156 protein-coding genes and 1 tRNA gene are annotated in these 165,329 nt (G+C 65.5%); 72 read left to right on the forward strand and 85 right to left on the reverse strand.

Annotated elements, in window-relative coordinates:
• A partial coding sequence (locus IHE49_RS18515) for a hypothetical protein (protein WP_225578464.1) occupies nucleotides 1-314 on the forward strand: 314 nt, incomplete at its 5' end.
• Nucleotides 315-529: 215 nt separating this feature from the next.
• On the opposite strand, the gene IHE49_RS14140 is transcribed toward IHE49_RS18515, so the two are convergent.
• Nucleotides 530-602: transfer RNA gene (locus tag IHE49_RS14140), tRNA-Ile, on the reverse strand.
• A gap of 131 nt (nucleotides 603-733) precedes the next feature.
• Between IHE49_RS14140 and IHE49_RS14145 the strand changes: the two genes are divergently transcribed.
• Entirely contained in the window at nucleotides 734-1,105 is a 372-nt protein-coding gene (locus IHE49_RS14145; protein WP_192159001.1) for a nuclear transport factor 2 family protein, read from the forward strand.
• A gap of 68 nt (nucleotides 1,106-1,173) precedes the next feature.
• On the opposite strand, the gene rpoD is transcribed toward IHE49_RS14145, so the two are convergent.
• A complete protein-coding gene (gene rpoD, locus IHE49_RS14150) occupies nucleotides 1,174-3,045 on the reverse strand; it encodes an RNA polymerase sigma factor RpoD (protein ID WP_192159002.1) in 1,872 nt (623 codons plus the stop codon).
• 146 nt (nucleotides 3,046-3,191) lie between these two features.
• Complete coding sequence (dtd, locus tag IHE49_RS14155) at nucleotides 3,192-3,632, reverse strand: D-aminoacyl-tRNA deacylase (protein ID WP_192159003.1); 441 nt, start codon at nucleotides 3,630-3,632, stop codon at nucleotides 3,192-3,194.
• 81 nt (nucleotides 3,633-3,713) lie between these two features.
• Here dtd and IHE49_RS14160 point away from each other — a divergent pair, with 81 nt between their 5' ends.
• A complete protein-coding gene (locus IHE49_RS14160) occupies nucleotides 3,714-4,613 on the forward strand; it encodes a lipid A biosynthesis acyltransferase (RefSeq protein ID WP_192159004.1) in 900 nt (299 codons plus the stop codon).
• Between the two features lie 42 nt (nucleotides 4,614-4,655).
• Nucleotides 4,656-5,612 (forward strand): phosphogluconate dehydrogenase (NAD(+)-dependent, decarboxylating), encoded by a 957-nt coding sequence (gene gnd, locus IHE49_RS14165; protein ID WP_192159013.1) that lies wholly within the window; start codon nucleotides 4,656-4,658, stop codon nucleotides 5,610-5,612.
• A 36-nt stretch (nucleotides 5,613-5,648) separates the two neighbouring features.
• Here the strand turns inward: gnd and IHE49_RS14170 are convergent, their stop codons facing one another.
• Entirely contained in the window at nucleotides 5,649-7,418 is a 1,770-nt protein-coding gene (locus tag IHE49_RS14170) for an SLC13 family permease (protein ID WP_192159015.1), read from the reverse strand.
• Nucleotides 7,419-7,556: 138 nt separating this feature from the next.
• On the opposite strand from IHE49_RS14170, the gene IHE49_RS14175 reads away from it, so the two are divergent.
• Nucleotides 7,557-8,480: a patatin-like phospholipase family protein gene (locus IHE49_RS14175; protein WP_192159017.1), complete on the forward strand. Its 924-nt coding sequence runs from the start codon at nucleotides 7,557-7,559 to the stop codon at nucleotides 8,478-8,480.
• A gap of 88 nt (nucleotides 8,481-8,568) precedes the next feature.
• Here IHE49_RS14175 and IHE49_RS14180 read toward each other — a convergent pair whose 3' ends face one another.
• The 10 genes from IHE49_RS14180 to xth all read right to left on the reverse strand — a co-directional run bounded on the left by IHE49_RS14180 (nucleotide 8,569) and on the right by xth (nucleotide 16,818).
• Nucleotides 8,569-8,937 (reverse strand): DUF488 domain-containing protein, encoded by a 369-nt coding sequence (locus IHE49_RS14180; protein WP_192159019.1) that lies wholly within the window; start codon nucleotides 8,935-8,937, stop codon nucleotides 8,569-8,571.
• Nucleotides 8,938-9,004: 67 nt separating this feature from the next.
• On the reverse strand, nucleotides 9,005-9,721 hold the full coding sequence (locus tag IHE49_RS14185) for a glycosyltransferase (RefSeq protein WP_192159021.1): 717 nt from the start codon (nucleotides 9,719-9,721) through the stop codon (nucleotides 9,005-9,007).
• Nucleotides 9,722-9,895: 174 nt separating this feature from the next.
• Entirely contained in the window at nucleotides 9,896-10,762 is an 867-nt protein-coding gene (locus IHE49_RS14190; protein WP_192159023.1) for a ParB/RepB/Spo0J family partition protein, read from the reverse strand.
• A 269-nt stretch (nucleotides 10,763-11,031) separates the two neighbouring features.
• Nucleotides 11,032-11,919 (reverse strand): ParA family protein, encoded by an 888-nt coding sequence (locus IHE49_RS14195; RefSeq protein ID WP_192159025.1) that lies wholly within the window; start codon nucleotides 11,917-11,919, stop codon nucleotides 11,032-11,034.
• Nucleotides 11,920-11,966: 47 nt separating this feature from the next.
• Complete coding sequence (gene rsmG, locus IHE49_RS14200) at nucleotides 11,967-12,602, reverse strand: 16S rRNA (guanine(527)-N(7))-methyltransferase RsmG (RefSeq protein ID WP_192159027.1); 636 nt, start codon at nucleotides 12,600-12,602, stop codon at nucleotides 11,967-11,969.
• Between the two features lie 214 nt (nucleotides 12,603-12,816).
• Nucleotides 12,817-13,272 carry an SPFH domain-containing protein gene (locus tag IHE49_RS14205; protein ID WP_192159029.1) on the reverse strand — a complete coding sequence of 152 codons (456 nt, stop codon included), beginning with the start codon at nucleotides 13,270-13,272 and terminating at the stop codon, nucleotides 12,817-12,819.
• A gap of 363 nt (nucleotides 13,273-13,635) precedes the next feature.
• The gene (locus tag IHE49_RS14210; RefSeq protein ID WP_192159031.1) at nucleotides 13,636-14,469 is read right to left on the reverse strand and encodes a pirin family protein; all 834 of its coding nucleotides are present in this window, start codon (nucleotides 14,467-14,469) and stop codon (nucleotides 13,636-13,638) included.
• A 105-nt stretch (nucleotides 14,470-14,574) separates the two neighbouring features.
• Nucleotides 14,575-15,321, reverse strand: a complete 747-nt coding sequence (locus tag IHE49_RS14215; RefSeq protein WP_192159033.1) for a DUF4336 domain-containing protein — start codon at nucleotides 15,319-15,321, stop codon at nucleotides 14,575-14,577.
• 34 nt (nucleotides 15,322-15,355) lie between these two features.
• Nucleotides 15,356-16,042: a YecA family protein gene (locus IHE49_RS14220; protein ID WP_192159035.1), complete on the reverse strand. Its 687-nt coding sequence runs from the start codon at nucleotides 16,040-16,042 to the stop codon at nucleotides 15,356-15,358.
• Nucleotides 16,042-16,818 (reverse strand): exodeoxyribonuclease III, encoded by a 777-nt coding sequence (gene xth, locus IHE49_RS14225; protein WP_192159037.1) that lies wholly within the window; start codon nucleotides 16,816-16,818, stop codon nucleotides 16,042-16,044. The genes IHE49_RS14220 and xth overlap by 1 nt, the downstream gene beginning before the upstream one ends.
• Nucleotides 16,819-16,997: 179 nt before the next feature.
• Between xth and IHE49_RS14230 the strand changes: the two genes are divergently transcribed.
• A complete protein-coding gene (locus IHE49_RS14230; protein WP_077480516.1) occupies nucleotides 16,998-17,207 on the forward strand; it encodes a cold-shock protein in 210 nt (69 codons plus the stop codon).
• 118 nt (nucleotides 17,208-17,325) lie between these two features.
• On the opposite strand, the gene IHE49_RS14235 is transcribed toward IHE49_RS14230, so the two are convergent.
• Nucleotides 17,326-19,386: a M3 family metallopeptidase gene (locus tag IHE49_RS14235; protein ID WP_192159039.1), complete on the reverse strand. Its 2,061-nt coding sequence runs from the start codon at nucleotides 19,384-19,386 to the stop codon at nucleotides 17,326-17,328.
• A 95-nt stretch (nucleotides 19,387-19,481) separates the two neighbouring features.
• Between IHE49_RS14235 and IHE49_RS14240 the strand changes: the two genes are divergently transcribed.
• Both IHE49_RS14240 and IHE49_RS14245 read left to right on the forward strand, forming a co-directional pair.
• Nucleotides 19,482-21,230 (forward strand): patatin-like phospholipase family protein, encoded by a 1,749-nt coding sequence (locus IHE49_RS14240; RefSeq protein ID WP_192159041.1) that lies wholly within the window; start codon nucleotides 19,482-19,484, stop codon nucleotides 21,228-21,230.
• A gap of 9 nt (nucleotides 21,231-21,239) precedes the next feature.
• A complete protein-coding gene (locus IHE49_RS14245; protein ID WP_192159043.1) occupies nucleotides 21,240-21,767 on the forward strand; it encodes a gamma carbonic anhydrase family protein in 528 nt (175 codons plus the stop codon).
• A 25-nt stretch (nucleotides 21,768-21,792) separates the two neighbouring features.
• Here the strand turns inward: IHE49_RS14245 and IHE49_RS14250 are convergent, their stop codons facing one another.
• The 3 genes from IHE49_RS14250 to aroE form a co-directional block, all read right to left on the reverse strand.
• Nucleotides 21,793-22,332, reverse strand: a complete 540-nt coding sequence (locus tag IHE49_RS14250) for a hypothetical protein (RefSeq protein ID WP_192159045.1) — start codon at nucleotides 22,330-22,332, stop codon at nucleotides 21,793-21,795.
• Between the two features lie 189 nt (nucleotides 22,333-22,521).
• On the reverse strand, nucleotides 22,522-24,504 hold the full coding sequence (locus tag IHE49_RS14255; RefSeq protein WP_192159047.1) for a peptide-N4-asparagine amidase: 1,983 nt from the start codon (nucleotides 24,502-24,504) through the stop codon (nucleotides 22,522-22,524).
• Between the two features lie 166 nt (nucleotides 24,505-24,670).
• Nucleotides 24,671-25,501 (reverse strand): shikimate dehydrogenase, encoded by an 831-nt coding sequence (gene aroE, locus IHE49_RS14260; protein WP_343227584.1) that lies wholly within the window; start codon nucleotides 25,499-25,501, stop codon nucleotides 24,671-24,673.
• A gap of 150 nt (nucleotides 25,502-25,651) precedes the next feature.
• On the opposite strand from aroE, the gene IHE49_RS14265 reads away from it, so the two are divergent.
• Nucleotides 25,652-25,888: a hypothetical protein gene (locus IHE49_RS14265; protein ID WP_192159051.1), complete on the forward strand. Its 237-nt coding sequence runs from the start codon at nucleotides 25,652-25,654 to the stop codon at nucleotides 25,886-25,888.
• Between the two features lie 54 nt (nucleotides 25,889-25,942).
• Here IHE49_RS14265 and IHE49_RS14270 read toward each other — a convergent pair whose 3' ends face one another.
• Nucleotides 25,943-27,427, reverse strand: coding sequence for a RimK family protein (locus IHE49_RS14270; protein WP_192159053.1), 1,485 nt, complete (start codon nucleotides 27,425-27,427; stop codon nucleotides 25,943-25,945).
• Nucleotides 27,428-27,641: 214 nt separating this feature from the next.
• Between IHE49_RS14270 and IHE49_RS14275 the strand changes: the two genes are divergently transcribed.
• Nucleotides 27,642-28,103, forward strand: a complete 462-nt coding sequence (locus IHE49_RS14275) for a GNAT family N-acetyltransferase (protein WP_192159055.1) — start codon at nucleotides 27,642-27,644, stop codon at nucleotides 28,101-28,103.
• 71 nt (nucleotides 28,104-28,174) lie between these two features.
• On the opposite strand, the gene IHE49_RS14280 is transcribed toward IHE49_RS14275, so the two are convergent.
• The 4 genes from IHE49_RS14280 to IHE49_RS14295 form a co-directional block, all read right to left on the reverse strand.
• The gene (locus IHE49_RS14280) at nucleotides 28,175-28,750 is read right to left on the reverse strand and encodes a hypothetical protein (RefSeq protein WP_192159057.1); all 576 of its coding nucleotides are present in this window, start codon (nucleotides 28,748-28,750) and stop codon (nucleotides 28,175-28,177) included.
• Between the two features lie 64 nt (nucleotides 28,751-28,814).
• Nucleotides 28,815-29,327, reverse strand: a complete 513-nt coding sequence (locus tag IHE49_RS14285) for a hypothetical protein (RefSeq protein WP_192159059.1) — start codon at nucleotides 29,325-29,327, stop codon at nucleotides 28,815-28,817.
• 262 nt (nucleotides 29,328-29,589) lie between these two features.
• Nucleotides 29,590-29,868, reverse strand: a complete 279-nt coding sequence (locus tag IHE49_RS14290; RefSeq protein ID WP_192159061.1) for a hypothetical protein — start codon at nucleotides 29,866-29,868, stop codon at nucleotides 29,590-29,592.
• A gap of 119 nt (nucleotides 29,869-29,987) precedes the next feature.
• Nucleotides 29,988-30,674 (reverse strand): hypothetical protein, encoded by a 687-nt coding sequence (locus IHE49_RS14295; RefSeq protein ID WP_192159063.1) that lies wholly within the window; start codon nucleotides 30,672-30,674, stop codon nucleotides 29,988-29,990.
• A 94-nt stretch (nucleotides 30,675-30,768) separates the two neighbouring features.
• Between IHE49_RS14295 and IHE49_RS14300 the strand changes: the two genes are divergently transcribed.
• The 10 genes from IHE49_RS14300 (at nucleotide 30,769) to pnuC (ending at nucleotide 38,852) form a co-directional block, all read left to right on the forward strand.
• Nucleotides 30,769-30,990: a lipoprotein gene (locus tag IHE49_RS14300; RefSeq protein ID WP_192159065.1), complete on the forward strand. Its 222-nt coding sequence runs from the start codon at nucleotides 30,769-30,771 to the stop codon at nucleotides 30,988-30,990.
• Nucleotides 30,991-30,999: 9 nt separating this feature from the next.
• Nucleotides 31,000-31,833, forward strand: coding sequence for a diaminopimelate epimerase (dapF, locus tag IHE49_RS14305; RefSeq protein WP_192159067.1), 834 nt, complete (start codon nucleotides 31,000-31,002; stop codon nucleotides 31,831-31,833).
• Between the two features lie 212 nt (nucleotides 31,834-32,045).
• A complete protein-coding gene (locus IHE49_RS14310) occupies nucleotides 32,046-32,732 on the forward strand; it encodes a DUF484 family protein (protein ID WP_192159069.1) in 687 nt (228 codons plus the stop codon).
• Between the two features lie 7 nt (nucleotides 32,733-32,739).
• Nucleotides 32,740-33,624 (forward strand): tyrosine recombinase XerC, encoded by an 885-nt coding sequence (locus IHE49_RS14315; RefSeq protein WP_192159071.1) that lies wholly within the window; start codon nucleotides 32,740-32,742, stop codon nucleotides 33,622-33,624.
• A gap of 235 nt (nucleotides 33,625-33,859) precedes the next feature.
• Nucleotides 33,860-34,396, forward strand: a complete 537-nt coding sequence (hslV, locus tag IHE49_RS14320) for an ATP-dependent protease subunit HslV (protein WP_192159072.1) — start codon at nucleotides 33,860-33,862, stop codon at nucleotides 34,394-34,396.
• Between the two features lie 139 nt (nucleotides 34,397-34,535).
• Nucleotides 34,536-35,876: an ATP-dependent protease ATPase subunit HslU gene (gene hslU, locus IHE49_RS14325; protein ID WP_192159075.1), complete on the forward strand. Its 1,341-nt coding sequence runs from the start codon at nucleotides 34,536-34,538 to the stop codon at nucleotides 35,874-35,876.
• Nucleotides 35,877-35,999: 123 nt separating this feature from the next.
• The gene (locus IHE49_RS14330; protein ID WP_192159077.1) at nucleotides 36,000-36,614 is read left to right on the forward strand and encodes a hypothetical protein; all 615 of its coding nucleotides are present in this window, start codon (nucleotides 36,000-36,002) and stop codon (nucleotides 36,612-36,614) included.
• 187 nt (nucleotides 36,615-36,801) lie between these two features.
• Nucleotides 36,802-37,242: a hypothetical protein gene (locus IHE49_RS14335; RefSeq protein ID WP_192159079.1), complete on the forward strand. Its 441-nt coding sequence runs from the start codon at nucleotides 36,802-36,804 to the stop codon at nucleotides 37,240-37,242.
• Between the two features lie 93 nt (nucleotides 37,243-37,335).
• Complete coding sequence (gene rbsK / locus IHE49_RS14340; RefSeq protein ID WP_192159082.1) at nucleotides 37,336-38,241, forward strand: ribokinase; 906 nt, start codon at nucleotides 37,336-37,338, stop codon at nucleotides 38,239-38,241.
• Nucleotides 38,238-38,852, forward strand: a complete 615-nt coding sequence (gene pnuC / locus IHE49_RS14345; RefSeq protein WP_192159084.1) for a nicotinamide riboside transporter PnuC — start codon at nucleotides 38,238-38,240, stop codon at nucleotides 38,850-38,852. Before rbsK ends, pnuC begins: the two co-directional genes overlap by 4 nt.
• On the opposite strand, the gene mnmE is transcribed toward pnuC, so the two are convergent.
• The 4 genes from mnmE to rpmH all read right to left on the reverse strand — a co-directional run bounded on the left by mnmE (nucleotide 38,795) and on the right by rpmH (nucleotide 42,669).
• Nucleotides 38,795-40,138, reverse strand: a complete 1,344-nt coding sequence (gene mnmE / locus IHE49_RS14350) for a tRNA uridine-5-carboxymethylaminomethyl(34) synthesis GTPase MnmE (protein ID WP_192159086.1) — start codon at nucleotides 40,136-40,138, stop codon at nucleotides 38,795-38,797. The two genes, pnuC and mnmE, sit on opposite strands and share 58 nt — an antisense overlap.
• Before the next feature lie 208 nt (nucleotides 40,139-40,346).
• Nucleotides 40,347-42,035, reverse strand: coding sequence for a membrane protein insertase YidC (gene yidC / locus IHE49_RS14355; RefSeq protein WP_192159088.1), 1,689 nt, complete (start codon nucleotides 42,033-42,035; stop codon nucleotides 40,347-40,349).
• A 92-nt stretch (nucleotides 42,036-42,127) separates the two neighbouring features.
• The gene (gene rnpA / locus IHE49_RS14360) at nucleotides 42,128-42,520 is read right to left on the reverse strand and encodes a ribonuclease P protein component (RefSeq protein ID WP_192159090.1); all 393 of its coding nucleotides are present in this window, start codon (nucleotides 42,518-42,520) and stop codon (nucleotides 42,128-42,130) included.
• 14 nt (nucleotides 42,521-42,534) lie between these two features.
• Nucleotides 42,535-42,669 carry a 50S ribosomal protein L34 gene (gene rpmH / locus IHE49_RS14365; protein WP_008211413.1) on the reverse strand — a complete coding sequence of 45 codons (135 nt, stop codon included), beginning with the start codon at nucleotides 42,667-42,669 and terminating at the stop codon, nucleotides 42,535-42,537.
• Nucleotides 42,670-42,889: 220 nt separating this feature from the next.
• Here rpmH and dnaA point away from each other — a divergent pair, with 220 nt between their 5' ends.
• From dnaA to IHE49_RS14410, 9 genes are all read left to right on the forward strand, one after another.
• Complete coding sequence (dnaA, locus tag IHE49_RS14370; protein WP_192159092.1) at nucleotides 42,890-44,230, forward strand: chromosomal replication initiator protein DnaA; 1,341 nt, start codon at nucleotides 42,890-42,892, stop codon at nucleotides 44,228-44,230.
• Between the two features lie 252 nt (nucleotides 44,231-44,482).
• Complete coding sequence (gene dnaN / locus IHE49_RS14375) at nucleotides 44,483-45,583, forward strand: DNA polymerase III subunit beta (RefSeq protein WP_192159094.1); 1,101 nt, start codon at nucleotides 44,483-44,485, stop codon at nucleotides 45,581-45,583.
• An 89-nt stretch (nucleotides 45,584-45,672) separates the two neighbouring features.
• Nucleotides 45,673-46,752: a DNA replication/repair protein RecF gene (gene recF, locus IHE49_RS14380; RefSeq protein WP_192159096.1), complete on the forward strand. Its 1,080-nt coding sequence runs from the start codon at nucleotides 45,673-45,675 to the stop codon at nucleotides 46,750-46,752.
• Nucleotides 46,753-46,824: 72 nt separating this feature from the next.
• A complete protein-coding gene (gene gyrB, locus IHE49_RS14385; RefSeq protein WP_192159098.1) occupies nucleotides 46,825-49,248 on the forward strand; it encodes a DNA topoisomerase (ATP-hydrolyzing) subunit B in 2,424 nt (807 codons plus the stop codon).
• Between the two features lie 215 nt (nucleotides 49,249-49,463).
• Nucleotides 49,464-50,744: a tetratricopeptide repeat protein gene (locus tag IHE49_RS14390; protein ID WP_192159100.1), complete on the forward strand. Its 1,281-nt coding sequence runs from the start codon at nucleotides 49,464-49,466 to the stop codon at nucleotides 50,742-50,744.
• A gap of 198 nt (nucleotides 50,745-50,942) precedes the next feature.
• Entirely contained in the window at nucleotides 50,943-51,605 is a 663-nt protein-coding gene (locus IHE49_RS14395) for an energy transducer TonB (protein WP_192159101.1), read from the forward strand.
• A gap of 50 nt (nucleotides 51,606-51,655) precedes the next feature.
• Complete coding sequence (locus IHE49_RS14400; RefSeq protein ID WP_192159103.1) at nucleotides 51,656-52,402, forward strand: MotA/TolQ/ExbB proton channel family protein; 747 nt, start codon at nucleotides 51,656-51,658, stop codon at nucleotides 52,400-52,402.
• 11 nt (nucleotides 52,403-52,413) lie between these two features.
• Nucleotides 52,414-52,836 (forward strand): biopolymer transporter ExbD, encoded by a 423-nt coding sequence (locus IHE49_RS14405; RefSeq protein WP_192159105.1) that lies wholly within the window; start codon nucleotides 52,414-52,416, stop codon nucleotides 52,834-52,836.
• Nucleotides 52,837-52,842: 6 nt separating this feature from the next.
• Nucleotides 52,843-53,256, forward strand: a complete 414-nt coding sequence (locus IHE49_RS14410; protein ID WP_192159107.1) for a biopolymer transporter ExbD — start codon at nucleotides 52,843-52,845, stop codon at nucleotides 53,254-53,256.
• A 169-nt stretch (nucleotides 53,257-53,425) separates the two neighbouring features.
• Here IHE49_RS14410 and IHE49_RS14415 read toward each other — a convergent pair whose 3' ends face one another.
• Together IHE49_RS14415 and IHE49_RS14420 are read right to left on the reverse strand one after the other, a co-directional pair.
• Entirely contained in the window at nucleotides 53,426-54,169 is a 744-nt protein-coding gene (locus IHE49_RS14415) for a pyridoxine 5'-phosphate synthase (RefSeq protein WP_192159109.1), read from the reverse strand.
• Between the two features lie 43 nt (nucleotides 54,170-54,212).
• Nucleotides 54,213-54,857: a 4'-phosphopantetheinyl transferase superfamily protein gene (locus IHE49_RS14420; RefSeq protein WP_192159111.1), complete on the reverse strand. Its 645-nt coding sequence runs from the start codon at nucleotides 54,855-54,857 to the stop codon at nucleotides 54,213-54,215.
• A gap of 74 nt (nucleotides 54,858-54,931) precedes the next feature.
• Here IHE49_RS14420 and IHE49_RS14425 point away from each other — a divergent pair, with 74 nt between their 5' ends.
• A complete protein-coding gene (locus tag IHE49_RS14425; RefSeq protein ID WP_192159113.1) occupies nucleotides 54,932-58,450 on the forward strand; it encodes a PAS domain-containing hybrid sensor histidine kinase/response regulator in 3,519 nt (1,172 codons plus the stop codon).
• A 108-nt stretch (nucleotides 58,451-58,558) separates the two neighbouring features.
• Here the strand turns inward: IHE49_RS14425 and IHE49_RS14430 are convergent, their stop codons facing one another.
• Both IHE49_RS14430 and acs read right to left on the reverse strand, forming a co-directional pair.
• Entirely contained in the window at nucleotides 58,559-59,236 is a 678-nt protein-coding gene (locus tag IHE49_RS14430; protein ID WP_192159115.1) for a response regulator transcription factor, read from the reverse strand.
• A gap of 97 nt (nucleotides 59,237-59,333) precedes the next feature.
• Nucleotides 59,334-61,274: an acetate--CoA ligase gene (gene acs / locus IHE49_RS14435; protein ID WP_192159117.1), complete on the reverse strand. Its 1,941-nt coding sequence runs from the start codon at nucleotides 61,272-61,274 to the stop codon at nucleotides 59,334-59,336.
• A gap of 181 nt (nucleotides 61,275-61,455) precedes the next feature.
• Between acs and IHE49_RS14440 the strand changes: the two genes are divergently transcribed.
• From IHE49_RS14440 to IHE49_RS14450, 3 genes are all read left to right on the forward strand, one after another.
• Entirely contained in the window at nucleotides 61,456-62,892 is a 1,437-nt protein-coding gene (locus IHE49_RS14440; protein ID WP_192159119.1) for a hypothetical protein, read from the forward strand.
• A gap of 151 nt (nucleotides 62,893-63,043) precedes the next feature.
• Entirely contained in the window at nucleotides 63,044-63,607 is a 564-nt protein-coding gene (locus IHE49_RS14445) for an acetate uptake transporter (protein WP_192159121.1), read from the forward strand.
• Between the two features lie 54 nt (nucleotides 63,608-63,661).
• On the forward strand, nucleotides 63,662-64,753 hold the full coding sequence (locus IHE49_RS14450) for a PA0069 family radical SAM protein (protein WP_192159123.1): 1,092 nt from the start codon (nucleotides 63,662-63,664) through the stop codon (nucleotides 64,751-64,753).
• A gap of 22 nt (nucleotides 64,754-64,775) precedes the next feature.
• Here the strand turns inward: IHE49_RS14450 and IHE49_RS14455 are convergent, their stop codons facing one another.
• The 5 genes from IHE49_RS14455 to IHE49_RS14475 form a co-directional block, all read right to left on the reverse strand.
• On the reverse strand, nucleotides 64,776-66,683 hold the full coding sequence (locus IHE49_RS14455) for a potassium transporter Kup (protein WP_192159125.1): 1,908 nt from the start codon (nucleotides 66,681-66,683) through the stop codon (nucleotides 64,776-64,778).
• A gap of 494 nt (nucleotides 66,684-67,177) precedes the next feature.
• The gene (locus IHE49_RS14460; protein ID WP_192159127.1) at nucleotides 67,178-67,771 is read right to left on the reverse strand and encodes an HAD family hydrolase; all 594 of its coding nucleotides are present in this window, start codon (nucleotides 67,769-67,771) and stop codon (nucleotides 67,178-67,180) included.
• 215 nt (nucleotides 67,772-67,986) lie between these two features.
• Nucleotides 67,987-70,038 carry a S9 family peptidase gene (locus IHE49_RS14465; RefSeq protein ID WP_192159129.1) on the reverse strand — a complete coding sequence of 684 codons (2,052 nt, stop codon included), beginning with the start codon at nucleotides 70,036-70,038 and terminating at the stop codon, nucleotides 67,987-67,989.
• A gap of 70 nt (nucleotides 70,039-70,108) precedes the next feature.
• A complete protein-coding gene (locus IHE49_RS14470; RefSeq protein WP_192159313.1) occupies nucleotides 70,109-71,014 on the reverse strand; it encodes a patatin-like phospholipase family protein in 906 nt (301 codons plus the stop codon).
• Nucleotides 71,015-71,102: 88 nt separating this feature from the next.
• Nucleotides 71,103-72,119 (reverse strand): class 1 fructose-bisphosphatase, encoded by a 1,017-nt coding sequence (locus IHE49_RS14475; protein WP_192159131.1) that lies wholly within the window; start codon nucleotides 72,117-72,119, stop codon nucleotides 71,103-71,105.
• A 471-nt stretch (nucleotides 72,120-72,590) separates the two neighbouring features.
• Here IHE49_RS14475 and IHE49_RS14480 point away from each other — a divergent pair, with 471 nt between their 5' ends.
• The 12 genes from IHE49_RS14480 to IHE49_RS14535 all read left to right on the forward strand — a co-directional run bounded on the left by IHE49_RS14480 (nucleotide 72,591) and on the right by IHE49_RS14535 (nucleotide 82,063).
• Complete coding sequence (locus IHE49_RS14480; RefSeq protein WP_192159133.1) at nucleotides 72,591-73,202, forward strand: DJ-1/PfpI family protein; 612 nt, start codon at nucleotides 72,591-72,593, stop codon at nucleotides 73,200-73,202.
• Between the two features lie 103 nt (nucleotides 73,203-73,305).
• Nucleotides 73,306-73,500 (forward strand): hypothetical protein, encoded by a 195-nt coding sequence (locus IHE49_RS14485; protein ID WP_192159135.1) that lies wholly within the window; start codon nucleotides 73,306-73,308, stop codon nucleotides 73,498-73,500.
• The gene (locus IHE49_RS14490) at nucleotides 73,497-73,901 is read left to right on the forward strand and encodes a GFA family protein (protein WP_192159136.1); all 405 of its coding nucleotides are present in this window, start codon (nucleotides 73,497-73,499) and stop codon (nucleotides 73,899-73,901) included. Before IHE49_RS14485 ends, IHE49_RS14490 begins: the two co-directional genes overlap by 4 nt.
• A gap of 54 nt (nucleotides 73,902-73,955) precedes the next feature.
• The gene (locus IHE49_RS14495) at nucleotides 73,956-74,660 is read left to right on the forward strand and encodes a YafY family protein (RefSeq protein WP_192159138.1); all 705 of its coding nucleotides are present in this window, start codon (nucleotides 73,956-73,958) and stop codon (nucleotides 74,658-74,660) included.
• 88 nt (nucleotides 74,661-74,748) lie between these two features.
• Nucleotides 74,749-75,363 carry a ParB-like protein gene (locus IHE49_RS14500; RefSeq protein ID WP_192159140.1) on the forward strand — a complete coding sequence of 205 codons (615 nt, stop codon included), beginning with the start codon at nucleotides 74,749-74,751 and terminating at the stop codon, nucleotides 75,361-75,363.
• On the forward strand, nucleotides 75,360-77,033 hold the full coding sequence (locus IHE49_RS14505) for a SulP family inorganic anion transporter (protein WP_192159142.1): 1,674 nt from the start codon (nucleotides 75,360-75,362) through the stop codon (nucleotides 77,031-77,033). Before IHE49_RS14500 ends, IHE49_RS14505 begins: the two co-directional genes overlap by 4 nt.
• A gap of 26 nt (nucleotides 77,034-77,059) precedes the next feature.
• A complete protein-coding gene (locus IHE49_RS14510; RefSeq protein WP_225578470.1) occupies nucleotides 77,060-78,823 on the forward strand; it encodes a DUF885 family protein in 1,764 nt (587 codons plus the stop codon).
• Between the two features lie 77 nt (nucleotides 78,824-78,900).
• On the forward strand, nucleotides 78,901-79,314 hold the full coding sequence (locus IHE49_RS14515; RefSeq protein ID WP_192159144.1) for an MbcA/ParS/Xre antitoxin family protein: 414 nt from the start codon (nucleotides 78,901-78,903) through the stop codon (nucleotides 79,312-79,314).
• Nucleotides 79,315-79,395: 81 nt separating this feature from the next.
• Nucleotides 79,396-80,100 carry an RES family NAD+ phosphorylase gene (locus IHE49_RS14520; protein WP_192159146.1) on the forward strand — a complete coding sequence of 235 codons (705 nt, stop codon included), beginning with the start codon at nucleotides 79,396-79,398 and terminating at the stop codon, nucleotides 80,098-80,100.
• The gene (locus tag IHE49_RS14525; protein WP_192159148.1) at nucleotides 80,097-80,765 is read left to right on the forward strand and encodes an SGNH/GDSL hydrolase family protein; all 669 of its coding nucleotides are present in this window, start codon (nucleotides 80,097-80,099) and stop codon (nucleotides 80,763-80,765) included. Before IHE49_RS14520 ends, IHE49_RS14525 begins: the two co-directional genes overlap by 4 nt.
• Nucleotides 80,766-80,970: 205 nt before the next feature.
• On the forward strand, nucleotides 80,971-81,516 hold the full coding sequence (locus tag IHE49_RS14530; RefSeq protein ID WP_192159150.1) for a hypothetical protein: 546 nt from the start codon (nucleotides 80,971-80,973) through the stop codon (nucleotides 81,514-81,516).
• Between the two features lie 94 nt (nucleotides 81,517-81,610).
• On the forward strand, nucleotides 81,611-82,063 hold the full coding sequence (locus IHE49_RS14535) for a VOC family protein (RefSeq protein WP_192159152.1): 453 nt from the start codon (nucleotides 81,611-81,613) through the stop codon (nucleotides 82,061-82,063).
• 62 nt (nucleotides 82,064-82,125) lie between these two features.
• Here the strand turns inward: IHE49_RS14535 and IHE49_RS14540 are convergent, their stop codons facing one another.
• The 3 genes from IHE49_RS14540 to IHE49_RS14550 form a co-directional block, all read right to left on the reverse strand.
• Entirely contained in the window at nucleotides 82,126-83,127 is a 1,002-nt protein-coding gene (locus tag IHE49_RS14540; protein ID WP_192159154.1) for a VOC family protein, read from the reverse strand.
• A 213-nt stretch (nucleotides 83,128-83,340) separates the two neighbouring features.
• Nucleotides 83,341-84,276: a GlxA family transcriptional regulator gene (locus IHE49_RS14545; protein ID WP_192159156.1), complete on the reverse strand. Its 936-nt coding sequence runs from the start codon at nucleotides 84,274-84,276 to the stop codon at nucleotides 83,341-83,343.
• 411 nt (nucleotides 84,277-84,687) lie between these two features.
• Entirely contained in the window at nucleotides 84,688-85,575 is an 888-nt protein-coding gene (locus tag IHE49_RS14550; protein ID WP_192159158.1) for a patatin-like phospholipase family protein, read from the reverse strand.
• Nucleotides 85,576-86,005: 430 nt separating this feature from the next.
• Here IHE49_RS14550 and IHE49_RS14555 point away from each other — a divergent pair, with 430 nt between their 5' ends.
• On the forward strand, nucleotides 86,006-86,851 hold the full coding sequence (locus tag IHE49_RS14555; protein ID WP_192159160.1) for a CPBP family intramembrane glutamic endopeptidase: 846 nt from the start codon (nucleotides 86,006-86,008) through the stop codon (nucleotides 86,849-86,851).
• 21 nt (nucleotides 86,852-86,872) lie between these two features.
• Here the strand turns inward: IHE49_RS14555 and phhA are convergent, their stop codons facing one another.
• Nucleotides 86,873-87,766 (reverse strand): phenylalanine 4-monooxygenase, encoded by an 894-nt coding sequence (phhA, locus tag IHE49_RS14560; RefSeq protein ID WP_192159162.1) that lies wholly within the window; start codon nucleotides 87,764-87,766, stop codon nucleotides 86,873-86,875.
• Between the two features lie 133 nt (nucleotides 87,767-87,899).
• Here phhA and IHE49_RS14565 point away from each other — a divergent pair, with 133 nt between their 5' ends.
• Nucleotides 87,900-88,376, forward strand: a complete 477-nt coding sequence (locus IHE49_RS14565; protein ID WP_192159163.1) for an Lrp/AsnC family transcriptional regulator — start codon at nucleotides 87,900-87,902, stop codon at nucleotides 88,374-88,376.
• A gap of 15 nt (nucleotides 88,377-88,391) precedes the next feature.
• Here IHE49_RS14565 and IHE49_RS14570 read toward each other — a convergent pair whose 3' ends face one another.
• Nucleotides 88,392-89,675: an MFS transporter gene (locus IHE49_RS14570; protein ID WP_192159165.1), complete on the reverse strand. Its 1,284-nt coding sequence runs from the start codon at nucleotides 89,673-89,675 to the stop codon at nucleotides 88,392-88,394.
• 71 nt (nucleotides 89,676-89,746) lie between these two features.
• Between IHE49_RS14570 and IHE49_RS14575 the strand changes: the two genes are divergently transcribed.
• The 3 genes from IHE49_RS14575 to IHE49_RS14585 all read left to right on the forward strand — a co-directional run bounded on the left by IHE49_RS14575 (nucleotide 89,747) and on the right by IHE49_RS14585 (nucleotide 92,231).
• Nucleotides 89,747-90,349 carry a TetR/AcrR family transcriptional regulator gene (locus tag IHE49_RS14575; protein ID WP_192159167.1) on the forward strand — a complete coding sequence of 201 codons (603 nt, stop codon included), beginning with the start codon at nucleotides 89,747-89,749 and terminating at the stop codon, nucleotides 90,347-90,349.
• A 71-nt stretch (nucleotides 90,350-90,420) separates the two neighbouring features.
• Entirely contained in the window at nucleotides 90,421-91,221 is an 801-nt protein-coding gene (locus IHE49_RS14580) for a lysophospholipid acyltransferase family protein (protein ID WP_192159170.1), read from the forward strand.
• The gene (locus IHE49_RS14585; RefSeq protein ID WP_192159172.1) at nucleotides 91,218-92,231 is read left to right on the forward strand and encodes an alpha/beta fold hydrolase; all 1,014 of its coding nucleotides are present in this window, start codon (nucleotides 91,218-91,220) and stop codon (nucleotides 92,229-92,231) included. Before IHE49_RS14580 ends, IHE49_RS14585 begins: the two co-directional genes overlap by 4 nt.
• On the opposite strand, the gene IHE49_RS14590 is transcribed toward IHE49_RS14585, so the two are convergent.
• Both IHE49_RS14590 and IHE49_RS14595 read right to left on the reverse strand, forming a co-directional pair.
• Nucleotides 92,200-92,460 carry a DUF3820 family protein gene (locus tag IHE49_RS14590; protein ID WP_192159317.1) on the reverse strand — a complete coding sequence of 87 codons (261 nt, stop codon included), beginning with the start codon at nucleotides 92,458-92,460 and terminating at the stop codon, nucleotides 92,200-92,202. The genes IHE49_RS14585 and IHE49_RS14590 overlap by 32 nt on opposite strands.
• Nucleotides 92,460-93,932 carry an AAA family ATPase gene (locus IHE49_RS14595; protein ID WP_192159174.1) on the reverse strand — a complete coding sequence of 491 codons (1,473 nt, stop codon included), beginning with the start codon at nucleotides 93,930-93,932 and terminating at the stop codon, nucleotides 92,460-92,462. Before IHE49_RS14595 ends, IHE49_RS14590 begins: the two co-directional genes overlap by 1 nt.
• 484 nt (nucleotides 93,933-94,416) lie before the next feature.
• Here IHE49_RS14595 and IHE49_RS14600 point away from each other — a divergent pair, with 484 nt between their 5' ends.
• The 6 genes from IHE49_RS14600 (at nucleotide 94,417) to IHE49_RS14625 (ending at nucleotide 97,593) form a co-directional block, all read left to right on the forward strand.
• Nucleotides 94,417-95,031 carry a YbhB/YbcL family Raf kinase inhibitor-like protein gene (locus IHE49_RS14600; RefSeq protein ID WP_192159175.1) on the forward strand — a complete coding sequence of 205 codons (615 nt, stop codon included), beginning with the start codon at nucleotides 94,417-94,419 and terminating at the stop codon, nucleotides 95,029-95,031.
• 118 nt (nucleotides 95,032-95,149) lie between these two features.
• Nucleotides 95,150-95,308, forward strand: coding sequence for a DUF1328 domain-containing protein (locus tag IHE49_RS14605; RefSeq protein WP_192159319.1), 159 nt, complete (start codon nucleotides 95,150-95,152; stop codon nucleotides 95,306-95,308).
• A gap of 35 nt (nucleotides 95,309-95,343) precedes the next feature.
• Nucleotides 95,344-95,706 carry a DUF883 family protein gene (locus tag IHE49_RS14610; RefSeq protein WP_192159177.1) on the forward strand — a complete coding sequence of 121 codons (363 nt, stop codon included), beginning with the start codon at nucleotides 95,344-95,346 and terminating at the stop codon, nucleotides 95,704-95,706.
• A 5-nt stretch (nucleotides 95,707-95,711) separates the two neighbouring features.
• On the forward strand, nucleotides 95,712-96,182 hold the full coding sequence (locus tag IHE49_RS14615) for an ABC transporter ATP-binding protein (RefSeq protein WP_192159178.1): 471 nt from the start codon (nucleotides 95,712-95,714) through the stop codon (nucleotides 96,180-96,182).
• Nucleotides 96,179-96,475 (forward strand): hypothetical protein, encoded by a 297-nt coding sequence (locus tag IHE49_RS14620; RefSeq protein ID WP_192159180.1) that lies wholly within the window; start codon nucleotides 96,179-96,181, stop codon nucleotides 96,473-96,475. Before IHE49_RS14615 ends, IHE49_RS14620 begins: the two co-directional genes overlap by 4 nt.
• On the forward strand, nucleotides 96,472-97,593 hold the full coding sequence (locus IHE49_RS14625; RefSeq protein WP_192159182.1) for an AI-2E family transporter: 1,122 nt from the start codon (nucleotides 96,472-96,474) through the stop codon (nucleotides 97,591-97,593). Before IHE49_RS14620 ends, IHE49_RS14625 begins: the two co-directional genes overlap by 4 nt.
• A 7-nt stretch (nucleotides 97,594-97,600) precedes the next feature.
• On the opposite strand, the gene IHE49_RS14630 is transcribed toward IHE49_RS14625, so the two are convergent.
• The 12 genes from IHE49_RS14630 to IHE49_RS14685 all read right to left on the reverse strand — a co-directional run bounded on the left by IHE49_RS14630 (nucleotide 97,601) and on the right by IHE49_RS14685 (nucleotide 107,035).
• Nucleotides 97,601-98,506: a hypothetical protein gene (locus IHE49_RS14630; RefSeq protein WP_192159184.1), complete on the reverse strand. Its 906-nt coding sequence runs from the start codon at nucleotides 98,504-98,506 to the stop codon at nucleotides 97,601-97,603.
• On the reverse strand, nucleotides 98,503-98,688 hold the full coding sequence (locus IHE49_RS14635; RefSeq protein ID WP_192159186.1) for a hypothetical protein: 186 nt from the start codon (nucleotides 98,686-98,688) through the stop codon (nucleotides 98,503-98,505). Before IHE49_RS14635 ends, IHE49_RS14630 begins: the two co-directional genes overlap by 4 nt.
• Nucleotides 98,689-98,711: 23 nt before the next feature.
• Entirely contained in the window at nucleotides 98,712-99,287 is a 576-nt protein-coding gene (locus IHE49_RS14640) for a hypothetical protein (RefSeq protein WP_192159188.1), read from the reverse strand.
• A gap of 12 nt (nucleotides 99,288-99,299) precedes the next feature.
• Nucleotides 99,300-100,289, reverse strand: coding sequence for a PD40 domain-containing protein (locus IHE49_RS14645; protein WP_192159190.1), 990 nt, complete (start codon nucleotides 100,287-100,289; stop codon nucleotides 99,300-99,302).
• Nucleotides 100,290-100,312: 23 nt separating this feature from the next.
• Nucleotides 100,313-100,510: a hypothetical protein gene (locus IHE49_RS14650; protein ID WP_192159192.1), complete on the reverse strand. Its 198-nt coding sequence runs from the start codon at nucleotides 100,508-100,510 to the stop codon at nucleotides 100,313-100,315.
• A gap of 121 nt (nucleotides 100,511-100,631) precedes the next feature.
• Nucleotides 100,632-101,375, reverse strand: coding sequence for a response regulator (locus tag IHE49_RS14655; RefSeq protein ID WP_192159194.1), 744 nt, complete (start codon nucleotides 101,373-101,375; stop codon nucleotides 100,632-100,634).
• Nucleotides 101,372-102,541, reverse strand: a complete 1,170-nt coding sequence (locus IHE49_RS14660; protein WP_192159196.1) for a histidine kinase — start codon at nucleotides 102,539-102,541, stop codon at nucleotides 101,372-101,374. The genes IHE49_RS14655 and IHE49_RS14660 overlap by 4 nt, the downstream gene beginning before the upstream one ends.
• A gap of 14 nt (nucleotides 102,542-102,555) precedes the next feature.
• The gene (locus IHE49_RS14665) at nucleotides 102,556-103,101 is read right to left on the reverse strand and encodes a DUF1579 family protein (protein ID WP_192159198.1); all 546 of its coding nucleotides are present in this window, start codon (nucleotides 103,099-103,101) and stop codon (nucleotides 102,556-102,558) included.
• A 44-nt stretch (nucleotides 103,102-103,145) separates the two neighbouring features.
• Nucleotides 103,146-104,039 carry a PD40 domain-containing protein gene (locus IHE49_RS14670; protein WP_192159200.1) on the reverse strand — a complete coding sequence of 298 codons (894 nt, stop codon included), beginning with the start codon at nucleotides 104,037-104,039 and terminating at the stop codon, nucleotides 103,146-103,148.
• A 38-nt stretch (nucleotides 104,040-104,077) separates the two neighbouring features.
• Complete coding sequence (locus IHE49_RS14675; RefSeq protein ID WP_225578465.1) at nucleotides 104,078-105,025, reverse strand: hypothetical protein; 948 nt, start codon at nucleotides 105,023-105,025, stop codon at nucleotides 104,078-104,080.
• A gap of 158 nt (nucleotides 105,026-105,183) precedes the next feature.
• A complete protein-coding gene (locus IHE49_RS14680; protein WP_192159204.1) occupies nucleotides 105,184-106,143 on the reverse strand; it encodes a PD40 domain-containing protein in 960 nt (319 codons plus the stop codon).
• A gap of 82 nt (nucleotides 106,144-106,225) precedes the next feature.
• The gene (locus tag IHE49_RS14685; protein ID WP_192159206.1) at nucleotides 106,226-107,035 is read right to left on the reverse strand and encodes a CPBP family glutamic-type intramembrane protease; all 810 of its coding nucleotides are present in this window, start codon (nucleotides 107,033-107,035) and stop codon (nucleotides 106,226-106,228) included.
• 752 nt (nucleotides 107,036-107,787) lie between these two features.
• On the opposite strand from IHE49_RS14685, the gene IHE49_RS14690 reads away from it, so the two are divergent.
• Nucleotides 107,788-108,279, forward strand: a complete 492-nt coding sequence (locus tag IHE49_RS14690) for a nuclear transport factor 2 family protein (RefSeq protein WP_192159209.1) — start codon at nucleotides 107,788-107,790, stop codon at nucleotides 108,277-108,279.
• A 12-nt stretch (nucleotides 108,280-108,291) separates the two neighbouring features.
• On the opposite strand, the gene IHE49_RS14695 is transcribed toward IHE49_RS14690, so the two are convergent.
• The 5 genes from IHE49_RS14695 to IHE49_RS14715 form a co-directional block, all read right to left on the reverse strand.
• Nucleotides 108,292-109,326, reverse strand: a complete 1,035-nt coding sequence (locus IHE49_RS14695) for an NADP-dependent oxidoreductase (RefSeq protein WP_192159211.1) — start codon at nucleotides 109,324-109,326, stop codon at nucleotides 108,292-108,294.
• A 32-nt stretch (nucleotides 109,327-109,358) separates the two neighbouring features.
• Nucleotides 109,359-110,099 (reverse strand): SDR family NAD(P)-dependent oxidoreductase, encoded by a 741-nt coding sequence (locus tag IHE49_RS14700; protein ID WP_192159213.1) that lies wholly within the window; start codon nucleotides 110,097-110,099, stop codon nucleotides 109,359-109,361.
• Nucleotides 110,096-111,538, reverse strand: a complete 1,443-nt coding sequence (locus IHE49_RS14705) for an efflux transporter outer membrane subunit (protein WP_343227585.1) — start codon at nucleotides 111,536-111,538, stop codon at nucleotides 110,096-110,098. The genes IHE49_RS14700 and IHE49_RS14705 overlap by 4 nt, the downstream gene beginning before the upstream one ends.
• Nucleotides 111,539-111,674: 136 nt before the next feature.
• Nucleotides 111,675-114,860: an efflux RND transporter permease subunit gene (locus IHE49_RS14710; RefSeq protein WP_192159217.1), complete on the reverse strand. Its 3,186-nt coding sequence runs from the start codon at nucleotides 114,858-114,860 to the stop codon at nucleotides 111,675-111,677.
• 198 nt (nucleotides 114,861-115,058) lie between these two features.
• A complete protein-coding gene (locus IHE49_RS14715; RefSeq protein WP_192159219.1) occupies nucleotides 115,059-116,315 on the reverse strand; it encodes an efflux RND transporter periplasmic adaptor subunit in 1,257 nt (418 codons plus the stop codon).
• Between the two features lie 143 nt (nucleotides 116,316-116,458).
• Between IHE49_RS14715 and IHE49_RS14720 the strand changes: the two genes are divergently transcribed.
• Nucleotides 116,459-117,487 carry a LysR family transcriptional regulator gene (locus tag IHE49_RS14720; RefSeq protein WP_192159221.1) on the forward strand — a complete coding sequence of 343 codons (1,029 nt, stop codon included), beginning with the start codon at nucleotides 116,459-116,461 and terminating at the stop codon, nucleotides 117,485-117,487.
• Here the strand turns inward: IHE49_RS14720 and IHE49_RS14725 are convergent.
• On the reverse strand, nucleotides 117,433-118,227 hold the full coding sequence (locus tag IHE49_RS14725) for an undecaprenyl-diphosphate phosphatase (RefSeq protein ID WP_192159223.1): 795 nt from the start codon (nucleotides 118,225-118,227) through the stop codon (nucleotides 117,433-117,435). The genes IHE49_RS14720 and IHE49_RS14725 overlap by 55 nt on opposite strands.
• A 287-nt stretch (nucleotides 118,228-118,514) precedes the next feature.
• On the opposite strand from IHE49_RS14725, the gene glnA reads away from it, so the two are divergent.
• The 3 genes from glnA (at nucleotide 118,515) to IHE49_RS14740 (ending at nucleotide 121,724) form a co-directional block, all read left to right on the forward strand.
• The gene (glnA, locus tag IHE49_RS14730) at nucleotides 118,515-119,924 is read left to right on the forward strand and encodes a type I glutamate--ammonia ligase (protein WP_192159224.1); all 1,410 of its coding nucleotides are present in this window, start codon (nucleotides 118,515-118,517) and stop codon (nucleotides 119,922-119,924) included.
• 90 nt (nucleotides 119,925-120,014) lie between these two features.
• Nucleotides 120,015-121,364 (forward strand): hypothetical protein, encoded by a 1,350-nt coding sequence (locus tag IHE49_RS14735; RefSeq protein WP_192159226.1) that lies wholly within the window; start codon nucleotides 120,015-120,017, stop codon nucleotides 121,362-121,364.
• 135 nt (nucleotides 121,365-121,499) lie between these two features.
• A complete protein-coding gene (locus IHE49_RS14740) occupies nucleotides 121,500-121,724 on the forward strand; it encodes a hypothetical protein (RefSeq protein ID WP_225578466.1) in 225 nt (74 codons plus the stop codon).
• 61 nt (nucleotides 121,725-121,785) lie between these two features.
• On the opposite strand, the gene IHE49_RS14745 is transcribed toward IHE49_RS14740, so the two are convergent.
• Nucleotides 121,786-122,424 carry a hypothetical protein gene (locus IHE49_RS14745; RefSeq protein ID WP_225578467.1) on the reverse strand — a complete coding sequence of 213 codons (639 nt, stop codon included), beginning with the start codon at nucleotides 122,422-122,424 and terminating at the stop codon, nucleotides 121,786-121,788.
• 530 nt (nucleotides 122,425-122,954) lie between these two features.
• Entirely contained in the window at nucleotides 122,955-123,380 is a 426-nt protein-coding gene (locus tag IHE49_RS14750) for a helix-turn-helix domain-containing protein (protein WP_192159228.1), read from the reverse strand.
• Nucleotides 123,381-123,566: 186 nt separating this feature from the next.
• Between IHE49_RS14750 and IHE49_RS14755 the strand changes: the two genes are divergently transcribed.
• From IHE49_RS14755 to ntrC, 3 genes are all read left to right on the forward strand, one after another.
• On the forward strand, nucleotides 123,567-124,868 hold the full coding sequence (locus IHE49_RS14755) for a hypothetical protein (protein ID WP_192159230.1): 1,302 nt from the start codon (nucleotides 123,567-123,569) through the stop codon (nucleotides 124,866-124,868).
• Between the two features lie 388 nt (nucleotides 124,869-125,256).
• Complete coding sequence (locus IHE49_RS14760) at nucleotides 125,257-126,267, forward strand: ATP-binding protein (RefSeq protein WP_192159237.1); 1,011 nt, start codon at nucleotides 125,257-125,259, stop codon at nucleotides 126,265-126,267.
• Entirely contained in the window at nucleotides 126,260-127,636 is a 1,377-nt protein-coding gene (gene ntrC / locus IHE49_RS14765; RefSeq protein ID WP_225578468.1) for a nitrogen regulation protein NR(I), read from the forward strand. Before IHE49_RS14760 ends, ntrC begins: the two co-directional genes overlap by 8 nt.
• A 226-nt stretch (nucleotides 127,637-127,862) precedes the next feature.
• On the opposite strand, the gene IHE49_RS14770 is transcribed toward ntrC, so the two are convergent.
• The 4 genes from IHE49_RS14770 to IHE49_RS14785 all read right to left on the reverse strand — a co-directional run bounded on the left by IHE49_RS14770 (nucleotide 127,863) and on the right by IHE49_RS14785 (nucleotide 132,129).
• A complete protein-coding gene (locus tag IHE49_RS14770; protein WP_192159241.1) occupies nucleotides 127,863-128,195 on the reverse strand; it encodes a hypothetical protein in 333 nt (110 codons plus the stop codon).
• Entirely contained in the window at nucleotides 128,192-129,931 is a 1,740-nt protein-coding gene (locus IHE49_RS14775; protein ID WP_192159243.1) for a glycosyltransferase family 39 protein, read from the reverse strand. Before IHE49_RS14775 ends, IHE49_RS14770 begins: the two co-directional genes overlap by 4 nt.
• Nucleotides 129,932-130,046: 115 nt before the next feature.
• Nucleotides 130,047-131,084, reverse strand: a complete 1,038-nt coding sequence (locus tag IHE49_RS14780) for a CDP-glycerol glycerophosphotransferase family protein (RefSeq protein ID WP_192159245.1) — start codon at nucleotides 131,082-131,084, stop codon at nucleotides 130,047-130,049.
• Nucleotides 131,085-131,313: 229 nt separating this feature from the next.
• The gene (locus IHE49_RS14785; protein ID WP_192159247.1) at nucleotides 131,314-132,129 is read right to left on the reverse strand and encodes a glycosyltransferase family 2 protein; all 816 of its coding nucleotides are present in this window, start codon (nucleotides 132,127-132,129) and stop codon (nucleotides 131,314-131,316) included.
• Between the two features lie 109 nt (nucleotides 132,130-132,238).
• Here IHE49_RS14785 and IHE49_RS18680 point away from each other — a divergent pair, with 109 nt between their 5' ends.
• Nucleotides 132,239-134,302 (forward strand): glycosyltransferase, encoded by a 2,064-nt coding sequence (locus IHE49_RS18680; RefSeq protein ID WP_192159249.1) that lies wholly within the window; start codon nucleotides 132,239-132,241, stop codon nucleotides 134,300-134,302.
• On the opposite strand, the gene IHE49_RS14795 is transcribed toward IHE49_RS18680, so the two are convergent.
• From IHE49_RS14795 to def, 6 genes are read right to left on the reverse strand one after another with little or no spacing between them, the layout of a single operon-like run.
• Nucleotides 134,291-135,295: a glycosyltransferase gene (locus IHE49_RS14795; protein WP_192159251.1), complete on the reverse strand. Its 1,005-nt coding sequence runs from the start codon at nucleotides 135,293-135,295 to the stop codon at nucleotides 134,291-134,293. The two genes, IHE49_RS18680 and IHE49_RS14795, sit on opposite strands and share 12 nt — an antisense overlap.
• A 3-nt stretch (nucleotides 135,296-135,298) precedes the next feature.
• The gene (locus tag IHE49_RS14800; protein WP_192159253.1) at nucleotides 135,299-136,300 is read right to left on the reverse strand and encodes a glycosyltransferase; all 1,002 of its coding nucleotides are present in this window, start codon (nucleotides 136,298-136,300) and stop codon (nucleotides 135,299-135,301) included.
• A 24-nt stretch (nucleotides 136,301-136,324) separates the two neighbouring features.
• A complete protein-coding gene (locus IHE49_RS14805; RefSeq protein WP_192159255.1) occupies nucleotides 136,325-138,061 on the reverse strand; it encodes a glycosyltransferase family 39 protein in 1,737 nt (578 codons plus the stop codon).
• Between the two features lie 10 nt (nucleotides 138,062-138,071).
• Nucleotides 138,072-139,367, reverse strand: a complete 1,296-nt coding sequence (gene rsmB, locus IHE49_RS14810) for a 16S rRNA (cytosine(967)-C(5))-methyltransferase RsmB (protein ID WP_192159257.1) — start codon at nucleotides 139,365-139,367, stop codon at nucleotides 138,072-138,074.
• Nucleotides 139,364-140,296, reverse strand: a complete 933-nt coding sequence (gene fmt / locus IHE49_RS14815) for a methionyl-tRNA formyltransferase (RefSeq protein ID WP_192159259.1) — start codon at nucleotides 140,294-140,296, stop codon at nucleotides 139,364-139,366. Before fmt ends, rsmB begins: the two co-directional genes overlap by 4 nt.
• A 2-nt stretch (nucleotides 140,297-140,298) precedes the next feature.
• On the reverse strand, nucleotides 140,299-140,808 hold the full coding sequence (def, locus tag IHE49_RS14820; RefSeq protein WP_192159261.1) for a peptide deformylase: 510 nt from the start codon (nucleotides 140,806-140,808) through the stop codon (nucleotides 140,299-140,301).
• A 126-nt stretch (nucleotides 140,809-140,934) separates the two neighbouring features.
• On the opposite strand from def, the gene IHE49_RS14825 reads away from it, so the two are divergent.
• The 5 genes from IHE49_RS14825 to IHE49_RS14845 all read left to right on the forward strand — a co-directional run bounded on the left by IHE49_RS14825 (nucleotide 140,935) and on the right by IHE49_RS14845 (nucleotide 148,020).
• Nucleotides 140,935-142,059, forward strand: coding sequence for a LysM domain-containing protein (locus IHE49_RS14825; protein ID WP_192159263.1), 1,125 nt, complete (start codon nucleotides 140,935-140,937; stop codon nucleotides 142,057-142,059).
• 108 nt (nucleotides 142,060-142,167) lie between these two features.
• The gene (gene dprA, locus IHE49_RS14830; RefSeq protein ID WP_192159272.1) at nucleotides 142,168-143,295 is read left to right on the forward strand and encodes a DNA-processing protein DprA; all 1,128 of its coding nucleotides are present in this window, start codon (nucleotides 142,168-142,170) and stop codon (nucleotides 143,293-143,295) included.
• 151 nt (nucleotides 143,296-143,446) lie between these two features.
• Nucleotides 143,447-145,942 carry a DNA topoisomerase I gene (locus tag IHE49_RS14835; RefSeq protein WP_192159274.1) on the forward strand — a complete coding sequence of 832 codons (2,496 nt, stop codon included), beginning with the start codon at nucleotides 143,447-143,449 and terminating at the stop codon, nucleotides 145,940-145,942.
• Complete coding sequence (locus tag IHE49_RS14840) at nucleotides 145,942-146,514, forward strand: Sua5/YciO/YrdC/YwlC family protein (protein WP_192159282.1); 573 nt, start codon at nucleotides 145,942-145,944, stop codon at nucleotides 146,512-146,514. Before IHE49_RS14835 ends, IHE49_RS14840 begins: the two co-directional genes overlap by 1 nt.
• Before the next feature lie 141 nt (nucleotides 146,515-146,655).
• Complete coding sequence (locus IHE49_RS14845) at nucleotides 146,656-148,020, forward strand: AMP-binding protein (protein ID WP_304626426.1); 1,365 nt, start codon at nucleotides 146,656-146,658, stop codon at nucleotides 148,018-148,020.
• 52 nt (nucleotides 148,021-148,072) lie between these two features.
• Here the strand turns inward: IHE49_RS14845 and IHE49_RS14850 are convergent, their stop codons facing one another.
• Both IHE49_RS14850 and IHE49_RS14855 read right to left on the reverse strand, forming a co-directional pair.
• Nucleotides 148,073-149,230: a heparan-alpha-glucosaminide N-acetyltransferase domain-containing protein gene (locus tag IHE49_RS14850; protein WP_192159284.1), complete on the reverse strand. Its 1,158-nt coding sequence runs from the start codon at nucleotides 149,228-149,230 to the stop codon at nucleotides 148,073-148,075.
• A gap of 270 nt (nucleotides 149,231-149,500) precedes the next feature.
• Nucleotides 149,501-152,035: an EAL domain-containing protein gene (locus IHE49_RS14855; RefSeq protein WP_192159286.1), complete on the reverse strand. Its 2,535-nt coding sequence runs from the start codon at nucleotides 152,033-152,035 to the stop codon at nucleotides 149,501-149,503.
• A gap of 458 nt (nucleotides 152,036-152,493) precedes the next feature.
• Between IHE49_RS14855 and purD the strand changes: the two genes are divergently transcribed.
• Together purD and IHE49_RS14865 are read left to right on the forward strand one after the other, a co-directional pair.
• Nucleotides 152,494-153,774: a phosphoribosylamine--glycine ligase gene (gene purD, locus IHE49_RS14860; protein WP_192159288.1), complete on the forward strand. Its 1,281-nt coding sequence runs from the start codon at nucleotides 152,494-152,496 to the stop codon at nucleotides 153,772-153,774.
• Between the two features lie 18 nt (nucleotides 153,775-153,792).
• Nucleotides 153,793-154,221, forward strand: a complete 429-nt coding sequence (locus IHE49_RS14865; protein ID WP_192159290.1) for a hypothetical protein — start codon at nucleotides 153,793-153,795, stop codon at nucleotides 154,219-154,221.
• A gap of 81 nt (nucleotides 154,222-154,302) precedes the next feature.
• Here the strand turns inward: IHE49_RS14865 and pgm are convergent, their stop codons facing one another.
• From pgm to IHE49_RS14915, 10 genes are all read right to left on the reverse strand, one after another.
• Nucleotides 154,303-155,949, reverse strand: a complete 1,647-nt coding sequence (pgm, locus tag IHE49_RS14870; RefSeq protein ID WP_192159293.1) for a phosphoglucomutase (alpha-D-glucose-1,6-bisphosphate-dependent) — start codon at nucleotides 155,947-155,949, stop codon at nucleotides 154,303-154,305.
• A 202-nt stretch (nucleotides 155,950-156,151) separates the two neighbouring features.
• The gene (gene pgi / locus IHE49_RS14875; protein ID WP_192159295.1) at nucleotides 156,152-157,819 is read right to left on the reverse strand and encodes a glucose-6-phosphate isomerase; all 1,668 of its coding nucleotides are present in this window, start codon (nucleotides 157,817-157,819) and stop codon (nucleotides 156,152-156,154) included.
• A gap of 209 nt (nucleotides 157,820-158,028) precedes the next feature.
• Nucleotides 158,029-159,114: a transaldolase gene (tal, locus tag IHE49_RS14880; RefSeq protein ID WP_192159297.1), complete on the reverse strand. Its 1,086-nt coding sequence runs from the start codon at nucleotides 159,112-159,114 to the stop codon at nucleotides 158,029-158,031.
• 67 nt (nucleotides 159,115-159,181) lie between these two features.
• On the reverse strand, nucleotides 159,182-159,856 hold the full coding sequence (locus IHE49_RS14885; RefSeq protein ID WP_192159299.1) for an HAD family hydrolase: 675 nt from the start codon (nucleotides 159,854-159,856) through the stop codon (nucleotides 159,182-159,184).
• The gene (gene zwf / locus IHE49_RS14890) at nucleotides 159,853-161,250 is read right to left on the reverse strand and encodes a glucose-6-phosphate dehydrogenase (RefSeq protein WP_192159301.1); all 1,398 of its coding nucleotides are present in this window, start codon (nucleotides 161,248-161,250) and stop codon (nucleotides 159,853-159,855) included. Before zwf ends, IHE49_RS14885 begins: the two co-directional genes overlap by 4 nt.
• Before the next feature lie 450 nt (nucleotides 161,251-161,700).
• Nucleotides 161,701-162,081 carry a VOC family protein gene (locus IHE49_RS14895; RefSeq protein WP_192159303.1) on the reverse strand — a complete coding sequence of 127 codons (381 nt, stop codon included), beginning with the start codon at nucleotides 162,079-162,081 and terminating at the stop codon, nucleotides 161,701-161,703.
• 211 nt (nucleotides 162,082-162,292) lie between these two features.
• Nucleotides 162,293-162,661, reverse strand: coding sequence for a VOC family protein (locus tag IHE49_RS14900; RefSeq protein WP_192159305.1), 369 nt, complete (start codon nucleotides 162,659-162,661; stop codon nucleotides 162,293-162,295).
• A 116-nt stretch (nucleotides 162,662-162,777) separates the two neighbouring features.
• Nucleotides 162,778-163,263, reverse strand: a complete 486-nt coding sequence (locus IHE49_RS14905) for an SAM-dependent methyltransferase (RefSeq protein ID WP_192159307.1) — start codon at nucleotides 163,261-163,263, stop codon at nucleotides 162,778-162,780.
• 998 nt (nucleotides 163,264-164,261) lie between these two features.
• Complete coding sequence (locus IHE49_RS14910; RefSeq protein ID WP_192159309.1) at nucleotides 164,262-164,678, reverse strand: hypothetical protein; 417 nt, start codon at nucleotides 164,676-164,678, stop codon at nucleotides 164,262-164,264.
• 52 nt (nucleotides 164,679-164,730) lie between these two features.
• Complete coding sequence (locus IHE49_RS14915; RefSeq protein WP_192159311.1) at nucleotides 164,731-165,111, reverse strand: hypothetical protein; 381 nt, start codon at nucleotides 165,109-165,111, stop codon at nucleotides 164,731-164,733.
• Between the last annotated feature and the right edge of the window lie 218 nt (nucleotides 165,112-165,329).

Here is a 165,329-nt window from a genome sequence, read left to right on the forward strand (position 1 = left end):
TCAGCCACCTTCGCGCCGGCCTCGACCTCCTTGAGGATCCGGACGATCTGTTCCTCGCTGAACTTCGACTTCTTCATGCAGAGCTCCTTGGTGGGGAAACTCTACTTCCGACTGGCTCGAATCAACGAGGACGCTTCAACAGCGAAAGTCAATACGAGATACGAGCCATCGGTATTCAGTGCTCACGTAAGGTCATGATTTCGGATGCAGGTATTGCACGTGGTGTTGGTGGCCGAGCCATGCCTTTCATCACTGAGGAGCTCGGTCCGTTTACAACGAACACGACACGTTCGGCGGGCGCCCGAGATGCGTAGCTGCGCATTGCGAGGAAGCGCCGCCCAAATCGACAGTGGCTTCCAGCGAACCTGTCGCACAGTTCCGAGGTGCCTGCAGCCCAGCTAGTACCTGCTAGGACTCCCGACAACTTCGGGGTCCGTGGCCAAACCTGTGAGACGTCTCTTAAAGTTTGGCCACTTTGGCCAAACTTTGTGAGATCGCACAGTTGGAAGACTGGCTTGGAAAGTAGATCTGGGCCCACCAGGATTCGAACCTGGAACCAAGGGATTATGAGTCCCCTGCTCTAACCGTTGAGCTATAGGCCCGTAGTGGCTGCTTAGCGCAGTCCAGCATGGTAACGACGGGCGGCGCGGGCGTCGAGCGGATGAGGCTGCTGACAGCACGCTGTCAGCGGATGGGCATAGTCTGGCAGTCCCATCCCTGTGGAGACTCCCGCATGAATACCGAAGCCGTGGCAAAGCGACTGGTCGAACTGTGCCGCAAGGGCGAGTACGAACTGGCGCAGCAGGAGCTGTATGCGCAGGATGCCGTGAGCATCGAGATGCCGGGCGTGCCGGCAGGCGCGATGGGCGACGCAAAGGGATTGGAAGCGATCTACGAGAAGGGGCGCCAGTTCGCCGCGAGGGTGGAGACCATGCATGGCGGCACCGTCAGCGATCCGCTGGTGACCGGCAACTGGTTCAGCGTGGCCATGTCGATGGATGTGACATTCAAGGGCCGCAGCCGCGAGCAGATGTCCGAGATCTGCGTGTACCACGTGCGCGACGGCAAGGTAGTCAGCGAGCAGTTCTTCTACGACATGGGCTGAGCGCGGGCCGGATACGGCAACGGCCGCTTGCGCGGCCGTTGTCGTTGCACTGCCTTTGTGCCGCGGAATCAATCCACGTCGAGGAAGGAGCGCAGCTGCTCGGAGCGGCTGGGGTGGCGCAGCTTGCGCAGCGCCTTGGCTTCGATCTGGCGGATGCGCTCGCGGGTGACGTCGAACTGCTTGCCGACTTCTTCCAGCGTGTGGTCGGTGTTCATGTCGATGCCGAAGCGCATGCGCAGCACCTTGGCCTCGCGCGGGGTGAGACCGGCGAGCACGTCACGAACGGTTTCCATCAGGCCGGTCTCGGTGGCCGAGTCGATCGGCGAGGACGCATTGCTGTCCTCGATGAAATCGCCGAGGTGGGAATCCTCGTCGTCGCCGATGGGCGTTTCCATCGAGATCGGTTCCTTGGCGATCTTCAACACCTTGCGGATCTTGTCCTCGGGCATGTCCATTTCCTTGGCCAGCTCTTCCGGCGTGGCCTCGCGGCCGTACTGCTGGAGCATCTGGCGGGAAATGCGGTTGAGCTTGTTGATCGTCTCGATCATGTGCACCGGGATGCGGATGGTGCGCGCCTGGTCGGCGATCGAGCGGGTGATCGCCTGGCGGATCCACCAGGTGGCATAAGTCGAGAACTTGTAGCCGCGGCGATATTCGAACTTGTCCACGGCCTTCATCAGGCCGATGTTGCCTTCCTGGATCAGGTCGAGGAACTGCAGGCCGCGGTTGGTGTACTTCTTGGCGATGGAGATGACGAGGCGCAGGTTGGCCTCCACCATTTCCTTCTTGGCGCGGCGCGCCTTGGCTTCGCCGGAAGCCATCGCGCGATTGATTTCCTTGATGTCGGTGAGCGGCAGGAACAGCTTCTGCTCGATGGCGGCCAGCTTCTCCTGCTCGGCGTCGATCACCTCGCGATGGGTCTTGATGTTGGGCGACCACTTCTGGCGCTTGCGGCCCAGCTCGGCGGCCCACTCGGGGTTGCCTTCGTTGCTGGGGAAGGCCTTGAGGAACTCGGCCTTGGGCATCTTCACCTGCTTGACGAAGATCTCCATCAGCACGCGCTCGTGATGGCGGATGTCGCCCACCACTTCGCGCAGCTTCTTGACGAAGCCGTCGATCAGCGCGCTAGGCAGCTTGAGCTTGAGGAACTCCTCCGCCATCTGGTCACGCAGCTTGACGATCTTCTTGTCGGTGATGCCGGCGGCCTTGGGCGCGGCCTTCTGGAACTTGCCGTAGTGGTCGCGCAACAGCTCCATGCGGCGCTTGACCTCTTCCGGGTCGGGGCCGCTGGTGCCGGCTTCCTCGTCCTCGGAGGCGCCCTCTTCCGCGTCGTCCTCGTCGCCTTCGCCCTCGCCGTCTTCGGCGGCCGCGGCCGCGGCTTCCTCGGCCTCCAGACGTGCGGCATCGGCGGCGGCTTCCAGGTCGAGGAAACCGGCGAGGATTTCGCTGAGGCGGCGCTTGCCGTCGAGGTGCTGATCGTATTCCTCCAGCAGCAGTTCGATGGTCAGCGGGAAGCTGGCCAGCGCGGTCTGCACCTGGGCGAGGCCTTCCTCGATGCGCTTGGCGATGGCGATCTCGCCCTCGCGGGTGAGCAGTTCCACCGTGCCCATCTCGCGCATGTACATGCGCACCGGGTCGGTGGTGCGGCCCACCTCGGCGTCGACGGCGGAAAGCAGGGCGACGGCTTCTTCGGCCGCGGCTTCGTCGTCGGTACCGGTGCCCGGGGCGTTGTCGGCCAGCGGGTCGGCATCCGGCGCGGCGTCGTGCACCTCGATGCCCACGCCCTTGAGCACGGCCATGATGTCTTCGATCTGCTCCGCATCGACGATGTCGTCGGGCAGGTGGTCGTTGATCTCGGCGTACGTCAGGTAGCCCTGCTCAAGACCCTTGGCGATCAGCGCCTTGATTTCGGACTGTTGCTCGTGGACTTTGTTGTTCATTAACCGACCGCCGCAGGGTTCAAGAACCGGACATTATAGCGATATGCTGCTTTTTTGACCAGTTTTCAAGCTGGAAAAATTTGCCGAACGGGACGCAAAAATCGCGCCAGATCGCGGGTTTGCATAGCACATGACGTAAAAGGCATTCAGCCCGTGTCGAGCCGGAAGGTCACCGGCCCGTCATTCACCAGGCTGACCACCATATGGGCACCGAAGCGCCCGGTTTCCACCCTCGGATGCGCAGCGCGCGCCAGCTCCACCAGGTGTTCGAACCAGTGCCGGCCATGCTCGGGAGCGGCCGCGCTGGTGAAGCTGGGCCGCATGCCGGAACGGGTATCGGCGGCGAGGGTGAACTGGCTCACCAGCAGCAGGTCGCCGCCGGTGTCAGCCAGCGAGCGGTTCATCCGGCCGGCTTCGTCGCCGAACACGCGGTAGCCGAGCAGGCGTTGCAGCATGCGCTGCGCCTCGCGCTCGCCGTCGTGCGGCTCCACCGCCACCAGGGCGAGCAGGCCGGGGCCGACGGCACCTACGGTTTCGCCCGCGACCTCGACACGGGCGGAGAGCACACGCTGGATCAGGGCGATCATGGCGACTCATTGGCGAGCGGAATGCGCAGGATAGCGCGCCTTTCCGCGGGTGGAAGCACAGCGATCCCGTACACTGGTCGGATGCGTGCCGACATGTTCCTGATCTACCTGCTGCTGCGCCTGCTCGCCCTGCTGCCGTTGCGCGCATTGCATGCCGCGGGCGCCTTGTTGGGCCGTTTCGCGCTGTGGCGGCGCACGCGCACTGCGCACCATGTGGCGGTAAATCTCGCCATTGCCCGCCCCGGTCTGGATGAAGCCTCGCGTGCCCTGCTGTTGCGCGAGGCGCTGGCCGAGAGCGGCAAGTCGGCCACCGAGATCATCAAGATCTGGGGCAGCGGTGCCGAGCATTCGCTGCGGCTGGTGCGCGAGGTACACGGCGAGGCGCTGTTCGACGCCGCACTGGCGGAGGGCAAGGGAGTCATCATCGCCGCGCCGCACCTCGGCTGCTGGGAGCTGCTCAACTACTGGCTGTGCCGCAAGACGCCAATGGCGATCCTGTACCGGCCGCCGCGCATCGCCGCAGTGGAAGGCCTGCTGCGCAAGGTGCGCGGCGCGCTGGCCCCGGAGCAGGTTCGCGCCGAGGGCGCGGGTGTGCGTACGTTGTACAAGCGGCTCGCCGCCGGTGGCACGGTGGGCATCCTGCCCGACCAGAAGCCGCGCGCGGGCGAGGGCGAATTCGCCCCGTTCTTCGGTCGCGACGCGCTAACCATGGTGTTGCTGCCGCGGCTCGCCGCACGCACCGGCGCCACCGTGCTGTACGCCTTCGCCGAACGCCTGCCGCACGGCGCCGGCTACCGCATCCACATCCTGCCCGCGCCGGATGGGCTGGCCGACGCCGACCTCGCCACCGCCTGCACCGCGCTCAACCGCGGTGTGGAATCGTGCATCGGGCTCGCTTTTGCCCAATACCAGTGGCAGTACAAGCGCTGGTCTGCCGATAACCGACCCAGCCCTTACGACAATGAGCGCGGCGCAGCATGATGCATGCAGCAACGCCGGCACGTTCACGGCACATGTGCGGCGATGCGTCTATACCAAACGTCTTTTGTTGAATCAGAGGAACAAGCGATGCAACTCGGCATGATCGGTCTGGGCAAGATGGGCGCCAACATGGCGGAACGGCTGGTGCGGGGCGGCCACAAGGTCACCGGCTACGACCCCAGCGCCGACGCGCGCAAGGCGGTGGCGGACAAGGGCGTGGCGGGTGCCGACTCGTTGGCAGCGCTGGTGCAGGCGCTGCCCGCGCCACGCGTGCTGTGGCTGATGGTGCCCTCGGGCAAGGTCACCGACGATACCGTCAACGCGCTGCTGCCGCTGCTCTCAAAGGGCGACATCGTCATCGATGGCGGCAACTCCAACTACAAGGACACGATGCGCCGTGCCGAGCTTTATGCCGGGCACGGTCTGGGCTACGTGGACTCCGGCACCAGCGGCGGCATCTGGGGCCTCAAGGAGGGCTACAGCATGATGGTGGGCGGCGACGAGAAGACTGTGGCGACCCTCGCCCCCATCTTCGAGGCGCTGGCGCCCGCCGCCGACAAGGGCTGGGGCCGCGTCGGCCCGGTGGGTTCCGGCCACTTCACGAAGATGATCCACAACGGCATCGAATACGGCCTGATGCAGGCCTATGCCGAAGGCTTCTCCATCCTCGGCCACAAGAAGGAATTCGACCTCGACCTGCACCAGATCGGCGAGATCTGGCGCTACGGCAGCGTGGTGCGTTCCTGGCTGCTCGACCTCACCACCGATGCGCTGGGCAAGAACCCGACCATGGACGGCATCGCACCCTACGTGGTCGATTCCGGCGAAGGCCGCTGGACCGTGAGCGAAGCCATCGACCTCGACGTGCCAGCCCCCATCATCACCGCCTCGCTGATCGAGCGCCTGCGTTCGCGCGACACCGATTCGTTCACCGACAAGCTGCTGTCGGCGATGCGCAACGAGTTCGGCGGCCACGCGATCAAGAGCGAGCCGAAGTAAGAACCGGCTCCAACCGCAGCATCCCGGCTGGCTGGCTCAGCCGGGATAAAACGGCCAGAACCGCGGTATCAGCCACATCGACAACGCACAGAACAGCGCAATCAGGGGTATGCCCACCTTCATGAAGTCGGTGAAGCGGTAGCCGCCGGCGTAATACACCATGGTGTTGGTGGGGTAACCGACCGGAGTGGCAAAGGACGTGGCGGCAGCGAAGGCCACGGCCACCACGAAGGGGCGCGGATCGGCGTGTATGGCGTGGGCCACGCTGGTGGCGATGCCCACCATCAGCACCACGGACGGGTTGTGGCCCATCAACTCGGTGAGCAGGGCGGTGAGCAGATACACCATCATCAGCACGGCGAGCGGGCCGTGGTTGCCGATGAGGTTGATGCCTGCGTGCACCACGGCGTGCGAGAGGCCGGTTTTCTCGATGGCGGTGCCCAGCGGCAGGATCGCGCCGAGCAGCACGATGATCTTCCAGTCCATGCCTTCGTAGACGTCCTTGCGGCCGAAGCAGCCGGTGAGCGCCATCATCGCCGCGCCGCAGATCGCGGCCACCGGTATCGGCAACCAGCGCAGGCCGGACACCACCACCACGCCGGCCATGATCGCCGCCGCCACGATGGCCTTGCGCGACATGCGGCGCGAGTCGTCGCGCTCGCTGAGCACGATGAAAGCGTCGTCGCCGCGCAGTCGCGACATGCCGTCCTCGTCCACCAACACCAGCAGCACGTCGCCTACCGCAAGGCTGGTGTCGCTGAGCTTTTCTCGCAGCACCTGACCGCGGCGATGAATCGCCAGCACTGCCGCCTCGGGGCGCCGGCCAAGGTCGGTTTCGTCCAGCCGGCGACCTTCGGCGAGACTGGCGGGAGCCACCATGATCTCGGCGAGCACGCGCGGATGGTTGGCGTCGCGCACATAGCGGCTTTCCGGCACGTTGGTGAGGTGCGCGCTGCGCTGGAAGTCCTCGATCTTTTCCCAATCGCCGCGCACCAGCAACACGTCGTCCATCTCCATCTGCTGCGAACGCGGCGACCACATGCGCCGTTCGCCGCGCAGCAGTTCCAGCGGATACACGCCGTAACGCTCACCCAATTGCGCCTCGCCGATGCTCTTGCCCACCAGCGGCGATTGCGCGGTCAGTGCCAGCTCGGTGACGTATTTGCCGATCTCCACTTCCTCGATGTCGTCCGCCTCGATATGGCGCGGCAGCAACCAGCGCCCCACCAGCATCAGGTAGGTGATGCCGGCCACTGCCAGCAGCATGCCCATGCCAGTGAACTCGAACACGCCGAAGCCGGGCAGGCCGTTCTTCTGCGCCAGCGAATCAACCAGCAGATTGGACGAAGTGCCGATCAGCGTGCACACACCGCCCATCTGCGCGGCGTAGGCCATCGGCATCAGCACGCGCGCGGGCGAAGTGCCGGTGCGCTGGCATACGCGCAGCGCCAGCGGCAGGAAGGTGGCGACCAGGGCGATGTTCTTCACGAACGCGCCCAGCGGCGCAATAGCCAGCATCATGGTGAGCGTGAGCAGCCATGGCTGACGGATGCGCATCAACAATCGGCTCAAGGGTTCCAGCACGCCCGAACGCTCGATGCCGATGCTGAGCGCGAACATCGCCGCCACCGTCACCGTGGCTTCGTTGCTGAAGCCCGACAAGGCCTCGCCCGGGCTGACGATGCCCAGCACCACCAGTGCGGCGAGCGTCAGCAAGGCCACCAGGTCGACGCGCAGCTTCTCGCTGGCGAACAACGTCATCGCCACCGCGATGATGGCCACCACCGCCCAGGCCTGCCAGCTCATGCGCAGGCTCCGGTTCGTGCGATCGGCGGCGGTGTCTGCATCGGTTCATCCCCAGCGGCTTCACCCGCATGCTACGCGACGGCGGCGCGAGCGCAAAACCGCATGACGCATTCACCGCAGGCGGCGCAGAATGTAGGCATGAACACCCCGCTCTCCATCGAGGCCTCCGGCACCGCGCAACGACCCACCGTGGGGCTGGCGTTGGGTGCAGGTGGCGCCAAGGGCCTCGCGCACATCGGCGTGATCGAGGAACTGGAAGCACAGGGCTACCACATCGCCGCCATCGCCGGCAGCTCGATGGGCGCCCTGATCGGCGGCATCCATGCGACGGGCAAGCTCTCGGTATACCGCGACTGGGTATGTTCGCTGGCGAAGTTCGACGTGCTCAGGCTGGTGGATTGGACCTTCTCCGGCGGCGGCCTCATCAAGGGCGAGAAGATCATCGAGACGCTGCGCGCCTTGGTTGGCGACGTGTTGATCGAGGAACTGCCGCTGGCCTTCACCGCAGTGGCGGTGGACATCGACCGCGAGCGTGAAGTGTGGCTGTCGCGCGGCCCGCTGTTCGATGCGATCCGCGCTTCCATCGCCATACCCACCGTGTTCCGCCCACACCACATCGGCGGGCGCCGACTGGTGGACGGTGGTTTGCTCAATCCCGTGCCCGTGACACCGCTGATCCGCGAGGCGGCGGACTACCTGGTGGCGGTGAGCGTGGACGGGTTGGCCATCGAAACCTCGCCCGCTCCGCCGGCCGAGGAAGTGGAAGGCACCGACGCACCTGGCTATCGCCAGCGCGTCGGTGCCTTCATCAGCCGCCTGATGACGCGTTCCGGTGGCAACGACGCGCCACGCGAGCCGGGAGCGCTGGAACTGCTCACGCAGGCGATGGATCTGATGCAGGCCAATCTCGCACGGCTGCGTCTCTCTGCCTACGAACCGGACCTGTTGATCCAGTTGCCGCGCAACATGGCCAACCCCTACGAGTTCTACCGCGCCCGTGAATTGATCGAACTGGGCCGACAACAGGCGCGCGAGGCATTGGCGCATTGGCCGCGCCGCTGACACCTTCCTGCATGGGCACAGCCTGCGGCAAATGCTTTATTACCGCCATTCCTGCCTGGGCCTGGACGGCGAAAACCGGTGCAGAAGTTCAACGCGGCCCGTGCGTGCGCAACCAGTTCTCCAGATACGACTTCAGCACCACCGCGTTGTTGTGTTCTTCGTCACGCGCGCCGTAGAGCAGGGTGACGGGATGTTTCGCGGCGTGCTCGGCCAGCGGGCGCCAGTGTTCGGCGCGCTTGTCCAGCTCGCCGGCGTAACGCTGGCGGAAACCTTCCCAGCGCGCGGGATCATGGCCAAACCACTGGCGCAAGGCGGTCGAAGGCGCAAGCTCCTTGGCCCACAAGGCCAGCGGCACATCGTCTTTCTTCAGGCCGCGCGGCCATAGACGGTCGACCAGCACACGGTAGCCGTCGGACTTGGCCGGCGGCTCATAGACACGTTTCACGGCGATGCTCATGCACGCATCTCCCGCAGGGGAATGCGTGCCAGCATACGCCCGCGCCATCACACGGGCGTGATCCGGATCAGAGCTCTTCGATCCTGGTGACCTTGCCTCGGCGCATCAGCCAGGCCACACCGCGCAAGTCGGCCAAGCCCACCCACAGGCGGTCGAGCATGCCGTACTTGGAGACGCCCGCGGTACGCGGACGATGACCCACCGGCACGCTTGTGCTCTGGAAGCCGGCGCGCTTCACCAGCGCAGGCAGGTAACGATGCATGTGGTCGAAGTAGGGCAGACGCAGGAATACCTCGCGTTCGAACAGCTTGAGCCCGCAACCCGTGTCGGGCGTGGCGTCCTTGAGCATGCGCGAGCGCACCGCGTTGGCGATCTTCGAGGAGATGCGCTTGTTGAAGCTGTCGCGCCGTGTGGTCCGCCAGCCGGCGAACAGTTTCACTTCGGACGCAGCAGCATCGCGCGCAGCCAGCAGTTTCGGAATATCGGCGGGATCGTTCTGGCCGTCGCCGTCCAGCGTTGCGATCCACGTACCGCGTGCCGCGCGTACGCCGTTCCACACCGCCGTGCTCTGGCCGCTGCGGGTGACATGGTGCAATACGCGCAATTCAGGATGCTGCGCCTTCTGCGCATTCAGCACGGCACGACTGTCGTCGCTGGAATCGTCATCGACGTACACCACTTCGTAGTCGAACCTGCCGCGCAGTGCAGCGGCGATTTCGGCAAGCAGCGGCGGGATGTTGTCGCGCTCGTTGAACACGGGGACGACGACGGAGAGCTGGGGCATGGGGCCAGTCCGGAGAACGATCAGGCGGCGATTATCGCCGATGCGGATGGATAACGCAGGCAAAGCGTGGCATCTCGCGGTTCGCCCTGAGCGTGGCGAAGAGGAGTCTGAGGGCGACCTTTCGACTCCGACGCTTCGAGCCCGCGCCCCGGGCGGACGTGGTCGGGCATCACGTCAGCGCAGCTTGCCGAGAATGCCTTCCAACTCGTCATTGCTGTGGTAGTGGATCACCAGCTTGCCGCGGCCACCGCTACCGGCGGCGAGCTCGACACGGGTGGCGAAGCGTTCCGCCAGCTCGCGCTCCAGCGCGGCGACATTGGGATCACGCACTGGAGCGCGCTTGGCCTTGCCCTTGGGCGCGGCCTGGGCGCGACGCGCGGCGTCCTCCAACTCGCGCACCGACCAGCCCAGGGTCACCGCCTGACGGGCCAGTTGGAGGGCCGCGGATTCGTCGAGGGTAAGCAGGCAGCGCGCGTGGCCCATCTCCAGTTTGCCCTCGTCGAGCAGCTTCTTGATCGGCTCGGGCATCTCGGTGAGCCGCAGCAGGTTGGACACCGCGGCGCGCGAACGGCCCACCGCGTCGGCGGCCTGCTGGTGGGTGAGGTCGAAGTCCTCGATGAGGCGCTTCAGCGCGTCGGCCTCCTCCAGCGGCGTGAGGTCCTGACGCTGGATGTTCTCGATCAGCGCCATCGCGGGCACCGCGACTTCCGGCACCTCCTTCACCAACGCAGGGATCTCGGCGAGCTGGGCACGCTGCGAGGCACGCCAGCGGCGTTCACCCGCGATCAGTTCGTATTGATGCTTGCCGATGGCACGCACCACCACCGGCTGGATCAGGCCCTGGGCCTTGATCGAGGCAGCCAGCTCGTCCAGCGCCTCGTCGTCCCAATGGCGACGTGGCTGGTATTTGCCGGGCTGGATCTGCTGGATCGGCAGGGTGCGCAGCTCGCCTTCCTGCTCAAGCACAGGCGCGGCGGCGCCATCGCCACCCAGCAATGCGTCCAGCCCGCGACCCAATCCGCGCTTCTTTGCAGCAGCCATGTCAAAGCCTGTCCATGATTTCCAAGCACCCCGCGCCGGAAGCTGTTTGCGCGCAGGCCAAGGAAGAGTGAGGGAGTGGACGCCGGTCCACGAACGAATGATGACGCAGGAATGCGGGCAAGCAGACCCGGCCCAAAGCGTTGCCATCCGATAGCCGCCATGCCGCAGTGCGCGGCTTGGCCTGAACACCGGTCAGGCTCGTGCCACGCACCGCTACCGGATGGTCATTGGACGACAACGCGGAGTACCTGGAAATCATGGACAGGCTCTTAATCCCGATGATTGGCAGCGGGCGCCTTGAGCGCCATGCCTTGCACGCTCCGCGCGGGCGGCTCGGCGGCGTCTTCGGGTTCGGCAGCGTCGCTGGCTTCGACCGGTACCGGTATCGGCGGCAGGCCACGCTCACGGCGGATGATTTCGCCGGCGAGTCCGATGTAGGCGATCGCACCGCGCGAACTGCGATCGTAGAGATGGATAGGCTGGCCGTGGCTGGGCGCTTCGGCGAGGCGGATATTGCGCGGAATGATGGAGCGCAGCACCTTGTCGCCGAAGTGCGCGGTGAGCTGCGCCGACACTTCGTTGCCGAGGTTGTTGCGCACGTCGTACATGGTGCGCAGCAGGCCCTCGATTTCCAGCTTGGGATTCAGGCGCTGGCGCACCGCTTTGACCGTTTCCAGCAGGCTTGAAAGACCTTCCAGCGCGAAAAATTCGCATTGCACCGGTATCAGCACGCCGTCCGCCGCGGTGAGCGCGTTGAGCGTGAGCAGGTTCAGCGTGGGCGGGCAATCGACGAGGATGGTGTCGTAGCGGTTGGCCACCGAGGCCAGCTGTTCCTTCAGGCGGTGCTCGCGCGCCAGCGTGTCCATCAGCTTCAGTTCGGCGGCGGTGAGGTCGCCGTTGCCCGGCAGCAGGTCGTAATGGGCATCGGTGGTGACCACGGCATCGGCCACCGCGGCTTCTTCCAGCAGTACCGCGCAGCCGTTGGGTCGCGCTTCGTGCTTGTTCACCCCGGAGGCCGTGGTGGCATTGCCTTGCGGATCGAGGTCGACGAGCAACACGCGGCGCTTCGCCGCGGCCAGCGCCGCCGCGAGGTTCACTGCCGAGGTGGTCTTGCCGACGCCGCCCTTCTGGTTGGCGACAGCGATGATGCGTGCCATGTCGTCGTTTCGTGTGCGCGAAAGGGGATCTAGATTAGCAGCCGGATTCAGCTTGCGCTGCGGCCGAGCACGACCAGGCTGCGCTCGGCGTCCAATCCCGGCACGGCGAGCGCGTGGATGCCGCGCACTGCGAAGCCGGGCGGCACGCCGGGCAATTCCTCGTCCGGCGCCTTGCCCTTCATCGCCAGCCAGATGCCGTCCGGCGCCAGCAGGTGGCCGCCCCAGCCGAGCATGTCGGCGAGGCTGGCGAAGGCGCGCGCCGTGATGCAGTCGAATGTGCCCTCCACCTCTTCCACCCGCGACTGGACTGCACGCACGCCGTCGAGCTTCAGCGCACGGATCGCCTCGCGCAGGAAGCGCACCTTCTTGCCGTTGGAATCCACCAGCAGGAGCTGTCGCCCTGGTGCGGCAATGGCCAGCACGATGCCTGGGAGGCCGGGACCGGTGCCGAGGTCGGCCAGGGTCTCGCCCTGAACGTAAGGCAGGATCGCCAGCGAGTCGAGCAGGTGGCGGGTAACCATCTCAGCTGGATCGCGGATCGCGGTGAGATTGTAGGTCGCGTTCCAGCGCTCCAGCAGGGCCTGGTAATCCAGCAGGCGTTCCACCGCATCCGCAGGCAGGACGAGGCCAAGCGCGGCGATGCCTTGTTCAAGGCGGGCCTGCAGGGCGGCGCGGAGGCTCATGCGGGATCCTGTGCAATGGTGGGCCGGCCAGTATCCGGCGAAACAATGCTCGCGGTCATTCATGTTCGATCGCAAGCATCAAATCGGCGGCCATCCCGTAGCCGCGCTACTTAAGTCAGGAAAAACAAAAACCCGCCAGACGGCGGGCCAAAGCTTTCTCAACTCCCCTGTGCGCGGGCGCTCTAGGGCGGCCCTGCGCAGTGTCGTCCTGCCCTCAGGCGGCGAGATCCAGTTCCACACGGGTGACCATCACGCCACGCGGGCGCAACATGCCATTGAGGCTCTGCTTGAGTTGCTGGCCCAGCGCGCGCTGATCGGCAGCCGCCTCGACCTTGCCTTGCAATGCTTCCACCGCGCCACGGCGAATCAATTGGTCGGCCTGCTCGATCATGGCATCGGCGCGCTCGGGCTCCAGCACCTGCCAGTACACCGTGCCGCGCACGTCGCCCGCATCGACCAGCGGCTCCTCGAAACGCAGCACCCGGCCACCCAGGTCGATGCGATGTCCTACCCGATCCAGCAGCGGCAGCACCAGATGGATGCCCGGCTGCAGCAGACGCACCGTCTTGCCGCGGCGATAAAGGCTGCAGACCTGCCCGGCCGGAACGCGCTTCACCATGAACGCGACGAGCACGAACAGGCTGAGGACAATGAGAATCGAAGCAGACATGACTTTAAAATCAGTAGGTTATGTATTGATTGTTACGCTTTGACTGGAGGTTAAGCATACAGCCAGTTGAAGCTTGAAGATTAATTTTTATTTAACGCCTATGCCGGGCAACTTGCAAGCCCCTGAATCCAAGGCCTTTGTCGGCATCAATCCCTTTGCACTGAAGGATTAAGCATCAGCCGTACCAGCCGCTGCCGCTGGAGACACGCCCAAGCAGAAAGGGCCCGCAATCGGGCTGGCGATCACAGGCTGCATGTCGATCCGGTTGGCTTTTCGCGACAGCGCGGCTGTCGCCACAATCGTATCCACCGTGCACGGCCAAGCCCCGGCCAGCTTGGCCGGGGCAATTGAGGACGCAGCGCGTCAGAACTTGCCGGCGCGGAAGTCGGCGATGGCCTCGTGGATCTGCTCGGGCGTGTTCATCACGAACGGTCCATAGCGCGCCACCGACTCGCCCAGGGGCCGGCCTGCGACCAGCAGCACGCGTGCCGGTTCGTCGCCACCACCGATGCACACGCTTTCACCCGTCGACAGCACCGCCAGTTCGCTGCGCGCGAGCTTGTCGCCGGCCACCCGGGCATCGGTACCGTCGAACACGTATGCGAAGGCGTGGTGGCCTTCGGGCAGGGGAATCTCCACCTGGGCACCCGGTTCGATCGCGATGTCCATGTACACCGGCGCGGTGACGATGCCGGCCACCGGCCCGACGGCGCCGGCCAGCTCGCCGGCGATCACCTTCACCGTCACGCCGGCGGCCGGATGCACCACGGGAATGCGCTCGGGACCGATGTCCTGGTAGCGCGGCGCGGTCATCTTGTCGCTGGCGGGCAGGTTCACCCACAGCTGGAAACCCCACATCAGACCGTTTTCCTGCTGCGGCATTTCCGAATGCAGGATGCCGCGACCGGCGGTCATCCACTGCACGCTGCCGGGTACCAGATCGCCGCGGTTGCCGTGGTTGTCGCCGTGCTGCATGTGGCCGGCCAGCATGTAGGTGACCGTCTCGAAGCCGCGGTGCGGATGCTCGGGGAACCCCGCGATGTAGTCGTCGGCACTGTCAGAACGGAACTCGTCCAGCAGCAGGAAGGGATCGAGCATGTCCAGCCCGGGCTGGCCGATGATGCGCTTCAGCTTCACGCCCGCGCCGTCGGCGGTGTCGATGCCGCGGATGCGGCGTAGGATGCGGCGTTCGCTCATGACGGTGCTCCGGTTGAAGGAATGCCGCCTAAGATGCGCGCACGGCGCGCATTACCCAAGCGCCATGCGGGGAACGGATTGTTCCCACGATGCAACGATCCCAACTCAGCCCAGCCAGCGGAATGCGCGGCGCAGTTCCGCTTCTGCGTTCTCCAGATAGCAGCGGCCGTGGGCGAGGATGATCCGTCGCGGCTGCCAGACCATGATCTGCTGCAGGCAGATGCGGGCGCGGGCTCTGTCGCGGAAGGTGAAGCGCATGTCCAGCGGGGTCTTGCCGTCGGGATCGAGCACGCCACCTAACCGCGCGATCCAGCGCATTGCTGTCCCCAGCTTTGCCGGCTCGAAGTTCTCGATCAGATCCGCAAGGATCAGCGTGGCGCTGGCACGGTGCAGGAACACTATTTCCTCGATCGCGCGGCTGCCGCGGAAATGCAGTTGATCGAGATCGCCGGCCCAGACCGGCTCGGACACGTCGCCCAGATCGGCATCGAAGGCGACCTTGATCTTCTGGTCAGCCGCGCGTTCGCGCACACCAGGCGACGCCCAGGCGACAGCATCCGGATAACGCTGCTTCCATGCGGCAATGTATGCGTAGTGCAGTTTGTTCGGCGAGACCAGGTGGCGCACGGGCCCCAGCGCATCGATCGCTGCGAAAAGCGCCGTATCGGGCTCGATCGGCGAATGGCACCATAGACCGCCGTCGGCCAGCCGCGCCACGGTCATGCGGGTGGGAAACGGCGCGCTGCCGCCCAGCGCGACCATGCGCACGATTGGACCGTCGACAATCCACAGTCCGGGCGCAACCGTCTTCAGCGAATTCAGCGGCTCATAGAGTGGTGAGGCGGCATGCATGCGTCTGTCCCTGCCCACCCCAACCTGCCCGCGATCAATGCACCCAGTGCCCGCTGCGGTGTCGCGGTGCCGTACCTTCCTGGATTTCCGGTTCGCTGTGCCGCTGCACCATCGCTTCCAGCTCGGCTTCGTTAACGGGCTTGGCCAGCCAGTACTGGCCCACGGCGCCGAGCACTGCGGGGATCTGCGTGAGGCAGTCGTCGTATTCCTCGTCGCTGAGCTTCTCGAACTCGGCTTCGGCGCTGAGCACGCCGTCGTCGACCGCCAGCGCCATCACCGGTCCCAGCAATTCCATCAGTTGCGGATCATCGGCGAGGCGGCTTTCCCACAACGCAGCGCGCAGGTCGATGCCGCGGCTGAAGCCTTCGCACCAGCCGGCGGCGGAAAGCGCGGGGCCGGTGTCGGTATCGATCTCGCCCAGGATGGGCTCATAGGCGTCCACATCGAGTTCGGCGCTGATCGAGTCGTTGAGCTTGGCCAGCAGTGCCAGCACGCGGTTGCCTTCGGCTTCGTCGTCGAAGGGTTCGTGCAAGACTTCAGGCAGCCATTCGTCCGGCAACACCTGCAGGGGGCCGACCGCGAGCGCGCTGAGCAAACCGTGTACGCCATCCAGCAGCAGGTGGGTGTCATTCTCCTGCGTATGGGCACGCAGGTAGCGATCCAGTTCGTCGAGCTCTTCGTCGGTGAGCGAGCTGGGCCAGTCGGTCTTGCTTGTATTCATCACGTATCCAATTCCAGCGTCACCGGCGTGTGGTCGGAAGGGCGTTCCCAGCGACGCGGTTCGCGATCGATCGCGGCGGTGCTGGCGGCGGATTTCAAGGCCTCGCCGAGCAGGATCAGGTCAATGCGCAGGCCCATGTTGCGCCGGAACGCGGCCTGTCGGTAGTCCCACCAGCTGAAGTGGCCGCCCTCGGACTGGAACAGCCGGAAGCTGTCGTGCAGCCCGAGATCCGTGATGGCCTTGAGCGCGGCGCGCTCGGGCGGCGAACAGAGGATGTCTTCGCCCCATGCGGCGGGGTCGTGTACGTCGCGGTCGTCGGGCGCGATGTTGAAATCGCCCAGCACCACCAGCTTGGGGTGTCGCGCAATTTCGGCCTCAAGAAACGCGCGCACGCGTTCCAGCCAATGCAGCTTGTAGGCGTACTTCTCATCGCCCACCGCCTTGCCGTTGACGACGTAGAGATCGACGATGCGCAAACCACCCACGCTGGCGGCGAGGATGCGCCGCTGCGGGTCGTCCAGGCCCGGGATGTCGGTGACCACGTCGGCGAAATCGCCCAGCTCCGCGCGAGCGAGGATCGCCACGCCGTTGTAGGTCTTCTGCCCGGAAAACACCGTGTGGTAGCCGGCGGCGGCGAGCTCGGCGGCGGGGAATTTCGCATCCTCCAGCTTGGTTTCCTGCAGCGCCACGATGTCCGGCCTGGCGTCCACCAGCCACTGCAAAAGCTGCGGCAGGCGCACCTTCAGCGAGTTCACGTTCCACGAGGCGATCTTCATGCGGGTATTGTAAGGGATGGTTTCCAGCTGAACCGTTGACGGCCCCAACCGGCGCCACGGCCGTTTTCCATGTATGCTCGCGACGGCAAGAGCCGGGGAGGACTCGGATTTCCTGCTCCATGTTGCGGTCAGGCACACCCGTCCGGCCGCGATTCATTCATGTTTCAAAGGTATGTGTCATGTCGGAACGTCAGAGCGGTACGGTTAAGTGGTTCAACGATGCCAAGGGCTTCGGCTTCATTACGCCGGAAAGCGGTGAAGACCTGTTCGTGCATTTCCGCGCGATCCAGGGCAATGGCTTCAAGTCGCTGCAGGAAGGCGAGCGCGTCACTTTCGTCGTCACCAAGGGCCCGAAGGGCCTGCAGGCCGAGGAAGTGCAGAAGGCCTAAGCCTCTGCACTCCGCCGCCTGGGAAAGCCCGCCGCAAGGCGGGCTTTTTCTTTGGAGGCGCGGCCATGAATGGCTGTTCGATTGATTCTGGATCGCAGCCGACCGCCGACCGGCTCGTTCAGTCCAGCAAACCGTGGCTGCGCAGCAATGCTTCCGGCTCGGGCTTGCGACCGCGGAAGGCCACGAAGCTTTCCAATGCCGGACGGCTTGCGCCCACGGAAAGCACTTCGCAGCGGAAGCGCGCGCCGGTAACGGGATCGATCACGCTGCCAGCCTGCTTCGCCGCATCCTCGAACGCGCCGAACGCGTCGGCACTGAGCAGCTCTGCCCACAGGTAGCTGTAGTACCCCGCCGCGTAGCCGCCGGCGAAGATATGCGAGAACGCATGCGGGAAGCGCTGCCACGCCGGAGGATGCAGCACCGCCACCTGCTTGCGTGCCTGTTCCAGCACGACCAGTGCCCGCGCGCCTTCGGCGGGGTCGTAGCCGAGGTGCAGGCTGAAGTCGAACAGCGCGAATTCCAGCTGGCGCACCAGGAACAGGCCGGCGTGGAAATGACGCGCGGCGAGCATGCGCTGGAACAGTTCTTCCGGCAGCGGCTCGCCGGTCTGCCAATGGCGTGCGAACAGGTCTAGTGCCTCCCGATTCCAGCCGAAGTTCTCCATGAACTGGCTGGGCAGCTCCACCGCATCCCACTCCACGCCGTCGATGCCGCCGATCGAGGGCAGGGCGATTTCGGTGAGCAGGTGGTGCAGGCCGTGGCCGAATTCGTGAAACAGGGTGAGCACGTCGTCATGCGTGAGCAGCGCGGGCCGGCCTTCGGTGGGCGGCGCGAAGTTGCAGGTGAGGAAGGCCACCGGCAGCTGCTTCGCGGCGCCATCGTCGAAGCGGGCGCGGCAGACGTCCATCCACGCGCCACCGCGCTTGCCGTTGCGCGCATAGAGATCGACATAGGCGCCGGCAAACACGCGGCCGTCGGCATCCATCACGTCGTAGTAGCGTACGTCCGGATGCCATACGTCGACGCCATCGCGGGGGGCAAGCGTGATGCCGTAGAGTTTGCGCACGATGGCCCACAGCCCATCGACCACCGCGGGCAGCGGGAAATAGGGCTTGAGCTGCTCCTCGTCTAGCGCGTAGTTCTTCTGGCGCAGCTTTTCGGAGCTGTAGCCGACATCCCACGATTCCAGGTTGTCGAGCTTGAGTTCCTCGTGTGCGAACTGGCGCAGAGTGGCCAGCTCACGCTGCGCCACCGGCTTCGCGCGCGCGGCGAGGTCACCCAAAAACTCCATAACCTCGGTGGGCGAGCCGGCCATCTTGGTGGCCAGCGATTCCTCTGCCGTATTGGCGAAGCCGAGCAGCTGCGCGGCCTCATGGCGCAGCGCCATGATCTTCTCGATACGCGCGGAGTTGTCGTACTTGCCGGCGTGCGGGCCCTGGTCGGAAGCGCGCGTCTGGTAGGCCCAGTACACGCGTTCGCGCAGGCCGCGATTGTCGGCATAGGTAAGCACGGCCTGCACGCTGGGCTGCTTCAGCGTGACCAGGTAGCCGTCCAGGTCCTGGTCCTTGGCGTACTGGCGCAGCACCGCAAGGCCGGATTCTGGGATGCCGGCGAGATCGCGCTCGTCGGTGACGTGCTCGTGCCAGGCGTCGGTGGCGTCCAGCACCGCGTTGGAGAACTCGGTGGAGAGCCTCGACAGCTCGACGCCGATCTCGCGGAAGCGGCTGCGCGCAGGTTCCTCCAGCGACACGCCGGAGAGCCTGAAGTCGCGCAGCGCGTGTTCCACCAATGCGCGCTCGGGCCGCGACAGCGCGGCGAAACCCGGCGCGTCGGCCACCGCCTGCACGGCGGCGTACAGGTCGCGGTTCTGGCCCTGCGCGATGGCGTGTTCGGTGAGTTTCTCCTCGGCCGGCCCGTAGGCCTCTCGCAGCGCGGGGCTGTCCGCCACCGAGTGCAGGTGCGACACCGGCGCCCAGGCGCGGGCGAGGCGCTGGCCCAGGCGCTCCTGCGCCAGCATCACATGCGCGAAATCGCGCAGCGCGCCGGGGGCGATGATCGCAGCGATTGCGGCATCGTCGTCGGCGAGGATATCGGCGATGGCCGGTGCCACATGCTCGGGACGGATGCGGGAAAACGCCGGCAGTGCATCATCGGCCAGCAGGGGATTGTCTTGGGTCATAAAGTGCTCCTTTCCGACGCGAAGCGTGGCGACCACACCGGGCGAAATCAAGCGCGACGACACCGCCCTCACGGCGCCGAAGTAGCATTGCCGCCATGCAGCCCACCGACCTGGCCGACCTGATCCGGCGCACCGCGATCTTCGCGCACCTCGACGAATTCCAGCTCGAGATGCTGGCCAGGCGCATGCGCTGGCTGTGCCTGCCCGGCGGCCAGTACCTGTTCGAGGCCGACGAGCCCTCCGAGGCGCTGTACCTGCTGCGCAGCGGCAGCCTGGGCGTGTTCGACGGTCCCTCCACCCTGATGCACCAGCTTGCCGCGGGCGACTGCGTGGGGGAAATCAGCCTGCTCTCTGGCGGCAACCACCACCTTTCCGTGCGCGCGCTGCGCGACTCCGAACTGCTGCGGCTGGATGTCGCCGACTTCGAGGCGATGGTGGAACGCCACCCCACCACCATGCTGGCGGTGGCGCGCACCGCCACCTTGCGCCTGCTGCAGAACCAGCACCGCGTACCGTCGCCCAACCGGCCGCGCACTTTCGCGATGCTGCCCGCGCACCGCGGCGTCCCGGTGCGCGAACTGGCGCAGCAACTGGCCACGGCCATGGAGCCCTACGGCCACTGCACGGTGATCGACGCCGAACTAGGCCGGGATCGCGGCAGCGACTGGTTCGCCGAGCGCGAGGCCTGGGCGCAGTTCGTGCTCTACCTCGACGACGACAGCGACCCTGAATGGCGCCAGCGCTGCCTGCGCCAGGCCGATGCGCTGCTGCTGCCTGCGCTGGCCGCGCAGGCGGCGCAGCCCTGGACAGAGTTCGCGCCCGGCCACCCGGCCCGCACCGAGCACCGTCCGCGCCACCTGTTGCTGCTGCACGAGCGCGGCGAACCGGAGCGCGGCTCGGCGCAACGCTGGCGCGCGCCGTTCAGCGGCCCGCTGATGCACCACCACATCTGCGGCAAGGGCGACATCGAACGGGTGGCGCGGCTGGTCACCGGCCACGCGCGCGGGTTGGTGCTGGCCGGCGGCGGCGCGCGCGGGCTGGCCCACCTCGGCGCGATCAAGGCGCTGCGCGATGCAGGCCATGCCTTCGACGCCGTGGGTGGCACCAGCATCGGCGCGATCATCGGCGCCGGCGTGGCCCACGGCTGGGACACAGACACCATGCTGCGCCGCTACTTCGAGGCTTTCGTGCGCAGCCGCCCACTGTCGGACTGGACGTTGCCGCTGGTGGCGCTGACCCGCGGCCGCCGCGCCAGCCACATGCTGCGCGAGGCCTTCGGCGACAGCGAGATCGAGGATCTGGGCAAGCCGTTCTTCTGCGTCTCCACCAACCTCTCCGGCGCCGGCCGCGCGGTGCATCGCACCGGGCCGCTGTGGCTGTGGCTGCGCGCCTCCAGCGCGATTCCCGGCGTGCTGCCGCCGGTGCTCCATCGCGGCGAAGTCCACGTGGATGGCGCGCTGGTGGACAACCTGCCCACCGACGTGATGGCCACCGACGGCATCGCTCACCTCACCGCACTGAGCATCCACGGCGGCATGGCGCTGCGTGCCGGCATCGACGACGTGGCGACCCCGCCATGGTGGCGCCTGCTGCTGCAACAGCATCGCGGCCCGCGCTGGCCGGGCCTGGTGTCCACCCTCGCCCGCGCCGCGATGGTCAACAGCGAGGAAACCAGCGAGCGCTGCCGCGCGCTGGCGCACCGGCTGATCGTACCGCCGCTGGAACGGGTGGGCCTGCTGGAATGGAAGAGCTGGCGCCGCGCGGTGGACGCCGGCTACCGCGAAACGCTGCGTGTGCTGGAAGCCGAGCGCAAGGATCGGGAACCCGGCTGTGACAGCCTCTAAAATGCCCCCATGAACCTGCGCAGCTACAAGGGCATCGCCCCCGTCCTCGGCGAACGTGTCTACCTCGACCCCGCCGCCACGGTGATCGGCGACGTGGTGCTGGGCGACGATGTATCGGTCTGGCCCGGCGCAGTGTTGCGCGGCGACGTGAACCACATCCGCGTGGGCGCGCGCAGCAACATCCAGGATGGGGCCATCGTGCATGTCGCACACGCCGGCCCTTATGGCCCAGGCTACCCTTGCCTGATCGGCGCAGACGTCACCATCGGCCATGCTGCCGTAGTGCATGCCTGCACCATCGAGGACGGTTGCCTGATCGGCATGCACGCCAGCGTGCTTGATGGTGCTGTAGTGAAGAAGCACGGCTTCGTCGGTGCCGGTGCGCTGATCCCGCCGGGCAAGGTGGTGGGCGAGCGCGAGTTGTGGCTGGGCAACCCGGCGAAGTTCGTGCGCGTGCTCAGCGACGCGCAAGTAGAGCAGCTGATGTACTCCGCCGCGCACTACGTGCGAGTGAAGGGCGACTACCTGGGGGAGTGAACAACCGAAAGCCTTCTAAAGGCTTCTATTGCACCGCAGCCGTCTGCCGAGCGGCCATCGCTGCGGCTTGTTCGGCATGCGCGCGACCCAGCAGCCTGCGCTGGGCGTCGAGATAACCGCCGAGCAAGGCGAGCTTGTAGTCGCTCGCATTCAGTTCCTCGTGGGCAGGATCGTACTTGTAGTTGCCGGCATCGTACGCACGCAGCAGTTGCAGCTCGCGTTGCGCCTCGTCGAGGTCACCGGCAGCGATGGTGTGCTCCGTGTCCTCGCAAGCCGACTTGAACATGTCGTGCAGCCCTTCCATCGCGATGCGATTGCCTGGCTCGAGCTGCAGCACGCTGAAGTAGAACTCGAACGCGTTGCTGCCTACCGGTGCGACAAGTCGGCCATCGCGCCGCGCGTCGGCGGCAAGGCCAAGCAGGATGTGCACGCCGTTGTCGTCAGACGGTGACTGGGCCGTGGCGCGGGCATTCCAATGCCACCAGCCACCACCGATCAGCATCAAGAGCAAGGCGCCACCCAACCAGACCCGGCGGCGCGAGAAGAACGAAACAAGACTTTGCATGACACCCGTGCCTGACGAAACCAAGGTCGTGGCTGTCTCAAGGAACACCGTCGACCGGGCTGCAAGCTAACTGTGCATTGTGTCAACGCGATGACTCCGCGGATCGGGCCGACAGCGAAGCCCAAGGGCCGGCCAAAAAGAAAGGACCGGCTTCCCGGTCCTTTCTTGCTTGCGCATGCTTGAACCGGATCAGGGTAGCAACTGCACGGTCGCCCCGTAGACGCTGGATGCATATTGCGAAAAGCGATCACGCCAGGAAAGGTTGTTGGAACCCATCCAGCACGCCGCGCCATCCACCCAACCCGTAAGAGCGTTGTCCTTCGAGGAGATCTTGCGGCTGTAGCACTCGTCGAAGGAATCCCTGTAGCGATAATCCTGGTGGCTGTACGTGTCGGTGGCTCCGGTAAATTGCCCTGCCGCGTTCCAGTTGTAGGTGTTGTTTCCGTCGAACGTATTGTCCACGGTAGCCTCGGCTCCCAGGAAATATCCGGGAAACACGGAAGCCGATTGCCTGTACCCTTGCTCCTTCACATCGGTGTACTGCTGATAGCTGCCGTCGGCCTGTTCGAAATAGCCCAAGTTCAGCTTCAGCGGATAGCTGTGCCGCTCGCGAAGAACGACCGTCTTGTGGCCATCGGTGCGCGTCGTGGTCGAATCCACCGTCGTGGTCTGGACGATGTTTTCGCCTTCGCTGTTGGCCGGCAAGGTGTAGTCCTGCGAGTTGGAAAAGGCGATCTTCTGCGCCACTTCCGTTTGCACCACGCCATGCGAGGTGGCCACCACGCCGACAATGGCGAATTTGCGGTTCGACGTGACGGTGATGTTTCCGCCAGTCACGTTGTTGCTTGCATCGGTGGTGAGGTTTTCGACAACCTGGGGCGTGGGCGCGGCGGCCAGGCTATTCGAAATGACTGCTCCCCTGACTTGCTTGGAACCGTGGTCGAGATACAGCAGCAAGTTGCCGGCAACGCTGAAATACTGGTTCGCGTTGAACACGCTCATCGAAATGCTGTGCGTCTTGCCATCGTCGAGGGTGCCGGCGAAAGGCGTAAGGTCGACGCGATAGGGAACGAAAGACAGCGTCTGCACACCGGGCGTCGGTTCCCAGAGCCCGGGATTGCCCGTACCGCCGGTGTAAATCCACGGGTACACCGGTGCGACGCCGGCAGGCTGGCCATCGATGCTGATTTCGGTTTCGCGGAACGCCGTGTTGTTGCAACCGAAGAAGCTCAGCGTTCCCTGGTCGTTCGGATTGCACGAATACCAGATCTCGTCGTTGCTCTGGCTTTGTGCGTAGACTTCGAGGTAAGCGCGTTCGATATTCCTCGGCAGCGATGTATAGGTTGCCGTGTATTGGTCGGCTGTCGTGTTCAGGGCATAGGTGCCGTTCGCGGGATTCGAATTCATCGACAGCACGAGATCCGGGCGCGGTTGCAGAATCCCATGACCTCCGTTGTCGCCATTCCTGCCGCGATTGCCGTCATTCGCCAGGGGGTAGAAATACAACGCCGCCGAACCGCTGAGCTTGCCGTCGTATGGGCCCTCTACGTAATTGACGAAGTCGGAGTGCCCGGCCTGACTGGCCGTAAACAGTGCGCTGTAGTCGGTCACGTCTTTTTCGATATGCCAGGTCGTGGCACTGGGCGGTGCGACGCTGGGTTCCTGCGTGGTGCCGAAATAGAGGATCGCGCCACCCAGCCAGATGGAGCCGGTACGATCGAACTGGTTGGTGCCGACCATGCTGGTGTCGATCGTGAGCACGACTTTTTCCCAGGGACCGGGACATCCGGCAGGCGGTGTGTAGTTGATCGGCGTCGGGCCGCTGGGGTTGTCGAAGGATGCGTTGGTGTACAGCGGCACGACGCATGGCGTCGTCGGCGGCCGCGGCACGGTCGGATCGGCTACGGCCACGTTGTGCGAACCGATCGTCAAGGATTGTGCCGACACGTTCGACACGCCAGTGCACGCCAGAACTGCCAAGGCGCACTGCGCGATGGGAAGTCTCAAACTCCGAACCGTATGCAAACGAGTCGACATGGCTCTATCTCCCCTCGACCGGACCGCCTGATCGGCGCTGGTCACGTTGGACGAATCGACCGGACTGCTGCCGGCGGCGAAAACACTGCAGGTACACCACTTCGGCTCGGCGATGGCCGGGCTTCGAGCGAACATCCCCATCCGCAACATGTAATTACCCCCTACCGTAAGAACTTGTCCGTGAGCTCGACGGCATCGCGGACAGGCTCTGGTCACCCCCTGTGTCGGCCATGCTGGCACCCGCATTTTTAGACGGGGTCAAATCGCCCTTCGAGAGGGCGATGCGGTTGGCATGGATTGCTTAGCCCTCTGCACGCAGGCTCTGGTAGACCGGTTCAGTGTCGGGGTGGCGGCCATGCCACAACGCGAACGCTTCGGCCGCCTGTTCCACCAGCATGCCGAGGCCATCCCACGCGTAGCGCGCACCGCCCGCCTTCGCCCACGCGACGAAATCGATGGCGGCCGCGCCATAGGCAAGGTCGTAGCAGAGCGCGCGCGCGCCCACCAGCGACATCGGCAGTTTCAAGCCGCCGCCCAACACCCCGGCCGAAGTGGCATTGACGATCAGGTCGTAGCTGCCGAGGTTGGCGAGGTCGTCCCAGTAGCGGGTATGCACGCGGGCCGGCTCGCCGATCGCATCGGCCAGCGCATCGGCGGTCTCCGGTGTGCGATTGACGATGGTGAGCGTCTGCACGCCGGCATCCAGCAGCGACCACGCCACAGCGCGCGCCGCGCCGCCCGCGCCCAGCAGCAGTGCGTCGTGACCGCGCAGATCCACGCGGTGGCGCTCGGTGAGATCGCGTACCAGGCCCGCGCCATCGGTGTTGTGTGCAACAAGCCGGCCATCGGGCAGGCGGGTGAGCACGTTGGCCGTGCCCGCACGGGTTGCCGCCTCGCTGCGCTCGTCCGCCAGCGAGGACGCCGCACCCTTATGTGGCAGGGTGACATTGGCACCCGTACCACCGGCGATGAAAAAGGCGCGCACTGCATCGGCAAAGTCCCCCGGCGTCGCATCAATGGTGCGGTATTCCAATGTGATGCCGAACTGCTGCGCGAAGCCCTGGTGGATGCGCGGGGACAACGAATGTGCGATCGGATGACCGAACACGGCGAACTGGGAGGGTTGGCTCACGCGGTGCTCCTGGAATGAGAGGCCATTGTAAGAGCCTCTTCGCGATCTCCACACGCAAGGAGGATGACGGACGCGAACGGTCCGCCGCGGATCGCAAGCCGTGAGATGCGACATCGGCATGCTGCACCCATCGCCCGCGAGGAAGCAGCCATGCACACTCCCACCATCCAGCACCACGACCACGGGGACCTGTTGGCCATCGCCCTACTGTGGCTTGCCATAGGCGCTGCGCTGCTGGTGACCACGCTGGTGCCTCTGCACACAGCCCTGCTGGGCTGGGCACCTCTGCTGTGGCTGTTCGTCGCTCCACTCACGCTGCTGCTGATTCTCGAGCCGGGCTTGCCCAGGCAACTGCTCGCATTGCGACGCCCGCGGCGCCGTCACTGATTCCATCTGGCAGTGGAAGGGCTCGTCGCCGCAGGGAAGCGGCGACGGTTCGCCTCACTGGCTGACGCCCTGTCGCTTGAGTTCCATCCGGCGCAGGAATTCGCGCATCACACTGAGATACAACTCGGGGCCGAGGCATTCGTCTTCGACGCCAGCGTCGATGGATGGGTTGTCGTTCACCTCGATCACCACCGGCTTGTCGCCCACGCGCTTGATGTCCACGCCATAGAAACCATTGCCCACGGCCTGCGTGGCCTTGAGCGCCAGCTTCACCACGTCGGGCGGGGCACTTCCGATGGGCAGGGTTTCCGACTCGCCGGTTTTCGACGGGCCTTTCGCGCCATGGTTGTAGATCTGCCAGTGGCCGCGCGACATGAAGTATTTGCAGGCGTACAGCGGCTCGCCGTTGAGCACCCCGATGCGCCAGTCGAATTCGGTGTAGACGAATTCCTGCGCCAGCAGCAGGGCGCTGTGCTGGAACAGTTCCGCGGTGGCTTTGGCGAGCACGGCTTCGTCCTCCACCTTCACCACGCCGCGCGAGAACGAGCCGTCGGGAATCTTCAGAACCAGCGGATAGCCGAGTTTCTCCGCGACGTCCTTCAGGCTGCGCGCGTCGTCGCGGTAGAGGATTTCGGTACGCGGCACGGCGAGCTTGCGCGAGACCATCAAATCGTTGAGGAAGATCTTGTTCGTGCAACGCAGGATCGAGGTCGGGTCGTCGATCACCACCATGCCTTCCTTCTCCGCACGATGCGCGAAGCGGTAGGTATGGTTGTCGCTCGCGGTGGTTTCGCGGATGAACAGACCGTCGTATTCGGCGAGGCGCTGGTAGTCGTTCTTGCCGATGGGATCGACTTCGATGCCGAGCTCCTTGCCGGCCGCGATGAACGCCTTCTGCGCCCGCTTGTTCGACGGTGGCATGACCTCGTGCGGATCGACCAGCATGGCGACGTCGTAGCGGAACTGCTTGCGCGCCTTGGGCTTGCGCCACAGCTTCTTGCTGAAGCGGTCGAGTTCCTCCGCGAAGGCGTCTTCCTGCGCGTCATCCAGCGTTTGCAGGCCGACCGGCTTGATGGCGCTGGTCTGCCACACGCGATCGCGCTCGAACTCGATGCGCAGCAACGGGCAGGGGAACATTTCGAACACCTGCCGCGCCAGATCCTGCAGCGCGGGCTGCGAGGTCTGGCCGAAGTAGACGAGGATGCCGAAGTCGGTGGTGTCGCGGCCGCCCGCAGGCAGGAAGTGGGTGAGCTTGGTGTTGAGGTCCTCGATCTCCAGGCCGTACAGCGAACGGCGGCGCAGGTCGTTCACCGTGCGCACCGACGGCATCACCTTGTGTCCGCGCGCCTCGGCCAGCAGCGACACGTAGTAGCCGGTGCCGAGATACTTGTAGCTGCGGCAGAGATTGATGACGTGGGTGCGCTCGTCGTCGCTGCCCACCGGTTCGCGCAGGTAATCCGCTGCGGTGACTACATCCGCTGACGGGTAATAGACGCCCCAATCGGAGGCTTTCTCGACCACGATGACCAGACGAGCCATGTCACCACTCAGGCTTGCGATTGCGGGGCGCCCTGCATGCAAGGCGATGAACGCGCAGTGTCGCACAGCGCGAACGCGCATCGGGGCGTGGCACTGAACCCTTGCTAAGCATTCGCCTCGCTATCGACCGATCACGATTGCCGCATCGTCGCCAGGCCACTACAGTCCGCCCGGTTTGCCGCCGTGCGCGCATCCGATCAAGGAATTCTTCGCCATGTCGCCAACCAATCTGCGCGTCCGCTCAGCCCAGCTTTCCGACCTCGACGATCTGGTGGCGCTGGAAGAACACAGCTTTACCAGCGACCGCTTGAGCCGCGCGCAGTTCCGCCGCCACCTCGACAGCGACAGCGCGAAGGTGCTGGTGGCCAGTACCGGCCCGCATCGTTTCCTTGGCACTGCCGTGGTGTTCTTCCGCAAGCGCAGCGGCGTGGCGCGGTTGTATTCCATCGCCACGCATCACGCCGCACGCGGCCAGGGCGTGGGCTCGATCCTGCTCGATGCCGTGGAAGAACTCGCCCGCCGCCGTCATTGCCGCGCACTGCGGCTGGAAGTGCGCGCCGACAACGCCAGCGCGATCCGTCTCTACGAGCGCCTTGGTTACCACAGGGTGTCTGCGCTTGCGGAGTACTACGAAGACGGCGCCGATGGTTGGCGCTACGAGAAATCGCTGGGCTAAGAGCTGTTTGCGATCTCTCCATGGCCCGCGCAGCGCCTGCATGCCCTCCGCAAGGCGTCCGCTTTGAGCTGTCAGTCGGTAGCCGATCCGCCCTTTGCCGGACCGGCTTCGCTTGAGCCGGCACTCGCCGCTCCAGGATCGCTCGCATGACCAGTCCCCGCCCGCGCGGGCTGGAACCGGACTGCCCCCTTTTCCACGCTCCGGCCATCGTCCGCGTGCCGCGCGCCATTCGGCGATCCGACGGAGATCGCCGTCACGACCAGCAAGGGAACAGCCGCGGCGATGAAAGGCGCCCTGGATTGCCTGGCGGGATCTTTTTCGGACTTGCGCCCAAGCAGCGCCAACGCGCCGCCGACCGATGCGGGAACCATGCAAAAAGCGGCAAGACCGCCGCCGATGAAGATTCCACCAGCCGCCGCGGCCATGACCAGACAACCGGGCCAGCGCTTCCTGAATACGAAGACGAACACGCTGTACACGATGACGAGAAAGGAAAAGGCCATGCCGACCAATCCCACCCGTATGCCTGGCCATGCTCCCTGGGCGTCGAGTGCCGTGACGAATCCGCCGAAAAACGACGTAATCAACCCGGCGACAATTCCCAAGATGCCCGAAATCAGGGCGATGACTCCTCCCGCGACCCTCATATCCCCTCCTTGGCGGAACCGCACCAATGAACAAAGTCCATGGGCCCGAACAACTTATCAGGCATCAATCCTTCTGCCGCGCAATGGTGAACTCCTCGCTGGATGAATAGCCATCCATAGTCGCCAGTGTGTACTCCCCTTTGCACACGCGCTCTTTCTTTGTCGAAGAACAAACCAGCGGGACTTCCTGTTCCTTGACGAGCCACGACTGAAAGCAGGATGGATTCTTTTCATCGGGCTGCCTGAAGCAACCCCTGGAAACTGCGCACACCGAATTGGGCATGTCCGGGTTGCAAACGGGAGACGGCTTGTCTCTGGATTTGCAGTTTGACAATGCGGCTGGATCGCCGTTTTCGGAGAAACTCAGATCGCACTCGAAATTGAATTGATTTGAAACATTTATCTTGAAATTACCGCCATCTTTCCTGATGGACACGCTTTTGAGTGCAGCAGCGTCGTTGTCGCCGCCATACAGGGACATGTTCAGCCATTTTTGCCTGTTTGCGCCGGCGTCATCCGACAAGGCGGCCCAGGAAATACAAGACAACAATAAAAACAAACAGATCTTCCGGATCACGGATTTCTCTCCCTAGATTAACGCTCGACGCCGATCAGATCCCGGATCGGCACATGCGCCCGGATACTCCGCGCGCGTCGTCATCGCGTCAAGCTGGTCCATCGATCCAACTGTGCAATTGCCAACCAGGTCCACTTGCCGAATCCCGGACCGATTCACGCCGGCCCGACACGCGCTTGAGTGCCCGGACGAAAACCGATGCCAATCCGGCCTCGCCGCGGCAGCGGCAAGGCCGGCCCGGCTCACGCCAGCAGCACGTGCGTCACTTGTGGTTCTGGTTCGCCGCTTCCGCCGCCGCCTTGAGTTCGCGGTTGGCCTGGTCGAGCAGGTCTTTCGCTTTCGCTGCGTGGCCGTCCATGTCCCATTCGTTCGCTTGCTGCGCGGCGACGATGCGCTGGTAGGCCTTGTCGGTGAGCTTCTGCGCGGCGGCGATGTTCGGATGGCGACTGCTGCTGACATCGCGCACGGGCTGTGCGGCGAAGGCCGTGGCGGCGACGGTTGCCAGCGCGGCGGTCAAAACGGCTTGCGTAAGCTTGTTCATTGGCCTCTCCCAGATTGGATGGATGCCAAGGCGGCACGGCTTGCCGATGCCGCACCGCCGTGGCGAGGCGAATCTAGCGCGGACGCCGTACAAGTTCCTGCGACGGATTTGTCCGCCCTTCAGCGCAGGCCGCCCAGCGGCGAACCGATGCGCCGCTCGGTGGCTGCATCAGGCCGCGCCACCAGTGCGCCGGCGCCCGAAAGACTCAAGCTGTAGTGGCCGCCGTCGACCAGCGGCAGGAAGGCGCCGCTGCCGTAGACCGCGTCCACCATCGGCAACGCACGCGGGTATTGCCGGTGCAGGTCGAGCAGGTCGAAACCGTCGGCGAAGCCGAGCGCCACCACCGTGCGCGGCGCGCTCTGTTCCTGGGTTGCGTCGTCGTAGCGACCGTCGATGCGGTCGAGGCGATAGAGCGGCGGCAGACCGACAAGCAGCTTCCACTTCAACACCACCGCCTCCACGCGCCAGTCATCACCGGCCAGTTGCACCTGGCGGGTGGCACCATCTGGCCAAGTCAAGGTGACGGCCCAGCGCTGTGGCGAAAGGATATGCGCGTCGATCTCGACCACGGGCGTTTCTTCGTCCAACAGGCGATAACCGCGCAGGGCCCATCCGCCGACGCCAAGCAGCAAGCTGAGCACGAGGCACACCACACACAGCAACCCGTGCCAGCCGGCAGCCAGCCGCGCACCGGCATCGAGACGGCGGCGCAACGTCAGCAGTTGCAACAGGCAGAACAGCAGCAGGACCGCGGCGAGCACCAGCAGCACGGTAGCAGGCAGGCGCAGCAGCTCGATCAGGTTCATCGCGGGTCCCAGGTACTTTGAGGCAGGCGCATGATAAGGCCCAGCGGCGCGCTCGCTATACTGCGGCGTCGCGTTTCCCCACAGGTGTTCGATCATGCGCCGTTCATTGCTGCCGCTGCTTTGCCTCGCCGTCGCCATGCTTGCCGGCTGCGGCAACAAGGGCCCGCTGTACATGCCGAACAGCCCGAACCCGCCGGTATACGTGCCGCCCAAGCCCGTTCCTGCGCCGTCCGCTACGGCAACCGGCCCGGCACCGGATGCGCCGACGGCGGCGAGCAGCGCGCCTATCTCCGCCAGCAGCAGCGCCACGCACTGAGCTTTGCCGATGCTTCGGTTCTCCAAGATGCATGGCCTGGGCAATGACTTCGTCGTGCTCGATTGCCGCACCACACCGTTTGTGCTGGACGAAGCCGGCATACGCGCGCTGGCGGACCGTCGCACCGGCGTAGGCTTCGATCAGCTGCTGAGCGTGGAGCCGGCATGCGATCCGTCCTGTGCGTTCTATTACGGCATCTGGAATACCGATGGCTCGCCCGCGCGTCAGTGCGGCAACGGCGTGCGCTGCGTGGCGGCGTGGTTGTTCCGCGCCGGTGCGTTGACGGCGGATGAGCCTGTTCGACTGGAAAGCCCGTCCGGTCCGGTGACGGTGCGCCTGCTTTCCGCCCACGAAGTCACCGTGGAGATGGGCGAGCCACAGTTCGCACCAGATCGGATTCCGTTCGCAGCGGATACCGAATCGACTCGTTACGTGATCGACGTCGACGGCACGTTGCTGGAAATAGGTGCGGTGTCGATGGGCAATCCGCATGCAGTGGCATTGGTGAACGAACTGGCCGACAGCACCGCGGACCGGCTGGGTCCTGCGCTCACCACGCATCCGCGTTTCGCCGAGGGTGCGAACGCCGGCTTCGTCGAACGCCTTTCCCGGCAGCACCTGAAACTGCGCGTGCACGAGCGCGGCGTGGGTTGGACGCTCGCCTGCGGCACCGGCGCCTGCGCGGCGGTGGCGGTGTTGCGCCAACGTGGCGAGGTCGACGAGCAAGTACGCGTGGATCTGCCCGGCGGCTCGCTACGCATCGCGTGGCCCGGCCCTGGCCGCCCGTTGTGGATGACCGGCCCGGCGGCCTTCGCATTCGAAGGCGATTGGCCAGGAGTCTGAGCGTAGAAACGCTCAAGACGAAAAGCTCGTTCTGCAGAGCAGATTTTCGTCGGTTCGCCGGCCCGTAGTGGTTCCGTGGGCCAAGATGCGGCGGAAATCTGCTCCGGAGAACGGGCTTTGCGGCCCGAACGGCTTCCACCGCTCAGGCTCCAGATTGATCGAACGGCGCGTCCATCGCACACTCGCCGCATGACCGCCGCAGGAAATCGTGCATGAACGCCCCCTTGTCCGACGACACCACCGAAGCCGGCGTGGTTGCGGCCTATCTGAAGCGGCATCCTTCCTTCCTCACGGATTACCCCGAGTTGGCCGCGCAACTCACCATGCCGCGCGAACAAGGCTCGGTGTCTTCGCTGGCTGCCTACCAGTTGCAACAGTTGCGCGACAAGAACGCGGAGCTGGAACGGCGACTGGTCGAACTCACCAGCATCGCCGCCGACAACGAAAAATTGATGGAGCGCGTGCACGCGCTCACCGTGGCACTGCTGCGCGCGAACACGCTGGAAGTGACCACGCGCACCGTGATCGCCAAACTCAACGAAGATTTCCACACCGAGCAGGTGCGCCTGCTGCTGTTCGGCCGCCACGCCGACCTGCCGCGTTCGGACTGGCTGCGCCAGGTCGGTGGCGGGGCTGCCGAACTGCCGGAACTGGCCGAACTGCTGCAGCGACGCGATCCCGTTTCAGGCCGCCTGTCGCCCGAGAAGCTGACGCAGCTGTTCGGCGACGATGCGGCTTCGATCCGCTCGGCGGCGCTGATACCGCTGGGCAACGCCGGCATGCTCGCCATCGGCAGCCACGACCCGGACCGCTTCCAGCCCGGCATGGGCACGCTGTTCCTCAAGATGATCGCCGCCACCGTCACCGCCGCACTGGCGCGGGCGCGGGATCTCGCCTGAGCAACCCATGACTCCCACCCAACAGGTCGAAGCCTGGCTCGGCCGCCTCGCGGGCGAACGGCAGGCTTCGCCGCATACCGTGGACGGTTACCGCCGCGATCTCGCCAAGCTCACGGGGTGGATGGAAACGCAAGGCTTCGCCGGCTTCGAGGCGCTGGAGCCGAATCGCCTGCGCCAGTTCGTGGCCGCCCAGCATCGCGCCGGACTCTCGCCGAAAAGCCTGCAGCGCCTGCTTTCCTCCTGCCGCAGCCTGTTCCGCCAACTCACCCGTGAAGGCCTGCTGGCGCACGATCCGCTGGCCGGCGTGCGCGGCCCCAAGGTGCACCGCAAGCTGCCCGTGGTGCTGGATGTGGACGAGGCCGCCACTCTGGTGGAGTCCGGCAACGACGGCACGCTGGCACCCCGCGACCGCGCAATGCTGGAACTGTTTTATTCCAGCGGCCTGCGTTTGTCCGAGCTGGTCGGCCTGTGCTGGAACGACCTCGACCTCGACGGCGGCGAAGTGCGCGTCCTGGGCAAGGGTCGCAAGACACGCATCGTGCCCGTGGGTCGCCACGCCGTAACTGCCTTGCGTGCGCTGGGTGAAACCACCGGCAGGACACCCGAATCACCGGTGTTCCGCGGGCGTGGCGGCGCGGCCATCAATCCGCGCACCGTGCAGATGCGGTTGCGCAAGCTCGCGCTCGCGAATGGCTTCGCCAAGCACGTGCACCCGCACCTTCTGCGCCACACTTTCGCCAGCCACATGCTGGAATCTTCCGGCGACCTGCGTGCGGTGCAGGAACTGCTGGGCCATGCCGACATCGCCACTACGCAGATTTACACGCACCTGGATTTCCAGCATCTGGCGAAGGTGTACGACGCTGCGCATCCCAGGGCCAAGAGAAAGTAAACGCGCCTCTTGCGTTTGCCCCTTCTCCCCTCTGGGAAGAAAGTTGGGATGAGAGACGGTCCTTGCACGGGAGCTGCTTGCTGAAGCTCGCTTCGACAAGATCCCTTGCCAGCTTGACCCCTCCCCCAACCCTCTCCCCTGCGGGTAGGGGGAGCGAACGGTCCGGGCGGGTCCGGTCCGCATTGAAGCCCCGGCGAACCGACCCCATCTGGTTCGCTCAACCTCGGAGCTTTTCATGGAATCCTTCCACGCTACCACCATCGTCAGCGTGCGCCGCAACGGCAAGATCGTGATCGGCGGCGACGGCCAGGTCACGCTCGGCAACATCGTGGCCAAGTCCAATGCACGCAAGATCCGTCGCCTCGGCCGCAACGCGGACGTGCTGGCCGGTTTCGCCGGTGCCACGGCCGATGCCTTTACCCTGTTCGAACTCTTCGAGCAGAAACTCGACAAGCACGGCAACAATCTCACCCGTGCTGCGGTGGAGATGGCCAAGGAGTGGCGTACCGACCGCCGCCTCGGCCGCCTCGAAGCCATGCTGGCGGTGGCCGACAAGGAAGCTTCGTTGCTGATCTCCGGCAACGGCGACGTGCTGGAGCCCGAGCACGGCCTGATCGCCATCGGCTCCGGCGGCCCGTATGCGCAATCCGCTGCGCTGGCGCTCCTGGAAAACACCGAGCTGGACGCGCGCGCCGTGGTCGAGCGTGCGCTGAAAATCGCCGGCGACATCTGCATCTACACCAACCACAACACCACGATCGAAGAGCTGTAAGCCGCTACTCGCATCGCTTCAATGCCGTCGTTCCGGCGCAAGCCGGAATCCGGAGCCTCTCGGCCTGACCGAGCGCTCTCGTCACTGGATCCCGGCCTGCGCCGGGATGACGGACAAAAATCCAACCTTCCGGTGTCCCATGTCCGAACTGACCCCCCGCGAAATCGTCAACGAACTCGACCGCTACATCATTGGCCAGCACGACGCCAAGCGTGCTGTGGCGGTGGCATTGCGCAGCCGATGGAGGCGCATGCAACTCGCGCCGGAAATGCGCAACGAGATCACGCCGAAGAACATCCTGATGATCGGCCCCACCGGTGTGGGCAAGACCGAGATCGCGCGTCGCCTCGCCACGCTGGCCAACGCACCATTCGTGAAGGTGGAAGCCACCAAGTTCACCGAAGTGGGCTACGTGGGCAAGGACGTGGAATCCATCATCCGCGACCTCGCCGACGTGGCCTACAAGCTCACCCGCGAATTGGCGATCAAGCGCGTCCGCACGCAGGCGGAGGATCGCGCCGAGGATCGCATTCTCGATGCGCTGTTGCCGCGTCGACAGACGCCCACCGACTGGAGCCACGACCAGGCCACCACGCCGACAGCCGACAGCGACACCCGCCAGAAGCTGCGCAAGCAACTGCGCGAGGGTGCGTTGGACGAGCGCGAAATCGAGCTGGATTTCGCCATGAACGTGGGTGTGGAAATCATGTCGCCGCCGGGCATGGAGGAGATGGGCGCACAACTGCGCCAGATGTTCCAGAACATCGGCGGCGCCAAGACCCAGCACCGCAAGCTGGCGATCAAGCTGGCACGACCGATACTGGTCGAGGAAGAAGCCGGCAAGCTGCTCAACGACGAGGAGATCCGGGCGCAGGCGGTCGAGGCCGCCGAGCAGAACGGCATCGTCTTCCTCGATGAGATCGACAAGGTGGCGCAACGCTCGGAGTGGGGTGGCGCCGGCGTCAGCCGCGAAGGCGTGCAGCGCGACCTGCTGCCGCTGGTGGAGGGTTCCACCGTCTCCACCAAGTACGGCCCGTTGAAGACCGATCACATGCTGTTTATCGCCTCGGGCGCGTTCTCGCTGGCGAAGCCCTCCGACCTGATCCCGGAATTGCAGGGACGCCTGCCGATCCGCGTGGAGCTTAGCGCCCTGTCGGTGGACGACTTCAAGCGCATCCTGCGCGAACCGCACAACGCGCTGACCAAGCAGTACGTGGCCCTGTTGGGTACGGAGGGCGTGAGCCTGGAGTTCACCGAATCCGGCGTCGATCGCTTGGCCGAAGTGGCTTACCAAGTGAACGAACGCACCGAAAACATCGGTGCGCGCCGCCTGCATACCGTGATGGAGCGGTTGCTGGAAGGCATCTCCTATGAAGCAGCAGACAAATCCGGCGAAAAATACCTTATCGACGCCGAACAGGTAGACAAAAACCTTGGCTCGCTGGTGCATAACGAGGATCTGAGCCGCTACATCCTCTGAGGTGCGGATGGCATGAAGCGCGCCAATGCATACAAATGGCGCGTTTTATTTGTATTTTCGCCGAAGATAGCGGAAAACGTCCTCTAAACAAGCCTTCACGGTCGCTCTGCTAAAATATTCACCATGGCAAAGATTCTCGAATTCAAGACCAACGGCTTGCGCGCCCAGCTGCGCGAAGCGCAGGAACAGCAGACCATGGTGCGCCTGTGGCGTACCGAGTTGGAGCACGGCAGCTTCTGCGGCTATGTGGGTGGCGTGGGCAACGAGTTCGTGCTGCTGTCGGTAGTCGGCGACGGCATCACCGATGACGGCATCTACGTGATGCGCCACCGCGACATCACCGAACTGGAATCACCGGAACGCCATCATGTCTTCATGGCCAAGGCGCTCGCAGTGAAGGGCATATCCCCCCGCCTGCCACCCAACTTCCCGCTGGATTCGGTTCGCGATGTCGTGAAAGCCGCCGGCGCGATGTCGCCGGTGATTGCCGTGCACGTGGACACCGAGGAAGAAGAGGAAGTCTGCTACATCGGCAGCCTCGCCAGCGTCGACGAGGATGGCTTCTATCTGCAGGAACTCAGCCCCGATGCAGAATGGATGCGCCAGGCCTCGTTCTTCGCCTGGGATGAGGTCTCCACGCTGAGCATCGGCGACGGCTACGCCCAGGCCCTGCTCGCCGTGGCGGGCCCGGCCCCGTCGCTGGAACCAGGCGACGCGGGCATCGGCCACATGCACTGAACCTGCTTCCCGATTGCAACGATGACGCCCGCCGCTGACCCGGCGGGCGCTTTCGTTTCGTCCCGCCGAAATCCAGGGAAGTCCCTTCATGCGCCTCAGGTAAACCCGCTGCCGCCAGCCCCGTTACCGGACAGGCGACACCGCTGCAATACATCTGCGCGATTCACGCCTGCCATGGAGACCTTTCATGCACACGATTTCATTGCGATTGACTGTCTGCGCCCTGGCCTTCGGCTTGCTCGTGGCCGCGCCGCTCGGCGCCGTATCTGCGCAGGACGCTCCGCCGTCCGCATCCGATGCGCCTGCGGCGCCGCACCGCTTGCCTGATCCGCAGAAGCAGGCCCATCGACTGGCACACAAACTTGGCCTCGACGCCGACCAGCAATCGAAGCTGGCCGCGATCTTCGGCAATCGCCAGCAGCAGGTCGCTGCCGTCCGTGCCGACAACACGCTATCCATGCGCGACCGCAGGACGAAGTTGCTCGCCATCCATCAGGACAGCGAAAGCCAGATAAAGGCGCTGCTCTCGCCGACCCAGCAGCAGCAATACGCGCAGCTGCAACAGGCCATGAAGGCACACCGTGAGGCCCAACAGGAGTCGAACCAGGCTGCCCCCGAAAGCCATTGAGTCCAGGGGAGCATGCCGACTGCGCGAGGCCACGCTTGGCATAACCGGTGCCGCACCGTTTACCCTGCGGTTTCCATCGCCACGGAAACCCGCATGAGCTGCATCGTCGTCGTCGGCAGCATCAACATGGATCTGGTCACGCTCGCGCCGCGCTTCCCCGGCGCTGGCGAAACCCTGCTCGGCAGTCGTTTCCTCACCGCGCATGGAGGCAAGGGTGCGAACCAGGCGGTCGCCGCGGCGCGCCTGGGCGCCAGTGTAAGCATGGTCGGCGCGCTGGGCCGCGATGCCTTTGGCGACCAGTTGCACGCGGGGCTGGTGCGTGAAGGTGTCGACCTCGCCCACGTCGCCCGCATCGACCATGAAGGCAGTGGCAGCGCATCCATCACCGTGGCGGAGGGCGAGAACCAGATCATCGTGGTGCCTGCCGCCAATGCGTGCGTCACGCCGGCGCAGGTGGAAGCCGCGCGGGAAACCATCGCGCAGGCCGACGCCGTGCTGGTGCAACTGGAAATTCCCCTCGACGCTGTCGAAGCCACATTGCGGCTGGGTCACCTGCTCAAGGTTCCCGTCATTCTCAATCCCGCACCCGCGCAGAAGCTGCCGCATGAATGGCTGCAGCTGGCCAGCTACCTCACTCCCAACCAGCACGAACTCGCTACTGTCCTCGGTGAAGACGCGCACTCGGATTTCCGCGACCTGATGCGTCGCGCACCAGGCCCCGTGGTACTTACCCGCGGCAGCGAAGGCGCGTGGTACCAGGACTCCGCGCAGCCCGAACCCCAACACCAGCCTGGCTTCGCCGTGGACGCCACCGACACCACCGGCGCTGGCGACACCTTCAACGGTGCGCTCGCCGTATTCCTGCGCGAAGGCCTGCCGCAAGCCGTGCGCAAGGCCTGCGCTGCGGCCGCTCTGTCGGTGACCAGGCTGGGCGCGCAAGGCGGCATGCCGCGGCGGGCCGAGCTGGATGCATTCCTCGCAGACGGCCCCCGCGCATGAGCCCGCTGGAAATCGCGGCCAACCTGCTGGCCGGTGCGTCCATCATCCTGGCCGGACGCAACAGCGTGCACACCTGGTGGACCGGCATCGTCGGCTGCGGCCTGTTCGCCTTCGTTTTTCTGGACAGCCGCCTGTACGCCGACACCGTGCTGCAGGTCTTCTTCGTGATTACAAGCATCGTGGGCTGGTGGCAGTGGCTGCATGGAGACCACGGCGAAGAACTCCCGGTCACCGACCTGCCGGCGCGCAAGCTGTGGCTGCAACTGCTGTCCGGGGCGATCGGCGCGGTCTGCTACGGCCTGTTGCTCCGCCGTTTCACCAATGCCTACTCGCCCTTCCTCGATTCCACCGTGCTGGCCTTCAGCATCGTGGCGCAATTGCTGATGATGCGCCGGCACGTGCAGAACTGGCCGTTCTGGCTGCTGGTCAATTCCATTGCCGTGCCGCTGTACGCCAGCCGCGGCCTGTACCTCACCTCGGCGCTGTATGCGGTGTACTGGATCAACGCGCTGGTGTCGTGGAGGCATTGGCTGCGATTGCGCGACGCTGCTACTCACTTGCCGATGCAGAACGACCCAAAGATGGCGCCGAGCAAATCGTCGCTGGTATAGCTGCCGGTGATTTCGCCCAAAGCGAGCTGGGCCTGGCGCAACTCTTCGGCAGCCAATTCGCCGGCGCGGGCAGCAGTAAGCGCATGAGCCGTACGGATGAGGTGGTCACGCACGGTCTCGAGCGCGAGCACATGGCGGCGACGAGCGCTGAAGGCACCTTCGCCGCTGCCTGCACCGGCGAGCTGCTTTAAGTGTTCGCGCAGGACATCCAGGCCTTCGCCGGTTTTGGCGGAAGCCCACAGCCAGCGGACGCCATCGCGGATTTCCGTGTGCTGCGTGGCGTTGGCCAAGTCGATCTTGTTGACTAGCACCAGGCGTTCGGCCCCTTCGGGCAAGTGTGCGAAAAGAGCGAGGTCAGCCTCCGCATGCTTTGCATCGGTGACCAGCAGCGCCGCGTCTGCGCGTTGCAGTTCGCCATGCGCGCGGCGAACGCCTTCGCGCTCCACTTCGTCGTCGGTATCACGCAGACCGGCGGTGTCGGCCAATTCCAGCGCGATGCCGTCGAGCGATACGCTTTCACGCAATACGTCGCGGGTGGTGCCGGCGATGGAAGTGACAATGGCGCGCTCGCTGCCGGCCAGCGCATTGAGCAGGCTGGACTTGCCGGCATTCGGACGGCCGGCGATAACCACGCGCAAGCCATCGTTCAAGCGCAGGCCGCGTTGCGCTTCGCGCAACAGTTCGCCGAGTTGCGTGCGCAAACTATCGAGTCGCCGTGTTATGGCGGGATCGGCAAGGAACTCGATTTCCTCCTCCGGAAAATCGATGGCGGCTTCGATGTGCACGCGCAGTGCGATCAGTGTCTGCAGCAGTGCATCCACCTTGCGCGAGAACACGCCCTCCATCGAACGCAACGCGGCGCGCGCGCCCGCCTGTGAGCGCGCGGCAATCAAGTCGGCCACGGCTTCGGCCTGAGCCAGATCCAGTTTGCCATTGAGGAAGGCGCGCTCGGTGAATTCACCGGGGCGTGCGAGCCGCGCACCGAGTTCGCACACGCGGCGCAGCAGCGCATCGAGCAACACCTGACTGCCGTGACCTTGCAGCTCCAGCACATGCTCGCCGGTATAAGAGGCGGGAGCAGGGAAGTGCAGCAGCAGGCCGTGGTCGATCGCTTCGCCGTGCGTGTCCCGGAAGGTACCGAAGTGCGCATGGCGTGGCTGCGGCGCTCGGCCGAGCAGGGTTTGCGCAATGGCTGGCACCAGTGACCCTGACACGCGCAGCACACCCACCCCGGCTGCGCCCGGCGCACTGGCGATGGCGGCAATGGTATCGATGTGCTGGGTCATGGCGTGAGCGTAAACGAAGACGGCCGCAACGGTTGCCCGGCGCGGCCGCCTCGGTCAAAAAGATAGGGTTACGAGTGCGGCTCGGAAGACGCTTGTTTGACTCTGCAACCACCATCCTTGGTAGTCGCCGTTCATTCCATTGCTCACGCGATGTGAAAATCGCCCAAGCAAATTTTTCGCGATCAGGAACGATCGCAAGAGTCAGTCGTCAGGCCGCCTTGGCCGTCGCTTCCTCGTGTTCCACGTGATGGGTGATCCACCATTGCTGACCAAGGCCCACCAGGCCGTTCACTGCGTAGTAGAGGCACAGGCCCGCGGGGTAGAAGGCGAACATCACCGAGAAGATCAGCGGCATCACCTTCATCATCTTCGCCTGCGCAGGATCCATGCCCGCCGCAACCGGGTTGAGCCACTGTGTGCCCAGCATCACCGCTGCGTAGATCACCGGCAGGATGTAGAGCGGGTCGTGCGCGCTGAGGTCGGGAATCCACAGGAACGATGCCTGGCGCAGTTCCAGCGAATACTCCAGTACGTAGAGCAGGGCAAAGAACACCGGCATGGTGATGAGCACCGGCAGGCAGCCCGCCATCGGATTCACCTTCTCCTTCTTGTACAGCTCCATCTGTGCCTGTTGCAGCTTGGCCTTGTCGTCGCCGTAGCGCTCCTTGAGCGCCTGGATGCGCGGTTGCAGCTTGCGCATCTTGGCGCTGGAGCGGTACTGCATCGCGGTGAGCTTCCAGGTGGCGCCCTTGATGAGCAGCACCAGCAGGATGATCGCCAGGCCCCAGTTCTTCACGATGGAATGCAGGAACGACAGGATGCCGTGCATCGGCACGGCGATGGCCTTGAACATGCCGTAGTCGATAGTGAGATCCAGCCCGGGTGCCACCGCGCCCAGCTGGCCCTGCAGGTTGGGGCCGACGTAGAGACGCGCCTTCGCGTCCACGCTCTGCCCTGGCGCCACATTGATCGTGGGGCCGATGGCGCGGATGAGATAACGCGGATGCTCGCTGCCCGGGTTCACCGTGTCGGTGGAATAACTGGCGGTTTCATCGGCCGGCGGAATCCATGCGGCGAAGAAGTACAGCCGCAGCATCGCGGCCCAGCCGCCCTTGAAGGAAGCATCCAGCTTGTCCTTGGGTTCGGCGAGATCCTTGAACGACAGCTTCTCGAACTTCTCGCCGGTGTACCAGGCCGCACCCTGGAAGCTGCGCGCTTCCGGGTGGGACATATTGGTCAGCCAGTTGCCGTCGTGCGGCGGCTCGGCGCGCAGCAGCTGGGTGTAGGCATTGCCCTGCCATGGCGTGCTGCCGGCGTTGTCGATCTTCTGGTCCAGCGCGACCACATAGCTGCCGCGGGCGAAATGGTAGGTCTTGGTGACCTTGAGACCCTTGGCGTCCTGCCAGGTCAGCGGAACATCCAGCTCATTCTGACCCGCAGCGAGTTTGTAGTCGGTCTGCGCGCCCTGGAACACGGCGAGATGGTTGGGCTGGTCGGCCGCATCGGCATCGCTGCTGCTGACGAGGCCGTTCTGTGCCACGAAGTAATGCGCGTCGCTATTGTCGAACAGGGTGACCGGCGCAGGATTCGGGTCCTTCTTCGTGCGCGGCGTCACCGGATAATCCAGCAACTCGGAACGCACGATGCTGCCGCCGCGCGTGTCGATGGTGAGTCGCAGTATGTCGGTGGTGACGGTGATCAGCGACGAAGACGCGCTGTCGCCGGAGGCATTGCTGACGCTTGGCGAGGCGCCGGGCTGCGCACCCGGCGCTCCTGTCGTGCTGGCGGCGGCAACCGGGGCCGGCGGCGGCGCCATGTAGTCCTTCTGCCAGGTCATGAACAGGAAATAGCCCACGGCAAGCAGGGCGAACAGGAGGAAGTTGCGTGTTTGGTTCATCGGCTCACGGATCCGGACGACGCCACGCAGCACGCGGCCACAGAGGAAGAGGGAAGGTCAACGCACGATTGTGGCGGCGGCATCGGTCGGCATCAATGGCGCTGGGTCGCATCGGGCGCCGGTTCGACCGGTTCCAGCCGGATCGCCGCAAGGCGACGCCATAGCGCGTCGGCCTCGGCCAGCAATTCCGCTCCGGACAGTTGCACGGCCTGTTCGCGCGCCATCACCACCACGTCGACCGGCGGCAACCGGTCACGGATGTTGCGGAACGATTCGCGCAACAGGCGCTTCAGACGATTGCGGTCCACTGCGAGCTTGGACGCCCGCTTGGAAATCGCCAGACCCAACCGCGCATGAGGCAAGCCATTCGGCCGATAGCGCAAATGAAAACAGCGGCCACCGAGGCGGCCGCTGCTAGCTCGCAACGCTGCGAAATCGCCGGCCAGTCGCAGCCGCGACTGACGCGGCAAGCCGGCAGGACGCATGGCTGCCGTCCCGATTACGGGATCAGGCGCTTGCGGCCCTTGGCGCGGCGGGCGTTGAGGATTTTGCGACCGTCGGCGGTGGCCATGCGGGCACGGAAGCCGTGGGTGCGAGCGCGCTTGAGCTTGCTGGGCTGGAAGGTCCGCTTCATGGCGTTGCTCCGAAGGGAATGAATGTTGGGAAAAAGGTCGCAAAGTATGCATTGGGCCGCTGGGCGCTGTCAAATCAAAGCGTTCCAACCCCAACCCGATGTCACGCCGCAGCTTGTGAGTGCATATGTGGATGGTTTGGGGATGACGCACCGAAGCCTGCTGCTAGACTTGTCGATCCACCCTGCGCGCAAGCGCCCCTGCCTGTGGACGAGAGACTTCATGAGTGAGTTGTGGCGGCGCTGCCTTGGGCGTCTGGAAGGCGAGTTGAGCGCCGAGGATCTGCACACCTGGCTGATGCCGTTGCAGGCCCGCGAGGACGAAACCGGACTGGCGCTTTTTGCACCCAACTCCTACACCCTGGAAACGGTGCGCGCGCGCTACCTGCCGCAAATCAGCACCTTGCTGGCCCAACTCGCCGGTCGCGACTTGCCGGTGCGACTGGATGTCGGCTCTAGCACCCCACACAATCCGGCCAAGCCGGCCATCAAACCTGCTGCCAGCGGGGCGATCGAGTCGATTCAGGCGCAGACGCCAGCCTTCAACCACAACCTCGACCCGCACTACACCTTCGAGACCTTCGTCGAGGGCAAGTCCAACCAGCTGGGCAAGGCCGCCGCGATGCAGGTGGCGCAGAACCCCGGCCGCGCCTACAACCCGCTGCTGCTGTACGGCGGCACCGGCCTCGGCAAGACCCACCTGATGCATGCCGCGGGCAACCTGATGCGGCAGAACAATCCGAACTGCAAGGTGCTGTACCTGCGCTCGGAACAGTTCGTGGGCGCGATGATCGAAGCGTTGCGCACCAAGAGCATGGACCAGTTCAAGCTGCGGTTCCGCTCCGTGGATGCCCTCTTGATCGACGACATCCAATTCTTCGCCGGCAAGGACACCACGCAGGAAGAGTTTTTCCACACCTTCAACGCACTGTTCGAGTCCAAGCAGCAGATCATCCTTACCTGCGACCGCTATCCCAAGGAAGTGGACAAGCTGGAGCCGCGCCTTAAGTCGCGCCTGGGCTGGGGTCTTTCCGTGGCGATCGAGCCGCCGGATTTCGAGACGCGCGCGGCGATCCTGCTTTCCAAGGCGCACGACAAGGGCGTGGCGGTGGACGAGCACGTGGCGATGCTGCTGGCCAAACGTATCCGCTCCAACGTGCGCGACCTCGAGGGCGCGCTGAACACGCTGGCGGCGCGGGCGAATTTCTACGGCAAGCCGATCACCACGGACTTCGCCGAGGAGACCCTGCGCGACCTGCTGGCCACTCACGCGCAAGCAGTGACGGTGCCGAACATCCAGAAGGTGGTGGCCGAGTACTTCAACATCCGCCTGCAGGATCTGCTCTCCACGCGCCGTGTACGTTCGTTGGCGCGTCCGCGACAGATCGCGATGGCGTTGTCCAAGGAACTGACCGACCACAGCTTGCCCGAGATCGGCGACGCCTTCGGCGGACGCGACCACACTACGGTTTTGCACGCCTGCCGCACCATCAAGAAGCTGTGCGAAGGCGATCCCCGCATGCGTCAGGACTGGGAACAGCTGATCCGCATCCTTACCGGTTGAGTATTTTCGCAGGCTGAAGCACAAGTTCTTGATAAGCTGCATGGGAAGCTGTGGATAATGCGTGGACAGGCGAGGCGGTAAAGTTATCCACAAACCGCCCACGTCGAAGGCACTGCTTTCCGCACACCCATATTTGTTGCCAAGCGATTGATTCAAAAAAGATAAACGGCAGAAAAAAGTTATCCACGCCGTCTACAGCAACTACCAACTTTCTCTTAAAGACAGAACAGCAGGCATAGGGGTCGCGCCGACATGCAATTCAGCATCCAACGAGAAGCTCTGCTCAAGCCACTGCAACAGGTCGTGGGCGTGGTGGAACGCCGCCAGACTCTGCCGGTACTGGCCAACCTGCTGGTGAAAGTCGTCGATGGCCAACTCTCGCTGACCGGAACCGATCTGGAAGTGGAGATGATTGCCACTTCGACAGCTGACAAGCTGGTCGAAGGTGAAATAACCATACCTGCACGCAAATTCTTCGACATCGTCCGTGCGCTTCCGGATGGAGCCAACGTCGAGCTGAAGCTCAATGGCGACCGTGTTGCCCTGAGTGCCGGTCGCAGCCGCTTCACGCTGACGACCTTGCCCGCAAGCGAATTCCCCACCATCGATTCGATTGAATTGGTGGAAAAGGTCAGCCTGCCGGAAGAAGCCTTGCGCGACCTGATGGAGCGCACTGCGTTCGCCATGGCGAACCAGGACGTTCGCTATTACTTGAATGGCATGTTGCTGGATCTGCAGGAACACAGCCTGCGTTGCGTGGCGACTGACGGACATCGACTCGCCATGAAGGAAACAAGCCTGGCGACCACGGTGAAAGCGCGTAGGCAGATCATCATTCCGCGCAAAGGCGTGAACGAGTTGATCGGACTGCTGGAGCCAGGCGAAGGCACGGTGGAGCTGGAATTCGGTCGCAACCACCTGCGCGTGCGACGCGGTGGAGTGACCTTCACATCCAAACTGATCGACGGTCGCTTCCCCGATTACGAGGCGGTGATTCCGCTGGGTGCCGACAAGACCGCGACGCTTGATCGGGAAGTGTTGCGTGGTGCCCTGCAACGTGCGGCGATTCTTTCGAATGAAAAATACAGGGGCGTGAAGCTGGAGCTGTCGCCGGGCAAGCTGCGCATAGTTGCGCACAACCCCGAACAGGAAGAGGCCGTGGAAGAAGTGGAAGCCGACACCCATGTCTCCGACCTGGCTGTGGGTTTCAACGTGGGTTACCTGCTGGATGCGCTTTCCGCACTGCGTGGCGAACAGGCCCGGTTGAGCCTGCGCGATGCGCAGTCCAGCTGTCTCGTGCAAGAGCACGATAGCGAGCAGGCCCGCCACGTCATCATGCCCTTGCGCCTCTGACACATGCCTTTCGGCAAGTATCGTGACATCAAGCAACGCCGGAGCCGTCGCCAGACGCTCCGGCGTTCTTGCTTTGGACGACAGTCGAGATGAGGCTGGATCGCCTGCGCATCCAGAACCTTCGCTGCCTGAATAACGCCGATCTAGGGCTGGCGCCTGGCATCAATGTCTTCGTGGGTGCCAATGGAGCTGGCAAGACCAGCGTGTTGGAAGCGGTTTTTCTGTTGTCGCATGCTCGCTCGTTCCGAAGCGGGGCGCGGGAGGCTTTGCTGGCACGCGGCGCGTCGCGCCTGTTCGTATTCGCCGAACTACGCCAGGCGGAAGATCGTCTGATGCGTTTGGGCCTGGGGCGCGAGGCTTCGCGTTGGGAAGCACGCATGGAAGGCGAAAGCGTGAACCTGGGCGAGCTGATCGCCGAATGTGCAGTGGCTTGTTTTGAGCCCGGTTCTCACGCCTTGATCGCTGGTGCAGCCGAAGAACGGCGACGCTTCCTTGATTGGGGTGTGTTTCACGTGGAACGTGCGTTCCTGGAAACGTGGCGTCGCTACCAACGTGCCTTGAAGCAACGCAATAGTTTGTTGCGCACCGGAATCGAGCTCAGTTCGTCGTTGTATACCCCGTGGGAAACCGAACTTGCCACGCTGGCGGATTGGTTGGACCACCATCGTCGGGAATACCTGGAGCAACTGCGTCCTCATCTGCATGCCTGCGTGGCCGCTTTGCTTCCTGAGCTTGGCGAACCGGATTTGCGCTACCGACGCGGATGGTCGGATGAGAAGAGTCTTCGCGAACAGCTGGAAGCTCAGCGGGGTAGGGATCTAGCCCGTGGCCACACTGGTCTAGGGGCACATCGGGCGGATTGGTCGCTGGCCTTCGAGCAGGCACCGCAACGGGAGCATCTTTCCCGGGGCCAGGAAAAGCTTGCGGCTCTGGGTTGCATGCTGGCGCAGGCGCGGCTTTATGCCGACCAACATGGCGACTGGCCCATCATTTGCCTTGACGATCTCGCCTCCGAACTCGATGACGCACATCAGAGAGCTGTGATCGGCCAGCTCGCCGAAAGTGGCGCGCAGGTTCTGGTGACGGGTACCGGCTTGCCCGAGCCCTTGCGCGGGTTTCCGCATCGCATGTTTCACGTGGAACAGGGTCAACTGACACCCCTGCTATAATCGACAATTCCCCGCAGGAACGGCAGCTTGCCTGCCGTCCACGCCTGCGCAGGCATAGGAACCGGTAGCCGCATGAACGAACCCACCAACGAATCGCAGTACGACTCCAGCAACATCAAGGTGCTGAAAGGCCTGGAGGCGGTCCGCAAGCGCCCAGGCATGTACATCGGCGATGTGGGTGACGGCACTGGCCTGCACCACATGGTGTTTGAGGTGGTGGACAATTCCATTGACGAAGCCTTGGCGGGCTTCTGCGACCATGTGACCGTGACCATCCTCGAAGATGGCTCGGTGAGCGTCACCGATAACGGTCGCGGCATTCCGGTGGACACGCACCCGGAAGAAGGGCGCTCCACCGCCGAGGTGGTGATGACCGTGTTGCACGCCGGCGGCAAGTTCGACGACGACAAGATCTCGGGCGGCCTGCACGGCGTGGGTGTGTCGGTGGTGAATGCGCTCAGCGACCATCTTTGGCTCACCATTTGCCGCGATGGTCACGAGTACCAGCAGGAATACGCGCTGGGCGAGCCGCAATATCCGTTGAAGGAAGTGGGGCCTTCGGACAAGCGCGGCACCACCGTGCGCTTCATGCCCAGCCCGCAGATCTTCAAGCTGACCGAGTTCCATTACGACGTGCTGGCCCGGCGCCTGCGCGAGCTGGCCTTCCTCAATTCCGGGGTCCGCATCGAGCTGCGCGATGAACGGGGGGAAGGGCGGCACGATACTTTCGTGTATGAAGGCGGCATCCGCTCCTTCGTGCAGCACCTTGCCCAGCTCAAGACGGCACTGCACCCGAATGTGATCAGCCTGTTCGCCCAGCAGGACAAGATCAGCGTGGAAGTGGCGGTGCAGTGGACCGACTCGTACAACGAGGCGATGTTCTGCTTCACCAACAATATCCCGCAGCGCGACGGCGGCACCCATCTCACCGGCTTCCGCATAGCGCTTACCCGCGCACTCACTGGCTACATCGAGAAGGAAGGATTGGCCAAGAACGCCAAGGTCGCGCTTTCCGGCGACGACATGCGCGAAGGCATGATCGCCGTGCTCTCGGTGAAGGTGCCCGGCCCGCAGTTCTCTTCGCAGACCAAGGACAAGCTGGTTTCGTCCGAGGTGAAGACGGTGGTGGAGCAGGCGGTCTACGAAAAGCTCAGCGAATTCCTGCTGGAGCACCCCAACGAAGCCAGGGCCATCGCTTCCAAGGTGGTGGACGCCGCGCGAGCGCGCGAGGCCGCCCGCAAGGCGCGTGAAATGACTCGCCGCAAGGGTGCGCTGGACATCGCCGGCCTGCCCGGCAAGCTCGCCGACTGCCAGGAAAAGGATCCTGCGCTGTGCGAACTGTTCCTGGTCGAGGGTGACTCCGCCGGTGGCTCGGCCAAACAGGGGCGCAACCGCAAGACCCAGGCTGTGCTGCCGCTCAAGGGCAAGATCCTCAATGTGGAGAAGGCCCGTTTCGACAAGATGCTGTCTTCCGCCGAAGTCGGAACGCTTATCACCGCGCTCGGCACCGGTATCGGCAAGGAGGACTACAACCCCGACAAGCTGCGCTACCACCGTATCGTCATCATGACCGACGCGGACGTGGACGGCTCGCACATCCGCACCCTGCTGCTCACCTTCTTCTACCGCCAGATGCCCGAGCTGATCGAGCGCGGCCACGTCTATATCGGCCTGCCGCCGCTGTACAAGCTGAAGCAGGGCAAGCAGGAGCTGTATCTCAAGGACGATGCGGCACTCAACGCCTACCTGATCTCCAACGCAGTGGACAACGCCGAGTTGGTCGCGGATCCGGCCGCGCCTCCCATTACCGGCGAAGCGCTGGAAAAGCTGCTGCGCGACTACCAGACCGCGCTGGATCAGATCGAACGCCTCGGCCACCGCTTCGACACCAGCGTGTTGTCGGCGCTGCTGGAGCACTCGCCGATCACACCGGAACTGTGGACCGACGCCTTGGCGATGCAAGTATGGCTTGACGGCATCGCAGCCCGCCTCGCCGCCAGCGGACTGGGCAAGCCGCGCTACAGGCTGTCGTTGCGCTCCGCGCAGGGCGAGCAGCCGGCAGCCATCGAGGTGGTGCGTGAACAGCACGGCCTCAGCCATACCCTGCTGTTGCCGCAACCGTTCTTTGCCGGCGCCGAGTTCCGCCCCATCCTGCACGTGAGTCAACAGCTGGCCGGTCTGATCCAGGCCGAGGCCGTGGCCCGTCGCGGCAACGCCTCACGCGGCGTTATCCGTTTCGCCGATGTGCGCAGCTGGTTGCTGGACGAAGCGAAGAAGGGTCGTACCATCCAGCGCTTCAAGGGCCTGGGCGAAATGAATCCCGAGCAGCTATGGGAAACCACGGTGAACCCCGAGACGCGTCGCATGCTGCAGGTGGGAGTCGAGGATGCCTTCGCCGCCGACCAGATGTTTTCCATGTTGATGGGCGAAGCGGTGGAGCCGCGCCGCGACTTCATCGAGGCGAATGCGCTCAAGGTCGCCAACCTCGACATTTGAAGTTCTGCTGGTGCGGTTCTGCGAACCGCGCCAGCTTGCTCATCCGATCTGTCAACAATGCGTCGGAGTACGGAGTTGTTCCGCGCAAACCATTGATTTCGAATGGATTTCGTTGTCGCGCTGCAGCTTGTCATTCTTACATCGATCAGGGTAGTCTCCATGATCCCCTGCGCAGATGTATCGCGTAAAAAACTCCGGACACACCGAGGATCGTCATGAAGCACACGCCCCTGTTCACGCTGCTGGTCGGCGCCGCGCTGGCGTTCACCACCGCCACCATGCCTGCCCATGCAGACGATTCTTCGAAGAAGCAGACCTCGGCTTACCCCAACGCCACGCGTGCTGAGCCGAAGCTCGATCTGAAGAGCGAAAAGGATCAGAAGGCGCTCAACGACGGTGTCGCCGCGGTGAACAGTGGCGATTCCGCCAAGGCGACGCAGGTTCTCCAGCCGATCATCGACAAGAGCGACAGCAAATACGCTCAGGCGTTTGCCCTTTACCTGATGGCCAACGTCTCGTTCAAGAATGGCGACGTGAAGGCTGCCATCGACCAGTCCAAGCGTTCGCTGGATATCGGCGTGCTGCCGAATGACACCTATTTCCAGGAAATGCTCACGCTGGCCCAGATGTATGCCGGTGACCAGCAGTACCAGGCTTCGCTGGACACGATCGCCAAATGGCGCACCGAGGGCAAGTCGGAAACAGCCGACTCCTATGGCTTGGAGGGCGTGGACTACTACTACCTCCAAAAGTATCCGGAAGCGATCGCAGCCATCCAGAAAGCCAAGTCGCTGACCGACAAGCCGAAGGATTCGTGGAATCAGGTCCTGATGTCCAGTTATGCCGAATCCGGCCAGGGGGCTGAAGCGTCCAAGATGGCGCAGTCCGAATACGAGAAGAACCCCTCCGACAGCAGCATGCTGCACAACGCCAGCACCATTCTTTTGCAGCAGCAAGATTACGCTGGTGCTATCAAAATCCTGGAAGAAGGCCGTGCCAACGGTGCCCTGAAGGACGAAGCCGACTGGATCCTTCTGGTCAAGGCTTACCTGATGCAGGCACAGAACGGTGGCGGCGATACCAAGGCCGGCAGTGCCAAGGCGTTGGCAGCCTTCGACGACGGCGTAGCCAAGGGCGCCATCAAGCCCAGCGCGGACAACTACAAGCTTGCCGGCGACGCCGCCATGATCGGCGATGACGATGTCAAGGCGATCGGCTATTACCAGAAAGCTTCGCCGCTGGCCACCGACGGCGAGGTGGACATGGCGCTGGGCGGTGCCTATTTCCAGGAACAGAAGTTCTCCGACGCCAAGAAGTACCTTACCCAGGCCATCGCCAAAGGCGTCAAGCACAAAGGCCACGCCTACATGATGCTTGGCGAGTCGGATCGCCAGCTCAAGGACAAGGCTGGTGCGGTCGCTGCTGTGAAGCAGGCTGCACTGGATCCTGAAACGGCGGACAAGGCACAGGAGTGGCTGAAAAAGTCCGGCAAGTAATTGTCAGACTAAAGTAGTAAAGCGTCGCAGATGGACGTCCATCTGAACGCCACGTTAGCGCTATACAAAAGCCAGATGCTGTTGTACCGTTGAAACCTTCCCTGCGTAACCCCAGCGGCGTGTTTCGTCCATATGCCAGACGGAACACACCGAGCCTGCGGCGACGCTTTCTCCGTTCCCAGCTCCAGATAGTGACAGATGGCCTCTAGTACCGAAGACACAGAACGCGAAGAGGGGTTCAGTTGGAAACGAACCCTAGCGTTGGCGTTTGCCATTGGTCTGCACGCCTTCGCGTTTCTTATCCTGCTCGCGCCCATGGCGCCTCCGGGCCAGAAGCACGAGAAGAAAGAACAGATCGTGCAGGTGAACTTCATCGAACCGCCGCCGCCGCCGCCGCCACCGCCGCCGCCGCCGCCGGAGCCGCCGAAGCAGCCGCCGCCGAAGATCATCAAGCAGGTGGTTCCGCCGCCGAATCCGCCGCCGCCGACTCCGCCGCCGCCGGTGCAAGAGGTGTCGCAGAATGCGACTCCGGCACCGCCGCCTGCTCCTCCGGCACCGCCGGCGCCGCCGAGCGACATCGCAGCAGGTTCGGATCTGTCCTATGGCAGCCGGCCGCAGCCGCGATATCCGCCACAGGCCATTCGCCAGCGCCATGAAGGCACGGTGACCCTGTTGATCCTGGTCGGCGTCGATGGTACGCCGAAGGACATCAAGGTCGACCAGTCCAGCGGATACCACGAGCTTGATCGCGCCGCGATCGAAGCGGCACAGAAGTGGCGCTTCAATCCCGAGATCAAGAACGGCCAGAAGGTGGAGGGTTACGCACGCGTACCGATCACCTTCAATCTCAACAACCTGTAATCTCCGTTACAGCCCCCACAGTTCACGCTTGACTTCCCAAGGGTAGCGTTATGTTCCTACAGACTCCTGCACCGACCGATGCCGCCCAGGTGGCTGGCAACTCCAATGCCGAAGCCATGAAGCAGATGGGCTTCGCCAACCTCGCCCACGGCTTCGACTGGCTGGGCTGGGTGGTGTTCATCACTCTCGTGGTGATGTCCTTCCTGTCCTGGTATTTCATCATCGCCAACGCCATCCGCAATTCGATGGTGCGCGGCCGCGCCGACAAGGTCATCGGTGGCTTCTGGAACAACAGTTCCACCCAGGACGCCATCCGCGAGCTGGAAGCCCAGCCCAAGGGCGAGCCGTTCTCGAAGATCGCGCTGGACGCCGCTTCCGCGGTGGCCCATCACCAGCAGGCGAACAAGGGTGGCCTGGCCGAGTCGCTGAGCCGCTCCGAGTTCGTCGACCGCGCGCTGCGCCAGGCCGTGGCTCGTGAGAGCCTCCGCCTCGAAGGCGGCCAGACCCTGCTCGCCACCGTCGGTTCGTCGGCTCCGTTCGTGGGTCTGCTCGGTACCGTGTGGGGCATCTACCACGCCCTGATCGGCATCGCCGCCAGCGGCAACGCTTCGATGACCGCAGTGGCCGGCCCCGTGGGCGAAGCGCTGATCATGACCGCCATCGGTCTGTTCACCGCTATCCCTGCGCTGCTCGCGTTCAACTTCTTCAACCGTTCGAACCGCGTCATCTTCGCCCGTTTCGACGAATTCGCGCACGACCTGCACGACTTCTTCGCGACTGGTTCGCGCGTCGAGTGAGGGTCTGATCCATGGCAATGAGCGTCGGAGGCAATACCGGCGGTCCGGTTTCGGAAATCAACGTCACGCCACTGGCTGACGTGATGCTGGTGCTGCTGATCATCTTCATGATCACGGCACCGCTGATGTCCCATACGGTCACCGTCACGGTGCCGGTCGCGGCTCCCAAGAGCGATGAGGCTAAGATTGAGACACCGCCGCTAGATCTGGCCATCAAGGAAGACGGTACGTGGTATCTGCAGGATCAGTTGGTCAGCGAAACGCAGCTGAAGTCGCAGTTGGCGGTGGCGGCGCAAAAGACGCCGCAACCGGAATTGCAGATTCGCGCCGACAAGGGCATCCAGTGGAAAACGGTGTTCAAGGCCATCAGTGACGCCAAGGATCAGGGCATGGTGCATGTCGGCTTCATGACGTCCGCCCCGGTGAAGGAGTAACGAACCATGGCTTTCTCCACCAAGTCCACGGGCGGCCCGATGGCCGACATCAACATCACGCCGTTGATCGACGTGATGCTGGTGCTGCTGATCATCTTCATGGTGACCGCGCCGATTCCGTTGCTGAAGATCAAGATCGACTTGCCGCAGCCGAACCCGAACCAGATCCCGCCGACCAATCCGCCGGAACCGATCAACCTCAAGATCGACCAGTCGGGTGCGTTCTACTGGAACGACACGCCGGTCGATGAGCTGGGTCTCAAGGCACAGCTTGCGGTGGTCGCCCAGCAGACCAACCAGCCGGAAATCCAGATCAAGGCTGCCAACACCGTCGCCTACCAGTACGTCGCTACCGTGCTGGCGGACGCCAAGCAGTACAACCTGACCAAGATCGGATTCACCGACAGCGACAGCCAGTAAATCGGCTGCCGGAACCAGCGTTACCCGCGCCAACCCCCGCCCAGTGCGGGGGTTGGCGTTTTCGGGATGAGCGGATGCCTGCCGAGTGAACCTCGCGTACGGATGTCCTGGTTCCAAGCGAAGCGGCAGCACCATCGAGCGCAGGTTCCGCTTTCCGGGGACGGAAGCTTTAACGCAGGATCTGCAGATAGTTGCGCACCGTGGAGGCCAAGCCTTCGTAGAGTGCCTCGCCAATCAGCGCATGACCGATCGATACCTCGGCCAGGCCCGGGATTGCGGCCTTGAACGTCCCCAGGTTGGCCTGGCTGAGATCGTGGCCTGCGTTCACCGCCAAGCCCGCCTGCTGTGCCAACCGCGCGGTGGCGGCGCAATCCGCGAGCACGGCGTCAGGCTCGCCTTCGGCGAATGCCTCGGCGTAAGGGCCGGTGTAGATCTCGATGCGTTGCACACCTAGGGCCTTTGCCGCCGCGAAATCCTGTGGGCCGCTGTCCACGAACAGGCTGACGCGGCAGCCGATAGCGTTGAGTTCGTCCACCAGTGGACGCAGGCGTTCAAGGTCATTCGACAGGTCGAAGCCGTGGTCGGAGGTGATCTGGCCGTCGCCGTCGGGAACCAGCGTCACCTGCGTGGGGCGTACTTCGCGCGCCAATGCGATAAGGCCCGGATAGCCGCCGCGCGGTGGTGCGAAGGGATTGCCTTCGATGTTGTATTCGACCCGGCCGCGCAACATCGCGGCCAGCGCGCGCACGTCCTCGGGACGCACATGGCGCATGTCCGGTCTGGGATGCACCGTGATGCCGCCACAGCCGTTCTCGATACAGGTCTGCGCCGCGCGGCAGATGTCGGGCTCGGTGCCGCCGCGCGAGTTGCGCAACACGGCGATCTTGTTGAGGTTGACGCTGAGCAGGGTCATGCCGGCGATCTGCGATGGAGAAAGGAATACAACACTGCCGCGATCACTCGTCGTCGGCAAGCGCGAATGTGCGGATGCGGCGTGGCGCGCCGCGCCAGGCCAGTGCGGCGAGTGCGTCGGTACCGATGTCGAGACTGCTCAAATGCCACGCGGCGGGATCGTCACCATCGAGCTGTTGCAGCACAAGTCCATTTGCTTCGTGGCGGAACGAAAGCCGATCCAGCCCGAATGCGATGCCGCGACCCAGCGCCTTCAGCACAGCCTCGCGCGCAGTCCAAAGTTCGAGAAAGGCCGTGCGCTGCGCCTCCTCGTCCAGGGTGTCCAGCCAATCGGCTTCTTCGGCGGTGAAGAATCGTCGCGCGATGGCCAGCGCATTGGCGCGCTTGCGCCGCTGCTCCAGGTCGATGCCGACGGCGACCCCGCGCGCCAGCGCCACCAGCGCCTGCTCGCCGCTGTGCGACCAGTTGAAGTCCAGCGCATCGCCATGCCTTGCATCCAGTCTGGGGCGGCCATGTTCGTTCTCCGCCAGCCGGACATTCGCTGCCTCTATACCCAGGTAGCGCGCGAGCAGGGACAGCAGCGGGTCCCGCCCCGTGCCTTTGGGCCGATGCAGGCGCCAGACGTGAATCTCGTCAGCCCGCAGAGGCTCTGCTACTTTCGCAGGTGGGAATCCGTGGATGGCATGCATGCGCGCATGCTGGCGGACAGACGCCGTCGCGCACAAGCCGGCGGTTTGCGTTGTCGAAGAGTGGGGGTGGGCGCTTGATTGCAGGCTGGCTGCTGCTGCTCGTCGCGCTGCTGTACGTGGGCGTGTTGTACGGCGTGGCGTGGCTGGGCGACCGGCGGCCGTTGTACCCGCGCCAGCCGCGCCTGCGTCCCATCGTCTACGCGCTGGCCTTGGCGGTGTATTGCTCGTCGTGGACGTTCTACGGCGCGGTGGGCACTGCGGCCCGACATGGCTTGGGTTACCTGCCGATCTACCTCGGCCCGGTGTTGCTGTTCGTGTTCGGCTTCGGCCTGCTGCGCCGCCTGGTAGAAGTGGCGCAGCAGCGCAATATCACCTCGATCGCCGACTTCATCGGCGCGCGCTTCGGCAAGTCGCACGGGCTGGCCGCATTGGTGGCCGCGATCGCAGTCATGGCGGTACTGCCGTACATCGCGCTGCAGTTGAAGGCAGTGGCGATGTCGTTCGCGGTGCTGGGTGGCAGTGCGCCGGATTTGCGCGATCCGGTCCTGACGGACCCCGCGCTGTGGTGTGCGGGGCTGTTGGCGGCGTTCGCCATCCTGTTTGGCACGCGCAGCATCGATGCCACCGAACACCATCACGGCATGATGCTGGCGATTGCGCTGGAATCACTCATCAAGCTTGTCGCGTTTGTGGCGCTTGCGCTGTATGCCCTGCATCACGGACCGGGCCTGGCGGCAAGCGCGAAGCTGTTGCCGCAGCATCCGGGCAACGGTTTGTCGTCGGCAAGTTACATGGTGCAGACCATGCTGGCGTTGCTCGCCATGTTCTGCCTGCCGCGGCAGTTCCAGATCGGAGTGGTTGAGTGCGAAGACCCGCGCGACCTCAATCGTGCGCGCTGGATGTTTCCGCTCTATATGCTGGCCATCACTCTTGCGGTGTTGCCCATCGTGGCGGCCGGCATGCCGTTGCCTGCGGTGCGCGACGGAATGGCCGATGCGTGGGTGCTCAACCTGCCGCTGGCACTGGGCAGCCATGGCATGGCGATGCTGGCCTTCGTGGGCGGCTTCTCCGCAGCCACCGGCATGGTGATCGTGTCGGCGGTGGCGCTGTCCACGATGATAAGCAACGACCTGGTGATGCCTGCGCTGTTGCGCGTGCGCCGCCTGCAACTGGAGCGCCTGAGCGATGTCTCGCGGCTGGTGCTGCGGGTGCGCCGCGTGGCCATCGTGGTGCTGGCGATACTGGCCTATGGCTATTACCGCACGGTGGCCGATACGGAAAACCTCGCCGCGACCGGCCTGCTCGCCTTCGCGGCAGTGGCGCAACTGGCGCCAGCCATTGTGGCGGCACTGTACTGGCGCGGTGCAAGTCAGCGCGGCGTAGCCACCGGCCTGGTGGCGGGTTTCGCAGTATGGGTCTGTACCTTGTTGCTGCCGACGATGTTGCACGCAAGTGGATGGCAGTGGAGTACCGCATCCGGCCCGGGCTGGTGGCATTCGCTGGCGCCATTTCATCTGGGCAGCGACGACCCGTTGTTATACGGCACGCTGTGGTCGCTGCTGGCCAACGTGACTTGCCTTGTGTTCGTCTCGCTGCGCTGGCACCCCAATCTGGAGGAGCGCCTGCATGCCGCGCTCTTCGTCACCCCGCATACAGCCAGCCGCAATGGCGCGGGAGACTGGCGCGGCCGTGTGGCGGTGGCTGACCTTCGCACTATCGCCACGCGCATCGTGGGCCAGCGTGGCACCGAGCGCGCCTTCGCCGAACATGAAGAGCGCCGCGGTCGTCCGCTGCAGCCCAGCGAAACGGCGGATCGTGCATTGATCCAGCACACCGAGCGCCTGCTTGCCGGCGCGGTGGGTGCAGCCAGCGCACGGCGCATCCTGATGGGCATGCTCTCCGGCTCGGGCCTGGACATCGCCGAGGCCATGGCGCTGATGGACGAGGCTTCGCAGGAGCTGCGTTTCAACCGCGAACTGCTCTCCTCGACGCTGGAAAACGTCTCGCAGGGCATTAGCGTGGTCGATGCCGGCATGCGCCTGGTGGCATGGAACCGGCGCTATCTGGAGTTGTTCGGCTACCCCGACGGCATGGTCTACGTGGGCGTGCCGGTGGCCGACCTGATCCGCTGGAATGCCGAGCATGGCGAGTGCGGTCCCGGCGAGGTGGGCGGCCACGTGGCCAAGCGCATCGCCCACCTGCGCGCCGGCACGCCGCATGTCTTCCAGCGCGTGCGTGCCGACGGCAGCACCATAGAAATGCGCGGCAGCGCGCTTCCCGGCGGGGGCTATGTCACCACTTACACGGATGTCACTGCGTACAAGCGAGCCGAGCAGGCACTGATAGAGGCGAACGAGACACTGGAACAACGCGTGGATCAACGCACCGCGGAGCTGAGCGAAGCGTTGGCCGCCACGGCGCAGGCACAGCGCACCGCGGAAGCCGCCAATGCGTCGAAAACGCGTTTCCTCGCCGCCGCCAGCCATGACCTGTTGCAACCGCTCAATGCCGCGCGCCTGTTCACTTCCGCATTGCGCCAGCAACCGCAGCTGGACGTGGAATCGCGCCAGCTCGCCGAACGCATCGACGTAGCCTTCCGTGCCGCCGAGGACTTGCTCGATGCCTTGCTCGACACATCGCGCCTCGACACGGGAACGTATCGGCCGGAGATCGCCGATTTCGCGCTGGCGGAGCTGTTCGATTCGCTGCAAAGCCAATTCGCCCCGTTGGCCGAGCAGCGCGGCCTGCGCCTGCGCGTGGCGCGCACACGGCTGGCGGTACGCAGCGATCCGCAGTTGCTGCGCCGTGTGCTGCAGAACTTCCTTTCCAATGCGTTGCGCTACACCCATCACGGTGGCGTGCTCCTGGGTGTCCGCCGCAACAGTGGCAAGGTGCGAATCGAAGTGTGGGACAGCGGCCCAGGCATTCCCGCCGAGCAGAGCGCGCGTATCTTCGGCGAGTTCCAGCGGCTGGAGCAGCCTTCACCCTGGGGCGAGAAAGGCCTGGGCCTGGGCTTGTCCATCTGCGATCGCATCGCGACCATGCTCAATCATCGGCTCGACCTGCAATCGCGCCCGGGCCATGGCAGCTGCTTCGCGGTGGTCACACCGCGCGCCGCCGCCGCACCCGAGCGCCGGCAAGGTGTGCGCCGTGTCAGCGGCGTCGGCGGCGACGAGCAATTGCCGCTCACGGTGCTGTGCCTCGACGACGACATTGCCATCCTCGATGGCATGCGCATCCTGCTGAGCCGTTGGGGCGTGGATTGTCGCACCGCCCGCGATGCGGCCGCTGCGGCTGTCGAGCTGGAGCGCGGGCCGGTGGATCTCATACTCGCCGACTACCACCTTGCCGACGACACCGACGGTCTGCAGGCCTTGCAACAACTGCGTGCCAATCATGTCTCACTTCCTCCGGCCGCCCTCATCACTGCCGACGGCAGCAGCGAGCTCAAGCAGCGCGCCCGCGCACTGGGCTACCCGTTGTTGCACAAACCGGTAAGACCCGCAGCGTTGCGTGCGCTGCTGACAGCGCTGGTGAAGAAACAGGAGAGGGCGGCGTGGACGCACGAGCGTGTACAACGCACGTGCGAATAGCGCGTCGAGCCTGGGTGAGCGGCTACGCATGCCTGGATTGGCGTGGCCCCGACTGCTCCACGCGAACACCCAGCACAGGCTGTTGTCGCCCGTACTCCAGAGGTCGGATCACTCGCTTTCCTCGTCCACCAGCAGCGGTTGCATCGCGCCAGGTTCCACGGCGAGGTGGCTGGCGGCGAGGGCGACCTGCGTGCGGTTGTTGACGCCCAGCTTGCGCATGATGGCGGTCATGTGCGCCTTCACCGTGGCTTCGGATACGCCGAGTTCCCAGGCAATCTGCTTGTTGAGCAGGCCTTCGGCGATCATGGTGAGCACGCGGAATTGTTGGGGGGTCAGCGTAGCGACGCGGGCGGCGATGTCCGCTTCATCGGGCTGCAGCTCGGCGCTGCCTCCAACGAGTTGAGGCGGCAACCACACGTCGCCATCGAGCACGGCGCGAATGGCGCGGACGATCTCGTCGCCCGCCGTGGATTTTGGGATGTAGGCCGCGGCGCCATGGGCCAGCGCGCGGCGCGCGACCTGCGCTTCTTCATGGCCGGATACGACGATGATCGGCAGGCCGGGGTATTGCCCCCGGATATGCGCCAGCGCGGAGTAGCCGCGCGCGCCGGGCATGTGCAGGTCGAGCAGCAGCAAATCGGCGTCGGGGTATTGCTCGATCAACGAGTACAGGCCCTGCACGCTTTCGGCGCTGCGTACCTGCGCCCGCGGCAGCGCGGCGAGTACTGCGCGCTGCAGGGCGTCGCGGAACAGGGGGTGGTCGTCAGCGATCAGGATGTCGGGCATGGTTCGATGGAATCGGTAGGAGCGCACCTTGCGCGCGAATGCCTTGGCGCTGATCGGAGCAGGAGCATTCGCGCACAGGGTGCGCTCCTACCGTGGCTCATTTGATCAGGCGTTCCTCGACGAGGCTCTTCACCACGCTTGGATCGGCGAGGGTGGAGATATCGCCGAGCTGGTCGGGCTGATTCTCGCCGATCTTGCGCAGGATGCGACGCATGATCTTTCCCGAGCGGGTCTTGGGCAGGCTGGGAGCCCACTGGATGTAATCAGGCGTGGCGATGGGGCCGATTTCCTTGCGCACCCAGGCGACCAACTCCTTCTTCAACTCGTCGCTGCCGGTCTCGCCGGCGATCAGCGTGACGTAGGCATAGATGCCCTGACCCTTGATCTCGTGCGGGCAACCGACCACGGCGGCTTCGGCGACTTTCGGGTGCGACACCAGCGCGCTTTCCACCTCGGCGGTGCCGATGCGATGGCCGCTGACGTTGATCACGTCGTCCACACGACCGGTGATCCAGTAGTAGCCATCCTCGTCGCGACGCGCACCGTCGCCGGTGAAGTAATTGCCCGGGTAGGCACTGAAATAGGTTTCGATGAAGCGCTGGTGGTCGCCGTATACCGTGCGCATCTGGCCGGGCCACGAGTCGGTGATCAGCAGGTTGCCTTCGCAGGCGCCCTGCTGCACTTCGCCGCTGGCATCGACGATGGCGGGCTTCACGCCGAAAAATGGTTTGGTGGCCGAGCCGGGCTTGGTGGCGATGGCGCCGGGCAGCGGGGTGATGAGGATGCCGCCGGTTTCGGTCTGCCACCATGTATCGACAATGGGGCGTTGGCTCTCGCCCACCACGCGGTGATACCACTCCCACGCCTCGGGGTTGATCGGCTCGCCCACGGTGCCGAGCACGCGCAGACTGGCGCGCGAAGCCTTCTTGACCGGTGCTTCGCCTTCGCGCATCAGTGCACGGATCGCGGTGGGCGCGGTGTAGAACAGCGACACCTTGTGCTTGTCCACCACCTGCCAGAAGCGGCTGAAATCGGGATAGTTCGGCACACCGTCGAACATCAGTGTGGTGGCGCCGTTGGCCAGCGGGCCGTACACCACGTAGCTGTGACCGGTGACCCAGCCCACATCGGCAGTGCACCAGTAGACGTCGTCCTCGCGCAGGTCGAACACGCATTCGTGGGTGTAGCTGGTATAGACGAGGTAACCGCCGCTGGTGTGCAGCACGCCCTTCGGCTTGCCGGTGGAACCGGAGGTGTAGAGGATGAACAGCGGATGCTCCGCTTCCATCGGTTCGGCCGGGCAGTCGGCGCTCTGGCCCTCCATCAGATTGTGCCAATAGCGGTCGCGCGGCGACTGCATCGGCACCGCACTGCCGGTGCGGCGGACCACCACCACGGTTTCCACGCTGTTGGTGCCGGGACGCTTGAGCGCCTCATCCACGTTGATCTTGAGCGGGATCTTCTTGCCGCCTCGCACGCCTTCGTCGGCGGTGATCACGGCCTTGCAAGCCGAGTCCGCGATGCGTCCGGCCAGCGAGTCCGGCGAGAAGCCGCCGAATACCACCGAATGAATCGCGCCGATGCGCGCGCAGGCCAGCATCGCCACCGCCGCCTCGGGGATCATCGGCAGGTAGATCGCCACGCGGTCGCCCTTGGCCACGCCGAGGTGCTTCAACGTGTTGGCGAACTTGCACACTTCGGCGTGCAGCTCGCGGTAGGTGAGCTTGCGCGACTCGTTGGGATCGTCGCCCTCGAAGATGATCGCCACCTTGTCGCCGCGTTCCGCGAGGTGGCGATCGAGGCAGTTGGCCGCCACGTTGAGCGTGCCGTCCTCGTACCAGCGGATGTGCAGGTTCTTCGGATCGTAGGAGACGTCCTTGATCTTGGTCGGCTTCTTCGCCCAGTCCAGCCGTTCGCCCACCTTGGCCCAGAAGGCCTCGGGATCCTTTACCGACTCGGCGTACAGCCGCTCGTAATCGTCCAGACGGATGCGCGCCTTGGCGGCGAATGCGGGGTCGACGGGATGGATCGTGGACATGCAAGTCTCCTGAAGACAAGGGTATAGGCGGCATAGGCAGACGTTTGAGTGTAACGAGGTCGCCAGAGTGTCGAAGGACCCGGCGTATCGACTTTGGTCGAAGTTAAGACCATCGGCGAATAGCCGCATGTGCGAAAGCGTGACCATGCTCGGCGCCACCACTCCAAGGGGAGGCTGTCCCATGAGCCCGACACTCGTTCGTCGTTGCCGTGCACCGTTGGCGCTGGGCGTTGCCGTTGCGTTTTCGTTGCCCTGGGCGGCGTCGGCGCAAACCACCGGCAGCACCGGTGACAGCACGCGCGAACAACAGCTGGAACAGAGGGTGGATCAGTTGGAGCAGGAGGTTGCCCAGCTCAAGGCGATGATCCAGACGCAGCAGCAGCAGCCCGCGAGCCAGACCGCGCAAGGGGCACCCGCTGCCGGGGCGCAGAACGTCGCCGCCGCGCCCGCCACGAACACAGGCAAACCGGTGTTCAGCAGTGCGCCGGGTCTGTCGGTGGCGCTGCACGGCTTCATCAGCGCCTCGGCCTTCAGCCAGAACAAGAGCTTCGTCTACGGCAACGGCCAGAATGCGGAATACCCGTCGTCCACATCCACCAACGGTACGCTCAGCGGGGTGGACGTGCGCAACACGCGCTTCTGGCTGGACTTCAGCGGTGCGCGGCTGGCCGGCGACTGGACGGGCGGTGGCCGCATCGAGATGGATTTCTTCGGCGGCTACAACGGCACCGGCGCCTATGCGCAGCAGCAGCCGATCCCGCGCCTGCGCCAGGCTTACATGGACCTGGTGAACGCCGACAGCGGCAGCACGGTACGCATCGGCCAGCAGTGGGATCTGCTGTTCCCGCTCGACAGCGTCACTGCCTCGCTGTCGCACATCGCATTCCCGCTGGGTTTCGGCACCGGCATGATCGGCTGGCGTTATCCCGGCGTGGTGTGGATGCAGGATCTCAACCACGGCAGCGGCGGCGTGCAGTGGCGTTTGGACATGGGCGCGTTCGAAGGTTCATGGAACGGGCCGGATGCGGCCGTCAACAACATCAATTACCTCACCGCGGGCAATGCCGGTTTCCGTCCGCAGGTGGAGGCGCGACTGCACGTGCAGGGCGCGAATTGGCTGGCTTATGCGGTGGCGCACTACAGCACCGTGGACCTGCGCGGCGTGAGCGGCACCGTGGCGACGCCGGTGCAATCCAACGTGAAGAGCGTCGGCTATGAGGTGGGCGGCCAGTGGAAGCCCGGTCCCTGGGTGTTCCGCGCCAATGCCTACACCGGCAAGGGTCTGGGCGAAGTGTTCGGCGACCTGTCGCAGTTCGGCGACATCAAGGACACCGGCGGTTACCTGCAGGCGGGCTACAACTTCACGCCCAGCTGGAACCTCAGCGCGGTCTACGCCAGCAGCAAGCCCAACAAGGACGACGTGATCCGCTGGATGGGCAACGGCTCCACCGGCTTGCTGCGCAGCCGCCAGACCGGGATGGACCTCACCTACGCGGCCGGCAACTACGAACTCGGCGTCGAATGGCTGTACGGGTGGCTCGACAGCACCACCAATGGCATCGACACCAAGACCACCAGCGGCAACCAGGTCAGCTTGAGCGCGCTGTACCACTTCTGAGCCCGATGAAAGCGGTGTACAGGATTTGTGCCGCCGTCATCCGATCCACATGCGGGCACGCGCCTGTACCCGGCGCGTACCGATGCGAAGCACGTGACGGCTCGCCATACACCGCCATGGCCACCGTTATTCGTCCACTGGGAGTCGCACGATGAGCGACGCAAGCACGCAAACGAAGTTTTCCAACCCAGCGCCGCTCGGCCTGGCCGGCTTCGCACTGACCACCTGGCTGCTCAGCATGATCAACGCCGGCTGGTTCAGCGGCGACGGCATGGGCATGGTGCTGGCCTGCGCGATGGCTTACGGCGGTACCGCGCAAGCGATCGCCGGCGTGATGGAGCTGCCCCGCGGCAACACCTTCGGCGCCACCGCCTTCCTCAGCTACGGCGCATTCTGGTGGTCGTTCGCGCTGTTCGTGCTGTTCCTGCACGACAAGGTGCCGCCGGCTTTCGTCGGCTGGTATCTGTTCCTCTGGGGTGTCTTCACCTTCTACATGTGGCTGGGCACGCTGCGTGCGCCGCGCGCGCTGCAAATGATTTTCCTCGCACTGTGGATCACCTTCTTCCTGCTTGCCGCGGGCGAATGGACCGGCATGGCGAGGCTGCATCAGGCTGGAGGCTACACGGGCCTGCTTACCGCCGTCCTCGCGTTTTATCTGTCTGCCGCCGAGATCATCAACGACAGCCAGCAACGCACCGTATTGCCGATTGGTTGATGCCCGCGCGCAGGTGTCGCGTGCGGTGAGATGCCTTGGCGGCACGCTGCGCGGATGGGCGATTCCTTCATTCCAGCACGAGCGATCAAAGGCCGTGGCGCCGCTTCCAATCCGGAAGGGCGCTTCGAGACCATCCGGCACCACACCGAGGACGACGGCTGGCAAAGCACGCTGCTGGACGAAGCCGCGCCGCGCCCGCAAACCTGCGTCACCGAGGAGCGTGCGCGCAGCGTCATCTCCAGCAACGATTCGCCGGACATCGCCTTCGAGCAGGCATTGAACCCTTTTCGCGGATGCGAGCACGGGTGCGTCTATTGCTTCGCGCGTCCTTCGCACAGCTACCTCAATCTTTCACCCGGCCTGGACTTCGAGACGAAGCTGCGTGCCAAGACCAACCTCGCCGAGGTGCTTCGCATCGAACTGGCAAAACCACACTATGTGCCCAAGCCGATCAACATCGGCAGCAACACCGACCCGTACCAGCCGATCGAAAAGAAATGGCGACTCACCCGCGCCGCGCTGGAAGTGCTGTCCGAATGCCACCACCCGTGCACGATCGTCACCAAGAACGCACTGGTCGAACGCGACATTGACCTGCTCGCCGCGATGGCGCGCGAGAAACTTGTGCAGGTGTTCGTCTCGGTGAATTCGCTGGACAACCATCTCGCCGCAAAACTGGAACCGCGCGCCAGTGCACCATATCGGCGCCTCAGGGCCATCGCGGCGCTGGCCGAAGCTGGCGTGCCGGTCGGCGTGCTCGTCGCTCCCATCATCCCAGCACTCAACGACAGATACATGGAAGCCGTGCTCGAACAGGCGCACGAAGGCGGCGCGCGTTGTGCTGGCTACACCGTGCTGCGCCTGCCGTGGGAACTGAAGCAGCTGTTCCGCGAATGGTTGGCGTTGCACGCGCCGGACCGCGCGGCTCACGTGATGAGCCTGGTGCAGCAGATGAACGGGGGCCGCGACTACGACAACAACTTCGCCACGCGCATGCGCGGCCAGGGTGTGTTCGCGGAGTTGCTGCGCAGACGCTTCGAGATTGCCTGCCGCCGCCACGGCTTCGGCCGTGCCCGCGAACTGCGCCTCGATACCTCGCGCTTCGTGCCACCGCGCAAGCCGTCGCCGCAAGGCAGCCTGTTCTGATCGAGCTGTGCGCTGGCACGGCTCACAGGTCGATGCGCGCCCCGATCTCGATCAGCCGCCGAGAGGGTACGCCGTAGTAGGTGGTGGCAGGCGTTGCGTTGCGTGCCATCCAGGCGAACAGACGCGCGCGCCAGCGCGCGATGCGGTAAGGCTGGTTGTCTTCGGCGTTGACCTTGTCATGGCCGAGGAACCAGACGACCTCGTCCGCTTCCAGCGTGGGATCGAGTTCGAGCTGGCGCAACCGGGCCGGCACGTCGATGTGCTCGGCGAACCCGAAGCGCAATGTCACGCGCCAGAAGCCATGCTCCAGCTTCTCCACGTCGCTGCGCTCCCCGCCCTCGGCGCGCGGCTGGTCCAGGCTGTCCACCGTGAGCACCACGTTGCGTTCGTGCAGCACGTGATTGTGCTCCACGTTATGGAGCAGGGCCTGCGGCACCCACGTGCGGTGGCCGGTGAGGAACACCGCTGTGCCGGGTGCCTGCAACGGCGGTTCGTCCTGCAGGTGGCTGATGAAATCCACCAGTTTTTCTCCCTCGGCATGCAACTGTCGGTTGACCAGCTGCCGGCCGCGGTGCCACACCGTCATCACCACCATCATCACCAGCGCCAGCACTACCGGGAACCAGCCGCCATCGGGAAGCTTCAGCAGGTTGGCGCCGAAGAACGTGGCATCGATGAGCACGTAGACCAGACCGAACGCGCCGAGCCGCAGCGGTCCCCACCGCCAGCGCATGAGCGCCACCACGAGGAACAGCAGCGTGGTCAGCAGCATGGTGCCGCTCACCGCGATGCCATAGGCCCCGGCCAGCCGGTCCGAGCTGCGAAAGCCCAGCACCGCGGCCATCACCGCTGCGAACAGCATGAAGTTCACCGCGGGCAGGTAGATCTGGCCTTCCATGTCGCTGGAGGTGTGCTCCACCCGCGAGCGCGGCAGGTAGCCGAGCTGGATGCCCTGGCGCACCATCGAGAAGGTACCGGAGATCACCGCCTGCGAGGCGATCACGGTGGCGGCGGTGGCCAGCACGATCATCGGGTACAGCAGCGCGTGCGGTGCCAACGAGTACAGCGGGTGCTGCGCCGCCGAAGCATCGGTCAGCAGCAGGGCGCCCTGTCCCGCATAGCTCAGCAGCAGCGCCGGCAGAACCAGGCCGAACCATGACAGGCGGATCGGCAGGCTGCCGAAATGCCCGATGTCGGCGTACAGCGCCTCGCCGCCGGTCATCACCAGCACCACCGCGCCGAGCGAGGCGAACCCCTTGAAACCGTTGTGCAGCATGTAGGCCACCGCCCAGCGCGGATTGGCCGCCGCCAGCACTTCCGGATGGCGCAGCAGGCCATGCACGCCCAGCGCGGCCACGCTCAGCAGCCACAGCGCCATCACCGGGCCGAACAGCGTGCCGACCAGCGCGCTGCCACGCTTCTGCAGCAGGAACAGCAGCACGATGACCACGGCACCGATCGGCAGCACCCAGCGACCGAAATCCGGCGAGACCAGCTTCAACCCCTCTACCGCAGAGAGCACGGAGATCGCCGGCGTGATCACGCTGTCGCCGAAGAACAGCGCCGCGCCAGCCAGCCCCAGCATGATCACCCACCAGCCGGCGCGCCGATGCCGGCGTACCGCGTTCCGTGCCAGCGCCGCCAGCGCCATCATGCCGCCTTCGCCACGGTTGTCCGCGCGCATCACGAACAGCACGTACTTGACGCTGATCACCAGTACCAGCGCCCAGAGGATCAGCGACAGCAGCCCGAGGATGTTGTCGTGCCGTGGTGCGATGCCGTCCTTGCCGAAGGCCTGCTGCATGGCATACAGCGGGCTTGTGGCAATGTCGCCGAATACCACGCCGATGGCGCCCAGCAGCAGTCCGGGCAGGGCCGGCTTGTCCCTACCGCCGCCATCGTCGTCGTCTTTGGGCTTTTCTGCTTCCATGAGGCGCGCGCGGCTCTGGCAGGGAGATTCGCCGGCCACGCATGTGGTCGAAGTCGGGAGACAATGTGGTCAACGGCGTGTGCGGCACGTGATCGGCCGATGAAATCGCGGAACACGAACATCGCCGACAATCGCCGCAATGTCGGACGCCAGCACCCCGCCGCCGCCTGTGGATGATGCTAGTGGCGGTATGCCGGCCTGTGTCCGTGGCGATAGCCGGTTTGCAACCGATGGCTTCATGCGGGAAAACGTGCGCCTATCTTGCGGCGCACAGCCCGTGCGGGGCGCACTGGTGCTCCACAATGGGTGATCCAAAGATGCAAGGCATTGCCGGCACCGTGCGCACGGTGCCGCGGCTGTTCGACATACCCGACAGCCATGCCGTGGACGTGGGTGTTTGGTGCGGCATGATGGTCGTCGAACGCATTGCCGGCACATCGCCGATGCGCGCATCGAAGAGACGGCCGCAGGCTGTCTCTGCAGCCCGTGACGACTCAGGTTCTCTCCACGCCGCGGTAAAACTTCCTCTGCGCCAGCGCCAGCATGGCTTCGTCTTCATGCGTGTCGCCATACGCATAGCACTGCCCGTAGGCGGCGAGATCGTAGCGTTCGCGCACGCGCCGCGCCTTTTCCTCGCCTATGCATTGCGCGCCAAGGTAGCGGCCGGTAAGGCGTTCGCCGCGGGTTTCCAGTGTCGAGCAGATCAATTCCAGGCCGCGCTGCCTGCACCATGGCGCCAGGTAAAAGTCGAAGCCTCCGGAAACCACCACCACCTTGTCGCCCCGTGCCTGATGCAAGGCGATGCGCTGCATGGCCTCGGGGCGCAACACACCGGGGATGTACTCGATGGCGAAACGGTCCCCGGCCGCATGGACTCGCGTGGCTGGTACGCCGCGGAATCCGAAAGCCGTCACCGCCTGGCGTATCGTCGTGCCCGCGACGAGTCCCATCTTGTAACCGGCAAGCATTGGCGCGAACACAGGTATGCCTAGGGCGCGCCGCAGTGGCGTCGCCGCCAGACGCATGAAATCGGACATCGTCTCGCGGGTGGTTATGGTGCCGTCGAAATCGAACAGGGCGAGGTTCATGCGTAGTCGTCCGTGGCCAAGCGTGGGCGCCGTTGCTACAAATGACAGGCAGGTTCAGCGGGGCGACGGAAATCGCCATTGACGTCGTGACAGGCGACCATCGGTTATCACCACGCGCGAGTCAATGTGGCGGCTTCGCGCACGGCCTATCCGCTGCTTGAACGGGAGGGTGACCGACTGGCCTTCCCATCCAGGAAGGCCAGTCGTTCCACTGCCTATTTCGACGCCGGCAGGTATTTCGCGAACCACGCCAACGAGCGCTGCTGCAGGTCGCGGGTGTGCTCCGGGTTGGCGAAGTGGTGGCCTTCGTTCGGATACACCACCAGCTGCGCAGGCACGCCGAGGGTCTTCAGCGCGTGCCAGAACTCGAAGGACTGCGGCGCGGGGCATTCCTCGTCGCGGTCGCCGACGATGATGAGCGTGGGGGTCTTGGCCTGCTTGATGAAGCTGAGCGCGGAGCTCTTGGCGTATGCCGCCGGGTCGTCATACAGGCTGGCGCCGAAGTAGGGGATCATCCACTGGTCGATCTGGTTCTCGCCGTAGTAGCTCTGCCAGTCCGAGATGCCGGCGCCGGCGACCACGGCGCGGAAGCGCTGGGTCTGGGTGGGCGCGAACATGCTCATGAAGCCGCCGTAGCTCCAGCCGGTGAGGCCGAGGCGATGGTCGTCCACGGGCGCCATCTTCTCCACTGCGTCGACGCCGGCGAGGATGTCGCGCAGGTCGCCGTAGCCGAAGTCCTTGCGGTTGGCCTGCACGAAGGCTTCGCCTTGGCCGAAGCTGCCGCGCGGATTGGGCATGAACTCGAAGTAGCCTTCAGCGGCATACATCGCACCCATGCCTGGCCAAGTAGACAGGACACCCCAGGCCGGACCGCCATGCACGCTCACGATCATCGGATAGGTCTTGTGCGGGTCGTAGTTGGCCGGGTAGAGCAGCCAGCCCTGCACGTCGCGGCCCTCGTTCTTCCACTCGACCGACACGGCCTTGCCCCACGCGGGCTTGAGCCCGGCGTTGAGCGAAGTGACGGCAGGCGGCGCCGTGCCGTCGAGCTTGCCGGCATGCACTTCCGGGGCGTGCTCGTAGGAGCTCTGTTCGAAGGCCACGCGCTGGTGGTCGGCGGACAGCGACACCGAAAGCACCGCGCCGCCGGCACCTATCATCGCCGGCACCGTGAAGTAGGGCGCCTGCGCGCTGGCTTGGTCGCCGCGGATGTCGTAACGGGCCAGCTGCACCTTGCCCTTGGCGTTCTGGCTTACCGTCAGGGCGTCTTTGCCGGCCCAGGCAAACCACTGTGGCGTAACGGCGATGCCGGAGGTGAGGTTGCTCGGCTCGCCGCCACTGGGCGACACGCTGTAGAGATCGCCGCCGGTGGCGCCCTGATCGCTCATCAGGCCGCCGATGAAGGCGATGCGCGAGTCATCCGGCGACCAGCGCGGCAGCGCCATCTGCAGGCCGTGCAAGGAGCCGCTGACGGTGGATGGATCGACCACCACGCGTGGGGCAGCCCCTTCCTTCGCATCCTGCACGTAGAGCTTCGCCACCCACCAGTTGTTGTCGCCCGGTGCCGGCGCAGCGGTATAGGCGATGCGCGACCCGTCCGTCGACCAGCCGAATTCGTAGGCGTAGATCGACGCCGGCGTGAGCGTGTGCACGGCGCCGCTGGCTACGTCGAGGCTGGCGACGCGCTGGATTTCCTCGTGCTCGTCCTCGCCGATCACGCCCACCTGCGGCTTGCCCGCAGCAGTGGCGGTGGCGTGACGCGTGGCGCCGGGCACGTAGAGGAAACCCAGCGACTTGCCGTTGGCCGTCCACGCCAGTGCACGGGCGTAGCCGGTGAGCTTGGCCACTTCGCGCGGTGCGCTCTTGCCGTCCGCGTCGGCCAGATAGACGTCCGTGTGCATCGCCTCGGTGTTGGTGAGGTCGTGGCCGCAGTTGGCGATGAAGGCGAGCTGGTGCGAGTCCGGCGACCAGGCGAGATCGCCCTTGCTGCAATCGGCGAGTTTGGCGCCCACGTCCAGTGCCTGCGCGTGCTTGCCATCGGCGTCGGCCAGTTCGATCACGGCTTGCTTGCCTTCCTGCACCCATGCCAGGTGCGTGCCGTCGGGCGACAACGCCACGTCGCCAATGCGCTGGACCTTGTCGAGCTTGGGCAAGGTCTGCTTGGCCTGCGCGGCGGACTGGGTGGCAGGCGTGTCCGCCGCGGCCAGCGCGAGCAGGGGCGTAGCGGACAGGGCCAGTGAAACGAGGAGACGCGAGGACTTCGGCATGGTGCGAACCCAGGTGCGGGGGAAACCGCCACGCTACAACCGCAGGCGGCGGCGCACCATGTGCGGATCGTCAGGGTTTGGCGGCGAGCTGGGCGGCTTCCCGCGCGGCGAGCTTGGCGCGGATCTCCGGAATCGCCGCCAGCGCAGCCTTCTCGCCGGCGAGGATGGCCAGGTTCTTCTGCTCGAAATCGGCGGGGCCGATACCGCTGAGATCGGGGTGGATCACCACGTCGGTGCGGGCGATCTCCTGCTTGGCCAGTTCGCGGCCCATGATGGTGATCGACTGGCCCATGATGTTGAACATGCCTTGCGGGTTCGTGCCGCCCGGCGCGGCCGAGATGTCCACCGCGATCACGAAATCCGCGCCAAGCTGGCGCGCAGCGTCCACCGGGATGGGGCTCACCACGCCGCCATCCACGTAGTGCATGCCGCGGATCTCCACCGGCTCGAAGACACCGGGGATGCTGGAGGAAGCACGCACGGCCTGGCCGGTATTGCCGCTCACGAACACCGTGCGCTGGCCGGTTTCCAGTTGGGTGGAGACCGCCGCGAACGGCAGCTTCAGCCGCTCGATGGGCTGGTTGTGCACCAGCTGGTTCACGTAATCCTGCAGCGCCTTGCCTTGCACCAGGCCATCGGAGAACAGCCGCACGTCGCGGATCTTCGATTCGTCCAGTCCGAATGCGGTCTCCTGTAACTGGAACGGATCCATGCCGCTGGCGTACAGCGCCCCCACCACGCTGCCGGCGCTGGTGCCGGCCACCACATCGGGATGGATGCCGCTGGCTTCCAGCATCTTGATCACGCCGATGTGCGCGAAGCCTTTCGCTGCACCGCCACCCAGGGCCAGGCCGATCTTGAGCTTCGGCGGGGGTGGTGGCGGAATCGCCGGTGGCGGCACGGGCTTGGCCGCGTGGGTGCAGGCACCCAGCGCGAGCGCGGCGAGCAGTGGCAGGAGCAGGCGGCGGAACGGCATCGATGGAGTCACGCGGGAGAAGTCGGGCGTGCCGGAAGCCTACGGTCGGCTTGTGGCACGTTCAGGGCGCGGAACAGGCGGCGAAGCGTCAACCCTGCGCGTTGTCCGCCTCGCGGTGGTAGCGCGTGGCCTGTTCCACTTCCTGGCTGGAGCCCAGGAATACCGGCACCCGCTGGTGCAGGCCGGTCGGTTGCACTTCCATGATGCGTTCGCGCCCGGTGGTGGCTGCGCCACCGGCCTGCTCGACGATGAAGGCCATCGGGTTGGCTTCGTACATCAGGCGCAGCTTGCCGCCCTTGCTCTTGATCTTGGCGTCCAGCGGGTAGAAGAACACGCCGCCGCGGGTGACGATGCGGTGCACGTCCGCCACCATCGAGGCCACCCAGCGCATGTTGAAGTCGCGTCCGCGCGGGCCGTCGTTGCCGGCCAGCAGTTCGCCGATGTAGCGCTGCATCGGCGCTTCCCAGTGGCGCTGGTTGGACATGTTGATGGCGAACTCGCCGGTCTGTTCCGGGATGCGGATGTCGCGGCGGCTGAGGGTGAAGCTGCCGATCTCGCGGTCCAGCGTGAACTCGTGCGTGCCGTGGCCGAAGGTGAGCACCAGCAAGGTGCTGGGGCCGTACACCACGTAGCCGGCGGCAAGCTGGGTGGTGCCCGGCTGCAGGAAGTGCTCGGCCTTCGGTTCGGTGACGTCGTCCGGGCAGCGCAGCACCGAGAAGATCGTGCCCACCGAGATGTTCACGTCGATGTTCGAGCTGCCGTCCAGCGGGTCGAACAACAGCAGGTGCTGGCCTTTCGGGTACATGTCGGGGATGGGTTGCGGGTCCTCCATTTCTTCCGACGCACAGGCGGCGAGGTGGCCACCCCAGGCGTTGGCTTCCAGCAGGATCTCGTTGGAGATCACGTCCAGCTTCTTCTGCGCCTCGCCCTGCACGTTGTCGGTGCCAGCCGCGCCCAGCACGCCGCCCAGCGCGCCCTTGCCGGTGGCCACGCCGATGCGCTTGCACGCGCGGGCGACCACTTCGATCAGCAGCGAAAGCTCGGTGTTGATGTGGCCGGCGCGGCGTTCCTCGATCAGGAACTGGATGAGCGAGACGGGTTTCATGGGATGTCCGTGGCAGGGTGGCAAACGAGGTGGTGCGCGCATTGTCCGGGCTTAGCCTGAACTGCGCCATGCCTGAGAGCCCATTCGCCACCTCTCCATGGTCCGCGTTGCCTTGCCGTGGCCATCGGGTGGTCGTGCGCGGCGCAGCGCCTGGCGGGCAGGTCAAACTGCGCGTCGCCGCATGGCAGCCACGGCAAGGCAACCCGCAGGGCTGGGTCTGTTTGCGCGCAGGCCGGTGTCATCACTCGGTCGTGGACGGACGTCCACTCTTCGCTCCTCATGGCCGAGCCTATCCATGGACTCTCTCCGCACGCCCCGTTCTTCCTCGACCCACGCGCAAACAGCTCACGGCGCGGGCCATGGGGAAATCGTGAACAGGCTCTGAGAATCTTTGAACCGGCTCCGGGCTGCTGACACAAGGGTGTCAGCAGCACCCGCGCATCCTGTACTTCCAATCAAGGAGGGAATGGCATGCGCGACACAGTTTATTTTCTCGTTTTCGACGGTTACGCCGATTGGCAGGCTGCTTTGGCGCTGTGCGAGATCCGCCGCCCCGGCGACTGGCGCGTACAGGCAGTCGGCTTCTCGATGGCGCCGGTGACCTCGATGGGCGGCCTTGTGGTGCAACCCGAGTCGACGCTGGCCCAGATCGACCTTGCCCGTGCGGCACTGCTGATCCTGCCCGGCGGCCACCTGTGGACGCGCGGCGAAGGCTTGGCCGCAGTGGCCGCCGCGCGCCGCGTGCATGCGGCTGGCGCGCCGGTGGCCGGCATCGATGGCGGGGTGCTGGCACTGGCTCGTGCCGGCCTGCTCGACCACTGCCGGCACACCGGCAACCACGCTGGCCACATTGCCATGCATGTGCCGGATTACCGCGGCGCCGAACAATACGATGCCAACGTGCTCGCGGTGAGCGACGGCGGCACGCTCACCGCCAGCGAGCTCGGCAGCGTGGAATTCGCACGCGAGGTGATCCGTACGCTGGATCTCTACAGCGCCAGCGACCGCGAACACTGGTTTCGCCTCTACAAGCATGCCCTGCCGCCGCCGTGGCTGGCCGGCGCCACGGCGGTTGCCGCTTGAGGAATGGCATCTGCGCCCGACCTGACCACGCTTCAGGAAAGCAGTCCGATTCCGCTGGTCCAATCACGGCCATCTGGCCGCATTTTCGAGCAGAGCCCACGCCATGACGAACAAATCCACGATTGATCGCGTGCTGATGGCTTATCGGCCGCTCTACCTGCGAGGCCTGTTGCTGGATGGGCAATACCGCCTGCCATCGGCCACGGCGCGCAAACCCGGAACCCCGCGTCGGCGCATGTTGCTGGCGGCGCTGACCGACCTGCGCCACGTCGTCGCCTCCACGGAGAACAAGCCATGAAGAAGACCTACCACGGCAGCTGCCACTGCGGTGCAGTGCGCTACGAAGCCGATCTCGACCTCGCCGCGGGCACCGGCCGCTGCAATTGCTCCATCTGCGCCAAGACGCGCTGGTGGGGCGTCACCGTCAAGCCGCAGGATTTTCGCCTGTTGAGCGGCGAGGACGCGCTGTCCGACTACCAGTTCGGCACATTGAGCGCGCACCACCTGTTCTGCCGGAACTGCGGCGTGCGGGCGTTCGGGCGCGGTTACGTGGAGCAGATCGGCGGCGACTACGTGGCGGTCAATCTCGCCTGCCTCGACGATGTCGAGCCGCAGGAGCTGATCGACGCGCCGTTGCGCTGGTGCGATGGCCGCGCCGACAACTGGATGAACCCGCCCGCCGAAACGCGGCATCTCTGAGGCATGTGACGGCAGGCACTGGTCGCCGCCGCGCAGGCAAGCCACCATGAAACGATGCGACGCGCCGACCGCCTGTTCCTCATCATCCACGCCTTGCGCGGACGCCGTACTGCGCTGCCCGCGCGCAACCTCGCCGAGACGCTGGGCGTGTCGCTGCGCACGGTCTACCGCGACGTGGCCGACCTGCAGCTCTCCGGCGTGCCCATCGAAGGCGAGGCCGGCGTGGGCTACGTGCTGCGCAAGGGCTCGGACATCCCGCCGCTGATGTTCACCGCCGACGAACTCGAATCACTGGTGGTGGGCACGCGCTTCGTGCGTGCCTTCGCGGGCGACCGCCTGGCTGCCGGCGCGCAGGCGGCGTTGCTGAAGATCGAGGCGGTACTGCCGCCCGAGCTGCGCGAGCGCGCCTCGCGCACCCGCATCTACGCGCCGGTGTGGCGCGACCAGGGCAAGGCCGATTTCGCCGCGCGGATCGATTCGCTGCATGCGGCCATCGAAGCGCGCCATGTGTTGCGCATGGAGTACAGTGACGAAGCCGGCAAGGCCAGCGAGCGCGAGATCGAACCTTTGTGCCTCGCGTTCTGGGGCGGCAAGTGGACACTGGGCGCGTGGTGCCGGTTGCGCGAAGGCTTCCGCAATTTCCGCCCGGATCGCATCGTGCTCTGCATCGCTTCCGGCGAGCGCTTCGACGATCGGCCTGGCCGCAACCTGGAGGCCTACCTGCAGGCGGTCGGCGGGAATTACACCGGCTTGGAATAAGCCTCGACGCAGGCTCGTGCGATGCAAGCCCCATCGGTGCGTGCGCTCAGGTACGCTCGCGGCACTGCATCCGCGGAGGAATCGAGCCATGTCGGCAACCGTACGTCATCCCCTGTTGTCGGTCGCCCCAGCCAAGCTGCGCCCGACCCAGCTGACCGTGGGCAAGGCCGAGGTCGCAGCCAAGCGTGCGCAATGGAAGGAGCTTGGCAAGAAGAAGCGCAAGGAACTGCTCGAATCGCACTGGTTCCCCGGCGTTCTCGGGCCGAAGCACCAGGTCTATATCGTCGATCATCACCATCTTGGCCTGGCCCTGCAGGAGGAGCGCGTGAAGAGCGTGCCGGTGATGATCCAGCGTGATTTCTCCTGGCTGGCCCCGGACGTGTTCTGGCGCACGATGGAGTTCAACCGCTGGGCGCATCCCTACGACCAGCACGGCGCCCGCGTGGACTACACCGCCATCCCGGCCAGCCTGGCCGACATGGCCGACGACCCCTACCGCACACTTGCCGCGCGGGTGCGCATGGCCGGCGGTTGCGCCAAGGACGCGGTGCCGTACGCCGAATTCCTTTGGGCGGACTTCTATCGCCGCCACCTGAAGTTGCCGGGCGGCAAGATCGGCGCGAAGGCGATGCAGCAGGCGCTGCTACTTGCACACAGCCAGGACACGGCCTATCTGCCGGGTTGGAGCGGCACGATCGGATGAACGCGACGGCGGCCGCCCCCGCCACGCCTGGCGCCAACCGCGGCGCCGATGTGCTGGCCGGCCTGTCGATCGCCGGCCTGCTGTTGCCCGAGGCTGTGGCGTACTCGGGCATCGCCGGCCTGCCGCCGCAGGCCGGCGTGATCGCGCTGTTCGTCGGCCTGGTCTGTTACGGCCTGCTCGGCCGCAGCCGTTACGCCATCGTCTCGGCCACGTCGTCCTCGGCGGCGGTGCTGGCTGCGGGCACCCTGGCGCTGGCCGGCCCGGCTGCGGTTTCGCGCGCAGCAGTGGCGGCGACCCTGGTGCTGCTCACCGGCGGTTGTTTCCTGCTGGCAGGCGCGGCGCGTCTGGGTGGCCTGTCGCAGCTGATCGCGCGACCCGTGCTGCGCGGTTTCACCTTCGGCCTGGCCTGCGTCATCGCGCTGAAGCAGCTGCCGAATCTGTTCGGGTTGCCAGGCCTGCACGGCGATTTCGTGCCGCTGCTGCTGGCGACCTTGCTGCAGGCGATCCGCCTCATCCAGCCGGTTACGGCAGGCGCCGGTGTGATCGCGCTGTTGCTGCTGTTCCTGTGCGAACACGTACGGCGCCTGCCCGGCAGTCTGCTGGTGATCGTGCTGGGTGTGGCCGCTTCCGGCTGGCTGGCAGCGCACGGCGTGGCGTTGACCGGCGCGATCAACCTCGCTCCGGCATGGGGCTGGCCGACATGGCCGACCGGCAACCAATGGCTGCCCAGCATCGAACTGGCCGCGGCGCTGCTGCTGGTCCTGTACGCAGAGTCGTATGGCGCGATCCGCGCATTCGCGCTGAAGCATGGCGATACGGTGGAGGCGAACCGGGACCTGCTGGTGATCGGCCTGGCGAACGCGCTCTCGGGCCTGTTGCACGGCATGCCGCTGGGTGCGGGTTATTCCGGTACCTCGGCCAACGAAGCCGCCGGCGCGCGTTCGCGACTGGCCGGCCTGATCGCGGCGGCGACGTTGCTGGTGATGGTTCTCTTGCTGCTGCGCTGGATCGAGCGGATTCCCGAACCGGTATTGGCGGCCATCGTGATCCATGCGGTGAGCAAGTCGTGGCGGCTGTCGGTGTTCAAACCGTACCTGCAGTGGCGGCGCGACCGCCTGGTGGCGCTGGCTGCGGTGGTTGCCGTACTGGCGCTGGGCATTCTCAATGGCTTGCTGGTGGCCATCGCTTTCAGCCTGGTGATGTTGTTGCGCCAGCTCGCCACGCCACGCCTCAGCGTGCTGGGCAAGTTGCCCGGCAGCCATGATTTCGTGGGCGTGGATGAACACCCGGCCGCGTTGCCGCCACCCGGCATGCTGATCCTGCGACCGGAAGAGCCGCTGTTCTTCGCCAACGCGGAATCGATCCTGGCGTTGGCGCGGCAGCGGGTCGCCAGCCATGCCGACGGGCGTGCGGTGGTGCTCAGCCTGGAGGAGTCGCCCGATCTGGACAGCACCGCGCTGGAGGCCCTGGCGGACTTCGCTGTATGGCTGGGCGCGCGCGGCATCGTGCTGCGGGTGGCGCGGCTCAAGGACAGCGTGCATGATTTGCTGTTGCGCGCGGCACTGCCCCAGCTTCCGCCGCAAGCACTTGATTACTGGAGCGTAGAGGATGCCGTCACGGCGGCCCCTTCAAGCTCCGCGCAACAACCGAATGGGACACCCACGCAGTGAACAAGATCGTTACGAACCTGCAATGGCTGGCGCTTGGCTTGGCGCTGACCGCGCCGGCATGGGCGGGGCAGGACGCCGATGCGCATTTCAAGCAGGTCTACACCGACGAATGGGCTTGGCGCACTGGGCAGGCCGGCATCAGCGCTTCGGGCGAAGCGCAGCCGAACAATGGCCGCCTGGATGCCGTGGACGCCGCCAGCCAGCAGCAGCGGCTCGACTACTGGCAGCAGGTGCTCAAGCAACTCCGTGCCATTGACGTCAGCCAGCTTTCGCCGGAAAACCGCGAGAATTACGCGGTGTATCGCGAGCAGATCCGCAATTTCGTCGCCGATCAGAAATTCATGAACTGGCAGATGCCGTTCAACAGCGATTCGGCGTTCTGGAGCGATATCGGCGACGATCTGGGCGGCGATCACCTGCGCACCGCGGACGACTACCGCCGCTATCTCGACCGCCTTGGCCAGATCCCGCACTACTTCCAGCAGCAGATCGACAACATGCGGTTGGGCCTCAAGCGCGGCTTCAGCGTGCCGCGTGCAGTGCTGGCGGGCCGCGACAAGTCCATCGCCGCCGTCGCAAGCATCACGGATCCCACGGCCAGCAGCTTCTACGCGCCATTCGAGCAGATGCCCGCGAGCATCTCCGACGACCAGGCGCAGGCGTTGCGCGGCGAAGCGCTGCAACGCATCCGCGACCAGGTGATCCCGGCCTACGCCGGCCTGTTGAAGTTCTTCGACGACGAATACGTGCCGCAGGCGCGCACCACGCTGGCCGCCGAGGACTTGCCCGACGGCAAGGCGTTCTATCGCCAGCAGATCCGCGAATACACCACGCTCGACCTTTCGCCCGACCAGATCCACCAGATCGGCCTGGACCAGGTGGCGAAGATCCATGCGCAGATGCTGGACGTGATGAAGCAGACCGGCTTCAAGGGCAGCTTTGCCGACTTCCTCAACTACCTGCGCACCGATCCGCAGTTCTACGCCAAGACGCCGCAGGAGCTGCTGGACAAGACCGCGTGGGTGGCGAAGGAAGTGGACGGCAAGATGTCCCGCTTCTTCGGCCACCTGCCGCGCCTGCGCTTCACCATCGTGCCGGTGCCGGCCGACATCGCGCCGTACTACACCTCCGGCCGCGGCGGCGCGGACGCATACCTGGTCAACACCTACGATCTGAAGTCGCGCGCGCTGTACAACATGCCGGCGCTGACCCTGCACGAGAGCTACCCCGGCCATTCGTTGCAGCTGGAGCTGGCCGAGGAACAGCACGATTTCCCCGCCTTCCGCCGCGACGGCTACATCTCCGCCTATGGCGAGGGCTGGGGCCTGTATTCCGAATACCTCGGCAACGAGATGGGGATCTACCAGACGCCCTGGCAGCAGTTCGGCTACCTCACCTACCAGATGTGGCGCGCCTGCCGCCTTGTGGTCGATACCGGCATCCACCACCTGGGCTGGACGCGCCAGCAGGCCATCGACTACCTCACCGGCAACACCGCGCTCAGCCCGCTGGAAATCGACAACGAGGTGGACCGCTACATCAGCTGGCCGGGCCAGGCCGACAGCTACGAACTGGGCTACCTGACCATCCTGCGGCTGCGCGCCAAGGCCGAAAAGGCATTGGGCGACAAGTTCGATATCCGCGCCTTCCACGACACCGTGCTCTCCACCGGCTCGGTGCCGCTGCCCGTGCTGGAACAGCGCATCGACAAGTTCATCCAGGACGGCGGTCCGGAGCCGGGTTTCGGTTGCGATTGCGCGAAAGGCAAAAGCACGTCGGGCGCTTCCTGAACCCGGTACGAGCCGTTTTGGACGTTCCTGCCATTTTGCAGTAAATTGCACATGTGCTTCACATGGAGAGCTTCGACATGAACGCACATGCCGGCCACATCGCCGAAACCGCGCCGCACTACGTCCCCACTGACGCGGCATGGGGGGGGGCTGCGCTGCGCAGCTTCTTCCGCGTTGCCGAGCACTGGGATCTGCGGGTCGCCGAACAGCGCAAGCTGCTCGGCGATCCGCCCGAATCCACGTTCTACAAGTGGAAGCGCGAGCAGACCGGCGGCCTCGGCCGCGACACCTTGGAGCGCATTAGCTACCTGCTCGGCATCTGGAAGGCGCTGCAGATCCTATTCCCCGACCCGGCACAGGCCGACGCTTGGCTGCGCAAGCCGAATGCGGCGTCGCTGTTTGGCGGCCACTCGGCACTGGAGCGCATGCTGTCGGGCAACGTGGCCGACCTGTTCGTGGTACGCCAGTACCTGGATGCGCAGCGCGGCTGAAGCGATGCCAATCGCGTTCCGCGAGACCGCCTGATAGCACGCTCGCTCTCCCGGCCTACAGGAACGATACGGACAACAGTGATGCCTGCCGATCTGCCGCCCGTCCGTCGCATCCGCTGGAGCCACGCGTACCGCATCGTGCCCAGCCGCTTTCCGCCGGTGGGCATATATGACCGCATTGCCGATCCGGCAGATCTCGACGCAGTGTTCGCGATCGAGGCGTTGACCAACCCGCGTCTTCGCGAGGAGGCTGGCGTGCTGAAGCTGGTGCCGAAGGAGCACCGCATCAGCGGTCCTGGCTCGACCCCGGTGATGGCGGCGTTCACGCATCTGAACCCGGAAGGCAGCCGCTTTTCCGACGGAAACTGGGGCGTCTTCTACGCCGCGCACAGCGTGGCGACGGCAGTGGAGGAAACCGTCTACCACCGCGAACGTTTCCTCGCAGCCACCCACGAACCGGCCTGCGAAATCCAGATGCGCTGTTATCGCACCCGGATCGACAGCCGCCTGCACGACATCCGGGACGGCTGGAAGAAGGAACACGATGCCGATTCCTATACGGCCAGTGTCAAACTCGCGCGCACGCTGCGCGATGCCGGTTCCAACGGCATCGTGTACGACAGCGTGCGCGACCATGGCGGCGAATGCGTGGCAGCATTCCAGCCCGACGTGGTCGCACCCTGCGTGCAGGCGCAGCACCTGATCTATCGGTGGGACGGTAAGCGCATTGCACGGGTGCTGGAAGTGTCGGAACTCGCACGAAGCATCCCACGGAAGGCACGATGAAACACTGGCTGATCTTGTTGTTTGCCCTGCTGCCGCTGTGCGCTTCCGCGCGCATGGCCCATGACCACACGCAGTGGAACACCGATATCGCGGCGTTCGAGCAGGCGGACCATGCGCAACCACCGCCCGCGGGCGCGGTGTTGTTCATCGGCAGTTCGTCGATCCGGTTCTGGAAGACGCTGGCAAACGATTTCCTCGAGGTGTCCACGATCAACCGCGGCTTCGGCGGCTCGGAGATTGCCGACAGCACGTTCTTTGCCGACCGCATCGTGGCTCCGTATCACCCACGCGCCATTGTGATGTACGCAGGTGACAACGACATCGAAGCCGGCAACAGTCCGCAGCAGGTGCGCAACGATTTCGCGGCCTTCGTGCGCAAGGCGCGCGCTGTCGACCCAGGCGTGCCCGTCGCCTTCATCGCTATCAAGCCCAGCATGGCACGCAAGGCCCTGCTGCCGAAGATCCGCGAGGCGAACGCCCTGGTGCGCGATTACGCGGCTGCGCAGAAGCAGGTGGCCTATCTGGACATCTTCACGCCGATGCTGGGCAAGGATGGGCAACCGCAGGCCAAGTGGTTCATACAGGACGGCCTGCATATGAACCGCACGGGCTATGAACTGTGGATCGGCATCGTGCGTCCGTGGGTGGATGCGCACGGGCGGTGATGCGGGTTTGCGTGAGGCTTGACCGGCTCAGCACGGTCACCCTCGGCGCATGGCGGGAGTCGAAACGAGGCTAGTCACATTGGCGGAGAGCCAGGATGACTGGCGAACGTGCCGCGGCTTTCTCGCTCTAACGAAGTCCTCAGATACCTGACTCGGACACCGGCTGCCGATACCATGGAAGTACGGCGAACACACAGGGGAAAATATGTCGTTACGCAAGCTATGGCTCTTGCCGCTGGTCATGCTGCTCAGCAGCTGCGCGACAGCGCCGGTCATGAAAGACACCGCGGCTCTGCCCCCAGGGATCGGCATCATGGTCGCCAACGTTTTTGTATGGTCGGTAGGCGGTGTGGCGTATCCGCCTGTGAGTATCAAAGTCGACAAGCTCCATGGCTTTTCTTCGGCGACAACTCTCAATCTTCCCCAGCGGAGCAACCTCATCGTGATTGAGCTTCCGGCGGGGGATTACAGCTGGACAGATTTGGAGCTGGGGTCTGTCGCCGGAGGGTCGACGTCATATCGCATGCCCTTCACCATCGAGCCCGGAAAAATCAATTATGTCGGTGATCTGCTGCTTACCCTGAATAGTTTCCATAAGCCGGGCGGCATGCCGACTTTCGGTTTCCGGGTGGGTGATCAATCGCAGCGTTGGCTACCGGTCGTGGCCAGCAGATATCCCCTGTTGGCACATGCGTACCCCACCGTGATCCACCTGACGGAAGATCATATGGTTCCGAACCAGAACCGTTAGCGGATTGCCCTTTCATCCCGATCGCGTCATGGGCATTCGGTGGGATTGATTGAGCACGCGGATTGCGAAAGCCATGCGAACCGGGAGTACATAGATGAAGCGGCGACCGATTCTCTTGCTATGTCTGGCCTCGCTCCCACTAACCGGCCTGGCGCAGGCGGCATCCGCGCCTCCGGCCGGGCACATCACCGGTGTCGGCGGGGTCTTTTTCAAGGCGAAAGACCCCAAGGCGCTTGCAGCGTGGTATCGCGATGTTCTTGGCATGCCGGTAGAAACGTGGGGCGGTGCGACCCTCCGCTATGACGCGCCCAAGCACCCTCCCGCGCTCGCCTGGAATGCGTTTCCCGCATCGACGAAATACTTCGCGCCGTCGACGAGCGGATTGATGATCGACTATGCCGTGGACGATATGGACGCGTTGCTCGCGAGGTTGCGTTCCAAAGGCGTTGCGGTCCTCAAGCGTGATGACAGCGATCCGAACGGCCGTTTCGCGTGGATTTTGGATCCCGAAGGGAACAAGGTCGAGCTGTGGGAACCCAAGCACTAGTCGGTGGGTGCGACGTGCACCTGACGTTGCAACCTGGCCGATCTGCTTCGGTGCTTGCTGCCTCACATATCGTGCGAGGCTTTCGTCGCTGCGCAGGGCAGGTTGTCCGGCTCCATGGCATGGAACTCGATGGAAAGGCCGAGATCGTCCTGCGTAGGGGCCAGGAAGGATTCGCCGGACAGCCCGCGATAGCTTGCCAGCTTGCCTTCGTAGCCACGCTCGACCCAGCGTCGCGCGCGCTCTAGATCGGCCACCCCGAAGCTGACGCCCAGAATGCGCGGCCCCCCTGCCATGACTCGCTTGGCAAGGCCCGATCCCTCGGGCTGAAGTGCCAGCAGCGCGGTCGGTCCGACCGGTATGCAGAATCCCGTCGCACCGACTTCGGGCAACTTCACCGGCACCGCATGTCCGAAGCCCATCTTCTCCAGTTGCCGGCGATCGGCGTCGGCATCCCCGGACACCAGCCATATTGCCGAGAGTTCGCGTGCCCCGTTGGGGTGCTCGCGCGTTACGCGGTAGTCGTCGGCGTTGCCGGGGTCGAACTGGTCGGGCGCGTAGTCGGCGGCGTAATCGATGAAGAAGGTGTTGCTCGACAGCGGCGCATGGTCGAAGGCGAACAGGCGCCAGCCCGGCTTCGCACCGTCCGGGCCGGAAAAGAACGGCGTGACGGCGTAATGCAGTGCCTGCAGCGTGGTGTGAATGGCGTCGAGCGACGAGGTGCGGAAGCCAAATGTGCGTGAGCCTGGGCCGCCCTTCAGGGCTTCCTGGTCCTGCTTCATGCCTGGATCGAAAGCAGGATCCGGGCGGGTGATGCCCAACAGTTCGATGAAGCTGCCATCCGAGAGCCGGATATAGCGATTGGCTACGCCGCCCGGATCCCGTCCTGGACGCACCTGGAAACCCAGCTTGACGGCCATGACCGAGGTGACCTGGTCGATCCCGCGTCCCCACAGCAAGATGTGGTCGAGTCGGGTGCCGGTATTCGTTGGTGCAGGTGTCGTTGTGGCAGCCTGCGCGGCGCCGACACACAGAAGCCATGCGGAAAGAAGCGGGATCAAGCGCATACGGGTCCTTACGTGGAGAGCGGTTTCCTTGCGTTGGCCGCGAGTCTCATGACTGTCGTGGCCGCAGGCGCAACGATGCCTGGCACCTGGTTGATCAGCAGGCGTGTTGTTCGACCGCTGCGCTCTTTTATCGAGGGTCGGGCGACTCGGCCGCAAGGACAATTTCCGGACAAAAACGGTCAACGCGGGAAGTCGCCACGACCGTTGCGGCAATCAGGCGCCGGCGCCGCGGCGCAGCGACTGGGGTGATGCGCCGAAAGCGCGCACGAAGGCGCGGCGCATGCGGCTCGCGTCGCCAAATCCCGTCGAGGCGGCAATGTGATCCATGTGCAGATGGCTGGTTTCGACTGCGACGCGGGCAGCTTCCAGTCGCAAGCCTTCCACCACCTTCGCCGGCGTCGCGCCGATTTCGGCCGCGAAGGCGCGGGCAAAATGCCGAGGGCTCATCGCGGCGCGCTCGGCCAGCCGATCGACCGGCATCGGTTCGGCGATGCGCGCGCGCATCCAGCGGACCAGCTCGCCGAACCGCCCGGTCTTGCCGCCCTGTTCCACCAGCACGGAATACTGCGACTGCCCCACATGCCGTCGCTGATGCACGACGAGCTGCTGGGCCGCACGTCGCGCGATGCCGGGTCCGAGGTCATCCTCCACCAGGGCCAGCGCAAGATCGATCCCGGCGGAAATGCCGGCCGAAGTCCATACATCGCCATCCCTGACGAACATCCGGTCGGCATCGAGCTGCACCTTGGGATAGCGCAGCCGGAAGCGTTCGGCCGCGGCCCAGTGCGTGGTGGCGCGCCGCTCGTCGAGCAGTCCGGCCTCCGCCAGGAAGAATGCGCCGGAGCAGACTCCGGCCACGCGGCGCCAGGCGTCGTCGCCGAGCCACGCCACAATGCCGGCCTGGTTTTCCTCGACCTGGGCCAGATTGCCGCCCGAGACGATGACCGTATCGAAACACCCCGATTCCATTGGCGCTGCTGCCAGGCAAACACCCGACGAGCTGCGCACAATCCCGCCGCCGGGGGCCAGCACGTTGATCGCATAGCTGTCCGGCCGGAAACGTTCCGCCATCTCGAACACGGCCACCGGGCCGGCGGCATCCAGCAGTTGGAACCCGGGGAAAACGACGATGGCGATCTCGCGTCGCATGGCAGCCGTCAATGACTTGATTGAATGCCCGGAAACTGGCGCAACCATGGCGCGGGCGTCAAGGTGACTGATGGCCTGAGCCGCTTGGGCTGTGCGCCTCCGGGTTCCCCCGGAAGCCGATAACGCGACGGAAATACGCGAGCACAGGAGCAGTTCGGAATGTCCGCTCTGCGCAGCCCGAAGCAGGCGCTGCCGGTGCCATCAAGCAACCGGCCCTGGCGTCGCACCGAGCCGAATCCGAAACGGTACCTGGCCAGAGTCTGCGTTCGCGCCCAATGCCTCGGGTTTCACCAGAACGACGCGTGGTGCTGAAAAGTCGATGCCCGCGCTGGCAGCAAACGCTTCGTATGTGTAGCGGTTGAACACCTGGCCACCATCGAAAACTTTCGCGACGAGGCATGAATGAGTGCTTCACCCGATACGTAGTCCGCCGTTTGTGAGTGCTTCGCGCGCGTTGCGCTCCCCCAGCGCCCATGCATCGAGCACGGTGGCGCGCACGGTGCAGTCGAGCATGCTCACCGGAATACGCGTGCCGGGTTGCCAGTAGTTGCGCCCGTTGGCGCGGAACAGGGAAGGCAACTTCGGGTAGTGGCGGGTCAGCAACATGAGAGTGCGCACTTTCTCATGGTCGCTTTGCGGCGGAAGTGGCGCGTTGTCGGTATAGCCACCATCGAATGCGTATTCGCCGTCGATGCGTCGCGCGGGAATGAAAGGAAGTGCGGCACCTGCAGCCGTCAGCAATGCGTGAGCTTCGCCCAGGTTGCTGCAGTCGTGCAGTGCACGGAATTCCTGTCGCAGGCCAAGTCGGCGCGGCAACCCGGGGTGCAGGGGCCCGCGCAGGAACTTGTCCGCCAGATAGGCCAGTGTGGCGATTCCGATGGAGCCATGCAGTCCCAGCCAGCGCGCCGGACGGGTGATCGCCACCTGCAGGCGATGCTTCGATTGTCGCAGCGCCCGAAAATGGTCGGCATCGATGAAGCTGGCCAGCCATGCCGGATAGATATGGCGGTGCGCGTAACGCAGTCGCCCGCGCAGCAGGCCACGCCATTCGAACATGCGGGCTTGCCCGGCATACAGGCGCTGGCAGCTTGCAAGCGCGACTTGCGGCCCGCTGGTGAGAAAGGCGGCGGCAACGGCGGCGCCTGCGCTGGTGCCCACGAGTTGCGCGGGTAATCGCCAATGTTGCGCCAGCAAATGCGAGATCGCGCCCGCTTGCCACCAGCAGCGGTTGCCGCCGCCGGCGAAGATCAGGGTGTCGATGGAGGCAAGGTCGAGGCTGGCGAGCGATTCAATGTGCATGGCGGCTTCCCTGCGTGGGTTGAGATGCGTAATCCGCGCATGGAGGCATGGACGACAAGGTACAAGTCCGACATGCGAATAAATTGGCATATGGACGGCCCGCTTGCCGGTTCGGGCGTTGCGATGTCGGCCGGAGATCTTTTCACGATCTCCATGGCCAGAGTGCAGCGCCAGGAGAACCGACCGGGTGAACTGCAAACCGATCCACTGGCGTGGCGCAGGCAGGTGTCCGGGGTGGGCGAACCGAAGCGCGGCGACAGGGATGGGCCCGGACAGTGACCTCCGGCACGCTCGGCCCGGCGTCGGTCACGTCGACAATGGCGCGTCCTGGTGCGGAGGCGCATCGTGATGGCAGCATGCCTCCGGTCGGTGATTGCACGACACGTACGTCCGTAATCGATCGAAGCCACCCTGCCTGGACGCACTGCCCATGAAGATGTCTGTCGGTGTTTCATCGAAGAGATCGCTGCGGCTATTTTTCCTGCTCGCCTTTGTGATCGCCTGGGGCTTCTGGCTGGTGCCGCTGCTGGGCAGCCGCGGTGTGCTAACGGTATCCGGCGGCGCGCAGATGGCCTTCCTGATCGCCGGCTCGTATGCGCCATTCTTGGCTGTCTTCATCGCCTTGCTTCGCGACGGCGGTTGGTCGGCGCTGGGGCGCTTCGCTTCGCGTGCCCTGCGCTGGCGGATCGCCTTGCGCTACCTGCTGGCAGCGCTGTTGCTGATACCGGCGCTGGGGCTGGTCGCGGCATGGGTCTATGCGTCGCTTGGCGGCCCTGCTTTTGCACTGGCCGTACCGGCAGGCCAGATTCCGCTGTTGTTCGCGATGATGCTGTTCATGGGCGGCGCGGTGAACGAGGAGTTCGGTTGGGCCTATGCAATCGACAACCTGCAGCGTGGCCGGCGTCTGCTGCCGGCAGCGGTCATGCTGGGCGTGATCTGGGCCTGCTGGCACCTGCCGCTGTTCTTCATCGTGGGGGTGACGCAGTCGTTCCTGCCATTCTGGGCGTTTGCGATCTTCGCGGTCGCGTTGCGCGTGCTGTTCGTGTGGGCCTACGAGAGCACAGGCAAGAGCATCCTGGCGACACTGCTGTTCCACACCACGCTCAATCTCACCCTCAACCTGTTCGTACTGGTGGATCGCTCGCCCCAGCGCAACGAGCGTGGCTTCATCGTGTTCGCGTTGCTGGCGCTGGGTGCGGCGGCGGCGGTGGCGCTCGCGTCGAGGTGTTACCGCAGCACAGCCGCCCTTCCCGCCGCGAGCGCGGAAGAAGGGTGACGGCGCTCGACACTGGACCGCTCAGGCGTCTGCGCCGGTCGCAAATCCTTCGCGCGTGCCGCGGTTGAAGACGCGGTCGCCGTCCAGCACATCGGCAGCGGCATGCGCAGGCTCGGCCTTGAGCTTCGCGTAGATCGGCGTGAAATCCGGGTGGGTGGCTTCGAACAGCTGCTCGAAGCTGTCGATCACAAAGTAGGTCTGCTGGAAGGTGTCGATGCGGTATCGCGTGCTCATCACGCGTTCCAGGCCGAAGCCGATGCGATTGGGCGCTGGCGAGTCGAGGCAATAGATCGATTCGCCCTTGGAGCTGACGATGCCGGCGCCGTAGATGCGCATCCCTTCGTCGGTGTGGATCAGGCCGAATTCCACCGTGTACCAGTACAGGCGCGTGAGGTTCATCAGCGCCTCGGGGCCGATCGCGAAGGCCTTCATGCCGCCGCGGCCATAGGCCTGCATGTAGTCGGCGAACACCGGGTTGAGCAGCAGCGGCACGTGGCCGAACAGGTCATGAAACAGGTCGGGCTCGCTGAGGTAGTCGAGCTGGTCCGGCTTGCGGATCCACCAGCTCACCGGGAAGCGGCGGTTGGCGAGGTGGTCGAAGAACACCTCGTCCGGCAGCAGGCCTTCCACCGCCACCAGCTCCCAGCCGGTGGCCTCGGCCAGCACCTTGTTGAGTTCGGAAAACTTCGGGATGCCGCCATCGCCCAGGCCGAAGCGCTCCACGCCAGCGAGGAATTCCTTGCAGGCGCGCCCGGGCAGCAATTCGCGCTGGCGCTTGTACAAGGTGTCCCACACCTCGTGGTCGGTGCGCGAGTAGCTGTCCCACGGCTGCTCCACCACGCCGGTGGCGTAGACCGGGATGTAGCCGCGATCGGTCTGCTGGTGTTCGACCTTGCGGGGTGTGGTGTTTTCCATGGTGGGCGGCCGGGTGGGATGGATACCGAGAGCATACGGCGAAGCCGTCGCATGAAACTTGCAATGTTGCGTATTGTTGGGTGAAATGCGCAATATTCGTGCGTTCAAAGATGATTATGTCGAGGTATCGTGCATGACAGCGCTGGATCGCATCGACCTGCGCCTGCTCGCCGTGCTGCAGACCGAGGGTCGCATCACCAATGCCGAGCTGGCCGAACGGGTGAACCTGTCGCCGTCCGCCTGTCTGCGCCGACTGCAGCGTCTGGAGGCGGACAAGGTCATTACGGGCTACGCCGCGCAGGTGGATCCGCAGGTGGTGGGGCTGGGCCTGCAGGCCTTCGTGCGCATGCAGCTGGTGAAGCACGAAGCGGCGATGATCGAACGCTTCGTGGAACGCATCAGCGGCTGGGACGAAGTGGTGGCCTGCCATGCACTCACCGGCGACATGGATTACCTGCTGCACGTCTTCGTGGCCGATCTCGCCGACTTTTCGCGCTTCCTGCTCGATCGCCTGCTCAACGACGCCGGCGTGGCCGATGTCAATTCCAGTTTCGTGCTGCGCACGGTGAAGCGCTCGTCGTCGCTGCCGCTGACGCAGTTGGAACGTTAGATCGCGAGCAGGGGTTCAGGCCGCTTCCAGCGCCGGCGCAAGATCGCAGCGCGCGCGGCGGATGCGCAGCGCGAGGAAGGCCGCGACCACACCGCTCGCGCCGGCGATCACGAACGGCATCAGGTAGCTGCCCAGCTGCACGCGCAACACGCCGGCCATGAAGGCTGCGACGGCAGCGCCGACCTGATGGCCTGCGACCACCCAGCCGAACACCACCGGCGCGTCGCGCTCGCCGAAGGATTCGGTGGCGAGGCGCAGCGTGGGCGGCACGGTGGCGATCCAGTCCAGCCCGTAAAACACGCCGAACAGCGACAGGCTCTGCAGCGAAAAATCCGAATAGGGCAGGTAGATCAGAGACAGGCCTCGCAACCCGTAATAGGCGAACAGCAGCTTGCGCGGATCGACCCGGTCGGTAAGCCAGCCCGAAGCCGTGGTGCCGACCAGGTCGAAAATGCCCATCATTGCCAGCAGGCTGGCCGCGCGCACCTCGGGAATGCCGTGGTCCCCGCACATCGCGATGAAATGGGTGCCGATCAGGCCGTTGGTGGTGAAACCGCATACGAAGAAGGTGGCGAACAGCAGCCAGAACGCGCCGCTGCGGCTGGCCCGCTGCAATGCGCCCAACGTGAGCGCGAGCAGGTTGCCGGCAGGCATGCCGACGTCGGCGGGTTCGCCGGACGGCGCGCCATAGCGGGTCAGGCCGATGTCGGCAGGCCGCTCCGGCAACAGCCACAGCACCACCGGGATCAGCACCGCACACAATGCGGCGAGCAATAGCACCACCGCGCGCCAGCCGGCATATTCCGAGATCGCCGCGAGCCCGGGCAGGAAGATCAGCGTGCCGGTGGCGGTGCTGGCGGTAAGCAGGCCCATCACCAGGCCGCGATGCGTGCTGAACCAGCGGCCGGTCACGGTGGCGCCCAGCACCACCGCCACACAACCCGTGCCCACGCCAGACAGCACGCCCCAGCTTGCCACCAGCTGCCACGGCTGCGTCATCAGCGCGCTGGATGCGGCGGCGAGGCCCATGACCGCCAGCGCTGCCATCAACACCCGGCGGATACCGAAGCGTTGCATCAGCGCCGCCGCGAACGGACCCATCAGGCCGTACAGCAGGATGCCCACCGCTGCGGCGGCCGAGATGCTGTCGCGGCTCCAGCCGAAGGCTCGGCCCAGCGGCAGCATCAGCACGCCCGGCGTGGCGCGCATGCCGGCGGAGACCAGCAGGGCGAGGAATACGACGGCCACCACGACGAAGGCGTAGTTCTGGCCGCGAAGGCGAGGGCGCGATATAGTCATGTTACCGATCGGTACGTTGTGGTTCGCGCAGCATACGTACCGATCGGTAACATTGTCAACGAGTGCCGCACATGCCCGTCCGAAACAAACCCGCCCAGGGCGCCGAGGCGCGTCCCCGCGCCGCCGACCGCATCCGCGATACGGCCTTCGAGCTGTTCTACCGCGAAGGCATCCGGGCCATCGGCGTGGAGGAGATCGTCAACCGCGCCGGCGTCACCAAGCCGAGCCTGTACCGCGCCTACGAATCCAAGGACGAACTGGCAGCCGATTACCTGCGCGATTACAACGAGCGTTTCTGCCGCGTCTTCGAAGCCCCATCGGCGGAACATCCCGGCGACCCCAAGGCCCAACTGCTGGCCTACCTGGACGGGCTGGCTTCGCGCGCCTCCAGCGACGGCTACCGCGGTTGCGGCCTCACCAACGCGGTGATCGAATACCCCGAGCGCGACCACCCGGCGCACAAGGTGGCAGTGGAGAGCAAGCGTTCCTTGCGCAAGCGCCTGCGCGAATTGTGCCGCGCAATGGGCGCGCGCGACGCGGAGGCGCTGGCCGACGGCCTGCTGTTGCTGATCGAGGGAAGTTATGTGTCTGGCCAGACTTTCGGCCGCGGCGGCCCGGCGCGGATGCTCGGCAAGGCGGCGCGAACCCTGATCGAAGCCAGCCTCGGCAGCTGAGCCGCCGGTTGCGGAACATGTGCGGCGGAGTGGTCAAACCCGTCGCCGACTGAGGCTAAACTAACCGACTGATGAGCACCGACGCCCCCGCCGCGCCCCCACGCAACCAACTGCAACCGCTGCGTTATCTGTGGCGGGTGCCGTTGCTGCTGCTGCATATCCTGCTGGCGATCCTGCTCGCCGCTTTCGTGATGAGCTGGAACCGCAACCAGGTGATGAAGGATGGGCGCGAGCCGTTTGCGCACAAGCTGATCCGCTGGTGGTCCACCGCCCTGCTGCGCATCTTCGGCCTGCGCTCGGTGCGCATGGGCCAGCCGCTGGCGGACCCGGTGCTGTTCGTGGCCAACCACACCTCGTGGATCGACATCGTGCTGCTGCATTCGCAGCGTGCGGTCTGCTTCGTCGCTAAGGCGGAAATCGCGCGGTGGCCGCTGGTGGGCTGGCTGGCGGCCAGCGGCGGCACCATCTTCCATCGCCGCGGCAGCAACCACTCGCTGGCGGCGGTGATGCAGGTGATGGTGGAGCGCCTGCGCGTCGGCCGTTCGGTGGCGGTGTTCCCCGAAGGCGGCACGGGCCACGATGGCGTGCTCAAGGTGTTCCATGCACGCATCTTCCAGGCGGCGCTGGATGCCGGGACGCAGTTGCAGCCGGTGGCGTTGCGCTTTGCGCGCGACGGCAAGCGCATCGTCGATGCCGGCTTCCGCGAACACGAGAGCTTCATGGGCAACTTCCTGCGCCTGCTCGGCAGCGCGCCGATGGATGCGGAGGTGCACTTCCTGCAGCCTGTGCCGGCCAGCCCCGACGCGCGCCGCAAGATGGCCGAGCTGTCGCGCGAGCGCATAGCCGCGGCGCTGGAGGATCGCAACGCATGAACCTGCCGTGCGGAAAGGATTTCCGTCCGACATGGCCGCTCACCAGTGGGCATGTGCAGACCATGCTTTCCTCCAGCGGCATACGCCGCCTGCTGCTGCCGCGCGCCGCGCGGACCGTGCAGGAAGGTGCCGAGGCGGTGATGGTGGACGGCGGCAACGGCGTGCGTCTCACCGGTGCATTCACCGCACAGAGAAGCCGCCCGCAGGCACGCGGCCTTGCCGTGCTGTTCCACGGCTGGGAGGGCAGCGTCGACTCCACCTACGTGCTGCAGACCGGCAGCCGGCTGCTCGCCGACGGCTGGGACATCTTCCGCCTCAACTTCCGCGACCACGGCGACAGCCATGCGTTGAACGAGGCGCTCTTCCATTCCTGCCGGCTCGACGAGGTAGTACTCGCGCTGGCCGACATCGCCGCGCGCTGGCCGGCACGGCCGATGGCGCTGGCCGGCTTCTCGCTGGGCGGCAACTTCGCCTTGCGCGCGGCATTGCAGACCTCGCGCCTCGGGATCCCGCTCAGCTATGTGCTGGCGGTGTGCCCGATCATCGATCCCAGCGAGGGCCTGTTCTCGCTGGAAGAGGCGGCACCCTGGTTCTACCAGGCCTACTTCGTGCGCAAGTGGCGCAAATCGCTGCTCGCCAAGCAGAGCGCATTCCCGCAGCACAACTATTTCGAGCTCACCGAGCTGAAGCAGAATCTGCGCGGCCTCACCGAGTCGCTGGTGCTGCGCCATACCGATTTCCAGTCATTGCAGGGATACCTGGACGGCTATTCGGTGGCCGGTGACGCGCTGCAGGCCATGCAGATCCCTGCCACCATCCTCACCGCGCGCGATGACCCGGTGATCCCGGTGGGCGCGTTCGAGCAGTTGCGCCTGCCGCCGAACGTGGAACTGGACATCTCCGACCATGGTGGCCATTGCGGTTTCATCCGCGGCCGCGACATGACCAGCTTCACCGACGACTACATTGCGGCGCGCTTCAACGCCGTGGCAGACGGGTCATTGCGCTAGCCGCCTGGGCGGCGCTCTGCGCCCCCCGCAACGGATCGAGCAGCCGCTTCAGGCCGTTGTGATCGATCTCCAGCATCAGCGCGAGCAGTCTGCCGAGTTCGCCATGCGGGAAGCCTTTGCGTGCGAACCATGCGAGGTAGGCACCGGACAAGTCGGCGATCAGGTGGCCCTTGTACTTGCCGAACGGCATGCGCACGGTGACGAGGCGCTTGAGGTCGTCGGCCTCCATCAATCCGCCGCCACGCAACGTCCCTGCGCCCATGCGCGCAATGTCTCCACCTGCTCGCGCATCAGCACGGACAGGGGCCGGGTTTGCACCAGTGCGGCGAGCAAAGCGGATTGATCCAGCTCGCCATGACCGGCGACGTCGTACAGTGCGCTGACGATGGCCTGTTCGATCTCGGCCCCGGAGAATCCCGAGCTTGCTTCGGCAAGCGCAGGCAGGTCGAACGCCGCAGGATCGAGCCGGCGACGTTTCAGGTGCATGGCGAAGATCTCCGCGCGCATCTCGGGCCGCGGCAGGTCCACGAAAAAGATCTCGTCGAAGCGTCCCTTGCGCAGCAGTTCTGCGGGCAGCTCGTGCACCGCGTTGGCGGTGGCCACCACGAACACCTTCGACTTGCGTTCGGCCATCCACGTCAACAGGTAGCCGAGCACGCGGCGCGACACACCGCCGTCCTCGCCGCCGCTGGCAAGGCCTTTTTCGATCTCGTCGATCCACAGCACGCAGGGTGCCAGCAATTCGGCGCTGGCCAGCGCCTCGCGCAGGTTCTTCTCCGTCTCGCCCTGGTACTTGTCGTACAGCGCACCGAAATCCAGTCGCACCAGTGGCACGCCGAAGCCGCCGGCGATGGCCTTGGCGGCGAGGCTCTTGCCGCAACCCTGCACGCCCAACAACAGCACCCCCTTGGGCGGGTCGAACACGGGATCGGGTTCGGCAGCGAGGAACACGGCGCGCCGGCGCTGCACCCATTCGCGCACGCGCGAAACGCCGGCAATGTCCGCGAAACTGGCGGTGGCGTATTCGTAATGCAGCAGGCCCGAACGATTCAGCAATTCGAACTTGGATTGCATCAGCTCGGGCAAGTCCTCCGGCCCCAGCGCGCCGTCGTTGTAGATCAGCTTGCGCACGATGCGCCGTGCATCGGGTGCGGACAGACCGAGCAGGTTGCGCACAATGGTGCGCGCGGCATCGTTGTCCACTTCCAGCCGGCGGTTGTTCTCGCGCTGCCACGCCAGCGCCTCGCCGCGCATGATCGCGGCCAACGCCTTGAGGTCGGGCAGCGCCAGCGGAACGCGCAGCGCCAGCGCTTCCAGCTCGCCCGGCAGTTCCACTTTCGCGCCCACCAGCACGATGGTGTGTGCAGCACAACGTTGCCGCTGCACGATTTCGCGCAGCAGGCGCTGGCTCATTGCGTAACCGAGCAGGCCGTGGAAGTCGAACAGCAGGTAGATGCCGCGCTCGGGTTCGGCGCGGATCGCCTCAAGCGTGCTGGTGACATCGGACGCCGGCTGAGTGTCGCGTCGCGCGAAATCGAGGCGCTGCAGCCCGTCGGTCAAGGTCCAACGCCATAGCGGATGCAGCGCCTGCGCGATCACGTGGCGGAAACATTCGATCACGCGCTGCTCGTCTACCGTCTCGATCACCAGCAGTGGTGTGGCGGCGCGCACCAGGGTGGTGAGGTCTTGCAGTTCGCTCATGCTTCCTCCGTAGAAGCGCGCACGTTAGCAGAGCCGCTAGGCGATACGGCATGGGTACAGGCTTGGCTTTTCCGGCCGACCGGAGACGCGCCACGCGCCCGCCTTCGTTCCTGTCTTTACTTTGCGCACCTGGCTTCATTCGGCATGCGCTTCTGCGGGTAGGCAGGTTCCGGCGACCTACAGGGGCGCGATCCTGATCGCCAAACACGGTCTGGAACCGCATGAAAATCCGGTCACCGTGCGATGACGGTGCGCCTCGACGGCAACAAGGCGGCGGGCTGTCAGTCGCACATCACCGGCTTCGAACAGAACGAACAAGCCCGGGGCCGTCCGGACGACGTGCAGCCTCGCCAGGCCACAGCGTGTTGGCGAGCGACGACCTGCCGGGCGCGGTCACAGGGTGACGTACGACGTCGCGACCAGCAGATGCGCTCGCGCATGCCTTGCGGCATGCTTCCGTGATTCACTGATCCGGGAGCTTCCCATGCAACTGCGCAGCGACGATTTCAACCATGGCCGGCCTATCCCCGTTGCCAATGCCTTCGGCAAACCCGGCGCGCCGGTGGCGTTGTCGGACAACCGCAGCCCGCATCTGTCGTGGAAGGATGCACCGGAAGGCACGCGCTCCTTCGTGCTCACCTGCATCGACACCGACGTGCCCAGCCGTGGCGACGACGTGAACAAGGAGGGTCGCGTGGTACCGGCCGACCTGCCGCGCGTGGAGTTCGTTCACTGGCTGATGGCGAACATTCCCGAAGAGTGCGGAGAGCTCGGCGAAGGTTCGTGCTGCGACGGCATCACGCCGCGCGGCAAGCGCGATCCCATTGGGCCGCCGGGCAGCGTGCAGGGCTTGAACGATTACACCGGCTGGTTCGCCGGCGATGCCGAGATGGGCGGCGATTACCTCGGCTACGATGGCCCGTGCCCGCCGTGGAACGACAGCATCGTGCACCATTACCACTTCCGCATCCATGCGCTGGATGTGGCGAAGCTGGACCTGCGCGGCGGCTTCACGCTGGCCCAGTTGCGTGAGGCGATGCACGGCCACGTGCTGGCAGAGGCGGAGTTGATGGGAACCTACACGATCAATCCGTTGTGAATGCGGGCATGAAGGCGTAGCAAGTCCGCGCCTTCACGTCCGGAAGGCGCACGGTGTGGATGAATGGCGTTGCACGGAGGACACGCCGCGGTCGGCATTCGTTCAAGAGGGCAAGGCCATGCTTCACTACGCGCTGATTTTCCTCATCGTTGCCGTCGTTGCCGCTGCGCTGGGCTTCGGTGGTTTGATCGGGGGCGTGGCGGCGCTTGTCGTGAAGATCCTGTTCGTCGCGTTCCTGGTCTTGGCGATCGTCGCGTTCCTGCGGCGAGCGAAATGAATCGACGTCCCATGGCATGGCTTCAAGGAGGCAACATGAACCAGCATCCCGCAACCACCGGCAACACCAGCAGCAGCCGCATCGATGACAGTGCCGAGCGCGTCAAGCAGGCCACGTCCAGCGCGGTGGCAGGTACCAAGGAAGCGGTGGATCGCGCCGCCGACCATATCGAGGCCAGCCTGCACCGCGCCACCGACAAGGTAGCTGCGGGCGCGCATCAGGCCAGCGACAAGCTAGCCGATGCCGGCGAGCGCGGTCGGGCCGCCTACGACGCCACGATGGATCGCGCCGACGAATGGCTGGGGCAGGTGCGCGACTACGTGCGCGAGAAGCCGGTGCAGTCCGTGGCCATCGCACTGGGCGCCGGCTGGTTACTCGGCCGCTTGCTGCGGCGCTGACCCTCATGCAGGAGGAACCCGCGCGCGGGCAGGATCGCGCGACGGCGCCGGAGCCCCCGGCGCCGTCCTCGTCTCTGCTGGATGAATTGAACCGGCTTGCAAGCGCGGCACGACGGCTGTTCGGTGCCCAATTGCAGCTGCTCGCCGCCGAGTTGGGGCTGGCGCGCAGCGCGGTGTCGTGGCTGCTGGTGGCTGCGCTGGTCGCCACTGTGGCCGGCGTGGCCTTGGGCTTGACCTTGCTCGGCATGATTGGCGCGCTGCTGGCGGTGTGGTTCCATTCGTGGATCTGGGCGTTGCTGGTGCTGGCGCTGTTGCAGGTGCTGCTGCTCGCTGGCGCCGTTGCGATGTTCCGCCGCTGCATGCGCTGGATGAGCCTGCCCGCCACGCGCCGCGAATGGAATACGATGATGCGCGAGACGATGCGGCGCGCGGAAAGCGACATCCAGAACGACGGTGCAGGGGAGGGCAGGCCGTGAGCTTGTTCAGACAACTCGACAAGGTGCGCGCGGCGCAGGCGCGGGTAGCGGCGCATCGCACGGAACTGGCCGCGCCTGCGGCCGCCTTGCTGGCGCGCGGACAAGAGCATCCGCTGCTAATGCTCGGCGCGGCGGGTGGCGCGGGTTTCGTGCTGGGCACTCTCGACGCCTCGCCGCTGCGCATACCGGGGCTGGACTCGCTGCTGCGCGGCGGACTCGCCGAGGCCGTGGCGCAAGGCGTGCGCCTGGTCGCGGAGCTGGGCGCCAATGCCGCGGATCAAGCTTCCCCATGAACGTGCCCGTTGGCGGGGAGACGGATGAAATCGCCCCGCCGCCGGCGCATGGCGGTTTCGAACGCCGCAACGTGCTCGGCACGCGCCGCCACCTGCGCGCCATCCGGGTGCTCCTCAACGGCTTGCTGCTGCTGGCCCTGCTGTACACGGTGACCTTGTGCAAGGCCCTGCTGATCCCGCTGGTGCTGGCTGCCTTCATCGGCCTGGCGCTGAATCCCATCGTGGCCGGCGTCGCCCGCCACGGCCTGCCGCGCTGGCTGGGCGCCAGCGTGCTGATGCTGGCGTTGATCGGCGGTATCGGCACAGGCATCGGCCTGCTCACGCCGCCGGCGCTGGAATGGTTCCACGACGCCCCAACCACCATCCGCAGTTTCGTGCCCAAGCTTGAGCATTTCACCCAGCCGCTGGAGGCGGCCAACCGTGCCACGCAGACCCTGGTCAATGGCCATCCCGTGCGTGCCAGGCCGGAGCCGGTGGACGTGGCGGTGAGCGCGTGGGACGTGATGTCCACCGCACCCAAGGTGCTGGCGGCGGTGCTCACCGTCGTGCTGCTGGTGTTCTTCTTCCTCGTGTATGGCGAGTTGCTGCTGCGTCGTCTGGTGGAGATCACGCCCGGTTTCAACCACAAGCGGCAGGCGGTGTCGGTGGTGCGTGGTATCCAGCAGGAAGTGTCGCGCTACATTCTCACAACCCTGCTCATCAATTTTTCACTGGGCATGGTCACCACGGCGCTGCTGTGGCAGCTGCGCATGCCTGACCCGCTGCTGTGGGGTGCGGTGGCGATGTTCGCCAATTTCATCCCTTACGTGGGTGCCATCGTCACCACCACCGTGCTGCTGCTGGTAGGCCTGGCGCATTTCGACGACCTCACCCACGCCTTGCTGCCCGCATTGTGTTTTGCCGGCCTCACCGCGTTCGAAGGCAACCTGGTGACGCCGCTGATCCTCGGTCGCCGCATGCGACTGAGCCCCATCGCCATCCTGGTCTGGCTGCTGGTATGGGGCTGGCTGTGGGGCATCCCCGGCGCGCTGCTCGCGGTGCCCATGCTTACCAGCGTCAAGCTGATCGCCGAGCATGTGCGCGGCTGGGAGTGGTTTGGGCACATGGTGCAGCGCTAGCGCGGCATCACAGTCCGGCCGTGGCTGTCGCGTGTTGGCGCAGCCAGGGCGTGAGGTCGAGCTGCCAGATGCCCGATTGACCGGTGAAGTACACGCTGTGACCATCCGGCGCGATGTGCGATCCCCATGGCATGTCCCGGTTCACGGTGTCGCCGAGATCGATCGGCTTTCCCCAGTGGTTGCCTTCGCGGAAGACGATGCACAGCCGGCCGAGACCGCCCTTGGTCTTGCCGTAGTCGAATACGACGAAGGATTCGTCTGGCGCCACTGCCGGATCGTGGGTGGACACATCCGGATCGCCCAGCCCTGCGCGCACCGGTGTCCCATAGCGGCTGTCGCGGTATGCCGCACGCCAGGTGTGCATCACCTTGGCCTGCTTGTCCCAGCGGATGAAATACAGGCTGCCATCGGCGGCGATGCTGGCGAAGTCGACGAAGACATCGTTGTTGACGACGGCGCCGAGCCAGACCGGTTTGCCCCAGCCATCACCCTCCCGATTTACTCGCCAGATGTTGGAACCCGGCGCGGAGCCGCCGACGAAGTAGTCCTGCGTCAGCGATTTGCTGCCCGTTGTCGGCGGTCGATCCGAGTCGAACAACAGATAGCTGCCATCCGGTGCCATCACCGGATCCTGGTCGAACCAGTGCCCGGAGAAGCCCGCGACCTCAGGCTGCGACCAGCGTCCGTCGATCTTGCGCGAGACCATGATGGTCTTGCGCTTGCCCTCGCTTCGATCGAAGAAGACCGTATTGCCGTCGGGAGTGAAGGCCAGCGTGTCGTCGCTGTCTGGATGGAGGATGCCACCCAGCGTGACGGGCTGCGGCGCGGCGGTCGCCGTGGCGGCGGCCTGTGCGCCCGCCGTGGTCAGCAGCAGGCCGATGGTCAGGCATAAATGCGTCACGGTGCGCATCATCGTGTTGCCTCCACTGGCATGGCGTTGAGCAGGATGTATTGGCGTTCGGTGGCTTCGACGTGGCCGTACCGGGCGGAGGTCAGTATCAGCCGCCGCGTGCTGACCAGCTCATCGCTGAGCACGACGCCGTCGCGGAACGTGGTGTAGCCGTGCCAGTGTGCGTGCCCGGCTTGTCGCGTCACCTCGCAAGGCTTGCCGTCGCGGGTCAGCGTGAGCTGCGGCTTCTCATCCAGCCACGCGCCATCGCCGCTCCCTTCGCGTTCCAGGGTGACGGTGTGGCTGGCGGGTCGAGCGCCACCACGGTTACGGTCTGCTTGCCAGCGGGACCCAGCTCCCATGGCCCCGCGATGTCCACGGTCCAGCGTTGACCGAGCTTGAGCGTGGCCGGCGGCGATCCCCACAGCCGCGGGTTGTAGGCCAGCCCGCTGGCATCGGTGTTGGGCGTGCACTTGCCGTCGAAGCAATTGGTGGCGCCGCTGTCGGTCAGTTCCGCCGTGCCGCTGCCCGCGGCTCGGCCGTCGTAGCGGTAATCGACAAACAGATGCGGCGACGCGAGGGCGGCGTCGGTCACGCGGTAGGTCGCGGTGCCGCTGACACGGTGCACCGCTTCATCGAAGCCGGGTGCCTGGACGGCGACGGTACGCGAAAACACGTTGCCGAAACTCGCGCCGGGGCGAAACGCGGGAGTCAGTGCCGGCGCCGTGGTGGAAGCAGCGGCCGCAGCCAAGCCGGGTAACGACAAACCGGCCAGCAGGATCGAGCATAGGCGGATGCGGGTCATGTGGCCTCCGTGTCAGGGCGTGATGCCGTGCGCGCGCAGCACGTCGGAAATGTCGAAGCGCCACAGGTTGCGCGAACCGTTCAGTGGTTGCTCAAGGCGTTGCTGCAGGGTGGCGGCGTTGTCGCGCGGCTTGGGGAAGCTCACCTCGTCGCGCCGGCTGCTGGAGACGAACAGCTCGCCGAAGCGCGGCCCCAGCGAAGGCGCATTCTCCAGCGCCGTGCTGTTGACCTCGCCCGGCAGGTGCAGCGGCTTGCCCCAGTGGCCGTCCGCCTGGCGGAATGCGATGTAGAGATCGGCGCTACCCAGCGAATCGCCCTCGTCGCCGGCGTAGACCAGGAAGCGCTCTCGCGGATCGACGGCAGGGTCCATGCGGTTGTGCGCCAGGTCGCCCAGGTCCACGCGTTGCGGTGTCGCGTAGCCCTGCGCCGTGCGGTGCGCCACGTAGATCTGGTATGCGGCGCCGGAGTCCGGCCGGTGCGCGGAGAAATAGATGTCGCCATTCGCCGCCACCGAGGGGTTGTAGATCATCGCCCCGTCGTTGAGCGCGCCGTCCACGTGTACCGGTTCGCTCCAGTGGCCGTCGGCCTGGCGTTGCACGTACCAGAGATTGGTGCCTGCGAAATGGTGGCCGCCCATTTCCGTCGTCAGCGATGCACCGCCCGGCTGGAGGGGACGGTTGGAGACGAAGTACAGCCGCTGGCCGTCCGGCGACAACGTGGGCTCGGAGTCGTGCCATTGTCCGGAAAACGAGGCCACCTGCGGCATGCCCCAGTGTCCGTCCACCCGATGCGAGACAAGAATGGTGTCGTCCCGTTCGGCAAAGTCGGAACGCATGAAGTACAGCGTGTTGCCGTCGGGCGTCAGTGCAGCCGAGGTTTCCTGCAGGGCGGTGGAGATCGTGCCGGGTCCGACCAGTTCGCCGTGGCTTTGCGCACGCGCGGCGATGGGGGCGGTCATCGCGGCTGCGATGAGGGCGGCCAGGACGAAAGAACGTGGGGACATGTTTGCTCCTGATGAGGGCGCGCCTATGCGGCGCGGTCGAAGAACACGGCGGCGCCATCGGGCGCGAAGGTGAGGCATTCCACGGCCGACAGGCCGGATAGCGAGCCGGGCGCGAAAATCTTCGGCTGCGACGAGGCCATGTCTGCGGCGCCCGCAGCAGCGAGGCCGGCGCCGCGCAGCAGAAGATGGGCGCCAAGCAGCGCGAACATGCGATGGGCCATGCGGCTTCCTTGGCACGATGACGATGCCGTGGAGCGTGCGCGTCATCCATGCCACGCCGCCGCTGTTTCGTGACGAGCGGATATGGCTCGTGACCAGCGGTCGCCTATGCGTGGCGAACGGTCAGGGCAGGCCCAGCACCGCGCGTGCGCCGGCCCGGAAGCGCCGGCTGAGATCCAGCCGCGTGCCATCGCGCAACACGATTTCGGCATTGCCGTTGAACAGCGGATGCACTTCGCGGATGCGTTCCACGTTGACGATCACGCCGCGATGGATGCGCAGAAAGCGTGAGGGGTCGAGCCCGTCGAGCAGATGGCTGAGGGCCTCGCGATGCAGGTAGCGGGTGCCGTCGGCATGGATCTGCACGTAATTGCCGTCGGCGCGGATCCAGTCGATGGCGTCCACCGCAATCACCCGGATGTGCTCGCCCACACGCACGCTGATGCGCTGCAAGTGGCCCGCAGATGCGGGATTCGCCACGGGTGCCTGCAGGCCGTGCCAGTGCCGGCGCACGCGATCCATCGCCTGGTCGAAGCGTGCCTGGTCGATCGGTTTCAGCACGTAATCCAGCGCGCCGGCGTCGAACGCGCGCAGCGCGTGCTGGCCGTAGGCAGTGGTGAACACCACCATCGGCAATGCCTGCGGCTGCAGCTGGTGCAGCAGCTTGAAGCCGTCCATGCCGGGCATGCGGATGTCCAGGAACAGCAGGTCCGGCGCCAGCGCCTTGATCGCCTGCAGCGCCTCGGCGGCATTGCCGCACTCGCCGACGATCGCCACGTCGGCATGGGCGGCCAGCGCCTGCCGCAATGCGAGGCGCGCCAGCACCTCGTCGTCCACCAGCAGCGCGCGGATCCCTGCGGCGCTCATGCGATGTGCTCGCGGAACGGCAGGCGCAGCTCCACCCGCGTCCCGCCGCCGTCGCGGCGTTGCAGCTCCAGCCGCGCGTCGCCGCCGAACAGCATGGCCAGCCGGGCGCGGGTATTGGTAAGGCCGATGCCCTCATTCGCGCCATCGGGCGGCAGGCCCAGGCCGTCGTCGTCCACGCGCAGGTAAAGCTCGTCGCCGTCGCGGTGGCCGGTCACCTGCAGGCTGCCCGGTTCGGCCTTGGCCAACAGGCCGTGCCGCAGCGCGTTCTCCACCAGCGGTTGCAGGATCAGGTTGGGTACGGCGGCGCGCAGCACATCGTCGGCCACGTCCAGCCGCGTGCTGAGCCTGTCCTGGAAACGTACCTGCTGGATGTCCAGGTAGCAGCGCAGGAACTCCAGCTCGCGCGCCAGCGGCACCTGCGGCGCGTGACGTTCCTCCAGCGTGAGGCGCAGGAAGTCGCTGAGCCGCGCGATCATCAGCCGCGCCTGCAGCGGGTCGGCCAGCGCCAGCGCGGAAATCGCATTGAGCGTGTTGAACAGGAAGTGCGGCTGCAACTGCATGCGCAGGGCCTGCAGTTGCGCCTGTGCCAGCTGCGATTCCAGCAGGGCGCTGCGCAATTGTTCATCGCGCAGCCGGCGCCGCGACTCCATGCCGCGCAGCACCACCAGCACGATCCAATAGGTGAGCACGGCCAGGTGGTAGCTGTAGGCGAACTCCATGCGCACGTACTGGCCCAGCGTGTGCACTTCCGGCATGCGCCCGGGACCGCACAGGTACCAGAACGCCACCAGGTGCACCATCATCTGCGCCAGCGCCACCACCAGCGAAGCCGGCACATGTACGGCGAAGAAGCGCCGCCAGCCATGCCCCACGCTTTGCCGGCCCAGCCAGCCCACCAGCGGCATCAGTGCCATCCATAGCCAGAAGTTGCCGAGGTTCCAGGCCAGGTTGCGCAGCCAGCCCGGCGGATAGCCCTCGCTGATCGAGGCGAGTCCGCCGCTGAGCGCGTAGGACAGCGCCAGCAGCGTCCAGAAGCCGAAGATCAGCCCCCAGGTCTTCAGTCGCTGCGCTGCACTGCGGTCGAGCACGAGATCCTCGCTGGCGTACCACCGGATGGCGAGCCAGTCTGCGCGGCGGAGGCCGTTCGCGATAGTGCCTGAAGGCATTGCCGGCATCGGGTCTAGGATCGCGGCATCTGTGCGTCGCGCATGCATGACTGCTCGTCGCCCAGTTGCCATGCGCCGCTGCGGTTCCGGTAGGTGTAGGTCACGCGGTAGGCGTCATCGCCGTGGCGCTGGAACGCGAACCGATCGAGATAGCCGCTCGTCGCGACGTTTTCCAGCGTCAACGTGTCGCCCGCCCAGCCGATCGACGTGTAGCGCCGGTCGCCGCCGAAATCGTCGAATACCGTTGCGGTGAAATGCTTCGCGACCTTGTCGTAGCCCCACCACGAATCCGCGAGGTAGCGGTTTGGCGGCTCGTCCGCATGCCGCATGTGCAGCCATTGGCCGCCGAGTTCGATGGTGAAGCTCTCGCTTGAGCGGATGGGCTTGCCGTTCGCGAAGCGGCCCTCGCAATGCCAGTGTCCGACGAACCCCGCGAGCGGCGCGAGTGTCGGCGCCGTGTCGGCCTGTGCCGGAGCGGTGCGGGCGAACAAGCCGGCGGCACCGGCCAGTGCGGCGAGTGCGAAGGTTGCTCCGCGCTGCGCGCGGGGGGATCGATGCATCGATGTGCTCCGGAGGCAGGCGTCGCAAGGCAGTTGCTGGCGGATCATGGCTTTGCCACCGCGTGCCGGGCCAGCCAGGGGGTGAGCGCGAGGCGATGGATGCGATGGTCGGTGGCGCTGAAGTACAGCGTCGTGTGATCCGGGCCCAGGCGCGCCTCGTCTCCGGCGACGCCGAGGTCGAGCGGCGCGCTCCAGCCGTCGCGCGTCGCGAAGGCGATGAACAGGGCGCCGTTGGAGGGTGCCGGCGGGCGATCCGAGCTGAAGACGAGGAAGGATCCGTCAGGCGCCACCGCGGGATCGTAGTCGGAGTCCGCGGCGCCACCGCCGAGAGCCAACGCTTGCGCCGCCTGATACCGGCCGTCCACATGGCGGCTGCGGTAGAGCCGGAACGTGCCGTTGGCTGGATCGACGCGTACGAAGCTCAGACTGCCATCCGCCGCCACCGCCGGCGAGAAGATCGACGTGCCGGCATTCACGACCTCGGGCAGATGCCGTGGCTTGCCCCAGCCGTCGCCGGCACGATCCACCCGCCACAGGTTGCCGCCACGGCCGGGATACGCCTTGCCGCCCCAGCTACCGTCCAGCACGCTGCCGGTGCCGTTCACCGGTCGGTTGGAGACGAATACCAGGTAAGAGCCGTCCGGCGCCATCGCCGGCTCGAAGTCCATCCACTGCCCCGAGAACGGCGCCTGGACCGGTGCCGACCAGGTACCGTCGCGGCGCCTGGCGACGTAAAGGCGGCGCTCCGCTCCGTGGCCGCGGGTGAACACCACCGTGTTGCCGTCCGGCGTGAACGCGGGTGAGGCATCGTGCGCCGCCGTCCACGGTCCCTCGGCCGGATGCGACACGGTGTCGTCCGCGGTTGCCCGCGCCGGCGGCGCGGAGACAGCGACGCCCAAAGCCAGGGCGAGGATAGGAACCAGGTGTCGGCAACGCATGAACAGCTCCTCGTGGGGATGGAGTGATGATCGGGACGTCAACGGCCGTGCCCGGCATGCGCGTCCAGCCACGGCGTCAGCGACACCTGCCAGATGTGATCGTGGCCGTTGTTCCACGCCGCACTCGCTTGCGCGCCGGCGGCGGGGCGGTCGCTGTAGAAGTACAGCGTGTGGTGGTCGGGGCCGAGCTGGGCGCCCATGTTTTCCTTGCCGCCATTGACCGCGTCACCGAGGTCCTGCAGCGCGCTCCAGCCGGTCGGCGTGCGAAATGCGATGGCGAGGCGGTACGGCTGTTGCGCAGCGTGCTTGACGCTGACCACGATGAACGAGCCGTCGGGTGCGATGGCGGGATCGCGGATCGTGGCATCCGCGTCGCCCAGCGCCACCACGCGAGGCGTCGCGTAACGGCCGTCGCGGTAGGGGGAGCGCAGCAGCGCGAAGTCGCCGCGCGGCCCGGCGCACCCGATGAAGTAGAGGCTGCCGTCGGCGGCGATACTCGGCGAGGCGATCAGCGAACAGCGATTGACGACATCGGGCAGGCGCACCGGCGTGCTCCAGTGGTCGCCCCGCCAGTCCACCCGCCACAGGTTCATGCCCTGCCCGACGTGGCGCTTGCCGCCGTGGACCGCGTCGAGTGGCGGATCGCCCGGGGTAGCCGGACGGTTGGAGGCGAACAGCAGGAACGAACCGCCCGGCGCCATCGCCGGGTCGAGGTCGTGCCAGCGCCCGGAGAACGGCGCTACCGTCGGCGGCGACCAGCGTCCGTCGCGGTGACGCGACTCCATCAGCGTCGAGCCGTCGCCGGTGCCACGCATGAAATAGACAGTGGCGCCGTCCGGCGTGAACACCGCGGCACCGTCATCGGCGCCGGCGGGAATGGCGTCCGGCGCGAAGACCACGGGCCCGTCCGCAGTCGGCGCGTGACTGGACATGGCCGCGACGGAAGCAAAACTCATCCATGTCGCGAACGCTGTCGACAGGCGCATCGCCATCACTCCTCCTCGGTGGTGCGCCCGTGCATGGACACATCTACCGGGACAAAGTGGCGCAGGCGCCGGTGGCTGTCGCGCGAGGTGTGACGGCCGGAGCGTTCGCCGTGACCAGCGGCATGGCCAGCCGGATGGGAGGTCGCCACTCGCCGCCGTCAATCATGGTGCGGAAGGCACCACGGCGCCGCGCCCCGGCTTGGCGCATGCCCGGCGAGCCGCGCGGCAAGCGGCAGCTGGTGGATGCGCTCGTCCGAATCGGCGAGGTAGTAGAGCGTGTGCTGGTTCGCGCCGAGGCGGGCCTCGATGCCAAGGATGCCCAGCGGTTGCGGCCGGCTCCAACCCGACGCGGTGGCGTAGGCCACGAACAGGCCGCTGTGGCCCGGTGGCGTGGGTGCGCGGTTCGAGCTGAACACGATGAAGCAGCCGTCGGCTGCCACGGCGGGGTCGTAGTCGGATGCTATGCCGTCGCTGAACGACAGCGGCTCGGCTGGCAGGAAGGCGTCGTCAGGGCGTTCGCTTGCGTAGAGCCGTGTGTGATGGGTGTGCGGGTCGGGGTTGGTGAAGTAGATCGAATTGGACATGTCCACGGCGGGCGAGTAAGTCGCCGAGCTGATGTTGACGGCCATGGGCAACCGCAGCGGCTGGTTGATGACGTGGCCATCGGGGCTGCCGATGTCCACCATCCAGAGGTTGCCGCCATGGCCGGGTCGGCTCTTGCCGCCGAAGTAGCCGTCCAGCGGCTTGCCGCCGGGATGGATGGGACGATTGGAGACGAACACCAGATAGGTGCCGTCGGGCGACATGGCCGGTTCGAAATCGAGCCATTGTCCCGAGAACGGAGCGAGTTCCGGCGATGACCAGCGGCCGTCGCGCCGGTGCGAGACGAAGATGCTCCGGGTCATGCCGACGCTGCGGGTGAAGAACACCGTGTTGCCGTCGGGGGTGAACGCGGGCGAGGCATCGCCTGTGGTCGCCCAGGGGTCGGTGGCCGGCAGTGGCAGGCCCTCGCGCGTGGGCATGTCGGCATAGCGCGATGCCGATGCGACTGGCGCGAGCAACAGCACGCAAAGACCCAGTATCCATGCCGGCCTGCGTGCCCGGTGTCGAAAAGCCATGCGATTGCTCCGGGATTCCGGTCGAGGATTGCGCCACGGGACAGCTGCTCAATGCAGTGCTCCGCGCCGACAGCGAGCAGCGCTAAACCGATGGGAGGGGACTCTCCGCGCGCGGCGGGGCCACGATCCAGGCGAGACCTGCTGAAGCGATGGTGAGTAGCGTGAACATCCAGAGCCGCCCCGTGGAAAGATCTCCAGGTGCGGGCGCAATCGCTGCCAGGCTGTAGGCGATGTTTGCCGCGGTGTGGAAGAGCATGTTGGACAATATATTCCGCCCCCCGCGGTGGTACGCCCAGGAAAACAGAAAGCGCAACGCTACCGTGACAATGAAGAAGATGTAGAACGGGGTGTAGCCCTGTATGGCGCCCTTGGTAACGATAAAGAACAGCGGCAGGTGCCAAATGGCCCAGATGGAGCCGAGGATCGCGGTCGAACGCTTGAGCGGGAGAATCGCATCAAGCTTGTCCGACAGAAATGTCCAGCCATATTCCTCCGCCAGCGTCCCGCCCAGCACGAACAAGAACAAATAGCTGAGCGGGAAGTCCGCCAAGGTCATCGTGAACTGCGGCGCTTGACCGATGAAATGCGCATGCGCCAGTTCCACAACGATCGCCAGGATCGGCATCAGGAAGAAGGAAACCAGGAAGACGGCCCATCCCATCCGCGGATCGAGGCCGCGACGAAAAAAGCCTGTCGTTCGGCGAACGCCGCCTTCGCTAAACGTCGTTACAGCCGCGCCAATGAACGGCCCGAATGATCCGACGAACATCATCGGCACCAAAGGAAGCGAGACGAGGTGTTTGCTGCTGAGCCAGGCGAGTAGCCAGAATACCCACGCGAACGCAAACGCAACGGCCAGGTAAAGCGTGATCGATCGCGAATTCCGCGTCATGGTACGACTTCCCCTCGTGCCTATCCGAACGGTCAGAATTTGTTTGACTACGACGCATCAATCGCGGACCTGATTGGCAACGACACTCAGCCAGGGATTCCGTTGGCGCTGGGTGTCGCTTGCAATGGCAAGCGAAGTCGAAATGCCCAGCTGCGATCACCTTCTACTTCGGCCCTGCGCTCAGGGCGAGCGGTGGAGGGTCAGCTGAGCTTTGTCGCCAATCAGAATGGTCGATGCGATACCCGTTTTGTCGCTACGGCGCGTTGCCCCAAGGACTATGGCGTACCCAGCGCCGAGAGATAAAGGTCCACTTTTAAAGTGAGATAAGGGTCCACTTTTAAATGAATGGCGACACGATGCGACAGCATGGGGACGAACGCATGCGTGATTGTGACAAGCGGTCGGATAGGCGTCTTGAGCGTCAAATTCGACGCCGCCCGATGCACGGTGGGACCGCCCGCCGCAGAGTTTTACGCGTTATGCAAAGTGGAAGCGTCCTCCGACTGAATTAGGGCAGTTCGACGGCCTTCGGGATTGCGTCGGTCCGCGCCAGCCAACCGCAATGCTTGCGTCATCTGGTTGAGGGCGTCTGCCTGTGAGCGATCTGGACCCGGTGCGCCGTTGAGGCTTGCGGGCTGCCCGCTCGTCCCCGTATTGCGGACGCTCGCCACAAATCTGCGGTCGTCGACCTGTGCAAGAGGGCAAGTTGGATGTGCGGTCATGCAATCGCGCAGATCCTCTGGGAGAATCGAATGACATACAGCCAACGTTTGCCGGGCTTCGGCCTGGGTGCACTCGCCCTCGTTGCGGGCATGCTCGCAACGCCGATTTCCGCTTCTGCCGCCGAGGTGGACGAAACCGCCCGCACCGCCGCGGCGGTGCGGGCCGTGGATCAGCATTGGCTCGAGGCCGAGGAGAGCGGCGATGCCGCGTGGCTCGACGACATGCTGCTGCCGGACTACCGCTCGGTGGGTGTGGCAGGCACCTTCGCCACCAAGGCCGCCATCGTGGCCCATGCCGCGAAGAATCGTGGCTCGCAGGCGATGAAGCAGCAAGTAACCGCGTGGCAGCAGGCGCATCCGGTGGAGCAGCAGGTGACGCTGCAGGGCGACACCGCGATCATCAGCTTCGTCAGCACCGCGCCGGCCACGAAGGGCAAGCTCTATTCCTCGGACGTGTTCACCTACATCGACGGGCATTGGCATGCGCTGTATTCGGCGCACACCGATCTCGGCAAGAGCTGAGCGTGGCAGGATTCAATCCCCGGCCACACGCACCACCAGCTTGCCTGCATTGCGCCCCTCGAGCAGGCCGATGAAGGCGTCCGGCGCCTGTTCGAGGCCGTCCACCACATCCTCGCGCGTCTTCACCCGGCCTGCCGCGACCCACTCGCCCATCTCGCGGCGGAAATCGGCGAAACGCGTGGCGTAGTGGTCGAGGATCACGAAGCCCTGCATGCGGATGCGCTTCTGCAGCACGGTGGATAGTAGGGCGGGGCGGTGGTCGGGGCCGGCCGGCGGCGCGCCGTCGTTGTAGTGCGCGATGATGCCGCACACCGGGACGCGGGCATGGTTGTTGAGCAGAGGCAGCACGGCGTCCAGTACTTCGCCGCCCACGCTCTCGAAATAGACGTCGATGCCGTTCGGGCAGACGGCGGCGAGGTGTGCTGCCAACTGTGGCGCGTGGCGGTCGAGGCAGCTGTCATAGCCAAGTTCTTCCACCGCGAGACGGCACTTGTCCGCGCCGCCGGCGATGCCGATCACGCGCGCACCCTTGAGCCTGGCCAGCTGGCCCACCACGGCCCCCACCGCACCGGTGGCGGCACCCACCACCACGGTCTCGCCCGGTTGCGGTTGGCCGATGTCGAGCAGGCCGACATAGGCGGTGAACGCGGTCATGCCCAATGCGCCCAGTGCCAAGGAAGGCCGTGGCATGTCGCCCAGTGGCGTGAGGCCGCTGCCGTCGGACAGCGCATAGTCCTGCCAGCCGGCGTTGCCCAGCACCAGGTCGCCGGCGCGGAAATCCGGATGACGCGAGGCCACCACGCGATTCACCGTGCCGCCCACCATCGGCGCGCCGACGGCCACCGCGGGCGCGTAGCTGGCACCTGCGGCGTTCATCAGGTTGCGCATGTAGGGATCGAGCGAGAGATACAGGGTGCGCAGCAGCACCTGGCCGTCCTGGGGTTCGGGTACGGGTGTCTCGTCGAGACGGAAATCCTGCGGCACAGGCTTGCCGTGCGGACGCGCGGCGAGCAGCACGCGACGATTGATGTGGGGAGTTTGCGGCATGGAGTGAGCCCTTTCGAGGGAAATGGCGCGTGTCACCACGCGATGCGCTGGCCGTCGCGCAGCAGCGCGCCGTTGATGCCGGGTTCGGGCTGGCAGGCGGCGGCGACCACGCTGGCGGCGCCGCGTTCCACCGGTCCGCCGCCCGGTCCGCCGAGACCGGTGGCGAGCCAGCCGGGACAGACCGCGTTGACCAGGATGCCGCTGCCGGCCACTTCGGCGGCCAGCGCTCGGGTATAGGCGTTGAGCGCGGCTTTGGAGACGCGGTAGGCGGGATAGCCGATGGCGTCGGGTGCGGTGACGCCGGCGCAGCCACTGGTGACGTTGACGATGCGACCGTAGCGATGCCGGCGCATCAACGGCAGCAGCGCGCTGCTGAGTTGCCACGCGCCGAGCAGATTGGTTTCCAGAGCGGCGCGCACATCGGCGGGCGCGGCGCTTTCGGCACGTGCGTTGCTGTCGGCGTGGCCGCCGGCATTGTTCACCAGCACGTCGAGGCGGCCGTGTTCGCGTTCTATCCAGGCGGCGATTTCGGCGATCTGCCGCGCATCGGTGACGTCCAACGGTACGGCTGCGACGTCACCGGCGATCTGCTTCGCGGCCTGCCGTCCCTTGGCAGGGTCGCGCGCACCCAGCAGCACGCTGTAGCCGCGAGCGGCGAGTTGGCGCGCCACTTCGAAACCCAGCCCGCGGTTTGCGCCGCTGACCAGGGCCACGCGATGCACACCGGGGACGGACGGCGCATCCTGCGCCGCGTGCTGGCGCGGCTTGCTCATGGCACGGCGGCCACCGGGTTGGCGACAGGCGCGCAATGCACGTCATCGCCACAGGCTTGCCAGCCGCCGCCCAGGGCTTTGTAGAGCGCCACCGCACGGGTATCGATGTCCGCCTGCGCCAGCGCCAGCGCATCGTCCGCGGCGAGTTGCACTCGCTGGGCATCGAGCAGTTCGAGGTAGCCGGTGGCGCCTTGTTCGTAGCGCACCTTGGCGAGCTCGGCGGCGTGCTGGCTTTGCTGCGCCTGCGCGAGCAGCTTCTCCACCCGCTCGTGCTGCAGGTTGTAGCCGACCACGGCGTTGTCCACGTCCTCCACGGCTTCCAGCACGGTGCGCCGGTAGTTGGCCTGGGCAGCATCGGTGCGTGCTTCGGCGGCATGCAGTTCGCTGCGCACGCGCTGCACGTTGAGTCCGTTCCAGGTGATGCTCGGGGCGATCGACCACGCACGCGAAGACGGGCCGCCGAAATCGTTGCTGCGCCCGGCGAGGAAGCCGAGGAAGCCGCCCAGCGAGAGATGCGGGAAGAAGTCCGCCTTGGCCACGCCGATGCGCGCGGTGGCCGCGGCGTATTCGCGCTCGGCGACGCGCACGTCGGGCCGGCGCGCCAGCACGTCGCCGGCGGCGCCGATGGGCAGCACGGCGTCGATCGGCTTGAAGGTCTGCGGCGAGACATCGATGTCCAGCGCGCCGGGCTCTTCGCCCAGCAACACGGCGAGGCGGTACGCGTCGGCATGCGCCTGCATGTCGAGCAGGGGCAGTTGCGCCTGCGCCGCGCTGAGCTGCGCCTCCGCGCTGGCCACGTCCTGGTCGGATGCCGTACCCACCTCGGCACGCGCACGGATCAGCTTCAGGGTGTCCTCCTGGTTGGCGATGTCGCGGCGGGCGATTTCCTGGCGCTGCTGCGTGCCGCGCAGGTCGAAGTAGTTGCGCGCCACCTCGGCGAACAGGCTCACCTGGGCGTCTTGCAGCCCGGCCTCGCTGGCGCCGAGGTCGGCGCGCGCGGCCTCCACCGAACGGCGCACGCCGCCGAACACGTCGATCTCCCAGCTGGCATCGAAGCCGGCCTGGTAGGCGGTGACCGTGCTGCGCTGGGTATCGAAACCCGGGCTCTGCTCGCGGCTGCGGCTGTATGACACACCGCCCTGGACGTCGGGCAGGTATTGCGACTTGGCGCCGCCGAGCAAGGCGCGCGATTCGGCCAGCCGCGCCTGAGCGATGCGCAGGTCGAGGTTGCCGGCGGCGGCATGCTGGATCAGCGCGTCCAGCACGGGGTCGCCGAACTGCTTCCACCACTGCGCCTGGAATTGCGCGGCGTTTTCGCGCGCCGTGTCGATGCCCTGCAGTTGCGGTGCGGACGTGGCCGGAGCCTTGTAGTTCGGGCCGATGCTGACGCAACCGGCCAACACCAGCGCGGCGAACAGCGCGGTTGCCTTGCCCGCCACTCCTGCGAAAGCAGGGCGGGCGTAGCGAGTCTTCCAGCGCCCTTGGACGTCTGAAAGCGAAGTCGCTGTATCCCGGCTTTCGCCGGGATGACGAGCAAGAACGAATCGCTGCGAATCAATCATGTTCGATTTCATCTCAATGTCCCTCCAGCGCCGGCAGGCCGTTCGTTTGCGCGCGCTTGCGCGCTTCGCGGCGTTCGACCAGGGCGCGAATCACGACGTAGAACAGCGGGGTGTAGATCAGCCCGAACAAGGTGACGCCGAGCATGCCGGAGAACACCGCCACGCCCATCGCGTGGCGCATTTCCGCGCCGGCGCCGTGCGAGGTCACCAGCGGCACCACGCCCATGATGAAAGCGATCGAGGTCATCAGGATCGGGCGCAGTCGCAGCTTGGCCGCCTCCAGCACCGCCTCGTGGCGGCTCATGCCTTCGTGCTGACGTTCGCGGGCGAACTCCACGATCAGGATCGCGTTCTTGCACGCCAGGCCTACCAGCACGATCAGGCCGATCTGGGTGAAGATGTTGTTGTCGCCGCCCGACAGCCACACGCCGGCGATCGCGGAGAGCAGCACCATCGGCACGATCAGGATCACCGCCAGCGGAAGCGACCAGCTTTCGTACAGCGAGGACAGCACCAGGAACACCAGCAGCACGCACAACGGGAACACCAGTACCGCGGTGTTGCCGGCAAGGATCTGCTGGTAGGTCAGGTCGGTCCACTCGAAGCTCATGCCATTCGGCAGGATCTGCTGCGCCAGCTTCTCCATCGCCGCCTGAGCCTGCCCCGAGCTGTAGCCCGGCGCCGGACCGCCGTTGATTTCGGCAGTCGGGTAGCCGTTGTAATGCTGCACGCGATCCGGGCCGGCGCCATGCGCCACGGTGACGAAGGAACCCAGCGGCACCATGTCGCCACGCGCATTGCGTGTCTTCAGCTGGTTGATGTCTTCGAGGTCGTGACGGAACGAGGGCTCGGCAGACAGGTTTACCTGGTAGGTGCGGCCGAAGCGGTTGAAGTCGTTGACGTAGAGCGAACCGAGGTAAGCCTGCATGGTCTGGTACACGTCGCCCAGGTTCACGCCTTCGGCCTTCGCCTTCTCGCGGTCCACGTTCACGTCCACCTGCGGCACGTTCACCTGGAAGCTGGAGAACAGCCCGGCCAGCGCGGGGTCCTTGCGGCTCGCCGCGATCAGGCTCTGTGTCTGCTTGTACAGTTCGTCGAAGCCGAGCTGACCGCGATCCTCCACCTGCATGCGGAAGCCGCCGATCGTGCCCAGGCCCATCACCGGCGGTGGCGGGAAGATCGCGATGTAGGCGTCCTGGATGGACGCGAACTTCGCGTTCAACGCACCCGCGATGGCGCCGGCAGAAAGCTCCGCGCTGCGCCGTTCATCGAACGGCTTCAGTGTCACGAACACGATGCCGGCATTGGTGCTGTTGGTGAAGCCGTTCACCGACAGGCCGGGGAAGGCCACCGCGCTCTGCACGCCGGGTTGCTTCAGCGCGATTTCGCTCATGCGCTTGATCACGTCCTCGGTGCGGTCCAGCGAGGCAGCGTCCGGCAGCTGCGCGAACGACACCAGGTATTGCTTGTCCTGGGTCGGCACGAAGCCGGTAGGCACGTGCCAGAAGCCGAACGCGGTGAGCCCGATCAACACTGCATACAGCACCAGTGCGGCCGCGCCCTTGCCCTGCAGCTTGCGCGTGCCTTCCACGTAACGTTCCGCGCCGCGATGGAACAAGCGGTTGAAGGGGCGGAACAGCCAGCCGAACAGGCGGTCGATGGCGCGGGTGAGGCGATCCTTCGGCGCACCGTGCGGGAGCAGCAGGATCGCTGCCAGTGCCGGACTCAGGGTCAGCGAATTGAACGCCGAGATCACCGTGGAGATCGCGATGGTCAGCGCGAACTGGCGGTAGAACTCGCCGGTGAGGCCGCTGATGAAAGCGGTGGGGATGAACACCGCGCACAGCACCAGCGCGGTGGCCACGATCGGTCCGGTGACCTCGTGCATCGCCTTGCGCGTGGCTTCCTTCGGCGACTGGCCAAGCTCGATGTGGCGCTCCACGTTCTCCACCACCACGATGGCGTCGTCCACCACGATGCCGATGGCCAGCACCATGCCGAACAGCGACAGTGCGTTGAGCGAGAAGCCCACCACGTACATCACCGCGAACGTGCCGATCAGCGACACGGGCACCGCGATCAGCGGAATGACGGAGGCGCGCCAGGTCTGCAGGAACAGGATCACCACCAGCACCACCAGCAGGATCGCTTCGAGCAGGGTGTGCGCCACCGCCTCGATAGAGCCGCGCACGAACACCGTGGGGTCGTACACGATGTGGTACTCGATGCCCTGCGGGAACTCCTTCTTCAGCTGCGCCATGGTGGCACGCACCTCGTTGGAGATCTGGATGGCGTTGGAACCGGGCCGCGCGAAGATCGGTATGGCCACCGCCGGCTGGTTGTCCAGCAGGCTGCGCAGCGCGTACTGGTCGGAGCCCAGTTCCACGCGTGCCACGTCGCCCAGGTGCACCACGGCACCGTCGGGGTCGGTGCGCAGCACGATGTTGCGGAAGTCGTCCACCGTGCTCAGGCGGCCCTGCGTGTTGATGTTGAGCTGGAAGTCGGCGTTGCCGCGTACCGGCGGCGCGTTCAGCGCACCGGCGGCCACCTGCACGTTCTGCTCGCGGATCGCGTCCGCCACGTCACCGGTGGTGAGGCCGCGCTGGGCCAGCCTGTCCGGGTTGAGCCATACACGCATGGAGTATTCGCCGGCGCCGAAGATCTGCACGTCGCCCACGCCGTTCAAGCGGTTCAGCACGTCTTTCACGTGCAGCCGCGCGTAGTTCGACAGGTACAGCATGTCGTAGCGCTGGTCGGGCGAGGTGAGGTGCACCACCATGGTGAGGTCGGGCGAACTCTTCTGCGTGGTCACGCCGAGCCGCTGCACTTCTTCGGGCAGGCGCGGCAGCGCCTGCGACACGCGGTTCTGCACTTCCACCTGGGCGGTATTGAGGTCGGTGCCCAGCGCGAAGGTGACGGTGAGCGTCATCACGCCGTCACTGGTGGCCTGCGAGGAGGTGTAGAGCATGCCTTCCACGCCGTTGATCTGTTCCTCCAGCGGCGTGGCGACGGTCTCGCCGATCACCTTGGGGTTGGCGCCGGGGTAGTTGGCGCGCACCACCACGGTGGGCGGCACCACTTCGGGGTATTCGCTGATCGGCAATTGGAAGACCGCGATGCTGCCGGTGATCACGAACAGCAGCGAAAGCACCGCGGCCATGATGGGCCGGTCGACGAAAAACTGGGCGATGTTTTTCATGGGTATGTCTCGATGACTTCAGGGTGCCGACCCCCTATCCCCTCGGAGGAGAGGGTTTGGGTGAGGGGTCGGGACTTGCCGATGCCTTCAGGCTTCGGCAATGCGTTTTTCAGGTTTCGATGGGTAGGCGGCGCTTGCGTGGGATTGGCTCCCACACCTTGGCTCCTCTCTCCAGCGGGGAGAGGGGCAAGGGCGAGCTCAGCCTTGCGATTCGTGAGCCGGCGGTTTGGTCATCGCCGTACGCGATTTGTCATCGGCCGATTTGTCATCGGCACCGGCTTCCACCACCGCCTTGTCCTGCTTGTCGAGCTGGTAGTCCATCGCCACCTGCTGCGGATTCACTTCGGCGCCGGGACGCACGCGCTGCAGGCCGTTCACCACCACCACGTCGCCGGGCGCCAGGCCGTTGTCGATCACGCGCAGGCCATGGAACAACGCACCGGTGCTGACCTTGCGGTATTGCACCTTGTGCTGGGCGTCGACCACATAGACGAACTGGTTGCCGAGGTCGGTGCCCACCGCGCGATCGTCGATCAGCAGGCGCGGCTGCGGCTGGCCGCTCTGCAGGCGGATGCGCGCGTAAAGGCCGGGAGTGAACAGGCTGTCCCTGTTGTCGAACACCGCGCGCAGCCGCATGGTGCCGGAGTCGGTGTGCAGCTGGTTGTCGACGAAGTCGATGCGGCCGGCGTGCGGATAGCCGTTCTCGTCGGATAGTTCCATTGCAGCCTCGACGCGCGGGCTGTTGCCGTCGTGTGCGGCGTCGGCGCGCGCATGGTCGAGCTTCAGCCAGGTGTGTTCGTCCACGTCGAAATACACGTACACGGGGTTCACCGAGACCACACTGGTCAAGACGTCACCGCTGCCGACAAGGTTGCCGGGGGTGATCCGCACATTGCTGACACGGCCGTCGATGGGCGAGTGCACCTCGGTGTAGCCAAGGTTGAGCTTGGCCGTGGCGAGCGCGGCGTCGGCGGCGGCCAGTGCCGCACCGGCGCTTTGCGCGGCCGTGGCCAGGCTGTCGGCTTCCTGCTGTGCGATCGCATGTTGCTCGAGCAGGCGCTGTGCGCGCTGGGCATTGATCTCGGCCAGCGCATGTTCGGCCAGTGCCTGGGTGCGCGTGGCGGTGAGCCGATCCACTTCGGCCTGGAAGGGACGCGGGTCGATGCGGAACAGCACGTCGCCCTTGTGCACCAGCGCGCCTTCCTTGAACGCCACGGAATCGACGTAGCCGCCCACACGCGGGCGCAACTCCACGCTGTCCACCGCCTGCACTCGGCCGGTGAAGTCGGCGCTGTTGCTTACCGGGCGCACAAGCGCCCGGGCCACGGTCACCTCGGGCAGGGCGGTGCCGGCCCCGACGCCCTGGGCGTGGCTGCCGCCATGCTCTCCGAGCAAGGCCCAACTGCTGGCAACGGTCGCGACGACGAGGCCGGACAGGATCAGGTTCTTCTTCATGTTCACTCTCCCTGAGTGGGGTTCGTGCGGCGATGCAGCACGATGGGGAGGCGAATAATAGATATACCGATGAGTACAGAAAAACCCCATTTCATGAACTCCACTCGTGACAGCCACGCACGAATGACGTCACAATGACATTCATGGAAGATTTTTCGGCAATATCGAGCTTCGTCCGCGTGGTGGAAGCCCGAAGTTTCGCGGCCGCCGCCGTGCAGTTGGGCATGACCCCATCCGGGGTAAGCCGCGCCGTATCGCGGCTGGAAGAGCAGATCGGGGTGCGCCTGCTGTTCCGCAGCACGCGGGCGCTGCGGCTCACCGACGACGGCGAGTCGTTCTACCAGCGCTGCAAGGCGATCCTGGCCGATCTCGGCGAAGCGGTGGATGCGCTGAACTACGCGCGCACCAAGCCCAGCGGCAAGCTGCGCGTGGCGGTGAACGTCTCGGTGGGGCGCGCTGCATTGATCCCGAACCTGGCCGATTTCGAGGCGCGCTACCCGGACATCCGGCTGGAGCTGTCGATGAGCGACCGCAACATCGGCCTGATCGAAGAAGGTATCGATTGCGCGATCCGCATGGGCGAACTGGAGGACTCCAACCTGATCGCCCGCAAGCTGGGCTACTTCAGCAACGTGCTGTGCGCCGCACCCGCGTACCTGGCGCGGCACGGTACGCCGGTCACCATTGAGGACCTGAAGCAGCATCGCTGCATCAACTACGTCTATCCCACCAACGGCCGCGCCTACCAGTGGCAGTTCGACACGCCGGACGGCCGCATCGCGCTGGAGGTGGACGCGCACCTGTTGATCAACGATGGCGAGTCGGTGATCCAGGCGGCGATGGCGGGGCTGGGCATCATCCAGGTGCCGCACTGGCTGGCCGCCTGCGCCATCGGCATGGGCAAGCTGCAGGTGATCATGGAGGACGCCATCTGCACCGGTTCACCGGTGTGGCTGGTCTACCCGCAGAAGAAGCACCTGTCCGCGCGCGTGCAGGCCTTCCTCGAATGGGTGCACGAGCTGTTCGAGCGCACCAACCTGCCTGCCTGCAAGCTGGGCATGGCACTGCCGCCCAAGGGCGCCGTTCAGGCGCCCGCCGACATCAACGGCAGTGCTGCTCAAACGCCCGCCGGCATCAACAACAGCAAGGCCGCGCCAAGCGCGATGCGGTAGACCGCGAATACCGTGAAGCGATGCGTGCGGATGTAGCCCAGCAGCCACTTCACCGCGATGAAGCCCACGATCAGCGAGACCAGGAAGCCCACGCCCAATGCGGTCCAGTCCTCATGCGCCGCACCGCCGCTCTTCCATACCTTCAACAGCTCATAGCCGGTAGCCGCGTACATGGTCGGGATACCGACCAGGAAGGCGAATTCGGTGGCGGCGGCGCGGTTGCTGGTACCGAACAGCATGGCGGCGAAGATGGTGGCGCCGGAGCGCGAGGTGCCCGGGAACACGCCCGCCACCATCTGCGCGATGCCCACCAGGATCGCCACCGTCCAGGTCACCTCGCGGCGGTCCGGTTGGCGTGCGGCCAGCGCTTCCGCCCCGATCATCCAGAAGCCGCCGATGACCAAGGCCCAGGCGATAGGCGTCACCGTTTCCGGCAGCTTGAAGCCGTAATGCGTGACGAACAGGCCCAGCACGCAGGTGATCAGGAACGCCACCGTCAGCTTGAACAGATAGTCGCGCGTGGCCGGGTCGCGCCATTGCGTCAGCAATTGCCAGATGCGCTTCCAGTACACCAGGGTGATAGCCAGGATCGCACCGGCCTGGATGCCCACGTTGAACAGATCCGAACGTGCGCCCAGCCAGTGCTCGGCGATCAGCAGGTGGCCGGTGGAGGAGATCGGCAGGAATTCGGTGATGCCCTCGATGATGCCGAGCAGGATGATGTTGAGCAGGTCGGTCACGGGTGCGCTCCGTCAGGTGGACGTGCCGATAGCGGCAAGAAAAGAGATGTAGCTTAAATGCAGTCCGCGACTTCCCGATGTCATGCTTTGGCGGATCCTGGGGGCCGGTTGCGAGATGCAAGTCGGGCTTTGCCAAGATCCAAACTGGTGCAACACCCGTTCGTTTTTGCCCCGTAATGGGGTTTCCCCTGATCATTGCCGCTGCATAATCCATTGCTGGCAAAGGCTTTGTGCGCATGGCATGGCCTTTGCTCACAACCGGTCATCAACCACCACGAGGTTCCGCCATGACTGCCCAGAAAGTGCTCGACCTGATCGTTGAACACGAGGTCGAGTTCGTCGACTTCCGCTTCGCCGACATGCTTGGCAAGCACCACCACGTCACTTTCCCGGCGCACGCCATCGACGAGTCGACCTTCGAGGACGGCAAGATGTTCGACGGCTCCTCGATCACCGGCTGGAAGGGCATCAACGAGTCGGACATGATCCTGATGCCTGACCCGGAGACCGCCTACCTCGACCCGTTCAGCCAGCACACCCAGCTGATCCTGCATTGCGACGTGCTGGAGCCCAGCACCCTGCAGGCCTATGGCCGCGACCCGCGCTCGATCGCCAAGCGCGGCGAGGCCTACCTCAAGTCCACCGGCATCGCCGACACCGCCTTCTTCGGGCCGGAGCCGGAGTTCTTCATCTTCGACTCGGTGCGCTGGCAGAACGACATGGGTCGCGTGTTCTACGAGATCGAGTCGAACGAGGCCGCGTGGAGCACGCGCTTCAAGTACGAAGACGGCAACATGGGCCATCGTCCCGGGGTGAAGGGCGGCTACTTCCCGGTGTCGCCGGTGGACACGCTGGGCGACCTGCGCGCCGACATGTGCAAGGTGCTGGAGTCGCTGGGCCAGAAGGTCGAGGTGCACCACCACGAGGTGGCCAATGCCGGCCAGTGCGAGATCGGCGTGAGGTTCAACACGCTGGTTCAGAAGGCCGACGAGCTGATGACGATGAAGTACGTCATCAAGAACGTGGCGCACCAGAACGGCAAGACCGTCACCTTCATGCCCAAGCCCATCGTGGGCGACAACGGCAGCGGCATGCACGTGCACCAGTCGCTGGCAAAGAACGGCGAGAACCTGTTCGCCGGCGACCTCTACGGCGGCCTCAGCCAGACCGCGCTGTGGTACATCGGCGGCATCTTCAAGCACGCCAAGGCGATCAACGCCTTCGCCAACTCCACCACCAACAGCTACAAGCGCCTGGTGCCGGGCTTCGAGGCGCCGGTGATGCTGGCGTATTCCGCGCGCAACCGCTCGGCGAGCTGCCGCATTCCCTACGTGGCGAGTCCGAAGGGCCGTCGCATCGAGGTGCGCTTCCCCGATCCGATGAACTCCGGCTACCTGGTGTTCACCGCACTGATGATGGCCGGCCTCGACGGCATCCTCAACAAGATCGACCCGGGCGCGCCGGCCGACAAGGACCTCTACGACCTGCCGCCGGAAGAAGAGAAGAACATCCCGCAGGTGTGCTCCAGCCTCGACCAGGCGCTGGAAGCGCTGGACAAGGACCGCGACTTCCTCAAGGCCGGCGGCGTGTTCACCGACGACTTCATCGACGCCTACATCGCGGTGAAGATGCAGGAAGTCACCCGCTACCGCGCCAGCACGCACCCGCTGGAGTTCCAGATGTACTACGCGCTGTAATTTCCGCGTGAGGTGGCAAGGCAACGGGCGCTGCGGCGCCCGTTGTCGTTTCCGCTATCCTCCGTGGTCGCGCAGCGGTGGGGGGAAGACATGCGGCAGGTTTTCATTGTGCTGGGTGCGCTCGCCGGTATCGCACTGTTCGTGCTGTTCGGCGCGTTCGCGTGGGGCCGCCTGCGTCCGCCCACGCCAGCACAGGCCGAAGCGCTCAGGCTGTTGCAGCCTGCAACGATGCCACCGGGTCGCAATGCGTGGCCGCTGTTGTGGCTGATCGATTACGACGTACCCGCGGATCGCATCGATGCGGCATACGCGCAGGAGCGTGCGCACATGCAGGACTGGGCCAGCCACATGCCGGCCAATCCATCGATGACGGCGATGATCTACAGGCCGCTGGCCGCCACGCAATACTCGAAGCGCCCAGCCATCAGTAACGCAGAGTACCGGCGGCTCTGCGCGATCGGCGAGCATGATTGCCTCGCCAAGGTGCGCGCCGAAGGCCAGCCGTTGCGCGATCTGCTGGCGCGCCAGTCGGGTCGGCTGGCGCAGGTCGAAGCCGTGAACACGGCGGACGAGTTGTGGGACGATCAGCCGCGCAGTGTCTATGCATTCGCGCTGTCGCCAGGATTTCAGAACACGGAAGACTTGTTGCTTACCGCCACCGTTGCCGATTTCGTCGACGGACGGCAAGCGCAGGCGCTGGTGGCCGTCTGCCATCAGGCAGCCGGCTTACGTCGCCTGCATGCACACACCAACACGGTCCTCGGTGCAATGCTCACTGCGGTATGGATGGAAGCCGATGAGCGCGCGCTTGCCGGCATGCTGGGCGAATTGCCGAAGGATCAGGTGATACCGGATGAATGCATGCGGGCTTTTGCGCTGCCGACGCAAGGTGACGTCAGCTTGTGCATGCCGATGCAACAAGAGTTTGCCGATTTTGTAGCCATCATGCATGAAGGAAACAGCGGTAGGCAGAACGTCTTCGAGCGACTGCAAACGGCCGTGATGTTCGACAATCGCGATTTCCGCTTGCAAGCGCCGACATACGCTTGGGCTTGCCAGCCCAGCCTGCAATCTGACGCATTGGCTGATCGTCCACTGCCGATGGCAAGCTTGTTGACCGTGCGGAATGATTTTTTCGACACCCTCTCCAATGCCGGCGGCTTCGTCCTTGCGCGCATCGCAGCACCGGCCTTCACGCAATACGCCGCACGCAACCAGGACTATGCCGCCAGCCTGCGCCTGATGGCCTGGCTGCTGCGCACCCGTGCCACTGCCACGACCGCAGCGGCTTGGCAACTGCAATTGACGAAGGCGCTGCCCACGCTGCGCGGGAAAGGCAGGCGCAACATCAGCGTCGACCCGGATGGCCGCTTCCTGCGCATGCGCTACTACGCAACATATCCCGACCACGTCGAACTCGCACTGTCGTTGATGAAATAAAGCATTGCTCCAACTTTGCGCACATCCCATGATGGCGCAATGCGCGACGAAGCTTGGCGGGCGTGGGTAGAGCAGCTGGCGATCAGGGTGGCCCGGGTCTGTGCCGGGTTGTGCGTGCGTTGACTCAATGGTGCGTTGGCAGAATTGCTGGGCAGCGGCATGCGCAGCGCGGTCGGACAGCCGCTGGCTTTGTGGTTGCGCGGACGAACTGTCGCAGGCGCGGCGCGCGCTGAACGAATCGCGCGCGGTGTGTTCACCGACGACTTCATCGACGCCTATATCGCGGTGAAGATGCAGGAAGTCACCCGCTACCGCGCCAGCACGCACCCGCTGGAGTTCCAGATGTACTACGCGCTCTGACCGGCGGAAGGAAGGGACGACGAGCACACGCTGCTCGTCGTCTCGTGTCAGTGTTGCCCGATCACCGATTTGGGCGGCCGTGCGTGCAGGTATCGGCTGGGTTTGCGCGCACGAAATCAGCGATCCAATTGGTTTCCCAAGTACGATCGTCGTAAGAGAACGACTGCTCCCATCGAGCATGGTCGGGATCGAGCTTGGTCCACAGGAAGCGTACTTTCACCGGCTGACCTTGGTCCTGGTCTTCGCCATAGAACTCGCCGTGGTTGCCGTGGAAGCCGCCAACCATGGCGGGGCTCATCCTGCCATCGGCACTGCTTACCCAGTAGATCGACCACTGCCGCTTGGCAGGATCGAACAAGCGCAGGGTCAGACCGGCCCAGCCCTTGGTCGGAAAATACAGCTCGTCCACCGTGGCTTTGCCGTCGAGATACTCGGCCATGCACAGCGTGGCCGGGAACGCCTCCCAAGGTCCCTTGCTGCCCACATCACGCTTGACCAGCCGGCGTTGCCGAGTCGTCCAGGCGCCCTGGAAATAGTCGAAATCGTGCGGGTCGCCGGTGTACGCCATCGTGTAACCGGGAGGGAGTACTGCGACTGATGCTGCAGACATGGCGGCGGAGGCTTGCATGGACGCCATGCACACCAGCAGCAGACCGGCTGCCGAGAAGTATGAAATCGGATTTCGGCGGAAAGGCTTCATGTGGATGCTCCATGGGCTGGCAGGGCAACGGGGTCGCAACGGTCGGGACACACGGCAGCACCGCATGTGCGTCAACCCGGTCTGACGTGCAGCTGGGTGCCGTCGCTGCATGGTTGCTTTCGTACCTTAGGGCCGACAGTGGCTCGCACGAATAGCCACTACATCAAACATTGCCATGACCACTCAAAGGGGTCGGACAGCTCGTGTCCCCCCAGGTGCATGGGCTGTTGGTGTCTGCTGTCGGCGGTACCTGACCTTCTCGCCAACTAGAACCCTGGACAGAACTCCAAAGTCCGTACGTTTTAGCGCCCCATGGTTTGTGCATTTAACCGCGTGCCGACACAGACTATCGCGTCTATTAAGACGCATAACCTGTGCGTGTTCTTTGGGTCAATGAGTTATCTATGGTGCGGATTTGCAAAAGCGCCCCGATATGACACCCATAGTGTGTGCAATGGGACGGCACTAAAGCCGGTCTAGTGGGCCAGTCGTATAACGGACGGACTGCTCAACATGGGTAGCTCAGCAGCTCATCCTGATGCCGGAAGATGCATTTTCCGAAGTTCATTCATGAATTCCGCGCGTATTTCAGGCCCACCTTCTTTCAAGGTGCGAGCCCGCCCTTGTAATTTTGAAGTGGGCAAATATTCGTGTCCCCATGCAGCCATTTCCAACAGAAGAGGAACCAGTGCGATGCCTTTCTCCGTAAGGCTATAAATCGCCTTCTGTTTATGGGTGGGGTCATCGGACTTGGTGATGATCCCTTGCTCGACAAGCTTTCGAAGTCGGTCGGCAAGGATATTCGATGCGATTCCCTCCAAAGATTTGGTCAGGAGTTCGCGGAAATGCCTTCGATTAACGAAAACGATGTCGCGGATGACGAGCAAAGTCCATTGATCGCCAAGCACTTCGAGCGTTTGGTTGATGACGCATTCGGATCTATGACTCGTGCGCACGCTGCTTCCAACTCGAATGGACAGTCCGGCGCCATTCTACGACACTAAAACTAGTTGCAAACTACAACTGGTTGTACTATCGTCCCGCCCGTCGCGATGCGAGCTCCGTCCAGCTGGCGCTCGCGTGGAGGGCTGCGTTGTCAGGAACCTGGGGATCGGAACTGAAACTTCGTGGGAGGCAAAAATATGAACATGTTCAAGCAGCTGCGCTATCTCTGGATGCCTTGCGCTACGGTGTTTGCTCTGACTTGCTTTGGCAATGCCTTCGCTCAGGTGAGCTACCAAGTTACCGATCTGGGCGTTCCGAAGAATGACAATTATTCGATGGTCATGTCCGTCAACGACGAGGGCTGGTCGGAGATCATGGCTGGGAACTTTCTACCGGGGCAGGGGGATTCGCTATCCGGGGTACCCTTAAACGGACGCGCACTGATAAACGTCGACGGATACTACGTTGACCTCGGCACGCTCGGCGGACCGAACAGTTGGATGAACTTTGGCGAGATCAACGACCTCGCGCAGGTAGTGGGTGATTCCGAAACGGCTGTCCCGGACCCGAACGGCGAAGACATTTGCGGATTCGGCACCCACCTTACGTGTCTTCCGTTTCTTTGGCAGCCCTTCCAGATGAGCGCCCTCCCAACACTAGGCGGAAATAACGGGGAGGCGAGCGCGATTAACAACCATGGACAAATCGTTGGAATGGCAGAAAACGGTGCGGTGGATACCTCATGCCAGGCCGGCACCACTAATAATCGGGTTCAACTGCCGGTGTTGTGGGAAAACGGCAAGGCCCACGCGCTTCCTACGGTAGATGGCGATCCAGACGGGTTCGCATTTTGGATCAACGATCTTGGTCAGGCCGTAGGCTACTCGGGAAACTGCAGCGGACCCATTCACGGCATATTGTGGGAAAACCGCACTGCGTCTGCGCTTTCTGACCTCGGAACCGGCGGCTTCGGTGAGAACATCAACAACCAGGGCCAAATCGTCGGAACCGTCGGTAGTGCTGACGGAACTACCCAAACTGGCGCGATTTGGCAGATTGTCAAAGGCACAGGCACCACCAAACTCACCACGGTGCTCGGACTCCTGCCGGGAGATGTTGCGGGCATAGCCTTCGGCAACAACAACCAGGACCAAGTAGTGGGGGGTGAGTGGAACTCCAACTTCTACTGGTCTCATGCCTTCATCTGGCAGAACGGCGTGATGACCGACCTCAACACGCTGTTCCCTGCCGGTCCCAGCCTGTTCGCGACCTTCGCCGCCAAAATCAATAGCCGCGGACAAATCGGAGGCATGGCAATCGTGTGCAGCGGGCCGCACCAGGGCGAGATGCACGCGTTTCTGGCAACCCCGGTGAAGCAAAGTGCGGGTGAATCGATTGCTCAGGCCGCGCCCAATTGCCTGGAATCCAATTTCCCCGCAGCGGATGCCGTCAGTCGACTTTTGAAGAAATCCGGACCCGGCGGCCAATTCGTGCGGTAACGAGTGCTTTCGAAGCGTAATCGAACGGTACTCGCGACAACGACCAAGCGCTTAATGGGCAGGTCACGACCGAGAATATGCCCCTTTTGAGCGCCTTGACGGCGTTAAGCCACGAGTCGTGGCTTAACGCCTTTTGCGAACCGGTCCAAGCCTGCCCCGATACAAGACGGAGCGATACGCTGCCAAGAAGGCAAATGCATCGCTGTTCGCGTCGAATGAGATTTCGCGGGATTGACGCCAGTGGTCTGGCGTGTGATTTGCCGATACGTCGTACCAACCGCCCGTTTGGTTCGCGACGGGGTTAAGTTGCCGCGACAAAGTCAGGCAATGCAAGACTGCCAATCCGTCTGCCATTGCACCATTTCCGCGCACGTCCCATGATGGTGCAATGCGCAACGAAGCATGGCAGACGTGGGCGGAGCAGCTGACGACCGGAATAGCCAAGGTCGACGCTGACTTGCGCGTGCGCTGGCTCAACGGTGCGCTGGCCGAGTTGCTGGGCAGCGGCATGCGCAGCGCGGTCGGGCAGCCACTGGCTTTGTGGCTGCGTGCGCCGGACGAACTGGCGCAGGCGCGGCGCGCGCTGGACGAATCGCGCTTCGTGCAGTTGCGCGAGGCGACGCTTTCCGCGTTCGACGAGCGCACGTTGCAGGCTGATATCGTCCTCCAGCCCGACGGCGATGGCGGCCTGCTGGTCGAGGTGCATCCGCTGGCCGAGCGCTCGCGCACGGCGTCGCCGTTGTCCGCCACGCTGCGCGGCTTTGCGCACGAGGTGAAGAACCCGCTGGCCGGCCTGCGCGGGGCGGCGCAGCTGCTGCAGCGTCGCGTCGATGGTGCGGAGCTGCAGGCGCTGGCAGGTCTGATCATCGACGAGGCGGATCGCCTCGCCGCGCTGGCGAACCGGCTGCTGCATCACGATGGCGCCGCCCGGCTGGGTGCGGTGGGCATCCACCAACTGCTCGACCGCCTGAGTGACCTGCTGCAGGCCGAACCTTCGCCGCCGCGCCTGCGCCACGATTACGACCCCAGCCTGCCCGACGTGCATGGTGACGCGGATCGCCTGCAACAGGTGTTTCTCAACCTTGCGCGCAACGCGGTGGAAGCGGGTGCGCGCACGCTGGTCTTGCGCACGCGGGCGGAGCATGGCGTGCGTGCCGGCGCGCGCGTGCTGCGCAGCGCCTTGCGCGTGGACGTGATCGACGATGGCTGCGGCGTGCCGGCGGAATTGCGCGACACGCTGTTCGAGCCCCTGGTGTCGGGCCGCGCCGACGGCACGGGCCTTGGCCTGGCGCTGTCGCGCGAAATCGTCCGCGAACATGGCGGCGAGCTGCGCTGCACCAGCCGTCCGGGCGAGACGGTGTTTTCGCTGTACCTGCCGTTGGAGCGTGGGCATGAATGACGAAATCTGGATAGCCGACGACGATCGCGGCGTGCGCTTCGTGCTGGCCGCGGCATTGCGCGATGCCGGGCTCGCGGTGCGCGAATTCGACACGGTCGATGCGGTGCGGGCGGCGCTTCGCAAGAGCCGGCCCGCGCTGCTCGTCACCGACGTGCGCATGCCGGGCGAAAGCGGCTTGACCTTGCTCGAAGAACTCAAGGCGCAGGGCATCGGCCCGGTGATCGTGATGAGCGCGTTCACCGACGTGGCTACCACTGCTGCGGCCTATCGCGCGGGCGCGGCGGATTACCTGGCCAAGCCGTTCGACCTCGACCAGGCGGTGGCCACGGTGCGCCGCGTGCTGGCCGACGGTGCTCAATCCGCGGCACCGGCCCAGTCGACGGTGGCCACGCATGCGCTGCTCGGCGAAAGCGCACCGATGCGCGAAGTGTTCCGCCTGATCGGTCGCGTGGCCGCCAGCGACCTCAACGTGCTGGTCACCGGCGAAACCGGCACCGGCAAGGAGCTGGTGGCGCGTGCGCTGCACGAGGAGAGCGCGCGGCGCGACCGTGCCTTCGTGGCGCTCAACACCGCGGCGATTCCCTCCGAATTGCTGGAGAGCGAATTGTTCGGCCACGAGGCGGGTGCCTTCACCGGTGCGCAGCGAAGGGTGACGGGCCGCTTCGAGCAGGCCGAAGGCGGCACGCTGTTCCTCGACGAAATCGGCGACATGCCGCTGGCGCTGCAGACGCGCCTGCTGCGCGTGCTCGCCGGCGGAGAGTTCTACCGCGTGGGCGGCCGCGAGCTGATCCGCTGCAATGTGCGCATCGTGGCCGCCACTCACCAGGATCTGGACGCGCGGGTGGCCAGCGGACAATTCCGCGCCGATCTCAAGCACCGACTCGACGTGGTGCGCATCGCACTGCCCGCGCTGCGCGAACGACGCGCGGACATTCCGCTGCTGGGCCAACACTTTCTCGCCGCTGCCGCGCAGGAGCTCAAGCTGCCACCCAAGCGTTTCGCCAGGGCCACGCTGAAGGCGCTGGCGCAACGCGATTTCCCCGGCAACGTACGCGAACTGGAAAATCTCTGCCGTCGCTTGGCGGTGATCGCACCCGGCGCGGAAATCCTGCCGGCGGATCTTGGTGCCTCGCCGTCGTCCGGTGTCGCGGGCGATTGGAGCGATGCGTTGCGCACCTGGGCCGAGCAAGCCTTGGCCGATGGCGAGGCCGACATCCACGTCCGTGCCCGTGAGGCGCTCGATCGCGTACTGCTGGAAGCGGCCTTGGCCGCGCATGGCGGTCATCGGCAGAACGCGGCGGCGGCTCTGGGGGTAGGCCGCAACACGCTTACGCGCAAGTTGGGTGCATCGCGACAGCGCAGGCGGTGATTCCGCTTCCACCGGTCGCGCACAGGAGATGTCGATCCCGTGCATGACGGGCGGGTGCGATCATTGCGGGATGCCGACCCGGGCGGGCAGGGCAGGATGAAGACTTTGCGGCTCGGATATGGCGCGATGACCCGCATTGTCCATCGCGTAGGCGATAGTTGTACCCAGGTTCCCGCAGGTTTCTTTCGTACGAAGCACGGGCGGCGCGAGTCACCCACGGCGGCAGTCAGCCGCCCGTCTCGCGCTCCGCCCGCCGCAAGAACACGGCCATTTCCTTCTCCGCCTGCTTGTCGCCACGTGCCTGCGCCACGGCAATGCCATGCCGCCACGCTTCGGCAGCGCCGGCACGGTCATCCAGGGAGAGACACGCCTTGCCGAGCAATTTCCATGCAGCGGAATAGCGTGCATCGAAGCGCAAGGCGTGGCGAAATTCTGCGGCCGCCCCGGCGGCGTCGCCCATGTCGAGCAGCGCATCGCCCAAGGCATAGCGCAGCAACGCCCCGTCGCGCGGACCGTTGCATTGGCTGCGCAGGCTGGCGATCAGGGCGTCCTTGTTCACGGTTGCGCGCGCGATGGGCTGCTGTCGGGGGAGTAGATCTGCGGCGGTTGCGCCGGCTCGGGTGGCGTCGTGCCGCTGCGCAGGTCGGCGAGGGTGGCGGCGGGCCACACCACGATCCATGAGGAGCGGAACGGCTGGATCAGCAACCCGTAGCGCATGGCCTGGGCGTCGAGCTTTTCCGGGTGCTCCACGATCACACCCTCGGGATGTGTCTGTGCGAACGCGGCGATCTGCTTGTTGCCGTTCAACTCCTGGATCGGTTGCGTCAGTCGACCCTGAAAGTGGAACTCGCCCTCGTAGTTGCCGATGTAGCCGACGGCGCGGCCGGCCTGCTCCGTCTCGCCAAGCAGCTGCGCAGTGGGGCGCAGTTCGTAACGCGGCCACATGGTGAGGGTGAACAAGGTGTTGAGTGCCAGCGTACCGACCAGCCCCGCTACCGCCAGGCGGCGCAGCTCGCCGCGCCCGCGCAGCAGCAGCAGCAGGCCCAGCAGCAGGAACACCACGGCGAAGTAGCGGCTGTACGGCGCACAGGCATCGGGCCACTCGCCATGCAGCTGGTTGCCCGCCACCAGGTTCGGCAGTGCGAACAGCAGCAGCGCGAACGCAAGGCTGCCGATACCCAGCGGCCATGTGCCCAGCCAGCCGGTGCCGGCGAGCCGCGGCCTGCGTTCGCGCAGTATCGCGATGGCCGCGGTGAGCAGCAGCATCGTGCCGGCGAGTTCCGGCAGCAGGTAGTACATCTGCTTGCCGCGCACCAGCGAGAACACCAGGAAGGTAGGCAGCACCCAGGCGAGTGCGAAGCGCAGGCCCGGCTCCAGCGGCTTGCGCAGCGTGGCCAGTGCCACCCAGGCACGCGGCCATGCGAAAAAGGGGAACAGCAGTGCCGGCAGCATCAGCACGTACCAGAGCACCGGGCGGGCATGGCTTTGCAGCGGTTCGGCCGTCTGCACGCCGTGCACCACGCGCGCCGCCGTCTGGCTGAAGAGCAGCCGGTGCATGTAGGCCGGTCCGCCTGCGAAACCTGCCGGCACCGCCCACGCCACCAGCATGACCAGGCCCAGCAGGATGGCCAGCACACCGCATCCGTACCAGCGCGTGCGATGCGTGCGGGCAAAGCCGCTCCAGAACGGACCGAGCAGCCACGGGAACACGACGTGCAGCAGCATCACCGGTCCCTTGGTGAGCAGGCCGAAGCCGATGCACAGGCCGAACAGCCACCAGCGCGGTTCCTCGCGGCGCGTGGTCGGGGTGAGGCACAACAGCGCTGCCAGCGCCCACACCGCCAGCAGCACGTCGTACATGATCTGCAGGCCGAACAGGAAGCTGTAGCTGAGCGCCAGCAGCGTCCACGGCGCAGCCTTGGCCATCCAGGCGCGATTGGGAAACAGGCGGCGCGCAATCAGCGAAACCAGCACCAGCTCGGCGCCGCCGAAGATCACCTCGAGTACGCGCGGCCACACGTCGCTCACGCCGAACACGCACCAGCCGGCATGGATCAGCCAGAACAGCAGCGGCGCCTTCTCGCTGTATGGCATGCCGTTGATATGCGGCACCAGCCAATGGTGGCCGTGCCACATCTCCCACGCCACGGCCAGGGTCCGCGTGGAATACAGCGGCATCGGGCCGTGCGCGAAGATCGCCAGCAAGGCCACCGCCGTCCACAGCGGCAGCCACGGCCAGAGCGAGCGCAGGTGTTCGGAGCGGCTGTAGGGGCTGAGGGTCACGGGCTGGCTCATGGGGGCAACGGCGCGATTCTAGCCGCGCCTACCTGTAGGAGCGCACTCTGTGCGCGAATGCCTTGGCTTCGATCAAGCCGGAGGGCTTTCGCGCACAGGGTGCGCTCCTATGCGTTCAACGCGGCCAGCGTGCCGGCCCCCAGTAGCCGATGCGGCGGCGGATCTTCAGCTTGCGCCACAGGTTGCCCGGTTTGGCGCGGCGGTTCCTGCCGCCGCGGGCGACGAAGGTATCGATGGCATCCAGCACGCGTTCGCTGGAGCGGCCGTCGCGATAAGGATGGATGGCATCGGCGTAATCGCGGATGGCCTGCATCAACTCGGGCGGCCGGCTCAAGGCGCGTTCGATCGCCGGCTCGAAATCCTTCGCGTCGTGGATGTCGATCAGCTGCGGGCCGGGGCGGCGATTGTTGAAGGTCACCACGGGCTTGCCCGTGAGCAGGAACTCGTTGAGCGCGGAGCTGGTGTCCGAGCACATCATGTCCACCTGGCCGAACAGCTCCAGGATGTTGTCGTTCTCGGCGAAGCTCAGGTAGGCGTTCTGCAACGCCTTGAACTTGGCCACGGTTTCCGGGTTCATCTTCGGATGGAAGCTGACGATCCAGCGCCAGCGGCCGTCGCGCGACAGCCGCTTCACTTCCTCGTACAGCGTCTCGGCCGCGCTCCATGAAGGCGAGAAGGTGGAGTGGTAGAGGATCACCGGCGGCGCCTGCACCGGCGGAATGGCGCCGCCGAGTTCGCGCATGAAGGGGTCGATCTTGGGGAAGCCCGTCTCGATCACGCTGAAATGGCCGAGCTGGTCGGCCAGTGCCTGGAACTGCGCGGTGTCGCGCGGGCCGGTGGTGCAATACAGGTCGAAGAAGCCGCGCACGTAGATGTGCCGCGGCTTGCCTGCGTCAAAGCCGTGGAAGGTTTCCACCTTCACGCCGGGGAAGAAATGCGGCACGGCGTTGGACGAGGTGATCACCGCCAGCGGCTTCCATGCGCGCACTTCCCGTACCGTCAGCAGGCGCTCGTCGGCATGCAGGTCCTCTGCACCGGGGCCGTCGAAGAACCATGCCGCCTCGTCGCCGCGCGCGCGGATTGCCGCCTGGATCGGGCGCAGGATCGCCAGCGCATAGCGCTCGGAGCCGTAGAGGAGGTAGTGCTTGGGCATGATGGAAGGTATTCGGGGGAGGCGGGTAGCTTAGCTTTTCTCCCTCTCCGCTTTGGGGAGAGGGCCGGGGTGAGGGGTGGTCCTTGCGAGGATTTTGCATCGAAGCAAAGCTCGCTTTGACGAGTGCGAGGCAAGCTTTGACCCATCACCTCAATACTCTCCCCGTAGGGAAGAGGAGGCGAACGTGCCAAGCGGGTTCGCCATCCCGGGGTCTGTGGTTGCGTGCAGGTCAGCGTTCGATGTGGTGCTTTTCCAATGCGTCGGCCGCCTCGGCGACCGACGCAGGGTTGTTCGCCATCTCGTAGTAGCGCATGCGCTTGTACAGCGCATAGCTGGCTGCGGTCTGCGCGATCAGGAAGCCGCGCCAGCCGTCGAGGAAGGCCAGCCGGAATACGTAGTCCTTGAGGAAGGCCAGCAGGTACACGAAGGGTGCCTGCCACATCCGCACGGGCTTGCGCTTGTCCAGCCAGTCGCGGCATTTCAGTTCCGAGTAACGCAGCACCTTGAGCTGCTTGTGTACCAGGGTCGGGTTGTTGGCGTGCTCGAAGGGCGCATCGAATACCGGCGCACGGCCCTCGAGGCGCAGTGATTCGTGCACGCGTGCATCCGTCCAGCGCGCACGGCCGCGATGGTAGAAGCGCGCGAGCTTCTCGCCCACGCTGGGCCGATACCAGCGCAATGGACGGCCCATGTAGATGGTGCGTCGACGCAACACGGCACCGGCGGCGTCACCGGACATCAGCGCAGGCAATCCGCGTTCCAGTTCCGCGGCGAGCTCCGGCGACAGCCATTCGTCGGCGTCCAGCACCAGGATCCAGTCGTGGCTGCATTGCGTGGTGGCGAAGTTGCGTTGCAGCCCGAAGCCCAGCCAGTCCTGGTGCACCACGCGCGCGCCATGCGCTTGCGCCACCGCCACGGTGCCGTCTTCGCTGCCGGAATCCACCACCAGTTTCTCCGCGGCGAACGGCACGCTGTCCAGGCAGCGTGCGATCACGCCGGCTTCGTTGCGGGCAATGACGGCGAGGGTGAAGGGCAAGATGGGCATGGCGCGATTCTAGCGGGCGCGCCTTCGCCCGGTGGTTTGCCGCTTTTCAGTTGCGTTCGGGCATCATGCCTGCGCCAGTGGCCGACATCATTGAAACGAAAGGACAAGCGTGACCGATACCCGATTGCCATTGACCCGTTTGCGCCTCGATTTGCCGAAGTGGGCAACGCGCTGGCTGCTGCTGGGCATGTGGTGGCTGGTTGTCGGCATGGCCGCCAGTCCGGTGGGCGACAAGGTGTGGAATCCCGGCAAGCCCTATCACATGAGCCTGCTGCTGCTGTTCGCGCTACCGGCCGTGTGGTGGATGGCGAAGCATGTCCGCGATTTCATGCGGCAGGCCGTGGTCGCCAGCGAAGGGCCGTTGCTGCTGGTGCTGCTGGCCTGGATCATGGTTTCGTCGCTGTGGGCCAATTACGGTCACGTCGGAGACGCGACCTTCGTGGTGGCCTACATCGCACTGTTCGTGTTCAGCTGGGCCGCGGTGGCGCGCAACTATCCCTTGCTGCTAAGCAGGCTGTTGTACTGGGGAGGCATCGGTCTGGCGTGTGCCGCGCTGGTGGCGATGGCGATGTTTCCGTGGCGTCATCTGAACACGCTGGACTGGCGGGATCAGGGGCGCGTGGTGGCGTTCGGCCTGCTCAACAATCCCAATATCGCGGCCTACGCGTTTGGTGCCGCCATCGTCTGGATGATGCAGGTGCCGGTGCTCCGGCGTTGGCAGCAGGTGCTGCGCTGGCTCGCGCTGGCGATCCTCGCGACCTTCGTGCTGTCCACCGATAGCCGGGCAAGCTGGCTCGCGATCCTTGCCGCGGTGGCGGCCACGCTGCTGACGGCCCGGGGAAACAAGGCAAGGCTGAGTGTGTTGGCCATCCTCGCGGCGGCGGCAGTGGCCGTTGCCCTGGGCGGTTGGCGTTACCTGGTGGAGCGCGGGCTCTCCTATCGTCCGGAGATTTTCAGCAAGGCCTGGCGCCTGATCGAACAGCATCCGTGGCGCGGGCTGGGCATGGGCAGCGAGTACACCATTCAGGCGGGCGGGCAGGTCTTGCCGCACAGCCACAACGTGCTCACGCACATGGCGATCATGTCCGGGATACCCGGTCTGCTGCTGGCGCTCGCGCTGTGGCTGCTGACAGGCTGGCGGGCATGGTGTCACCGCAATTCGACGATCGGCGGTTGTCTGCTGGCGCTGTGGGTGTACACGAGTGTGGCGCTGCAATTCGACACGCCCGACATCATGCTGAAACCCGATGTCAACTGGTTGCTGTTCTGGCTGCCGTTGGCGCTGGGCATGGGACTGGCCTGGCGCCGGCACGATCGCGAGATGGCCGTCGCCATGCGTCCGCGCGTGTCGCTGATCGTGCTCACCTACAACTGGCCGGCGGCGCTGGCGCGCGTGCTGCAAAGCGTCGCCGCGCAAACGCGGCTGCCGGACGAGGTGATCGTCGCCGACGACGGTTCCGGTGCCGAAACGCGCGAGCTTATCGCGCGCATCGCGCGGGACTTCCCCGTGCCGCTGCGCCATGCATGGCAGGAAGATCTCGGCTTCCGCGCTGCAAGCTGCCGCAACCTGGGCATCGCGATGGCGAAGGGCGACTATGTGATCCTGATCGACGGCGACATGATCCTGCATCGCGATTTCGTGGCCGACCACCTCCTGCTGGCGAGCCCGGGCTGTTTCCTCCAGGGTGGCCGCTTCAAGAGCACGGCGCAGGAAACGGCAGGGTTGCTGGCCGGCCGCCGTCCCGTGTTCGCGCCGTGGGCGAAGGCGGACTTCCACGTGTTCGACGGCATCCGCCGGCTGTATGCGTTCCACGCATTACCGCTGGCGCGCTGGAAGGCGCGGCGCCGCAACGGCGGGCGCGTGATGAGCTGCAACATGAGCTTCTGGCGCGACGACCTGTTGCGCGTGAACGGCTTCGACGAACGCATGGAAGGCTACGGCGCGGAAGACCGCGAACTGGCCGCACGCCTGGGCAATGCCGGCGTGCGGCGCAAGCAGTTGAAGTGGGCGGCGCTGGCCGCGCACCTTGAGCACGATTCGCGCGCCCAGCCCGACGTGAACGACATGAGCCTGCCGAACAATCGCCTGTTCCACGCCACGGTCGCAGAACGCATCACGCGTTGCGAACTCGGCGTGGATCGGCACGTGGCCGAGCTATCTTCAGGCGCTTAGCACATCCAGTGCCGCGCCGATGCGTGCAAAGAAATGCGCCTGGTTGTCGACGAACCAGGCGCGTGCGCATCGGCCCATCACCGCGCGCTGGGCGTCGTCCATGCGCAGGCAGGTTTCCACCGCGCGTTCCATCGCCGCAGGCTCGAAGCGGTAAAGCATGGCCAATCCCTGCTGGCCTTCCGCGGTGGCGGCGACCAGCAGACCGCGGTCCGGTTGCACCAATTCGTTCATCGGCTCGGCATCGGTGGTGACCGTGATCGCGCCTGCGCTCATCGCCTCGCACAAATAGTGCCCGTAGCCTTCGGTCTTCGACGGGCAGAGGTGGAAAGCATGCGTGTTCTGCAAGGCGCGCAGCCGATCCAGATCCAGGTATTCGTCGACCACCTGCAGATTCGTCGGCCGCGTCGCGGGCTCTGACAAGCCGCCGTGGCGCACCAGGGTGAGCACGGGCCATTCCGGATGCTGCAGCCACAGCGCGACCAGCTCCTCGCTGCCCTTGGTGCGACTGCCGCCGGCCAGGTGGAAGAACGTGCGCTGTTGCACGTGCCCGGGCACGGCGGCGTCCTCGCTGGCGAAGCCCACCCAGCGCACGGCGCAGCCGAGTTCACGGAACCGTTGCTCCGCGTGCCGCGTCTTGGCCCACACATGGTCGATGCGGCGCAGATGCAGCTGGTCCCTGGCGTCGAACCACTCGGGATTGGGCAGCGCGATGTTGCACCGGGCCAGCGGCAGATGCAGCGGCCACAGGTGCTCGAACATGATGTTGACGTCGTAGCGCGGCCGGCCGCGCAGCCGCGACCACGCATGCCGCCACTGCGCCAGCCGCGCGCGCCAGCCGTGGCCGTGGCGCCAGCGTTCGCGCTCGTCCGCTTCGCCGAGCCGGGTGTATTCGACCTGGCAGCCGTGTGCGGTCAGCGCTTCGGCCAGCAGACGCGCATCGCGCGACAAGCCCAGGCCGTTGTCGCGCACGATCAGGTTGACGGTGCGGTGCACGGTTCAGTTCCGCCCGGGCACGGCAGCCACGGCGTCGCACAGCCGCTGCTCGAAGTCGTGGCGGTTGGCGAGGAACCACTCGCGTGCGGCGCGGCCGAGACGTTGCTGTTCTTCCTCGGGCATGGCCAGGCAGTGCGCTATCGTGGCTTCCATCGCAGCGCCATCGAAGTCGTACAGCGTGGCCAGCTCCTGCGTGCCTTGCGCATGCGCGGTCACCAGCACGCCGCGCCCAGCGGTGACCAGCTCGTTCATGGGTTCGGCGTCGGTGGTGATCACCACGGCGCCCACACTCAGGCTTTCGGCGATGGAGTGCCCGTAGCCCTCGGTTTGCGACGGGCACAGGTGGAAGGTGCTGGCGTTCTGCAGCCGGCGCAGTTCCGCTTCGTCGAGGAAGTCCTGGATCAGCGTGACATTGGCCGGCATCGGCGGCAGCTCTACGCGCTTGCGCCGCCATACCACGGTGAGTTGCGGCCACTCGGGATGGCGCGCCCACAGCTCCAGCAGGGGCAGCGTGCCCTTGTTGCCGCTGCGACCGGGCCCGTGGAAGAAGGTCGGTTGGTGCGGGACGTCCTCGACCAGGCAGTCCTCGCCGGTGAAGCCGATGAAGCGGGTTCGGCAACCCAGTGCGGCGAACAGGCGTTCCGCATGGCCGGTCTTGGCCAGCACGAGGTCGAAGCCGCGCAGGTGCGGCAACCATTCGGCGCGGAACCATTCGGGATTGGGGACCAGCACGTTCGCGTGTGCCTGGTCGAACATCTCCGGGCGCACGTGTTCGAGCATGATGTTGATGTCGTAGCGTGCATTGAGCCGGCCATCGAACCAGCCGCGCAGCAGTCGGTGCAGGCGAGCGTGCAGGCGCCGCAAGCGATTGCCCAGGCGGCCGCGATGGCCCAGTCCGGTGATCGTCACATCGTGGCCCGCCTCGGCCAGCAGACGGGCGAGCAGGCGCAGGTCGCGGGTGAGGCCGGCGCCGTTGTCGCGAGCGATCAGGTTGATGTTGCTCATGGACGTGGAGACCGTGGCACGCTGTCAGTCCTCGCTCTCGCCGTCGACCTTGGCGCCCGGCAGGCAACCCGGCACCAAGGCATCGGCCTTGAACATCCACCAGTCGCGCTGGTTGGCGTGGCCGAGGGAAATCGCCTTGGAACGGTTCACGCAATCCCCCATCGCCGGCTGCTGCACGAACAGCCAGCGCGTGGCGGCCGACTGCGCCTGCCAGCGCACGGCACGCGCGAACTGGATATGCCAGGGTTGCTTGAAGCCGAAGTCGGCGGCGGGGCGATCCAGCATCAGCAGATCCTGCTCGACCCAGGCCACCAGGCCGACTTCGTCCTGCGGGCCGAGATGGCTGCGCACTTCAGCCATCAACGCGGACGCGGAGCTGGAAGGATTGAGCAACGGCACCCCCCAGCATCCCCACGCCAGCCACAACGCAGCCATGCCGCCACAGACCGCCCATACGGCACGGCGTACGCGCAGCGTGGCGACGAGCGTCAGCTGCACCGCGCCCAGCACCACGCACATCCGCCACAGTGCGGCGCCGCCGTCAGCAAGGCCATGCTCGGCGGCGAACTGCGCCACGCCGGGTGCGTGCGACAGCAACGCATAGCCGCCCAGCCCCAGCATCGACGCGCCCAGCGCGGCGATGAAGGCGAGGCCGGCCACGCGCAGCCAGCGCCCGGGCAACAGCTCCTCCACGAACGGCGCGCAAGCCAGCGCCAGCATCGGCAGCGCGGGAAGGATGTATACGTCGCGCTTGCCCGGCGAGGCGCTGAAGAACAGCAGCACCAGCAGCATCCAGCCCAGCGGCAGCAGCACGCGCGCCTCGCCTTGCTGCAGCGCCTTCCGCCAGCGCGGCAGGCAGCCGGGGTAAAGCAGCGACAGCGGCAGCCAGCTGAACAGCAGGATCGGGATGTAGTACCACCACGCGTGGATGTGGTGCCACGCGTTCGCGTAACGCTTCGCGGTCTGGTGGAACAGGATGTCGTTGACGTAGGCCGCATACGCGGGATCGGCGGCACGCGCATGCGCGGCGAACAGCATCGGCAGCAGCCACAGCGCGATGGCCGCCAGCGCCGCCACCAGGCCCAGCAACCAGCGCCACCAGGCGCCGCGACCCGGCCGCGCCACGCCATCCCAGCGGCGGTACGCGGCCCAAGCGTAGGGAACCAGCATCAGCAACGCGAGGAAGCCTACGCCCTTGGTGATGACGCCCAGCCCGGCGCAGAAGCAGGCAAACCAGTACATCGGCCAGTTGGCATTCGCACCGTTGTCGGGCGGTGCCAGCAGGTGCCGCAGCAGGCCCCAGTTCGCCGCCGTGATCAGGAACACCACCAGCGGATCGATCTGCGCGCGTTGGCTCTGGTACACGAACTGGAACGCCAGCAGCAGGCCACCAGCCGCATACAGGCCGGTGCGGCGATTCCACAGGCGGCGGCCGAGGTCGTACACCAGCAGCAGCGTGCCCAGCCCTGCCAGCAGCGAGGGCAGCATGAAGGCCAATCGCCACCAGCGCACCAGCTCGAAGCTGGCGGCCTCGGCCCACATCAGCATCGGCGGCTTGTCTGCATACAGCTCGCTGCCGCGGTGCGGGAACAGCCAGTCACCGCTTTCCACCATCTGTTTCGCGGCGAGCGCGAAGCGCGGTTCGTCCGAGGGCCACGGGTCGCGAAGACCGATGCCTGCGCCAAGGATCACCAGCGCGATGAGCAGCAGCAGCCAAAAGCGGCGGCGTTCCTGCGGCGTGGCCTGGGAGAGAGCGGACATGGATGCCGGATCAGCGCTTTTCGAGCACCGCATAGTACATGCCGTCGAGATCCCCATCGCCGGGCAGGATCTGCCAGCCTGCGGCCGCGGCCTGCCCGGCAGGCAGCGTGAACTGCACGGCATGCGCGTCGGCGTGCATGGCAAGGAAAGGTGCCACCACCGCCTCGTTCTCCGCGCGCAGCAGCGAGCAGGTGATGTAGAGCAACCGGCCGCCCGGTGCCAGCAGTGGCCACAGTGCCTCGAGGATGCGCCACTGCTGCGCCGCCAGTGCGGAAATATCGTCCGCACGCCGGTGCAGGCGCACGTCGGGGCGGCGGCGCAACACGCCGGTGGCGGAGCAGGGCGCGTCGACCAGGATGCGGTCGAAGGCCTGGCCATCCCACCATGCCGAAGGCTGGCCGGCGTCGCCCACGATCACCCTGGCTTGAAGATGCAGGCGGGAGAGGTTTTCGCGGATGCGTTCCGTGCGCTTCGGTTCGAATTCCAGCGCGGTGAGCGCGACATTCGCGCGCTCAAGCAGGTGGCAGGCCTTGCCGCCAGGTGCGGCGCAGGCGTCCAGCACGCGCTGGCCATCGCGCACATCGGCGAGATCGGCGGCGATCTGTGCTGCACCATCCTGTACCGCGAACAGCCCTTCGGCGAAGCCGGGCAGGCGGGTCACGTCGGTGCTGTGCGGCAGCACGACGGCGTCGGTAAGCCATGCATGTGGTTCGGCCGCCTGACCGTCGAGGCGCAGGCGTTCGATCAGGCTGTCGCGATCGCTGCGTCGGCGGTTCGCGCGCAGCATCAGCGGCGGCTCGCGGTTGTCCGCCGCCATGATCGCGTCGGCCTGCGCCGGCCAGTCGCGTGCGATGGCCTCGGCCAGCCAGCGCGGATGGGCATGGCGGGTTTCCGGTTTCGCATCGAGTGCGGCGAGGTGCGTGACGCGTTCGCGCTGCCAGCGGCGCAGCACCGCGTTTACCAGCCCCGCAAGTTGCGGCCGCTTCAATGCGCGCACCGCTTCCACCGTGGCTGCCACCGCGGCGTAATCGGCCAACTCCAGCACTTCCAGTTGCACCAGGCCCAGCACCAGCAGCGCATGCACGGCCGGCTCCTTGCTGCGCAGCGGGCGTTCCAGCAGGCGGTCCAGGGCGGCATCGAAGCGCGGCCACCAGCGGGCACCGTCGCTGACCAGGGCCATCAACAGGGCGCGGTCGCGCGGGTCGGGGAGCTTTTGCGCGTGGCGATCCATCGCTTCGCGCAACGAGGCACCGTGCAGGGCGATGTCGGCGAGGGATTTCGCGGCCAGCGCGCGGGTATCGGTCATGGCGCGCGCTGGGAGCGCAGTTCGGGTCGCGCGTTGAGGTAATCCGCTGCGCTGATGCGCCGGCCGCCTGCGCGCTGCATTGCGGTGATGCGCAGTGCGCCTTCGCCGCAGGCAATGGCTATGCCTTCGCGGCCGGCATCGATCACGGCGCCCGGGTCGGCAACGTGCGGATGTTCGACGGCTCGCGCCGCCCAGACACGCACCCGTTCGCCGGCAATCTCGGCGTCGCTGCCGGGCCAGGGGTCGAAAGCGCGCACCTGGTGTTCAAGGACGATGGCGGGGCGGCCGAAGTCCAGCGCGGACTCGCTCTTCTCCAATTTATGCGCATAGGCAACGCCGTCGGTGGCCTGCGGCGTGGCAGCCAGCATGCCGCCAGCCAGCATATGGGCAAGGCCTTCGGCCAGGGTTTCGGCGCCCAGTGCGGCAAGGCGGTCGTGCAGCGTGCCGCCGGTGTCGTCGCGGGTGATCGGCGTGCGCTTTTCCAGCAACACGGGGCCGGTGTCCAGACCGGCCTCCATCTGCATCAGGCCCACGCCGGTCTCGGTGTCGCCGGCGAGAATGGCGCGCTGGATCGGCGCCGCGCCGCGCCAGCGCGGCAGCAGGCTGGCATGCACGTTCCAGCAACCAAGGCGCGGGATGGCCAGCACCTTGCGGGGCAGGATCAGGCCGTAGGCGACGACCACCACCAGGTCCGGCTGGTACGCGGCTAGTGTGGCCTGCGCTTCGGCGGATTTCAGAGATTCCGGCTGTTCGACAGCGATGCCGGCGGCCAGCGCCGCCTGTTTCACCGGGCTGGGCGAGAGCTTGCGGCCACGGCCGGCGGGGCGGTCGGGCTGGGTATAGACCGCCACCACCTCGGCGCCGCTGGCGCTGCAGGCTTCCAGGCAGGGGACGGAAAATTCCGGGGTGCCGGCGAAGACGACCCGCATGCTCAAGCGCTGGCCGCCTGCTTGCGCTGCTTTTCCAGGCGCTTCAGCAGCAGCGAACGCTTCAGCGGCGACAGATAGTCGACAAACACCTTGCCGGCGAGGTGGTCCATCTCATGCTGCACGGCCACGGCCTGCGGGCCCTCGGCCTCGTAGAAGAATTCCTTGCCGTCGGCATCCTGCGCCTTCACCTTCACTTTCAGCGCACGGGTGACATCGGCATAGACCCCGGGGAAGGACAGGCAGCCCTCCTGGTACACCTGCGCGCCGTCCTGCTCCACGATCTCGGCGTTGATCAGCACCAGCGGCTGGTCTCGCTCGTCGCTCATGTCGATCACCAGCACGCGCTGGTGCACGTCCACCTGGGTGGCCGCCAGACCCACGCCATTGGCCGCATACATGGTTTCGAACATGTCGGCGACGAACCGTTTCAGCTGGGCGTCGAACACGGTGACCGGCGCGGCCTTGGTGCGCAGGCGGGGATCGGGGAATTCGAGGATGGTGAGCACGGACATGCTGGCTATTGTAGTACGCCGCCCCCGGACGACCTATGGCCGCGGATTCTGCGAACGGTTGCCGATTGCACGGCTTAATGCTTCGGTTACACTCGCTCCAATCGCTGGGGAGAGGGGATCCCACCCATGTTCAAGAAAGCCTTCACGGTGCTGGCTGGCACCATGGTCGCGGCAGCGGTGTGCGCCGCTGGTGCTTCGCAGCTGCGCAGCGACCATCCCGATTCCTACACCGTGCGTCGTGGCGACACGTTGTGGGGCATCTCGGCCAAGTTCCTCGCCAAGCCCTGGCTGTGGCCGGAAATCTGGCAGGCCAACCCCCAGGTCCGCAATCCGCACCTGATCTACCCGGGCGATATCCTCAATCTGTCCTTCATCAATGGCGGCCCGGCACTGAGGCTGGAGCCCAGCGTGCACAGCGACGATGCCGTCCCGGCGATCCCGCTGGATGCCGTGAAGACCTTCCTCAAAGACCTGCGGGTGATGGATTCCAGCGTGGTCAGCAAGGCCCCCTATGTGGTCGGCCTGGAAGAGGACCAGCTGGACGGCAGCTCGGGCCAGAACATCTACGTGCGTGGCCTGGACACGCAGCCCGGCCAGCGCTGGGCCATCGTGCGGCCCGAGCACGTGTTCCGCGGCTATGACGACGGCAACGGTGGCACCACGCTCTATGGCGACGACCTGTACTCCAACGTGGCGGTGGTGAAGTCGCCGTGGGAAGAGGACTTCAACAACGGTTCCGGCCAATATCGCCGCGGCAAGGACATGGGTCTCGAGGTGAAGGTGATCGGCACCGCCGAAACCCTGCGTACGGGCGATCCGACCACCCTGCTGGTGCTGGAAGCCACCTCTGAAATCCACAAGGGCGATCGTCTCATGCCGGTGGACGACAACCCCTACGACCCGAGCTTCTTCCCGCATGCGCCGAAGAGCCTGCCGAAGGATGGTCGCGTGATCGCGTTCACTGGCGCGATGGATGCCGTAGGCCCGCATCAGGTGGTGGCGTTGTCGGTGGGTTCGGCCGACGGAGTGGACAACGGCACCACCTTCGCCATCTGGCAGCCCGGCGAGCGCATCCACGACGACGTAGCCGGCAGCAGCTGGCGTCGCGGCGTGGGCCCGCATGTCACCCTGCCGGACGAATACATCGGCCATGTGATGGTGTTCCGCACTTTCGACCATGTCAGCTATGGCCTGGTGATGGACGGCCTGCGTCCGGTGAAGAAGGGCGACAAGCTTCAACTGCCGGAGTGACGCTTCCCCCTCTTCCCGGCGGGAAGAGGAGTCGGCACGGCCTTCACCCACACAACGGCGCGGCAACCCCGCGCCGTTGTCGTTCCTGGCGGTCACTAGACTCGCCGCATGGACGAATCCAACGAGCTGCGCGCCTGGCTCATCGCCCTGCGTACGCCGGGCCTCGGGGCGGGCAGGTTGCGCGAGGCGCTGGTTGCGGCCGGTGGCCGCATCGATGCCGCGCTGGCGCTGTTGCGCCGACGGACGGCCATGCTGGACGACTGCGCCGCGGCGTGGCTGGATGCTCCCGACGAAGTACGGTTAGCCGCCGACCTCGGGTGGCTGGCCGAACCCGGCCATCGGCTGTTGCGCTGTACCGAGGCGGATTTCCCGCCCCTGCTGGAGACCATCCCGCAGCCGCCCGCCGTGCTGTTCGTGGCGGGCGACGCCAGCCTGCTGCTGCATCCGCAGGTGGCCATCGTGGGCGCGCGCGGCGCCAGTCCGGTGGGGCTGGAACATGCGCGCCGCTTCGCCCGGGAGCTGGCGCTGGCCGGTTTCACGGTGACCAGCGGCATGGCCGACGGCATCGACGGTGCTGCCCACGAGGCCGCATTGGAGGCGGGCGCGGCCACCGTCGCGGTGGTCGGCACAGGGCCGGACCGGGTCTATCCGCGCAAGCACCGTGCGCTGGCGCAACGCATCGTGGCGCAGGGCGCGCTGGTCAGCGAATTCCCCTTGGGCACGGCGGCACGCGCCGACCACTTTCCGCGCCGCAACCGCATCATCGCGGGTTTGTCGCTGGGCACCGTGGTGGTGGAGGCGGATCTGAAGTCGGGCTCGCTGATCACGGCGCGGCTGGCCGGCGAGCAGGGGCGGGAGGTGTTCGCGCTGCCCGGTTCCATCGCCAATCCGTTGGCGCGCGGCTGCCATCGGCTGATCCGCGACGGGGCGCGACTGGTGGAGGAGCCGGGCGAGGTGGTCGAGGCGCTAGCGCCCGCCGCGCGCGCACTGGGCGTGGAACTGGCTGTCAGGCTGGCCCAGCCCGATGCCCCGGCACCGGGTCGCGCCGGCGGCTGGCACGACGACCCGGAGTACGGACGCCTGCTAGCCGCGCTGGGGCACGATCCGGCCACGCTGGACGAGCTGGCGACACGCAGCGGGCTACCGGCGGCGGCCTTGTCCTCTATGCTGTTGATGCTGGAACTGGAAGATCGCGTGGCTGGCTTGCCCGGCAACCGTTACCAGCGCTTGCCCTGACGGTCCGACTCGGGTGAACTGTGCCGGAACCCGCGCCCTGACACGCTTTCACGCCCCCCGGCTTGACAGTGCGCCGGTTGGCGTGGTCTCACTAGATATATAGGCATGCCGCACTGCGGCATGGTTTCACCACGCCCAAAGCAAGAGATTCATGGCCAAGAACCTGCTCATCGTCGAATCGCCCGCCAAGGCCAAGACGATCAACAAATACCTCGGCAAGGACTTCCAGGTCCTCGCTTCCTACGGCCATGTGCGCGACCTCAAGCCCAAGGAGGGCGCGGTCGATCCCGAGCACCAATTCGCGATGCACTACGAGATCATCGAGCGCAACGAAAAACACGTGGACGCGATCGCCAAGGCCGCCAAGCTCGCCGACGACATCTACCTCGCCACCGACTTGGATCGCGAAGGCGAGGCGATCAGCTGGCACATCAGCGAGATCCTCAAGGACCGCGGCCTCACCGCTGGCAAGCAGCTGCACCGCGTGGTGTTCTCCGAGATCACGCCCAAGGCGATCAAGGCCGCCGTGGCCGCGCCGCGCCAGCTCTCGCACGACCTGGTCGATGCCCAGCAGGCGCGCCGCGCGCTGGACTATCTCGTGGGCTTCAACCTGTCGCCGGTGCTGTGGCGCAAGGTGCAGCGCGGACTCTCCGCCGGCCGCGTGCAGTCGCCTGCGCTGCGCATGATCGTGGAACGCGAGGAGGAGATCGAGGCGTTCAAGGCGCGCGAGTACTGGACGGTGGAGGCGCAGCTGCGCCACGCCGAGGGCGAGTTCAGCGCCAAGCTCACCAAGCTGCGCGGCAAGAAGTTCGAACAGTTCGACCTCACCAACGAACACGACGCGATGGCTGCGCGCACCGTGCTTAAGGAGGCCGCGCACGGCCGCCTCACCGTGAGCGAGGTGGGCAGCAAGGAGCGCAAGCGCCGTCCCGCACCGCCGTTCACCACCTCCACCCTGCAGCAGGAGGCCGCGCGCAAGCTCGGTTTCACCACCAGCCGCACCATGAAGGTGGCGCAGGGCCTGTACGAAGGCGTGAGCATCGGCAGCGAAGGCAATGTGGGCCTGATCACCTACATGCGTACCGACTCGGTGGCGCTGTCCGACGACGCGCTGGGCGAGCTGCGTGCGCTGATCGCGCGCGACTTCGGCCACAAGGCGTTGCCCGACCACGCACAGTTCTACAAATCCAAATCCAAGAACGCGCAGGAAGCCCACGAGGCGATCCGCCCCACCTCGGCGATGCGCACGCCGCGCGAAGTGGCCGCCTTCCTCAACGACGAACAGCGCAAGCTGTACGAGCTGATCTGGAAGCGCACCGTGGCCTGCCAGATGATCCACGCCACCCTCAATACCGTATCGGTGGATTTCGACCTGCCGCATGCGGCTGGCGGCCCCGCCGCGTTCCGCGCCACCGGCACCACCGTGGTCGATCCCGGCTTTCTCGCCGTGTACGAGGAGGGGCGCGACCAGAAGAACGCGGACGACGAGGACGAAGGCCGCCGCCTGCCGCGCCTGGAGAAGGGCGAGCAGGTGCCGCTGCACGAGATCGCCGCCGACCAGCACTTCACCGAGCCGCCGCCGCGCTATTCGGAAGCCTCGCTGGTGAAGGCGCTGGAGGAATACGGCATCGGCCGTCCCTCTACCTACGCCAGCATCATCCAGGTGCTGCTCAACCGCGAGTACGTGCTGCTCGACAACCGCCGCTTCAAACCCACCGACATCGGCCGTGCGGTGGGCAAGTTCCTCACCCAGCACTTCACCCGCTACGTGGACTACGACTTCACCGCCAAGCTCGAGGACGAACTCGATGCAGTGAGCCGCGGCGAGGAAGCCTGGGTGCCGCTGATGCAGCGCTTCTGGCAGCCGTTCAAGCAGCAGGTGGAGGAAAAGACCGAATCGGTGGACCGCAGCGAAGCCACCGGCGCGCGCGAACTCGGCAGCGATCCCAAGAGCGGCAAGCCGGTGTTCGTGCGCCTCGGCCGCTTCGGGCCGTATGCCGCGATCGGCGACAAGGACAGCGACGAGAAGCTGCAGTTCGCGTCGCTGCGTCCCGGCCAGAGCATGCACACCATCACGCTGGAAGAGGCGCTGGAATTGTTCAAGCTGCCGCGCAAGCTGGGCGCCGCGCCGAACGGCGACGAAGTGAGCGTGGGTATCGGCCGCTTCGGACCGTTCGTGAAGCAGGGCAGCACCTACGCCTCGCTCAAGCCCGAGGACGATCCGTACACCATCGAGCTGCCGCGCGCGCTGCAAATCGTGCAGGAAAAGCTGGAGCTGCTCGCCAACCGCGTGATCGCGGACTTCGGCAATGGCGTGCAGGTGCTGAACGGGCGCTACGGCCCGTACATCACCGACGGCGAGAAGAACGCGCGCATCCCCAAGGACACCGAGCCGAAGGAGCTCACTGAGGCGCAGTGCCTGGAGCTGCTCGCCGCCGCCCCGGTGAAGAAGGGTGGCCGCTTTGGTCGCAAGACTGCGGCGAAGAAGGAGCCGGCGGCGAAGAAGACGGCCGTGAAGAAGGCCGCCACCAAGAAAGCGGCGACCAAGGCGACCAAGAAGACGGCCACGAAAAAGACCGCCGCGAAAAAGACTGCGACAAAGAAGGCGGCAGCGAAGAAAACGGAAGCGAAGAAGACTCCTGCCTGATGCTGCGAACCTTCACGTCTGCCGAACTCCACGCCGCTGCCGAGCTGCTGCACGCGGGTGGCGTGCTGGCCTATCCCACCGAGGCGGTCTACGGGCTGGGTTGCGATCCGCACGACCGCACGGCGTTCGAGAAGATCTTCGCGCTCAAGCAGCGCCCGGCCACCCAGGGCGTGCTGCTGATCGCCGCCGACTTCACCCAGGTGGAGCGCTACATCGATTTCGCGAACGTGCCGGACGCGGTGCTGGCCCAGGTACGCACCAGCTGGCCCGGCCCGAACACGTGGATCTTCCCGCGCAGCGCCGCCGTGCCCGACTGGGTGGCCGGTGCGCATGCAGGCATCGCCTTGCGCGTCACCGCGCACGAACCCGCCGCCGCGCTGTGCCGCGCGTTCGGCGGCGCGCTGGTCTCCACCAGCGCAAACCCGCACGGCGTGCCGCCCGCCCGCAGCGCGGCCACGGTGGCGGACTACTTCGGCGACGCACTGGACGGTCTGCTCGATGCCCCGCTTGGGGCTCAGGACCGCCCCACCACGATCCGCGATGCGCTTACTGGCGCTATCATTCGGGCCTGACCCGTCGGTGAATCGCGGCTTTGGCTGCCGCATGCGGTTCAGCGGCGCGCACAAGGGGAGTCCCTAGCATCCGGATAGCCGTCCGTCGGTCGGCAGGGCGCAGAGCGGCTGCATCATGGTCGCGGACTCGGGAGCAAGGACTTGGCCATCTTCTACGACAGCCTGGAACGCAAGCCGGCACAAGCCGCATCGCCGATGATGCACGCGTGCGATCCACGACGTGTCGTGGCCTGGCGCAACGGCGCGGCGGTGAACGTGGCGCAATTCCTCGCCCATGTCGAGCAGATTGCCGGATTGCTCCCCGAAGCGCCCGCTGCGGTGAACCTGTGCGAAGACCGCTATGCCTTCCTGGTCGCGTTCTGCGCCATCGCACGGTGTGGTCAGGCCAACCTGCTGCCGCCCTCGCGTGCGCCGCAGGCGGTGGAAGAGGTGATGGCCGCGCATCCCGGCAGTTATGCGCTGGGCGAGCTGGCGCTGTCGCCCGCGCCGCATGGTTACCGCAAGCTGCCCGCACTGGAGGCCTGCCCCGATAGCGAGGCGGAAGCCGTACCCGAGATCCCCATGGAGCAACGGGTGGCGATCGGCTACACCTCCGGATCCACCGGCACGCCCCGCGCCAACGCCAAAAGCTGGCGCAGTCTCTGCGCCAGCAGTGCCGGCACCCTGGCGATGCTGGGCGCCGTCGCCGGCGAACGTTTCCACGTTGTAGCCACCGTGCCGCCGCAGCACATCTACGGCATCGAGATGAGCGTGCTGCTGCCGCTGCTGGGCGACGTGAGCGTGCACGCGGGGCGGCCCTTCTTTCCCGCCGACGTGGCCGCCGCGCTGGCCGAGGTGCCGGCGCCACGCGTGCTGGTGACCACGCCGGTGCACCTGCGCGCGCTGGTGGCTGCCGGCACTCCGTTGCCGCCGCTGGCGGCGATGCTGTCCGCCACCGCGCCGATGCCGCTCGAGCTGGCGCAGGCCGCCGAGCAGGCTTTCGGTGCGCCGCTGCTGGAAGTGTTCGGTTCCACCGAGACCTGTGCCTTCGCCAGTCGCCGCGTCACCGATGATGCGGACTGGACGCTGTACGAGGACGTGCGCCTGCATCCGCAGCCCGACGGCACCCTGGTCGAGGCGCCCCAGCTCGATGAGCCGGTGGTGCTGGCCGACATCGTCAGCGTGCACGACGCGGGCCGCCGCTTCCGCCTGTGCGGCCGCAATACCGACCTGCTGGAAATCGCCGGCAAGCGCGCTTCGCTGGGCGACCTCACCCGGCGCCTGTTGGCGATACCGGGCGTGCAGGACGGCGTGGTATTCCAGCTCGACGAGGCGGATGCCGCTGGCGTGCGCCGCATCGCCGCGCTCGCCGTGGCGCCCGCGCTGAACGAGGCGAGCATCCTCGATGCCTTGCGCCGTGCAGTCGATCCGGTATTTCTGCCGCGACCGTTGCGCCGCGTGTCCGCGCTGCCGCGCAACGATACGGGCAAGTTGCCGCGCACGGCCCTGCTGGCCTTGCTGGGCTGACCCGGCGACACCCGGAACCGATTCCGGGCAGGAAGTGCTGAGCTTTGCCGGACTAGATCTTGAGGAAGATGCGTTTCCTGCACAGGATCCAGGTCGGCAGCCAGCAAACCGCAAGGTAGACCATCGAATAAATGGTTGCCGCCGCGGTGCCGTTGGGAATGACCCGGCCAAAAGCATCCGTGATGCTCTGTTGCAGGCTGAGGCCGCCGCCGGTGGGGATCGCCCACAGCAGCGCCGCAAGCAGTTCCGACAGCATGTAGGCGAAGATGGTGTTGGTGCCGAAGACCAGCATTGGCCTTTGCCACAAGGGGCGGTTGCCCGCATCGGTGACGGAGCTGCGCGCGTCCGTGAGCCGGAGCATCACGGCAAGCAGCAGCAGGCTCCAGCCGCCAGCGAAGAGCACGAAGGAGCTGGTCCACAGCCGCTTGTTGATCGGGAAACCGAAGTTCCAGAGCGCGCCCAGCACCACGCAGATGGCGCCGCCTTGCACGATGCGGCGGATCTTGGCATGCAGCGGCGCGGAGCCGCGCAGCCAGAGTCCGGTCAGCACGCCGAACGCGGTGGTGGCCAACGCGGGCAAGGTGCTCAACAGGCCCTCAGGATCGCGTGTCTGCTCGAACAGGTGCGGGGCGGAGAAAAGCTGCCGGTCGATCCACGCCGCGAGGTTGCGCACGGGATCGAGCAGCGGCACGTCGCGCACCGGCAGGCCGAAGCCAGGTACGGGCACGAAGCGCATCAGCAGCCAGTAGCCGAGCAGCGCGCCCGCGGCGAGAGCTGCCGCGCCGCGCCAGCGCAGGCCGCATATGTAAGCCGTGGCGAAAACCAGGTAGCACAGAGCGATGCGTTGCAGCACGCCGTAGACGCGCAGCGTGTCGAGATGGAACAGCGGGAAGTTGTTCACCACGATGCCGAACAGGAACAGGATCGCGCTGCGCGAGAAGACATGCCGCAGCAGCGTGCCGCGATCGTCGCCGCGCGCCAACCGCGCATCGGTCGAATACGGAATGGCGACGCCGACGAGGAACAAGAAGGTGGGAAAGACCAGGTCGGTCGGCGTGAAGCCGTTCCACGCCGCATGCTGCAGGAACCAGAATGCGTCGGGGCCGCCGTTGTTGTTGGCAAGTATCATCAACCCGACGGTGAGGCCGCGCAGCAGATCGATGGCAACGAGGCGTTGCATCGGGCGGGAGGTGGTTGCCGGCGTTTGCATCAACGTGCGAATCCCTCCCGTTGCGGGTTCGCCGTGCAGGCGGCGAAACATCGCCAGACTAACTTACATGGCGACGCCACATCCGACGATGGCCGAAGCTGCGCAGGCGGCAATCCTGCGGGTGCCGTTCTGCGGAAGCGGCTTCCGCATATCCGACTGGCGGCACACCCGAAATCGACGATATGAAAGTTCCTGCCTGCAATGGCAGCCGCGGGCGTGCAACGGTTTGGAAGTTCAGGCAGCCGTCACCGCACGACGAAGCCGGCAAGCTCAGCGCCGGTCTTTCAGCACCGGATGATCCTCCTGCGGCTTGTCGAGGTAATAACCCTGCACCATGTCCACGCCGAATTCCTGCAGCAGGCGCAGGGTTTCCTCGTCTTCCACGAACTCGGCCACGGTGTGCTGGCCCATGCCGCGGGCGACCTCGATGATGGAGCGCACGAACACCTGGTTGTCGCGTTCGCGCGGCAGGTTGCGGATGAACAGCCCGTCGATCTTCAACACGTCGACCTTGAGGTGCTTGAGGTAGGCGAACGAGGCGAAGCCGCTGCCGAAATCGTCCAGGCACAGACTGCAGCCCGCATGCCGCAGCGCATCGATGAAGCGCTCGGCGTCGCGCAGGTCGGAGATGGCGGCTGTCTCGGTCAGTTCCACCAGCAACCGTTTCGGTGCCACGCTCTGCCTGGTCAGCTGGGCGGTGATGAAGCCGGGCAGGTCGGGATCGTCGAACGAACGCCCGGAGATGTTGATGGCCAGCGCCGGCAGCCCCGGATGGGCGGCCAGCAACGCGATGCTTTCGCGCACCACCCAGCGGTCGATGTCGAGGATCCGGCCGCTTTTCTCCGCATAGCCGATGAAATGGTCCGGCGTGATGCACTGCGTGGGGTCGGCCTCGTCCATCATGCGCAGCAACGCTTCCAGATGCGTCATCTCGCCGTTGTCCGCGCGGTATACACCCTGGAAATGCAGGCGCAGCAGGTTGCGTTCGAGCGCGTGCTCGATGCGCTCGTTCCAGGCCAGGCGTGCGGCCATGGCCTGCACGGCGTTGCGGTCGGACCGGTAGATGGTCCAGCGGTTCTTGCCCAGGCGCTTCGCCTGGTACATCGCCACGTCGGCATGCGACACGAGCTCTTCGGCACTCTGGCCGTGGTCGGGATAGTGCGCCACGCCCAGGCTGGTGGTCAGCCGCAGGGGCTTCCCTTCGACGTCGAGTGTGGTGCGCCCCACGGTGCGCACGATGCGTTCCGCCAATGCCAGGGCGCTGTCCAGTGTGGCGTGCGGCATGAACACGGCGAACTCGTCGCCGCCCAGCCGGCACAAGGTATCCGTCTCGCGCACCAGCGCCCTGGTTTCGCCCGCCACTCGCAGCAGCATCGCATCGCCCGCGAAGTGGCCGAAGGTGTCGTTGACGTACTTGAACTCGTCCAGGTCGAAGAGCAGCACGGCGCCTTCGTGGCCGGCGCGCGCGCCGTCACGGAAGAAGCGCGCCAGCTCGGTTTCGAAGTAGTGGCGGTTGTACAGGCCGGTCAGGGCGTCGCGCTCGGCCAGCGTGGTGAGTCGTGCGCGCTGCTGCACCAGCTCGGCCGCCATGGTGTCGAAGGCGTCTGCCAATCGACCCAGCTCGTCCGGGCTGTCCAGTGCGATCGGCTGGGGCGTGCGTCCCTGGCCCAGTTCATCCACCGCGCGCGTCAGCTGCTGCAGGGGACGCGTCACCAGCGCATGAACGCGGCGCCGCAGCAGCCACAGGGTGGGCGTCAGGATCAGCAGGCCGATGGCGCATAGCGCCAGCCAGATCAGCACGACCCACTGGTTCACGCGCGCCTGCGGGAGCGCGTTCACCTCGAACCAGCCCGGCCCGCGAATGCGCGACCAGGCCACCCATTGGCTGCCGTCTGGCGTGCGGCCCGTGCCGGTGTCGGAATGCGCAGCCAGCACCAGTCGCATCGCTTGTTCCAGCGCCTGATCCTTCAGTGCGCCGATCTGCAATTGGCCTTGTGCGGCGGCGATGCGGCTGCGCAGCTGCGAATAGGCGATCAGGTTGCCCCGGCTGTCCATGATGAGCTGCTGCACGGCAGCGTTTGGACGGGGCGGCGCCACGGAGTCGATCAGCGTCTGTATCGCGACGTCGTGCCCCAGCGTGCCCACCCAATGGCCTTGCCAGTCCAGCGGTGCGATGACCGACACCATCCATGTATGGGCCTGCTGGTCCAGGTAAACCGGCGTCCAGAACACCTGGCGCCCGGGATTGCGGCGCGGGTCGGAGCCAAGCATCGTGGGGTAGTCGGCGTTGCTGGCCTGCGCATCGGCGTTGCCGCCCCAATTGATGCCGCGGGAATACACCATCAGCCCGTTTTCCACGAAATCCATGTAGGCGGAGAAAAACGGCGGCACCAGCGCCGGCCCCTGCTCGCGCAGCAGCTCGTAGCTGACGACGGCGCGCAGGCGCGCCGAATCGGAAAGGCCATGCGGCCCGTCGTGCAGGTACAGGGTGGGGGCGTTCTCGGTGTCCACCAATTCCGGGCGCACGCGCCATAGCCCGTCGGGGCTGCGCGCGAACAGGCTGTCGAAGCGTCCGGCGGTACCGGACGGGGCCTGGTCCAGGCGCTGCACCAGGGTCTGGCGCAGGCGGCGCACGCTGGCATCGGCCTGGACGAGCAGGCTTTCGTTGGTCTGCGCCTTGATCTGCACCCATTGCTGGATGACCAGCGGCGCCAGGCGATCGGCACTCAGCCACAAGGCGACGTAGCCCAGCACCGACAGCAACAGCAGTAATGTCAGGAACAGTCCCCAGAGGGTGAGGGACATTCGATGGATCAGCGAGGCGCTGGACGAGGCAGGCGGCAAGGAATCACCTTCGGTTTTCAATCAGGAGACGAGGCTTGCACTGTCGACATCCACCATCCTTCGGGAGGCCCCCTCGGCGACCATGGACCGAATGACTTGCGGACTCTACCGCAGGGGCGCGGCTTCGTCCCCCAAGTCGAAGATCCCGCTCTGCCCGCGCCCGTGAGGTCGGTCGCGCAATGACCTTGCAACATTCCCCCAGGGCCACCCTTGTCTGATCGACCCGTGTGCGCCTGTCTTTAGGCGATGCTGCCGACAAGCCAGCCTGAGTCGCCGCCGACGGTATCGAATCAAGTGTGGCGAAAGCCCATCGGGCGGTCCCATGCCTGCTGGCCAGCAGCCGATCCGGAACCGCCGCGCGCGCTGCCGCTACAATAGCTGCCCACTTCCACGCGGCAGCGCCCCTCGGAGTCATCGGCATGAAGGTTCTCGTCATCGGCAACGGCGGCCGCGAGCACGCGCTGGCGTGGAAGCTCAAGCAGTCGCTGCGGGTCGACGAAGTGATCGTGGCGCCGGGCAACGCGGGCACCGCGCGCGAACGCGGCGTGCGCAATGCGGACGTTGCGGTGACCGACCTCGACGGCCTGCTGTCGCTGGCGAAACGCGAGAAGGTGGAATTGACCGTGGTCGGTCCCGAGGTGCCGCTGGTGGCCGGCGTGGTGGACAAGTTTCGCGCTGCGGGCCTGCGCATCTTCGGGCCGCGCGCCATCGCCGCACAGCTGGAAGGCTCCAAGGCTTTCGCCAAGGACTTCCTCCTGCGCCACAACATCCCCACCGCGCGCTATGCGGTGTTCACCGAACTGAATCCGGCGCTGGCCTATGTGCGGGAACACGGCGCGCCCATCGTGATCAAGGCGGACGGCCTCGCCGCCGGCAAGGGCGTGGTGGTGGCACTCACCCAAGCCGATGCGGAGCTGGCGTTGCACGACATGCTGGGCGCGCATGCCTTCGGCGACGCCTCCGCGCGCGTGGTGATCGAGGAATTCCTCGACGGCGAGGAAGCCAGCTACATCGTGATGAGCGACGGCCAGCACGCGCTGCCGATGGCGTCGAGCCAGGACCACAAGCGCCGCGACGATGGCGACTTCGGCCCCAACACCGGCGGCATGGGCGCCTATTCGCCTGCGCCGGTAGTCACGCCCGAGGTAGAGAAGCGCATCCTCAAGGAAGTGATCGAGCCCACGCTGCACGGCATGGCGATGGAGGGCGCGCCCTTCATCGGCTTCCTCTACGCGGGCCTGATGATCGACAAGCAAGGCAACCCCAAGGTCATCGAGTTCAACGTGCGTTTCGGCGATCCGGAAACGCAGCCGATCATGCTGCGCCTGAAGTCCGACCTGGTGGAGCTGATCGAGGCCGCGCTGGACGGCGAGTTGCACCACACCCGCGTGCAGTGGGATGCGCGCCCATCCATCGGCGTGGTGATGGCCGCCGGCGGCTATCCCGGCAAGGTGCGCAGCGGCGACGTGATCGAAGGCCTGGACGGCAACTTCGGCGCCGATGCGAAGGTGTTCCATGCCGGAACGAAGCTCGATGCCGAAGGGCATGTGACCACGGCCGGCGGCCGCGTGCTTACCGTGTGTGCGCTGGGCAAGGACATCGCCGCCGCGCGCGAACGGGCATATGACGCGGTGTCGAAGATCCGTTTCGAAGGTGCGTTCTGCCGGCGCGACATCGCGCACCGGGCCTTGCACCGCTGATCCGTAGTCAGGTTGCTTATGGAAATCACATACGAGCAGACCTACCAGGAACCGCTGGCCCACTTTGGCGCGGAGCTCGTGCAAATGATCAAGAACCGCAACTACCTTGGCGTTTGCGATTGCTTTGGTTATGCCATGACGTATGGCAGACCATTAGCCGATGCGATTGCGTTTGATATTGAACATAACCTTACGATTGAGGGTCGATCCGCAATCGTCGATCCATTGCGTGAAGCACGCATCTTGGTCAAGTACTTCAAACAGCCGAACGACTGCAAGCTGTTTGGACTGGTGGAGTGTTTCTTGCCGCTTGATCAGGACGACGGCGAGTTGTTGGTTGAGTTGATCGTAACCACCAAAGAGAACAAATTTTATGTTGGTCTCGAAGGTGTGTCGTATGAGCATCCGAAGATTTCGTCCAGCGCAGGTGCTCTCGGCGCCGCTTGACTTGGGTGCTTCGTTCCCGCTGCGCACGGCCTGCAATGGCTAGCGAAGTCAAGGCGAACGATGCGGAGTTCAATCAAGTCTTCAAGCCAACGCCGCATCCACCACCGACTGCGCTTCCTGCAACAGGCTATCGAGGTGCGCCTCGTCCTTGAAGCTCTCGGCGTAGATCTTGTAGATCGCCTCGGTGCCCGACGGACGTGCGGCGAACCAGCCGCCTTCGGTGACCACCTTGATGCCGCCGATGGCGGCACCGTTGCCGGGTGCCTTGTCGAGCACGCTGACGACCTTGTCGCCGGCGATGCGTTCGGCGCTGAGCCGCCCGGGCGACAGCTTGGAGAGCGTGGTCTTCTGCGCCAGCGTGGTGGTGGCGTCGATGCGGCGGCTGTAGGGTCGGCCGAGGTCATCGGTGATGCGCGCATACACCTCGCCGGGGTCGCGGCCTTCGCGCGCGGTGATTTCCGCGGCGAGCAGGCCGGGTACCAGGCCATCCTTGTCGGTGCTCCACGCGCTGCCGTCCATGCGCAGCAGCGAGGCACCCGCGCTTTCCTCGCAACCGAAGCCCAGCGTGCCGTCGTGCAGTCCGGGCGCGAACCACTTGAAGCCCACCGGCGCTTCGTAGAGCTTGCGGCCAAGGCGCTGCGCCACGCGATCGATCAGCGCGGTGCTCACCACGGTCTTGCCCACCGCGGCTTGCGAGCTCCATTGCGGACGATGGCGATAGAGGTAGTCCACCAGCACGGTGAGGTAGTGGTTGGCGGGCAGCAGCCCCGCCGAGCGTGTCACCACGCCGTGGCGGTCGTGGTCGGTGTCGCAGGCGCAGGCCACGTCGTACTTGTCGCGCAGGACGATCAGGCGCTGCATCGCGTAGCTGGACGAGGGGTCCATGCGGATCTTGCCGTCCCAGTCCACGCTCATGAAGGCGAATTGCGGGTCGACCGCTTCGCTCAGTACGTCCAGTTCGATGCGATGGCGTTCAGCGATCGCTGACCAGTAATGCACGCCCGCGCCGCCCAGCGGATCGACGCCAAGGCGCACGCCGGCACTGCGGATCGCGTCGAAATCCACCACGTTCGCGAGGTCGGCGACATAGGTGTTGAGGTAATCGTGTTCGTGCGTGGTGGCGGCGCGTCGCGCCTGTGCATACGGCACGCGCCGCACCTCGCGCAGGCCGCTTTCCAGCAACGCGTTGGCGCGGTTCTCCACCCACTTGGTGATGTCGGTGTCGGCGGGGCCGCCGTTGGGCGGGTTGTACTTGAAGCCGCCGTCGGCCGGCGGGTTGTGCGAGGGCGTGATGACGATGCCGTCGGCCAGGCCCGTGGTGCGAGCGCGGTTGTGCACGAGGATGGCGTGCGACACCGCCGGCGTGGGGGTGAATTCGCCGCCGGTGGAGATCCTTGTTTCCACGCCGTTCGCGGCAAGCACTTCCAGTGCGGTCTCGAGCGCGGGCTGCGACAGCGCGTGGGTGTCGGCGCCGATGAACAGCGGGCCGTCGATGCCCTTGGCCTTGCGGTACTCGCAGATTGCCTGGCTCACCGCGAGGATGTGGGCCTCGTTGAAGCTGCGCTCGAACGACGAGCCGCGATGGCCCGAGGTGCCAAACGCCACGCGCTGCGCCGGCACGGCAGGAACGGGCTTCAGTTCGCTGTACGCCGCGAGCAGTCTTGGCACGTCGACGAGGATGGACTTCGGCGCCGGCTTGCCGGCGAGCGGGCTGATCTGTTGGCTCATGGAACCTCGAACAGTGATTTTTTGCCGTCATTCCGGCGCAGGCCGGACGAATACGTAGTGCGAAGAATGCCTGCAGAGCGCCCCCGAATGGGTGAGCGTAGCGACTCATCCAGTGAGGATACGGCTCGGACTGACATGGCCGTGAATGGATCCCGGCCTGCGCCGGGATGACAGCTTTTGGAGGCCTTCGTGTGGTTGCTGCTCACACGTTCTCTTGCGTGGATTTGCCGTCGCGCAGCGCGCGATAGCGGCAGATCAGCGCATTGGTCGAGCTGTCGTGCGTCAGCTTCGGCTCGTCCTTCGCCACCAGCTCGGCGATGGTGGTCTTGGCGAGTTGCTTGCCCAGTTCCACGCCCCACTGATCGAAGGAGTCGATGTCCCAGATCACGCCTTGCACGAACACGCTGTGTTCGTACAGCGCGATCAGGCTGCCGAGTGCAAAAGGGGTAAGGCGTTCGGCAAGAATCGTGGTGCTGGGCCGGTTGCCCTCGAACGTGCGGTGCGGCACCAGCGCTTCCGGCGTGCCTTCGGCACGCACTTCCTCGGCGGTCTTGCCGAAGGCCAGCGCCTCGCCCTGTGCGATCAGGTTGGCGATCAGCAGGTCGTGCTGGTCGCCGCCGCCCTGCGCGGGCACGGGCTGCAGGGTCTTGCCGAAGCCGATGAAATCGCAGGGCACCAGCCGCGTGCCCTGGTGGATCAGCTGGTAGAACGAATGCTGGCCGTTGGTGCCCGGCTCGCCCCAGTAGATCGGCCCGGTGGCGTAGTCCACGTGCGCGCCGTCCAGCGTGACATGCTTGCCGTTGCTCTCCATCGTGAGCTGCTGCAGGTACGCGGGGAAGCGCTTGAGGTACTGCTCGTAGGGCAGCACCGCCACCGTGGCGGCGTCGAGGAAGTTGGCATTCCACACGCCGATCAGGCCCATCAGCGCCGGCAGGTTGGCCTCGAACGGCGCGCTGCGGAAGTGCTCGTCCATCGCGCGGAAGCCGGCGAGCATGTCGCGGAAATGGTCCGGACCGACGGCAATCATGGTGGACAGGCCGATCGCCGAGTCCATCGAGTAGCGGCCGCCCACCCAGTCCCAGAAACCGAACATGTTGGCCGTGTCGATGCCGAACTTCGCCACGCCCTCAGCGTTGGTGGAAACCGCAACGAAATGCCTGGCCACCGCGCTCTCGTCGCCCAGCGCCTGGACGCACCACGCGCGCGCCGCGTGCGCGTTGGTGAGCGTTTCCAACGTGGTGAAAGTCTTGGAGCAGACGATGAACAGCGTTTCGGCAGGATCGAGGTCGCGCACCGCCTCGGCGAAATCGACGCCGTCCACGTTGGAGACGAAGTGGAACGTCATGTCGCGCTGGCTGTAGTCGCGCAGCGCCTCGTACGCCATCACCGGGCCGAGGTCGGAGCCGCCGATGCCGATGCTCACCACGTTGCGGATGCGCTTGCCGGTGTGGCCCTTCCACGTGCCGCTGCGCACGGCGTCGGCAAACGCGGCCATGCGATCGAGCACTTCGTGCACGTCCGGCACCACGTCCTGGCCGTCGACGAGGATGTGCGCGTTGCGCGTCGCGCGCAGGGCCACGTGCAGCACCGCGCGGTTCTCGGTGGTGTTGATATGGTCACCGCGGAACATCGCCGCGATGTGGCCCTTGAGATCGCGCGCGTCGGCCAGTGCGCGCAGCAGGCGCAGCGCCTCGTCGTCCACGCGTTGCTTGGAGTAGTCGAAGTACAGGCCCACCGCCTCGGCGACGAAGCGCTCGCCGCGTTTGGGGTCGGCGGCGAACAGTTCGCGCAAGTGGCCGGTGGCGACGTGGTTGCAGTGTTGCTGCAGGGCTTGCCACTCGGGCAGCAGGGTGAGTTCGGCGCGGCTCATGGGTATGGGTTCCTTGGGGACTCGGGCTTTCCCTTCCCCCTACGGGAGAAGGTGGCGTGCGGCGCCGGATGCGGGTGCATGCGAAACGCAGGGGCGAACCTTGCGACGGGTTTCGAGGGGATGCTCCGCACGTACCCTCGTCCCGGCCCCTCCCCCGGAGGGAGATGGGCTTTGCAGTGGAAACACCCGATATCGCTGTGCGGACACCTTCAATGCTTGGCCGACAACGCAGCCTGCTTGTCGGCAATGCGCTGCAGGAGCTGCTTCCACGACTTCACGAAGGCTTCGGCGCCATCCTGCTGCAGCTTCGTCGCCAGCGCATCGAGGTTCACGCCGGCGGCGGTCACCGAAGCGAGCACCGCGTCGGCGTCACCGCCGTCCATCGGGAGCGCCGGACCGGGCTTGCCGTGGTCGCCCACCGCGAGCAGGGTCTTTTCGGGAATGGTGTCCACCGTGTCGGGCGCGCCCAGTGCATCCACGTACAGCGTGTCGGAGGCGTTGGGGTCTTTGTTGCCGGTGCTGGCCCACAGTACGCGCTGCGGGCGTGCGCCGGCGGTGGCCAGCTTCTGCCAGCGCGGCGATGCCAGCAGTTCGCGGTAGGCGCGGTAAGTCTGCTTGGCGACCGCGATGCCGAGCCGGTTGTGCTGATCGGCGGGCAGCTGCGGATTGGCGGCCACGTCCCAGCGGCTGAGGAACACCGAGGCCACCGAGGCGACCTGCGGATCCTTGCCTTCGGCGACACGGCGCTCGATGCCGCGCAGATACGCCTCCGCCGCGGCGACGTACTGTGCGCAGGAGAACAGCAGGGTCACGTTGACCGGAATGCCGCGGTAGATGGCTTCCTCGATGGCGGGAATGCCCTCGGGCGTGCCGGGAATCTTCACGAACAGGTTCGGCCGTTCCGCCTGCGCATGGATCGCGGCAGCGGCGGTGATGGTGCCGGCGGTGTCGGCGGCCAGCAGCGGCGACACTTCCATCGAGACCCAGCCGTCCACCTGGTGGGTGGCGTCGAAGATCGGCTTGAACAGGTCGGCTGCGCGGCGCAGGTCTTCCAGCGCCAGCTCCATGAACAGCGTCTCGCCCGACAGGCCCACCAGCGATTTGGCGTGAATGCCGGCATCGTAGGCCTCGCCCTCGCCGATGGCCGCATCGAAGATGCTGGGATTGGAGGTCAGGCCGGTGACCGAGAGCTCCGCGATGTAGCGCGCCAGCGTACCGTTGTCGAGCAGGGTGCGGGTGATGTTGTCCAGCCACAGGCTCTGGCCGAGGTCGTGGAGTTGCTGGGTTGCTTTCATGATGGCTCCGGGGAGGTGTGGAGGGGGATGCTGGTTGCCGCGGCCGAAGCTGCGATGCGTGATTCGTTCAAGCTTGCAGGAAGTCCCCAAGCTTACGCCCGCACAGTTCCGCGATGCACGCGATCTCCATGTCGGGCGCCGGTTCGATGTGCTGGCTTGCCGCGGCGGCGGCGTAATGGCCCTGCCTCACCCATACCGTGGTGAGGTGCGCGCCCATCAGGCGCTTCATGTCGGCAAGGATCTGCGGCTTGTCGTCCACCATCACGTAATGCGCGGCGGGGTAGCGCTGCTGCATGCCGTCCAGCATCTGCTGTTTGTGCACGTAGATCAGCACGTCGCCGTGCAGCGCGTCCCACAGGCCGGCGCGATGCACCTTGCGCGGCTGGAACACCACGTCGCCGTCGGAGAGGATCACTGGCCGGCCCAGGGTGCGCAGGTGCGCAAGGGTTTCCATCGCGCCTGGGTACAACCGCTGCTCGAAGGGATAGTCGAGCAGGAAGTCGGACATGCCCAGCAAGGCGGGATGGTTGTCCAGCCCGTTGCGGAAACGTTGCAGGCTGCCGAGGTAATCGGCATAGCCCAGTGCCTTGCGCAACTCGTCGTAGATGGCCCAGTAGCGGTCGCGTTCGGCGACGCCGAAGCGTTGTTCCAGCTCATTGCCGAGATCGGCGGAGAAGCGGTCGTTGTCGAGCAAGGTGTCGTCGACGTCGAGCAGGATGACCAACTGCTCGGCGCCCGTCACGGCGCGGCCTCCGGCTGCGGATCGTGCCAACCCTCGTCGCCGGCCAGTGCGGCGCCCTCGCTCGGGCCCCAGCTGCCGGGCTCGTAGAGATGTACCGCCTGCTCATGCTCCAGCACGTTGTCCACCACGCGCCACGCCGCTTCCACGCATTCGTCGCTGGTGAACAGCGCATTGTCGCCGCGCAGCGCGTCGCCGAGCAGGCGTTCATAGGGCGACTTGTCCGTGCTCTCCCGGTGGTGCGCGACCAGTTCGACCGGATCGCCCTGCATCGCTTCGCCCGGGCGCTTCACCCGCATGCCCTCGGCGATCACCACCTGGGGGCTGAGCCGGAAGCGGAAGTAATTGGATTGCTGCGCCGTCACTTCGTCGAACACCGACATCGGCGGCTTCTTCATGTCCACCATCACCTGCGTGGTGGTGAGCGGCAGGCATTTGCCCGCACGGATCAGGAACGGCACGCCCGACCAGCGCCAGGTGTCGATGGCGAGACGCAGCGCCACGAAGGTCTCCACGTCGGAGTCCGGCGCCACGCCGGGTACGTCGCGGTAACCCTTGAACTGGCCGCGCACCACGTCCTTCGGCTCCAGCGGACGCATCGCACGGAACAGCCGCAGCTTCTCCGCGTTCAGCGCGGCTGGGTCGTGGCCGATGGGCGCGTCCATCGCCAGCAGCGAGGTCACCTGCAGCAGGTGGTTCTGCAGCACGTCGCGTATCGCGCCAACGCCCTCGTAGAAATTGCCTCGTCCTTCCACGCCGAACTGCTCGGCCATGGTGATCTGTACGCTGTCCACGTAGCGGTTGTTCCACACCGGTTCCAGCACGCTGTTCGCGAAACGGAAATACAGCAGGTTCTGCACCGCCTCCTTGCCCAGGTAGTGGTCGATGCGGAAGATCGCGCGCTCGGGGAACACCTCGTGCAGCGTGGCGTTGAGCGTCCGTGCGGAGGCGAGGTCGTGCCCGAAGGGCTTCTCCACCACCACGCGCGCATTGTCCGCACAACCCGCGGATTTGAGGTGGGTCACCACCGTGCCGAACAGCGAAGGCGGGATCGCGAGGTAGTGCAGCGGCGCCTGCGCGTTACCCAGCGTCTGCTTCAACCGGGTGAAGGTGGCGGCATCCTGGTAGTCGCCGTCAACGTATTTCAGGAGCCCGGACAACTTCGCGAATGCGGCCTCATCGACGGTACCGCCGTTCTTTTGCGCCGCCGCCGTCACGCTGTCGCGCGCGCGCTGCCGCAACTGCTCCAGCGACCAGCCGGCATGCGCCACGCCGATGATCGGCAGATCCAGCCCGTCGCGGGCCACCATCGCCTGCAGCGAGGGAAAGACTTGCTTGTAAGCCAGGTCGCCGGTGGCGCCGAAAAACACCAGCGCATCGGAAGCGGGGTTTGCCATGGAGCTGCTCCGTAGGGGGCGGGGCGTCGTGGGTGACGCACGGGAAAGTGGAGATTCGCACGATGCGCTGACCTCTGGCATCCGCCTCAGCATGCCAAGGGAAAGGTGAAGCCTGCGCGCAAGCGATGCTAAGGGAATCGGCGGCAGCCGACTGCCACAGGGCAGGGCAGCACCCGTTGTTGCGGCTGAGCAGGTCGTCGGGCCTGCGTATGTTCACTATCGCGCTGCACCCGATTGATCAGGACGGTCGGCTCGTGCATATCGTCGTACGTGTTCAGCTCCACGGTCGCGACCTGTCTCCCTTGAGAACAAACTGGGCAATCCTCGCGCAGGTGGCGGGAAGCGAACGCCACGAGCCGCACAGCCGCAGGGCAATGCTGCCGCACCGGCAGCCAGCCCTGCGCAGCAAGCGGTTCGATTCGAATGGGCAGTCGAGCAACCGTGCGTAGTTCACTGCCCTGCCGGCGGCTCCCACAGTTCAATCTTGTTGCCGTCCGGGTCAATGACCCAGCCGAACTTGCCGAAGTCCGAGGACTCCGTCTCGTCGAGAACGTGGCAACCTTCTGCGCGCATCGCGGCCAGCAGTGCATCGAGATCGTCGACGCGGAAGTTGATCATGAAGGACGCGGAGCCTGGCTCCATTTTCTTCGTGTCCTGTGCAAATGCGCTCCAAATGGTCATGCCGGCCTCGCTGCCAGGGCCGCCCCATTGAAATATGGCGCCGCCCCAGTCGCTTACGTCCAACCCAAGGTGGTCGCGGTACCAGGCTCCCAGGCGCTCGGGATCCGGGGATTTGAAGAAAATGCCGCCAATGCCTGTTACGCGTTTCATCTGATTCACTCCCGGGGCAATCCGATATCTGCGTGAGGTCCGGCCCAGCCGAGGATAAGCCAGAAGGCGATAGCCTCGAGTCCCCGCGATGCATTCCTGAGCTGCCGTCTCGATGGCAGCCATGATCGAGGAGCGTTGCCAGGAAACAATCAAGCTGGGGTCCGACACCGGAGTTCACCGGCGCCGGCATAGCGTCAGCCGGATCGCGGAGTCAGGACTCCGACTCGTGGCACACGACTTCGATGTTGTGCCCATCCGGTCCAATAACGAAAGCTGCGTAGTATTTCCCGCTGTAGTTCGGGCGCAGCCCGGGCGCGCCATTGTCCTTGCCACCCGCCTCAAGTGCCGCACGATGGAAAGCCTCGACCTGCTGGCGATTCTGGGCCACGAACGCCAGATGGAGATGCGCGGGCTTCTCCTCGATTCGGCGTATGCACAACGAAGTCCTGCCGTCTGCGCTGAGTTCGATGCCTAGCGACCCCTCCGAAACTACGGCCATGCCGATCGGTTCGAGCGCCTTGAGGAAAAACGCCTTGCTCGCCGCATAGTCGCTGGTCCCGAATACGACGTGGTCAAACATGAGTCCTCCTGAAGCGCGTAAGCGCGCGAAGCATGACGTCTGAGGCAAGCGACCGCCGCCGCGAGAACCGGCAATTTGCCGAGATCTCTCCATGGCCACCTTGCTCGAGTGACTGGTTACGCGTCGTCTGCACGCTGCTTGGTGAGCCAGTATTCCGCCATAAGCTCGTGTGACCAGGACGGTTGTCGCACGGTATGCCTGGGAAGAAACTCTTGCATGACTGGCTTGATGTCCAGGACGGGCGTGCCGTCAATGGCGTCAAGCTCCGCGACGACGAGAGCGGTGCCCTGTACGCGCAAGATGCGACAGATCGTGCTGCCGATGCGGTTGGGGCGATTTTTGCCGCGCTGGGCAAAGATGCCGACGGGTGGCCAGTCGGGATTGTTGCGTGGGTGTCGTGCGCCAGAAACAATTTTGGACTCCTGGACTTGATGAAAGACGAACAGGATCTCGGCGTGCGAAAACTCGATAAGGCCTTGCAGCGCTTCGGCGGAAAGGGACGGAACAAGCTCGATGCGAGCTTCCTCGCTACCCCAGAAATCATCTTCGGCGTGAGGCCGCGATGCATGAACGTACCCGACAGGTTCGACAACGATTGGCATGACGCTCCGTAGACGCATATCGCTGAAGTCAGGGGGCGGCGATGCGGGCCGCCTTGAACGAGTTGTTTGGGGTGTGCTGAGCGGCTTAGGCGCCGCGTTTGCGCCACGAAACGAGCTGGGCTAGGCCGAGACCGCCCCCGGTAGCAATAAAGAACCATGTGAATACATCGGAGCTACCTTTCGCCAAGAGGAAAAGGCCAAGGGCCAGCGAAAGAAGGGCAAAAAACGGTTGCGCTGTACGTTGTGCCGAAGCCAGTCCAATGTTGCGGATAGAGACCAGCTGAGCCTTGGAGAGCGATTCCGCGATGGGCTTGCACTCGGCGGAACAAGCGAGACCTCGTGTGACTGGAATTGCGCATGTGTGGCACACGCCTTTACCGCAAGACTTGCAGATGCCAATCGCATTGGAATTCGAATGAGCGAAGCACTCCATTTTTACTCCTGACGCCTGAGTTAAGCCGCGCCGCGCGCCGGTTTGGACCGACTGTTAGACGGCACCTGTGAACTCCTGAACACCCGATGTGACAGAAGGCAGGCGTTCAATCGAGGAATTTCCAGGTGTCTGCCCCGTCGAACCGCCGGACGACGAGCGACTCCAGGAGTGCGGGTTCGAAGTTCCGCAGATTCACTCCGTGCCGAGCACCCGGCGTGGACTCGACCGGTTCCCAGTGGGTGGCGATACCGCAGGTCTTGCACCGGAAGTTCCTAAGCGTTCGATCGCCCCAGACGTAGCTTTCCGTGTTCTCGGGATGGCCTTGGATGGATACCGATCCAAGTTCGTAATAGGCCCAAATTCCGCCGGTGCGCCGGCACAAGGAGCAGTTACAACTCGTAGCCGTTTCCGGCGCTTCCGGAAGTGTGAGGCGCACCGATCCGCAGTGACAGGAACCGTGCAGCGATGGTGAAGGTTGTTCCGTGTTCATGGAGTGCGTCGCTGGTTGTTGTGCTGCCTAACGCCGGAGTTAAGCGGTGGTGGAGCCTTTCGCTTGAACGAGTGGTCAGGCGGCCTCGATGCACCGCAGAATGTCCTGGCCTAAAGCAACCACAATGGGATCTCCGAGCCCGTCGAACATATCGCGCGGCAAGTGACGCGCGGTTTGAGGATTGAGCAGCAATGGACCCGGACACCCGGGAAAGTAAAGCACAGTATGATCGTGGGCCAAAAGTTGAGCGAGACCCTGCCATAGACGCAGGTCTGCGCATGGGCGCTCGACAGTGATGCTGTGGACATGGCTAGGTGCGCCAGCCAGCGGTGAAAGAAACAGCGAACATGACTCGCGTGGCCCGAAAGATAGATGCCAATAGCTTGATTCTGGCTCTGAAAGAAAAGCGCCGAAAGCATCGCGGATAGCATCACGCGGGATGCCAGAAGGCTCGCCATTTTCGAAGCATTGGACGAAGAGTTCGAAGCTCATGACTGCCTACCGCCTAGCCTTCGACGTAGGGGCTTGCGCCTTGGCAGAAGGGCTAACTCTCTGGCGACGCAGCGCTGGCATTTTGAATGACTTCAAGCAGATGCTTCCCGTATGAACTGTCGGGGCAGGCCGCGCGCAACTGGCCAAGCAATTGATCTTTGTCGGGGACATCAACTTCCGCGAGTAGCGTGGCGAATGCGATGGCCGTGTAGTTCTCGGGCCCTGCTGCAAATGTGCGTACTAACGGTGCAACGCAATGTCGCAGGCCAAAGGCCGAGACAAGCTTTGCTGCAACGACCCGTTCGCGCCAGCCGCTGCTGCGGGTGAGGTCTTGAACAACCTGTTCCGCCTCTTCGGCTTGAACCAGTTCGGCTGCCTTCTGGACAGACCGCCTCCAGCTACCGCCATACAGCTGAGCGACAAGGTTGCGCATTTGAGACCTAACGCTGGAGTTAAGCGGCGGCCCGTAAGGGCCGTCCACCTTGAGCGAGTTGTTATGCTATTTACTGCATTTGAAGCGTCCTCGTTTTCCCGAGTCACCCGGAAATAGAGGTAGTTGATGATGCCATGGCAAACGCGACGGGCGAGAGTCCGCCGAGTGAGCGATGGGGACGTTGATGGTTGTAGCGGTGGCGCCAGTCCTCGGTCATG

It is taken from the genome of Rhodanobacter sp. 7MK24 (assembly GCF_014842995.1).
In the GTDB taxonomy this organism is placed as follows: domain Bacteria; phylum Pseudomonadota; class Gammaproteobacteria; order Xanthomonadales; family Rhodanobacteraceae; genus Rhodanobacter_A.

What these genes read in the sequence shown, in the direction of transcription:
- IHE49_RS14145 (WP_192159001.1), top strand. Translation starts at nt 734, where the DNA reads ATGAATACCGAAGCCGTGGCAAAGCGACTGGTCGAACTGTGCCGCAAG.
- rpoD (WP_192159002.1), bottom strand. Translation starts at nt 3,045, where the DNA reads ATGAACAACAAAGTCCACGAGCAACAGTCCGAAATCAAGGCGCTGATC.
- dtd (WP_192159003.1), bottom strand. Translation starts at nt 3,632, where the DNA reads ATGATCGCCCTGATCCAGCGTGTGCTCTCCGCCCGTGTCGAGGTCGCG.
- IHE49_RS14160 (WP_192159004.1), top strand. Translation starts at nt 3,714, where the DNA reads ATGCGTGCCGACATGTTCCTGATCTACCTGCTGCTGCGCCTGCTCGCC.
- gnd (WP_192159013.1), top strand. Translation starts at nt 4,656, where the DNA reads ATGCGTCTATACCAAACGTCTTTTGTTGAATCAGAGGAACAAGCGATG.
- IHE49_RS14170 (WP_192159015.1), bottom strand. Translation starts at nt 7,418, where the DNA reads ATGAGCTGGCAGGCCTGGGCGGTGGTGGCCATCATCGCGGTGGCGATG.
- IHE49_RS14175 (WP_192159017.1), top strand. Translation starts at nt 7,557, where the DNA reads ATGAACACCCCGCTCTCCATCGAGGCCTCCGGCACCGCGCAACGACCC.
- IHE49_RS14180 (WP_192159019.1), bottom strand. Translation starts at nt 8,937, where the DNA reads ATGAGCATCGCCGTGAAACGTGTCTATGAGCCGCCGGCCAAGTCCGAC.
- IHE49_RS14185 (WP_192159021.1), bottom strand. Translation starts at nt 9,721, where the DNA reads ATGCCCCAGCTCTCCGTCGTCGTCCCCGTGTTCAACGAGCGCGACAAC.
- IHE49_RS14190 (WP_192159023.1), bottom strand. Translation starts at nt 10,762, where the DNA reads ATGGCTGCTGCAAAGAAGCGCGGATTGGGTCGCGGGCTGGACGCATTG.
- IHE49_RS14195 (WP_192159025.1), bottom strand. Translation starts at nt 11,919, where the DNA reads ATGGCACGCATCATCGCTGTCGCCAACCAGAAGGGCGGCGTCGGCAAG.
- rsmG (WP_192159027.1), bottom strand. Translation starts at nt 12,602, where the DNA reads ATGAGCCTCCGCGCCGCCCTGCAGGCCCGCCTTGAACAAGGCATCGCC.
- IHE49_RS14205 (WP_192159029.1), bottom strand. Translation starts at nt 13,272, where the DNA reads ATGTCTGCTTCGATTCTCATTGTCCTCAGCCTGTTCGTGCTCGTCGCG.
- IHE49_RS14210 (WP_192159031.1), bottom strand. Translation starts at nt 14,469, where the DNA reads ATGAGCGAACGCCGCATCCTACGCCGCATCCGCGGCATCGACACCGCC.
- IHE49_RS14215 (WP_192159033.1), bottom strand. Translation starts at nt 15,321, where the DNA reads ATGCATGCCGCCTCACCACTCTATGAGCCGCTGAATTCGCTGAAGACG.
- IHE49_RS14220 (WP_192159035.1), bottom strand. Translation starts at nt 16,042, where the DNA reads ATGAATACAAGCAAGACCGACTGGCCCAGCTCGCTCACCGACGAAGAG.
- xth (WP_192159037.1), bottom strand. Translation starts at nt 16,818, where the DNA reads ATGAAGATCGCCTCGTGGAACGTGAACTCGCTGAAGGTGCGCCTGCCG.
- IHE49_RS14230 (WP_077480516.1), top strand. Translation starts at nt 16,998, where the DNA reads ATGTCGGAACGTCAGAGCGGTACGGTTAAGTGGTTCAACGATGCCAAG.
- IHE49_RS14235 (WP_192159039.1), bottom strand. Translation starts at nt 19,386, where the DNA reads ATGACCCAAGACAATCCCCTGCTGGCCGATGATGCACTGCCGGCGTTT.
- IHE49_RS14240 (WP_192159041.1), top strand. Translation starts at nt 19,482, where the DNA reads ATGCAGCCCACCGACCTGGCCGACCTGATCCGGCGCACCGCGATCTTC.
- IHE49_RS14245 (WP_192159043.1), top strand. Translation starts at nt 21,240, where the DNA reads ATGAACCTGCGCAGCTACAAGGGCATCGCCCCCGTCCTCGGCGAACGT.
- IHE49_RS14250 (WP_192159045.1), bottom strand. Translation starts at nt 22,332, where the DNA reads ATGCAAAGTCTTGTTTCGTTCTTCTCGCGCCGCCGGGTCTGGTTGGGT.
- IHE49_RS14255 (WP_192159047.1), bottom strand. Translation starts at nt 24,504, where the DNA reads ATGTTCGCTCGAAGCCCGGCCATCGCCGAGCCGAAGTGGTGTACCTGC.
- IHE49_RS14265 (WP_192159051.1), top strand. Translation starts at nt 25,652, where the DNA reads ATGCACACTCCCACCATCCAGCACCACGACCACGGGGACCTGTTGGCC.
- IHE49_RS14270 (WP_192159053.1), bottom strand. Translation starts at nt 27,427, where the DNA reads ATGGCTCGTCTGGTCATCGTGGTCGAGAAAGCCTCCGATTGGGGCGTC.
- IHE49_RS14275 (WP_192159055.1), top strand. Translation starts at nt 27,642, where the DNA reads ATGTCGCCAACCAATCTGCGCGTCCGCTCAGCCCAGCTTTCCGACCTC.
- IHE49_RS14280 (WP_192159057.1), bottom strand. Translation starts at nt 28,750, where the DNA reads ATGAGGGTCGCGGGAGGAGTCATCGCCCTGATTTCGGGCATCTTGGGA.
- IHE49_RS14290 (WP_192159061.1), bottom strand. Translation starts at nt 29,868, where the DNA reads ATGAACAAGCTTACGCAAGCCGTTTTGACCGCCGCGCTGGCAACCGTC.
- IHE49_RS14295 (WP_192159063.1), bottom strand. Translation starts at nt 30,674, where the DNA reads ATGAACCTGATCGAGCTGCTGCGCCTGCCTGCTACCGTGCTGCTGGTG.
- IHE49_RS14300 (WP_192159065.1), top strand. Translation starts at nt 30,769, where the DNA reads ATGCGCCGTTCATTGCTGCCGCTGCTTTGCCTCGCCGTCGCCATGCTT.
- dapF (WP_192159067.1), top strand. Translation starts at nt 31,000, where the DNA reads ATGCTTCGGTTCTCCAAGATGCATGGCCTGGGCAATGACTTCGTCGTG.
- IHE49_RS14310 (WP_192159069.1), top strand. Translation starts at nt 32,046, where the DNA reads ATGAACGCCCCCTTGTCCGACGACACCACCGAAGCCGGCGTGGTTGCG.
- IHE49_RS14315 (WP_192159071.1), top strand. Translation starts at nt 32,740, where the DNA reads ATGACTCCCACCCAACAGGTCGAAGCCTGGCTCGGCCGCCTCGCGGGC.
- hslV (WP_192159072.1), top strand. Translation starts at nt 33,860, where the DNA reads ATGGAATCCTTCCACGCTACCACCATCGTCAGCGTGCGCCGCAACGGC.
- hslU (WP_192159075.1), top strand. Translation starts at nt 34,536, where the DNA reads ATGTCCGAACTGACCCCCCGCGAAATCGTCAACGAACTCGACCGCTAC.
- IHE49_RS14330 (WP_192159077.1), top strand. Translation starts at nt 36,000, where the DNA reads ATGGCAAAGATTCTCGAATTCAAGACCAACGGCTTGCGCGCCCAGCTG.
- IHE49_RS14335 (WP_192159079.1), top strand. Translation starts at nt 36,802, where the DNA reads ATGCACACGATTTCATTGCGATTGACTGTCTGCGCCCTGGCCTTCGGC.
- rbsK (WP_192159082.1), top strand. Translation starts at nt 37,336, where the DNA reads ATGAGCTGCATCGTCGTCGTCGGCAGCATCAACATGGATCTGGTCACG.
- pnuC (WP_192159084.1), top strand. Translation starts at nt 38,238, where the DNA reads ATGAGCCCGCTGGAAATCGCGGCCAACCTGCTGGCCGGTGCGTCCATC.
- mnmE (WP_192159086.1), bottom strand. Translation starts at nt 40,138, where the DNA reads ATGACCCAGCACATCGATACCATTGCCGCCATCGCCAGTGCGCCGGGC.
- yidC (WP_192159088.1), bottom strand. Translation starts at nt 42,035, where the DNA reads ATGAACCAAACACGCAACTTCCTCCTGTTCGCCCTGCTTGCCGTGGGC.
- rnpA (WP_192159090.1), bottom strand. Translation starts at nt 42,520, where the DNA reads ATGCGTCCTGCCGGCTTGCCGCGTCAGTCGCGGCTGCGACTGGCCGGC.
- rpmH (WP_008211413.1), bottom strand. Translation starts at nt 42,669, where the DNA reads ATGAAGCGGACCTTCCAGCCCAGCAAGCTCAAGCGCGCTCGCACCCAC.
- dnaA (WP_192159092.1), top strand. Translation starts at nt 42,890, where the DNA reads ATGAGTGAGTTGTGGCGGCGCTGCCTTGGGCGTCTGGAAGGCGAGTTG.
- dnaN (WP_192159094.1), top strand. Translation starts at nt 44,483, where the DNA reads ATGCAATTCAGCATCCAACGAGAAGCTCTGCTCAAGCCACTGCAACAG.
- recF (WP_192159096.1), top strand. Translation starts at nt 45,673, where the DNA reads ATGAGGCTGGATCGCCTGCGCATCCAGAACCTTCGCTGCCTGAATAAC.
- gyrB (WP_192159098.1), top strand. Translation starts at nt 46,825, where the DNA reads ATGAACGAACCCACCAACGAATCGCAGTACGACTCCAGCAACATCAAG.
- IHE49_RS14390 (WP_192159100.1), top strand. Translation starts at nt 49,464, where the DNA reads ATGAAGCACACGCCCCTGTTCACGCTGCTGGTCGGCGCCGCGCTGGCG.
- IHE49_RS14395 (WP_192159101.1), top strand. Translation starts at nt 50,943, where the DNA reads ATGGCCTCTAGTACCGAAGACACAGAACGCGAAGAGGGGTTCAGTTGG.
- IHE49_RS14400 (WP_192159103.1), top strand. Translation starts at nt 51,656, where the DNA reads ATGTTCCTACAGACTCCTGCACCGACCGATGCCGCCCAGGTGGCTGGC.
- IHE49_RS14405 (WP_192159105.1), top strand. Translation starts at nt 52,414, where the DNA reads ATGGCAATGAGCGTCGGAGGCAATACCGGCGGTCCGGTTTCGGAAATC.
- IHE49_RS14410 (WP_192159107.1), top strand. Translation starts at nt 52,843, where the DNA reads ATGGCTTTCTCCACCAAGTCCACGGGCGGCCCGATGGCCGACATCAAC.
- IHE49_RS14415 (WP_192159109.1), bottom strand. Translation starts at nt 54,169, where the DNA reads ATGACCCTGCTCAGCGTCAACCTCAACAAGATCGCCGTGTTGCGCAAC.
- IHE49_RS14420 (WP_192159111.1), bottom strand. Translation starts at nt 54,857, where the DNA reads ATGCATGCCATCCACGGATTCCCACCTGCGAAAGTAGCAGAGCCTCTG.
- IHE49_RS14430 (WP_192159115.1), bottom strand. Translation starts at nt 59,236, where the DNA reads ATGCCCGACATCCTGATCGCTGACGACCACCCCCTGTTCCGCGACGCC.
- acs (WP_192159117.1), bottom strand. Translation starts at nt 61,274, where the DNA reads ATGTCCACGATCCATCCCGTCGACCCCGCATTCGCCGCCAAGGCGCGC.
- IHE49_RS14440 (WP_192159119.1), top strand. Translation starts at nt 61,456, where the DNA reads ATGAGCCCGACACTCGTTCGTCGTTGCCGTGCACCGTTGGCGCTGGGC.
- IHE49_RS14445 (WP_192159121.1), top strand. Translation starts at nt 63,044, where the DNA reads ATGAGCGACGCAAGCACGCAAACGAAGTTTTCCAACCCAGCGCCGCTC.
- IHE49_RS14450 (WP_192159123.1), top strand. Translation starts at nt 63,662, where the DNA reads ATGGGCGATTCCTTCATTCCAGCACGAGCGATCAAAGGCCGTGGCGCC.
- IHE49_RS14455 (WP_192159125.1), bottom strand. Translation starts at nt 66,683, where the DNA reads ATGGAAGCAGAAAAGCCCAAAGACGACGACGATGGCGGCGGTAGGGAC.
- IHE49_RS14460 (WP_192159127.1), bottom strand. Translation starts at nt 67,771, where the DNA reads ATGAACCTCGCCCTGTTCGATTTCGACGGCACCATAACCACCCGCGAG.
- IHE49_RS14465 (WP_192159129.1), bottom strand. Translation starts at nt 70,038, where the DNA reads ATGCCGAAGTCCTCGCGTCTCCTCGTTTCACTGGCCCTGTCCGCTACG.
- IHE49_RS14470 (WP_192159313.1), bottom strand. Translation starts at nt 71,014, where the DNA reads ATGCCGTTCCGCCGCCTGCTCCTGCCACTGCTCGCCGCGCTCGCGCTG.
- IHE49_RS14475 (WP_192159131.1), bottom strand. Translation starts at nt 72,119, where the DNA reads ATGAAACCCGTCTCGCTCATCCAGTTCCTGATCGAGGAACGCCGCGCC.
- IHE49_RS14480 (WP_192159133.1), top strand. Translation starts at nt 72,591, where the DNA reads ATGCGCGACACAGTTTATTTTCTCGTTTTCGACGGTTACGCCGATTGG.
- IHE49_RS14485 (WP_192159135.1), top strand. Translation starts at nt 73,306, where the DNA reads ATGACGAACAAATCCACGATTGATCGCGTGCTGATGGCTTATCGGCCG.
- IHE49_RS14490 (WP_192159136.1), top strand. Translation starts at nt 73,497, where the DNA reads ATGAAGAAGACCTACCACGGCAGCTGCCACTGCGGTGCAGTGCGCTAC.
- IHE49_RS14495 (WP_192159138.1), top strand. Translation starts at nt 73,956, where the DNA reads ATGCGACGCGCCGACCGCCTGTTCCTCATCATCCACGCCTTGCGCGGA.
- IHE49_RS14500 (WP_192159140.1), top strand. Translation starts at nt 74,749, where the DNA reads ATGTCGGCAACCGTACGTCATCCCCTGTTGTCGGTCGCCCCAGCCAAG.
- IHE49_RS14505 (WP_192159142.1), top strand. Translation starts at nt 75,360, where the DNA reads ATGAACGCGACGGCGGCCGCCCCCGCCACGCCTGGCGCCAACCGCGGC.
- IHE49_RS14515 (WP_192159144.1), top strand. Translation starts at nt 78,901, where the DNA reads ATGAACGCACATGCCGGCCACATCGCCGAAACCGCGCCGCACTACGTC.
- IHE49_RS14520 (WP_192159146.1), top strand. Translation starts at nt 79,396, where the DNA reads ATGCCTGCCGATCTGCCGCCCGTCCGTCGCATCCGCTGGAGCCACGCG.
- IHE49_RS14525 (WP_192159148.1), top strand. Translation starts at nt 80,097, where the DNA reads ATGAAACACTGGCTGATCTTGTTGTTTGCCCTGCTGCCGCTGTGCGCT.
- IHE49_RS14530 (WP_192159150.1), top strand. Translation starts at nt 80,971, where the DNA reads ATGTCGTTACGCAAGCTATGGCTCTTGCCGCTGGTCATGCTGCTCAGC.
- IHE49_RS14535 (WP_192159152.1), top strand. Translation starts at nt 81,611, where the DNA reads ATGAAGCGGCGACCGATTCTCTTGCTATGTCTGGCCTCGCTCCCACTA.
- IHE49_RS14540 (WP_192159154.1), bottom strand. Translation starts at nt 83,127, where the DNA reads ATGCGCTTGATCCCGCTTCTTTCCGCATGGCTTCTGTGTGTCGGCGCC.
- IHE49_RS14545 (WP_192159156.1), bottom strand. Translation starts at nt 84,276, where the DNA reads ATGCGACGCGAGATCGCCATCGTCGTTTTCCCCGGGTTCCAACTGCTG.
- IHE49_RS14550 (WP_192159158.1), bottom strand. Translation starts at nt 85,575, where the DNA reads ATGCACATTGAATCGCTCGCCAGCCTCGACCTTGCCTCCATCGACACC.
- IHE49_RS14555 (WP_192159160.1), top strand. Translation starts at nt 86,006, where the DNA reads ATGAAGATGTCTGTCGGTGTTTCATCGAAGAGATCGCTGCGGCTATTT.
- phhA (WP_192159162.1), bottom strand. Translation starts at nt 87,766, where the DNA reads ATGGAAAACACCACACCCCGCAAGGTCGAACACCAGCAGACCGATCGC.
- IHE49_RS14565 (WP_192159163.1), top strand. Translation starts at nt 87,900, where the DNA reads ATGACAGCGCTGGATCGCATCGACCTGCGCCTGCTCGCCGTGCTGCAG.
- IHE49_RS14570 (WP_192159165.1), bottom strand. Translation starts at nt 89,675, where the DNA reads ATGACTATATCGCGCCCTCGCCTTCGCGGCCAGAACTACGCCTTCGTC.
- IHE49_RS14575 (WP_192159167.1), top strand. Translation starts at nt 89,747, where the DNA reads ATGCCCGTCCGAAACAAACCCGCCCAGGGCGCCGAGGCGCGTCCCCGC.
- IHE49_RS14580 (WP_192159170.1), top strand. Translation starts at nt 90,421, where the DNA reads ATGAGCACCGACGCCCCCGCCGCGCCCCCACGCAACCAACTGCAACCG.
- IHE49_RS14585 (WP_192159172.1), top strand. Translation starts at nt 91,218, where the DNA reads ATGAACCTGCCGTGCGGAAAGGATTTCCGTCCGACATGGCCGCTCACC.
- IHE49_RS14590 (WP_192159317.1), bottom strand. Translation starts at nt 92,460, where the DNA reads ATGGAGGCCGACGACCTCAAGCGCCTCGTCACCGTGCGCATGCCGTTC.
- IHE49_RS14595 (WP_192159174.1), bottom strand. Translation starts at nt 93,932, where the DNA reads ATGAGCGAACTGCAAGACCTCACCACCCTGGTGCGCGCCGCCACACCA.
- IHE49_RS14600 (WP_192159175.1), top strand. Translation starts at nt 94,417, where the DNA reads ATGCAACTGCGCAGCGACGATTTCAACCATGGCCGGCCTATCCCCGTT.
- IHE49_RS14605 (WP_192159319.1), top strand. Translation starts at nt 95,150, where the DNA reads ATGCTTCACTACGCGCTGATTTTCCTCATCGTTGCCGTCGTTGCCGCT.
- IHE49_RS14610 (WP_192159177.1), top strand. Translation starts at nt 95,344, where the DNA reads ATGAACCAGCATCCCGCAACCACCGGCAACACCAGCAGCAGCCGCATC.
- IHE49_RS14615 (WP_192159178.1), top strand. Translation starts at nt 95,712, where the DNA reads ATGCAGGAGGAACCCGCGCGCGGGCAGGATCGCGCGACGGCGCCGGAG.
- IHE49_RS14625 (WP_192159182.1), top strand. Translation starts at nt 96,472, where the DNA reads ATGAACGTGCCCGTTGGCGGGGAGACGGATGAAATCGCCCCGCCGCCG.
- IHE49_RS14630 (WP_192159184.1), bottom strand. Translation starts at nt 98,506, where the DNA reads ATGATGCGCACCGTGACGCATTTATGCCTGACCATCGGCCTGCTGCTG.
- IHE49_RS14640 (WP_192159188.1), bottom strand. Translation starts at nt 99,287, where the DNA reads ATGACCCGCATCCGCCTATGCTCGATCCTGCTGGCCGGTTTGTCGTTA.
- IHE49_RS14645 (WP_192159190.1), bottom strand. Translation starts at nt 100,289, where the DNA reads ATGTCCCCACGTTCTTTCGTCCTGGCCGCCCTCATCGCAGCCGCGATG.
- IHE49_RS14650 (WP_192159192.1), bottom strand. Translation starts at nt 100,510, where the DNA reads ATGGCCCATCGCATGTTCGCGCTGCTTGGCGCCCATCTTCTGCTGCGC.
- IHE49_RS14655 (WP_192159194.1), bottom strand. Translation starts at nt 101,375, where the DNA reads ATGAGCGCCGCAGGGATCCGCGCGCTGCTGGTGGACGACGAGGTGCTG.
- IHE49_RS14660 (WP_192159196.1), bottom strand. Translation starts at nt 102,541, where the DNA reads ATGCCTTCAGGCACTATCGCGAACGGCCTCCGCCGCGCAGACTGGCTC.
- IHE49_RS14665 (WP_192159198.1), bottom strand. Translation starts at nt 103,101, where the DNA reads ATGCATCGATCCCCCCGCGCGCAGCGCGGAGCAACCTTCGCACTCGCC.
- IHE49_RS14670 (WP_192159200.1), bottom strand. Translation starts at nt 104,039, where the DNA reads ATGCGTTGCCGACACCTGGTTCCTATCCTCGCCCTGGCTTTGGGCGTC.
- IHE49_RS14675 (WP_225578465.1), bottom strand. Translation starts at nt 105,025, where the DNA reads ATGCGCCTGTCGACAGCGTTCGCGACATGGATGAGTTTTGCTTCCGTC.
- IHE49_RS14680 (WP_192159204.1), bottom strand. Translation starts at nt 106,143, where the DNA reads ATGGCTTTTCGACACCGGGCACGCAGGCCGGCATGGATACTGGGTCTT.
- IHE49_RS14685 (WP_192159206.1), bottom strand. Translation starts at nt 107,035, where the DNA reads ATGACGCGGAATTCGCGATCGATCACGCTTTACCTGGCCGTTGCGTTT.
- IHE49_RS14690 (WP_192159209.1), top strand. Translation starts at nt 107,788, where the DNA reads ATGACATACAGCCAACGTTTGCCGGGCTTCGGCCTGGGTGCACTCGCC.
- IHE49_RS14695 (WP_192159211.1), bottom strand. Translation starts at nt 109,326, where the DNA reads ATGCCGCAAACTCCCCACATCAATCGTCGCGTGCTGCTCGCCGCGCGT.
- IHE49_RS14700 (WP_192159213.1), bottom strand. Translation starts at nt 110,099, where the DNA reads ATGAGCAAGCCGCGCCAGCACGCGGCGCAGGATGCGCCGTCCGTCCCC.
- IHE49_RS14710 (WP_192159217.1), bottom strand. Translation starts at nt 114,860, where the DNA reads ATGAAAAACATCGCCCAGTTTTTCGTCGACCGGCCCATCATGGCCGCG.
- IHE49_RS14715 (WP_192159219.1), bottom strand. Translation starts at nt 116,315, where the DNA reads ATGAAGAAGAACCTGATCCTGTCCGGCCTCGTCGTCGCGACCGTTGCC.
- IHE49_RS14720 (WP_192159221.1), top strand. Translation starts at nt 116,459, where the DNA reads ATGGAAGATTTTTCGGCAATATCGAGCTTCGTCCGCGTGGTGGAAGCC.
- glnA (WP_192159224.1), top strand. Translation starts at nt 118,515, where the DNA reads ATGACTGCCCAGAAAGTGCTCGACCTGATCGTTGAACACGAGGTCGAG.
- IHE49_RS14735 (WP_192159226.1), top strand. Translation starts at nt 120,015, where the DNA reads ATGCGGCAGGTTTTCATTGTGCTGGGTGCGCTCGCCGGTATCGCACTG.
- IHE49_RS14745 (WP_225578467.1), bottom strand. Translation starts at nt 122,424, where the DNA reads ATGAAGCCTTTCCGCCGAAATCCGATTTCATACTTCTCGGCAGCCGGT.
- IHE49_RS14755 (WP_192159230.1), top strand. Translation starts at nt 123,567, where the DNA reads ATGAACATGTTCAAGCAGCTGCGCTATCTCTGGATGCCTTGCGCTACG.
- IHE49_RS14760 (WP_192159237.1), top strand. Translation starts at nt 125,257, where the DNA reads ATGCGCAACGAAGCATGGCAGACGTGGGCGGAGCAGCTGACGACCGGA.
- ntrC (WP_225578468.1), top strand. Translation starts at nt 126,260, where the DNA reads ATGAATGACGAAATCTGGATAGCCGACGACGATCGCGGCGTGCGCTTC.
- IHE49_RS14775 (WP_192159243.1), bottom strand. Translation starts at nt 129,931, where the DNA reads ATGAGCCAGCCCGTGACCCTCAGCCCCTACAGCCGCTCCGAACACCTG.
- IHE49_RS14780 (WP_192159245.1), bottom strand. Translation starts at nt 131,084, where the DNA reads ATGCCCAAGCACTACCTCCTCTACGGCTCCGAGCGCTATGCGCTGGCG.
- IHE49_RS14785 (WP_192159247.1), bottom strand. Translation starts at nt 132,129, where the DNA reads ATGCCCATCTTGCCCTTCACCCTCGCCGTCATTGCCCGCAACGAAGCC.
- IHE49_RS14800 (WP_192159253.1), bottom strand. Translation starts at nt 136,300, where the DNA reads ATGAGCAACATCAACCTGATCGCTCGCGACAACGGCGCCGGCCTCACC.
- IHE49_RS14805 (WP_192159255.1), bottom strand. Translation starts at nt 138,061, where the DNA reads ATGTCCGCTCTCTCCCAGGCCACGCCGCAGGAACGCCGCCGCTTTTGG.
- rsmB (WP_192159257.1), bottom strand. Translation starts at nt 139,367, where the DNA reads ATGACCGATACCCGCGCGCTGGCCGCGAAATCCCTCGCCGACATCGCC.
- fmt (WP_192159259.1), bottom strand. Translation starts at nt 140,296, where the DNA reads ATGCGGGTCGTCTTCGCCGGCACCCCGGAATTTTCCGTCCCCTGCCTG.
- def (WP_192159261.1), bottom strand. Translation starts at nt 140,808, where the DNA reads ATGTCCGTGCTCACCATCCTCGAATTCCCCGATCCCCGCCTGCGCACC.
- IHE49_RS14825 (WP_192159263.1), top strand. Translation starts at nt 140,935, where the DNA reads ATGTTCAAGAAAGCCTTCACGGTGCTGGCTGGCACCATGGTCGCGGCA.
- dprA (WP_192159272.1), top strand. Translation starts at nt 142,168, where the DNA reads ATGGACGAATCCAACGAGCTGCGCGCCTGGCTCATCGCCCTGCGTACG.
- IHE49_RS14835 (WP_192159274.1), top strand. Translation starts at nt 143,447, where the DNA reads ATGGCCAAGAACCTGCTCATCGTCGAATCGCCCGCCAAGGCCAAGACG.
- IHE49_RS14840 (WP_192159282.1), top strand. Translation starts at nt 145,942, where the DNA reads ATGCTGCGAACCTTCACGTCTGCCGAACTCCACGCCGCTGCCGAGCTG.
- IHE49_RS14850 (WP_192159284.1), bottom strand. Translation starts at nt 149,230, where the DNA reads ATGCAAACGCCGGCAACCACCTCCCGCCCGATGCAACGCCTCGTTGCC.
- IHE49_RS14855 (WP_192159286.1), bottom strand. Translation starts at nt 152,035, where the DNA reads ATGTCCCTCACCCTCTGGGGACTGTTCCTGACATTACTGCTGTTGCTG.
- purD (WP_192159288.1), top strand. Translation starts at nt 152,494, where the DNA reads ATGAAGGTTCTCGTCATCGGCAACGGCGGCCGCGAGCACGCGCTGGCG.
- IHE49_RS14865 (WP_192159290.1), top strand. Translation starts at nt 153,793, where the DNA reads ATGGAAATCACATACGAGCAGACCTACCAGGAACCGCTGGCCCACTTT.
- pgm (WP_192159293.1), bottom strand. Translation starts at nt 155,949, where the DNA reads ATGAGCCAACAGATCAGCCCGCTCGCCGGCAAGCCGGCGCCGAAGTCC.
- pgi (WP_192159295.1), bottom strand. Translation starts at nt 157,819, where the DNA reads ATGAGCCGCGCCGAACTCACCCTGCTGCCCGAGTGGCAAGCCCTGCAG.
- tal (WP_192159297.1), bottom strand. Translation starts at nt 159,114, where the DNA reads ATGAAAGCAACCCAGCAACTCCACGACCTCGGCCAGAGCCTGTGGCTG.
- zwf (WP_192159301.1), bottom strand. Translation starts at nt 161,250, where the DNA reads ATGGCAAACCCCGCTTCCGATGCGCTGGTGTTTTTCGGCGCCACCGGC.
- IHE49_RS14895 (WP_192159303.1), bottom strand. Translation starts at nt 162,081, where the DNA reads ATGAAACGCGTAACAGGCATTGGCGGCATTTTCTTCAAATCCCCGGAT.
- IHE49_RS14900 (WP_192159305.1), bottom strand. Translation starts at nt 162,661, where the DNA reads ATGTTTGACCACGTCGTATTCGGGACCAGCGACTATGCGGCGAGCAAG.
- IHE49_RS14905 (WP_192159307.1), bottom strand. Translation starts at nt 163,263, where the DNA reads ATGCCAATCGTTGTCGAACCTGTCGGGTACGTTCATGCATCGCGGCCT.
- IHE49_RS14910 (WP_192159309.1), bottom strand. Translation starts at nt 164,678, where the DNA reads ATGAGCTTCGAACTCTTCGTCCAATGCTTCGAAAATGGCGAGCCTTCT.
- IHE49_RS14915 (WP_192159311.1), bottom strand. Translation starts at nt 165,111, where the DNA reads ATGCGCAACCTTGTCGCTCAGCTGTATGGCGGTAGCTGGAGGCGGTCT.